Here is a 230,686-nt window from a genome sequence, read left to right on the forward strand (position 1 = left end):
CCAGATTGGATCTCAATTCGTCTTCGATGCAAGCGAGGGCGTCCATGAAGCCGGCGTGGGCTTTGCCATCGGGTCCGCAATTTCTATGCTGGATTTTCGAATCGCTCAGGTAGTCCTGCTTGTCGCCTGACTCCGTGCCTCGAAAAACGACTACGATGCTTTCCTCGTTTTCAGCCACGATCGCGAAAGTCCCGTCGATGTCGAAGAAGCTCGGGCTCTCGAAACCTGCCAATGCGATCTTTTCCTGAAGGAAGGTTTGATCGTCCACATAGGAGAGGAGGCAGAATTGGGAGAAGACCGCAGCATTCTGGGGCGAATAAACGGTGGGCGAGGTGGTTTCCAAGGTCGAGACCAACTCGAAATAGGGAAAGTCGCGATTCGGAGCGAACAACGCGGCGTGAGAGAATGGACCTTCCTCTGACTCAGCCTCGGCGATTGCTGCGATGAGCATTAACGCGAAAACGAGGCCACATATCCTCAGGGAGCGTCTAGTTCGTTGGAAAATACTTGAGGCGAATGCTCTGGTGTAGCTTCTCGTCATTGAGTTCCTCCTCAGTGATTTCCATCGCTTCTACCTCCGGCATGATCAGTTCGAAGAGCTTGGCATCAATGTCGCCGTCGATGATCCGACCTACCGGTTTGGGGCGAGGGGAGGCAGGGATTTCGACTTGCCAAGCGAACTCGTGCTCTTTGCTCAAAAGTGTCAGCATTTCAAGCAAGGCTAAGGTGTCGACAGCTCCCATCAGAACGTCGTCTCGATAGTCGATTTTTTGTTGGGTCCCATCCTCCATCGTCACGTAACGATGCATGAGTTTGGTGCTGCCCTGCAGAAGGTTCGGATTCCTCTTATCAGCCTGAATTGCCAAGCTTTGGTTCCACCACTGGTGTTCTTTGGCGAGTTCTTTCGCTTCTTCAACGAGTGCCTCGACGTAGTCGTCGTCGAATTCGTCCAAAGTAATGTAGGAGAGAGCTGGAAGCATGGGAGTTTGTAGAAATGGAGGGTTTGTTGTTCCAGAATGAGGGGAGCTCAGCGTCTGACAACTCCATATCTCCAATCAAAAAAGGCACCCATTGCAGGTGCCTTTATTAGAGCGTTAGTCGATCAAATGCCAAATCCTCACCAGCTGCGCTCTGAAACAGGTGGAGGTGTGTACTGGTATATCCAAGTCTCCGATAGAGGCTGCTCCTCGGCTTCCGTTCGCAGGTACAGGCGGACGTTTATGGGCTCGGTTGATTCGTCTGGGGCTAAGTCAAACATGGCTCTAACCGTTTCGCCGTCTGGCATCCAGCGGGCGTAGGCGTTCTCGATTTTTCCGCGGTCCGAGGTAACAACTGCCTTTAGCGGAGTATCGTTTCCTAAACTCTCCAAAGCCGGTCCCTCAAAGTCCAAAACGAAGCGCCGAGAAAAGTAGTCTTGTTTTTGGCCGATATTGCCCCCTTTTCCAGTGCGCGTAGCTACGACTCGGGAGTTGCTGGGTTGGAGGACTTCTTTTGTGCCCCAGTAAAGCCGGTAGTCGTAGCGATATTCTTCGCCAGCTCGGAGTGGATCCTGCGGGTGCCAAAAGGCAACAATGTTGTCGAAAGTCTCGTCGACAGTTGGAAGTTCAAAAAGCTTAACTTCTCCGGGCCCCCAAGGTTCTGTAGGTTCCACCCAGAGGCTGGGACGTCGCTCGTAGTAAACGGCATCGTCCTGGTAGTGGTCGAAATTTCGGTCGCGCTGCAAGAGCCCGAACCCGCGAGGGCTTTCGTCGAGATAGGAATTTAGTCGAGGGTGGGGCGGGTTGACGAGCGGCCGCCAGATCCACTCGCCTGAACCGGTCAGCACAGACAGTCCATCTGTGTCATGGATTTCAGGTCTCCAGTCGTCGGATACATGTTTGCGTCGATCATTTTCACCGTACTGAAACATAGATGTCAGAGGGGCTATCCCGGCGTTTTCTAGATCTTCGCGAGGGTAGATTGTTGCATTTACGTCCATCACCAAGGTCTTTCCTGGAGTCATCACTATTCGGTAAGCCCCCGTCGCGCTTGGGGAATCCAATAGAGCGTAAATGACCAAGGTGTCGCTTCCCTTCTCAGGGCGCTCGAGCCAAAATTCCGTGAAATCCGGGAATTCCTCGCCAGTGGGCATGCCGGTGTCGAGCCCCAGTCCCCTCGCCGATAAGCCATATTGCCAATCGAATCCGACCGCCCGAAAATAGCTCGCTCCGAGAAATGCGGATACGTCCCGATCCCAATCCTCCTTGAAGTTGATTCGAAAGCCCGCGTATCCGAGATCTTTGGGCAATTTGTCCCCGTCTACGCCGGATCGACCATAGTAGAATTGGTCGGGATCGAAATTGATGGGTTTTGCATCACCATCTACAACCTCATTGATTTTGACTGGCTTCTGAAAGTAGAGGCCAAGATGGAAAAACTGAATACGGAAATTCGTCTTTTCGCCCGCCCACAAAGCATTTTCGTCCTGAAAATCGATGTGTTGGTAATGGTCGTAATCGAGAGCCTGAATCTCAGGGATGTCGACCGGCTGCCGAGCGACGTACCCTTGTTGGGAGAGCGATTTCGCCTTCCCTTTGAGGGTCGCGTAGTCGAATTCCTCCGACGAAAGTCTAGTCGGTGCTAGGCAGCACAGTGCTAAGGCGGCTGTCTGCATGGCAATTAATAGTTTAGAGCTTCTGATTCGGTGCATCTTGCAATTCATATTGCGGTAAATTGTTTGAAAGGCTGTGAAACGCTAAAAGCATACCAGTTCCGACGATTGTAGGAATTGCAGGAATGCGAATAGCCCTCAGCTTGGACCGACTTTTCTAGGCCACTGGAGCTAAGGAAAGTAGGGAGAAGATGACTTTTCCCTCCTGGCTGGATGCAGGAATGTCCACGCTCACTTTTAGGGCCCAGTCATTCATTTCCTCTGGGTCGATGATCATTTGTTCGACTGTCCAGGTTAGACGATCGTCGGAAACGCTTGAGTGGGTGTGTTCCTTGTTTCGGGCCGCTGGATCGAGACGTATCCAAGACCTCGATTCATAGAAGGACTCCATTCGGTTCTCCAATTCCACGTCCATCCATTTCGGCGTTTCGTCATGAGTGTCCGTAAACAGGGGACTCAAGTCGTAGTTGTCTTCTAGGTCCTTGTAACGACCGGCTGCCAGAAGACTGAGGAAACTGAAAATCTCATTGCGAATCAAACGGGTGAAATTCGCTTTGTCCCGCGTTATATCCTTGGCTCGCTCGGTATCTGGCAAAGAGTCTGCACCTTGGGAGTCGACTTGATAATCTGGGTTTCGAAGTAGCTCCCATTCATCGATCAGGCTCGAATCCACGTTCCTCAGAAGGTGCTCGAAGTAGATGATCATCTCGTCCACCTGATCGTCCCGAAATCCCTCTGGTATGGTGTTTTCCAGTACACGGTAAACGTTGGTGATATGACGTAGAACTAGCCCTTCCGCTCGTTCCAGGCCGTAGAGTTTGATGTAGTCCGAAAAGCTGCTGTAGCGTTCGAACATTTCGCGGGCGATGGACTTGGGCTTGATATTCTCCGAACCGACCCAGGGGTGTTTGCTGGCGAAGTCATTGAAGGTTTCGTAGATGAAGTCGGCTTCAGGTTTAGGGTATTCCATCGCCTCCAATTTCTCGATACGTTCGTCGTACTCGATACCATCGGCTTTCATCTCTGCCATCTTTTCCGTTTTTAGCTTATCCAATTGCTTTCGCAGGATGGTGTCAGGATTCTCCAAGATGGATTCAGCGAGACTGAGCAGTTTCAAGGCGTATTCAGGATCTTTTTCGTCCAGAAGCTGCAGCGTATCGATACAGTAGAGCGATAGGGTTTGGTTGAGCGAGAAATCGTCCTGTAGCTCGACGTTGACGGTGAGCTTTTGACCACCGTTTCCCGGCGGGGCTATCTCGATAATCTCGCGTTCAACGAGAGCGCGGAAAAGCTGAAATGCCTTTTTGCGAAGGGCGGGCTTGGAGCCGGGGAGATTATGGGAGTCGTTGATCAAGTTCCGCATGGCGCGGCAACCGTCTCCCTCGCGACTTAAGACGTTTAGCAACATTCCGTGGGAGACTTGAAAACGGGACTCCAGTGGCTCGGAAGGAGCGTTTTGAAGTTTGGTATACGTTTCCTCATCCCACTGGACATAGCCCTTGGCGGGAGGCTTTTTCTTAACGAGCTTTTTCTTTTTCTTGGCGTCGTTTCCGGCTCGAATCTCGGCCCGCTTGTTTTCGATGACATGCTCGGGAGCGAGTGCGATAACGTATCCGCGATCGTCATACCCTTTTCGTCCCGCACGACCGGAGATTTGGTGGAAGTCTCTAGCAGATAGGATCGAAGTCTTCCGTCCACCGTACTTGCAAAGCTGGGTGAAGAGCACGGTGCGGATAGGCACGTTGACGCCGACTCCGAGAGTATCCGTGCCACAGATGAATTTGAGCAATCCTCGTTGGGCGAACTTTTCGACGAGGACCCGATACTTTGGGAGCAAGCCGGCGTGGTGGAGGCCAATTCCTGAAAGGAGGTACTTTTTGATTTCTTTGCCGAAGGGGCTGGTGAATTCCACTCCTTTTAGCTCCTCTTTCAGGATCGCTTTCTCCTCTTTGCTGCAGGCATTGAAACTCAGAAGATTTTGGGCCGTGTCTGAAGCCGCCTTCTGGGTGAAGTGGACGATGTAGCAAGGGAGCTTGTTGGACTCCTTGAGCTTTTCCAACGCTTCGACCATCGGTATCTCCAGATAGTCGAATTCCAAGGGAACAGGTCGTTCTTTACTGGATACGGTTACACATTCGACACCGGTCAAATCTTCCAGCCCTCGGGCGAAAAAGGCGGTCTCCCCAAGGGTGGCGGAGATCAATAGAAACTTCGCTTGAGGCAATGTCAGCAAAGGCACCTGCCAGGCGACACCGCGCTCATGGTCTGAATAGTAGTGAAATTCGTCCATGATGACATCATGGACTTTCGCTTTCTCCCCGTCTCGCAGGGCGATATTGGATAGGATTTCAGCGGTGCAGCAAAGAATCGGAGCGTCGCGATTTACGGATGCGTCACCGGTCATCATGCCCACGTTATCTGGTCCAAAATCGCGGCAAAGAGACAAGAACTTCTCGTTGACGAGGGCCTTGATCGGGCAGGTATAAACCGAGCGACGTCCGAGGGATGCGGAGTAGTAGTGCATCGCCGCCGCCACTAGGGATTTGCCCGAGCCCGTTGGTGTATTCAGAATCAGGTGCTTCCCAGCGAATATCTCCAGGATGGCTTCCTCTTGGGCCGGATAGAGTTCGATTCCTTTCTCGGCGGCGTAATCCAGAAAACGTTCCAGAAGAATGTCCGGATCTTTGGTATCGGTGGCGGGCTCTAGCGGAAAAGACAAAGGAAGTGTAGTTGCAGCTCTTCGATGGTGATCAAAGGCTTTTCTTCAAGCTTTGGGCCGTTTGGTAAGATTCCTCTGCGGATTCTCCCAATACACAAAAGTGTCCCATCTTTCTACCCGGGCGAGCTTGGGCTTTGCCGTACAAGTGAAGTTTGGCCTTCGGGTTTTTCAGCAAGCTTGCGAAATCCGGCTGTCTGCCAGTCCAGGCGTCACCCAAAATGTTGACCATGGTGACTGGGCTTAGCAGCTCGGTGGAACCGAGCGGAAGCCCGCAGACGGCTCGCACGAATTGCTCGAATTGGGAAGTCACGCAGGCGTCGATTGTGTAGTGCCCGGAATTGTGCGGGCGAGGAGCGAGCTCGTTAACAGCCAAGGTTCCATCGCGAAGCACGAATAGCTCAACGCCCAAAAGACCAACTAGTCCGAGTTTGCGGGCGATCTCCTTAGCGAGCTCTTCCGCTTGATTCCGCATTTCGTCCGAGATGCGGGCTGGTACGATGGAGTAGCCGAGGATGTGGTTGGTGTGAATGTTTTCGGCTACCGGAAAGGTTGCGACTTCGCCCTGCTCATTGGCAGCGACGAGAACCGAAATCTCCATGGAGAAATCCATCCAGCCCTCTAGAACGGCGCGGTGCCCGCCAAATTCTTTCCAGATCGCGGCGGTATCCGGTTTGTCGGTACCGATTTTAAGCTGGCCCTTGCCGTCGTATCCAAAGGCGGCGGTTTTCAAAACAGCGGGTGTTCCGATTTTCTCCAGAGCGGCTTCCAAATCCTCGAGCGAGTCGACGATGGCGAAAGGAGCGCAAGGCAGGCCTGAGTCCTGCAAGAAATTCTTCTCACGCTCGCGGTTTTGGCAGATGTGCAATATCTCCGGCCGCGGATGCAAGGTCACCTTTTCCTTTAGAGCGTGGGTTGCTCCGACGGGGACGTTTTCGAATTCGTAGGTAACGACGTCCGAAGACTGGGCCAAAAGGTCGAGTGCGGTTTCGTCCGAGTACTTAGCATTGATTTCGAGCCCAGCTACGTGCCCGGCTGGGCAACGTTCTTCTGGCTCGAATACGACGAAGCCGTAGCCGAGAGAACGGGCAGCCTGTCCGGTCATGCGGCCCAATTGTCCGCCACCTAGGATGCCGATTGTTGATCCGGGAGCTATCATTAGAGTTTCATCGATTCGACCTTCACCCGCTGCTGCTTACGAAAGTCGTCTAGCTTGTCGGAAAGGGATTCATCCGAGAGGGCCAAAATGGAAGTCGCGTAGAGGCCGGCGTTTTTGGCTCCGGCGGCTCCGATCGCAAAGGTCGCAGTGGGCACGCCGCCTGGCATTTGAACAATGGAGAGCAGCGAGTCCATGCCTTTGAGCGACTTGGATTCTACGGGAACTCCGAGGACAGGCAAGGTGGTCAAAGCCGAGACCATGCCGGGCAAGTGGGCGGCTCCTCCAGCTCCGGCGATGATGCACTTCAGGCCGCGAGCCTTGGCTGATTTCGCGTACTCATACATCTTCTCTGGGGTGCGGTGGGCTGAAACGACTTCCGCCTCATAGGGCACGCCAAAAGAGTCGAGGATGTCTGCTGCCTGAGAGATGGTGGGCCAGTCTGAGTTGCTGCCCATTATGATTCCGACAAGTGGTTTGTTTTCTGACATGGCTTTGCTATTAGGAGGCGTCGACTAAGTAATCCGGAGAGTGCTCCGGCAAGGGAAAAAGGAGGGCGTGACGCAGTGGTTCTAACAATACTATGCGCTGGCAACTCGACCACCTGCGACTCAGCATGAAAAGCCTTTATCGTTCTATGAACCATTTCCCAGACCTCAATTACGATGATCAAAGTTCTCCTTCTAACCGGACAATCGAATCAATGGCACAATTGGCGAGTCAGCAGCCGAGCTCTCGAAAAGGCTCTCCAGTCGAATCCACTGTTTGAAGTCGAGACCTTGGTTTCGCCTTCCGCAGGAGAAGACTTCTCCGACTTCTCGCCAGTTTGGGGCAATTTTGATGCGGTGGTGATGGACTACGAAGGGGACGAGTGGCCGGAAACGGTGAAGCAGGGCTTCGTAGATTACATGGCTCAAGGAGGAGGTCTCGTTGCGTTTCATGCGTCCGATAACGCTTTCCCCGATTGGCCGGAATTCAATGAAATGATCGGTGTCGGCGGCTGGGGTGGGCGTGATGAAAAGTCAGGGCCCAAAGTTCGCTGGCGGGAAGGGGAAATGGTTCTAGACCCTGGCCCCGGAGAAGCCATGCATCCAGCTCCTTTCGAATACACGTTAGACACGCGAGCTCCTGAGCATCCGGTAATGCGTGGATTGCCCAGCTCGTGGCTACACGCTATTGACGAGCAATATAGTCAGCTCCGTGGCCCTGCCAAAAATCTCACTGTCCTGGCAACAGCGATCGCCGGTCCTGAAGTGGAAGGGGGCACGGGGGAGCACGAGCCTATGCTGATGGCTATTGAATTCGGTAAAGGCCGCATCTTCCATACGACGCTTGGGCACGTGGGCGCCAATGACGAGGAAACCACACTCGCTATGCGCTGCGCGGGATTTGAAACCACGCTCTCTCGAGGTTTGGAATGGGCCGCCACCGGAAGTGTCACCCAAGAGATTCCGGCCGATTTTCCGAGCGGGGATACCGTTTCGCTCCGCTAGCGATTAGCGGAACATTAGGATCGGCACAAGGCAGTCCCGAGCAAGGGTGGCCGTGGTGCTTCCGATCAGCAGGTGTTTGGCTCGCGAGTGTCCGTAAGCTCCCATGGCGAGAAGATCGTAGCCGTAGCTGTCAACGTCGCTAGTGATCACTTTTGCGGGCTCGCCTTCGATGATGCGGCTTTCGCAGGCTAGGCCGGCTTTTCGAAGCTTTTCTGCGGCATCGCTCACCTCGTTGCGGGTTCGGTCTGTTTCGCGGCCCACGCAAAGGATGTCAACCTGCACGCCCTCGAAAAGAGAATTGGAGGCAATGTAGTCCAAGGCCTTGCGAGCGCTTGGGCCTGCGTCGTAGGCGAGCAGGGCTCTTTTGATGGGCTTGAATGCGCGAGCTGAAACGAGAACGGGGCATTTTGCGACCCGTAAGGTTCGCTCGATATTGGTGCCGAGGTGCTTCATCGCGATGGCGTGGTTTTGCCCGCGCTTGCCGATCACGATCAGGTCGACGTTTTCTTGGATATCCTCGAGAACGTCCACGAAGAGTCCGTGACGCAACTCGGTGTCTACCTCTTCTACACCGCCTGCTTTGGCGTGGGAGAGGGCTTCGGCTAAGATGGCTTCCCCTTTCACTTGCGAAAGGCGAGCTCGCTCACGGTCGAAGCGAACAAGGTCGTCCATCAAGCTATCGTAAGCTTCGGGACCGATCTTTCCGGAGAAGTCTGCCAAAGCGGCCTTCTCTCGGTGAGGGTTCAAAGTGTGAACGATGCGGAGGGCGCTTTTAAGCTGCTTGGCAGCCCAGAGGGAATGATCGTAGACGCTGGCTGCGTAGGGTGAGCCGTCGGTGAAGCTGAGAACTGTTTTCATCTCGTAGAGTTCAGGGTCGAGTTTTTGGGGTGAGGCTAGTGTCCGCCGAGCTCGTTAGATGCTCCTGCCTTATCATGAACCGCTAGCTTGCCCACTATGGTAGCGCTTGCCTCGTTAAGGCCAAGGATTTCTACCTCAGTTCCTTCACGTCGGAACTTCAAAACCACTTTATCCAGGGAGGAAACCGCGGATAAGTCCCAGAAGTGGGCGCGGGAGACGTCGATGGTCACTTTCTTAAGGACTTCGGAGAAGTCGAAGGCTTTGGAGAATCCGGATGCCGAGACGAAGAACAATTGCCCGTTCACGATGTAGGTCCGCTCCTGCGTATTTGGCTCGCGGAAACTGGATACGTCGACCAATTGGGCGACTTTGTGAGCGAAGGAGAGGGCGCTTAGCAGGACTCCAACCATCACGCCGTAAGCCAAATTATGGGTGAAAACGACGACGGTGACGGTGGCAAGCATCACAAAGGAAGTGAATTTTGGATGCGTTTTGAGATTGATCAAAGATCTCCAACTGAAGGTACCGATCGATACCATGATCATGACCGCAACCAGAGCGGCCATGGGAATCCGACTGACCCACTCGTCCAGCAGCAGAATAAGAATTAGGAGGAAGATACCCGCCCAAAGGGTAGAGAGGCGTCCGCGCCCGCCAGACTTAACGTTGATCACGGATTGGCCAATCATGGCGCACCCTGCCATGCCGCTGAAGAATCCGGTAACCAAGTTCGCGACGCCTTGACCTTTACACTCCCGATTCTTGTCGCTTTCCGAGTCGGTCAATTCGTCTACGATGGTAGAAGTCATAAGCGACTCAAGTAGACCAACCACAGCCATGGGAGCGGAGTAGGGCAGGATAATGAGCAGCGTCTCAAGGTTTAGAGGTACGTTCGGGATAAGGAAAGGAGGGAAGGCGGATGGAAGCTCGCCCATGTCTCCCACGGTGCGAAGATAGTCCATGTCGAAGAATAGGGACAAGGCGGTGAGAACGATTATGCAAACGAGGGGGGAGGGCACGCTCTTGGTGACGAGCGGAAGCAGATAAATTATTCCAAGTCCTCCCGCGACCATGCTATACATCCGCCAGTCTTGGCCCACGAATTCCGGAAGCTGAGCCATGAAGATGAGGATGGCCAAGGCATTGACGAATCCAGTCATGACGGACTTCGATACGAACTTCAGCGAGTCGCCCAGTTTCAGAAATCCAGCGACCAATTGGAGTATACCGGTTAGCACTGTGGCGGCAAAAAGGTATTGCAAACCATGATCCTTGACCAGATCGACCATTAGTAGAGCCATCGCGCCGGTCGCAGCGGAGATCATTCCCGGTCGGCCTCCTGCAAAGGCAGTGATGACTGCGATACTGAAAGACGCGTAAAGACCCACCTTGGGATCTACTCCGGCGATGATCGAGAAGGCGATCGCCTCAGGTATGAGGGCCAAAGCCACTACCGTGCCGGCTAGCAGATCTCGCGGCGCGTTCGATATCCAATTCTCTTTGAAGGTGCTCTTTAACATTTTTCAGGTCCTAGTGGAGGGCATTGGCAAGAGGGAGAGAGTCCCTTTGTGCCGCATGGTTCAGAAGGCGGGTCAAGGGAACGGCTTAGGTGGAAGGCGTCAATGGAGAAGATTTGAAGGGGAGGCGTTTCGGCCGGTGTAGTGCCTTGCGAAGACAGCGGGAACTTCCGTAAGGGTGATTCCCTGATGAAACATTTTGAGCGTTCATTTTGAATTTGTTCAAACCGAGTCCCAGCTGCTTACATGCCGAGCCTCTAAAACGAGAAAAAATACCCCTTGTTAGAATCTCTTAGTGAAAAACGTTTGTATTGGCCTGAGAAACGCTGCAGATAATCCCTAACTCTCCTAACCGTGGTTTACCCCAACGCCTACCTTCTCTACCTAATAATGGGGTGCCAACATAACTCCCAATGAAAGATCTCTACATCGTCGATGGACAAAAAGCCATTGGCCAGATGCTCGCTGAAAGCTTAGTTTCCCGCGGCTACCAAGTCGTCGGGAGGTCAGAAAAGATTTCAACCTCCGTGGAAGAAATCTCTGAACTCAAACCGCATGTCGTCGTTCTCGAAATGGTGCTCTCGGATGGTCAGGGCTCAGTCCTGATCGAAAAAGTCAGGACCTTCGCGCCCGAGACCCGATTCCTCATCTTTTCCGACAGCAAGGAAGGGATTGATATTAAATCCTGTCTGCAAGCCGGAGCCCACGGGTTTGTGGAGAAATCGGTCGATTTCGACATGTTCCTCAATGCGGTCAAAATAGTGGCGGAAGGCGGCTGTTTCTTCGGCTTCAACATCACGGAAGTGATACGTTCCGTAGTGGGCAACCGAGGAGGCTCGGACTCCCGAAAAGACAACCTTACCGATCGTGAGCGCCAAGTGCTATGCTTGATCGCGGAGGGCAACAGCAATAAGGACATCGCCGGCAAGCTTGGTTTAAGCGTGAAGACGATCGACAATCATCGCTGCAGCATGATGCGAAAACTCGACCTGCACAACGTCGCCGACATTACTCGGTACGCCGTTGAGCATCGTTTGGTCGAAGTCAATTTCGTAGTCTAGCCTTGCTGGGCCTGAACTGCGGTGAGGGCGATGGTGTAGATGATATCATCCACCAGCGCTCCACGCGACAGGTCGTTGACCGGCTTTCTCAAACCTTGCAGCATCGGACCGATTGAGATCACATTGGCCGAACGCTGTACCGCCTTGTAGGTGGTGTTTCCGGTATTGAGGTCTGGGAAGATGAATACGTTTGCCTTGCCGGCCACTGGGCTGTCGGGAGCTTTTGTCCGAGCTACGTCTGCGATCGCTGCCGCGTCGTATTGAAGCGGCCCGTCAACGACGAGATCGGGGCGAAGCTCTTTCACGATGCGCGTCGCTTCCACTACCTTGTCCACGTCTGCTCCGAAGCCTGAGCCGAGCGTACTGTAGCTGATCATGGCTACGAGTGGCTCTACTCCGAATGCCTTGGCGGAGTCCGCGCTCTGGATCGCGATGTCTGCGAGCTCTTCCGCGTTAGGATCCGGGTTGATAGCGCAGTCTCCGTAAACGAGAACCTGATCTGGAAGACACATGAAGAAAATTGACGAAGCGATTTTGGCAGTTGGCTTGGTCTTGATCAGCTGCATGGCAGGACGAACCGTATTGGCCGATGAGTGAACTGCTCCGGATACGAGGCCGTCCACTTCGTCGTGAGCCAGCATCATCGTGCCGAGCACCACGTTGTCGCTCAAGTGGTCCCGAGCGATCTTTTCGGTCATGTTCTTGTGGCGACGCATTTCCACGAGGGATGGAACATAGCGATCTCGGATGACGTCTGGATTTACGATTTCAAGTCCAGTAGGGAGGGTGAGCCCCATGGCGTCAGCCTTGAGCTGGATCGCGTACGGATTGCCTAAAAGCACGCACTTTGCGATACCACGTTCGGTACACGTGACAGCTGCCTGCATAGTACGCGGTTCGTCGCCCTCTGGCAGCACGATTCGCTTGTTTGCCTGACGCGCGTTGCGTGTGAGGGCGTGGCGGAATGCTGGCGGAGAAAGCTGGCGCTTCATCTCGGATGACAAGGTGCCGCGTATCCAGTTGGTGTTGATATTGATGGCGACCGTTTCCATGGCCTGGTTGATGCGGTCGTTGTCATCTGGAGCAATCTCCAGATTCATATCGTAAAGGGAGCGTGCTGTTTCGAAGGACGTTTTGCTCACGCGCATGACTGGCAGGCCGCTTTTCCAAGCAATCTGGCACATCTTGACGATCTGCTCGCTTGGCTGCTGATTGCTGGTCAATACCAGTCCGGCGAGGCGAGTTCCGTTTAGCGACGCCATGCTGGCGGTGAGGATGATGTCGCTGCGGTCGGACGGAGTGACGAGCAGATTACCCGTTTTGAAAGTGTGGAGGAGATTGGTGACGTTGCGGGCGAGGAGTTCGATGTTGAAGACCCGTCGGTTCAACATGTCGCCTTCGTTGAGTATCTCCGCTCCGATAAGTTTTGCTACGTCTGAGACGCGCGGAGCAAGCAGCTTGCTGTCGTGCGGAATCATACCGATGAGCTCGATGTCTTCGTTTTTGAAGACAGGGCAATTATCGGTGACGTAGTTCTTGAGAGGCTCGAGGCCCATGCCGTCGAAATCGATCGTATCACGAGCAACTTCGATATCCGCCTTATTGACGACAACACCTGCCACGCGTCCCTTGAAATCGTGGACCGAAAGCTCGAGCTCCTTGTTCAGGTTGTCCAAGCTGCGTTTGCCGAGGGCTGAAACCAGAATGATCTTCGAGGAGAGAGTCTGGGCCAGCTTGGCGTTGAGCATGGAGCCAGATGGGAAACGCTCGGTTTGGATGAGTCCTTCGACTATGACGACGTCTGCATTCTTGGCCGCGTCCTCGAGGCGTTGGACGATGTTTTCCAGCAAGAGTTCGATGTGGTCCTCGCTCAAAAGCCTCTTGGCTTCCGGCATGGATATCGGGTCCGGCGGCGTGAGCGAAGTAACGGCTCTAATGAAGTCGGTGGAGCGATCTCCGGTCTCGTCTGGATTTACCGGCTGGGCGATGGGCTTGAAGAAAGCGACGCGCACGCCTTGTCTTTCGAGAGCTCGTACCAGCCCTATGGATACTGTGGAAAGACCGACCTTTGCCCCTGTCGGTACGGTTAGAAAAACGTGTTTCATCTTATTTGCTTCCGACTATTTGCTCGGTTTCGCGAGCGATCATGAGTTCTTCGTTTGTCTGGATGACGATCGCTTTAACCGAGGAGTTTTTAGTTGAAATGATACCGTCGTTGCCCTTGCCGCGATTCTTGTTGGCTTCTGGGTCAATCTCGATGCCCAAGTGGGCGAGTCGCTGCATGGTTTCCGCACGGGTGAGGGCGTCGTTTTCGCCGATTCCTCCGGTGAAAATCAAAGCGTCGCAATCTTCGATAGTCGCTCTCAGCGAGGCGATACTTTTGGCCAAGCGGCGCGTGAAGATCCCTACTGCAAGCTTGGCAGCCTCATTGCCCTCTGTGGAGGCTTCGCGCAGAGTGCGCATATCGTTGGAAATGTCGGAGAGACCGAGCAGACCGCTCTTCTTGTTGAGCATGACGTCTATGTCGTCAGCTGTCATTCCAAGAGCTCTTTTGAGGTGGAAGATAATGCCTGGGTCGATGTCTCCGCAACGGGTTCCCATGACCATACCTTCTAGAGGGGTGAGTCCCATGGTGGTATCGACGCAAACTCCATTTTCAATGGCGGCCGCGCTACAACCGTTTCCAAGGTGGGCGGTGATGACGCTAGTCTCGCTTAGTGGCTTGCCCAAGATGCGGGCTGCTTCTCCGGCTACGTACTTGTGACTGGAGCCGTGGAAGCCGTAGCGGCGGATTCCATGTTTTTTGTAGAGCTCTATGGGGAGAGGATAGAGGTAGGCCTCAGGTTGTAGCGTTTGATGAAAAGCGGTATCAAAAACCCCGACCTGTGGGAGATCGGGGAAATTTTGTTTGGATGATTCTATGCCGAGTAGGTTAGCTGGGTTATGCAAAGGAGCCAGGGAATTGCAGGCTTCGACGGCCTTGATAGCAGCTTCGTCCATCACGCAAGCGGAGGTAAAGGCCTCGCCGCCGTGTACGACGCGGTGACCTACTGCGTCGATGCTCACGTTTACATCCTCTGATGCAACAAACTCGGCGAGCGTATTGAGCGCCTCTTTGTGCGATGCCTTGGCAGGAAGGTCGCCCTTCACGGCTTCGGCCAGTTTGTCGCTCTCCATCTTGTACTTCGGAGAGTCCGAACCGAGCTTGTCGAACAAGCCACGCGCTAGGTCGGCTCCCGTCAGGGTGTCGATGACTGAGAATTTTAGGGAGGAACTTCCGCAATTAATGACTAGAATATTCATTAGCTGACTGCATTTGACGAATCAGCTACATGATATCGACTAATCAGCCTTATCTGACAAACCCTAATTAAAGAAAGTCGGGTAATTAATTATTACAGTCAACCAAGGCAGGGTGATTTCGGGGCAAATCGGTCACGGAGCGGGGATCTCGACCCCATCTTCTCGACAGAGGCGTATGAGGGCCAACTCCATAATGCGGCGGGCCTTGGCGGTCTCTGCGTGTAGAAAATCGTGTAGCTCTCGGTCCTTCTCGGATTCAAATGAGCAATTGCTGCTGTAGTCTTCGAAGGCGCAGAGACTGGATACCAGCGAACTAACGTGCCTTGGGCACTCGCAGTCGAGGTCAGGCTCGGAGTCGCTCAGAGCCATGAGCTGGCTTTCGCTGAGCAATCGCTCCGGTATCTCCGTTTTGGCTTCGGTTTTGTTGGGCTGCAAAAGTGTCGGGGTAAGGCTATATAGATAGCGCTCGATCATGATGCTGTTTATCGGCCAACGCAGTAGGTGTACGCCGGCCTTGGCCAACTCCTTCAGCTGATTCCTCTGCATGAAGTCAAAAATCGTCACGATCGTCAGCTGCGGAAAGCTGGCGGCGAGCTCGAGAATAGCGGTCTTCTCATCCGGATTGCGACCCTGGCTGTCTATCAGGATGATGCTGAGTTGGTGTTCGCCTCGCAAGTGTTCGGAGAGGTCCTCCATAGAGGCGAAGGATTTCGAACTCCAGAACAGCGGCTTGGCGGAGTTGAGTCGGATGCTGTGAGTCGGGGCGAGGAAGCCCGCTTGCAGATTTGCGAGGGAGGGGATCTCGTTGGAAAAGGCGTTTTCTGCGGACGCTTTGAGCTCGCTCAAGCGAGTTTCTAGAGCTTCTTCGTCGAGGTGAGCTATTCTCCCGATCGAATCGCCTAGGTCGATCAGCGACTTGAGATGTATCAGGCGCTTCAGATCGTTTGAGCTCAAGATACGTTCTCCCGACTCGGATTCTATGGAAGCGGTGAAATAGTCGCGTCGCATCCAGGTACGGATCGTGTTGGGCGAAATGCCAGCCATTTTGGCCGCGGTACCGATCTTGTATCCTGTATTAGCTTCGGTTTCTTGTATCATGAGTAGCGTTTATGAGATGGTGTATGGGTGTTTCAATTTCAAAACGAACCACGCATGAACTCGATTGACGAGTCCGATTGGGCGACTCGAGAGGTTTGGATTTGTTTTGGATCGATAAAGCTATCTCGCCTGAAGCTCTTGAATAAGCTATTGGACGCAAAAAGCCCCTGTCCTTAAGGAAAGGGCAGGGGCGGTGAAACTTGTCGTGTGAATTACGCTTAGCGAGCGACCAGATTGGCGTTTAGTTCCGCCTTTATCGGGCACTCTTTGGGGATGGGGACGAACTTTGGCGAGACGAGCGTGGTGCTCGGGCTTTTTTCCGATCCTCGACGGAAGGTTTTGATTTGCCCGACTGCCATGTCGACAGCACGGCGGCCATTTTCGTGATGGTCTTGGTCGATCCCGCCATATTTGAGGGACCGCCTGTTTGCGTCCAAGGGGACGTATCTACAGTCTTGGCCGCCTTTAGTCACTTCGTAGGCGACGTCGGCCATATTGTTCCAGTTGCTGATTATGACCTCCACGTTGTTTTCGCGAGCCCACTCAATAGCGGCGGGTCGGACGTCTTCGCGATAATCTGAACTGTGCTGGAAATAGTGGGGTTCAATCCAGTTTTCTCGGTCGAGTTCGCGGCGATAGGTATGGAAACCGGCAGCGTAGGTGAAGCGCTTGTGAACCTCCTCGAACTCAGACATGGCAAGACCGATTCGCTGGTAGCCCATTTTCTTCAATTCTACAATCAGCCGGCGAACTGCCTCGATCTGGTTTGTCTGCACCGAATCGAACTCCAGAAATTCTGGCAGCGGGTTCACCTTGACCAGTGAATAAAGGTCCCAGTCCAGTTCGAAAGGTTCATCGTAGTAGTCGAAAGCCCCGAAAATAACGCCTTGGATGCCACGAGCTTTGAGCACGCGATTGAGGGATTTGCTATCCTTGTATTCGTGACCGAGCCAAAAGGTGTCGAGTTTGTAGCCGAGCTCTTTGGCCCGTTCTTTCGCGCCAGCGAGTAGATCTCGAGAGACATGGTGCTCGCTTACTTCCTTGGGATCGCGAACGTTGATAATCCACGCGATAACCTGTTCGCTGGGACGGTTTTTGGTGGCTTGCCGATATGCGACCAGTGCCGAAAGGGCAGGGTCAGGTCGGTAGCCCATCTCTTCGGCTAGCTTTTGAATTCTGTCCCTTGTCGCTTTGGGCAAGCTCGGATGGTTACGCAGAGCGAGCGAAACAGTTGTTTGGTGGACGCCGGCAACTTTTGCGACGTCCTTCATCAGTACGCGGGGTTTATCCATTGGGTCGAAGGAGCTAAACTTTTTTTGTTACGGAGAGCGGGAGGACCGAGATCCGACTCTTAAGGAAGAGCCCGCTCTTAAGAGAGAGGAGACAGTTGAGAATGAGGGCAAGTTCTCGAATTACTCATGTCAGCTCTTACTATAGCGTAAAGTAAGAAAGGGGCCTCAGCGTACGCAGATTTGCTTGATTGGGATCCGTATCAGCCTGCTTTTGGTGGTCGCACAAGTCCGTGCCACCACTTGCCTACGATCCATTTGAAGTCTTCCAAAATCAGGTAGAAGCAGGGCACTAGGATAAGCGTAATGAAGGTGGCGAAGGCGACGCCGAAAGCCAAAGAGGTGGCCATGGGAATGAGGAACTGAGCTTGCAAACTCGTTTCATGCAAAATTGGGATGAGGCCGACGAAGGTGGTGACTGAGGTGAGCAAAATTGCCCTGAACCGCTGCATTCCGCCAATCCGAACCGCGTCGAAAAGGCTCATTCCATCTTCTCGCAAGGTATTGATTCGTTCTACCAAGACGAGAGAGTCATTCACGACCACACCTGCCATGGCGATCATGCCGATGAAAGAGAGGAGACTGAGGTCTTGGAAACCGTACAAATGACCGACAATCGACCCAGCGACTCCGAATGGAATGACGGAAATCACGATTAGCGGCTGGCTGTAGCTTTTGAAAGGTATGGCCAGCAGCATGTAAATACAGGCGAGCACGAGGAGAGAACCGCCGATCAACACAGGCTTCGACTCCGCTAAGTCTTTGGCCTCGCCGCCCATGGCGGGAGTCACGCTGGGATATCGTTGCAAGACTTCTGGCAGAATTTCTCCGTAAACCTTTTTTGCGATTTCTTCCGTTGTGATCACGGACTTATCTGCTTCGGCCTGGATTTTGATAATCCGCTTTCGGTCCAATCTGGATATGGCCGGATAGCCGACGCCCATTTCGATTTCCGCCACTTCGCCAATAGGAACGCGAGCTCCACTAGCCGTCACGATACGCATGTTTTCCAAGTCTCCGAGCGACTCTCGCTGCGATCTCGGATAACGTACCATGATCTTTACGTCCTCCTTGTCTCTTTGGACGCGTTGCACTTCAGCACCGTAGAAGGCGTTTCGAACCTGCCTTCCCAAATCGGCGGCGTTGATGCCTAAGGAGCGGGCATCGTCTTTGAGGCGGATTTTGAGTTCTCGTTTCCCTTCTGAATAGGTGTCTCTTATGTCATAGAGTCCCTCGACTTCGCGCAGCTTTTCTTGGATTTCGAGCGAGGCCTGCTTCAATTTCGAGAAGTCGCGCCCTGTCAGCTGTACATCTACGGGGAGGCCGACTGGTCCACTGGCATTCGCTTCAAATTTCAGTCTTTTAGCTCCGGGGATTTCACCAACTTTTTGTCTCCACCGCTCCACTACGTCGTTCGCATTCGAGTCTGAGGTTTCGCTTTTGGCCAATTCGAGAATAATCTGTCCAATGTTGCTGCCGGTGGAGCTAGCTCCAGAAGCCGCTGGACCTCCAGAACTGCCGGCCGAGCCGAGCGAAACGAGCTTGTTTTTGACCGGGTCGATTTCACCGGCTGCTTTGTCCTCCTCGCGTATTTCCTCAAGAGCGGCGTCCAGAATCTTCACTGCCTTTTCCGTTTCGGAGGCGGGAGTGCCTTCGATCATCGTGAGACTGGCGAGAATGTAGTCCGAGGGTACACTCGGGAAGAAAACGAAACGTATGATTCCGGATATGGGCAGGGCAATGGAGGCTACGAAGAGTAGTCCGAAAAGGGCGGAGGTATACCAACGCCATTTGATCGCTCGCCGAAGCCATCTCTGGTAGGTTGTTTGAATAAAACGCTCTAGCCAGTCGGAAATGCTGCGTTGTAGACGCGAGAAAAGGTTTAGCTTTTCGCGTCCGCTCTTGTCGCCCACTTTGCAAAGCGAGAGATGGTAGGGCAGTACAAGTTTGCTTTGCACCAATGAGAATCCTAGCGTTGGGATAACCACCCATGGGATGACTCCCATAAATTTGCCAGCCATGCCTGGTAGTAAAAATATGGGTACGAATGCAACCATGGTCGTAATGACCGCGAAGGTCACTGGCGTGGATACGCGATGAGTACCTTTTATAGCGCTATCAACACCGGGTCCGTTCTTTTGGAACTCGGTGAAGACGCTTTCTCCCACCACAATCGCGTCGTCGACTACGATGCCGAGCACGAGTATGAAAGCGAAAAGAGAGATGAGGTTAACAGTGATGCCAACTAAAGGTCCAATTGCCAATGTCGCTAGGAAGCTAACTGGAATACCTATCGCTACGAAGAAGGCGAGGGAGGGTCGCAAAAAGATGGCGAGTGAGACCAGTACCAAGACAAAGCCGATTATTCCATTCTCCAGCAGCATGTCGATACGTCCTTGGAGATAGAAAGAAGTATCTATCCAAGCTTCCAGAGTGATGCCTTCTGGTATCCAGATTGGTGCTACGTTATCCACATAGTCGTAAACAGCAGCGGAGATTTCGAGAGGATTCTCGTTTCCCACTTCTCGCACTAAGATGGTGGCAGCCATCTTGTCGTTGAAATGGGAGAGCAGGTCTGATTCCTCCAATCCGTCTTTGATGGTGGCGACATCCTTAAGGTACACGAGCCCTCCATCCGGCCGGGTAAGCAAAACGATATTTTCGAAGTCGTAGGCGTCGTATGCTTGTTCCTTGGTGCGCAGTTGTATCTCGCCGCCTTGGGCTTTGATCATACCCCCGGGGAGGTCCAATGAGTTTGCCCTAACGATCGATACAACCTGATCGAAGCTAAGCCCGTATTTTCTCAAATCATTTTCCGTAAGCTCGATGGATAGCTCGTAGGCTCGCACGCCCTCGAGGGATACTTGGCTGATTCCTTCTATTTCTGTAAGCTCATCCCGGATACGTTGGGCGATCTTTTTGATCTCGACCTCGCTCGCTTCCCCATAGACGGAAACGCGTATGACATCCTTGGGGATAAGGATTTCCTCCACGATGGGACGTTCCGTATTGGCTGGGAAGCTTGGGATCGCATCAACTCGCGTTTTGATGTCGTCCTTTAGCTTGGAGACTGGATAGCCTTTATTGACCGTAACTGTAACGGCTCCATAGCCCTCGGAAGCGGTGGAGTTTATCTCTTTTATCCCGTTGACTCCTTGCAGAGCCTCCTCGATCCGAACGATGACCAGTTCCTCGACCTCCTCTGGGGAAGCTCCAAGGAAGGGGACTCGAACTGCCACCATATCTAGCGAGAAATCAGGAAAGAGCTCTGTCTTCGCCGTGAAGCTCGAAATAAGTCCTCCGATCACGAGGAGGAGCATGGTGAGGTTGGCCGCAACCCCGTTTTTTGTGAACCAAGCAATCATATCGGTAGTTGCTTCGCGGTTACGGTTGGAGATCCACTAAATCGGAATCTTCAGGATCGGTCGCATCTTCGTCTTTCAGGAGGACTTCCATGCCGTTCACAACGTACTGGAGTGGGGTAAGGCAGATCAGTTCTCCATCTTCCAAGCCGCTCTCGAGAACAACGAGCTCGCTCGTTTTCTGGTATGGTTCCACAGCCCTGACTTCGATTTTTCCCTCTTCTCCGATTATGTAGAGGGTATTCCCTTCGTGGAGAGCTCGACGCGGAATCATGTAGGCGGATTCCAGTTTTTGGCCTCGGATTTTGGCGGTAACGAAAGTTCCTATTTTGAGAGGAGGTCGCGAAGAATCCGCTACGTTTTCGTAAGGATCTTCGATTTGAGCAACCAGATAGAGCAATCGAGTTTGCTGATCGATCGCACCCTCGGACCTGTCGATTATTCCCTCCCAATGGTAGTCTATACCACCATAATTTGCTGTCAGGGTTACTTTCGGTTTAGCGTTGTTCGATGTTCCATCCGAGTAGGTCTCTGGAATGTCGATCAAGCGGGTGTCATCCGATGTGATGCCCAGTCTGACTTCAACTGTATCAGTGGCGTAGATACTCGCAATCTGAGTGGTACGAGCGTTGGCGATTTGTCCGATGTCGATGAACTTCTTTTGTACTCGCCCATCATAAGGAGCCTTAACTTCAGTACGGGAAAGGTCTCGCTCCGCGGATTTGATTGCTGCCTCTGCTGCTTCGAGGTTCGCCTCAGCTCGTTTGATTTGCGGTTTACGTAGTACCAGATCGTTTGGCTTTTCCTCGTTGCCCAATGCCTGCCAATCTTCGAGGGCTTGTTCGGCCAGTCCTTTTTCCTGCTGATAGGCGAGTTGGGCTTCAGCGTATCGACTTTTCAAACTTGCAAGGTTGGCGATGTAATCGGTGTTGTCGATGGTGGCCAATACTTCCCCTTTCTTGAAAAAGCCTCCCGCGTATAGTTTTGGCGATACGCTTAAAAACCGCCCTGAGACTTCCGCGAAGAGAGTGGTTTGTGTCCTGGCTTCCACGGTTCCTTGGCTCTCGACGAATACTTCGATCTCGGACGCGTCCGCTTCGATTGCTTCCACGAGAGGCAAAACTTTTTGAGTGGGCTTATTGCCGGGCTCTTTTTTTAGGGCGAAGGCGATTCCAATTATGAGAGCGGATCCCACTAATAAAATTAGGACCGCAGGCAGGACGTGAAGGAATAGCCACCGAAAGAGTGGGGGACGTTCTTCGTTTTCTTCCATTTTAAGTAGGGGAAATGGGTTAATAGGAGCCGCCGAGGGCGAGGTGCAGGTTTATGCGGTTTTGCAGGCGTTGGTTTCGGATTGAAACAAGTTGGCTACGAGAGTCGAAAGAGCGGCGTTCCGCGTCGAGTACTGTAGTGATATCGACGATACCGCGTTCGTAGAGCTTCCAGGCTTGTTCCTCTGCAAGTTGGTTTTCGTTAGCTGAAATTTCAGTTTGGCTTTCAAGTGCCGCCAATTCTTCCTCTGCCTTGAGGCTTGTCTCGACTTCGCGGAATGCGGTAAGGGCAGTGGATTTATAGCGAGCCAGTTGTGACAACTGATTCGCATTGAGCTGGTCCCTCTGGGCTTTTAATCGGCCGCTTTGAAACAAAGCTAGGCTCAAGTCTCCCGCGATGGACCAGACGTTGAAATCGTTATCGAGAAGATTGGAAAAGTCGCTGCTCAATCCTCCATCCGACGCGGTAAGGCTTAGGCTGGGCAACCAATTGCGGAGGGCAGATTTTTCGAGAGCCAAGGCGGCGAGTAGTCGCTGTTGCTCGGCTAATATGTCAGGTCTGCGGGCCAGCAATTCAGAGGGCAAACCGGCCGCTGGCTTGCTCGTTAGTTCCGGAAGCTCTTCTTCCAAGCTCAGTCCAGCGGATGGGTAGCGACCGAGTAACGTTTCCAAAGTTCGCAGTGTTGTATCCAGTGCGTTGCGACGACTAATGGCCGCTGCTCTGGTGGAGGAAACTTGGGCCCGAGATAGGCGTAAGTCCAAAGCCTCGACGAGTCCGCGAGCGTATCGCCTCTCCAAAGTTTGCAATTTCGAATCGAAGGACTCGGCGCTTGCTTCGGCCAGTTCGTATTGGGTTTTCGCCTCTATTGTGTTGAACCATGCTTTGGCAACTTGGCCAGCAAGGGATAGGCGAAAGGCTTCCAATTCAAACAAGCTTGCACGGTACTGGGCACGTGAAGCAGAGCTCTCTTGTCCCAGGCGATTCCAAAGATCGACCTCCCAGCGAGCGGAGAGGTTGATGGCATGAGATTCGCCTTCGATTGCCACGGGCGGGTTGAGTGTCACCATGGACCGTGCTCGAGATGACCGCAGATTGGCCCCGAGACTGGGGAGCCGCGCAGAATTCGTGATCCTGTAGGCCGCTTCTGCCGCTCGCGCTTGTTGATCGATCGCTTCCAAACCAAAATTGTTCTCGATGGATTCCGCGATTAACGAGCTCAGAGTGGGAGAGCCGAAGCTCTCAATCCAATCCGTCTGTAGAGGCGAATCTTCCGCATGGCTCCATGTCTCTGGAGTAAACTCCAGCGTGCTGGCAGGATCATAACTCGATTCCGTCGTCCGGCAGGAAACGAGCAGCAGGCCGCACGCTACGAAAGGCAAGGGGTAGATTCTTCGTTTCATGGAGATCTTTCTAGGTTGCCGGGCTGTTATGAGATGCGACCAAGGCATCGATACCACCCGCGATGAAGGTTATGGTATTTTCGGCATTTGGAAATCCGGGGCCCGCTTGCATCGCTTGAGCTCTTTGCTGTTGGTGCATGATACCGCTGGTACAGACTATGATGTAGGTGAAGCACTGTTTGATTAGCTCCGGAGAGTTCCCCTGCAGTGTTCTCGCCAACTCCATCCCGAAAACGCTAATGACTTTTGCGAAGACTTCCTTTTGCAAAACCTGAGTGAGCTCGGTTTGTTCTGAGATCGCTCTGGCGATGGCTCGCATGAAAGTGGCTCGGCTTTTGTCTTCGTTCATAGCCTCGATCATGGGACGAATCAAAATATCAACGAGCTCTCGCACTTTTAGCGGCTTGCCGTCCGATTCTTTGAGAGCCTTGTCGAGGCGCGTAAACCGCTTCTCATTGATCGGCTCGATGCGGTGTCTGATCATGGAAAGGAGGAGCTCGTCCTTGGATCCAAAGTGATAGCTAACGGAGGCCACGTTACTTTCTGCTCGATTGGTGATGTTTCGAATAGAGGCTCCATAAAACCCTTTTTCGGCAAACTCAGCTTCAGCGGCTTCGATCAGCCTTTTTCGTGTCTTGTTCATGTTAGCTTAATTTCAAACAAACGTTTGATTTAATTTGAGCAAGCGTTTTCTCTCCGGTGATCTCTTTTGCTCTCCGTGCAGCCGAACAAAAATAGTTTTATTTTTTCCCTCCTCTGGGAATTCAGGCGCCAGCTCTAGCCGTTCCTTCAGCGGGATCGGGAGGGCCCACTTGGCGCGGCAAATGCGGATGCCGCCGTTTGAGTTAAACATTACCGCGAACTGTTCACCTTCTCCTATGCCAATTTGGCTTTCTCCTCGTAAGAAACATCATCTCCATCGAAGCGTCGCTGGGGCCTCCTTAGGCCTGTTCGCTTTGCTTGGCTTAAGCGGCTGTTACAGCCCCCCAAGTTCCAGACAGGCTTTGTTGGAAGCCGAAGTTCCCGACGCATGGTCAGTTGAACTCGAAGGGACAAGCGAGTTCAACGCTGGCTCCTGGGTTGACGATTTTAATGATCCCCGCCTTGAGGCGATCCTCAAAGAAGCGCTTGCCTACAACTACGACCTGCGTGAGGCTTCCGCTCGACTTGACGCGGCATTAGCTACTTCCAAGTCCAATCGAGCCGATATCTTCCCAGCCTTAACGGTAGGAGGAACGGGAACGAAATCGCGTCGCGGATCCGCTTCTGGGATTGATCAAACTCCGACCAGCGAAACATACGGACTAAACGGTCGTCTGGCTTGGGAAATCGATTTATGGGGCAAGGTGCGAAACGGGTACCGTGGAGATCTCGCGGACCAAGCCGCAGCTATCGCCGATTATCAGGCCGCTCGCCTTTCCCTCGCCGCACAAGTTGCCAAAGCTTGGTATGCGGCCGTCGAAGCCAACCAGCAGTATGAGTTGGAAGTTCGTATTTTGGAAGCTCTCTCCGAAAGCTCGCGCATCGTGGAGGAAAATTTCACCAGCGGGATTGCCGGGGCTTTGGACGTTCGACTTATTCGGGCAAACCTCGCTTCCAGCAAGAGCTCGCTAGAAGGAAGGCGTCGTAGTCGCGACGCAGCGATTCGAACCCTTGAAGTTCTGTTAGGCCGTTATCCACGTAATGAGATCGATGTGGTCTCCGATTTTCCAACACTCGATGCTGAAATACCAGTAGGGCTTCCATCTGATTTATTGCTGCGCCGCCCCGATATCATTTCGGCGGAAAGAACTTTGGCAGCGGTTGAGCAGCGTAAGTTCGAAACCAGCAAGGCGCGTTTGCCTTCCATAGACCTGACTCTCAGTCGAGGAACTAGCGCTGCAGATGTTGGGGACATTTTCGAATTAACCGAAAATCGCATTTGGACCCAATCACTAAGCATCGCTCAGACCTTGTTTAATGCAGGCAGACTAAAAGCTAATTACAAGCGAGCGGTCGCTAACTACGAACTGAACGTGGCGGCCTATGCCAACACGGTCTTGACAGCGTTCCGCGAGGTCGAAAGCGAACTCTACAATCAGGAATCCTACGCTGCGGATTATGAATTCCTAAAAGTCGCCGCCACCGAATCTATGGATGCGGAAACCCTTGCTTGGGAGGAATACTCGAGCGGTTTGTCTGACATCACCACCGTATTGGATTCGGTACAACGCTCCATCAACGCCCAACGCTCCTTAATCCAGGTCGCCAACAATCGGGTACAGAGCCGTATCGATCTCTACCTTGCCTTGGGAGGCGGATTCGAGATCTAGCCACTCACTTCAATCGCATATCCTTTAAGAATTTTCTCCAAGCCTAGCCATGAGACGCACACTACAACTTGTATTGCCGCTGGTGATACTCTGCTTTTTCGCAACCATCATATATTGGATCTTCGCTAATAGCGTTGAACCACAAACGCAGCGTTTCGCTCCGCCTTCGCCTCATGTGGTAACACGTGTTTTGGAAAAAGAGGATTTTGGAGTGACCCTGCATTCTCAAGGAGCGGTGCGGGCTCGTACCGAAAGTTCGCTCATTCCGGAGGTGAGAGGGCGCATCGTAGAGATCGCTTCGAATTTTCAGGAAGGCGCCTTTTTCGAGGAAGGGGATATTCTCCTGCAGATTGACGACCGTGATTATCGAGCCGAACTGATCGTCGCCGAGGCGGCTCTCGCGGAAGCGGAATTGGCTTTGCAGCAAGAGAACGCTCGTCACGAGCAGGCACGCCGTGATTGGGAAAGGCTTAATCCTGGCACCACTGCAACGGAACTGACGCTTCGCAAACCGCAACTCAAGCAAGCTCAAGCCGCAGCCGCTTCGGCAGAAGCACGCGTCGAAACGGCTAAACTAAACTTGGAGCGAACCAAAGTTCGCGCACCCTACGCGGGCCGCGTTTTGAGTAAAAGCGTGGACGTTGGGCAATACGTTTCGGTTGGGTCTCAAATGGCGACCATCTATGCGGTGGATTATGCGGAAGTCAGACTGCCATTGACAGCGTCCCAATACAGTTTCCTCGATTTGCCTTCGGTCTACCGCGGAGCGAATCCATCTATCGAGGGTGGCCCGAAAGTGGTCCTCTCCTCCCAATCGCTGGGTAAAACCTACAAGTGGGAAGGGCAAATCGTTCGTTCCGAAGGTGCGGTCGATTCTCAGACTCGCCAGATTTTCGTGGTTGCTCAGGTCGAGGACCCGTACGGCGCGTCCGTCCCTGGTCGTCCCCCGTTAAAAGTCGGCTCCTTTGTCCAAGCAGAAATTGAGGGCCGCACCTTGCGAGACGTTTATGAGATTCCTCGTGGCGTGTATCGGGAAAATAGTTACGTTTTGATCGTGAGTGAGGATGGCTTCTTGAATCGTCGACTCGTGAATTCGATTTGGGAAAACGAGCTCAGTATCATCGTAGATGCTGGTCTGGGGGAAGGGGAGCTGCTTTGCCTAACGGATGTTCCTTACGCTCTCGAAGGTTTGCAGGTTCAAGCTCGGGACGAGGATGGCAAGCCGATGGCCGGCATGTTGACCGAATCGGCCTCCAAGCCTGGCTCTTCTGGCGCTGCATCTACTCCTTCCGGGCAACCGCGCGGATAAGCTGAACCAATAAAACGGATACAGTTATGAACGGAATGATCGAATGGTTCACGAAGAATAGCGTGGCAGCAAACATCCTGATGTTTGCAATCGTCGCGATAGGATTACACTCGCTCACTTCGAAGGTTATCCTTCAGGAGTTTCCAGATTTTCCCTCTCGAGACATAACCGTCTCAGTACCTTACCCGGGTTCAACTCCAAGCGAGGTCGAAGAAGCAATCATCACAAGAATCGAAGAGGAGCTCTACGATATCGAGGGTATCAAAGAGATGACCAGTCGTGCGACTTCAAGCTCGGGTACTGTGACTCTCGAGGTCGAGGAAGGCTACGACCTTTCGGAGGTTCAGGATAAGATCAAGAACCGGGTCGACGCTATTCGGACTTTTCCGGCTGAAGCCGAACGGGCTCAAGTAAGTATGCCTGAGCGTCGTGAGCGTGTTATCACGATTGTTGCTTCGGGCGACTTGAGCGAGATGGATTTGAAGCATCTCGGTGAGCAGATTCGCGATGAGGTGACAGCCATCGAAGGTATCACCATCGCGTCTCTGAAAGCCACTCGCCCTTATGAGATATCTGTTGAGGTATCAGAGGATACACTACGAGAATACGGCCTAAGCCTTGCGAGTCTGACCTCCGCGATTCAGGCCCACTCCCTCGATTTGTCGGCGGGAAGTATCAAATCTTCCAGCGGAGATATCATGCTTCGAACTTCTCAACAGGCTTACACGCAGGAGGAATTCGAGGCGATCGTCGTCTACACTCGCCCAGATGGTACAAGAGTCACTGTCGGCGATTTGGCCAAGGTCAATGACGGCTTCGACGAAACTCCGATCAATCCGCGTTTCAACGGACAACGCTCGGTGGCTATCGATGTCTACAGAGTCGGGACGCAAAACATCATCGATTTGGGTGAGAAGGTAAAAGACTACCTTGCTCTCAAGCGTGAGCAACTGCCGGAAGGAATTACGCTAGATTACTGGCAAGACGATTCGGAACGTATCGCTGAGCGACTCAGTATGCTGAAGGGAAGTGCGATATTTGGATACGTTTTGGTTATCTGTGTGCTTTCTTTGTTTCTACGGCCTTCGCTCGCATTTTGGGTTTCGTTGGGTATTCCAATCGCGTTCTCTGGAGCGTTTTTCCTCCTGCCTATGATGGGGATAACGCTGAACATGATTACTCTTTTCGCGTTTATTCTTGTGCTCGGTATCGTGGTCGATGACGCCATCGTAACGGGGGAAAATGTCTACCAGCGAATGCAGTCGGGTGAGGATTCCTTGACTGCAACGATCAAGGGTACGCAAGAGGTCGCGGTACCGGTTATCTTTGGGGTACTCACCACAGTAGCCGCTTTTTACCCGCTGGTGAATATGACCGGTTTCCGTGGCAATATCTTCAAGCAGATCCCCTTTGTGGTAATACCTGTTTTGCTCTTTTCGCTCATCGAGTCCAAGTTGATCTTGCCAGCTCACCTCAAGCATTGCCGCCCGATCAACAATGCGAATACGGCCAAAAAGTCGTTCATCACGCGAGTGCAGCGTGGAGTCGCCAATGGGTTGGAACGCTTCGTCGATAAGTATTACAAGCCAGCTCTGAGAATCTGCCTGACCTACCGCTATGCGTTTATGGTTTTGTTTCTCGGGATTCTCGGAATCTTCGTAGCCCGCTTTATGGCTGGGCATTTGTCTTACACCACCTTCCCTCGCATCCCGCGTAGCGTTGTAACCACTACAGTTGTCATGCCAGTGGGTACCGCTTTCGAGTCGACGCAGAAAGTCGTGGACAAAGTGGAGACAGCCGCGATGACTTTGCGTGACCAACTTCGCGATGAGCATGGCGTGGACATCATTAAAAATATTTTCGCTACCGCAGGCGGACGCCCTTTTAGTAGCTGGCGCGCGTCTGCGGGTGTGGCCGAAGAGGGTGAGATCGTTATCGAGCTAGCCTCTGTGCAAGAGACTGGAGTTGAAATCGGGAGCCGAGAGGTCTCGATGAGTCTACGACGATTGGTCGGGCCAGTTCCGGAAGCGGAATCGCTAGACATCGCCTTTGCTCGCGGAACTTCGGATGCGGTCAATGTACAGCTTGAGGGGCCGAGAATCGAGGAGTTGGTCGAAGCCTCCAAGGAGCTACAAGAAAAACTCACGAGCTACGCTGGGCTTTACGATATCGAAGATTCTTTCCAACAGGCGACAGAGGAGCTCGAGCTTGAGTTGAAGCCGCAGGCGGTGCATCTGGGAGTTACCTCGCGACAATTGGCATCGCAAGTACGCCAAGCGTTCTATGGGGCTGAAGCTCAGCGAATTCAGCGCGGGCGCGACGACATTAAGGTCATGGTTCGGTATCCAGAATCGCAGCGCAAAAGCATCGCGGCTCTACATTCGATGAAAATTCGAACTTCCGACGGCTCGGAAGTTCCATTCGAGGAAGTGGCCAAGGTCGTTCCAGGAAAGAGTTTGCCGTCTATTCAACGCTTTGATCGAAACCGAATTATCCGCGTGACCGCATCAGGCGACGAAAACCAGACAGACGAAGAAGGGATTCAAACAGATCTCGAGCAAAACTACCTGCCGGAGCTCGTTAGCAAGTATTCCGGAATGCACTTCTCTATGCAAGGAAGCGCGGCTGACTCTCGCGATAATAACGCGGAGTTTATGAACGGCGTCTATTTGGTCCTAGTCGTTATCTATGTCTTGTTAGCGATTCCGTTCCGAAGCTACGTGCAACCTTTCATTGTCATGACTGCGATTCCGTTTGGCGTGGTCGGGGCGATCATGGGACACGACTTGATGAGCTTCATTTACGAATCTGTCCTGCATCGGGAAACGAACCCAGTCGTCAATGTCACCATGATGTCCATACTTGGTATGCTGGCTTTGTCAGGAGTGGTGGTTAACGACAGTTTGGTTATGGTCGATTACATCAACCAGAGAAGAAAGGAGGGGATGCCCTTGGGAGAGGCAGTCCGTTTGGCGGGCGTGAAACGCTTCCGTCCGATCTTGCTGACTTCCCTGACAACCTTTGCCGGTCTCGTGCCATTGATGTTTGAGAGTGCTCAAAGCGCCCAGTTCCTGATCCCGATGGCGGTATCGCTCGGATGGGGAATACTCTTCGCCACCTTTATCACGCTGTTCTTTGTCCCGATCATCAATCTGGTGGTCGACGACATCGCTCACTTCTTCAAATGGGTTTATGGCAAGGATGACGCTCCTAATGAGCATCATCTGGGGACGGGGCAAGAAGCCCACTCTCACATGGGCAAATAGTTTTATCAAAAGGGCCGGCGCAACAGCCGGCCCTTTTTTTATCACAAAGTATATGTAATCCAAGCTCAGTGAGCTTTGATCCATTGGATACATAGGTCTGACCATTCTTCGAGGCGGCCTCTTCCGAGGGCCAAGCCGAAGCCGTGTCCACCATATGGGTACAAGTGCATCTCTGCTTCTACTGAATGGTCGAGCAGGCTCTGGTAGAACAGTATGGAATTTGCCACTGGCACTGCTCCGTCATCCGAGGAGTGGACGAGAAATGTGGGAGGTGTATTTTCCGTGATCTGCAATTCGTTGGAATATTGCTCTACGAGCTCTTCGCTGGGATTCTCGCCGAGCAAATTTTTGCGAGACCCGGCGTGGGTAATTCCCTCGCGCATAGAAATTACTGGATACATGAGAATCATGAAGTCTGGTCTGGAGCTTATGCGGTCGGTCATGTCCTCCGCTTGAGGGTCGCCCATGTCGAATTGAGTGCCGAGTGTTGAAGCCAAATGTCCACCGGCGGAGAATCCCATGACGCCAATCTTAGCCGGATCGATGCTCCAATCCTCCGCGTTTTGGCGAACCAGACGCATTGCTCGTTTTGCGTCCAAGAGCGGTGAGAGGCGTGGCTCGATATTGCTGTCGTCGTCGGGTAGGCGGCTTTTGAGGATGATGGCCGCGATTCCCTTGGCGTTAAGGGCGCTGGCGATATCTACGCCTTCCCAATTGTAGGAAAGTCGGGCATAGCCGCCACCTGGGCATATCACTACGGCGTGTCCTGTAGCGCTGCGGCGAGCAGGGAGTCGGACTTCGATGGTTGGGATTTGAACCTGGGAAATGGCGAAGCTAGAGGGGCGATCTGTGATGACTTCCTCCTGCTCCGACTCTTGGTGGTTAGGGGCTGGTCCGTCCCAGAGACGCAAAACATTAGGGTCGTTCGGAATACTTGCGACGCAGCTGAAGGTGAAAAGGAGTGAAGGGAGGAGGTACCGTAACATTTCTATTCCATGTGGTTTCTGTCGGAAAAAGGCAATACGTCGCTCCTTCGGTGATGAGAGGCAATCCGGTTTACCCTCGAAAAACTCACCTAAATTGGGTATTCGCGGGAGCTCCTTTAGAAGCTGCTTTACCTAGATTTTGAATCCGACAGTTTCTTTTGAATGAGACGATTTAGATCCGCCTTAGCAGTTGCCCTGTGTTGTTTCGCCCTTGCCGAACTTTTCGCCGAAAGTGTGTGGATTGCGGGCAAAGGTGGGATTTACCGGTCCGAACTCGATGGAGAAACAGGTGCCCTGACAACGCCGGAATTAAAACTCTCCTATGAATCCGGCAGCTTCTTGGCGATCCATCCTAGTTTGAATGTCATCTACTCATCCTATAGCGAGGGGAAACAGGGCGGATATGCCTCATTGGTTCCAAGTGACGCCTCCGATGGGCTCGAGCTTCAAAGTGTGCAGCTATTGAAGCCTGAAGCTAGAACGGCGTCACATCTCGCCGTAAGCTCGAACGGTAATTTGCTGGCCGGTGCGCACTACGGAAGCGAGTCGGCTTTTGTCAGCGAACTGGAGGAAGACGGCACTATTTCCGGTCGCCGCGTTCGTCTGAGCCAGGAGGGCTCAGGACCGATCAAATCTCAAGAACAGTCGCGTCCGCATTGGGTTCAGTTTACTCAAAACGACTCACAATTGCAGGTAGTGGACCTAGGAGCTGATCGGATCTGGACCTATCGGGTGGGAGCGTCTCTGGCAGATATCGTTTTGGAGCGGGAAGTCGCTTTGCCAATCGGGACCGGTCCGCGTCACATGTCGATATCTGAGGAAAACGGTTTGGCGTTTGTGAGCGGAGAACTTTCGCTCGATGTGGTGACACTTCGCTACGATCCGGAAAGCGGAAAGCTCGATCCTGCCCATTACATGCCTGCGATTCCCGAGAGAGGGATCCCCGGGCAACTAGCCCTCTCGGAAATTCAGGTGCATCCTAATGGGAACTTTCTCTATGTCGCAGTGCGAGGGCAGGACCTGATTGTCGTGTATCAAATCGACCATGACAAAGGCGATATCTCTTTGGTTGAGCGGCAAGACGCCACCGTTGAGTGGCCTCGTCATTTTACCATTAGTCAGGATGGCAAATGGCTCATAGTGGCGGGGAGGCGATCTGACGAATTGGCCACGTTTTGGATAAACCCATTTAATGGCGCTCTGGAACCAAGTGGTTCTAAAGTTTCGGTGCCGGAGCCAGTTTGCGTGCGGGCTTGGGGGCGACTCTAAAGGCGTATGGCAATTCAACTCGAGGATTTCGCCAAACAAGTCCTGTTTGGAACCACGATGGAGGAAAAGTTAACTTTTCCTCGTGAGGAGATCGTGGATACCAAGCGTAGCTCGGCGATTAAAACGCCCAAAAAACTATCTCGGCCCAAACACCTTGGCTTGTACGAAAAAGGTGTTCGGGCCAGCCACCCAAGCCAAGCCAAGCTCGTGGACGAGAAAGAACGCGGCCGTTTGCTGCATTTCTTTGGGAATCACGAACTGTTGGCTACGGAGCTCATGGCTTTGGCGATCCTCAAATTCCCCGATGCTCCAGCCAGTTTTCGCCGAGGACTGCTAGAAACGCTCAAGGACGAGCAAGTTCATACCCAGCTTTATTTGCACCGGATGAAGCAGTGCGGAGTTGAATTTGGTGAGCTGCCTTTAAGTGATTACTTTTGGCGGAGCGTTTCGTCGATGGAGGATCCGCTGGACTACGTGACTCGTCTTTCCCTGACCTTTGAGCAGGCCAACCTCGACTATTCTCGCGAGTACGGGAAAGTCTTCTCACAAGTCGGTGACCGCCCGACAGCGAGAATCTTGGATCAAATCTACCGGGACGAAATCGATCATGTCGGCTTTGGTCTGAAATGGTTTCGCCGCTGGAAGGCGGAAGGCAAAACCGATTGGGAAGCTTTCAGGGAACGTTTGGTTTTTCCACTATCACCTGCCCGGGCGAAAGGGAATTTCTATAACAAGCAAGGGCGTAGCGATGCGGGACTTGATGATTCGTTTATAAATGATCTGGAGGTTTTTAGCCAGTCGCGAGGGCGAACACCTTTTGTGTATTGGTTCAACCCTGACGCGGAACGATTCGCGGCCATGGATTGCGCTGAGGATGTCTCATGTTCCCAGTTGCAGCGCGACTTGTCCTTCCTGCCCGCTTTCCTAGCGGGCAAGGACGATATCCTTGTCACTCCTGAATTGCCGGATGCAGATTTTAGACGCTCCGTTCAAGCGGCAGGCTTTGAATTGCCGGAAGTATTCCGAGCGAGTTTAGTTGGGTCGCCGACTGCTCCGGAGTTTGATCGCAAGATTGGCGATCTGCGTCCTTGGGCTTGGAGTCCCGATAGCGTAGCCTTTTTCGAGGCGAATCTCGGAGAGCTTACCAAAGCAGTCGAAGCCAAGGAACTCTGGAATCCTTCCTTGCGGAAGTTGTATTCAAAATCTTGGAGCTTGGATATCGCGAAGCACTTGGCTAAGGCTGATAAGAGTGCGGATTGGTTCGCTCCTTCAGAATCCCTTGGGACAACTGTGAATTCGATCGACGCTCTACAGCGTGCCCGCGAAGTATTTGCCGAGAAAGGCTATCGAAATATTGTTTGCAAGGCATCGTTCGGTACTGCTGCCAATGCCAATCGATGTGTCATGGAGAAAGATACGCTGGATGGACGCCTTCGCGACTGGGCGGAGAATGTCCTCCAAGAGCAAGGCGAGCTAATTGTCGAACCTTGGCTCGATCGTGTATTCGATTTTTCAGTGCAAATGGAATTTCGCGACGGGGTGTTGCGTTGTTTAGGATACACTAGGCTTTTGAACAATGCTCGTGGGCAATTTCGGGGAATTGTAACCGATGGCTTTTGCTCAGGGCTTCCTTCGGAGCACGTTAAGTTCATCATGCGGAGAACCGATGGCCGGCCGCGAGTCTACCACTGGTACGAACAAACGCTGGCTCCACTTCTGCAGCAGAAGCTTTCTGAGGCGGGTTTCCAGGGACCGCTCGGAGTCGATGCGTTTATATTTCGAGATGCTCAGGGACAGCTTCGGCTTAAGCCTGTGGTGGAAATCAATCCTCGCTATACCATGGGACGAGTCGCTTTGGAGCTGGGTCGAAACAATGCGGCCACGTCGGTGGGGCTATTTGAAATAGTATCCCGATCACAGGCCAAGAAATGTGGGTTTTCCAACCTGGCCGATTATGCTTCCAACCTAGCGGAGAAAAATCCTGTAAGACTAAGCGAAGAGAAAAAGCCCCGCCTGAAGTCTGGAAGCTTTCCCGTTAGCGATCCCACATCGGGCAAACAGTTTTTAGCCTTGTATCATGTGCGGGAAAATTATGGCGAACTACCGCTCGCTTGACGCCGATGCAGGATATTTGGGATCAAGTTTTTACGTTCCTCGAGGAAGAGCAGTCGATCGTGGCGTGGACGGTAGGACTTAGCGTTCTTACCTTTATCGGATCTCTCATAGCCGTACCAATCGTTGTGATACAGATGAGGCCGGATTTCTTTGTTCGGGAAAAAGGGCAAGGCGGACCGCTCACGGCATGGCGGCTTGTGCGACGGGTCGCCAAAAATATTTTGGGAGCTCTCCTTCTCTTGGCAGGAATCGCAATGCTGGTGCTTCCCGGGCAAGGTCTATTAACCATAGCGTTGGGACTGAGCCTCTTGGATTTTCCTGGAAAGCGGGACTTGCAGCTCAAGCTGGTCCGAATGAAAGGCGTTAGTGGATCCATTGATTGGATACGAAAAAAGGCGGAAAAACCGCCTTTGGAATTGCCTCACTGAGTTGTGGAGCCTTTTCCGTCCAAGTACTTCCAATTCCCCTTGTGTCGCTTGAAGCGCGATAGCTCGTGCAGCTCGTAGGGTTCGCCCTTGTGAAAGTACTCGGCGATAAACTCTACCTTGCCGCGTTTATCCTTTGGGCCGCCTTGACTGACATTTAGGATGGTGAGGAAACTCCAATTCGCGTCGTTGATATTTTCCTCCAATTCCTTGCGAAGGCCCGGATCTCGCGTGTCAGGATGTGTAGTCTCTACAAGAAAATCGACCTTGCGGAAAAAGTAGGCGCTGTAGCGTGCTCGCATGAGCTGCTCGGCTGTTTCCGGCTTTTTCTTTCCGTGATGGATGGGCTGGCAGCAGATCCTGTAATTCAGCTGGCTTTTGCAAGGGCACAGGGAGGATTCCCGTTCGGTGGGAATCCGTTTCTTCACTTCACTCATAGGGCTGGGATGAAGGCTTGTTGATGAGATGTGAAGCCCGAAGAGCGCTGAATTGGAAATATGGGTAGGCTAAGCCTCGTTCTCGAATTCGGGTTCGCCCTTGTAAAAGAAGGTATGGCGGGCCCGGACTTGGCGAAGCTCGACCTGATACGTCTCCGAATTGTCTGCCTTGGAAAACTCGATGGTGGCGGACTTATCAGCCGTAACGAAATTTCCCTCCGCGGTGGGGAAAAACTCTATCGGATCGCGGTCACCTTTTCTCCAAAGCAGTGAGTCCGACTCGATGAAGAACACTCTATTCGCGTGTCCTTCGTCGCCGTAAGTGCCGACAAAGTCTTCGAAATCGGTTATTTGGTAATTTTCCAATGGCTCCGGAGCGACGAAGGGGTCCTTCGCGTATTCCTCATTGACCAGCTTTTGCTTCTTTACGGCTTCTATGGCGCGGCCCTGTTTGTCGCCTCCAATCAGTTTGCCCTTTGGCATCTGCGACTCTATATAAACGGCTCCGAGAGCCTCTACGTCGCCGGGGTGAAATCGTTCTTCGTTCTCGTTGAGGATGGACCAGTAGAGGACTCCTTTTCTGAGGCCCTCGAAGGCGTCTTTAATAATCGGCTTGAAGGTGGCGATCGCTCCGCGAGCCAAAACTCGTTTGATCGGCCCTAGGTTTCCCTCCTCGAAGGCCAGGGGAAGCACTTCCTTAAGCACGGCGTTGAAAGAGTTGCGAGGGGGCAGGTAGAAGACCCATTTGAAATCCTGGAAATCCTGCTTTTGCAGGTCGTCCACCTTCAGCTCCGACAAGCGAAGGTCGAAGCGCTCCGGATCGAATTCATCTTCCCATGCCATCACGTAGAGTTGGGCAGCCACAGGCGTGAGCGGCATTGGGAAAGCGTCTATGAGAGTTCTAGGGTCGATGGGCATATCCTCGTCTTCCTGTTCTTCATCCGGATTGAAGTTGAGCTTCTCTTTCCATTTTTCGAATGAACGCTCCAATTCTTCGGCTATCTTTTTCAACTCAGGGTTGGAGCCCGGAGCATGAGCCTTTTCGGTGAACTTTTCGAAGAGATTGATAGGGTGTGTCTCTCCGGATCTCCCGATGATGACCAGTCCCGGACCCGGTGTGCCTTCCAGTGTTTCATAGGCGACTTCGACCACCTTGTGCGCAAATTTGGTCGCGTAGCGTCGGTCGGAACCGTTGCGGGCAAAAACGGTTATGGGGATCTCTTGCCCTGTCACGGTGATGGGCTCGAGTTCGTAATAGTCGCGGAAGTCCCGCGCTTTGGGAGCCGCGGTCAAAGACTCGGGCAGAATCGTGAAAATCGAAAAGAGAGCAACAAGGGAGGCTTTCTTGAACGTGGTATAGAGTAGGGATCGCATGGTGTAGGCGGAAGAGATTGATTCGGATGTTCAGTTGCCTGCTCTACCCAAAATGGATGTTCTGGTTTCAAGAAATCTGAGGATTTTCGGCTTAAAGGCAGTATCGTGCAATTAAAGTTGCCTTGGCAAATCGGAGTGAGCAGATGGTTGCCGTGGATTTCTATTTCGAAAGTTACGCTGAGCTAGGGTTGCAACGTTACATGGTTTCTGACCGTCCCAGGACAGACGCCTTTGCTGCGGCCATCAAAGAAGCCTTGAGTGGCGGCGAGACCGTGATCGATGTCGGGACCGGTTCCGGACTCCTAGCTATGCTGGCGGCGAAAGCGGGGGCCAAAAAGGTCTACGCGTTAGACCAATCCGCTGTGGCTGCGGCCGCTCGCGAGACGGTAGAGCGAAATGGCATGAGCGAGACGATCGAGGTGATCAATGGAAACGCGGCGGATTTCCAGCTCATGGAGCCGGTCGATCTCATCGTCAGCGAATGGCTGGGGCATTTCGGATTTGCCGAAACGATGCTCGACGACGTTATCGATTGCCGAGATGCGAATCTAAAAGAAGGCGGCCGTATGCTGCCTTGTGGCGTTGAGTTGAAACTAGCCCCGGTTGACTCGCATGTGCTCTACGTAGAGGAAGGGCCGGGCTTTTGGAAGGAACCCTTGCACGGGATCGATTTTTCCCATCTCGAACGGCGAGAGCTCGAGCAGGCCTTGGCCATCAAAACTACAATTCCGGCCCGCGACATGATCGCGGAACCGCAGAGTCTCGTGAAGCTGGATCTTGCCAAAGCCAGCAAGGAAGACGTTTGGCAACATGGTCAGCTCGAATTCGAGATAGAAGAGGATCGGGTGCTCAACGGATTTGCCGGCTGGTTTGTGGCGGAACTAACTCCGACAGTCGTGTTGGACACGGGTCCGGAACAGGAAACGACCCACTGGATGCAGACCTATTTCGCTTGGGAGCCGACGCCGGTTAAGAAAGGGGAGCGGATCACGCTAAAGTACGATTTGATTCGTCATCCGGTGGAGCGACGCAGCCTCCTTATGAGCATGACTCTTAAGGAAAAGACGTACTCCTTTTTGGTCGGTTAGTGGGATCAGGGTAACGCTCTAGCTAAGAAGCTAGGCTTGGTCATTAGGTCCGCTTAATACCGTGCTGGCGGATCTTAAACATTAGCTATTTTCCTGAAATCGGATATCTTTTCGGGAAGAAGGCGAGAGCTGCATCCTAGTGGCTTGGCCAGATGTGAACCCCATACCTCACTAACGATGTTAAAAGAAAGAGTCGTCAAAAAATCCTGCAACGCCGTGCACGGCGAGGTCACCTTGGAGATAGCAAGTTCTGAGAATGACAACACTGGGTATGAAAGCGTTAGCATGATCAAGGATTGCGATTCCTGCCACAAGTGCGGAGTCAAAACCGAAAGCGGCATGCATTGGTCGCGTTGCGTCTTTTACGGCAAAGCGCTCTAGCGTAGTTCGGTCCCAAGATTGATCGTTTCGCTCTGTCGGTGTCTAGCGTCTCGACTGGACACCGCCGGCGATGCGTCGCTAAAACTTGGCTCGATAATGAACGAGCGGTTTTACGACAACATTTGCCAGGTTCTGGGAGCGACTGAAATCCGAGAGATCGAAGAAATCCAAAGCCTCTGGAGCGGGTATGGAAAGATAGCCCGCTACAAGGTCATCGATGGGCCGGTCGATTCTGTAGTCCTAAAACTGGTACGTTTTCCCAACGAGACTGACCATCCCCGTGGATGGAACACGAGTTTCTCGCACGAGCGGAAAGTGAAATCCTACCAAGTGGAGTCTCATTGGTATTCAAATTACAGTGAGCTCAGTACCGCCCGTTTGCCGAAGTGCTTCGCCACGGATTCGGTGGGGGCCGAGATGATGTTAGCCTTAGAGGATCTCGATGCGGTCGGATTCTCGAAAAGGCTATCGGCTCCTTCCATCGATGAGATGTTTCTCTGTCTAACCTGGCTCGCCGAGTTTCACGCCAGCTTTATGGGAAAGGATTGCTCGGGTTTATGGGAGAAGGGGACGTATTGGCATTTGGATACGCGGCCAGATGAGTTGGAGGTTTTGGACGATTTGGCTCTTAAGGCAGCAGCTCAGGCTCTCGATGACAAGTTAGAGAACTGCAGATTCAAAACGGTGGTCCATGGCGATGCCAAGTTGGCCAATTTCTGTTTCGCTGAGGATTCAAGCTCGGTTGCGGCGGTAGACTTCCAATACGTCGGAGGCGGCTGTGGCATGAAAGATTTGGCCTATTTCGTAGGAAGTTGCTTGCGGGAGGACGACTGCGAACGTTTCGAAACGATATTGCTAGATCGTTATTTCCTGGAATTGAAGAAAGCCCTCCAGAGATTTCAGCCTCATGTTGATCCAGACGAGGTTGAGGACGAGTGGCGGAGTTTGTATCCAGTTGCCTGGACAGACTTTCATCGATTCATCAAGGGCTGGAGCCCAGGCCACTGGAAGGTGCACAGCTATAGCGAGCGAATCGCACGTCAGGTATTGGAAAGACTTCGCGTATGAAATTGGAATCACAACAACTCACCGAGCTACGAGAAATAGCCTGTCGAGCAGCGGAAACTGCGGGAGCATACATCCAGTCTCGGGCAGGAGGAGACTACGAAGTAGAGCGCAAAAAGGGAGGAGATACCTTGGCCTCGCAAGTGGTGACTGAGGTGGACCGACATGCCCAGGACATCATCTTATCTGAACTGAAGGGGAGCATAAATCGTTATGATCTAGCGGTTTTAAGCGAAGAAAGCGCGGACGATGGGAGTCGGCTTCGGAAGGACTATTTTTGGTGTATCGATCCGCTCGATGGAACCTTGGCCTTTACGGAAGGAGAAAGTGGATACGCTGTGGTTATTGCTTTGGTGGCTCGCTCCGGAGAGCCGATGATCGGAGTGATCTTTGATCCGATAGAAGGTGTACTATATGATGGTTTGAAGGGAGAGGGGCTGCGCAAGAATGGTCAGTCATGGAATCCGCTCGGCGATGCTGCCAACAAAGAGGTTTTTCATTTTGTGAGTGACCGAAGCCTTTTGAATCAACCGAATTTTCCGGAGATCGAAGAGGAGATTAAACGTTTTTGCGACGCCGAGGGCTATGGACGGTTTGAGAGGAGATCGCATGGAGGAGGAGCGATGAATGCTATTTGGGCCTTGGAAACTGGATCGGGTACTTACTTTAAGTTTCCCAAAAAAGTGGAAGGAGGTGGAAGCCTCTGGGATTTCGCAGCCTCAAGTTGCATCTACAATGAAGCAGGAGCTATCGCTACGAACGTATACGGAGGAGACTTAGAGCTCAATCGCGAGGATACGACTTTCATGAATCGGGGAGGGGTGCTTTTCGCGACCGATCCACGTATCGCTGAGATGGCGCGGAGCCTTGTTGAGAGGTGGACCATAACCGCCTAAGTGAAAGCATTTAAGAGATGTTCTTGTTTTCAAAGATGCTCGCTCGTTTATGAGATGATCGAGAGATTTTTCCGTAATTAGGCGCAACGGATATTAGGCTTAATTCGTCAGGCAGCCGGAGGTTTCAGGAGACCTGGAGCCCGATTCTCTAGCTGTTATGTTGCCCTCGGAAGATACTCTGAAACGAGTTCCTGCGGATTACGCCGCAAAGACTTGCTCTATTATAATAGACGTTCGTTCGCCTGAAGCGTTCGGTGAATGTCGAATCCCTCAGGCGGTCAATCATTGCGTATTTGAGGTGGCCTTTGTCGATTCGGTTGAGGCGGTGATTGAAGACAAGAATTCGGAAATGATTGTCTACGGCCAAAGCGATAGGTTTTATGCCGCGGCGGTAGCGGTTAAACGTTTGAGCCAGGCTGGTTACTCCGACGTTAAGCTTTTAGAAGGAGGCTTGGAGGGTTGGAATGAGTCTGGGCATGAGACTTTTTCGAAACCGGAATCGGATAGGGTTCAGTGGCGTCATTTCGATTTGGATACTAAGCTGAGTCGTCTGCGCTGGATCGGCCGCAGCTTGATGACGCAACACGAGGGGGGAGCTATCCTTTTCCTCCGGATCTTTAGAATTCGATCACGAGGGTTCCGCAAAGTCGGGCGAAGCTCTGGTGGAGATGGCTTCCCTCAGGTGCACGGACCTGGACGAACCTTCTTTGGCGAGCTCTATGGTTTCTCATATCGCTTCGGTCGATTTTTTCGATACCGCGAAGCATCCCGTTTCCAGTTTTGCGATAGATCGCTTTTATTTGGATCCTGACGCGAGGGAGGGGCAGCTGAATGTAAGCGTCGAAGGAGTTATCCGAATTCGAGGGGTGGAGCAACAGCTCGCGCTCGATGCCCAACTGGCTGCATGGGAAAACGGATACGTGTTACAGTGCCAATTTGATCTGGATCGCACGCATTTCGGAGCGATCTATGGATCGGGGAGATTTTTCGCCAAACTCGGTAAGCACTTGGTCAACGACCTGGTAAGTGTGCAGGTCAATGCCGTGTTTAAGCCCCGAGTTTAGGCTCTGGCTCAAACGAACTGAGCAAACCCGAAAAAGCGCGAGCCGGAAGGACCGGACTCGCGCCAAAAGAGGGTTTTTTAGTTTCTTTTTTTGAACTATCTGTTCGCTCGTTTACGCAGCGTGGAATTTAGGATCCGCTTGCGCAGACGGAGATTGTTAGGAGTCGCTTCCACGAATTCGTCGTTCGCGATGTATTCGATGGAACGCTCGAGAGAGAAGGTGATTGGCGGGCTGAGCTGGATGCCTTTTCCGTCACCTTGGGAACGGAAGTTGGTGAGCTGCTTGGCCTTGGTCGGATTGACTGGGATTTCGCCTTGGCGAGGGTTCTCTCCCACGATCATGCCTTCGTAGACTTCCACGCCAGCTCCCACGAAGAGCTTGCCGCGTTCTTCCAAAGCCGCGAGCGAGTAGGCGGTGGTTTTGCCATTGTCCATGGAAACGAGAGTACCGCTCTTGCGGGTGACGATTTCGCCAGCCATGGGGCGGTATTCCAAGAAAAGGTGAGACATGATGCCGTGACCGCTGGTCGCGTTCACGAGGTCGATTTCGAAGCCGATGATGCCGCGGGTAGGGATTTCCATTTCGAGGAAAACAATACCGTTGCGGGTTTCCATGTTGGTCATGATGCCCTTGCGGTTGTTCAAGTTCTCCATGATGCCGCCCATGCAATCCTCGGGTAGCTCTATCCAGAGGGTTTCAAACGGCTCGCAGGTCTTCCCATCGATCTGCTGGGTAATGACGCTAGGACGGGATACCAGAACTTCGTACCCTTCGCGACGCATGGTTTCCACCAAAACAGCGATCTGCATCGCTCCACGAGCGGACACATTGAAAATACCGGAGGTTTCGCCGTCTTCCACTTGGATGGAAACGTTGGTCTTCATCTCGCGCATGAGACGTTCGCGAATTTGGCGGGAGGTCACGAGTTTCCCGTCGCGTCCAGCCAAGGGGCCATCGTTGACTGCGAACTGCATCATGATGGTTGGCGGATCGATTTCGACGAAAGGCAAAGGCTCTTGGGCTTCGGTCTTGCAAAGTGTTTCACCGATGTCGACCTCGTCGAAACCAGCTACACCCACGATCGTGCCTGCCTCGCCCTCGATCGATTCGGAGGAAGCCATACCGCTATATTCAAACACCTTTGTTACCTTAATGCGCTCGCGTTTGCCGTCCTGCATAACGCGGAAAATGGTGTCGCCCTTGGCAACCTTGCCGCTGAGAACCTTGCCGATGGCAACGCGGCCAACGTAGTCGTCCCAGTCGATGTTGGAGACCAGCATCTTGAATTCACCCTCGGTGTCGGCTTCCGGAGCTGGAATGTGATCGAGGATGGTCTCGAAGAGAGGAGTCATGTCGACGCGTTCATCGTCGATTTCGCGCACCGCGAAACCATTTTTAGCGGAACCGTATATGAAAGGCGCGTTGAACTGTTCTTCATCGGCATCGAGAGCGAGGAACAATTCCAAGACGAGGTCGTGCACTCGCTCTGGGTCGGCGTGGTCGCGGTCTAGTTTATTGATAACTACAATCGGCTTCAAGCCGTGGCCGAGCGCCTTGCGGAGCACGAAGCGAGTTTGGGCCTGCGGTCCGTCCTTGGCGTCAACAAGCAGCAAAACGCCATCGACCATCTTCATAACGCGTTCCACTTCGCCACCGAAGTCGGCGTGTCCTGGGGTGTCGACGATGTTGATCGTCTTTCCCTTCCAGTGTACGGAGGTGTTTTTCGCCTTGATGGTGATGCCTTTCTCACGCTCCAGGTCCATGGAGTCCATGGCGCGTTCGGCGACCGCTTGGTTGTCGCGGTATACTCCGCCCTCCTGCATGAGCCGGTCGACGAGGGTGGTTTTCCCGTGGTCAACGTGGGCGATGATGGCGATGTTGCGTATATCTTCGTTGCGTTTCATGGTGCTCCTAGGTGCAAAAAGTGGGGACTTGTGAAGCGGGAAATGCCCTTTGGCAAGGCTGGATAATGGGCGCCGCCTATATAATGTGGCTAAGCAGAAAAGCTTTCGCTTGTTAATCGACTTCAGGGAAGCTCCGAATGTGTTGCAGCAGAGGGGCTTGAGACGCGTCCCTCGTACTTTGTCCGTTTCAATTTACAACTCCGTTTTCGAACCATGTATCGATCCTGACTGAAGGTTCGGAAATCCGGATACAAAAAAGGACCGCTTGTCGCGGTCCATTTTTAAAATGGTGCTCAGAAGAGGACTCGAACCTCCACGGCTTGCGCCATACGCCCCTCAAGCGTACGTGTCTACCAATTCCACCACCTGAGCAGATGAGTGAGGTCGCAAAGAAATGGAGATAAGCCGGGCTTTGTAAAGCGCGAAAGTGAACATTTTCTACATTTCTTCGTATTGGGTTGATTCCGTTGGAACAACGAAGTTAATACTCGCCCGCAACACGCTTTGTGCTCACCTTAAGAGACTTGACCAGAACCGCAAACTACAGGATGCCCCTCATTTTGGCGCCTTTTTATACACGCTCAGATGCCCGATTCCACACCTAAGGATCCCCACGAAGACCCTAAAAAAGAATCCGTCGATCTCTCCGATCTCAAAAGCTTCAGCTTTGGAACCCAATGGACGGCCGCCAGTAAAGGCTCCTCCGATTCAGGGCGATCCAAATCTCACGGAGGCGGATCAAGAGGCGGCGATCGACCTAATCGTAGACCTGGAGGAGGAGCAGCCCGTAAGGATCGTCGTCCGCCACGCCCACCAAGATCGGCGGAAGGTCCTCAAGGGAATGCTCCTTCATCTGATTCCGGAGCGGGTCACAGACCAAGCCGAGATCGGCAAGGAGGAGGGCGACGCCAGCCAAGGCGCGCACCCCGCCAAGAAGTTTTCCATCCGTACGAAAGCCCAGTCTTCGATGTGTGCTTCTACCCGGATGACAATTGCTTTTCCGCTATAATCAAAGCGATGCGAGCCAACCACCTGACCTACGAACTATTCCAGGTGGCAAAGCTCTTCATGGAAAAGTCTGATCGTTTTATCGCGAGCATCACTCGTAAGCCGGCAGAAGGCCAAAAACCTGAAAAGGTCTTTATCTGTGCTCTCGACAACATGCCTTTCGTTACTGAAGAGGAGGTCTTGAGCCATGCCATGACCCACCACACCGCGGAATTCTTCACCGTGGAAGAAGTAGAGGTCGAAGCCCCAAGTGGTAACTTTCCTTTCGTGAATCGATGCCCTTTCACCAAGGAGTTGCTCGGTCCACCGAATTATCACAAGTACGAGGCTGCCCTGCTTAATCACCACAAGACCAGATTGCCCAATATGGCTTTCGAAAAGCTTCAGAGCGCTATCGAAACCGTGAGGGAAGAGGAGGTCGTTGCGGCTTGGCTGGAATCTCAAAAGAAAGCCACTCGTTACACCGTCAAGGAAGTCGCGGAAGGTGAAGCGGCCAAGAGTTTCGATTCCGCTGAAGATGCCATTGCCTACCTACGGTCGGAGTTGAAGTCCAAGATCGTGAAGCAGGTGAATTATGCTAGAGTTCACGGCAGCGTTCTTGAAAAATTTCCTGAATCGGAAGCCTGCAAGGCGATGAACGGGGAGTTGCAGCGTCAGCAACGCTTTCCGTTGGATACCGCGAACGCAATCCGCGGTAGGATGCGTCGTGAAAAATTCAGCATTTATAAGAAGGGTTCCAAGGGAGTCACCTATGTTTGTGCCACCAAGCGGAATTTCCGCACTCCGGGCCAGGTGATGTCACCGGACTTAGATCGGATCATTCGATTCCTTGAGAAGAATCAGTTGGTCAAATCCAAGGTTTTCCCAGAGGAATACGAAAAGTGGCTCAAGGCTGAGGCCGAAGAAGTCGCTTTCGACGAAAAAAAGGTGGTTCGTGATCTACATTGGTTGATCGCGGATGGATATATCAGCCATTTCGAGGATGACACCCTCTTTGCCCAGCCTGTTCTGGAAAGCGGCTCCAAGGAAAAGGAGGCTTCAACTCATCCGCGCAAGGACAAGTCCGCCACGCCGGAAAAGCTACCCCCTGTTGTTGAGGAAGCGCCTGTTTCTACTGTGGAGGAAGCTGTAGAAGCACCGAAACCTGAAGAGCCGGTAACGAAAGAGTCTTCCGCTGAAGAAGGCGAAACTCCTTCAGGGCCGGATCCGGAGAAAAGCTAGTCCGGTTGCAATTGAATTTAGATTAAGTATAAAGGGAAGCTGTATGGCTTCCCTTTTTCTTTGCTGCATGACGCCGGGAATATTAGGGCCGGCGCTGCTAGCCTCGTATCGCATCAGCTGCGTTACAAATAGTAGCGAAATTGATTAAGGGTATAAGGAAAAACCTTGCCGGTAGTGTTATGATGACTTCACTCGCTAGTTACCCCTTTCTTAAATCCCTGATAATCCCAAGTTTACCCCATGAGCGATTCATCTTCGAAAGAATCTGTTGACGGCCTACCACAGCCTGAAATCACTAAACGCGTTGAAAGGCAGGTGTGTTATGTACGTTCGAGCTTACGCGTCATCCTTTGCCTACTACCCTTCTGGTTCTTAATCAGTTTTGGCTGTGGAATCCTTTTCCGTGACTGGCTGGACGAGCATGCTCCAAAGATCGGCAATGCGCCGTTTGGCTTTTGGATGGCTCAACAAGGTTCAATCATCGGCTTCATTATTTTGCTGGTTGTATATGCGGTTTGGATGAACCGCTTGGATCGCAGATATCGAATCTCAGAGTAACGCGAGGAATCAGACAATGTCGCAGGACGTATACAATTTTATCTTCATCGGGTTCACTTTCGGGCTCTACATCTTTATCGCCGTTACTTCGAGAGCTTCCTCCACGAAGGAATATTATACGGCGGGTGGGGGCGTATCGCCTTTTGCCAATGGCATGGCTACAGCAGCTGACTGGATGTCAGCGGCGACCTTCATCTCGATGGCTGGGACGATTGCCATTAGCGGATACGATGCCTCTCGTTTCTTGATGGGGTGGACAGGTGGCTTCGTGCTGCTGACAGTCTTGATGGTTCCTTACCTAAGGAAGTTTGGGAAGCCCACGGTGCCTGACTTTATTGGCGATCGTTATTATTCAAAGGTCGCTCGTGGTGTCGCGGTGGTTTGCGCTATATTCATTTGCATGACCTACATCATGGGTCAGATGCGAGGTGTGGGGGTTGTTTTCTCGCAGCTATTTGGAATCAAGATTCAATCGGGCGTGCTCGTGGGAGCTAGTATCGTATTTCTCTACGCCGGACTGGGGGGAATGAAAGGGATCACTTACACCCAAGTCGCTCAGTATTGCGTGATGGCTATGGCCTACACGATTCCAGCTATCTTTATAGCGATCGCGTTGACCAATCATTTCATCCCCCAGCTTGGTCTTATAGGCGATTTCACAGCCGAGGATCCCAAGGTCCCGTTTTTGCAGAAGCTAAATAATATAAACACTGAGTTAGGGTTTAGCGAATTCACAGCAGGTAAGCTCGGGAAGCTTAACATGTTTTGCATCACTGCCGCTTTGATGTGCGGAACGGCCGGCTTGCCTCACGTTATCGTGCGGTTTTTCACGGTGAAGAATGTCGCCTCTGTTCGTAAGTCAGCCTGTTGGACGCTGCTGTTTATCGCAGTGATCTATGTTACTGCTCCGACGATCGGCGCGTTTTCCCGTGTTAACCTGATAACGACTTTGCATGAGAGCAGCTACGAGACTGCTCCAGCGTGGTTCAAAGACTTCGAAAAAACAGGGCAAATGGCTTGGGTCGACAAAAACGAAGATGGCAAGATCCAGTATTTCGGCCCGGGGAAATCGGAAGCCAACAGTAATGCTGTTTTTATTGGTAAAGGTCCCTCTTATCCCTCGGATGACGCGCCAGAATCTCAGCTTGTAGGTGAATATGGACAACGCTTGCTGGCCAACAAGGGCGATATGACCAACCCCAACGAGCTCTGGTTTGGTAACGACATCATGGTCATGGCCAATCCTCACATGGCTGGCTTACCAATGTGGGTGATCGCCCTTCTCATGGCGGGTTGTATCGCGGCAGCCCTTTCGACCGCTGCTGGCCTGCTACTGGTACTCTCCACCTCGATTTCTCACGATCTGATGAAGAAGATCGTCAAGCCGACCCTGAGTGACAAGGAGGAGGTTAACTATGCTCGGGCAGCGTCCTTTATCGCTCTCGCGGTGGCAGCTTATTTTGGGATCAACCCGCCTTCTGCCTTTATTGCCAAAACGGTGGCTTTTGCCTTCGGACTGGCTGCTTCCTCTTTCTTTCCAACCTTGTTGGCCGGGATTTTCTCTCGACGAGTAAACAAGCATGGAGCGATTGCCGGGATGCTGAGCGGCATCACTTTTACGATCAGCTATATCGTCTATTTTCAGTTTTTAGGAGGTTCTCCCAAGGACTATCTATTGGGCATCACGCCGGAAGGCATTGGCTTTGTCGGTATGCTTATCAACTTCGTGGTTACCTTTGTCGTTAGCTATCTCACTCCTCCGCCACCGATCGAGATCAAGCATATGGTGGACGAAATTCATGCCCCAGACCGCTTGCTGGCAGCAGGCGTCGATACCGAATCTTTGGAAGATCCAGACGGGGTTGGTGGAGAAGGCATTTAGCAGGCTTTCAACATCTAAGGAAAGTGAGACACTGAGTCTCTTTTCTATAGTTTCAAAACGGTCAGTGTGTCTCGCTGGCCGTTTTTTTGTACCCTACGGGGATGGCTAAATCGCTTGAAAACGAGATTTGAAAAACGTGCAAATATCAGAAAGCTAGATACTTATGATAGCTTTGCTCTCGCGTAGGGATGAATTTGGGATCAGGGAATGATTTATGCGAAGACTTTGCCATAGGAGGAATATTAAATGATTGATCCCAATAGACTTACCGAAATGGCACGCACCGCTTTGACGGCTGCTCAAAGCCTGTCTCGCCGCAAGCAAAACAACGAGGTGGATTCGCTCCACTTGTTGGCGGCTCTGGTAGACCAGGAAAACGGTATCGTTAAGGGCGTTTTGAAAAAGCTCGATATAGCGGATAGCGCTTTGGCTTTGTCGCTCGATCGCGAACTCGAACGTCTCCCAAAGGTATCGGGAAGCGTGGACAGCTCCAAAATATTTATCACCCAAGCCGCGAATGAGGTTTACACGGTTGCGGAGAAGGAAGCCGCCTCGCTCAAAGATGAGTTTATCAGTGTCGAACACCTATTTCTCGCTCTCGCCACGGTTCGGAAACCGTCAGCCTTGGCCAGTGTCTTGGATAGTTTTGGCCTAGACAGGGCGAAAATTCTAGGAGCTTTGCAGAAAGTGCGAGGCAACCAGCGGGTAACTTCGCAGAATCCGGAAGCCACTTACCAAGCCTTGGAGAAATATGGTTCCGATCTAGTCGAACGTGCCCGTTCGGGCAAAATGGATCCGGTGATCGGGCGCGATGATGAGATCCGCAGGGTTATCCGTATCCTCTCCCGTAAGACAAAGAACAACCCGGTTCTCATCGGTGAGCCAGGGGTGGGTAAGACTGCCATTGCTGAAGGGCTCGCTCAACGGATCGTGCGAGGCGATGTGCCGGAAGGCTTGAAGGACAGGACTGTCTTCTCTCTCGACATGGGCGCTCTCGTTGCGGGGGCAAAATATCGAGGCGAGTTTGAGGAGCGTTTAAAAGCGGTGCTGCAAGAGGTGAAAGCTAGCGAAGGGCGTATTTTGCTCTTTATCGACGAGCTGCACACCATCGTGGGTGCCGGCAAGACGGATGGAGCGATGGATGCGGGCAACTTGCTCAAGCCCATGTTGGCCAGAGGTGAACTGCACTGTATCGGAGCAACGACCTTAGACGAGTACCGCAAGTACATCGAAAAAGACGCTGCCCTCGAGCGTCGCTTTCAGAGCGTATTGGTGGATCAGCCCTCTGTTGAGGACACGATATCCATCTTGCGTGGCTTGAAGGAACGCTTCGAAGTTCACCACGGGGTCAGGATCCAGGACAATGCTCTCGTTTCGGCCACCGTACTTTCCAATCGTTACATAACAGACCGGTTTTTGCCGGACAAGGCGATCGACCTCGTCGACGAAGCGTGTGCGGCGATTCGTACCGAGATGGACAGCTTGCCAGAGGAGTTGGATGCGATGACTCGTCGGCTTATGCAACTGGAGATCGAGGAGGCGGCCTTGATCCAAGAAAAGGATACCGCTTCGAAAGATAGGCTCCAAGGTGTGCGTCGCGAGATTGCCGATTTGAAAGAAGAGGAAAAGGCTCAGCGTCAGGTTTGGGAAGTGGAGAAAGGCGTTATTTCCCAACTTCAAAAGCTTCGTGAAGACATCGAAAGCACTAAGGCAGAGATCGTCAAAGCGGAGCGAGCCTATGACCTTAATAAGGCTGCCGAGTTGAAGCATGGCCGTCTGCCAGAACTGGAGAGCCAGCTCGCGGCTGCGGAAGCGAAGCACAGCGAACGCTCTCTGGTGAAGGAAGAAGTCAGCCAAGAGGAAATCGCTGAGATTGTGGCTCGTTGGACAGGTGTTCCGGTGACCAAGCTGATCGAAGGCGAAAGACAAAAGCTACTTAATCTAGAATCAGCTCTGGAGGAACGTGTTATTGGCCAGCCGGACGCAATCCGCTTTGTATCCGAAGCGATCTTACGCGCTCGTGCCGGTATCAAAGATCCTAAACGCCCGATTGGTAGCTTCATATTCCTAGGTCCAACAGGTGTCGGTAAGACCGAGCTCGTTAAAACGCTAGCTAGTACGCTCTTTGACAGCGAGGACGCGATCGTGCGTATCGACATGAGTGAATACATGGAGCGGCATGCGGTCGCGAGATTGATTGGAGCTCCTCCTGGATATGTCGGTTACGAAGAAGGCGGCCAGTTGACGGAAGCGGTTCGCCGTAAGCCTTATTCGGTGATTCTATTCGACGAAGTTGAAAAGGCGCATCCAGACGTATTCAATGTGCTCCTACAAATTCTCGATGATGGCCGAGTCACGGATTCGCAAGGTCGTGTAGTCGACTTTAAGAATACGATTGTGATAATGACCTCGAACTTGGGTAGTCAGCATCTGATCGAAAAGGCTGAAGACGGGCTCTCGGAATCGACCAAGGAGTCGGTAATGACAGAGTTGAGACGACACTTCCGTCCGGAATTCCTGAATCGTATCGACGAAACGGTTATCTTCAAGCCGCTGGATTTGGAGGACATCGAACGAATCGTGGTCCTATTGCTCAAAGACCTGAACAAGACACTGTCGGAACGCCGGATAGTGGTCGAACTCGATGGGGAAGCTCTCAAATGGGTCGCCTTGAAAGGATTCGATCCTGTATACGGAGCGAGACCGCTGAGGCGCTTCTTGCAACGCTCGGTACAGACAGACTTGGCGAAGGCGATCATCGGCGGGGAGATATCGGATGGCGATACCGCACGATTCGTGGTCGAAGGCGACACCTTATCGCTCAAGACCGTGAAGAACGCCTAAGACCGTTCAGCGTGAGGTCGTCCACTTATTCAAGGTGGCGGCCAGAGGCTGAATTTCCAGAGGCTTGGAGAGATAGTCATCCATCCCGGCGTCGAAGCAGCGCTCTTTCACTCCTTGGAGGGAGAGGGCGGTTAACGCGATGATCGGGGTGTGAGTGCCGGTGGAGCGTTCGTACTTGCGAATTTCTCGGGTGGTTTCAAAGCCATCCATTTCCGGCATCTGGCAATCCATAAGCACCAGGTCGTATTCGCCCGTGCGAAACAGCTCCAAGGCTTCGAGTCCATTGTTGGCCGTTTTGGCTGTTAAGCCAATGCGCTTGAGCATGCCGTGGATTAACTTCTGGTTGCCGATATTGTCTTCGGCGACCAGAACCGTCCTCGTGCCCGAACCCAGACTCGGTTCTTGGGTGGGCTGGTTGTCGAAATACTCCTCTTCCTGGCGGACACTTGTTTCCAAGTAGGCCGTGAAATAGAAAGTCGATCCTTCGCCCGGAACACTCTGAATGGTGATATCACCGCTCATCATCTCCGCCAATCGTTTGGAGATAACGAGGCCCAGGCCCGTGCCGCCATGTTTGCGTCGGGTGGAGGAGTCGGCTTGGGTGAATGGTTTAAAGAGACGCTGCTGGATCTCCAACGGGATGCCAATTCCGGTATCCGTAACTGCGATACGAATCATGGAGTGGTGATTAGTGCGTTGGTCGGAATCAGCTTTGATGGTAACGCCGCCCTCTTGGGTGAACTTGATGGCGTTGCTCACCAAGTTCAGGATGATTTGGCGAACTTTGCCCGGGTCTCCGATGACGAATTCAGAAATGTTGTCCGAGTAAACGAGGTCGAGCTTCAGCCCTTTGTTGGCGGCGATCGGGGAGGTGATGTTCAAAACCTCCTGCAACGAATGCTTGAGGTTGAAGCTTACCAGTTCGAGCTCTTCTCGGCCGGCTTCGATCTTCGAAATATCGAGAATATCGTTGATGATGGAGAGCAGGGAATCGCCTGAAGTGCGGATGGTCTGCACAAAGTCCTTTTGCTCTTCATCAAGCTGAGTCTCGAGCAGAAGGGAAGCAAAACCGATGACGCCATTCATCGGAGTACGAAGTTCGTGGCTCATCATGGCGAGGAATTCGCTTTTGGCCAAATTCGCTTTTTCCGCTTCTTCCTTCGCTTTTAGGAAGGCGGCGGTACGCTTTGCAACTGTCTCTTCCAGGCTACGATTCTGGAGTTGGAGCTCTCCACGCAGGGCCAAGCCATCCAGAGTGGTGGCTGTCAGGGTGAGCGTCAGCGAGATCTGATTGAGCACGATGTTGTGCTGCTCGCTTGGTTTCGCCTGATCGAAGAGCCCGACGAACATGCCAAGGGTGCGTTCGCGGGTCGAAAGAGCATGGAGCATCAGCCGCCATCCTGACTCGTCATCCTGCCAGAACAGTGGCTTTTGTTGGCGAAGGGCCCAGGCGAAGGCGCCTTGTCGGATGGCGCGGCGGATGATCGTTTCTAAGGCGAGGTAGATTCTCGGAGGCCGGGTTTTATGCAGTTCGAAGCCGCCTTCTTTTTCGTCGACGAGATAGAAACCTTGGGTGGCGAATTCGTGAATTCCATCCAATTCGTTTTCTGCGATTTGGATGACTTCTTGCGTATTTGAAGCTTCGCGCAGCTTCCGTTGAAAGAAGTCTAACTTCTCGAAACGGCTCTGTTGTTGTTCGTGCTTGTCGAAGCTCTTGGTATCCATGGGTCGGGTTCTTATTAGATTTTGTCTAAGAACACTTTGCACACGCTATCAAGTTGGCGGATCAATTCATCGCTGACAATGGAGATTTTCGATTCTTCGAAACCGGCGTATCCCCAAGCGGCTTCCGAAAATTCGGGCACGAACCGGTCCCCGGAATCACCCAGTCGCAAGGCCGAGACCAAAAAACTAGCGATATGGACTAGGCTTACTGTGGTCACGTTGTTGCGGGCTAGGACTGGTTTGTTGTGGTGGCGAACCAAGGTATAGATATCCTGCGGGAACCTCCAGTGCTGCAGGGCTGCCGCCCCGACTTCCGATTCGTCAAAACCGAGGATAGAGCTCGCTACTTGCGAGTAGTGGGTGTCTTGCCTCTGGACTCGTTTGAAAATTTCTTTCGCTTCGTCGGGGAAAAACGCTCCGATCATGGGGCGCCCTACCTTATGCAAAAAGCCGGCGATAAAGTGGCGTTCGGTATTTGCCTCGCGGCGTTCCAAAGCCATCAAGCGAGTGCAGAGTCCGACAGCGATGCTGAATTTCCAAAAGTCGTCGCGTGGAACGGGGAATCCTGGGTTTTGCGGGAGCAGTTTGGGAAGCGAGAGGAGAATGCTCAGGTTGCGAGTATTTCTCAGGCCGATAACGCTCAGGGCATCCGGGATGGTGCCGAGGTGAATCGGGTAGTCGTAGAAGTGGCTATTGGCGAGATTGAGAAACCGCTGAGATAGTTCTGCATCTGATTCAACGATACGAGCGATGTCCTCGAAAGACGACTCCGGGTTGTCCATCGCTTCTTCTATGGCTTTCACCAGGGGAGGAAGCTGGACGAAGGTCGTTGGATCTGAGAGTTGTGGGTTTAAAAGCTCGTTCACTGTGATTAGAGCGGATGATCCGAGGATTTCGCCAATTCTAGTACAGCTAATTCGCGAATGGCAATAACTGCGGGATGGGAAGACTTCACGAGTTGGAATCGCTTTTGTACAACTGCCTCCGCGTCCTGTTTAGCCGTATTGGAAAAACTTTGGATTGAGATGACTTCAGCCCCGTCGTCATTTCCTTGCAAGTGGACGTTCTCCACTCCCCACATCATCAGGATCTCGATCTGTCTCTCCGTGAGCTTAGTCCCCGAAGGGAAGAGCTTCTTGGCGTCGAGATTGAAGACGTCTTCCGCCAGGATTTGGCCTGGCTTCAGTTCGTGGGGAGATTTATTGGCCATTTTGTAGAAGGAGGGCGGCAGAGAAAACGTGCTAGGCGTTGACTTTGCTTCGCGAAGTCCTTGTTGGCAAGTACGCTAACGCGATAATAATCAGCTGCGAGATCCAAAAACCAGCTAGGTAGTTAAAGGCGGAATTCATGAATCCGTAGGAGTGTAAGCCGATTCCCAGCATATTGGTGCCCATCCATGACCAGCTGGTTACGATATTGCCGAAGACCGCCATTGCCATGATTCCACGTGTTTTCGCGAAGCCTCCCCAGCGAGCATGTAGGATGATGACGTTCCAAAGCACGAGGAGCACCGCTCCGTTCTCCTTCGGATCCCAGCCCCAGAAGCGGCCCCAAGATTGGTCGGCCCAGATGCCGCCAGAAACGGTTCCGAAGAAGCTGAAGAGGGTGGAGAAACAGATAATGCCGAAAACGATGGCGGCGAGCATCTTGCTTCTCTCTTTGTTTATGAGCTTGGTAGTGGTGCCGGCTATGATCCAAAAGATGCCGATAAAGCCGGAGAAAAAGGTCGAGGCGTATCCAAATGTCACTGTGAGGACGTGCACGGTGAGCCAGAAATTCGAGTCCAGCACCGCCTTCATTTGCTCGAGCGTGTCGCGTCCATCGATCAAGTGGTGGGCTACGATTAAACTAGATATGCCGATAACTGATGCGATAAAGCTGCCGATCCCGTTTTTGTAGAGTCGTTCTATGATGAGGGCCAACAAGGTCGCTCCCCAGCCCACATATATGGCGGAAGAGTACAGGTTAATGACCGGGGCGTATCCGATAATATAGACACGGTATCCCATGCCGATGGTATGAACCACGAATACTGCCACAGTAGTCCAAAAGGCCGCTCGGTTTAAGCCGCGCGATGCGAAAGGCCAAGAAAAGACAGCGAGTAGGAGAACCATGACGTATCCGACTATGGATACATAGAAGGGCTCCAGGTAGTTGAATTGCTGTTCGGCCTTTGCCTTGGCTCCCGCCACTTCGTCGAGAGAGGTTACTTTGTTGTACAGCTTTTGTACGGTTTCATTGAAGGTCGCGCTATCGCCTTGGCGGTAGGAATCGACTAGGGTCGCGTAGTAAAGAGTGATGTCGCTCAACTCTCCGTCGCGGGTGATTTCATCCAGAGCCACACTCATTTTTTCCCACTGGAATTGTCCGTCAACCGGTGGACGAGGGTGGGTGAAAAACAGGGCTTCTTCGCCAAAGCTCTTGTAAACTTGGATGAAGCTGAGCATCGAGCTGAGGCTCTCAGAGTCGAATGCTTCTCCGCGCTGCTGCTTTTCGGTCTCGGCGACAGCCTGGGGAACGATGGCCTTCATGGCAGTCAGTTCCTCCAGAAAGCTTGGCGTTTCGCTGTGGTGGATAGTGCGAGTCAGATTGTAGAATCGAATAACGTTATTTGCCAAGTCTACCACCGCGCGTTGGTAGCGGTTGCGGAGCTCGGATTCTACGTTGGAGGCGGCCATGGCATCCTGGCGAATTCTCTCGAATGAACCTTTAATCTCGTTGAACGAGAAGTAGTGGTGGCTACTGCCTGCTCCTAGGAGCATACCCATTATCGCGGAGTCCCGCTCCTTGGGGTCCTTGTGAGGAAGGATTGAACGCAATCCGTCGTCGTGGATACGGAAAATCGGTCGATCCATGGCTGCGGGAGGACTGAATATAGCTTCAGCTAGCCACTCGATAGCCTTATGGCGAGTACCGTCTTCGTAAGTCGCGGTACGCTTTCCGCTCATTGCTAGCAATGAGTTTCGGGCGACTGAATCCAGAGGTTGTATCCGGCCGTTCATTACGACGGGTACCTTGCCCAGAGTGTCCAAGTCGAAGTCCGACTTAGGGGTCTGCCTCGAATAATTCGAGTAGATGTAGGCGAGGAAGAAAAGGATTGAGAGCGTGGTGGCTAGGCTGCGTTTCATGCGTCAGCTTTCTTTCGTTTTTTGGAGAATCGTTGTAGGCTGAAAGCGAATTGGACGACCAGACCGAGAGTCATCATGGTGCAGGAAATGTAGGGCAGGCTGCGTCCTGGATTTCTCACTACTTGCAGAATGGTGGTACGGTCATCGTTCATGAAGCCCTGTTGGTAGAAGGTAAGGTCGTCGTAGCGGAGCGGGTTGTTCATGTAGATGAGGAAATCCTGCTCGAGCCCACTTCGCTTGTCCTTGACGATGACTTCGCTTGAAAAGTTCTTGGGGATGTTGGTGCCGAGATAGCGGTCGTGGCTGAAGTCCTTCAGGGTGATGTAGTAGTCGATCACTTCTCGCTTTCGTCGAACCACGAGGCTGTAGCTGCGGTCTTTGAAAGTGAATTCCTGGTGCGGCATGAATTCGCGAACAAGCCAGGTACCGATTATTTCCGAACCGTCTTGGGCGGGTTGTTTCGAGAAAAGGGTTACGATGGCGGCAGGTTGGTTTCGTTCGTCCATCTTTCCGGTTTCCGGTACGCGTACGGCGTAGGCTTCTAAGCCAAGCCCGCGATTTGCCAAACCGACAGTGACGGGAGTGAACTCGTTACGTCGTTGCAATACCGAGTTGGGCATAAACTCGTCGATGCTTACATGGAAGGGAAGCTCGTCGATGTCGACTTGCTGGTTGCGTTCCAGCATTCCTTCAGGGATGGCGTAAACACGGTCCTTGTCGGGGTCGGTTGTGTCGATGATTGCGAGCTCTGCTTCGCGGAAGCTTTCCGTAAAGTCGCTCGTGCCGCCCTCATCGATGGTCATGCTCGCTTCGACTTGGAAAACGCTCGATATGAATTCTCCCAGCAGCAAGAGGATGAATCCAACGTGCACAAGCCAGATGCCCAGCTTCTTCGTATTGAAGCGGAAGCGGTAGATCATGGCCGCTATCAGGTTTATGAGTAGAGCAAAACCTATCAGGTAGCCGCCGGGCATGTAGGGAACGTTGATATCCAAAGATTGGATATACTGATACACGAAAACGGTATAGAAGTATTTTTCGGTGGCACCGTGGATGCCGAGATGTGTTTGGTCGAGTGTGCCGAAGAGGATCAGCACCATGCCGAGCACGAGGCAACCAATGGTGAGCTCGAGGGACGCGAGTAGTTTAAGAAGAGGCTTCATCTGTCTTGGTGTAACGTATTCGACTAGTGGTTATGCCCTTCGTGGCTGAAGCGAACCGATTGCAGCAGGTACTTGAACTTGTCCATTTGAATGTCCAGGAGCAGGGCGTCACCTCGCAGCTTAAAGAACCAGGACCGTCCTTCCATTTCCATTATGGCGACCAAGATTGTCTCTTTGTCGGCATTACCGTCGTTTTCGGAATCCGACTTCAGTTCAAACATTGTGAATTCCAGTCCGGATGGATTGGTCATCCTGGTGGCGGCCGCTTCGACTTGGGAGGCATTCCAGTCGGCTAAACCGATTTGACGCCGCCAGCGATTTACATTCGCAACCAGGCCGCCAGTGTCGCCGGGAAAGGAGGTTATCGAGAAGTCGGCGGCGGGGAAGCCCTCCTTAATGATGGCTAGGCTGGCGATCCGCATCGAGTTGCCTTCGGAAACAGTCCAGCCTTGTGGAGTGGAAAAGACCAGATCGCCCAAGTGGGAAGCGTCCTCTGTCCCAGGGGCTTCACTGGTTGCAGCGGCGGCTGGCCCGCCAAATTCTATGGCTTCGATCATCGTGCGGAAAGGCTCGATTTGACTTTCCAGGGTGCTTCGAGGTCCGGACATCTTGAAAAACCAACTTTGGCCCATGAACGGGATGATGGCCGCGTAGATGCTAGTGGAATCTTCGGTTTCGCCCGATGGTTTCAAATCAACGATAGTAGCGCTCGCGCCTGAGCTGAGAGACATCTCCGAAGTCATTTTCTGAAGTTGGCTCGCGTCGACAGCAGGAAGGGAGGCTTGTCCTAGCCAGCGGTTGACGTTGGCGAGCAGCCCACCGGTGGATCCAGGGAAAGAGGTCACCGTGATTTCTACTGCTCCTGCCTCGTCGTTGTAGAGATAGTTGCCCTTTCTGAATTGTGTGGGCGGCAGCTCTTTCCAGCCCGCATGAGGACTCCAGGTTAGCGCGTCAGCTATATCGCTCGGAGCAGACAGCTCAGCTAGGGGGCGGGCTCTCTCGCTGGTGTCTTTAGGTGTGTCGTAAATCTGTACCTCGGGTCTACGGCAACCGGCAGGCAGAATGAGCGACGTGGTCAAAACGCCGATATAGATTAGGCTCAAACGGGATCTCATAGGAATCGCGGGAGAGATAAGGGTGTTAAATTGCATAAATCAAGCAGGACCGGCCCCTTCGCGCTTATCTCGCGTTTACGGATTGATCTGTGAGTGAAAAACCGGCCTTCGGACTGAATGTTTGCCATGTTCGTCTGTCTTGCTCTTAAGACCTTCGTAGCTGAAGTAAGATGGTTAAGAAAGAATCATACCTCGACCGGGTGCTCGGACGCATCGAGACACTCGACGCGACAAATTTGGCAAACCTTGCGCAGAAGCTCGCGCGTGAGCGTTCGTACTTGGAGACCATTTTCAATACGGCGTTGGAAGGCATTCTTGTGGTGGATGAAGACGGGGAAGTTCGCTATGCGAACGAGTCTGGACGTCGGATGATTGGCCTGAAGGAGAGCGATATGGGGTCGGCCATTCTCTGGAGGCTTATACCCGGCTTGCGCGATTCCTTGGGGCTAGAGGAGGGGGAGCCGCTGCGAGATTCCATCAGTTCCCGAGAGTTGGAGCTCACTTATCCCGAGCAGCGTTACGTGAGGATGTACTTCCTGCCTTTCAAGGAATCTGAGGGAGATGAGGACAAGCAGTTCGTGGTGATGCTCTCGGACATCACGAGCGAGAAGATCAGCAAAGAGGAAACCATCGAGTCCGAAAAGATCGCTTCCATCCTGTTGCTCGCGGCGGGAGTCGCCCATGAATTGGGCAATCCGCTGAATTCGTTAACCATCCACCTTCAGTTAATGGAGCGGACTCTGAGCAAATTGGAAGCCTCACCGAGCTCCGAGAAGCTGTCGAACTCTCTCCAGGTTTGCCGCGGGGAAGTCGACCGACTGGATGGAATCATCAAAAACTTCCTGGAGGCGATCCGGCCGCAAGAGCCCGATTTCCAGATTCTCGACCTAAGTCTGGTGCTGGAAGAGGTGCTGGAGGTGGTTGGGTCCGAATTAAATGATCGTGGGATCACTGTAGAGGTGGAGGTCGTTTCGGAGGCTCCGATCGTGAGAGCGGATAGGAATCAGATGAAGCAGGTGTTTTTTAACCTCATAAAAAACGCCATGGAAGCCATGCGTCCCGGCGGTGCCCTGAAAATCGTTTCGCGGGCGGATGAGGAAAAAATCTATCTACGCTTCGGCGATTCTGGTTCAGGCATCCGCCAGTCTGAACTTTCCCGCGTTTTTCAGCCCTATCACACCACCAAAAAGACAGGTTCCGGTTTAGGACTCATGATCGTGCAGAGAATAATGAGGGGACATGGTGGCTTAGTCGGAATAGATAGCCAAGAGGGTGTTGGGACAGTCGTAACTCTAGAGCTACCAAAGAGAAATCGAAAGATTCGCATGCTCGAGGGGTGAGGTGTGAGTCAATATTGCACACTTGACCTGAGGCTAATCTTGGATTGATTTGAGGCACTATGGTGCCAACTATTCTCATTGTTGACGACGAGCGCCACACCCGTGAAGGGTTGATGCAAATGCTCGAGGACACGTATGACATCTATCTCGCTGAAGATGCCGAGCAGGCCTTCACCCTGATGGATTCCGAGCTGTTTGACGTGGTGCTGACCGACCTCCGCATGCCTGGCAAATCCGGCATGAAGGTAATCGACAAGGCTCTGAGTTTGCCCAATCGCCCACCGGTAATTATGATGACTGCCTATGGCGACGTGGATTCCGCAGTGGAGGCCATGAAACGGGGTGCCTACGACTTTCTTACCAAGCCGGTCAACCTTGAGAAGCTCGAGATATTGATCAAACGGGCCCTGAAATCCAAGAATCTGGAGAAGGAGGTCGAGCAGCTCCATGAGCGGCTGGACGTGAAGTTCAACTTTTCTGGGATCGTGGGGAATTCGGCTGAGCTGCAGAAAGTGATCGAACGGGTAAAGCTGGTAGCTCCCTCGCGGGCGAGCGTTTTGATTCAAGGGGAAACGGGTACCGGAAAGGAACTGATTGCCCAAGCCATCCATCAAAATTCGAATCGCTCCAAAGGGCCATTTATCGCGGTGCACTGCGCGGCGTTGCCGGCAGCCCTTTTGGAGAGCGAGCTTTTCGGTCACGAGAAGGGGGCCTTCACTGGGGCCATGGAACGACGGATCGGACGGTTCGAGATGGCGGAAGGAGGGACCTTGTTCCTCGACGAAATTGGCGAAATCGATTTGGCGACCCAGGTGAAGTTGCTGAGGTTTCTCGAGCAGCGGACTTTCGAGCGTTTGGGGAGTTCCAAGTCGATTAAGGTGGATACGAGGCTGGTGGCTGCGACTAACCGGGATCTATTGGAAATGGTGAAGAAGGGGGATTTTCGAGAGGACCTTTATTACCGACTCAACGTGGTACAAATTGAAGTGCCTTCGCTTGCGGATCGAGCCGAAGACCTCCCGCAGCTTTTAACCCACTTTCTCAATGAGTTTGCCAAGGAGAACGACATGGATCCGCCGACCTTCGAACCTGGTGCCATGCAAGCTCTGCGTCGTTATCCGTGGCCCGGAAATATCCGGGAATTGAGGAACTTCGCCGAGAACTCGGTCGTACTGCATCGGGGTGGGGTCATCCACGACTATGATTTGGAACCGAAGTTTAGAGGTGAGGGACCTTCGGTGGATGGTTCGGGCAAGATCGTTTCCCCGCTGGACAAGGAAGAGAACGAAAAGCGTTTGCTACGGGAGGCTTTAGCGGATGCGCGTGGCAATCGGACTCGTGCTGCTGCCTTGCTCGGAATTTCCAGACGGACCTTGCACCGCAAGCTCCAGCAGTGGCCGGAACTCGATGTCGTCGATCGCTAGCGAACTCCGCCCGAGAGGTTTTTCTGTCGCTTGGAGGCGGTAATTTCGACCCTGTCATTTTTGCGGAATTTTCTATTGACTTGAAGGGGCTGAAATAGATTCTGACGCACCTCTTTAATGAGGCGGGCGTAGCTCAGTTGGTAGAGCACCACCTTGCCAAGGTGGCTGTCGAGAGTTCGAATCTCTTCGCCCGCTCCATTTTTCCTTTCGGTCTCGATTGGCGATTTGGAAAACTCATTATCATGCGGGCGTAGCTCAGTTGGTAGAGCACCACCTTGCCAAGGTGGCTGTCGAGAGTTCGAATCTCTTCGCCCGCTCCACTTTTTTAGCCCCTCCAGTTATTCTGGCGGGGCTTTTTGCTGGGCGGATGCCGGCGTTTTCTAGCTAGACTCCGAGAAGCCTTGCTCATCGAATGGAGGCTAGTGAAAGCCAGCGAACTTTTTGAATTTCCCGCCAGTATCCCATTTGGATCTTTTTTTGATCCCGAAGCCCCAGCTTGGGAGTGGATTGGTCAGATCAAGCCCGCCCTTGCCTCGGGTTTCGATGCGCAGATTCCCGAGAATGTCCCTCCCGGCGTATCTGTTACGGGCAAAGTTTACATTCACGAGTCAGTTGAGCTTCCTCCCTTTTGCTCGATCGAGGGACCGGCTTGGATTGGGGAAGGGGTGCAGATCCGCCCGGGTGCCTACATCCGAGGAAATGTGATCATCGGAGCCCGTTCGGTGGTGGGTAACTCCTGCGAGTACAAAAACTGCCTCCTGCTGGAGGGCGTGCAGACTCCGCATTTCTCCTATATCGGGGATTCTGTGCTGGGCAATCGCTCGCACCTCGGGGCCGGTGTAATCCTCTCCAACCTGCGACTTGATCAGAAGCTGGTAAAGGTCGAGACCGAGACCGGCAAAGTAGAGTCTGGTCTTCGCAAGTTCGGGGCCCTTTTGGGGGACGATGCGGAAGTGGGCTGCAATTCGGTTTTGAACCCAGGGTCGGTGATTGGGCCGCGTTCATTGGTCGGGCCATTGACGTCTTTTAAGGGTACTTTGCTGCCTGATCAGCTCTATATGAGTAAGAGCGAGGGCGTCGCATTACCCCGCTTGGTTTAGTTTCGCTTGATCTAGGAGGCGGTAGCTTCTAAACCCCGCTGCTTTCCCCATCGAAATTGACATGAGAATTCTTTCCGGCATCCAGCCCTCAGGCATCCTTCACGCAGGCAACTATTTCGGCATGATGAAGCCATCCATCGAACTGCAAGAGCAGGGCGAGGCTTTCTATTTCATCGCGGACTACCACTCCATGACTTCGCTTACGGACGCAAAATTGCGTCGTGAGTATACTCAGCGTGTGGCCATTGATTTCCTAGCGTGTGGCTTGGATCCGAAAAAGGCGGTCCTCTTTAAGCAGTCCGATGTGCCAGAGCACGTGGAGCTTTCTTGGATGCTGTCCTCCGTTTGTCCGATGGGCTTGTTGGAGCGTTGTCACAGCTATAAAGACAAACTCGCCAAAGGCATTTCTCCAAATCATGGCCTCTTCGCTTATCCGGTTCTCATGGCGGCGGATATTCTTATCTATGACGCAGACGTAGTTCCCGTTGGCCAGGATCAGAAGCAACACGTCGAAGTGACCCGTGACTTGGCAAACAAGTTCAACGATCTCTACGGCGAGACTTTCGTAGTACCCGCTCCACGCATACGCGGCGACGTCGCAAAGGTGCCTGGAATCGATGGGGGCAAGATGTCGAAGAGCTACAACAACACCATCGACATTTTCGGTGAAGAAAAGGCGATCAAGAAGCGGATCATGAGCATCGTTATGGATAGCCGTGGCATGGATGAACCGAAACCTGACGCCGAAGAGAATAACGCGATTCAAATCCTGAAGCACGTCGCGGACAAGGAAACTTACGAGGCAACCGTGGAAGCTCTTAAGGCGGGCGGCTATGGCTACGGGCACGTGAAGAAGAAGCTTTTCGAATGTTACTGGGAGCATTTTGCCGACGCCCGTAAACGGCGTGAAGAGCTGCTCGCCAACTTGGATTTCGTCGATCAAGTCCTCCGCGAAGGGGCGGAAAAGGCTCGTAATATTGCCTCCGTGGTTAACAAGCGGGCTCGTGTCGCTTGCGGTTTGGAGTAGCGGATTTGGCTCGCCAGAGCGGCAAATCTCTAGAACGCGAAAGTGTATGCTTGTATTTTGCGTTTGTTGATTTGTCGTAGGCTTTACTGGTCAAACTTTTATGGCGTCTCCTTCTAAAATCAGCGTGATGATTGTCGACGATTCGTCGACGGCGAGGCGCATTCTTACGGACATCGTCAACCGCGGGCAGAACATGGAAGTCACTTCCACTGCCCAAGATCCGTTCCAAGCGGTGGCGGAACTGAAGCGGAACACGCCTGACGTAATGATTCTGGATGTCGAGATGCCACGCATGGACGGCATAACCTTCCTCAAGAAACTCATGATCCAGCACCCAATGCCGGTGATCATGTGTTCCAGTCACACGGAGGAAGGGTCTCGCGCTTCAGTGGAGTGTCTGGAAAACGGGGCAATAGACATCATTGCCAAGCCGAGAGCTGCGACTAAGGAAGTGATGCATGAACTGGAAATGCGTATCCACGATGTCATACGCTCCGCGGCGATTGCCCGTTTTCGATCCCGTTCGGGCAGCATGATATCCAGTCGGCCCGACCATCGACCTCCGCCTGCTCCCATAACGCCGCGAGCCAAACTTTCCCCTGATGAAGTTTTGCCGCCACTGCGAAGCGGCGTCGCTCAAGCTCCTATTACCCCATCCAAAATAATAGCTATCGGCGCATCCACCGGAGGCACGGATGCGATTAAAGTTTTCTTGGATGCTATGCCGGCGAATTCGCCTGGAGTGGTGATCGTTCAGCATATGCCTGAAGGTTTCACCGCGTCCTTTGCCAGCCGTCTAGACTCTAGCAGTCCTATGAAGGTGAGAGAGGCACGCAACGGAGATGTGGTGGAAAACGGAGTCGCTTTGGTAGCTCCCGGTTCGCACCACATGATGCTTCGTAGGTCAGGGAATCGCTACACGGTGGAAGTTCGCGATGGTCCCTTGGTCAGCAGGCACCGTCCTTCTGTTGATATCCTTTTCCGATCCGTCGCCCAGAGTGCGGGTAAAAACGCGGTGGGAGTCATAATGACCGGCATGGGAGATGATGGAGCCACCTGTATGAAGGAGCTGCGCGACTCGGGAGCATTCACAATCGCTCAAGATAGGGAGTCTTGCGTAGTCTTTGGCATGCCAAACGAAGCCATCAAGCACGGCGGCGTTTGCGAAACGCTGCCTTTGGACAAGATCTCGGCTCGAGTCCTGGCGAAAATCACCCGCTAACCAAAACCGCGAGATCGCGGCCAATCCTAACTTGCCTGCTTGGGGTGACAAAAAGGGGCTGGATGTGATAAATCCAAGTATACCGATGAATCCAAATTTTGCTCACAGTCAGGCCCACTCTCGCCAAGCGTTTACGCTGCTAGAGATTGTTACGGTCATGGTTGTTCTGAGCATCCTCGTATCGGTGAGTCTGGGCTTCTTGCTGAATAGTCGCGAAGGAGCTAGGGTCAGTCGGGCGGAAGCGGACATGCAAGTCATCCAGCAAGGATTGGAGAAGTATCGAGCTCGATTTGGGGACTACCCAAGAATTCCGACGGAGTATGTTGGTCTAGGTGATGTGGATACAAAGGAAGAATACCTTTTAAACGCCTTGTTCGGTCGCATCGGACCAGCCCATCAAGCGGTATCTGACCTGCCAGTTATGTTGAATTCCGCGATACTTGAGTACGCCAATAAAGGTTTGCCTATATCAGAGTTGCAGTCGAATTGGATCGTAGATCCATGGGGGGAGGCTTACTTTTACGATTACCAACCTGATTCAGATGAGTGGGTGAAGTTTGGATACGAACTTTACTCAGCAGGACCCGACGGAGAATTTGACACGGAGGATGATATTCTAGCTCCATGAAAGGTCGGCTAAAATCAGGATTCACGCTCTTCGAACTTTTGGTGACACTGACGGTTATTACCGTCATCGCGGCGGCAGGTTTTCTGTCAATTGCTCGCGGCACGGATGAGCGGTCTTTGGAGAAGGCGGCCGATATGCTCCATTCCATGGTACGAATAGCCCGCACTCAGGCCATCACGAATGGCGTCCACTCTCGGTTGATTATTAGTTTGGACCAAAGTGATGCGAGTTCCTATCTTAGAAAGGTCGGCGTTGTCATTGAAGCGTCGGATCAAGGTTACTGGAAAGCAGTCGAACGGGGAGTTGTTTTGCCAGAGGGGGTATACGTGGTACCCCAATCCGGCTCGGTAAGCTTTACGAGCGATTGGCCGGCAACGGGTCGCAGGTCGATTTACCGGAAAACGAATACTGAATCTGACGACTCCGCGATCTACGATTACGAATACCCTTTGCAAGATGAAGTAAGCGAAGATTCGGGGACGAGTTGGCTGTGTATTCAATTTTCCCCTAATGGTAGGCTGTCGAGCGCAGAGTGGGGAGGTGGTGGATTGGTCCCGGTTTCCAACCAGCTAGTACTTGCGAAAGGGAACTGGGATGGCAGCAAGGTGGCTTTTCGATCAGCGGCGGATTTTATCGCCATAGCTTTCAAGCAAAGCGGTTCCAGCTATCAGACTCAAGAAACGGAGCTAGTGGATGATGAGGTTGAAAGCTAGGATTGTCGCTAAGGAAGCCTTCTCATTGATCGAGGTGATCGTAGCCCTGGCAATGTTGGCGTTGATCGCCATCCCTGCGGTTGGCTTGGCGACGATGGCGGTGGGGCAGAGTAAAGCGCAGCTAACGGTAGGTAAGGCCTCGGCACTAAAAACAAAAATAGACGTAGCGCTAAGGGCTTTAGATACGATCGGGAGTTTCGATATTTTGACTGCTGAGTCGAACCTAACTGGAGTGCTTCTTGAGATGATGGCTAGCGAGGACCTGCGCTACATCGAGTCCAGTGGCGGCGGCTATGACGCTGAGAATGATCAGTATTATCGTATCCTCGTGAAGGAGCCGGAAAATTACGATTATGATTCCACTCTGCCTTATCGTTTAGTGGTCTATGAAGTATCCTGGCCAAATAACTCGGAAGATGAGCAACGCAACCAGATGCATTTTAGCTCCGTATTCAGAAAATGAATAGAGCGAGTAAACAGGCTGGTTTTACCTTGTTTGAACTGATTGTTTCTTTAGCGATCACCTCGGTGATTGCTTTGTTCGTTTTCTCGTTCGCAACCAATCTCGCTAAGCTTTGGCGGCATACGGAGGGTAGTGTAGGTACTGAACTGGATACGCAAATTGCCTTAGACACGATCGCTGGGGATTTGGAATCTGCGTTCTTTGCGGAGAGAGGGGTGCCTATGTTTGCGGTATCTTCTATTTCAAAGACCGGAGGAGATCTCTACAATTACGACTTTTCAGGCAGATGGGTCAATGTGTCAGCCGAGGGTGCTGGGCGTCCGGCGGAAGTGCACTTCGATCCCGAGAACCATCATTATGGCTGGGCGGGTTCATGGCTGCGTTTCTTCACAGCTTCACCTACCTTCAATGCGGTAGGCTATCAGATTATAAGGCGTCCAGCGTTTTCAGATTCAAACGTATCCAGCTATCTCTTGCATCGGTCTCTTATCCGAATGGATCGGACTTTAGAAGGTGGCTTCGATATTTCACTCGGCGAATACGCAATCGGCACCACATCCAGTGCCCTTGAAAGTCCGAGGCTTGATGCGGTTATCCTCGAAGACGTAATCGATTTTGGTGTAAGGCTCTATGTATTCGAAGACAGCTTTCCGGGAAATGAGGATTCTCCGAGAGGCTTGAGGCTGATCTTTCCGGCCAACGGAAGTGGCGTTCTGTCGGACTCTTACCGTGAACATTTAGCGAGCACTGCTTATGGAAATGACTACTCGATTCGTTATCCCGATGTGATCGAAGTGTTCGTCCGAGTATTAGATGACGTGGGTGCGGACCTTCTTCGTCAAAGCGAAGACGGGGAGGGACTGCTCACTTACGAGGAGATTGTGGAGGATCATGCCAGAGTGTATTCCCGTATGATCAGACGGCGGGGTAAAGGAGTAGGCGGATGATGAAAAGATTGGAGAGTCTGTTCTCATACCAGAAGACGTCGGGCCGTTCTCGTCGTGGCTTTGCCATTATTTTGGTAGCCGCCTTGGCAGGGCTCGTCTTTCTACTTGGGGCCTCGCTTGTCGTTGTTTCTAGACTACAGACTGCTTCGGCCAACTACGATCAGCGAGTCCGTTTAGCGAGAGAGAATGCTCTGGCGGCTATGGATATGGCGATTGCCGAATTGCAAGCCAGTATGGGGCCAGATCGCTCCGTCTCTTATTATGCGGACGTGTATCGGAGCAATACATCGGATGATTTCAAATCTCCCTCTGCCGATGCGGAAGGAGGTCTTTCCCAAGCGTTTTGGACGGCAGCCAACGATGTCTCCGGAACCGAACGATGGCTGGTAACGCGACCTATCGACAGCGATTTCAATGGAGCGGACGCGGGGGATGCTGCAGATCCTTTGTCTGACGATTACGAGGCCTCGGTTGTTTTGTTAGGAGAAGGGACTCTGGGAGATTCTGCCGAGGAGCTAGGGGTAAGCGTGCCTAAAGAACGAATACATATGGACTCGGTCGAGGGCTTTACGGATTCGCGAGCAATTGGTAGCTATGCCTTTTGGGTAGGCGACTTAGGAACAAAGGCAAGCTATGCACTCTATGATCAGACTGATGAGGCTTTGTTGGACGAGGATTATGATTATACTACCTCGCGTCGGCACCGCCTCAGATGGTTACGCCTAACGAAGCCAGCGATTGATGGGACGACTTCGGTCGATTTGGTGGATACGGATTACGAAGGCGTTGGTACCTACAGCGATGGTACCTCTTTGCCCACTAATCCTGAACGTATAGACGTTTTTGGAAGCGATCTGCAGTTTCGCGAACGATTTGGCTCCAGCGATGAACCAGAGCGTTATTTAGATGGTTTAACACAGGCCGAATTCGAGAGCTATTTTCAGGATTTTACTCCGCTATCCCGTGGGTTGGTGATTGATTCGGAATCGGGCGGTTTTCGCAAGGATCTGTCTTTGCTAGTCCAAACTTCGGATACTGATTATGATGAGCAGTTGCTGCCCTACGCAGCCTTGGGGCGTGCATTGATGCCTTCGTCAATGGGGGTTGTGCAGAACGTCTATCCAATTCGAGGAGATGGGTCGACTGAATACAGCGATCACCGTTTTGTGGAAGGGCAAGAGGTCCTTACGCGTTCGATAAGCCCTATCATCACAGAGTTTAATTTGAACTACTCGGTTTATTTAAGCCAGGTGACGCCTACTGGAAACGAATATAGAATTTATGTTTCGGTGGCCGCATGGCTCGAATTATGGAACCCCTTCGCGAGTCCTATAGGTCTAGGAGCAGGGCGTCTGCTGGTGGAAGTCTCTGGCCTACCAGAGTTGTCTGTAGGCCTGGAAAACACTGCGAGTGAGATTAAGAGGGTTCAGTTGACAGATCCTCTAGCGGAGAGTGATCCAGGTTCATTCGTTTTCGCTATCGAGAATTTTGGAAATAATGAGACAGATTTACGACCGGGACAAGTAACTGCATACTCTGGTCCAGAAGATGGAGCCTCCGGTGTTGTAGGTTCTTCTTATGACTTAGCTTGGGGACCTGAGTATGTGGGCAGCGATGACAGAGTTGTTTTCGACTTAGGAACGGTAGAGCTTTCAGAAACCCCGTCCACCCTCGTTTTGAATTTTGCAGATGGCAGTGAATTTGTAGAAGCAGCGTTGGAGGTGGACTTGTTTTTGGAGGACGAATCGGGAGAACAGTTTCTCCAAGCGTACACATTGGAGCATAATTTCTCTTTAGATAGTTTCGTTCACAATGACCCGACCTCTGAAGGCAAACCAGTCTTTGGGTTTGGTTGGGAGATTTCGGATTCAGTGTTTGATCCGGCTTCTGGGTACGATCCCTTCGCAACGGAACCGATTGAATCCGCGTTTCTTACGGATCCTGGATCTGGAGGAAGCACAGATTCTTATGCTTATCGTGATGCCAATGGGTCCGGAGAGTCTGGATACGCAGGAAGCGACCACATTTTAGGCTTCAATCCCCTCGACAAGGCTTCATTTGAAAATCCAGCTTTATACATCGATAGCAGCGATTTGGACGTACCCGTTTCGCCCCTGCCGAAGCAGGAGCTCGTTTCAGTTTATCTTCTTTCTGGAGCCTCTTCTGGCCCCGGATCTTTGCTTTCGCTAGGGGATGTGGGCAACTCCTTCAATTATCTGATGGATGAGTTTTTCTTTTCCACGATCCCGCAGAATCTCAGCCCACTCGACGATGAACTGATTTTGCCAAATACCGGTTATGTACCCAAGGCAGATGCTGTGCTGAGCGATTTGCTTCCGGATATCGACTCAGTAGCCGAGCCTTTGGAAATTCCGGCTTCCAGCTTGGAAATAGAAGGCATGTTCAATGTTCACTCTACCTCGATCGACGCTTGGGCGTCGTTATTGAAAGGATACAAATCCAGCGAGCTAGGTAACTGGAGTGTCCTATTTGGAGATGATAAATATCTCTTCTTTAATTGGCCGCTTGGAGGTGAAGATTGTTTTGCCCTCGTTGAAGATGAAGATGAAGTACCTGACACCGGCTCGGCGGATGCGATTCGAGCGAGCTTCAAGCAGAACGTTGTCGCTTTGACGGAAGTCCAAGTGGATGCCTTAGCAGAGGCGATCGTTTCACGTATCCGAGAATACATGCAATCCGGAGCCGGCCCGTTTCGCTCCTTGCAGGAATTTGCGGATTCCGGTGTGCTCTCGACCGCGATTGCGGATTTGGACCTCAACGAGGAATGGGTGGTCGAGGGAAGTCCGGCGGAGTTCAGGCAATCTACGATTTTCAATATGATCGGGCCCTACCTCTCGGTGCGCAGCGACACTTTTTTGATTCGGGCGTACGGCGATGCGGTTGATCCTTCCGATGAAGAAAGAGTCTGGGCTAGAGCGTATTGCGAAGCGATTTTGCAGAGGAGCTCCGAAGAGCTCGATGACTCGAATCTGGGCAGGAAATTTGAAGTGGTGGCGTTTCGATGGCTTTCGCCCTCTGAAATATGAAGACCTGCTTTCAGCTGTTTTTCCCTATCTGGATTCTGATTTCTGCCCTATCTGTGAAAGGGCAGGAGGACGGAGCTGAATTTCGAGTCCTAGGGTTTGGAGATGGCTTTTTTGAAGGGATATGCTTCGAAAACGAGACCGAATCGGAGCCAACGGTCGTGGAGCTCGGATTTTATCCGGACCGAAGATCTCGCCTCTATCGCCTCGAGACGCGGCCGTTGTCGCTCGTTTTTTTCAGTGAAGAAGCTTCGAAAGATGGCAATCTCACGAGGGTTGAACTCGGTCGGGCAAGATGGCCCGCGGGGGCTGACAAAGCTTTGTTCGTGTTTTTCGAAACTTCCGATTTCGAGACTGCGGGAAAATACGAGATCCTTTCGGTCGATGAGTCGTCTGAAAAATGGAAAGCCGGTTCGGTACGGTTTCTCAACTTGAGCGGAGCGGAACTGGAGCTCAAACTGGGCGATGTTTCGGCCGTTTTGCCCGAGGATTTCTCGCCGATTTTCGACTTCGACCCCGATGTTTGGAGCGTTCTTCCCTTAAGTCTGCGAGTGAATTGGCAGGGAGAAAAACGCAGCGTTTATTCCAGCCAATACAGAGTCGACGGAAATCACCCTAAGCTCCTCCTGATCAAACCGCCACGGGAAGAAGGCTCGTTTCGGGTGAGAGTGCTGAATCTATGGTAAAAACAGTGAAAAATCGGCTGAGCGAATCTTGCAGGACTGAATGAGCGAGCGATAGGTGCCGATAGAGTAAGCTCTCTAGTGGATTAGGTTCTCCTAGGGAGTAAAGCCACGCTCCATGAGTCAAAATTTCGAAACCAACCCCTCAGCTCTCTCAATCTCCGATCTCGCTTCGTCACAATGCCAAAACACCGCTTTGTCGATCGGCGAGGAATTCGCGTATCTGCACTCGGTCAAATCGGGTCGTCGGCTGGCGTTTTTTCTGCATGGGACTCCCGGGCTATCCAAGGATTGGGATCTCGTGCTCAAAAAGCTGTCGGTCAGAGGGATCGAGAGCGACACGATTTCATTTGATCGTCCCGGGTTTGGAGACAATTCCGCGATCGTTCCGAATCAGGACTTTTCCACCCAAATCGAGAGTTTTGCCCGCTTGCTCGATGGAACAGGGAGCGAAGAGGAAAACCTCGTTTTGGTGGGGCACTCCTATGGAGCTGCTTTGGCGCTCGGTTTAGCGGACAAGCTGGTCGAGTCCGGCCGACTCTCCGGCATGGTTTTGATTTCAGGCGTTCTAAGCCCATTTGAGAAGCAACAACGTTGGTATCACCGCGCTTTGATTCAGTTTCCCATTTCGCTGTTCACTCCTGATCGTTTTTTGAAATCCGCCCAAGAGATGTCTGCTGTCAGCAAGCACCTCGCTCGCTTGGTTGAAGCTTGGGGCAGGTTCGATTTTCCAGTGACTTTTGTTCATGGAACGCGAGACCGACTGATTCCCATGGCCAATTCTCAATTTGCTATGGATCGGCTTTCAGCGGGTAAACTAGTGGAAGTGGAGGGAGCTGGGCATGCTTTGCCCAAGACTCACGCGGCATTGATCGCGGATGAAATCGTTTCGATTTTCAAAAGATTGGAGGCAGAAAATGTCTGAATTGAGCGCAAAGTCTAAATTGAACGCCAAGAAGTCGCTCATGACGATTGGGGCGATTCTGCTGGTCGCCGGACTGATGTACCTCTTGTACAAAAACCTTTCTGGCTTCGACTATCGTACCGTCATCGCGGCCATGAAAGGCTACTCTTGGTCGGCCGTCGCGTTCGCTATCGGATTTACCGCTGTCAGCTATCTGCTCATGGCAGGTTATGATTGGCTGGGGCAAATTTACATCGGGAATCGACAAAACTGGAAACGCACGATGCTCGTCTCGTTCTACAGCTATGTGCTTAGCTTAAACGTAGGACTCTCCATTGTCAGTTCATCTGCAGTTCGTTACAAGATGTATCAAGGTTGGGGATACAAGACTAGCGATATTGCCAAGCTAATCGTTTTTGCTTCGGTGAGCTTTTGGCTGGGGCTTGTCGTGCTTGCGGGTGCGGCTTTGTTTTTTACGGATGTTCGTTTTGACGGGGCGTACCCGATCCCAGACGCTTTGGTCAAACCGCTGGGAGCTCTGATGATGCTGGCCGGCTTGGCTTACATCTTAGCATGTCGGTTCTCGAAAGGTAAGCTAGCCATCAAAGGACGCGAGCTCGCCTTGCCCGGGTGGAAAACAGGAGTCGGCCAGATCGGTATTACTGTATTGGATACTGTAGCCGCGGCGACAGCCCTCTATTTTCTCATCCCCGACGACAATCTGAGTTTCTTCGCCTTCACGAGCATTTTCTGTATTGCGTTCTTTGGAGGCCTTGTGAGCTCCACACCGGGTGGAATTGGCGTATTTGAAACGGTCTTCTTACTCTTTCTTCCCACGGCTGCGAGCGACAATGAACTGCTGGCTGCACTGCTTGTGTATCGAGCAATCTACTTTTTGCTACCTCTGTTGGTTGCGTGCGCTCTTTTTGCGGCTTTGGAAGGGAAGTCCTTCGTTGGAAAAGCCGGACCACGCATGGAAAAGGCACAGACCTGGCTTAGCGTGATTGCTCCCAGAGTTTTATCGGCTCTTATCTTTTTCGGCGGTCTGATCATGCTTTTTGCCGGTTCTTTGCCGTCCAATTCTCTTCACTCGGAATGGCTCAAAGGGATGATGCCAGGAATGTTTGTAGAGCTCTCGCATTTTGCCGTGAGTCTCATGGGGTTGGCCCTTCTCTTTCTCGCTTACGGAATCAAGCGCAAGATAGACAGCTCTTATTATCTTACCCTGCTGGTGCTTTCGATCGGAGCTCCGCTCTCCCTCTTGCGAGGAGATGGAATGGGAGCTTTTCTCGCTCTGGTCGCCATGGGGGCTGTGCTGACACCTTGCCGTAGATACTTCTACAGACGCTCGTCGTTACTAGATCTCAACATGGACCTTGGCTCGCTTATCGCTGTCCTAGTGGCGGTCGCGTGTACTATTTATTTGGGTGTTTTTGTGTATCACCACGGAGCCTACGAGAACCAATCTTGGTGGGCCTTCGAGTTCGATGGACAGAAAAGCCGCTTTTTGCGAACCTCGTTCGGGATCGCTTTGGCCGGTTTGCTATTCTGTTTCTACAAGCTCGTCCATACGGTGAAGCCGATCGCCGGAACCCCTTATTGGCAATGTAAGGAAGCGGTCGACCGCATTCTGGAATCAAGCCCCGTGGCCTCCTCAAACTTGGCCTTAATGGGGGACAAGCGCTTCTATTTCAATGACGAGGAAACCGCGTTCATCATGTTCCGCATCAGCGGAAAGACTTGGGTATCGATGGGGGATCCGGTGGGGGACCCGAAAGCATTCAAGAATCTGATAACCTCTTTTCGCGAGCTGGCGGCAGAGTATGGCGGCCAACCCGTTTTCTACCAGGCCAGCAAGGATCATCTTTTCAACTACGTCGACGTTGGCCTGCGTCCGGTCAAAGTCGGAGAGGTGGCTCGCGTTCGTCTGGAGGACTTCACATTAACTGGTTCTAAGCGTCAAAGCATGCGCTCGCGCCTGAAGCGGGTTGCCAAGAAAGGCTGCGTATTCGAGATGCTCAGTCAGGAAGAGGCGCTGCTTGAAATGCAAACCTTGAAAGCCATCTCGGATGAATGGCTTGCTGCTAAGAAGGCGCGGGAAAAGGGCTTCTCCTTGGGTTATTTCGATGAGAGCTACCTTGCTCGCTTCCGCATCGCAGTCGTTCGCGTTGAAGGAAAAATCGTCGCATTCACCAACGTTTGGGAAACTCGCTCCAAAGAGGAGATATCCATCGATCTGATGCGCTACTCGAATGATGCTCCGCCTAGCGTGATGGAGTTTCTTTTCGTAGAGCTTATCAAATGGTCTCAGGAGGAGGGATTCGTATTTTTCGACCTACGAGTTGCTCCGCTTTCGGGGATCACGGTCGGAAACAGCGTTCCCTTCGCCCACAAGCTCCTCGATGTAGTCTTCAATCACGGGGAAAACTTTTACGGCTTTAAGGGGATCCGTTCCTACAAGGAACGATTCAGCCCCGAGTGGGAACCCATCTATGTGGCGAGCCCTAGCAGTTGGCGTCTGCCTTTTGTGACTGCAGATTTGACCCGAGTGGTCTCCTCTCGTCCGAGCCCATCCGCTCCGGCAGGTTTCCATGGCTCGAATTGATGGCTCGTCCGAGAGGACAAGTTGAGGAGAAAAGCGAGTTCCCCGGGTGGGATCGAAATTTGTTAAAAATAGGGGTTGAAACAAAGGGCGACAGCGTCGAGCTTCTCCACCGGCCAGGTCCTATGCGATGTTGGACGGGCGAATCCCGCCAGGACCGGAAGGTAGCAACGGTAGTCGCGTTTCACATGCGCCGTAGGGTGCCTGGCCACCTTTTTTCTTTTTGAAACGGCAAGGCGGTCGTCACGGGATGAGTCGCCAGAGCGGTTTTCCCCGACAAATGAGCCAAGGCTATCAGGTAATTGCCCGCAAGTGGCGTCCCCAGAAGTTCGACGAAGTGGTCGGTCAGGACCATGTCGTTCGCACCCTCAAGAATGCGATAGAGCAAAATCGTATCGCTCACGCCTATCTCTTTGTAGGGCCTAGAGGCACCGGAAAGACCACCACTGCCCGTATTTTCGCCAAGTGTCTGAATTGCGAAGGCGGGCCGCTCTCGGAACCTCCCGAAGACTCGGAGATCTGCAAAGCGATCATGGCGGGTACTTGTATGGACGTGCTCGAAATCGATGGCGCTTCGAACAATGGCGTCGAACAGGTTCGCGCCTTGCGAGACGACGCTCAGTACGCTCCGAGTCAGGGCAAGTTCAAGGTCTACATCATTGACGAGGTGCACATGCTTTCCACAGGCGCTTTCAACGCCTTGCTCAAGATTCTCGAAGAGCCGCCTGAGCACGTGAAATTCGTGTTCGCCACTACAGAAGCTCACAAGGTTTTGCCCACCATCGTTTCCCGCTGCCAACGTTTCGATCTCAAGCCGATCCCCGAAGATTTGATCCGGGAGCGCTTGGCTTTGATCTGCAAGACGGAGGGAATCGAAGCAGACGAGGATGCACTCAAGGCAGTTGCCCGCTTGGCGGACGGAGGAATGCGTGATTCCCAGTCCATTCTCGACCAGATGATCGCTTTCTGCGGAACGAAAATCACCGAGCCTGATGTGTTGCAGGTATACGGACTGGTTAGTGGAGAGCACATCAACGAGCTCGCCACCTCGATTGCGACCGGAAATCACCCGCGCCTTTTGGAACTCAGTGACCAATTTGACGCTTCTGGACAGGATTTTTATCGTGCTCTCGTAGACCTGCAGGCTCGCGTTCGACAGGCTCTGCTCGAAGCAGTTCGTGGAGGAGGTAAGACCACTAGCCTAGGCGAAGAGTTGAGCACCGAGTCGCTTACCCGTTTGTTGGACAGTTTGCGTCAAAGTGAATCCGGCCTAAAATTTGGATTGAGCGAAAAGGTTAACTTCGAGGTCGCTTTGTTGAAAGCCTCGGAAGAGTGCCGGGCCCGGGCGATCGACGGTTTGATTCGCGAGCTTTCCAGCATCGCCGAGAATCTGCCGGAGACTGCTGACGAAAAAAAAAACGACTGACGGTACCGGAGCGTAAGCCATACGTCACCAAGCAGATTGCCCCCGCGCCTGAACGGCAATTGCCAGTTGGCGCTCCAGAGCAGAGCCCATTTCCGTTAGAGGAGTCCGAATCTGACGACGGCTATATTGATATGCCTAGCGACTTCGATTTGGCCGAAGAGTTGGGAGCGACTATGCCAATCCTCGAGGAGGACATTTTGCCGGATGACGGTTCGGAATTGCCGGAATTAGAAGCGGTGGAAAAGCGAATTCCAGAGAAGACGAGAGTTTTGATGGAGGAGCTATTTCGAGCCAAACTTTCGAAAGTGCAGCGGGTTAATCCTAAGAAGATTCGCTAGAGGCTTTTTGACTTATTGAGCTTCAGCCACTCGCGGATCGACTTCAGATCTTCGTCTTTTTGGCTCATTTCAAGGTATTCTGGATCAAGGCGAAAGGAGCGGATCAGGTATTTCATAGCCGTTTCCGTATCGCCGGTGCAGCAGGCGTAGCATCCGAGATTGTAGTGGATGATAGCCTCTTCCGGAAAAAGTTTCACCGCTTTCTCCAAGATCGTTTTAGCGCTCTCAATCCCGCTCGAACGCCTCGTTACGTAGGCGAGGTTAACGACGTTTCCAGGGTCCGAACTTTCCTTGGCCGCCAAACGATGGGCAGTCGGGAGGGCTTCTTGCCAGCGTTGGGCTTCCATCAAAATGGCCAATCGCATTTTAAGAAGCTCGTTCTTGCAGGAGAGCATTTCGTCTATGTTCTCCAATTCGGCAAGGGCCTCGTCGAACATGCCGAGTTCGCGATAGCCGTTTGCGTAAGTTAAGCTTTTTTTGAATAGGATTTGATCTCGCTCGCTTGGCATTTTGGAAAGCGAACACTGTAGCGGTTGCTGCGAAATTGGCAATGATTTGGCACAACGAAAAAAAGGGCCCAGCCAAAGCTGGACCCGATCGTACGTAGATGTCTAAACCTAAGAAATTATTCGCTATCTGTACCGCGAGGCCCCCTTCCTGGACCGCGTTTTCCGCGTGAATGAGTGGCGGTGACAGCTTCCAAAAGCTCTGCGGTATCGAGCTCGGCGTCTCCGTCTGTATCAAAGTCTTCCACTAGTCCGGCGGCCATTTCTTCTGGATCCATAGCGCCTCGCTTGCCTTTCTTGCGCTGAGGAGGAGGTGGTGGCAGATCTGCATCTTCGTCGGCTTGAGCGTCTTCCATCTCAGCCATTCGACGTTCTTGAAGTTCTGCAAAACCGGTTGCCAACTCGGTGGCGTTGAGGCTGCCATTTTCGTCAGCATCGAACTCGAAAAGGTCGACGACAACGGTTTCTGGGTCAGGGCGCTCCGGGCGTTGTGGTTTGGCGTTGAGGTTTGCGACGAGGATGCCGCTTCCGAGAAGTGATAGGGTCAGTAGTGCTGTTTTCATTACGTTAGATTTTTGTTTTGTGGTAGCGGAACGGTTGGACTCGGTCTTTCCGTTTTGTGTGGTCCTAGTTAACCCTTTGGAGATTACGGGAATATGACACTTGGAATTACAAAATTGTAATGAATAGCAATCTTGCCTGTCGCCCTGCTTAAGGCCAAATTGGGACTATGAAGGTACTGCTCGTTGAGGACGAAAAAAAGATATCAGACTTTGTCGTTAAAGGACTTAGAGAGCAGGGCTATGTCGTAGAACTCGCGGAAGATGGAAATGACGGCTATCTGCACGCCACGAGCCAAAGCTACGATGTGATCGTTCTCGATATAATGCTTCCCGGGCGCGATGGCTTAAGCATTTTAAAAATGCTACGCAAAGGAGGAAACACGGTGCCGGTGATTTTGGTTACGGCTCGAGGCGAATTAGACGAGAGATTGGAGGGCCTGAATCTGGGAGCCGACGACTATTTGACCAAGCCATTCTATTTGGACGAATTAGTCGCCCGTATCCAAGCCGTTCACCGTCGGTCAAGTGGGCAGTCCTTAAGTTTGCTGCAAGTCGAGGATCTACTTGTCAGCCTTACAAACCGGGAAGTGAAACGAGCAGGTGAAATCGTAGAGCTTACTACTCGAGAATTTAATTTGCTTGAATACTTGATGAGGTCTCCCGGACGCGTGATGACGCGTACCCAGATTTTGGAACAGGTTTGGGGCTATGACTTTGATCCTAGTACGAATGTAGTTGATGTTTGCGTACAGAGATTAAGGAAGAAGATCGATGCGGGACACGACGTTCAGCTTATCGAAACCGTGCGTGGCGCGGGCTATCGGATGAAAAAGGCATGAAGTCATTTCGGCTTAGAATCATTCTCTGGACCACGATCATCGCAGGGGCGGTGATGCTTGGTTTTGGTGTAGCGGGTAACATCGCTTTTGAGAAAATGAAGCTTCGTCAGGTCGACGAGTCTTTGTCCTTGTTTGTGGCACGTTTACCATTTCCCCCGAACCATAAGTGGTTTTGGGATCGTGCCGGGGAAGATGTGCGTCAGGAGCTGGAAAGGCATTTAGGTTCCGATGCCATGGTGGCATCCTACGGAACACGAAATATCGTAGAGGAGGGTGAAGACCCTGTCTTACTGACCTCGAAAGGCGATTTCGAAGCCTTGTTTCCTGATCAATCAAGTTTACCGGCGACAAATGGTTATCTAGAAATGGAGCCAGAAGGACCAGGACCGGAGGGAGGTCCTCCGCGAGGGAAGTCACGGCGAAATGGAGCTCCGTTAGGCCGACCTGAATTCAGTTCAACCTTTGTGGAGAGTTCAGTCGACGGAGAGCGATGGCGTGTGTCGGTGGCAACTTATCCCGGCTTCAACGTACTGACCGCTGTAAACTACGAAAAGATTCGTCGCGACACAGCATTGATGAGGAGTTCGTTTGCGGTCGCTTTCCCCATCGCACTGTTGGCGATGGCTGCCAGTATTTGGTTTTTTGTTACGAGAGCGATTCGTCCCGTCGCTCGCTTGTCTACTGCCATCGAGAAAGTATCTGCTAAAAGTCTCAATGCACGTCTGGAAAACGAGGGGGCTTACAGCGAATTTGCTTCGCTGATAGACCATTTCAATCTCATGTTGCAGCGTTTGGATCGAAGCTTCACGCAGGCTACTCGTTTCAGCGCTGACGCGGCCCACGAGTTGAAGACTCCTTTGGCGATCCTACAAGGTCAGCTTGAAGTCGCCCTGCAGGAAGCCGATGACGACTCCAAGCAACAACGGTTATTGGGCGGCCTGCTGGAAGAGACGCATCGCCTGAAATCCATTACAAGGAAACTGCTTATTTTGGCGAAGGCGGATGCTGGCTCTCTGGAAACTCAGCTTGAACGGGTGGATTTACGTAGCTTGACGGAGGATCTTGTTGAATTGGCGAGTGAGGATGATCCGGGAGCTAATATTCGGTTAGAGTACGAAAAGGGAATCGATTACACAGCGAAATGCGACGAGACGCTGACCCGCCAGATTCTTAATAATCTCATCGGAAACTCGCTGAAATACAGAATCCCACAGGGCAGTGAGGTGTTGATCGAATTGCAGCGAGAGGAGGGCTCGTTGCGGGTGGAGGTTTCAAATCGCTGCGAGGCCTTAGGAGCAGATATCCGTTCTCGTCTTTTTGACCGTTTTATCCGGGCGGACAACTCCCGCAGTCGATCTGAGGATGGTACGGGCCTCGGCCTTAGCTTATCCTTGGAGTTCGCGAAAGCTCAGGGGGGCCAGCTTTCATTGGTTGAAGGAACCGAGGAGAATGAATTGAAGGTCCGCTTCGAGCTTCCGAGCTCCTGATATGGTGCGAAGGAGAGTGAATTTGGCGTTCCCCGTATTGACCCCAGCCCCGATTTTACTTGGGTTGGCTAACGATGCGTAATCCAGCTAATAGCTCACATCGTCTAGGGCGACGCGGTTTCTTCCGCTTTTTGTTCGTCGCACTTGTTCTCATCTTCTCCGGCCCATCCGGATTTGGAAAATCGAAGAAGTCAGCCTACACGTCGAAATTTGGCGTTATGACACCGGGTCCGAGCGGGAACTATCGCGTCTATGCGGAGACGACCTACATCTACAAGAACGTAGATCGAGACTATGCGCACGGTTTCGAAATCATTCGCAAGGATGGCCAACGTTTCATGGCCCAATACGAGATCCGCTTCCCGGAGCCCATCAGCATCAGTCCGGAACTGGAAAAGGCCTATACGGTGCTAGAAGGAGGCAAGTTAATCCGTTCCTCCTCCGAAATGCATTGGGAGATATTCTCTAGCCCCTTTTGGTTCTCTGAAGACGATCCAATTGGCGTTTATGAGCTTAAGATCTTTTTGGACGGAGAGTTGTATCGGACGATCAATTACGATGTCGTTCCCTTCGAGTCTGGCTTCTAGGAATTAGCCAGCCGTTAGGTCGAACACAGCTATTTCAGGAGGAGCGAAGAGCCTGAGCTGCGGCCCCCACGCTCCAGTTCCCCGGCTTAGATATAGATGCTGGTGTGACGCTAGTTCGGTTAGGCCAGGTTTGGCTCGGTAAGCTAGTTTTGTCAGCAGGTGAAAGGGAGCGATTTGTCCGCCATGCGTATGACCCGATAGCTGGAGATCAAATTTTCCAGCGCTCTCCGGATCAAAGGCAGGGCGGTGTTTCAAAAGCAAGTGGAAGGGAAGACGCGAGAGCGTTGAGAGGGCAGACTCTTCGTCTGGCTTCATTTCCGAAGCGGGGTCTTCAACACCGACGACAGTCAGCTGCGAATTCACGGGGAACGATCCGTTGCGAAGAACCGAGAATCCAGCCAGCTCAGTCAAAGACAAGGCTTGGTCGAGTCCTGCATACACCTCGTGATTCCCAGAGACAGCGAATTTGCCTAATGGCGCTTCAATCTTTCTCAAGGCATCGACAAAGGGCGCCATGAGCTCGAGGTAGCCATCGAATAAGTCTCCAGTGGATACAACGATGTCTGGCTTTTGCTGGTTGATTGTATCCACCAATTTCCGGGTGTGGGCGATCGAACTGCTGTCACCAAGGTGGAGATCGGATATCTGTACGATACGCAGGGAATGGTTGGCATTGGAAATCTTGGGGCTACGAAGCCTGATTTTCCGCAGTCGAACGCGTTTTGCGTCGAAGGCTGCCCAGAGGCTGAGTCCTACGGTCGAAATGAGCACGAATAGAAATTGTGCTCTGTCGTTGAAGCTAACTGTAATTAGCTGAACAAGGTCGCTTAAAGCAGATAGGCTAAATGCGATGCAAGTTATGCCGAGCCAAGTGTATCCAATCCATGAGAACGGTAGCGATGCGGCGAGCTTTCCTCTCTTCTCCAAAAATATCGCTACAAACAGCGAAAGAAATAGGAGGATAATCGCGGTGGCGAAAAAGACGCTTAGCCCTGGATAGGCGGCTGCCGCTACGCGGAAAAGATAGTAGTTTATTAGCCCCAGAATGATGGGGATGAGTAGCATGGCCATAAGTGAAAGAAGAAAGACGCCAGGCAAGTGCTGGCGTCCTTCTGCGCAAAGTCTGTTCGTCTATTCGTCCCAGAGCTCTTCGAGGAGGTTGTGCATCGCTGCGAAGGCACGTTTGGAACTGGTTGGATTGTAACGGGATCCATCGGAATTCGCTTCTGGGTTTGTGAAGCTGTGGACCGTATCGCTGTACTGAACGAGCTGCCAATCCACCTCGGTGTCTTGCATTGTGGATACGAAGGTTTCCACGTCTTCTTGTGAAACATACGGGTCGTCAGCCCCGTGCAAGACCAAGACCTTTGCTGTTGTTTTTGCCGCGTCCGCTTCGAGGGTGGGAGAAATCAGGTCTCCGTGGAAGCTGACGATTGCGTCCAGTGACTCGCCTGTCCTGCCCAACTCGAGAACCGTTCCTCCGCCGAAGCAAAATCCGGCCGCCGCAACTTCTTTCACATTTAATCCGAGGGGGGCAGCTTCAGCTTTGAATACTTCGAGAGCTTTTGCGGCTCTGGCTCTCATGAGATTGCGATCGCTCCGTAGCTTGCCCGCTGCCGCTCCAGCTTCGCTGCCGTTGGTCGGACGGGTGTCTGTGCCGTACATATCGACCATCATCACGAAGTAGTCGTCCCCAGCCATCTTCATTGCCTTTTCCAAGGAAGCTTCTGTAGGCCCCATCCAATTTGGGACCATAAGGATCCCGGGGCGTACCTCATCGTTGTCCGGTTCGTAGACGATGGTGCTTTCGAAGGTCACTCCATCGAGTTCGTAGAGAACGACTCTTTTTTCGAAATGGTGCTCCGCGAAGGCGGAACCAGAGGTTAGGGCGAAGGTGGCAAGTAGGCTGAGGATCAATTTCATAGGCATAGTTGGTTGGAAGGTGTAACGGGCTGGCTGTGCCAGAAATTGCGCCACCTGATGGATACCTTGTTTTATCGAGACGCTAAAAAAGCCGTCTCCGAGGGAGACGGCTGGGGAGAGTTTGCTTAGCGAACTCGGTCGCTCCTGCCTATTTTTTGATTTGGAGGATGCGCTCGTTGATGAGCTGAAGAATCTGGGTCTCGAACTCTTCGAATAGCATAGTTGGCTTTCCGTCGTGGAAACGGCTGCGCACGGAGACCTTTCCTTCCTCTGCTTCGCGTTCGCCGACGATCAAGGTATTGGGCACCTTGTCCAGCTCGGCATTGCGGATCTTGGCTCCCAACTTGTCGGAGTTGTAGTCGCCAGTAGCGCGAACGCCGTTGGCCTTTAGTTGGGCAACTAGGCTTTCGGCGTAGTCGCGAACCTTGTCGGAGATTGGCAGAACGCGAACTTGCTCTGGAGCCAGCCAAGTCGGGAAGTCGCCGCCGAAGTGCTCGATGAGCAGCCCGCAGAAACGTTCCATGGAACCGAACGGAGCTCGGTGCACCATGACAGGTCGGTGCGGCTTGTTGTCAGAACCAGTGTAGTTGATATCAAAGCGCACCGGCAGGTTGTAGTCGACTTGCACAGTGCCGAGCTGCCACTCGCGACCGATTACGTCCTTAACCACAAAGTCGATCTTCGGACCGTAGAATGCCGCTTCGCCTTCCTCTTCGACGAAAGGTACGCCAAGGGTTTTGACCGCTTCGCGGATGGCGGCTTCCGCCTTATCCCAATTTTCGGGATCGCCCACGTATTTGTCTGAACTCGGATCGCGCAGCGAAACGCGTACCGAGTAGTCTTCCATGCCCAAAGTACCGAAGACGATTTTGACGAGGTCCAAACAGCCCTGGATTTCACCCTGAAGTTGTTCTTCTGTACAGAAGAGGTGGGCGTCGTCCTGAGTGAAGCCGCGCACGCGAGTCATGCCGTTCAGTTCGCCAGATTGCTCCCAGCGGTAGACGGTTCCGAATTCGGCTAGGCGAATTGGTAGATCACGATAGGAGTGCGGCTCCGAATCGTAGATCTTGATGTGCATGGGGCAATTCATGGGCTTGAGCAGGTAGCCCTCGATATCGCCGGTTTCCAAATGGTTGGTCAAAGTCGAGCAGGATGCGTTGTCGTTCGCCAGATCCGCGAGGGAATCGCGCTCGATGAGCGGAGGGAACTGTGACTCCTGGTAGTAAGGGAAGTGGCCTGAGGTTTTGTAGAGGCCGAGCTTGCCGATGTGAGGCGTGAAAACTTGCGAGTACTCCTGCTTGATCAGCTGCTCGGAGATGAAGTCCTGAAGCTCCTGGCGGACGATGGCGCCTTTCGGCTTCCAGAGGATTAAACCTTGCCCGACTGCTTCGTCGATGTGGAACAAGCCCATCTCCTTGCCGACGCGGCGGTGGTCGCGTTTGCGGGACTCCTCGAGTTGCTCGAGGTAAGTGTCCAGCTCGGCCTTAGTCGGGAAAGCGGTACCGTAGATACGCTGCAGTTGCTTGTTATTCTCGTCGCCGCGATGGTAGGCACCAGCGATGGAGAGAAGTTTAACCGCTTTGATCTTCTTGGTGTAATTGACGTGAGAGCCGGCACAGAGGTCGAGGAATTCACCATTGCGGTAGAAAGACACCTGTTCGCCCTCGGGAATGTCGTCGAGACGGCCGAGCTTGTACTCGGTCTGGCCGAATTCGGTGATCATCTTGACCGCTTCCTCGCGAGATACCTCGATCCGCTCGAAACGTTGGTTTTCCTTGATGACCTTTTTCATCTCGGCCTCGATCTTTTCGAGGTCGTCGGCGGTGAATTTGTGATCCAAATCGAAGTCGTAGTAGAACCCGGTGTCGGTAGGAGGCCCGATGTCGAGCTTCGCTTCCGGGAAGAGGCGAAGGACTGCGGTGGCGAGAACGTGCGACGAGGAATGCCGGATCTCTTCGAGTGGAGTCATTTGTTCTTTCATTTTGTGAGGGAGAAAGGCTGTAGGTTTTTAGAGGGTAGGGGCAATGAGAATTTGGCTTGCGGGGGAATCGCAGCCCATTCGCCCCCCGTCATTATATTTGTTCGAGGTCGAAGCCGTCCTTTCGATCCAGGGCTTTCCAGCCAGCAGCGGCGAGTTCGTCGCGCAAGGCGTCCGCAGCGCCCCAGTCCTTGGCTTGCTTTGCCTCCCAGCGTTTTTGGGCGATGGCTTTGATTTCCTCTGGAGCATCGACTTTAGGCTTTTCGATGACGACTTGCTCCAGATCGTAGCCGAGAGCGAAGATCAGCTTGTGGAACGGTACAACCGCTGCGGCTCCGGGCTTCGATTTGGTGGCGGTGAAGATGCCGCCGAGCGCCCCGGGAATATTCATGTCGTGGGAGAGCTTGTTCCAAGCGTCCGCGAAGGGGCCCCAATCATCGTGAAGGTGCTTGCCCTTTTGAATCTCCTTCAGAACCGCAGCTCGCTTCAGGCCGGCTTCGGCCAAAATCTCGTCGGAAAACTTTCTCAGCTTCACGAGAGCGCTTTGGGCTGCGACTAGGGAGTCGGAGTTGAAGTTGATGGTCTGGCGATAGTGGCCGGAGGTGAGGGCGTAGCGCAGCGTGACCGGGGCGTAGCCTTTGGCCTCGATGTCATCGACCGTATAGAAGTTGTTTAGGCTTTTGGACATCTTGGCATTGTCCACCAAGAGGTGGGCGGCGTGTATCCAATATTTGAAGAATTGCTTGTGCTGGCCGCATGAGCATTCGGACTGAGCAATCTCGTTCTCGTGATGCGGGAAGGTGAGGTCTACACCGCCGGAGTGGATATCGAGGTTGTTGCCCAAATACTTCATCGCCATGGCCGAACATTCGAGGTGCCAACCCGGACGGCCTTCGCCCCAAGGACTATCCCAGTAGACGTCGCCATCGGTCGGCTTACGGCTTTTCCACATGACAAAGTCTGCTGCGGAGTCGCGGGTGTATTCGTCTGAGTCAACCGGGCCCGATTCTTCGGCCTCTACTTCTTCGGAATCGGTCAAGAGTTGGCGTTCCTTGATGCGGGAGAGTTTTCCGTAGTTCTCAAAGGAGGACACGCGGAAATAAACAGAGCCATCTTCCGACGCATAGGCATGGCCACGCTCGATGAGCTGCTCGATCATTTCGATCTGTTCTTGGATGTGGGCGGTCGCTTTCGGCTCTATCTGAGGCGGAAGCATGTTGAAGCGCCCGCAATCCTTGTGGAAAACGTCGGTCCAATACTCTGTGAATTCGGTCAGCGGTTTCCCTTCTTCGATGGAGCGAGCGATTGTCTTGTCGTCCACATCGGTCAGGTTTCTGACGTGAATGACCTTGTATCCAGCGACTTGCAGCACCCGTCGCATGACGTCCTGGTTTAGGAACGTGCGGAAGTTTCCGATGTGGGCTTGGGCGTAAACAGTCGGTCCACAACAGTACATGCCTACTACGTTGCCTTTAGTGGGAACGATGGGTTCCGCCTTTCGGGAGAGAGTGTTGTGGAATGTGACCTCAGTCATGTTGTTGTGCTTTATAACGAAAATGGCCTGGAGAAAAAACTTCGCCAGGCCTTCTTGTAGTTGATTTGAAGTAGACGAAAAGAAACTAGCCGCGGAGTGCGGTAGTCGTGCAGCAACAGGTTACTGTATTGCGGTTTGAGGTGGCTTCTGAATTGCCAGCTGCGGATTGCTTATTCATCACTTCGCTAAGAAACATGGAGAGTCCCAATAAGATTGAAAATTTCAAGCTCGATTTGCCTCGTCGCCCAAGGCGCATGCGGCGTACTGCCTCACTCAGAGGATTGGCGCAGGAGACCTTTGTCCGCTGTGAGGATTTGATCGCTCCGTTGATCGTTAAGGAATCAGGAGAAAAGGAGCCGGTCGGATCCATGCCAGGGCTGTTTCGACTGAACCTTGAGGAATTGGTCCGCGAATGCGAGGAGCTTGCGAAACTGGGTATTCCTGCTGTCGCCATTTTTCCCAGTTTGGACCCAAGCCTGAAGGACGAAAAAGGCACCGAGGCTGGAAATCCCGAGACGCTAGTTTTGCGGGCTGTTCGGGCCATCAAGAAGGCGGTGCCGTCGCTTTCTGTGGTGACTGATGTAGCCTTGGATCCCTACACCTCTCATGGACATGACGGTGTCCTCAACGATGAGGGTAGCTACGTGATGAACGACGAAACGGTTGCTCGCCTTTGCGAAATGGCTGTTTTGCAGGCGGAAGCCGGGGTCGATATCGTGGCGCCATCGGACATGATGGATGGCCGAATCGGCGCAATTCGGGCCGCGTTGGACGAGGCAGGATACATCGATACTGCCATTATGTCCTATTCCGCGAAATTTGCTTCCGCCTACTACGGACCCTTTCGCGAGGCGGTCGGAAGCGCCAAGGCGGCTGGCACGACCTTGCTAGGCAAAGAAACCTACCAGATGAATCCCGCCAATCGTCGTGAAGCGATCATGGACGCAATGATGGACGAGGATGAGGGAGCAGATTTTCTGATGGTGAAACCCGCTGGAGCCTATCTCGACATTATCCGCGAATTGCGTGACGCATCTCAGGTGACTCTAGCGGCTTACCAAGTCTCTGGGGAATACGCTCAGATCCATGCGGCGGCCAAACTTGGCTGGTTGGATTACGAGAAGACTCGTGACGAATCATTGCTCGCGATTAAGAGAGCAGGGGCGGATGTGATCCTGACGTATTTCGCGAAGGAAATCGCTCAGAAGCTGCGCGACCGAGGATGAGAGACAGCTGATTAAGGATGTACTGCCCTATGTGGGCGTGCCCAATCTTCCATTTTTAAAGAAAAAGCCCGCTTCTAAGGAAGCGGGCTTTGTATTGGGAAATTGATTACTTTTCTTCGTCTTCGCTGAAGTCGCTGTCTTCACCATCGTCAGGCGGTGGGCCTTCGTAGGTGTCGTCAGAATCGTCGTCATCGTCCTCTTCCTCGTCCCACTTCAGGCTCTCGTCCTTGGAGATTTGGGAGGTGTCCTCTTCCTCAATTTCGGGGAGGTCTTCGAAGTCTTCCTCTTCGGACTTGTCCGAATCGTCGTCGTCAAGTTCCCATCCGGCGGGCACGTAGTCTAGGATGTTGGTGACTTCGTGGAAAAGGTGGACAGCTTTGCCTTCGATAAAGTTGTTATTCTCTTCTTCGCGGATATCGTCCTCCACTTCATCGATGGTGAGCTTCTGCTCGAAGTCGATGAGGTCGTTGAGCATGTTTACTCGGACCTTTGTGATGTGGTTGATGAAGTCAGCGTACGGGCTGTTTTCGTCGTCAATGACATTTGGCAGACCAAACAGTGGCTCTTCTGCGTCTGCAAAGCTCTCCTGCGAACGGGTCAGGCGAATGAGTCCGTCGCCAAGATTGCGTTGGATTCGGAAGGGAATGAAGGCTGAGTCAAAAAGGTCTTGGTCGAGCTTGTACTCTTGCAAGGGCTCCATGAGGTCGAGGATGTGCGAAATCTGGCGCGGATCTACGATACTCAGGCCGTCGACATCCCAATGCACGTCGTCGCTTACCTCCATTACCCACCAGTTCGTGTCCTCCCCGAGACGAACTGTGCACCACTCTAGTTGTTTTCCTGCTCTTGGCATATTTTACGAATTACGGTTATGCAAAAAGGTCCCGAAGCTACTAAGTCAATCAATGAAAGGCTAAAAACGACGAAATGTTGTCGCGGCTTTAAGTCATTTTTGAAGAGAGTATTCCTTACGCATTGCAAGTGGAAATTGATTCAATGTTTTGCTGGCATCCCTCAGTTGTGCAGTAACTAGGCAAAACGTGTGGTTTTTGATTTCCAATATCAGCTATATTGCATTCTTGTAGCGCCAGCATGGGCGCCGTGTACAAGAACCTACTTAAACCGCTTTTTTTCAAGCTTGATCCCGAAAGGGCTCACGAAGTGACTGTTGACGCTCTTCGAGTGATGCGATCAGTACCGGGACTGGTAAGGCTCCTCAGCAGTTTTAATCAATTGCCGGCTTCTTCGAAACCAGTGGAGGCTTTTGGGGTGAAATTTCCGAATCGCATCGGTCTAGCCGCCGGATTTGATAAAAATGCGGTGTGTTGGGAGGCGTTCGAGGCCTTTGGGTTTGGGCATGTGGAAATTGGCACCGTTACCCGGAAGGCTCAGCCCGGTAATCCTAAGCCAAGGTTATTTCGTTATCCAGAGCATGATGCCGTGCTCAACCGGATGGGGTTCAATAACCATGGAGCCCAAGCCTTAGCCGCAAGGCTGGAAAATCAGCCTGGACCATCGCAGAGACACATTCCACTCGGCGTCAACATTGGTAAGTCCAAGGTTACCCCATTAGACGAAGCTGTGGAAGATTACCTCGGTTCGTTCGGACTTTTAGCCGATTACGCGGATTATGTCGTAATCAATGTAAGCAGTCCGAACACACCGGATCTCCGTAAACTGCAGGAAGAGTCTCGGTTGAGGGAGCTTTTGTCGGAACTCGTGTCGGCGAATAGTTCGCGTGAGTCAGCCCTAGCAGGGAGCAGAAAACCGATACTTCTTAAGATAGCTCCAGATCTTTCTGAAGGGCAAGTTGACGACATTCTACAGATCTTGTTCGATCTGGAATTAGATGGTATCATCGCCACGAATACAACCATGGCTCGCGATGGTGTATTCAAAAATGTCAACCAAGCTGGAGGCCTTAGCGGAAGGCCAATCTGCAAGATGTCGACTGATATGATCGCTTACATTTCCAAAGCGACAGAGGGCAAGCTTCCAATCATCGGAGTAGGGGGTATCACGGACCCGGATACGGCTGCTGAAAAGCTGGATGCTGGAGCTACCTTGGTGCAAGTTTACTCCGGCATGATTTTCGAAGGGCCATTTATCGGCAAGAGAGTCGCTCGCCATTTGGCCAAGGTCGCCAACGATATCTGATTTACCTAGGGTCGCTAGATCGCTGCACTCGTAGCCTATTTTATAGAATAAAAAAGTTGCCAACACGAAGTGTATGGCGACTTGGGCTTCTGCGAGTTGGCTGATCTTTAAATCTCTACCGTCCCGGTGAAAACGTTCTTGGCAGGGCCTGTTAGGGTAACGTTGTTCACGGTTTCGCCATCGCGATCGAAGTCAATGGTCAGGATATCTCCGCCAGCAACTAGCAAGGAAACGGGTGCTTCAGCTAAGCCCTTGAGCGTTGCCGCGATAGCGACCGCGGTTACGCCGGTGCCGCAAGCCAAGGTTTCGTCTTCGACTCCTCGCTCGTAGGTGCGAACTTTAATGATTCCGTCATCTTGGACCTGGGCAAAGTTAGCGTTTGTTCCTTTGGGTTCGAAATCTTGATGGTAACGCACGGAGCTGCCGAGAGGCTTGATATCGATAGCATCCACGTCGTCGACGAAAGCGACTACGTGTTCAACGCCGGTATTCATGAACTGATATTCGAAGGAACCGTGTGGAGTTACCAAGGTTTTATCTCTACGCAGGTCGTGCATCGGTGTTAGCTTGATGGTGAATTGACCATCCTTAGCGGTGGCGGTCATAGGACCGGCGTCTGTTTTGAAAGAGATTCCGTTTTCTCCTCCGAGACCGTTTTGCAAGGCGAAGGAAGTGAAACAGCGAGCGCCGTTTCCGCACATATCGACGCGTCCACCGTCCGAGTTGTAATATACCATAGTGGCCTCGGTTTTTTCCCCATCTCCTGGATTCAGAAGAATGAGTCCATCTGCTCCGATTCCGAACCTACGATCGCACAATTGAGCGACTTGCTCGGAAGCCAGCTCGATTTTTCCATCGAGATTTTCGATCATTACGAAGTCGTTCCCGGCTCCGTGCATCTTTGTGAAATTGATTTCCATGGTGAAATTTGTTGGGCCCTGAGATGGCACGGCTCGTCGAAATTGCAACGATTCGTTGCGAGCGGTGAAGGGTATGCCTTCCAACGCCTACCGATGAAATGGCCTATCCTAGGACTGACGGTAGTTGTGCATCAGGTCGATCACTGCCTCTCGCAAACTGAACAGCTCTTTGCGGATTTCCTGAGTCCAGCGGTGCTCCTCTGGGTCGAGTGAAATGCAGGCCTCGATGGTAGCGATGGTCAAGTGAAGCAGATGGAGAGAGCGTTTCAGGGTAGCGACGACGAATCCCGGCTCAGAAGGAACTCCCTCTGCAACTTCCTCAAGGGCGGCAATGAGTTTGCTCACGGTCATTTGAGCGTGCCAAATGAGCTGGTTCCAAGGATTTGCCCCGTCTTCGGTTATCAGCTTCCGCGACTCCGCTTCGTAGTACAGACGAGATGTTATATCCATCATCGAAGTGATCAAGGGATGATTGGGAATGTATTCAGATTCCGGATCTCGGTCGTCATCTCGTTGGTCTAGATCCCAATCGTCGATAAACTCTTCGGTGACATCCATGGACTCGATTTCCCACCCCATCGCTTGAGCGATGATTTCCTCACATTGGGGATCATTCTCGTACTTTTCGAAGAGTTCGAGCAGCATGTCTGAGCGGGCATCCGTTTTTTGAAGATAGGCTTCCCATTGGAACTCGTCCATTTCCTCTTCGGAAGGAGCTTCCCGTTGTTCGGCTGGATTGAGGGCACGGGATAGTTCGTCCATGAACTTGAACATGGCTTGCTTGTTCGCCTCCTGTTGCTCTTTTTCCGCAGCCTCTGAAAGACTCCATTTGGGAAGGCTTACTTTCCAGGAGAAGTCGACTGACTCGATTAGCACCCGCCCGTTTGATTCGCTGAACCATTCCAAGTAGAGGCAGTTGGAAAGTGAGTAGACCGGTCCTTCTTCTGAGTCGGAAAGCGTTGGCTCCGAATCGTTTATGATTTTGACTTTTTTGGAAGCCGTCATGTCGCCGACCGTTCCTTCCTGGAAGATATCGAATCCGGAATAATCTCCCTCTACGGGATCAGGATTTTTAAATTCGAGGCGAGCCCCTGCTAGGTCTCTGTAACAATTTCCTCGAAGATTCAGCTCGATGGGTTGGTTAAGTCCCTTGAGCCACACCGTCCCGACTACACGACCCGGTACAATGTTTTGAATGAGACCTCTAACTACGTACTTATCTATTCGCCAAGCCATTAACTGGTGCCGAATTTCCTAGGAGAGCTAGTGCTTGTCAATATCATGGATTCCCTTGCTCGCTAAGGGTTGCCTTGACGGTCGGGGGTGGATCGCCCAATTGGAGGAAGTCTGCCATGTCCGAATATTTGACCATTCTGAAATTGATCCTTCCCGTTTTTGCCACTCTAGCCGTGGGCTCATTCATGAGGTGGCGGGACTGGATGAATCCAGTCGTCGAAAAAGGGGTGGTACTGATGGTGGTGAAGGTACTCTATCCCTGTTTGATTTTGAGGGCTATGCTGCAGGCTGATTCTTTCAGAGGCAGCTCTGGGGCGGTTTGGGCGCCAATTGTAGGCTTTGGAACGGTGGTTCTCGGTTTTGTGGTATCCCGATGGCTGGGGAAACTAGTGGGAATAAAGAAGGGGAATGGCCTTCGCACTTTTGCTTTCGCCACCGGCATCTACAACTACGGATATCTGCCTATTCCACTCATGCAGGATTTGTTTGGAGCGAATGAGCTAGCAGTCCTGTTTATTCACAATGTGGGAATCGAAACTGCGATCTGGACGGTAGGAGTCTCTTTCTTGGCTGGAGGTTCCTGGCAGGACGGCATCAAGAAGATCTTCAATCCCATGGTTTTCGCTCTGCTCCTCGGTCTTGCCCTCAATATTTCCGGGTGGGGGAGTGAACTACCGAGCCCTGTGACGAGCAGCATTTCCATGTTAGCTGGCTGCGCTATCCCATTGGGACTCATGGCGATAGGGTCCAACCTTTTTGATCATATCAAAGAGGGAGAGAAGTTATGGGGAGCGAGAGAAAGTCTTCTTTCTGTATTCTTGCGTTTGGGCCTGCTTCCGATTGCAGGCTTGTTGATCGCGGTTTTCTTCCCTCTGGATATCGAGCTAAAGCGAGTGCTCGTTTTCCAAGCCGCGATGCCGGCGGGGATCATGCCTATCGTTCTCGCTAAACACTACGGTGGTCAACCGATTGTAGCAGTGAGAGTGGTCTTCGCCACCACGGCGATTGGTTTCGTGACCATGCCGCTGTGGATTCACTTCGGTCTACAGCTAATCGGGGGGGAAACCTGAAATGACCTAATTTTTGGGGGCTGACACCAGGCTTTGGATCAGTTCAAGGAGCTTGCGGATCGAAAAGGGTTTGTCGACGTAGGCGTCCACCGCGATATCCCGGCATTCTGCGCTTTCTTGTTGGGGAAGCCCGGAAACGAGTATGGTCTTAATGTTCGGATACTGTTCGCGGAGTTTTTGGATCACAGTGCATCCCGAGGCTCCAGGCATCATAGAGTCTGTCAGCACGAGGTCTATTGTACCTTCGTATTCGGCGGCGAGCTTGATGGCCTCAGACCCGTTTGGGGCTACGATCAGTTTGTATCCACTTTGACCTAATCCCAACTCCAGAATCTCTCTCACTTCGTCCTGGTCTTCGGCTACTAGTAGGGTAGGAATGTCGCCCGAGGTGCCTGCTTCTGCGCTGGGCATCTGTTCGCGATGATCAGTGATCTCTTCGGGTTCAATCGCATCAGAAACCTCAGGGAAGTAGAATGCGAACTCTGTGCCTGCGCCGATCACGCTTTCCACCATGAGATGCCCTCCGTTACTTTGGATGATTCCATAGACAATAGAGAGGCCGAGCCCTGTCCCGGCTCCTCTCTTGGTGGTGAAGAAAGGTTCGAAAATTTTCTCCAGCAATTCCTGGTGAATGCCTTGTCCGCTATCCTTGACGGAGACTTTGGCGTATTTGCCGGGCTCGCATTGGCCTGTGATAAAAATTTCGCTACCGGTAAGTTCGACCATTTCGGTAGTGAGTTTGACTGAGCCATTGCGGTCGTTAATGGCCTCTTGACCGTTGACCACTAGATTCATGATGACCTGGTCGATTTGGTTGATATCGACCTTTACGTTACCTAGATCCGGATCGAGCTCGGAAGTGAAGTCAATCTCGCTGCTCAGAATGCGGCTCAGCATCGGCATCAGATTTCCAATCGTGGAATTGAGATTTGTGACGCTTGGTTTCTCGCTGCGTCCGCGACTGAAGGAGAGGAGGCGGCTGGTAAGTTTACTCGCCCGGTCGGTGATCTTCAGCATCTCGTTAGCGTAGACATGATCGCGTTTACTGAGGTCGCGGGAGTTGCAGAGGAGCTCGCAAAATCCACGTTGTCCGGCGAGTAGATTATTGAAATCGTGGGCAATGCCTCCTGCCAGTCTTCCTACGGCTTCCATCCGTTGGGCATGTCGGAGTTGTTCCTCGAGAAGGTGTTTCTCGGAAATGTCCCTAAGGGTCACGAACAGGGCCATCGATTCGCCGATTGGGGTGCGGCTTACGGTGAGCTCGACGGGTCGGATTTCACCCCGAGCGGTGGCGAACTCGCCTCGCTCGCTGCGTCCGCCCTCGCTTCGATCGACCAAGTCATTCAGGCGCCCAAGGCGGAATTTGGGGTTGTCCGGGAAAATGTCATCGAGACGTTGTCCGACGAGCCTGCCTGAGTCGAGGAGCTGTATGGCTGAGGAATTCGCTTCAATTATAACTCCGTCCCTTGGCGATAGCAGCAGGAGGGCGTCTACCGAGTTGTCGAAAAGCGAGCGGAATTTTATCTCGTTTCGCAGAATGGCGCTCTGAGTCTTTTTCGATTCGGTGATGTCAGTCAGGAACGAAATGTAGCGAGTGGTCTGGCCGTTCTCGTCAAGGAGAGCTGTTCCATCGATGCTGACCCAGAATGGGACTCCGCCCTTCTTGTATTGAATTATCTCGGCGTGGAATGCTTTCCCCTTGGACATCCGGTCGCGTATGTACTTCAGGGTGTCGGTTTCGGTTAGGGTCCCCCTCAGCATAGAATTTGGATCCCTGCCGATGGATTCAGCCAAAGAATAACCAGTGCTCTCGGAAAAGGCGTCGTTGCACCAGCTGATGTATCCGTTTTTGTCGCACACAACGATTGCCAAGCGCACCTTGCGAGCGAGGTGGGCGAACAAATTCAAGTCGCCCATTTTATTTTGGGACTCGGTTTGCAAGCTGTGCATGCCAACCAGCAAGTTTGATTCGCGTCCGCCTGAAGAAGGGTTGCGTCGAGCTACGGTTTTTACGGAGATCTCCTTGCCGTTTGGAAGTGATATCCGATACCGGACCCGAGCTTGCACTTGTGCGTTCGCAGCAAGATTATTGAAAGCTTCCTTAACCCGATGTCGGTCAGACTCGATAACGCATTCGAGCCATTCCTCCAGCGTTTCGCTATGTCTGTCTCGTAAGGGATTGTCCTCGAAGTAGCTGAACTGCTTGGTGTTGGTATCTAGCGTCCATCCGATACTCTCGGTGGTCGGGGTCGCGTTGTCAGGAGTCTTGGTCGGACTGGCCAAGCGAGGCGTTATAGTCTCGGCAACGCATCGAATGGCAACTGAGCCCTCGGATAGATCCAGTCTTTCGAGGGTTAGGCAAAAAGCCTGTTTTTCTCCATCTGAATCGGTCTCGATTCGTGAAAATATCGGTCCGCTCGATTCGGAAGATTTGAGCAGGGATCGAAGTTGATGGCTTAGTTTTGCTCGCTGTTCTCGAGATAGTGAATTGCAGGCGGTAATTGGAAATCGGGGAGAGCGTGGCGAGTCCAATACCCTCCGTGCTCCATTGCGCAGGTCGATGATCTCCAAATTTTCGTTTACCGTGAAGACTGGAGCCTCTGTGTCAGATTCCAGTCTGGCTATGGCGTTGCCAAGTTCGATTTGGAGTTTTGGGTAGACCTTTTCGGTGGTCTGTTCATTCGCCGTTCCGTGTTCGCTCTCTGACATCTTAAATTGGGTCTGGCCAAGCTTCGCGCTGGCGTTTCCACGTAAGTAACAGAAAGCAATAGGTTCCTGTCGACAAGGCGCTAGAGCAGTTTTATGAACATTTAATTCAACGTTTGCGCTTAATGGTATTAGATCCCATGAACTGCTCATCCGATCCCTGACGAAATGATCCGTACCTACGACGAAAAGAATGCCTTGGAGCTGCTGAAAAGTCTCGTGGAGATCGACAGCGTAAATCCAGTCTACGGCGGACCGGGCGAGGGTGAGCTCGCTGATTTTGTCGAAAACTGGCTAGAGACGCGGGGGATCGCCAGCCATCGCCAGCCAGTGCTTCCGGGAAGAGACAATATCTATTGCCGGATTGGGCCGCGGGACGCACCGGCTTTGCTTTTGGAGGCGCACATGGATACGGTCGGTGTTGAAGGCTGGAAAACGGGAGACCCGCACGAGCTTCGCGTCGAAGGGAACCGTTTCTATGGGCGTGGTTCCTGTGATACGAAGGGAAGCCTCGCTTGTTTTCTCCTGACACTGGAGCGGTTTGCTCGTGAGCCGGAAAAGCTGAACCGAGCGCTTGTTTTCGCTGCGTCAGTTGATGAAGAAAGCAAACAGATTGGGGCGGTCGAGTTGGCCAAGCTTTCAGAGTCGTTGAAAATCAAATGGGCGATAACAGGCGAACCCACTCGCAGCGACGTGATTGCCCGCCATAAAGGCTTCGGACGCTACCTGGTTTCAGTTACTGGAAAAGCGGCTCACGCATCTACGCCAGATTTGGGTGAGAACGCAGTCTACAAGGGTGCCAGACTTTGCCAGAAGTTCGAAGAGCACGCCGCCGAGCTACGTTGCAAACCAGCCGATGGCGAAATTGAACTGGGAACCCTAAATGTCGGCGCCATCAGAGGAGGAGTTGGCTTCAATATCGTACCGGATTTGTGCCAGATCGATTTGGATAGACGACTCGGTCGGTTCGAGTCTGCCGAAGCGGCTAGGGAGTCTCTTCAGCGAATTTGTTCCAGTGAGACCGGAGTTGGTTTCGAAGTATTTTTGGAGCGGCCACCTCTAAGAGGAGAGGATTCTGATCTACTCGTGAGCGACATGATCTCCGCCGCAAAACGTGTCGGGCACATGATCTCCGAGAGAGAAGTTCCCTACATGACCAATGCGGTAGCCTATGAATCTGTTGGGGTTCCAGCGCTGGTTTTTGGCCCCGGCGATATCGCGCAAGCTCATAAGTCTGATGAGTATATCGAAGCTGGAGAAGTGGTCCGTTCGGTAGAGATTCTGGAGTCGTTACTTCTGAGATAGGGCGTACTTAGTTCTTTCAGTTCAGCGAGCGGCACAAAATGGGCGAGGCGAGGCTGATTTTTTGAAAGTTGGGAGGCGAGGAGACGATATACGATACTGCTCGTATTGTCTTCCCGTGTTTACTCCATGATTTTCGGATTCATAATCATCGCTTGTATCGCCATCGGACTTGTCTTTTTGACTCTTCGGACCTCTTCGACCACCCAAACGGCAATTGTTGACGTGATCGGGGCCTTGGACGGTCGGACTGTGGAAGTTATGAACAACAAACACATGGAACGCGTCATCTTGGCTGGCATAGGGTTTCCTCCCGGAGACTCGCGTTCAGAGTCCGAATCCGCGGAGGTCGTGCAGGATGTCGTTGCGGGCAGGCGTCTCTACATGGAAGTTTTTAAGGAAGTCTCGGGATGTAAATACGTGACGCTTCGATCTTCAAATGGAGACTGCCTCAATACGATGATGCTTCGCCGAGGTCTGGCCCGTTACGAGTCTGCAGGAGCTGGTTTCATCAGTGAGCTGGTAGAGGCTGAAAATGAAGCGCGAGCTTCTGGCGTTGGGGTTTGGGATAAGAACAGGGCTCTTTTCCGTCAGGTATCCGGAAACGAGGGGACGGAGAGTCCTGAAACGGTGTTGAAAGAAGATTAGTCGGTCGTTTACCGATTCATCCCGAGCAGCATAGCCACGAAAAAGCGGATCGCGCTTTGTTGGCGGATCCGCTGGGAAATTGGTAGAAGAGCTTTAGGTCTGGTCTAGAATGACGACCTACGTCCGATTCGGAGTGGACCTCGCCCGGCTTTCTTTTCCATGTTGGGTTTTCCCCAACCTTCAGGTTTCTGTGGGTTTTCTGTAGATTGACTGGATTCAGACCCCATGACAGGTGCTTCCTTGTGCTCATCCGTTTGTGGAGCGGCGATGGTACCGAAGGCTTCTTCCCTGTTGGGTTTAGGCAGGGTGTCTTCGGCGGCCATGGCTCCATTTACCTTGATGCTTCGTTCCATTTGGTTGAGGTACGCTTCCATCTTGCGGAGCTCGGCTTGCTTGCTTTGGAGATCCTGAACGTCCTCCTGGAAATTATTGCGAGCTTGTTCGAACTGGCGCATTTCCTCACGGAGGGTGGCTTGGTCGACCTTGAGTTTGAGTTGTTCCTCTTTGATCGTGTTCTGCATCTCGCGAAGGGTAATCTCCGCGTCGCGACGTTCGACCTGAATTTCTTTTTGGCTCTTTTGGTGGCTCTCCTCGAAGAGACGTTTTTCCAGTTCCAATTGGTCTATGCGTTCTTGAAGCTTGTAGCGCTCAATTTCGACCAGCCGTTTCGCGTCTTCCAACTCCTCGACTTGAGGATTGCTGGCTCGTTCAGATGATTGATCTCTGAGGTCAGAGAGTTCGCGATCACGCTGTTCGATGATAAAATCTTTTTCTGCAATGTTCTCTTTCGAATCCTGGACCTGTTCTTTGAGCAAACGGATTTCCTCTTTTAGCTCTTCGGAACCATGACTATTCGCTTTCACGATTTGGATTTCGCGTTGCAGGTCTTGGATGGTGGCTTGAAGCTCTAGCCTTTGGGCGTTGGATCGAGCTCTTTCCTGCTCAAGCTCCTCATTGTCCACGGGCGAACCGCCCACAGCCTGGTTTGGGTTATCCTTTTGGGCTTCTTCAAATTCGATTTGTTGGGCTTCGAGTTCGGCGAGCTGGCTTTCGACCTCGAATTTCTGCTGGGATAGCTTGGCCGACATCTCCTTAAGCTTACGCTCGCGATCGTCGAGTTCGGCAGAACGTTGGGCGATTTCGGAATCGGTTGAAGCCATTCCGTTCTGGTTTTTCAATTCGTCCACGAGCACCCTTGCTTTGGCTAGGTTTGCAAGTGTCTCCGAGAGTTTGCCTGCTACTTCGTCGCGATCCTTGAGAGTATCCTCCAGCTTTTTCTCTAGCTTCTGAACTTCGGCAGATGAGACATGTTCAGTCGCCTGAGCTCCAGCTGCCGAAGCTTCGAGAAGGCGTTCCACCTCGAGAATGTCATCCCAGGTTACCTCGTCGTCGACCGATGGGTTATATTGATCTCTGAGAAAGCTGTTTGTAGCATCGATGATATCTCGGATGTTTCGGGAATCTTCGATTACTTCCGAAACGCCGGCCCTGATGCAGTTGATGATACAGTCGACGGTTTTTTCTTCTGCCAGGAATAGAATGGGGAGGTTGGGCTGAGTCTCTTTCAGATTTGCCACAAGGGAGAGTTCGCTCTGGTTCTCTACGAGTTCCTCATCGGTGATCGCCAAGTCAAATCTCTGATGTCGCGCCGCTTCGATTGCATCGCTGGCTGAGGTCTGCACAGAGATTTGATATCCCGAGCCTGCGAGAAGAAATGACAGTGCTTTAGCGTTCTGCCTGTCGCCTCTTACGATGAGAATCTTCTTATTCAAAACTGGTCTTCCGGTTAGTGGTTCTGGTGTGGAAAGGATCGTGTCTTTTATCGGGAGAACGGGGTGGCAACTGTAGTCTTAACGGAAGATTTACTAGGTTTTGAATTGGCTTGGCTCATGCGGGATTAGGCAAACTGATGCTAAGATTTCTGCTTATAACTAGCTCCATATGGCCTTTCGGTTCCGGTTGCTGCAGAGACGATTTGGTATATCCTTGGTTCATGAATGTACAATTAACCAATTCACCGCTTACAGAGAACAAACCGCTCTTGAAATGGGTGGATAAAATGTCGGCTTTATGTGAGCCAGACGCGATCCATTGGTGCGATGGATCGCAGGATGAGTACGACTCCCTTTGCGAATCCATGGTGCTCTCGGGGACCTTCGTAAAGCTGAACGAAGAGAAGCGACCCAACAGCTATTACTGCCGCTCGGATCCTAGCGATGTCGCTCGTGTTGAAGATCGAACTTTCATTTGCAGTAATAGCCCTGACGCTGCTGGTCCGACCAATAACTGGCATGATCCGATTGAGATGAAGAAGAAGCTCAAGAAGCTCTTCAAGGGCTGTATGCACGGTCGCACTATGTACATCATCCCCTTCAGCATGGGGCCGATTGGATCGCCTATCTCGCATATCGGTATTCAAATAACGGATTCGCCTTACGTGGTAGTGAACATGCGGATCATGACACGAATGGGTAAAGAGGTCCTCGACAACATGGATGGAAAGCGAGTCGTCCCCTGTATGCATTCTGTGGGAGCTCCCCTGGAGCTAGGAGACGTGGATGTGCCTTGGCCTTGCGAACCGGATCCTGCCAACAAATACATCGTTCATTTCCCTGAAGAGAGAGCCATCTGGTCTTATGGTAGTGGCTACGGAGGGAACGCTTTGCTGGGCAAAAAGTGTTTCGCCTTGCGGATCGCATCTTGTATGGCTCGAGATCAAGGCTGGCTCGCAGAGCACATGCTAATCCTTGGCGTTGAGAATCCTGAGGGAGAAAAGACTTACGTGGCGGCGGCTTTCCCAAGCGCTTGCGGAAAGACAAATTTCGCGATGATCATTCCGCCCAAGAGTTTCGAAGGCTGGAAGATTTGGACGGTAGGTGATGATATTGCGTGGCTCAAACCGGACGAGAATGGTCGCCTAAGAGCAATCAATCCTGAGGCCGGATTTTTTGGAGTCGCTCCGGGGACTTCCTACAAGACCAATCCCAATGCCATGGAATCGATCAAAGAAAATACGATCTTTACCAATGTAGCCCTAACGGATGATGGCGATGTCTGGTGGGAAGGTATGGACGGCCCTGTTCCGGAAAGTTGCACTGATTGGCGAGGAAACCCTTGGACGCCAAATTCCGAGACTCCGGCAGCTCATCCTAACTCTCGCTTCACAGCTCCCGCTTCGCAGTGCCCGACGATCGATCCAGCATGGGAAGACCCAGCTGGAGTCGAGATAAGCGCCATCATTTTTGGGGGTCGCCGTATGACAACAATGCCTCTAGTCTATGAAGCCTTCAATTGGCTGGACGGAGTCTACATGGGGGCGACGATGGGATCTGAAATGACGGCGGCAGCTTTTGGCGCCATTGGAAAGGTAAGACGTGACCCGATGGCTATGCTGCCCTTTGCGGGCTATCATATGGGTGACTATTTCCGGCATTGGATTAAGATGCAGAGACGCATCAGCGATACTCCTAACATATTCCATGTGAATTGGTTCCGTAAGGATGAAGAGGGAAGGTTCATTTGGCCTGGCTTTAGTGAGAACATGAGAGTCTTGCGCTGGATCGTTGAACGCGCCCGTGGTAAGGCTAACGCAATGGAAACGCCTATTGGCTACGTGCCGCATTTTGCGGATGTAGATTGGCGGGGCCTCGATTTCCCTCGATCGGATTGGGAGCGCATCATGGAAGTCGACCGCGAAGCTTGGATGCGGGAACTTGCTATGCATGAGGAACTATTCCTCAAAGTTCACGACCACTTGCCGAAAGAGCTTATCTTCGAACGCGAACTGCTCGCCTGTAGACTATTCTAGCTTTCTTGCAGATAACAAAAAAGCCCCGCTGCCATTTCGGCGCGGGGCTTTTGTTGAGCTAGTTAGTTAAAACAATATGAGTTTAAATTACTGCCTCCCAGAGGTGGCCTCGTAGAATTCTCGGAAAACTTCCATGCGCTTCTTCTCGCGGTTTTCCTGCTCGATTTCCTCTGCGGAATGCTGCCGCTCCTTGCTGGCCATGATTTTCCGCATTTTTGAGAGAGCGATATTTTGTAGCTGGCGGACGCGTTCGCGGGTGATGCAAAACAGTTTGCCAACTTCCTCTAGTGTCAGAGGAGAATCTCCGTTTAAGCCAAAACGGAGTCTTATGATTTCAGCTTCACGGTCTTCAAGCCCTTCGATCATTTCAGTCAAATCGCCGCGAAGCGACTTTTCGTGGAGATTTTCGTAGGGAGTTTGAGCGTTATCGTCTCCTACGATTTCACCGAATTCAGTGCTATTTCCATCATCTCCGATCGGGGCGTTGAGGGAGGTGGGGCGGACACTCACAGACTTGAGATGGGAAACCTTGTTGACTGGCATTTCCAGCATGTCGGCCAATTCTTGGTCTGTGGGCTCGCGTCCAAGCTCCTCAGTCAGGGCCATAGACATCTTGCGCATGCGAGATATCTTGTCGACGAGGTGGACTGGTAGCCGGATGGTTTTGCTCTGATTGGCGAGTGCTCTTTTGATCGACTGTTTGATCCACCAGGCAGCGTAGGTACTAAGTTTGCCGCCTTTTTCCGGGTCGAAACGCTCAACTGCCTTTATCAGGCCGATGTTTCCCTCGCTTATGAGGTCGAGAACGGGAAGGCCGAAGTCTTTGTAGTCGTGGGCGATTTTTACGACGAGTCGCAAGTTCGCCTTAATCATGAGGTCTCTTGCTGTTTTGTCGCCGTCTTGGATGCGGTGAGCTAGGATGACTTCCTGTGTAGGGGTGAGCAGGTCGATCTTTCCGATTTCCTGCAGGTAAGTTTTTATGCTGTTACGTTCGGTAGGCTCTGGTTTTTCGCTTGGGGCGGAATCTGCCGAGCGAAAATTCACTCGGACTGTGGCGCCCGGCTCGTCTTCATTGAATATCTTCAGTGCTGAGGTATTCGAGGCGAAGTCGGTATTTGGGGTGGTACGAATTAAGGCTTCTCTAGACATTATATTATTTTTTTGGGGGGTAGTGTGTGAGATCGATTCCAACTCGGGATTACCTTTTTAGTCTTCCGAACCTAAATATCAGTTTGGGGGATTGGCTCGTTTTACAATAGAGGCTCTCCTAAATCGTGCTTTCATTAGAATCCCTACAGTGCTTGGAGTATAGCCTAAAATAGCGGTAGGGGACTATACCCAAGGCATTTTATTGAATATTTACAATTAGAATGCTTGAATTATAGAATTTTAAGAACATCTGCCGAAAAATGGAGAATATCGCGAATTTGTAGCCAGAATTCTAAATGGGAAAACCGAATATCTCCAAGTGGATGTCTGATTTCCAGAAGGTAGACTTTTAAAGTAGTTACAAACCCTTTCAAATAAAAAGGGTAAACAACTACAAGGGTCACTCTGTTTTATGTGCGTTGGCGCTACCCGATTCAGAGTTCTGATTTTCTGAGCACAAAAAAGCAGGTAGTTACCCTAACTACCCGCACTAACCTGCCCTAGTCTTGAATTAGTACCGATGGAAGCTCAGCTCCGGAAATTTTCGGCTAAGCCGACGGCCTTGAATAGCGCTGAAGCCTTAAAAATCGTCTCTTGATATTCGCTCTCGGGAACTGAATCGGCCACTATGCCTGCGCCTGACTGGATAGTGACTTTTCCGTCTTTCACCATTGCGGTTCGAAGTGTGATACAGGTGTCCAAGTTTCCATTGTAGCTGAAATAGCCGAGTGCTCCCGAATAAAACCCACGTTCGTCTGGTTCGTTCTCGGCGATGATTTGCATAGCCCGAATTTTAGGAGCTCCACTGACGGTGCCGGCAGGGAAAGTCGCTCGCATTAGGTCAAAGGCGCTCTTGTCCTCAGCTATTTCGCCCTCAACTTGTGATACGATATGCATAACGTGGGAGTACCTTTCCACGATCATGTAGTCTGGAACTTCGACGGATCCGTAGCTGCAAACTCGACCGATGTCGTTTCTTGCCAGATCCACGAGCATAAGGTGCTCTGCTTTCTCTTTTTCGTCTGCCAACAACTCCTTCTCCAGCTCGATATCTTGCTGTTCGGTTTCCCCTCTGTGGCGGGTGCCGGCTATCGGTCGAATTTCGACCTTTTTACCCGTAAGTCGAACGTGTACTTCAGGTGATGCTCCTACGATCGCGAACTCTTCTGTTTCGAGGAGGAACATGTATGGTGAGGGGTTCACGTTTCTCAGGGCCCGATAGAGATCCAAAGCGGATTTCCCAAAATCCTTTTCGAATCTTTGGCTGAGAACTACCTGGATGATATCACCTGATCGGATGTACTCCTTGGTTCTCTCGACCATTTCCTCGAAATCCTCTTTTTTGAAATTGCCCGGAGGAACGACTATCTTGCTCGGAGGATTGAGGGTGGCTGCCGTGAGAGCGCATTGGGTTTCGAGGCGTGATTTCAAGGCAGCCAGTTCATCCAATGCGGCCTGGTATGCTTCTTTAGGCGAGGATTTGCCCTCTAGTCGCGCATTTACCAGCAGTCTCATGGTCTGTTTCGCCCGGTCAAATACGACTACCGAGTCCGCCAACATATAGTACGCTAGTGGCGAACCATGTTTATTGTTCTTTGCGGTCGGGACGACTGGCTCTACTCGTGAAATGTACTCGTAGGAAACGTAACCCACCGCACCCCCTGTGAATGGGGCTAGCTCTGGCATTTCGACTGGCTCGTGCTTAGCGATTTCTTCCTCTATCAGAGTGAGGGGATCCTGTGGGGTTGGGATTTCCACATCGTCCTTGCCGACTTCCTTGATGAGGGTCTTCTCGCTGTAGAACTGGTAGATCTTGCGAGGTCGGCAGGCTATAAAGGTGTATCTGGAAAGCCGTTCACCGCCTTCGATCGATTCTAGGAGAAAAGCAGGCCCGTCGATCTTTAGTTTCGAGTAGGCGGTCAGTGGGGTTTCGAGATCGGCCATCAGGTCGGCGTAGACGGGAATGACATTGCCGGTTTTCGCTAGTGACTCGAATGTCTCGAGGTCAATATTTGGATGTAGTTGATGTGCCATAACTCGGGTGGGCTCGGAAATAGGGGAAGACGCTAGTTTGATTGCCCTCGCTGTCTACGAAATTGTTGTCCTTCACTTGCTTGTCTTGATATTGCTTTTCCGTTTTGACATGTCGGCTGGCAGCACTTTTAAACCTCCGCAATCCAATGAGGCGTAGCCAATTTTGGTGTAAGTGTGCGGCAGTAGCTCAGCTGGATAGAGCAGTTGATTTCTAATCAACGGGTCGGGGGTTCGAGTCCCTCCTGCCGTGCCATTTAGGATAAAGCCTCAGGCACCTTTTCTAGGCCTTTTTTCCAGCCAGACTGAGAGTGAGGATTTTAGCTTAGAGTAGGACACCGGTTTTGACAGGTAGTCATTCATACCGGCCGCGATGCACCGCTCTTTGTCTTCAGTCGTCACGTGGGCCGTCATTGCCACGATGGGAACATTCGAGTTGTTTTCCCCAAGTTGCCTGATTTGCCGGCTGGCCTCGAAACCGTCCATTTTCGGCATGCTGATGTCCAGCAGTATAAAGTCGTATTGCTTACTCGCTGCCATCTCGACTGCTTCCAGTCCATTTTTTGCAAGATCGACCTCATGACCTAGGCTGCACAGGAGAGCGTCCATCAATTCACGGTTTACTGGCTCGTCCTCGACTAGAAGGACATTTGCCCCCGCCGCTAGACTGAAAGGCTCTGAGTCTTTGGCAGGCTCCTCAGACTGTTCTCCGGATTGGGCGTTTACTCTGATGACAGCTTTAAAGATGCTTCCTTGCCCCTCTTTGCTCGAGCAGGTTATCGAACCACCCATCGCTTTTAGGATTCTTTGGCTGATCGCTAAGCCAAGGCCCATACCGCCGTATTCGCGAGTCCATGACGAGTCGATTTGAGAGAAGGGTTTGAAGAGCTTTTCCTGATCCTCTTTTGCGATACCGATGCCTGTATCTTCTACCTTGATATGCAGATCGCTTTGTCCGTCCTTTGCTTCCTCGGCCCAGATAGAGAGGGAGACTGAGCCGGAGTGGGTGAACTTGATCGCATTGTTCGTCAGGTTGAGCAGAATTTGGCGGATTCTTCCCTCATCGATATGAACCAAAAGAGGAGTACCAGATAAGCCTGTTCGGTTGGCAAAGTGGAACTGCGTCGAGAGCTTCTTTGCCTTCGCTTGTGGAGTGAGGAGATTTATGACGTCGGCACCCAGCTTTTTTATGTCCACTAAATCCTCTGTCAGTCTGAGGGTTCCGTTTTCTATTCGGCTGAAATCAAGGATGTCCTCGATCAGTCTTAGCAGCTGTTCTGCGGATTGCCGGATCAACCCAAGTTCGTGGGAATGCGGGTTCTTGGGAGAATCTCGTTGGATTTTCTCTACGTACCCAATAATTGGATTCAAAGGAGTTCGGAGCTCGTGGCTGGTGGTGGCGAGAAACTCAGTCTTTGCTACCGATGCAGCGTTTGCGGCTTCCATAGCTTCCTGCAGAGCCAGATTCTGAATCTGTAGGTCTTTGGTTCGGCGTTCGACGATACTTTCCAAGTTAGCGTTGACCTCGCGAAGAGAGCTGTCGCGTTCGCTGATCTTGTCGAGCATGGCGTTGAAACTGTCGACGAGCGAACCGATTTCGTCGTTGTATTTCTTTATGGCTCGGGCCGAGTAGCTCTCGGACTTCCTTACCTCTTTGGCAATCGCGTCGAGATTTTCTATGGGGGTGGCTATGAGCCTTTGTAGCTTCATCGCTAGAGCTATGGACAGGACCATGGCTCCCAGGAGCAGCGCTAAGCTCACCATAATGCTGCTGAATATGGACTCTTTGAAGGGGGTCGTATCCACTTCGATAACGAGGTCTCCCATGTGTTGCTGGCCCACGTAGACTTTTCGAGAAACGATTATGGCCCCTGGCGTCCAGATGAAGCCCTCTTCGGCTGGAATCTCTAGAGCTGGCCGGTTCTCTGATTTAGAATAGGAAGCGAAGAGGACCTTTTGTTCGTCAAAAAGAGCTACCTGTAGGATGTCAGGAGCATGCCTGAATGAGGCGAGCTGCTCGCGGGCTCTTAGGTCGTCCTTGAAGCGAAGGGCGGCTTCAACGTTGCTCGCGATGATATCGGATATGGCGTTTAGCGAACTTATCTTTCGCTCCTTAAATTCGGACCACTCCCGATAGACGGAGATCGTACAGACCGCCGATATCGTTATGAGGCTGGAAATGGCGCATATGGCGATGATCTTGGTGGAGATATTCCACTCGCCGACCTGCGCTTTTATGGATTTCCAAGGGTTCATCGTTTGGGGTCGAGTGCGAGTTCCAGCAGTTTTGAGCTGACCTCAACTTTGCAGCGTTTCGCGTTTTTCACGTCTATGAAAAAGCGTAGTCTATTTTTCCTTACAACAAACTCAACGACGCCGCCTTTACCTATGAATCCCTCCTGGGCACCTATGCTGAGTATTCCGTTACCGTCGCATTTACTGCTAATGGTCTCCCAATGCCTCTTTTGACCGTTACCCACAAAGATGATGTCTAAATCTTCGAAAGAGCTATGAGCGGAGATTTCCGATACTTCCAGAGAGGGGCGACCTGTCCTATTTAGAATTCGTTTGGCGAGGTAGTTTGCAACTTCTGGGGAGTTTATAACCCCGATTTTTAGGGGATCGGTTTCTTGTGTTTCATCCCAGCGGACAAAGTTTGCGAATCCTTCGATCCAGTCCGCAGTGGTGGAGTCGATTTGCAGGGTCTGAGCCTGAATCTGCGGGCTTAGGGTTAAACCAAGGGCCAGTAACGCGAAGACCGCCAGCTGTCTGAGTAAGGGGATTCTCATGCTGATACCTCGCTTAAAACCTGGACGTAATCTCCAGATACGCCTCTCTCTTCATTTCAGTCCAATGACCGAAGAAATCTTTTAGTCTCGCTTCCTGGGTGGTCGGATCGAGCAGGTTTCGCCCGACGAGGGAGAACCTGAGCGATTCGCTAAATTGCCAGGAGAGCCGGGCGTCGAGTTGGAAAATTTCGGGTTGGTATCCTTTGGCAAAATCGTAGGCGCTTGAATATCGGAATCCGGTGTCGAGTTCCCAATCTTCGGCGAGTTGCGAATTCAGGTTCAAAGTCGCCAGATGAGCGGGCGTACTGTTGTCGAACTCGTCGATTGTGAAGTCGATGAAGTTTGCTTCGTTTTGATTCTGCGGATCTATGAGAGATACGAAGCTATCGCTCATGTGCGAATAGTTGAGCGTGGCCCTTTGCCTTTTGGTGATTTGCCAATCCAAACTGGCTTCGAGTCCATAGGCCTCGCCTTTAAGCATATTGTCGTAGCCTACCAGGATATCGACGTAGGGAACTGGGGTGGTGAGCTCTAGCTCTTGACCTAGCCATGTTCGGCCTATCAGCTCATCGTAGTCGTAGACGAAGGCGTTGATAGTCAGGCTGCCTTTTTCCTCTGGAAACTGGATGCGGTAACCGGCTTCGAAGGAGTCCAGCTCTTCGGCATCGAGCTGCGTTTTGGAAACGGCATTTGCGAGACTATGTTCGAGCGTCAGCAAACCACTGCCAGTTGGGATTTGGATGATCGAATCGAGGGCCTTTCCGCTACGAAGACTTTCGATCACGCTCAAGGATACTGGCGGAGTCCGATTGGCCTGGGAATAGGAAACCCAGAATCTACTTCGTTCGTCTATCTCGAATATCAAGCGAGCGTTCGGGGAGGCTATTGTGTTTTTGGCCCGGTCGTCGTGTCGGAAGTCTACCCCCCAGGATAGAGTTAGGAAATCGTGTTTGACGGTCCACTCGTCTTGGAATCCGGCATAGACGGCGAAACTCTCGAGGAGCGGGCTAGTGAAATCTGACGCGTCGGTAGAGCTCGTATGCTCTTCGTGATAGGCGACGCCTGTGTTGATGCTGAGCTGGTGTCGGTCCCCGATTTTACGTTTGGCTCGCGCCTCGGCTCCTGCAGTCCAGATCCCAAAGGCAGCGTATGCAGCATCGAGGTCCGAGTACCCGACCCAACTGCGGACCGAGTAGGAGCTGTCATTTGACTGGTTTCGGGTCCATTTGAATTGGGCGTTCGCTCCGCTGAGTCGTTCGGAAGTCGCTACGAAATCTAGAGAGCCAGTTTCGAAATCCGCCAAATTATAGGCGTAGCCGAGATCGGAATAAAATGCCTCGCCAGATATGCTAATCAAATCATGGCTGGAAGGGCGGTGGTCGATACGAAAACCGGTACGCATGGTGTCCCAGTCGTTTTCGTAGTCAAAGCGGGTTAAGCTGGAATCCCGTTGGTCGGCCTTTAGGTAAGCTCTTGCTGAAGTCGTGTCGTTTACTGCCCAACCGGTCCTCGCTGCGAACCCCGAGCTTTCCGTTCCGAGCTTCAGTTGCAGGAGGCTGCCTTCGGTTTCGAAGGCCGTTTTCATGCGGACGTTCACCATGCCGTTTACCGCATTGTTGTCCCAAGTCCCGCCGCCAGGCCCGTAAGCAACTTCGACTGAAGAAACATCGTCCATCAGAAGGTCGAACTGGCTGCCGAATAGTCCCGCGAAAATGGACGCGTAGACATTTTGTTCGTCCACAGTGAATAGGGCTCGGTTGAAGAAGCGGGAATTGATGCCTCTTATTCCAATGCCCCAAATTCCGTTGCTAGGGCGGATTATGTGAACGCCCGGGGCGTAGCGCAGCAGTTCGGGAATTGAATCAACTGGCAATTTATCGAGGTCTTCCTCGTCGAATACGAAGGATCCTGTGGGCGCGTTGAAAACCTGAGATTCGAGTCTCGATGAAACGATAGCCGGCTTGTTGCTCAGTTCCTCGAGAGAGATGGTCTCCGGCTCGGCGAGCTCACTCTCCGCGTCCTGAGCCGCTATGTTTGTTGCTAGTAGGGTAGCCGCTAAGCCTGCTCGAATCAGCTGCCGTGGGGTGCGCGAAATGGAGGGTATTGCTAGCATGGCCGTTTTGCAGCGAATGCTTACATAAGGTTAACTTGTGGCAATGACATTTTGATTCGTTCTCGTCAGTTTCAATGGTCTATTGCTCAATGATTTACCCCGTTGGTTGTTAGCGAGCTAGCACGCGTTTGAGCTATAGCTAGACCAAATACTGGATGTCGCCAGTGTGTAACGCGTTGTAAGAGTACTCGCGTTTACAGAATTTGGCGCCTGTCACGGTGCGCCCCACACCTTCACTGTCCTCACGCCCTTTTAGAACCCGATACGTATGCTCAACAAACCTCTTATTTCACATCTCTACACTGCCGATCCCTCGGCCCACGTTTTCGAAGGCAAGCTTTACATCTATCCCTCCCATGACAGGGAGACAGATCAGCCAACCAACGACAACGGCGACCAGTACGACATGGTGGATTATCACGTGTTTTCCATGGACGATTTGGAGGGAGAGGTGACCGATCATGGGGTAGCGCTCAGCGTCGAAGACGTGGCCTGGGCAGATAAGCAACTTTGGGCGCCTGATGCGGCCTACAAAGACGGAAAATACTACCTCTATTTTCCGGCCCGCGACAAAGGCGGGATTTTTCGGATAGGTGTGGCCGTGTCGGATCGTCCAGAAGGACCATTCTCACCAGAGCCGGAGCCGATGAAGGGGAGCTTCAGTATCGACCCTGCTACCTTTGTGGACGACGATAATCAGGCCTACATGTATTTTGGGGGCATTTGGGGCGGTCAGTTGCAAAATTGGCAGGGTGATGAGTATAATCCGGCTGGCTCTGAACCGGAGGGTGATGTTCCTGCTATCCTTCCTGTGGTGGGAAAATTGACGGACGACATGAAGGAATTCGCCGAGAAGCCTCGAGAAATCGAAATCGTCGACGAGAATGGCGAGCTGCTGAAGGCCAGCGACCACGACCGTCGATTCTTTGAGGCGTCATGGATGCACAAATACAACGGCCGTTACTACTTTTCTTATTCCACGGGAGATACTCACTACATCTGCTACGCAACCAGTGACAATCCTTACGGACCGTTTGTCTACGGAGGCCGGATTTTAGAACCAGTATTGGGTTGGACAACACACCACTCGATCGTGGAATTTCAGGATCGTTGGTTCCTATTCCATCATGACTGCGAAATTTCCGATGGCGTTAACCATCTGCGAAATGTGAAGATCAAAGAGATCTTCTATGACAGCGAAGGTAACATCCTTCCTGTGGTTTGATCGGAAGTTTTCAGATCCTGCGATCGCAGCGGTTTGAAACAAAATAAAAGGCGGAAAGGGATCCCTCCCTTTCCGCCTTTTATTTTCAAACTGATAAGCGAACTAAACTTCCGAGTCGTTTTTAATGTACTCGATCAGCTCGTCGACCTGGGTGAACGCGACAGCGCAATAGGTGTCGGCGGCTCCGTAGTAGATGGCGATCTTTCCACTCGGCGCGTCGTAAAGGGTGGCGCAAGGGAAGGCTACGTTTGGAACGAAACCGGTGGTTTCATAAGGCTTTTCTGGAGTCAGAATATAGCCGCGAGTGCGGTACAGGACCTTAGTTGGATTTTCTAGGTCCAGAATGGCTGCTCCGATGCTGTAGACGAAACCGCTACAGGTGGTTGAAACGCCGTGGTAAAGCATTAGCCAGCCTTCCTTCGTTTCGATAGGGATGGGGCCGGCTCCTATTTTGACGCCTTGCCACCATCCGGAACCCCCAGCGCTCATCACGTGGCGGTGCTTGCCCCAATAAACCATATCGGGAGAATGGCTGAGGAAAATGTCGCCAAATGGAGTATGGGCACTGTCGCTAGGACGACTCAAAAGGACGTACTCTCCACCGATTTTGCGTGGAAATAGTACTCCGTTTCGATTGAAGGGCATCAACGGATTTTCAGATTTTACGAAGGTCTTGAAATCCTTCGTGTAGCCGAGACCGATCGAGGCACCCTTCAGATCGTCGCACCAAGTGATGTAGTAAGTGTCTTCGATTTTAACGACACGAGGATCGTAGGCGTAGGAGTTTGGGTTTGGGTTTCCTTTCTCATCCACCCAGTCGATCAGCTCGTCCTCAAGCTCCCAATTCAGGGCGTCCTGACTTTTGCCGAAGTGCAAGCCTGCACGTCCTGACTTGTCGTCGATACGGAAAACTCCAACGAATCCGTCGCCGAAGGGAACTACGGCACTGTTGTAAGCTCGGGCTCCGCTTGGGATTGGGTTCCAGTCGATGATCGGATTCTGGCTGCAGCGCCAGACCGGATCGTTCGAACCGGCAGGACGGTCTTCCCAGGGGATATTGGGCAATGCGTCGCCAATTATTGTCGGGGATTTTGTGATTTCGCTCATAGGAATTGAGGGATATTGTTGAGGTTCGCCCAAGTTCTGTAGGACCCTCATAGCGAACCTTTTAGGCGAATTCCTTTCAATTCCAAAAGTGTCATCTTTTGTTCATTTTACTTGTTTATATAATTATAAAAACGTAAGTGAAATTAACTATGTTGTGCTTTTTCTGCTCCGACTTGAAAAAGAGATGATGCGGATCTCAAATTATCGTTTTTGGACTTCGATGAAGGATTACTGTCAATTTCTGATAGGAACGTCTTGCGATTGCAGGACCTGCGAATTTCTATTTCGGCGACCTCAGGATATCACGAGGGCTCTCTCCGCGATCGGGCTTAATTTATTTCAAATCTCGAAGCTCCTCTCGGGTAGTGATTCGCATTTCAGCAATTTTAATGACGCCGTCTAAAAAATACTTCCTCGAAGCCGCTCCTTACCTCGTCGGAGCTGTAGTAGTGATAGTCGGAAGTATGTATGTGCCCCAGTCCGTACTCATTGTTGCATTTTTGGCAATTGCTTCAGTTGCGTTGGCTAGATTTCTGATTTCAAGTGCTGCAACTCCTGTACGCAAGGTCGACAGCTTGCCAATATCCGAAGCTAACCCGTTTCAACCCGCCTTGTCAGCAGCGGGAGTGGGAGCTTGGTTGTGGGATTACGATACGGGTCAAATCGAAGCCACAGACGTGGTTGGGAAGATTTTGGGAATCGAGCACTGGGAATCCCGTTTCGATATCGATCAGTTCAAGGATTCGATCTTCCGAGACGACAGGGCCGCTTTCGATATGGCGGTCGAAGGTGTTCTGACTGGAAGCAGGAGGAGTCCACTGGATTGTCGTTTCGTGAGATCTGACCGCAGCATCGTTTGGGTCGAGGTCACCATGCAGGTAGTCGAGTCGGAAATGTCCGGAAGGGTGCGGGTTGCCGGAGCTATGACTGTGGTGACGGAGCGAAAGAATGTTGAGGCTCAACTTGATCGTGGCTCTTCCTATTTGGAAGCCATTCTAGAAAGCACCGACAATATCGTGTTCTCGATCGATAGGCAATACCGTCTGACCGTCTTTAACAGACGGTTTCTCGCAGACATGAGGGGTTCCTACGGAACTAGCCTGCACATCGGTGACAATTTAATCGAGAGCTCCGACCCGGAGCTGGTAGAGCTCTGGAAGCCGCGTTTCGATTCGGTATTCGAAGGGGAGTCCATGCGCGTGGAGGACAGTTTTACCGTGAGGGGGTTGAAGTATTTTTACGACGTATCCCTTAAGCCGATACGCGAGAACGGTTACGTGACGGGAGCAGCCATTTACAGTCGTAACATCACTCGCCAGAAACAGCGCGAAAAGGATCTGCAACACGCCAAGGAGAAAGCGGTGGAAAGCGATCGTTTGAAATCCGCCTTTCTCGCAAACATGTCTCATGAGATCAGGACGCCTCTCAATGCGATCATGGGATTCGCCCAGCTGCTGAAAAGCGAATCCGTTACTGAGGAGGAGAATGGTCGCTTCCTTGATATTATCCTGTCCAACGGGAACCATTTGCTGCGAATTCTCGGGGATATCATAGATTTGGCTCAGATTGAATCTGGCCAATTGAGCGTAGAGCCGGGGCCTTGCGACTTGAGTCTTTTGATGGGGGAAACCTATTCGATCTTTTTCGACCGTATCCGTTCGGTGGCGGACGGAGCTCTCGAACTTGTCATAGAAAATCAATTACAGGAGTCGGATTACGTTGTTTGCGACCAGACACGCCTGAAGCAGATTATCTACAACCTGGTTTCAAATTCCATCAAGTTCACTTTAGAAGGGTCAATTCGAGTTGGCTACCGAAAGCTGGACAACGGTCTGATCGAGTTTTTCGTAGTGGATACCGGGAGCGGAATTCCGGATGAAATGAAGGAGCGGGTGTTTAGCCGTTTTCTGCAAGGTTCGGACGAAGTGGCACGAGAGAACGATGGCGTAGGTTTGGGCCTATCTATCTGCGAAGGCTTGGTCCGCCTTTTGGGGGGCAGCATTTGGATCGAGGATAACCATCCGCAAGGCACGGTATTCAAGTTCACCATCAAGGACCGTTCCGACATTCTACCTTTGCCGGTTTGGGATCCTTCCAAAACGGATGGATCGGGTCCGTCATCTGTCGTTCCGCAAGGTAAGCGCTTAAAGATTTTAGTCGCTGAGGATGACGATACGAATTTCCTCGTGATTGAAGAGTTTCTACGACTGGAAAAATTTGACTCAATTCGTGCTGAGGATGGTCGCGAAGCACTGAAGATCATAGAGAATGACGATTCGATTGGTCTCGTGATTATGGATCTCAGCATGCCAATCATGGATGGCTTGGAGGCGACACGAAGGATTAAAAAGCTTCGCCCGGACCTTCCGGTGATCGCCCATACAGCGCACGCCATGAAAAGCGAGCTAGACAAAGCGATGGCGGCTGGGTGTTCAGATTGCTTGGTAAAACCGATCAGTATAGAAAACTTCAGATCGGTCATCGGCCGGCACGCCTAAGAAGCTGGCAGACCTTGTTCCAGTACTAGGCTTTATAAGGGTTGACCTGTAGGGGATTGAGTGTTCAGGTGGATCCAATGACATCGGTCAAGTTTTACGCATTTTGGTTTTATTACTTTTGGGATACTCCAGGAGCGTGACCGATATTGTCTGATTAAAACTAGATCATATACGAAAAGCCCTGGATTTCCCGAAAATCCAGGGCTTTTCGCGTTTCCAGAACCTTCTTCAAACCACTGACCCTCCCGAACCAATTCACATGAAAAGCGATTTACTAGAACAGACTGCTGTCTCGACAGCCGAAGTTGACGACCAGTGCATTTCGATACCAAGCCCTTTCCAGATGCGTCAAAATTTGCCGCTCGACGAAAATGGCCAGGCGACCGTTGCAAGAGCCAGAACGGAGATCGGAGACATCTTGCAGGGCAAGGATTCTGAGCGTCTGCTTATCTTGTGCGGTCCGTGCTCAATCGACAATGTCAACTCGGCCCTCGTGTACGCAGAGCGCTTCGCCAGGCTTGCGGAAGAGGTGCTGGATAAGGCTCTTCTCGTGATGCGTACCTACTTCGAAAAGCCTCGCAGCGTGGTGGGTTGGAAGGGGCTCCTCTACGATCCCATGACTGAAGGTGAGCGAAGCCCTGCAGCGGGAATCGCTCTGGCCCGTCGGCTACTTGCTCGCTTGACGGGTAGCGGGGTATCCTGTGCCACGGAATTCCTTAATCCTCTTCTGGCGCCCTACTTGGAGGATTGTATGTCCTACGGTTCGATTGGGGCCAGAACCGTGGAAAGCCAGATTCATCGCGAGTTGGCGAGTCGTTTGGAGATGCCGATCGGCCTGAAAAACGGCATGGATGGCGGTCTGAGTTCTGCTGTGAACGCGGTACGCTCCGCTCAAAGTTCGCACTCATTCTACTCCCAAGATTTGCACGGATGTCCTGCCTTGGTTTCGACTCAGGGAAATAATGGTGCCCATGTCATCCTCAGAGGAGGTTCGAACGGGCCTAATTTCGACTCAAAAAGCGTTTCGAATGCGGTCGATGCGGGGAGATTGCTAGGTTTATCTCGTGGCGTGGTGGTAGATTGCTCCCATGGCAATTCTGGAAAGGACCACCGAAAACAGGCCTCTGTGGCGATGGAGGTTCTGCGTCAGAAGGTCGCGGGACAGGACGGAATCGCGGGTATCATGCTCGAGAGCAATCTCGTGGCTGGACAGCAGTCTGCGAATGCGGGGCCGCGAGTATTCGGACAGTCGATCACCGACGCGTGTATCGGTTGGAAGGATACTGAATGTCTGGTTCGCGAGCTTGCAGCTTCTCTCTAGCCCTGAGCTTGGAGAAGGACGCTAAGTAGTTGGGGAGTAATTGAACTCAAGGGAGACTGTGGGAGTATCTTTCTTGAGGTAACGGAAAACCCCCCAGTGCTTTTTAGGCAAAGACTTCAACTTCGCCCCTTGGCATGCTTTTAGGCTCTAGCGAGCCGTAAGTAGGGGGCATGTCAGCCACTAATTTTGAAAAAATAGGAAAGCTCCGCAGATCGCTGCTCGTTTTCTCCGCGTTTGCGTTGGGGATGGCGGCGAGCTGGGTCCAGGCCGATGAGGTCGAACTCACCTGGACCGACAATTCCGACAACGAAGAAGGGTTCAATGTAGAGCGTAAATCGGGAGATGGTGAATATCTATTGCTCGCTACTGTCGACGCAGACACTGAAGCCTATTTAGACAGCTCCGCTGAGCCGGGAGTCGTATACAGTTATCGAGTTTCCGCCTACAATTCGTTTGGGTCCTCCGATTATTCGAATGTAGCTGCGCACTACATAAATGTAGCTCCTTCGATATCCTCGATCGAGCCAGTGGAGCTTGCCGCCAACGAATCGGCCTCTGGTTTAGAGTTCACCATCTCTGACTTCGAAGATTCGGCAGAAGATTTGATCCTCTCCGTAAGCAGCAGCGATGAATCTGTTATCGATGAAACGGGAATCACCCTTGGAGGTTCGGGTTCGAGCCGAACCATTTCCTTGGATCCTTTGAGTAACGGCGGTTTTGCTACCATCACTGTCTCCGTTTCGGACGGCGAGGATTCCGCTTCGATGCAGTTCCTTTTGTCTATTGGTTCCTACGACTACCCGAGCTTAGAACTCGGTATCGATACAATCGCCGGTCAAGCGAGAGCGGGTGAGAGCTTCACAGTGAGTTCGGTATTCTCTGACTCTAGCGATGTGGCGGCGGTTTCGTTTACCCTAGATGGCGTTTTGATCGAAGAAGTTTCTTCGTCCCCTTACGAGCTAACGTTCGGAATATCGGAAACGGGAAGCTACACTTTGGTAGCTACGGCTTCGTTCCTCGGAGCGGAAGGAACCGTAAGCGATCAACTTTCAATCAGCGTGAGCGAAGCGCCTTCCAGCAGTGATATCGTTTCGAACCTCAAGACGACTGCCATCGACGGAGAAGGCTCCACTGTCGAAGGAGGGTATGACTTGGCGACCGATACCTTCTATTTGGAAGATGAGTTGGGAGTAATCGCTGGGACCTCTGACTCGCCGAGCTATTATTATCTAAGAGTCGAGGGAGATGTGTCTGTCATAGCCAGGTTGGACGCTTTCGTATCGGCTTCTAACCAGAGTGTAGCTGGTTTGATGCTTCGCTCGGCTCTTTACGGCCCTGCGACCCAAGCTTCTCTTCTCTTGAACGATTCCGGATCCTTGGTAGCAAGAAGCCGCCAGTCCCGAGGAGCTTCGGTAGAAGGCGTATCGGTTAAGACTGATTTCGAATTGGGTTCTTGGCTCAAAATCGATCGCGATGGAGAGACCATCACATTTTACACGAAAAGCGGAGATGGGGATTGGGAGACGATCCACTCCATGGTCTTGGACCTTGGTTCTCCGGTATTCGTAGGATTTGCGGTTGCTGCGGGTTCTGCAGAAGGAACAGCGAGTGCGAGCTTCAGCCATGTAAGCCTAGACGGCACCATACTTGAGCTCGGAGAAGACGCAAGGGAGCCGGAAGTGCCAACTGGTTTGATCATTACGCCACTTTCCAACTAATACACTTTTAGCCAAATTAGCAGGGCCCGCGGAACGAGTTCCGTGGGCCTTTTCTTTGCGCCAAGTGGGTCTTTGGGGGGAGTTCTGGCGCACGAAAAGAAACATTAGCGCCCGCGTTCAGGCATTACTTCACCACGATCTGAACTATGAGTGATTTTCATAAAGACAGGCTGGGTTTGGCGCAAAACTGGCTGACGGCTGCCTGTGCAAAATTTAAGAACCCTACGAAATAAGACCCTTTCGCTGATTGGTCTTTTCTCGTTCACAGCTCTCTCTACCCAAGCTCAGGTTGATCTAGATAGCGCCAGAAGCGCTGTTTCCGAATGGGTCGCTGTCGAGAAACTAATCTCTGAAGAAAGAAGCGATTGGGATTCCGAGCGAGAGATCATCACCGATATGATCAGCCTCTTGAAGCAGGAAAAGGAAACACTGATCGAGCGCATAGAGTTGGCTGAATCTGCGACCACTGAAGCGGACAAGAAACGTGGAGCCTTCGTGGAGCAACGTGAGGAATTCATATCAGCGATGGACTTTCTCGGCGAAAACATCGGAAAGCTCGAGGAGAAGATCGTGGGATTGCACGGCAAATTTCCGCCTCCTCTGCAGGAGGAAGTCAGCGTTTCGTTTAATCGTATCCCAGAGGCTGGGGCAGAGTCTCGGTTGTCAGTTTCTCAGCGTCTGCAAACGATCGTCGTGCTTCTGAGCCAGGCGGACAAATTCAATGGTGGGGTACAGCTAGTCTCCAAAATCCAAGATTTGGAAAGCGGACCCGCTGAAGTGGACATTTTGTATTTCGGCCTAGCTGGAGCATACTTCCAAGACAAGACAGGCAAGTACGCCGGTGTGGGCTTTCCAGGTTCTGAAGGATGGGAGTGGAAGGAAACTCCTGAAAGCGCGAGCCAGATAGCGGACCTTTTCGCGGTGTATCAAGGTTCAGCTGAAGCTGAGTTCATCCGCCTGCCAGTCACCATCAAATAAGGCACCATTGACCATGAGATTTCCCTTACTTGCTACCGCTTCTCTTTTGCTAGCTCCGTTGCTTAGCTTATCCGCTCAAACAAGCTTGGAGTCCGCCGTTTCCTCTGTGGAATCTTCGCTTGAAGATTCGCTCGCCGAGCTCTCGACTTTGAGGTCGACGATCGCTGATGAAAAAGCGCCGCTTGCCAAAGACCTGAATTCCCTGAATGCGGAGGTCAGCGATCTCCGTAAAGAATTCGAAAAGGCTTCCCGTACCAGCGACGCGACTACAATGGATCTCTCCTCGTTGGAGTTGAACGTGCAACAACGGCAGGACGAGGTCGACTACGTTGTCAGTTTGATGACGGAGTACATTTCCAATATCGAGTCGCGAGCCGATCCTAGTGAACTGGATACTTACCAACCGAAGATCGACTCGACCTTGTTGGCGGTAGATGATCCAGAGCTTTCCCGTATCGATGTCATCACAGCCCAGCTCGAAGCGATTGAGATGGGGATGGAACGCATCGATTCGATCATTGGTGGTCAGGTTTTTTCCGGGACTGCCGTAACGGATAGCGGCGAGTTGGAAGAAGGGACTTTTGTCCTCTTCGGGCCGGTCTCTTATTTCTCGGCTAAGAATGGATCTGGCGGTTTGACGATGGCGGGTAAGTCGGGAGAACCTGCAGTTATTCCAGTCAAAGGCGGTAGCGACACCATCGCCACGGTAGCGTCCAGCTCTTCAGGCGAACTTCCCCTCGACCCGACCTTAGGAAAAGCAATCGCAATTGCCTCCACTGAAGAAAGCATCGCCGAGCACATTCTTAAGGGCGGCGTATGGGTTTTCCCAATACTTGGCTTCGCCCTCGTTTCCATGATCATCTCGATCTACAAGCTTTTCGAGCTCGTTACTGTGAAGGGCTTGCCTGGCGGAGCGATCACCAAGATCGTGAAGCTCTATCGTGGTGGAGATAAGGAGAAGGCGCTGCATGAAGCTCGTGCCCTTCCTGGACCAAGTGGCGAACTTCTGGCGGTCGGCGTTGAAAATGCGGACGAGCCGAAGGAGCTGCTCGAGGAAATCTTGCTAGAGCGCATGATCGCTACTCAGCCAAAGATCGAACGCCTGCTTTCTGTCATTGCGGTTACCGCGGCGACTGCTCCGCTTCTCGGTCTTTTGGGTACCGTAACTGGTATGATCAACACCTTTAAGTTGATAACTATCTTTGGAACGGGAGACGCGAAATCGTTATCCGGTGGTATTTCCGAAGCATTGATCACAACAGAGTTCGGTCTGGTGGTTGCGATCCCATCCTTGCTCTTCCACGCCTTCCTTGCTCGTCGGGCCAAGTCGATCATGGCCGGTCTCGAGAGATCGGCCATGTCCTTCGTGAATGGAGTCAAAGCCACTTCCAAGTAGAAGAGTAAATCCCCGAAGACGTGTTTGAGGAACTAACGCAAGAGGTTGTACGAATCTGGGTTGCCGGTGGCGCCTTGATGGTGCCGCTCGCCATACTGGGGCTCGTCATATACTTCGCCTTGTTTGAAATCATAGTCTACTTCGGTCTCAACGACTACTACAACAGTAACCCCGACGAATGGGAGCATTGGGTAGATCGGCCGACCGAAGCGAATGGCGCCTTGGGCGATATCATTCAATACGCGCAGCACGATGTGGATTCCATGGATGACGTACGGGATCGAATGGAGGAGATACGCTCTTCCCATCTTTCTCGTATAAACAGCCGAATCCGCTTTTCGGCCATTTTAGTCGGAACTGCGCCTCTGACCGGTTTGCTTGGTACCGTAACTGGAATGTTGAATACGTTTTCTGGTCTCTCGAACAGCTCTGCTGGCAATACCGTCGATCTCGTTGCTGGAGGAATTTCAGAGGCGCTGATTACGACTCAGACCGGCCTCGTTTTGGCTATCCCTGGCTATATTATGTTGAACCTTGTTAAGCGTCGTCGGGACCAGATGGATGCCTTTTGCACCCAGGTCGAGATTTTGACCCTCAAGAAAATAGAAAAAGGAAAAATAGGAGCTTAACTCGATGAGCATAAAACGCAGATTTTCCGATGTAGATGAGGGTGGGGATGAGATCAACATGTCTCCCCTCATCGATATGGTATTCATATTGTTGATTTTCTTCATAGTAACGACCGTCTTCGTTGAGGAGACCGGTGTTGAGGTGAACAAGCCTCAAGCGTCCTCGGCACAGGACTTGGAGAAGAATAGTATCCTAATTGCGATTACGGCTAATGGTAAGGTTGTGTATGGAGGCCGTGAAATAGGTCCGACTGGTGTTCGCTCTACGGTCAAAAGACTTTCCCAAAAGGATAAGATGCCTGTGATTATCCAAGCCGATAAGACTGTTACCACTGAGCTACTGATTCGCGTGATCGACGAAGCCAAGCTTGCCGGAGCGGTTTCGGTCAATGTTTCCACTGACAGCTAACTATGGCTCAGTCTCTCAAGGAAACGTCGAAGTTCGAAAACGGATACAAACCGACTCGGTTCCGTGTCGCTGTATTGCGAGCCGTGATCTATGCGGCTTGTAGCCTTTTTGCCATTTATACCTTACTTCCTCTTACCCAGTTTATCGCCGGGCAAAAGAAGGATGTCATAGAGTACCGAGAGTTCGATATCGCTCAACCGCCTCCGCCTGCGCCGCCGGAAATGGACGAGCCACCGGAGCCGGAACCTGAAGAGAACCCTCCCCCGGAATTACAGGAGCCTCCTCCTCCGCTCGATTTAGCCCAGTTGGAAATGGCGATGAATCCAGGCATCGGAGACGCGCAAGCGGCGGGCCTAGGATTTGGCGGAATGGATGCTCAGCCAGACGCCCTTGCTGATCTGCAGCTCTTCGACGTCAAAGACCTCGATGAGCGACCCAAGAATTTGAAGGCCGTGAAGATGATCGCTCCGATCGAGTTCCGTAAGGAACGACGCTCTGGACGTGTGACAGTGGAGGTTCAAATCGATGTTAACGGCCACGTGAAAGTATTGAAGGTGGTTGAGACCACTTCGCCAGCTATCGTTGAGGCTGCAATCGAAGCGGCAGAACAGTTTCTGTGGACCACTCCGATGAAAAATGGCGAACCCGTTAATGCCCGCTACCGCTATACTTTAGGATTTTAAGAAAGAGACCCGACTATGAAAAAGAACCCTATCAAGCTTTGTCTCGCAACATTTGCTCTCAGTTTCGCTTTTGGACAAGTCCATGCCGCTTCGGATGGTGTCTACCCTTTGACTGAAAATTCCTGGAGTAACCCGGATTTCAAAAAACGATTCCTTGGTACTTATGGAGTCAATACGGATATAAATCCTAAGGTTACCTCCGATGAAGCCGAGATCCTGCAGGGCGTAGCGGATCTGATGGAATCGAACCCCAGTCAAGCGATCACGACCTTGTCGGAAGCGATCACCCCAGAGACCTCTGCTGCGTTCGAATACACCATCGGCAGTCTCTACCTGCAGAGTGGCGAACGCGAGCAAGCGATGGACATGTATCGCAAAGCGATCGACAAATTTCCTAGCTTCTTCAGAGCCTACCAAAACCTCGGCTTTGCCTTGGTGCAAGACGGGCAGTTCGAAGAAGCGAAACCGATGCTCATCGAAGCTATCGAAGTCGGTGGCGGAAATGGAACACTATTCGGGTTGTTGGGATACTGCTTTTTGAATACAGGGGATAGCTCTTTGAGCCTTGATGCCTACCGCCAAGCTCTTCTGTTCCAGCCTGAGAGTAATGACTGGCTGCTCGGCAAGCTGAACTCTTTGCTCGATTTGGGAATGAACGATGAAGCGGTTGGAATGTTGTCCGACTTGATCGAGAAGAATCCCTCCGAAGCAAACTTTTGGATGATGCAAGCCAACGCCTATATGGGTTCGCAAAAATTCGATAAAGCTCTGGCTAATCTGGAGCTCGTTTCCCGTATGGGAAAAGCCTCGCCAGCCAGCTTGGCCTTGCTTGGCGACATTTTGCTTAACGAAGGGCTGGCTGACTTAGCCGTGGAGCGTTACTCGGACGCTGTATCCAAGGGTGGCCTACCTGTAGCTAAAATGATTTCTTCTGCCGAGGGTCTCGCCCAACGTGGGTCGATTAGCCAGTCGCTGGAATTGGTTTCCAAGATCGAGAGCGATTACGCAGGCGAACTCTCTCCAAAGAACGAACTATCTCTCTTGAACTTGAAGGCCAGTGGCGCACTCGCCCAAGGTGACAATTCCAAAGCCTCCGAAATCTTGGAAGAGATCGTCGGCAAGGATCCTTTGAACGGTAAAGCTCTTATCACTCTTGGAGATCTCTACAGAGGCGAGGGAGATACGGAAAAGGCTATGATTCAGTATGAGCGTGCCTCTAAGGTTAAGGAATTCGAGCCTCAAGCCCTCATCTCCTTGGCCCGTCTAGAAGTCTACATCAAGGACTATAAATCAGCCATCATGCATCTCAGAAGGGCGAACGCTCTCGATCCGAAGGATTATCTGGAAGACTACATTTCTCGCCTCGAAGCTGTAAGCAAATCATAACTCTTCACGATGGCCCATCACGAGATAGATCGCTCTTTCACTTACAACAGTTGGAATCGGGAATTTCCGTCCCGCCTTAGTATTGAGTCCGGGGATACTGTCCGGATCGAGATGAATGACGCCAGCGATGGTCAAGTTCACGCGGAGATGTCGGTTGAAGAGTACAAGCTCATCGACCGTACTAAGATCCATGCCCTGACAGGTCCCATCTCCGTTGCAGGGGCCGAACCGGGTGACCAGCTGAAGATTGAGATACTCAAATACGAGCATGAAGGGTGGGCGTGGACGAGCATTGTTCCGGGCTTAGGATTGCTCGATGAGGATTTTACCGAGCCTTACCTTCACATATGGAAACTGGACGGCGATAAGACCTACTCCATGCCCGGGTTGACCTTGGATTTAGATCCTTTTTGTGGGATCATTGGGGTTCAGCGCGAAGAGGCTGGCGAATTTGCGACACGTCCTCCGGGTCCGTTTGGAGGCAATATGGATGTGAAGCATTTAGTTGCTGGATCCACCCTCCATCTCCCGGTTTTTGTCGAAGGCGCTGGATTGTGCGCTGGAGATTGCCACGCGACTCAAGGCGATGGAGAAGTCTGTATCAACGGAATGGAGGCGCCTATGACAGTTACTTTTAAGGTGACTTTGGTTAAGGACAAACCGCTTGAGGCTCCCTACATTTTGACGCCTGGACAGCTGATTTCACCTCGATACACCGAGAAACCCTTCCATGCATTTGTGGAATCAGCGGTGGACCCTCGCGAAGCCTGCAAGCAGGTGGTTCGGCGAGCGATTAAGTATCTGATGGAGCGAGTAGGACTTAGCCGAGAGCAAGCCTATGTGACCTGTTCTGTTGTTCTGGATTTGAAAGTTAGCCAGTTGGTCAATGTTCCCACGACCACCATTACCGGCTATCTGCCGGAAGCTATTTTCAACGAATCAGTTTGAGTGGCCGAGTCCTGAGTTCGGGGCGGATCTTCAGTTCGCTCCGATCAGCGTTTTAAGCAGCTTTATTGGGAGATCCGAAGCGTCGTCTTTGTAGAGGATTTGTATCCCTTGCGACTCGCCATTACCCAACTGTATTGGGAGGGTGAGCACAGGGCATCGGGCGAAGCTTCCGGGGGCCGTTAAGCTCAGGAGCTCGCTGCGGAACTTGTCAGTGTGCTGCGAGGCGGTGATCGCTGGGGACTGAGTCGCTGGCAGGGCGATGAAGTCGTATTGTTCGAATGCTGAACCGAAGAACGCCTTGATCTTTTCCTCTGCTGCGAGTGCATCCTTTTTCTGTTGCTCGGACCAGTTACGAGCACGATCGATGCGTTGCCAAACCGCTGGGTCGTATTTGGCTTTGTGTGAGTCCAGCCATTTACTGTGTACTTTTAGGGCTTCCAGACTTTGCAACACACTGTAATGGGTCGTTATATTTTTGACGCAGTCCCGAAAGGCGGCGGTCACGCTTGGATCGCTCTGGGCATTTAGCGTTTCTAGTGTATCCAAGGACTTGGCACGAAAAGCAGGACTTAGATCGGAGATCGTTTCTAGAAGACTGACTCCTCTGAGGGGGGATTTTGCTTTCTTTGACGCCGGCTTGATCAAGGCCTCGACACTCGTGATCATGTCGGCAGCGGTAGCCGTGAACCAGCCAGGAGTGTCGAAGGTCGGGGCAAGGGGAAAGCAGCCTTTGGTGGACCAATCGCTAGGGGATAGTCTGAGGCCGTAGATACCACACCATGCGGCGGGTACTCGGATAGATCCTCCGGTATCGGTACCGGTTGCAATGGGAGCGATTCCGGATTTCACGATCCAAGCTGAACCACTGCTAGAGCCTCCGCTTAAACGTTCCGGGAACAAGGGATGAGGGCAGTCGCCGTAGTATGGGTTTTCTCCTGACAAGCCGTACGCAAACTCGTTTAGGTGTGTCTTGCCGCAGTATACGGCTCCTTCCGCTCTAAACGATTTGGAGAGGGCGGACTCGATCGTTGGGGTAGGGCGAAGTTCGCTTAAGAAGCTGGAGGAAGCGGTGGTTGGATAGCCCGGGAAATCGAAGAGATCCTTAAGCATGAAGGGGACTCCGGCTAGGGGGGCTTCTTTTTTTGCCGATCGTTCGAAGCTTTCGGTTAGCCATTCCAACTCAGGCAGCGACGCGATCACCTTTCCATGAGTCTCCTTCGGGATAGCCATGGTTTTGTTCAGAAATGTTGTTGCGGCTAATTCGGGGTCGGAGCGGGTAAGTGCCGACCAATCCCTGATGGAAAGCGGAGGTAGGTTCATAACTTGGATTAAGTAGTTTTAGGACCGCGCGTAGATTCGGATTCTGGCTTTTCAAGAATCGAGTTGGCTGCGTCTGATATCTGCTAGGTGAAAGCCTTTCTCACTCCTCCTGAGTTTGCGAACATTCTTTCGTTTCAATCCAGTTAAGCGAACGTTTGCAGACAAAAGAAACGCCCTCCGTTTGGAGGGCGTTTTACTGTCGTCGAGCTGACGACGTCTCATGGCTAATGAAATTATTCGGAGCCTGGTAACTCGTCTTGGTAGCTGTCCCAATTTTCAACCAACTCTCTCACTACCGTGCTCCCTACGTCGTAGGCAGCTTCCAGGGAGGGGATGAATGCGGAGTAGCCACCTTTTTTCTCGCCGGCTAGGTTTTCGGCTGCGGTAACTCCTGGAGGAGGCATGGAGAAATTGCTAGCTGTTCGCAGGACCAGTACACGATCGGTATCCACTTTTCCCGCATTCGCCAAAAAGGTGAGAGACTGCATGGTACCCGTTTCCTCCATGGCGGAGGTTACAAAATTGCCTTCACCCTCGGTCCAGTACTCTACCCATTCGTTGGCCCAGTCATTCATCATTTTTCCGTGCCAAAAGGTCATGGCTGCGAGTTGATCCCCCTTTATGACCGAAGGCGGTTTTTGGGCTTTCGGGTAACCTTTGTATTTCTCCCGCATGGCCTTCATATCCTTGGTATCTTTTATAGGCACGTCTTTGGTGAGCTGATAGGCCCAGTCGACGAGCTTTGTATTCAAGCGATAACGAACCCCTTCGTCGTTTTCAGGAATAGGCCCCCAAGGGTACTCGGCAGAGCGAAGTGGCATGTATCCATATTTCCAATCTTCGGGGATCTCTCTTGGATCGATTTCGTGGGAAAGGTCTCCATCTATGAGCCATTCCGCCCATGCTGCGGATCCTAAGGACATGTCGTTCGGGTCGACTCCGGCGATTCCAGCCACCAGCCAGTAAGCATCGGTAAGATCGAAGCGAGGGTCCATGCCGAGCGCCATGATGGAGGATGCGGAGCGGAACGTTCCGATGCCCGTTACGATGCCAAGGACGCCGTCTTCAGCATTATAGCGCAGGTCTCGGTAGCCTTGCGGGAATGGGATTTGGGTATCGAGTGGATACCGTTCGACCCAGTACTGGAACTCCGCGGGGCGATCTCCCGTGTCCTCACCAATTTCGAACATGGTCACTACCACGGTCTTGATTTTAATCTTCGGCGCTTCCGCAGCGGGAGTTCTCCGGCCAAATTGGGTCCAGTTGTCTATAAGTTCATGAGCTACGGCGCTGCCGATTTTATAGGCTGCCTCCAGTGCTGGACGCCCGTTGTCTGGGTAGCTCGCGGTTGCGCTCCAGGTGGCGTCTTTTCCGGGAGGTTGCATCGAGAAGTTGCTTGCCGTTCGTAGGACCAGGATTCGGTCGTAATTGACGAACCCCGAATCGGCGAGTCGTCTTAGCGCGGTGAGGGTTCCAGAGTCCTCCATGTTGGTGGTGACGAATTCCGCTTTTCCTTCCGTATGAAGTTTCATCCAATCGTTGGCCCAATGGTTCAGACGTTCGCCATGAAAGTAAGTCGATGAGCTGAGCGAATCGCCCATCATCACTCTGGGCGGCTTTAGGGCGTTGGGGTAACCTTTGAACTGGGCCCTGAACTCTTGCATAGCAGGCGAATCTTCGAGGGGGATGTCCTTGGTCAATGAATACGCCCAGTTTACGAGGCCCTCGTTTAGCTGGAAGGCGATGTTGTCCACGGTCCAGCCGGTATCCAGCTGGTTTGGCTCGTATCCGCCCAGCGGAATCATGCCATAAGGCCATTCTTCCGGTATCTCTCGAGAATCCAGTTCATAAAGCAAATCCCCATCTACCACCCAGCGAGCCCAGATGGCAGAACCGAGCGAGGCGTCTTGAGGGTCCGCTCCGGCGATGCCAGCGATGATCCAGTAGGTCTTGGAAAAGTCGAATCGGGGATCCATCCCCAAAGCGGTTATGGTGGTTGCGGCGTGCGTTACGCCTCCGCCTGTCAACGCGACCATCAGGCCGTCGTCGCTCATGCGCAGAGGGGTGTGGCCCATGGGGAAATCAAAGATATTAGAAAGGTCTTCTCGCTCGACCCAGAATTGGAGTTCGCCGGGTCGGTCGCCCGTGACCTCGCCCATTTCATACATTGCGAGGACGCAAACTTTTACGGGGATGGGGTCTTCTGCCGACGCTGCTCGGGCAAACGAAGCGACCGCTAGCAGAGAGAGGATAAATCGAGATATCGAGGGTAGGTACGGGTGACGCATGGAAAGCGGCAAGGCAGGTTTTGCGCCACAGGTTTCCGCTCCTTTAGCGCTTCCCCTCGAACCGGATTTCGCGGCCGTTTGGAACGGCTCGTTTACCCACGATCAGTCAAGATGCATCATTTTGATCATCAAGCCCGCTCTCGGCATCGAAGCTGCTGACCCGCCCCTCATGCTGGACCGATGGTTTAAACTGAAAGAAGCTGGGGTAACTGTTAAGACAGAAGTGCTTGCGGGTTTAACGACCTTTGCAGCGATGGCCTATATCCTGGCGGTAAACCCCTCAATACTCAGCGCTGCTGGCATGCCCTTGCCCGCGGTTATTACCGTCACGGCCTTGGCTGCCGCCCTCGGTTGCTTCCTGATGGCCGGGTTCACCAATTTCCCCATTGCCCAGGCTCCCGGTATGGGAACGAACAGCTACTTCGCTTTCGTAATTTGTATTGGCGCTGGCCTGCACTGGAAGACGGCTTTGGCTCTCACTTTTTGGAACGGGATCATCTTTCTACTGCTTTCTCTGACTGGGCTCCGAAAGCGGCTTGCCGAAGCTTTGCCGAACGGGATCAAGGTCGGAATCCAAGTCGGCATCGGTTTCTTCATCGCCTTTCTCGGGCTCAAGAGCGTGGGCATCGTGGTGGGCAATGACGCGACCTTGGTGACCATCGGCGACATCAAGTCGCCCGCTTCCCTGCTGGTACTCGGCGGAGTCGCTCTGATGACTTTTCTGACACTCAAGCGAGTGGCGGGAGCCCTGCTGATCACGATCCTAGCGGTAACTGTGGTTGGGATGATTATTCCTTCGGGCGACGCCACCATCACCGCCATCCCGGATGGGATCTTTTCCATGCCCTCGGGTATTGGCGAAGTCTTCCTTGCCGCCGATATCATGTACCCGCTGGCCCATTTTAGGGAAATAGCGGACGTGCTCCTCACCTTGCTGATCCTCGATTTGTTCGACAGTATTGGTACCTTGGTAGGCCTTTCGCGTCGGGCAAAGTTGGTGGATGAAAACGGTTCTATGCCGAAGATGGGCCGTGCCCTAACAGCGGATGCGATTGCCACGATAACCGGTTCTTTGCTCGGTACTTCCACTACGACCTCCTACATCGAGTCAGCGGCCGGTATCGAGTCGGGAGGTCGCACTGGTTTGACTTCGGTGACCACGGGAATCTGCTTTCTGTTGGCTCTCTTTTTCACCCCCATTATCCTAATTGTTCCCGCTGCGGCGACAGCTCCGGCGCTAGTCATGGTCGGCATCTTTATGGCTCAAGGGCTGAAAGAACTGGATTTCGATGATTTGTCGGAAGTGGCTCCGGCTTTCATCACCATGCTGATGATTCCGCTTACTTTCAGCATCACGGAAGGAATTGGACTTGGGTTAACGCTATTTACGGTCATAATGATTCTGTCTGGTAAGTTCAGGAGCGTTCCTGTTCTCAGCCACATAATCACCCTCGTATTCATTGTATATTACATCTACAAATGAACCCCGAAGAACCGGACTCTTCCTTTTCAAGACGTAACTTTCTAGCTCGCAGCATTCTCGCCGGTGGCGCCTTGGGATTGGCTGCCGGCAGGTTAGAATCGAAACCAATCACTCCCGCGGCCAATTTCGAAGGCAAGCGGAGCCACCGCAGCAAAAGTCTCGCCCCCAAAGCGAAGCGAGCGCCTATTGGACAGCTTTTCGAGACGATCAAAAAGGAAGCGAGTCGGGAGGACCTTTACCGCTTCCTTTACGCTATGCCGAAAGGAGGAGATCTGCATCACCACTTTGGTGGCGGGATATTGCCGGAGATGTGGTGGGAAGTCGCCACGGATCGGTCCCGAAATGGCGACCAAGAGTTTTATACCCGCTACAAGGTTAGTGGCTACGGTATGACTTCGGCCAATTTCCACAGGGATTCCCGCAATTCCATGTTTTGGACCACAGTTTCCGAGCATGGCTACCACAAGCTTTCCGAGTCCGAAAAAGGGGACTTTAAGGCTTTGACCGCTCTAAACGAGGAGGAGAAGGGAGAGTGGCTTTCTTCAGTCGTACTTGATCGTGAATTCGAGGGCCGCGTCGAGTTTTTCGAGTACATTTGGCCGCGGGTGAGCGGACTGCTCGGCAGTATCGAGGTCATGACCGAGGTGATGGTGGAAAACATGAAACGCTTCGCCGCGGAAGGCGTTCGTTACCTGGAAATCCAGACAGGCCCGTGGGGGTGGAGCGATAGTAGCGGCCGGGCTTTGACTGCCGACGAAGCCAACCAAGCCCTTAAAGACCGCCTAACCCAGCCGGATGCCTTAGAGACAGGGGTGACGCTTCGCTTTCAGGGTATTGTCATCCGGTTCCAGCCAAATGCGGAGGATCGTGTCGAAGCTTACTACGAGTTTATCGATCAGAATCGCGATTTCTGGGTCGGTTTAAATATGGCAGGTCGAGAGGACGACAATCGCGGCTATGCAGCCCGTTTTACTGAAGTCTACGACAAGATGATGCGGAAGTATCCGGGTATCGGGATTTCCATACACGCAGGCGAAGCAGAAAAGCGGGATACCCAGATTTTCGATACACTCAGACTGGGAGCCACTCGCATCGGGCATGGCATCAATCTTTATCAGGATGATGAAACCATGCAGCTCATGCGTTGCGGAAAGTTTCTGGTAGAGATCAATCTCATCAGCAATGAGGTATTGGGCTATGTGCCGGATCTCGATCAGCATCCCTTTCCGATCTATCTCCGGCAGGGTATTCCAGTCTGCCTGAATACCGATGACCGGGGTATGTGGCATTCCAATATGACGGATGAGTATTTCGTAGCCGTCGAACGCTTCAATCTGTCTTGGAGCGAGATGGAGTCGCTCGGCATCAATAGTCTGGCTTTCAGCTTCTTGGCGGAGGACGAAAAGGAGACTTTGCTCGCCGAATACGAGGAAGACTTGAACGCCTTTGCGGAGGATTGCCTTAAGCGTGGCTGGAAAAAGGTAGTCGCCGAATGCGAGGCGGTCACTTATGACTATGGCTCGAAAAAGCTCGGGCTAAATCTGTAGTCTGGACCTCCCAGGAGGTTGCTCCCGGAACTTTAACCCCAATCAATTATGTCTGAATTACTCACGCGATTCTCTGTCGCTCCGCTTTACCAATCTACTCGCGTTTTGGCCGATGTCGCCTCGGGACGTTTAGCGCCGGATCTCATCATCAAAGGTGGCCGTATCCTATCCGTCTATACGGAAAGATTGCTCGAGGGTCGCGAAGTCTGGATCAAGTCGGGCCGCATTGCAGCCGTCGCTCCGGCGGGATCTTGTCGCTACTCGGACGTGCGGACTTACGACGCTCAGGGAGGCATTGTTGCTCCGGGCTTGGTCGATCCGCACATCCATATCGAGAGTAGCATGATGACCGCTTGCGCCTATGCGGAGGGAGCTTTGCTCAATGGCACGACAACCATCTTTTGCGATAGTCATGAGATTGGTAACGTGAGTGATGTGGCGGGGATTGAATGGATGTTGGAAGACGCTCGCCGTGCGCCGTTAAATATTTACCTGACCTTGCCATCCACCATCCCAGCTACCAACGCCGACATGGAAACCTGCGGTGGGGATCTGACTGCTGACAAGGCGGGAATGCTTTTTGACAAGTGGCCTGAGATTGTCGCTCTCGGTGAGAAGATGGATTTCGTGCCGGTATGTATGGGGGATCCCAGATCTCATTCCATAATCGGCGAAGCTTTGAAACGAGGGAAGCCGGTTTGCGGGCATATCTATGGTCGGGAATTCGTATCGGCTTATGCGGCTAGTGGCGTGACTGATACGCATGAAGCGATCGACCGTGATATTGCGAACGATTTCCTTGAAGCGGGCATTTGGGTTTTCTTACGAGGCGGACCTCCGACCACACCTTGGCACAGTCTGCCGGAGGCGATTAAAGCGGTTACCGAGCTAGGCGCTTCGCACAAGCGGGTTTGTGTCTGTACTGACGACCGCGATGCGGACGACCTTTTTGAGTTTGGCTTGGATTGGGTAACGCGTCAGGCGATGGTCGCGGGATTGAGCCCGGCTCAAGCCTGGAGCGCTGGATCGCTGCATCCAGCGACGCGCTACGCTTTTGATGGGGACTTCGGAGCTTTGGGAAGCGGACGTCGCGCAGACGTGGTTCTCCTAAATGACGATTACGAGGTTCAGAATACCTGGTACGGGGGAGAGCTCGTGGTCGAGGGGGGCAAGGTTACCCCGAAACTCGACGAGCAGTTGAGCACTGGCCGCTACGTGTATCCCCAAGAAGCCTACGAGACGGTCAATATCGCCGACGAGCTTGATCTGGTGGCGACTCCGCCGTGCTCGAAGTCGACGGTTAACATTCTCCGCACGGAATTACCCGGTATCGTAACTGTGCACGCCAAGGCCGAATACGATCCGGATTCTTCGGATTGGGAGACTTTCATGGCTTCGAACGACCTTTGCTATCTTTCCGTGGTCGAGCGCTATGGCAAATCAGGCGAGATTGGCTACGGTTTGCTGCAGAATTTTGGTCTCAAGGGTGGGGCGGTTGGAAGTAGCGTTGGCCACGATGCTCACAACCTTGTCATCGCTGGTACAAATGAAGCTGACATGCAGCTCGTGGCAAAGACGATCAAGGAACTCCGCGGAGGCGTGGTCGTCGTTAAAGACGGCGAGATAGTCGCTTCGGTGGCGTTGCCGATCGCTGGTTTGCTATCCGATAAGCGTGCCATCGACGTGGCGGCTGATACGAGCGAGCTCAAAAAGGCCTGGAACGAGATGGGCTGTACCTTGCCATATATGGGCTTCAATTTGCTGCCGCTTTCGGTGATCCCGGAGATTCGCCTTACCGACAAAGGGCTTGTTTTGGTTCCGCAAATGGAGATCGTGCCACTTTTTGAGTAGCCTCGAGTGCTCACGTATAGATCGCTTTAATTCAATTCGCTCAGGCCTGGACCGGTACAATCGGGTTCAGGCCTTTTTGCATCCTGAAATTCCCCAAATGACACGCAAAAGGATGTGTTTTGGGCGACATTGAGCAGTTTTTTTTGCCTGTTTGGTGTTGGCTCCAACTCAAGTAGAATGTGAGTAAAATGAATACTTGATGAAATAATTCTATGATTTCCCCAGTTTGGGCGGGTTTTAGCACGACTTTTGCTGATGGGCGCTAACTTCATCAATTATGCACGTATCAAAAAACAAAAAGAGACTAAAAGCTGCCCGCATCGTCCCATGCCTCCTAACGGCTGGCGCGATGAGTTCTGGGCTTTTCGCTCAGGACGAAGAACCTGAAGACTTGGGCACCTTCATCACTGAAGAAGTTCCTATCGAAGAGAACATTTTGCCAACGTCACGCCCGTTCAACTCCGTTTACGGAACCGAGCGTAGCATTTTGGATACACCGAGAAACGTAACTATCATTTCCCGCGAACAGCTCGACTCCATCGCGATTAAGGATGTTCGTGACTTCTCAAAGCTTACCTCGAGCTCCTACACCAAGACCAACTTCGGTTCTCCTTCTACGCCGAACTTGCGTGGTCAGGAAGCCGACCTTTTCGTTAACGGCATGCGTCGTGGCGGATCGGTCAATGGTAACGGTCTCCCAGTTAATTTCAATGCGGTCGAATCCGTAAACATCGTCAAAGGACCAGCTGGTGTCGTGTATGGTACTACCAACTACCTTGGCGGTTACGCAGACTTGATCACCAAGAAGCCATTCTTCGACGCAGAGCGTGGATCGGTCGGTTTCAGCATCGGTTCCTATGACCAGTACACTTGGAACTTGGATTACAGCAAGCCTGTCAGCGACAAGCTCGCTTACCGTATTTCCTACGAGGGCAAGGAGTGGGACGGCTACTACGAATTCTGGAAAATGAATTCCCAAGCCCTCTACGCAGCGGTGACTTATCGTCCTAACGACAAGTACAATCTGGAAGCTTACTTCGAGTATTTCCAAGCGGACTACACTGAAAACTGGGGTATCAACCGCGTTACTCAAGACTTGGTAGACAATGGCTGGTATATTCCCAATGCCCAGACCGACGAAGAGTACGCCGCTTACGTTGCCCTACTTGGTAACGGTGACGGCTTCTGGGCTGGAGTTCCAGGCGTAGACTACGCAAGCCGATTCGGCGGAGCTGGTTTCTCTACTATCGTGGTCCCTGATCTGGCAAATCCCGTTCAAGTAGATCGCTCCTGGAAGCTCGCCGCTCCTGGGGATGACTCTTTCGGCCGCATGGCTGTTATAGGCGCTGACCAAACCTTGAGCCTCGAGAATGTTGAGATCGTGAATAAGACCTTCCTCTCTTGGAAGGACCGCAACACTTTCTCCTCCTACCACTACTCAGAGCTACTCCGCGACAACATTTCCTTCGAAAACCGTACGGAAGTCCGCTTCCTAAGCGAGTTTAGCGAGGAGTCCTCGCTTGGTGTCAACGCGGGTGTTCGTTTCCGTAAGGACGACATTTGGGCGGTCAACCACTTCTACAACGAGCCGGTCAACTTCTTTGACATGACTCGCGATCCAGACACTCGCCGTATCCTCGATCAGGGCTTCACCGTAGACAACTATCCGATCATTCCAGACGAGGAAGCTCACGGTGACCTCGACTACTGGTACTACGGTGGCACTGGTGGAGACACCAAGTCGCATTCAATCGGTCCTTTCGTTCAGGCTGACTACAAGATCAATGATACCTTCAGCGCTTTGGTTGGCTTCACTTCTGACCTCGTTAGTGCCACAGACGTGCATCCGGTACTTGGCGCAACAGGAGTCGCCGATATCACTTTGGACGGAGTTCCAGAAACTGGATACAGCTACAAGGACACGGTTACTCTCGATAACTACAATGTGAGCTTCCTCTACAAGCCTACTGATAACCTCTCTACCTACATCACGCACAATGTAAGTGAAACTTACGGTGCCGATACGGGCGGACGTGTTGATCCCACATCCTTCGGCGATGTCAACAAAAGCAAGCTCACTGAACTCGGGGCCAAGTTCAGCCTTCTCGACGGCAAGTTCTTCCTCGGAACTGCGCTTGTGGATAGAGAGTTCACCACGCGTAACCAAGACGGTTCAATGGACCAAGTTTTTCTCGACCTTTTCGAGATCGAGTTCAACTACCAGCCGAATCGCAACATGTTTGCAACTCTCGGATTCAGCTACACCGATGCTGAACGTACCGCTGGTTTCTTCGCCTCGTCTTACACGATCGACCGTGCTGATGAAACGGGTGGCATCTACATCGCTCCGATTTTCCAGTCCACTAGCGACATCGTTAAAGCTCCAGGTATTCCTGAAAAGCTGGTCAACGGTTTGTTTAGCTACAAGTGGGATAACGGCTTCGGTGTAACTCTCGGATTCCTTGGTTGGGGTGATACTTATTCTGGTTACTCCGGCTTTGATATCTCAGTACCTGACCTCACAGGTGAAAACGGAGGTGAAAACTACGTTATTACAGCGAACACCGCTGTATTGGGATTCCAGTACGAAGCTGACTTGAGCTTCATCTACGACAGAGAAGACTGGAGCTACAAGCTCACCATCTTCAACGTTACCGACGAAGACAACTGGGACGTAAACAATTCTGGATACGGAAACGGATCCATCCTTCCGCGTTTGCCAGCTCGCTTGGAATTGTCTGCCAAGTACAGCTTCTAAGCTAGCGTTTAATCAACTTTGATTGGTGGCCGCTCTCTTCGGAGAGCGGCTTTTTTGTTTATACGAAAGATTACCCACCGACTCTAAGGCCGACGCATCCAGACTTGTCATCCTCGTGGAGAGCAATTCAACCTCTCAGTTCAGCATGCCATTCCTGAAACGCATCCACTACCTGGCAAGTGACGAAGCGGCGGATTTCCCTTTTACACTGCCGTTTCTAAACAGTCTGCATGAGCGCGAGATCTCGTCTTCGGTGCTGTTTTTGGTGGGAGAGAATGGCAGTGGAAAGTCGAGTTTGTTGGAATCTGTAGCCATCGCTTCCAAGCGAATCAGTGTAGGTGATTCATCGCTGGAGCAGGATCCGACTTTGTCGGAAATACGCCCTCTGGCGAAGTGCTTGCGGCTCGGATGGAGTCGTCGAACTGGAAAAGGCTTTTTTCTGAGAGCGGAGGATTTCTTCAACTTCATTCGTCGCAACAAAGAAATGGAGAGCACCTTTGAAGGCTACATAGAGCATTTTAAAGATGATGCTCGAGTTCGTGGATACATGGAGAGTAACAAGCATGCCATCAACTCCCGCTACGGCAGGGATTTGAACGACTTCTCTCACGGTGAGGGCTTCTTGGAATTCGCCAAGTCACGTATCCATCCCGGAGGGCTGTATTTGCTCGATGAACCGGAAGCGGCTCTCTCTCCACAGCGTCAGCTTGCCTTCGCTCTTTTCATCTACGAGATGGCGGAACAAGGTTGCCAATTCATCATCGCTAGTCATTCGCCGATCATCTTGAGCGTGCCTGATGCGGAAATCTGGAAGTTCGACGAATCAGGCTTGGAGACCTGCCGCTACGAGGAACTCGAGCATGTCAGCTTCACTCGAAACTTCTTGAGTTCGCCGGCGCGATATTGGAATCGACTTCAGCAAGAACCTTGAAGCTATAGCGGAGCCTATTTCGCGATTTTAGCGAAGTAGGGCGAGATGGCTCCAGCGAGAAAGAGCTGCAGCGGGTGGTAGCACATGAGCGGGAGGATCATCAAACCGATGGCCATGTTTCCGTCGGCTGGAAGACTGGCAAAAAGTATCGAAGCCATGGGTACGCCGCTGGCCAATGTCTTTTGAGAGCCGCAGAAGAAGGCGGCGATGCGCTCAGGCTTTTCACTAGAGCCAAGAGGGCTGCTAAACCATACCACTGAGGAAAATAGGAAAAGAAAAACAAGGGTGAGGACGAGGGTTAGCAGAACCGCGGCGAGTCCGATTTGTCCCCAGATTCCGCTGCTAACACTTTGGCAGAAAGCAGCGAATACGATGAAAACGATGAAGCTATTGCTCAGGCGTTTGAAGAGCTTCTTCGATGCTTTTGCCCAGTCGCGAACCAAGGGACGAATCAATTGACCAAGCACAAGTGGAGCGAGTACGAGCATAGAGAGCTTACCAATCAGAGTGGATAATTGAGGACCGTCTTCTGAAGATGCGGACAGAAAAATCGAGCACAACAAGGGTGTGGCGAATATGCCGAGAACATTGGCCAAAGTAGTCGAGAATAGAGCCGAAGAGCTGTCGCCTTCGCTATTCGAGGTCATGACGATAGCGGATGAAATCGTAGTGGGAAGGGCCGCCAAATAGAAGAAGCCAGCTTCAATGCCTGGGTGCAATAAGCCGCCTACTACGGTCATGTATCCTAACATGAGGAGGGGAGCCACTAGGAATATGGATACCTGGCAAAAGGCATGGAGGCGAAGCTTGGTAGCGCTCGCCGCGATTTGTCGGGTCGGCAAGGACAGGCCTTGAATCACGAAGGTCAGCGCCACTGCGATCTTTGTCGTGATCTGGGTTTGCAGAGGTCCGCCTTTTACGCCGAGCTCGGGAAATAGGATCGCCGCTAACACTGCTCCCAGGAGAGCAAGTGTGAAGCTCTGGCTTTGCAGGACTTTCGAAATTTTGTTCGCCATGAATGCAGCAAGGTGGGGACGGGGAGCTTATCTGTCTAAGCTAATGTGCGAGAGGGAGAGGTTTATTCGGATGCTCTAGGTCGCAGATGCTGGAGTCGCTTCTTCCTCTTCCGTCTCAGGCGCGGAGGAACGTTTCATCAAGGGATAGCTGAGGATCATGGCAATTAGTCCTCCGGTTGCCACTTTGGAGGACAGGATGGCTGCCAAAACATCTGGAAGCTTTTCCACGTAGGCGTCTTGAGTTGGAATGCTAAATGCCACGCCCAGACTGATTGCCACGATTAGCATTGAAGTCTGGTTAATGCCTGCCTCGACGATCATGCGAAGTCCCGCCACTGCGATCATGCCGAATAGCACTAGAGTTACGCCACCCAGAACCGGGCTTGGCATTACGCTGAAAATGAGCCCGGTTTGAGGCATAAGACCGGTGATTATCAAAATTGCAGCGACATAGAAGCCGACCTGGCGGGAGCCAACTCCGGTTAACTGAATGACTCCATTGTTCTGCGAAAAGGTGGCGGTAGGGAACACGTTGAGCAGTGAGGCCAAGGTGCTAGTGATCGCGTCGGAAAGTATGCCGCCGCGGATACGTTTCCAGAAATCGAGCCCGCTTGTCTTCATTCCGGAAAGACTGGCAGTCGCGGTCAAATCGCCAATGGCTTCGATGGAGGAAACGACATAGATAATCGCGAAGGGGAGCAGAAGCTCCCATTTGAAAGCCAGCCCGTAAGGTAGGATCTTTGGAGCCATTATCCATTTCTCCGTCGAGAACTCAGGCCATTGCATGATACCGAAACTAGCCGCCAGAACGTAACCGAGCAGAATTGAGATTAAGGGAGCGCTCATGCGGACCATGGGACGCTTCGAGAGCTGCGAGAACACTAAGGTGCCAACTACGAGGAAGGCTACGATCGCGTTGATGTGCCATCCTTTGTCACCGCCCAGATCGCTAGCTATGTAGAAACCGGCTACTGGAATGAGATCCAATCCGATCAGGAGGACAACTATTCCGGCCACGAGGGGTGAAATGATAGACCTCAAAGTCGGGAGAGACAGAGCGAGCAAGAATTGCAGGGGAACGGCGGCAAGGGCCATGCCGCAGGCGAGGGGGATACCGCCTTCGGTCCCTGCTCTTAGCAGCAGATCGACGTATGCGAAACTGGTGCCATTGATCGAAAGTAAGCCAGACCCGATTCCGCCTATCCTCTTAGCCTGTAAAAACGTACCAATGCCTGAGGCCACAAGGGCCATGCTGATCATGTAAAGTCTCGCGTCCTCCTCCACGTTCACAACCGAAGAGAAGATCAGAACCGGTGTGATACAGCCCACAAACATAGCCACCACTTGCTGGATGGCTGCGACTCCTGCCTTCAGAGGTGGCATCGAAGAGTCGTGGGGATAAAAGATTTTGGGAGCTCCAGAAGAGGGAGGGGTTGACGTGTCCTGCATAAATCACTCGTTAGCAGGTACCTTACCATTGACCGCGGGGAACTTACATTTGGATTCCAATTCGGTTTAAGCTCTATTCAAGCAGCCGAGATTTTCCGATCGTAACGATCTTTTTGTCGTTTGATGGCGGGTGGATTCCTAACTCGTTCGAGGCGCTAAACTTGCTGAGGTCCCATTTGTGACCCCGATGAATCGCGAAACGAAATACCTGATCCTCTTCGGCTTTTATGTCGGTTTTTGGGGGATGTTGCAGAGCTTGACTGTGAAACTAGTTCCACTCGACTTATCGAGTTTGGGCCTTGGGGTTTTGGCGTTTAGCTACGGCTCCTTTGTACACGCGTTGACCTTTCCTTGCACTGATGCGGTAGCCGAAGTTTGGGGAGCCAAGAGAGCTCGGTTGATGGTGTACATGGGAACAGTCGTTTACATATTCTGCACTGTCATGTTGGTCATCGGAGTGAATCTCGCTCCGGCAGAAGGTTGGGCGCATAATGAAGCCTACCGTGCTATCTTCCAAGGCGCCCCGCGTATTGTGGCAGGCTCTTTAGTTGCCACCATCGTGGCCCAGCTCTGGGACATCTACGTTTTTGAATGGGTGAAAAAGAAGACCGGCCCCAAGCATCTTTGGCTGCGAAACAATCTCTCCACCTTTGGTTCGCAGTTTCTGGATACCTGCATTTTTTATCTGGTTGGCTTCTACGGAATCATCCCGACCGAGATTTTGCCCGGCATTATTTTAGGCTCTTACCTGATGAAGCTTTTAGTCGCGGTCATCGATACGCCGATTGTGTACGTGATCGTTGCCTGGATACGGAGTGACGAGAAAAAAGAAGCGCTGGCTGCTTCTTGAAACTCTTTGCTAAGCCCAGAAAGTCTTGTGCGGAGCGGCGAGTTCGTCCTCAAGCTCTGGAAACGGTCCGAATACTTGGATGTCTTTTTGCCCGGACTCCATAATGCTGCGAGATGGGACGGACAGGGTTGGATTTCGATCGTCGGATCCCGTTAACTCCAGAAGCTTGGTCTCAGCGATTCCAAAAACGAGACGACCGATATTTGCCCAATATTGCGTGCCGGCGCACATGGCACAGGGCTCAACCGTAGTTACAAGCGTGCACTGCCAAAGAAAGTCGGGCTCGAATTTGAGATGGGCAGCTCTGGAGAGTTCGCTCTCTGCGTGACGAACTACGTCTACATTTCCTTGCTGGAGGATTATTTCAGTATCGTCCGGGCCGATCAAAATAGCTCCAAAAGGATGGTGCCCGTCTTTCACTGCCTGCATGGCGATTTCGTTGCAGGACCGAAGGTGGGCGATCATTTGTTCATGAGTCATGCTTTCTGTATTCAGAATTTTATGAAAGCACCCTTAGGATCTCCCATGCCCGCCCCGTCTTTATAGACGCAACGTCCTGCTTGCCAGGTTTCCTCGACTTTTAGACCCAGATCCATACCGCAGTAGGCACTCGTTTTGTGACGATAGAGGAGCTCAGCTTCTGTAATTGATGAACAGGCCCCATACTCGGCAACTAAGGTAAAGTCGGCGTCGTAGCCGGCTTTGATACTTCCTTTCCCATGTAGTCCGATCAACTCGCCCGCATTTTTAGAGGACAAATCGAGCAGCCTTTGAAAGAGTTCGGGATCGGAAGCTGCCTTTTGCCAGAGGAGAGGAAGCCCATGTTGAACTCCGCTGATTCCGCCCCAAGCATCGTAGAACGTTTTTCCTGACTTTAGGTCTGGAGGAGCAGGGGAATGGTCGGAGCCAATCGTATCAACCATACCCATACGGATCGCCTGCCAAAGGCCGTTGACTGTGTGCCTAGGGCGAAGCGGTGGCGCACATTTCGCGTGAGGGCCGATTTGGTCGGCTTGCTCGATGGTTAGCAAAAGGTAGTGAGGGCAAGTTTCGCAGGTGATGTCGACTCCCTGCATTTTAGCCTTGGCTATGACTTCGAGGACTTCGGGAGCGCTGACATGAACGATATGTATTCGACAACCGGATTCAGCAGCTAGGTCGATCGCTATTTTTACTGCGTTGATCTCGGCCTCGACGGGGCGGGATTTTTCCCAATCCAGAGCAGTGAGCTTTGAGGAAAGTCCATCCGAGGCGCTAGTCAAAGTCGCTGGGTCTTCGGCATGTATCGCCAAAATCTTGCCGGTCTTGGCGATTTCCTTCATTCCGGCCTTCAACGTCTGCGTGTCACTGTTAATGAAATCGTCAGTCCCGGAAGGGGACATGAACGCTTTGAAACCAGCCACACCGGCCTCATGAAGTCCGGCTATTTCCGAAACGTTTCCCGGAACCAACCCGCCCCAGAGAGCGTAGTCGAGCAAGGATTTCCCATTGATCGCATCGAGCTTGGTTTGAAGGTCCCTGGCGGATACAGTGGACGGGATGCTGTTTAGGGGCATTTCGCACAAGAAGGTATTTCCTCCCGCAGCGGCGGCAAGAGAACCCGTGGCGAAGCCTTCCCAGTGCGTGCGGCCAGGCTCATTGAAATGGACATGGAGATCTATTCCTCCAGGCAGGAGAAAACGACCTTGGGCGTCGAGAGTTTCGCGGCCGCTCTCAGCTTGGAAACTCGCGAATTTGCCATCGTCGATTCCTATGTCTTTTTCGATCCATTGGCCGTCTTCAAAAATCCGAGCTCCTCTTATTACTAGGTCATGCATAGCAGTTACGATTTATCCGGAAAGTTTTGATCGAGTTCTCGAATAGCATCCACCCAAGTGTAGAGAGCCGCTTCTATATCCTCTGGCGACGCGTATTCATCGGGATGGTGGCTAAGTCCGTCCTTGCAGCGAATGAACAGCATTCCTGTCCGGCAGGTCTGGGCGATCTTTAGGGTATCGTGCCCGGCCCCGCTTGTGAAGGTCGTGACTTTGTCTTGGTTTTTGGCTACGGCACTCGAGAGAGCTCTTTGAACGTCATGATCGCAGGTGATCGACTCGACGAATTGGAGTACTTCCGATTTGTATCCAATATCTCGGCGTTTGGCGATGGCATCCAAATCGCTGAATAGCTGGTCTTTCATATGGTTCAAACCAGCGGTAACGGGATGTCGTAGATCGATAACGAATTCGACTTTTCCCGGAATCGCGTTGGTGGCATTTGGATAATTCTGAATGTGGCCGACTGTCCCTCTGGAATTCGGGTTCTTCGCAAAGACTTTTTCCACAGCAAGAATCATCTCTGCGGTAGTGGTCAGGGCATCTTTTCGTTGCTGAATCGGTGTGGTTCCAGCGTGACCTGTTTCACCTGTGATCGTTACCTGAATACGCATCTGTGCTGCGATTCCCGAAACGACTCCTGTTGGAAGGTCTAACTTCTCGAGAATGGGACCTTGTTCTATATGGGCCTCCATGAAAATATCATCCGGGCCGATCAAGGGCTTATCTTGGTTTATGGATTTGGTGTCCATTCCCCGCTTTTCCAGTAGCGAGCGCATGGTTTGGCCATCGCTATCGCAGTGTTTCAGAAAAGAGGTGTCGAAGGTGCCACAGAAGTATGAGCTGCCCAAAAACGTCGATGTGAAACGGACTCCCTCTTCGTCGCAAAAGGCTAGCACGTTGATGTGGTGTTTTGGCGAATACCCTTCCAGCATTAGGATTTCAACCGCGGCGATCGAGAGCAGAACTCCCAAAGGGCCATCGTATTTGCCAGCATTGATGACTGTATCGTAGTGCGACCCGAGGTGTAGGGAAGGCGACTGAGCCTTATCGGTGGGCCATGATCCGATAACGTTTTGCATAGGATCCACTGAAGCGACCAGGCCGGCGTTGTTCATCCATGACTGCAGTAGCTTGGATGCGATATCCATCTCCTTGGAGAGAAATATTCTGGTTAGCTGCTGTGGGTCCGAACTAATCGTGCCCAATATGTCGATACGATCGAGCAGTTTGCTGAAAATGACTTTTCTCGGATCTCGTTTCACATTAGCTTCCCCGATAGGTTGAGTAGCTCCATGGAGTCATCACGAGCGGAACGTGATAGCTTTCTCCGCTAATCAGGTTCACTTCCAATGGTATTTCGTCAAGGAAGGGAGGATCGGAAAGAGGGACTCCGAGGGCAAGGTAGTAGTCTTTGATGTTAAAGACGATTCGGTAGCGACCGGTTTGCAAGGCATCTCCGCTTAGCAATGGGCTGTCGGTTCTGCCGTTGGAGTTCGTTACGCCAGATCCGATTTGCCGCCACATGCCAAAGTCGTCCTTAGACTCTAAGATCCAGGGAACACCCGATGCTGGCTTGCCTTGATGATTGTCGAGGACGTGAGTACTGAGTTTAGCGGTCATGATTTGACTAGTTGAATCAGGCGGTGCCAACCGATACGACCTACTTGAGCGAGACAGGCCATGCGTTCGGATTTTGGCGATGATTGAAGTCTGGCTTCTAGGATTGGTATCGCCTCTTGGGCGCTGTGCTCGCTGACGCAGAGAATGAATGGGTGCGAAAATTTCTCTCGATATGCGCCCAATGTAGCACGAAACGCTACAAGCGTGTCTTGGGGAAGAGAAGCGAATCCAGCTCTGGATTGCTCGGACTGAGAGAAATCAGTCAACTTCGAGATCTCCTCAATCTTAGCGGCTAGGTCCGGGTGGGACACCAGTAGATTCAATTGCTCCTCATCAGAAGCGGCATAGATCACACCCTCCAAGGTGGCTTGCATCGATTTTATGGAGGTGAAGGGACGCGACGCTGCGGAACGTTCGACCACCCAAGGCGAATACTCGTAGAGAGACTCTAAGGCATCGACGTAGGCGGATGTATTCAGATTGTTGAGTTCGCTTAGGGAAATCATGTTTCTGTTCGATTGCTTAAATTGAAGAATATTATGCCGAGGAACACGAGGGCTACTCCTATAGCTCTGCCTGGTGTTACTGATTCTCCTAGTAGCAAGGCGGAGGAGACTACAGCCACAGGGAGTTCGATTGAAGCGAGGACCCCGGATAAACTCGAACCTGCTAGAGGAATGCCTTTCATCATGGCTAAAACAGGTAGCATCTGTCCGATGATTCCTAATACGAAGGCAATAGCGGCGAATTGAATTAGGTTGATGGAGGCTTCGCTGCGAGTCGCGGGTACAACTGCGAGAATGATTAAACTGCCAATAGCGCTGGATGCGGCCAAGAAAAGAGAATTAAAGGTGGCGGAGGACGCTACGCTCAGCTTGGGCGTGAGTATGAAGATGGCGGCGTAGCACACAGAAGCTGCCGCTCCGGCTAAGATCGGAGCGCTGGAGACATTCCCGCTGAACACGTTGATAGCATCGGTTGTGATGCCTGCTCCGATTAGCAGGAGGACGATTGATGCGATACCGAGCCAGTTCGCGGGTTGCTTCGCTACAAGTATGGTGTGCAAGTAGACTTGTGGGAGGTAGAGGAATAGCAAGGTGGCACCTATTGCTACTGGACCCAGACTAAAGGAGAGAAAGAGAAAACTTCCCACTCCGATGGAGGCAATTCCAGCTATCGTGAGCCAGATCCAGTCAGTTAATTCTTTAGGCAAAGACAACAAACTCGATGCACGGCTCGCCATTATCAAATAGGCGAGAGTGGCCACTGCTGTCTCGGCGAGTAAGACTTCCATAAAGGAAGCTCCCAATTGGTAGGCGAACTTAATCAGCACCCCATGGAAGCCCCAGCAAACGCCCGCTGCGCTTACCAGGAGAATTCCCGTTTGTCGTTCTCTGGCGAGAGTCGGATTCACTCGGGTTGCTGCTCCTCCTCTTCAAATACCTGATCTTCCGCGGACCAAGCGGGGGCACATGTCACGATCATAACCAGAGGCGACTCGTTTTCGTTCGCAATGCTATGCCATTGTCCCACTTTGATGGATACGGCTTGTCCCGGCTTCAACATTTCAGTCTCCCCGTCAATAAACATCATCCCTGAGCCCGCGATGACCTGGTAAACCTCCTCGCTTTCTAAGTGGTAGTGCTTCTTAACGGTCACTCCGGGGGGAATGGTGATTTCAGCGATACTGAGATTCTTGAGGCCCGACATGCGAGGGGACATGAATTCCTTGGCCACTGCGAAATCGGGAGCGGTATAGTCTGGGCAATCTGATATGGTTACGATCTGCATTTGGTTTAAATGAAGGCTTTCTCTCGAACGCGATCTGCACGCTGATGGTGCTCTTGACGTAGGGCGGCTAGATCTAAGTCGACAAATTCGTGGTCTCTAATCCGTATCTCACCTCCGACTACTAAATCCGTAACTTCTCGGGCGTGGCATATAAGCAAGGCATCTACCGGATTTTCCGCTCCGTTCGAGTAGAGGTCCTCTGCCGGGAAGAGTGCGAAATCTGCGCACATACCGGACTCTATCTTCCCGATGTCTCGACGGCCCATCAGTTCAGCCGCTCGCCAGGTTCCGAGATCGATGGTATCGAGAGCGCTCATCGCCTCCGCTCCGTATTTCACTCGGGCGAGGTACATCGCTTGGCGGAGTTCGGCGAGCATGTGTCCGGAGTCATTGGATGCGCTACCGTCCACGCCAACACCAACCTTGATACCTTTTTCAATTAATTCCGGAACGCGGCAGATGCCAGAGCCCAAACGCATATTGGCGTTCGGACAGTGGGCTACGCCTATTCCGTATTCAGCCATTTGCGACAACTCGGAATCTTCGAAGTGAATTCCGTGAGCCAGCCAAACACGGTCGTAGTCCCATCCTCGATCCAGAAGGTATGCGAGCGGTCGCATGCCAAACTTCTCGATAGAGAAATCGTTTTCTGCCACGGTTTCGCCGCAGTGGGTATGGAGTCCGACCTTGTATTTCTTGGCGAGCTCAGCGCTTTTCTCGAGTAGGCTGGCAGAGCAGGAAGTCGCTGCGCAGGGAGCGACTATGATTTGCCGAAAGCTTCCGTGGCTGGAGTCGTGTTCGCTTTGGATTAAGGATTCGGTATCCGCTAAAATCGCGTCCTCGTCCTGCAGGGCCCAGCTCGAAATCAGGTCCGATTTTACGTTCATTGAACCGCGACTCGCCTGAAAGCGAACACCCATTAGGCTTGCCGCGTCGAATTGCGCCAAGGTCATATCCTTAGCACCTTCAGGAAAAACGTAATGATGGTCGGCTATGGTTGTAGCTCCACTCATCATCAGTTCCGCTAGGCCCAATCGAGTACAGGCGTGCAAATCGTCTTCGCGAAATGCCTTCCAGAGCTTATTCATGTGAGCAAGCCATGGAAGCAAGGGCAAGTTGTTACCCGGAGTGTAAGCCCGAGCCATATTCTGGTAGAGATGGTGATGGGTATTTACAAAGCCGGGAGTCAGGATCTTACCACGTCCTGAGAGTTTGGTTACGCTTTGTTCAACTACAGGGCTTGGTCCTGTGCCGAAGGAATCGATAAACCCTTCCTTCGCCAGGATCCAGGCATCGGATAGTACCGTTTGCTCTTTGTCGGCGAGGACAAGGAAATCTATGTTTTCAACTAGGAGAGAGGACACGGACATTAAGAGGTTTTGCTGACGGGGGAAATTTCGATCTCAGCCGGAGCGGCCTCGGCTTGTTTGAAAATCTCGAGAGCGGCGAGCGCTGGATCGTCTCCTGGTGCCTTGTATCCATGAAGGCGTAGGCAGGACGATAGAGCGTTTAAGGTTCTCAGAATGGCGTCCTTGCGGGCGTTGTAACCCATGGCGCCAATACGCCAGATCTTGCCGTGCAGCGGACCAAAGGAGGTACCGATCTCGACACCGAAGTAATGCAGCATATCGCGGCGTACTGCTTCTCCGTCGACTACTTCTGGGATATAGACACCGGTCACGTTGGACATTTTGTAGTCCAGATTGCCGAACAGCTTCAGTCCCATGACTTGCAGGCCAGCAACCATGGCTTTGCTGCCTAGTGTGTGACGAGCAAGGACATTCTCCAGCCCTTCCTCCACGATGCAGCGAGCGCATTCCCTGGCACAGTAGAGCATGCTTGTCGCCTCAGTATGGTGATTGAGCCGTTGCGGGCTCCAGTAGGCCATCACCATGGCGAGGTCGAAGTAATTGCTTTGGATGCGCGAGAGCTTCCCGGGTACGAAGCCGGCAGGCTCAATTCCTTTTTCAACATGCCAACGATTTTGGATGTGCTCTGCTGCCTTGTCGGAAATCGTAATTGGGCCTGAACCGGACGGCCCCCCTAGACACTTTTGAAGTCCTGCGGTACAGATATCTATTTCCCAGTCTCCGATCAAAAGCTCGTTCCCACCGATGGAGGCAGTGGCGTCTACGTAGCTCAAAACGCCTCTCTCGGCGCACAGCTTGCCGATCGCCTCGAGAGGTTGGTTCATGGTAGTAGAAGTATCGCCTTGGCAGATCGCGAGCACCTTGGGTTGGTATTTGTCGAGAGCCTCCGCTATCTCTTCTGGGCTAAATACCTGTCCCCATTCCTTGGATATGGAAATGACCTCAGCTCCGCAGCGAGAGGCGATCTCAGTGAGGAGGTGTCCGAATCGCCCGAAGACGGGTACCAAAACTTTGTCGCCTGGCTCTATCAGAGAAACGAGCGAACTCTCAATGGCAGCTCTGCTGGTACCATCGATTACGAAGGTCCAGTGGTTGCTGGTTTGAAATACGACCCGATACAAAGCCATCAACTCATTCATGTACTCGGTCATGGCGGGATCGTATTGTCCCAACAAGTCGGCGGACATGGCACGCTGAACACGCGGATCCGCGTTTACCGGACCCGGACCCATCATGAGGCGAGGAGGCGGATTGATCTGCTTAAGTAAAGGGTCGATCTTCATAGTTGAGGAAGGGGCTAAAACTGTTTCAGGTAGGCCACGAGCTGGTCGACCTGGGTGTCAGGTATGACGCCTTGATAGAGTGGCATGGCAGGTGCGAAGCCTTTAGCAACCTTAGCGGGTGCCACTAGGATAGATTCGCGAATGTAGGCTTCATCGACCGTTACCACGGTTCCGTCTGCGAGTTCTCGTTCTTTTCCGAACAGGCCTGCGAGCCCTGGTGCGATACTTGTATCTGCAGCTTGGTGACATGCGGTACAGCCTAGGAGGCTAAATGCTTCCTCTCCCGCCGCGACCTGCGGATCAACTATTTCAGGTTTGTCGCTGGTGGGTAGTTTGATGGCAGCCACGATGGCTGCTGTTCCGCCGATGGCAGTTAAGAAGAACACTGCTAGCCATGGTTTAAAGGTGTTCCGCTTATTCATCATGTGTTTGATGATGATCAAAGAGCCTATGATGATACTGAGGATAATGACTCGATTATCACTTCCGTAGAGGACCGGGTAGTGTCCGCTCAACATGAGGAAGATGACTGGGAAGGTGATGTAGTGATTCGACAAGGACCTGAATTTGGCCGCTTTCCCAACGTTGAGATTGTGTTCCTTCCCTTCACGCAGAGCCTTCATGAACTTCCTCTGATTCGGAATGATGTGGAAGAACACGTTCGCAGTCATGAATGAACCGAGAGTCATTCCCACCTGCAGGAACATGGCTCTACCATTGAAAACGGAGTTCAAACCAATCGCGTAGAGGATCACGAGAAAGATCCAAACGACGGCCCCTGTTTTTAGAAATTTCTGAAGCGGACTTCTCCAGTATAGGTCGTAGGCGATCCAGCCTCCGAAGATACCCGCTAGGCTAATTAGGATCGCTCCAGTCGAGCCCATATCCGTCTTGGACGGGTCGAGCATGAGGGTGTCAGCTCGTGTGAAGAAGTATGTGATGAGAAGGAAAAAGCCTGAAATCCAAGTGGTATAACTTTGCCAGTAAAACCAGTGAAGCGGTGTCGGAATCGTATCCGGTTTTAGGACACGTTTCTGTAGGTGGAAGACTCCGCCGCCATGGAGCATGTCCATGTAGCCGATCAGGTTCTTGTCGTCATCTCGCTTTAGGAGATTGAGCTCCATCCAAGTGAAGAGCAGGGAATTGCCGATCCACATGATGGCAGCCACGATATGCGTGAAGCGAAGCGTTATGTTGAAGAAATCAATAAGGTCCGTATTCATGGTTTGGTTTTGTTACTTATTCGCTGTCGGCGTTATACGGAGCCTGGATATAGGCTGAGGAGGGCTTGTTCGGGTGTTAGTGGAGAATAGGTCTCCGTTTCGTTGATAGGCGTGAAAGATTCTATGGCTCGGCGTAGGGCGAAATAAGCGGCGATCCCATACATGAAAGGCGGTTCTCCCACTGCTTTGCTCCCGAGTGGACCTCCAGGGTTGTCCGCATTTTCAAGGAACTTCACTTCCATGTCGTCTGGGAGAAATTCGCCGTCGGGGCACTTGTAGGTCGAAAGGGCATTGGAGAGCAGACGGCCCTCGTCTGAGAAAGCGAGCTCTTCCAAGGTGACCCAGCCGATGCCTTGGGCGAGACCGCCTTCGACTTGGCCTAGATCCACGGTTGGTATGATTCCTCGCCCGAGATCGTGTACTATCTTGGCTGAATCGATCGTATAGGAACCACGAATACAGTCGACTGTCGTTTCTATGTAGCAGGTTCCATAGGTATAATAGTGGAATGGGCGACCCCAGCCAGCTATCGGGTCGAAATTAATATTTGGCGGAGCGTAGAATCCGTGGGCCATCAATTGAACTCGGCTGAAATAGGATTTCAGTACCAGAGTGTTCCAATCGAGATTAGACGCTTCCGCATCCACGAAAACGATTCCGTCTTTGATGCTTATCTGATCCGGTTCGCACTTCAGCTCCTTTGCGGCGACCTTATACATCCCTTTCAGGATTTCCTGACAGGCAATGATCGTGGCATTTCCATTGAGGTCGCTGGTCGCGCTCGCTGCAGAAGGAGAAATGTTGGCGATTCGTGAAGTGTTTGTGCTGTTGCAACGAATACGGGTGGGCGAGATGCCGAGGATTCGCGAGCAGATTGCGATCATGTTGGAGCTTATCCCTTGCCCCATTTCGATGCCTCCTGTGGTGACGCTAACGGTACCGTCTGTGTAAATGTGAACGAGGCTGCTGCCTTGATTTAGGAAGGTTTTGGTGAAGCTGATACCGAAGCAGACGGGCATCAGTGCGTAGCCCTTCTTTTGCAAAGAGTTTGCTGCATTGAATTTCTCAACTTGGCAGCGGCGAGCTTCCAGATCGAAGTGTTCTTTTGCCTCTTCCCAAGTGCGATGCAGGCGATCGTCTCCTAGCTCTTGGCCGTATGGAAAAACGTAACCTTTGCGAGCGAGGTTTAGCTCCTGTAGTTGCTCTGTCGGCACGCCTAATTTGTTAGCCGCTTTTTCGATCGCTACCTCAAGGGCGAACATGCCTTGGGGCCCGCCGAAACCACGATAAGCAGTGTTGCTTGGCAGATTGGTTTTGCAAGGCACTGCTCGTATCCGGACGTTGGGGATAGCGTAGGCGTTGGTCGAGTGGAGACAGGTGCGTTCGAGGACCGGATTCGACAAGTCCATGAAAGCCCCGGAATTTTGATAATGGCTTACCTCGTAGGCGAGGATGCGACCCTCTTCATCCAGTCCGATCTTGTAATCCTGTTTGTAGGGATGACGCTTACCCGTCATCTGCATGTCATCCACTCGGTTTAGAACCAGTTGTGTTGGCCTTTGAAGAATAAAAGCCGCTAGCGAGGCCATACAGGCCCAATGGGTCGCTTGGTCTTCCTTGCCGCCGAAACCACCGCCGAGTCTTTTGACGTCGACTTCGACTTTGTTCATGGGAAGTCCCAATATATGGGCGATTGTCTTCTGAGTGGCGGTGGGGCTTTGAGTGGAGGAAAAAACGCGTAGCTGGCCATCTTCAGCTGGGATGGCTCGGGCTCGATTTGTCTCCAGGTAGAGGTGCTCTTGGCCGGCAAGGTCAATAGCTCCCTCCAGCACGGTGGCACACTTATCCCAGGCCGCATCTATCTCACCCTTTTCAAAGACTCTTAGCTCCTGATGCGTTTCTCCCTTTTCGAATGCTTCTCGGGGGCAGGTGATGGCCGGTAAGGACTCTATTTTAACTTGGCAGGCTGCCACGCCCTTACGGGCCGCTTCGTAACTTTCCGCTACCACCAGTGCGATAGGCTGACCGTGGAAAAACACTTTTTTGTCAGCCAAAAGTGGCTCGTCCGCTATTATGGCTCCAAAGTATGGATTACCCGGAATGTCCGAGATGGTAAACACAGCCACCACACCCGGAGTTTCCATGGCAGCAGAGGTATCCAGACTTTTGATATTTCCGTGGGCGATTGGTGATCCAAAAACCGCGGCGTGCAACATGCCGGCCGGCGGCGTGACGTCGTCGACGTATTCGGAACGACCTGTTACGTGGAGCGGGCTATCGCAGTGACGCATAAAGTTCCTCCGAGTTTATGGTTTCAGGGAAGAGAGTCGTGAAGTGGGCTGCCAAAAGCTGGCGTGCCAAGAGTCGTTTATAATCTGCAGAGCCACGAACATCACTGATTGGGTTGAATTCGGTTTGGGCTGTCGCTAAAGCGTCCCTCACCAAATCCGGACTCAGTTCCTTTCCTGATAGGCTGGCAGATGTTTTCTCAAGATACAGTGGTGTGGCGGCGACTCCTCCTAGAGCGAGCGAGGCACTTTTGATTACCCCGGCGACGATTTCAAACTTAGCTGCAGAGTTAACGGTGGCTATGTCCAGTATTCTGCGTTTGGATACCTTTTCCCAATTGAGATGAGTTTCTCCGGACGCTTTTGGTATTCTGATTTCCTTCACCAAATCGGAGGCTTCTTTGGCTAGCTTTTTGTAACCCAGATAAAAGTCTTTCAGAGCAATGCATTCATCCCCGTCAGAAGTTTCGATGATCAGATTCGCTTCGAGAGCGAGCAGAAGACAGGTCATGTCCGCTATGGGAGAAGCGTTGCAGATATTTCCAGCCAGCGTTGCACGGGTTCGAATCGGCCAGCTCGCCATGAGCGGATTGTAGTTCGCAACGCTAGGATAGTTCGCCAAGACGAGCGGGTCCCGAGCGAAGGACTCGAAAGTCATGCGAGCATCCAGGCTAAGCTCTTCGCCAAGGTCTACTGTAGCCTTAGCTTGGCTTTTGTTTAGTAGCAGCGGGGAGCTATCCGGTAATTCCTCACCGCGTTGGACGAAGAGGTCAGTTCCTCCGGCCACGATGGGAGTAGAGTCGCCCGACGGCTTATCGGGAATAGGGGGAATGGACTTCAGCTTATCCGCTGCCTCCAAAAAAGTACTGGGTAAGGCACTTGCTTCGCAAAGGGCAGGGATACGAGCTTGTCCTTTCACTAGTGGAGCGAGCTTGTCGATGGCCTGTTTTCCGGCAGCTTTTATGGATCGGTAGCCGGTGCAGCGGCATAGGTTACCCGACATGGCGTAGTCCATGCCCTCTTTGCTTAAAGGGATCGATTCGTCCATCAGCCCTGCTGTCATCGCGACAACGAAACCGGGAGTGCAATAGCCACATTGGGTGCCGCCACAATCGTGGATCGCCTCTTGGACGGGAGAGAGTTTTTCCATGTTTAAGCCTTCGATGCTTACGAGATGCTTGCCATGCAATTCACCCATAGGCAGGAGACAAGATGTCATGGGACGATAGTTCACAGTATCTCCCTGTAGTTCTCCCACTATTACAGTGCACGCTCCGCAATCGCCCTCTTTGCAGCCCTCTTTCGAGCCAGTCAGTTGGCGTACCTTGCGAAGGTAATCGAGGGCGACCATGCCCGGAATGACCTGAGTCGTGATCAACTCGTCATTTAGTAGAAACGTTATCTGCAAAGTCGGGCTCATTTAAGGGGCGTGTGCTATTTTCCTGTATCAATTGCGCGGCTACGCTGACCGCTATTTCTTCCGGAGTGTCGCTGCCAATGGCAAGGCCGACCGGGGCTCTCAGTTTGGCCAATAAATCTTGGCCCAGTCCCTTCTCGCGAAGCTCTAGGCGAATCTTCCTCAATTTTGGCGGGCTACCCATCAGACCTATGAAGGGTACTGGAAGCGGAAGCACTTCAAGTAAGGCATCCAAGTCGGTAGGGTATGAATGTGTCATGACTACGACCTGAGTTTGTTTCCAATGTTGGATACGCTTTTTTGCCTCGCTTGGGTGGATTCCGATAAGCCGATCTGCGTCTTTACAAGAGTGGTCGATGTTAATGCCCGCTCTTTGGTCGGTCAGCGATACATGATATCCTAGCCTGAGCATTTGGGCGGCCAGAGCCTGACCGCAATGTCCCGCTCCGAAAATTGCGATTCGCTTGGGGTTCAAGCAGCTTTCCTCGAAAAACCAGTCCTCGCCTAGAACGCGTAATGTTGGGGTGAGCTGTCCATGCTGAACGTTGTTGTGCAAGCTCAAGCCTTGGGAGGAAATTGAGATCGTTTGGGCCGTTTCTTTTTCGAGTGCGTCGATTATTGTCTCCACGGTCTGGAGATCGCGGTCCGGATAAAGAACCGCTAAAACATTGGTCTGGCCGCCGCCACATATCAGTCCGGAAGGCGCGTTTGACTCGCGACGGTGATAGACGGAGCGAAGCTGCGGCTTGAAATCTTTTTGTTCCAGGGTAGATCTAGCTAGTTCGAGGAAACTAAGCTCCATGATACCTCCACCAATCGTTCCGTATTGAGAGCCATCGGTCCGGACGATAATCCTAGCCTTTGGCGTGCCGGGAGAGCCTTTGCTACAACGGGCGACGATCCCGATGAAAACCGGATTGTCCCGTTTCAACTCCGCACGTGCGTTTTCCCAGAACGCTTTCACAGCACCGCCGCCTTTCTTTCAAAGATGACTTCTCCATCCACGACGGTGGCGAGCACGAACTCGTCGAAATCCTCGCGAGCGGCTATCTGCTCGATGGTGGAGCTAAGCGTTGATTCTGCAGAATCTGTCGATGGATCGGAGGGAGGGATGCACTGGATGAAATCGAAGGATTTGCCCGCAGAAAAATTACCCTTGGTTTCTGCGTGTCCTAAAATCTCAGCGCCCGCTAAGGTGGACCGGTAGAGGGCCTTGATGTAAGTCGCGGAATCTACGCCCTCATCGCGATTTTGGCCTACGAAGGAACGCATGACGTCGAACATCGACAAGAAGGGGCCACCCCCGATGTCTGAGGCCAGAGCCCAGCGAATTCCATGCTCTTCCGCTTGCTCAAAATTAAACAAGCCCGAACCCAGCCCGAGTTGGGAAACCGGCGCGTTGGAAGTGGGGCAGGAGGCGATTGCGGTATCAGTTTTTGAAAGACGGGCCAATTCTGATTCCTCCATGTGAATGGCATGCCCCATCACCGTTTTCGGCCCGAGCAGGCCGCAGCGGTCGTAAATTTCTGTGTAGGTCTCAACATCGTCGAAGTCCGAAAACTCGCTATAGATTCCCAAAACCCATTCTATTTCCGCCAAGGTTTCGTCCAAATGGGTTTGAATGAAGAGGCTATTATCGTGGGCCATCTTGGCGGTTTCGCTCATGACTTCCGGATCGGTTGTGGGAGCGAATCGAGGGGTGATGCAATAGCGTTCGCCATACTTTTCGATACCTCGACTCACAGCGTTAATTGCTTCCTCTTTCGACTGCCGCAGAAAGCCCGGGCAATTCATAGTCATAAGCGAGGATCCGATACGAAAGGTAGGCAAGGCGTACTTCATGGCTGCGTCCAAGGCCGTAGCGTGGATGGAGCTGTAGCATAGACCGCCGATGGTGCCGGTGCCAAGAATGCGTTTCCAAAAGTAGCGCGCCTTTATTTCTGCGTAGTCTGGATCTGAGAAACGCGCCTCTTCGGGAAAGGTGTATTTGTCCAGCCACTCCAATAGTGATGCTTTGGGCATTTCCCGCACATCATCTTGAACCCAGTGGAAATGAACGTCGTAAAACGCCGGAAGGATACTCCCTTCGCTGACAGGGATCTGCGACAAGTCTAAGCCATAGTTTTCCGCAACTTCCTTGGCATCTCCCAGATCTTCGACGAGCCAACGTTCTCCCTCTTTGCGTCCTAGGAGCAAGCCGTCCGCGAAGTAATCGCAGCGGGTATCGCTAAGAGGATTCAGAATGCGGCCTCTGACCGCCTTCAAGTTGGGTTGGTTGTTGGGAGTCGTTAAATTCAAGATTTTGATGTTCGGGGCTTACAGCGGATTGGGTGCCAACTTTTTCGACCTCGGGTTTTTATGCGCTACGCTTTTCAGGCGTAAGTATCTGGAAGGCGCTGTCTCTAGGCGGGATAGGGGATTTGCCTCCCTGCGTAGTCTCGTTTTAAAAAGGAAACGAATTGGCGCCACAGCTAGAAATTTGGTGCGAAGCCTGCTATCGTTTTCTCATAAAGCTTCATGCCGAAGCTTATAACCACGAATAAAACTTATGCCATTTGTACGATTGTCAGGACGGATTTCAGGTAAGGACGACCCAAGCAGAGAAGTGCGAGCTCGTATGCTCTACCAGCTCTTTGCGAACGGTTGGGATATCTATAATTCAAATGGCGATCAGCGAATAACGCTCTCCAATATCGAACGGAAGATCGTAGAGTCGGACGCCTTCGTATTCATGCCGGATGCGTCCTTGGAAGACTTGTTCAAGGCGGTTTCGATCTTCGTCGGTTATCAAACTCTCGACGTTCACCTATTCGGTAAGGCGACTGTAATTTTGAATACAGACCATTCTTGGGATGCCATGTTCGGATTGCTGGACCGTTTACGGGAGCTGGGAACGATCCGTCAGAATTATCGCAAGTTCCTGCTGCAAGCCAGCTCCACCGACGAAGTGCTGCAGTCGCTCGATCGAGTCGGAGACGAAGGTCTGCCGGATATCGGCCGCGAGAAGATCATGGACTGCAACGCGGACACTTTCGAAAAGGAGTTCGACAAACCGCTCATCGGTAAGGTGTGTGTCTTTTGTTCAGCGAGTATTGAAGATCCAGCGTATTTGTCAGAGGGATACGAGTTGGGTCGCCTCTTGGCCGAGAATGATCTAGGCTGTGTTTCCGGAGCGGGAACGACTGGCGTGATGGGGCAAGTGGTACAGGGCTCTGTGGACGCTGGCGGTTGGACAGGTGGGTCGAATGTGCCGCACATCATCGAGCTCGAAGGCTTGCCAGAAGGCATGACCAGCTTCTGGCTGCGTCCAGACATCTACACCCGCATGGAGGCGATGATCGAGAATTCCGACTCCTTCGTTATTTTCCCGGGCGGGGCAGGTACGGTGCAGGAAATGTTGGCCCTTTTGATCTTCAAGCAAATGGGTAGCCCGCTGATGGCAGGTAAGCCAGTAATCATCTACAACAAGCCGCTCCCCGAGGGCGGAGGTTTCTGGGATCAGCTGGTGGCCATGCTCGAGCCTTGGGCTGGAAGCGGTTACTATTCGGTCGCTGACACTCTGGACGAGGTCCTGGAAATGTCCAAAGCGGCGGTAGTCTAATAGTCTTACTCGACTCCTGCTAATAGGCGGGAGTCGGCCGTATTTTCAATTGCCCGGCGGCTCCCGATTCGCTTTATATTTTCGGAATCGGGATGTAGCTCAGCCTGGTAGAGCGCTACGTTCGGGACGTAGAAGTCGCTGGTTCGAATCCAGTCATCCCGACCACTTTTCTAATGGTCGTCTACTCGGCTTCCAGCACTTGGAAACTGGTTTTCTCGATGCTGGTGTCCGGCAGGTTCGGACTTTGGTCGAAGGTAAAACTGGATACATCTGACAAGCGGCAAATAGCGGTACCGTTGTCGGTCGGGAGTTTGAAACGATGGAAGTCTGCTCCCTGTACATCGTCCAAGACGATAGCGGTCCGCTCGTCCGCTTCGATGAGCGATACGCTTACGTTTCGGAAGGTAATGTTCTCGGCGTGGCGGCAGTAGAGAGCGTAGGCGGGGAGGAGTCCTCTCATGCTCGGTTCCGGGTACGCCTTGGGACGCTCGGGCACAGCGTAGGGATCGCGTGGTCCCTTCACGCCTTCGTCGTTTCCGCGGAGGAAAAAAGCGTTTACCAAATCGTCCGGCTGATCGGCAATCTGCTGCATGGTCAGGCCCCCTTTGTAGCCGATGCGAATGTTGTCGAAGCTCACATCCTGCACATTATGGCCGGGCTGGCCGATGATCTGCGAGGCGTAGCGCGAGTCCGCTTCGTAGACGTTTATGTTCGAAATGGATACGCGACGGAGTTTACCGACCGGCGTTCCCTCCGGACCTCTGGCCCGATTCCCGATGATCAAAAAGAAGGGAGCGTTGACGATGTCCCGCATGGTGATGTTGCTCACCACCACGTCCTCGATGGTGGCTCCGTCCACCGTTTCAAGAGCGAGGCCTCGGCAACGGTCGAAGACGCAATTGGTGATGGCGATGTTACGGAAATCGCCGTTTGACTCGGTCCCTATTTTGATGCGTCCAGTTGGGCCGTCCTGGTCGGTCGCTTTCTGGAATGAGCGATCGTAAGTACCATCGAGCATGCTGCCGATGCTGTAGCCGCTGACTACGCAGTTGGTAATGGTGATGTTCTCGCAGGGCCGGAGTTCGTTGAGAGCATAGGAGGTCTTCAGCACGATCGCATCGTCGTGTGGCGAATTGACTGAGCAATTGCTCATGCGCACGTTTCGACAGCAATCGATGTCAAAGGCGTCGCGGTTGGTGTCCACCTTCAGGTTGTCGATAGTGAGATTGTCGACGCCGGTCAGCAAGAAGGCGAAGTGGCCTCCGCGGAAGAGGCTGAAATCGCGGAAGGTCACATTTCGGCAATTCTTAAGGGCGATGGCTTTGTTGGCCTGTCCCGGGATTTCACCAAGGTGGTAGTCGTGAAAATCGGAGATGTCGCCGTGGTTCTCCCCTTGGAAGGGGCTCGGCTCTTCCCCAGGCAACTGCACATGGTGAGCTCCTGCCAGCGCTAAGCCGTCGATGGTACCCTGTCCGGTGATAGCGATATTATCCAGATTCTCTCCGTAGATCAGACTATTTTTGAAGTGGCTGTGCCCATAGTCCTGATACTTGAGAGCTCCCGATTCGCTCGGCTCCGGATGGTCGTATCCGTGGCTGCCGTCTTGCGAAGGGTATTCAGCCAGAAGTGTCGCTCCGGCCTCCAAGTGCAGCGTGACTCGGCTGCGGAGATGCAGTGTGTGGCTGGGGTAGACTCCCGCTGGAAAAACGACCGTGCCGCCTCCAGCTGCGTAGGCCGCGTCGATGGCCTTTTGGATGGCTGCGGTATCGTAGGAGTGGCGGTTGCCGGAAGCTCCATAGGAACGGACGTCGAAATATAAGGGCATGTCGATAGGACTAGATATTGAGGGGGTGGCGTAATCCCTCAATAAATATGGGCTTTGCGGGGGCTTCGAGGCGATTTCTAGACGACAGTCAGATCTCGATTTCGCTCCGAAGAGACAAGTGGGAAGGCCTAGTAGGCTCCCGGAGCGGCAGGGACCGTTTCCGTGTCATCGCAGATGCCCGGAGTCGAGGTGAAGCCCACACCTAGGCGGTCCGCTCCCATATCGACATACGCCTTGGCTTGGGCGTATCCACGGATGCCTCCAGAGGGTTTTACCTTTATGCGCCCTGCAGCGGTTTCAACCATGGCCTTGACCGCTTCTTCGGTGGCTCCCGCTCCGTTGAAGCCGGTAGAAGTCTTCACAAAGTCGGCACCCGCTTCGATGCAGAGTTCGGTGACTTTTTTGATGTGCTCCAACTTGAGAGTGGAGGTTTCGAAAATGACTTTGAGCGGTATACCGGCGGGCTTCAGGACCTCTGCCACGGCGGCGATATCACTTTTCACATAATCCCAGTCCTCCGAGCAGATCCGACCGTAGTTGGCCACCATGTCGACTTCTGCTACGCCGAGACGGACGTATTCCTGGGCTTCAGCAACTTTGCTCGCCGTCGTGTGGGTCCCGTGCGGAAAGGCTAGGACTACGCAAACGTCGGTAGAGGTGCCTTGGCATAGCTTGTTTGCCAATTCGACGTCGCAGGGCCGCACGCAAACGGTGCGAACTTCGTACTTCAGGCCGAGCTCAATCGCTTCGGTCGCTTCGGCTAGGGTGAGGTCCGGCTTGAGGACAGCATGGTCGAGATATCGGGCTATGGGAGTGCTCATAGTCGCATCTCTACCTCCAAAACAGTCGCTGGGTCAAATGCGGATGATGGGAACTTTTGTTCAAAGACAACAAAGGCCCAAACCCCTTTAGTGAATGAGCCTTGCAAATGATTGGTGGCCTGAATTCTAGGCGACCGGGGTGACGCCCTTTTTCAGAATGATATTTCCGTATTTTGCGGTTTCGCCTGTCATGACCACGGCATAAGCGCTGCGGGCTCTCTCGTAGAAGGCGAAGCGTTCTATACGTTCGGAAGGCTTTGTATCCGGATATGTCTTACGAATGGAGGCGAGGTAACCTTCTTCGACGCTCGGATCCAATTCGTCGCCCGGAACGGCGGACATCATTCCGAGCGGATTTTCGACGTATTCGTCAAATGGGAACAGGGGACTTATGGCTCCTAGCAAGTCGGCAATTTTAAGCCCATCGGCTCGGATCACATTTCCATTGAAGCTTTCGCCCGGGAAATGAGCGTCGGCCAATACGATTTCGTCGCCATGGCCCATACGATAGAGGGCGTTAAGCAGTTCAGGACTGAGCAGAGGGGATATTCCGATTAACATTTTGCAGATTCGTTTTCTTTCAAAGTGATAGTCTAAAAGGCAGCTTAGGCTGTTTTCTTTTCGTGATGACCGTAGGTCCGATAGGCGAAGATGCCGATCAGGATGAAGCAGGCTGCCGGCAGCCAGAAGGAGGTGCGGACTCCGAAGTTTTCGATCAACCCTCCTTGCAGCTTTGTTAGGACTGCACCGCCCACGATGGACATGATCAAGTAGGCTGAACCTAGCTTGGCTTCCTCCTCGCGCAGGTCCTTGAGGGCGATTCCATAAATGGTGGGGAACATCAAAGACATGCAGCCGGAGATTAGAACGAGGCAAGATAGGCCGATGTAGCCAGGTAGGAAGATGGCTCCGACGGTGAAGGCGAAACCGCCGCTCGAGAAGAGGAAGAGCAGTTTACCTGGGCTCACGAAGCGAAGTAGGAAGGTGCAAATGAAACGGCTGCAGAGAAAGATGATCATCGCTGCGATATTCCATTTTTGGGCAGTCGCGAGGTCTAGGCCGACCTGCTCCATCCCGTAGTGGATGATAAAGGTCCAGCACATGATCTGAGCCCCCACGTAAAACCCTTGGGCCAGCACGCCTTCGCGGAAGTGAGGTTTTCTCAGAAGGTGGCCAGTTACGACGAAGAATGGAGCATCTTTTTCCTCGCGTCTAAAGAGCGGCATCTTGGAGAACGAAAAGAGTATCAGGAAGATAAATACGACGCTGGCTATCACCATGTAGGGAGTGCGTACAAAACCAAGGTCGGCTTGCTGGATGGTCTTAAACTCCGCCGGTTCGGTGGCTCGCAGTGTTTTCAGGGCATTGGGTACGGCACCATCCAAAACACCTGGCAATTCGTCCGCGAAGGTCGGAACGCCGTTTGCGTACAGGCTCACAACATTCCCATCGGGAAGAGTCACGGAGTCGCCTTCAACCGTCGCTCCAGCGGGCAAATTCTCCGCGTCCGTCAAAAGGTACTGGGTGTAAGCCGGATTGTTCTGACCGAGCTCCGCTCTGAACTCGCCCACTTGCAAGCTTGGAGCCAAGATAAAGGTCGCAACAGCCATGCCTGTGAGAGAGCCGATCGGGTTGAAGGCTTGGGCCAGGTTAAGCCGCTGCGTTGCGGTCTCTGGTGGGCCCATGGCCAAAATGTAGGGATTGCAGGAGGTTTCCAGAAAGGCGAGGCCGTAGGTTATGACGTAGGACGCGAGGCAGAAAACCCAGAAAGTCGCAGTCAAGCTGGCGGGTATGGTGATGAGGGCTCCCACCCCGTAAAGCGTTAGCCCGAGAATGATAGCGGCCTTGTAGGAGTAGCGGCGGATGAAGAGAGCCGCCGGAATGGCCATGCAGAAATAGCCCGTGTAGAAGGCGAACTGCAACCAAGAGGCTTGGGAAGTGCCGATGATGAAGACTTGTTCGAAGACTTTGACCAGTGGGTTGGTGAAGTCGTTGGCGAATCCCCACAGGGAAAAACAGCAGGTCGTCAAAATGAAAGAGACAAGAAATTGTTTGGGGACGACGGGGATCTTGGTGTAGGTGCTAGCTGTCGGGCTCGGGGTTTCGCGGGTAGCGTTGCTCATAGATTTTTGGGGTAGGGGAATAGGGGATACGGCAAGGGAAAAGGAAATGCCCGTCCTTTAAAGGAAAAAGGACGGGCACGAAGTTCTTTATTAAGCGTTGTCCAGCTCTTCGTCGAAACAGACCGCGACTTTTCCGCATTTTCCGGAAGCCATAAGAGCGTAGGCGTCGCTCACTTGGTCCAATGCAAAACGGTGAGTCACGAGATCGGCCGGATGCACGCCCCAGCGAACGAGGCGTTCGATTAGCTCTTCCATTTTCCAGGTAGAAGTCACCCAGGAGCCGTAAATCGTTTTTTGGTCGTGGATCATGTCAGGCGACGGATTCAGGTCCATGGTTCCGCCTTCGCCGATGAGGACGATCTTGCCCCACTTTCGGGTGGCTTGTACCGCGGTTTTACGCGCTGCGTGGTGAGCCGAGCAATCGACTGCCCGTTCCACACCGTAGCCGCCGGTCAGGGCCTTGATTTGCTCCACGTTGTCCGGACCGGCCTTGAGAACGTGGTCGCAAAGGCCTAGATCTTTGGCGATCTGAAGGCGTTCGTCGATGGCATCGGTGCCGATGATCAGCTTTGCTCCCAGGGCTCGTGAGAGGACGGCGGCAGCAAGTCCAACAGGACCCAATCCGGTGACGAGTACCGCGTCGTTTCCGCAGATTCCGATCTTCTCCAGACCCTCGTAAACAGTACCAAAGCCACAAGCGACTTGAGCTCCATCGACGTAGCTCAATTCGTCAGGGAGCAGTAGGAGATCCTTTTCTTCCGCGATCATGTAAGGGGCCATGCCGCCGTCGCGCTGCCAGCCGTAGGCTCGGCGATAATTCTCGTTGGTACAGGAAATCATGTAGCCGCGGCGGCAGTCGTTGCAGACTCCGCATCCAGAAATGTGATACACGACTACACGATCGCCTTCCTTGAACTGGCGGCAGCCCGGGCCAACCTTTTCGATTTTGCCGCTTGGTTCGTGCCCCGCGATCACGCCTTGGTAGCCTTCCGGCCCTTTGCCAAGGTGCTCGTGGTAGATGCAGCGAATGTCGGAGCCGCAAATAGTGGAGGCCTTGACGCGGATGAGTACCTCCCCGTGACCGGGCTCTGGAATGGCGAACTCCTTGAGCTCAGTGGTGCTATCGCCCGGCAGGGTGGCCCCCATCATAGGATTGTGAGTGCATGTACTAGATTGGCACATATTCGTATGCTATTTATTCGAGGTTTTTGAAATTCATTGAGCGATCGTCCCGTCCAGATCCCAAAGGTCTTCCCAGGTCTGGTCCTCTTTCCAGAGGAAGACCTGCCCTTTGATGAGGCGGCAGTTTTTATCGATCTTGGACAAGGCTTCCATCTCTTCGTCGCTCAGCTTGGGTGTAACCAGACTCTGGATATTGGCCAACATGTTGCGTGGGTTGGTGGAAAAGGGGATGGGGATCTGACCGCGTTGCTCCGCCCATTTTACGCAAAGCGTGGCAGGGTGGATTCCATGTTTTTTCGCGATCTCGACTATGACAGGATCTTCCGTATCAACCGTGTCGTCTGCGGTCTTGTCACGTTCCGGTCGGGCAGGGGAACCTATCGGGCAAAAGCCCACCGGCTGTATTCCTTGAGAGACTACGAAATCGTAAAGCTTCTGTTGCTGGAAGTGCGGGTGCAGTTCCATTTCATTGATCGCAGGTTTGATCGCAGCGTCCGCTAGCAAGAGTTTCAGCTTGGGCTCGGTCATGTTGGAGGTGCCGATCGCTTTAACCAATCCCATTTCGACCAACTTCTCCATCTGTCGCCAGGTCTTCATGAAATTGGCATGGATGTAGGGCTTGGCCTCGGCGGAGCGGGAGGAGACGTCGCACCCTTTGGCGTGGAAATTTGGAAACGGCCAATGGACGAGGTAGAGGTCCAGGTAATCGAGCTTCAAGTCGGACAAAGTCTTCTGGCAGGAAGGGATGACATCTTCTTCCGCGTGCTTGTCGTTCCAGAGTTTGGAGGTGATCCAAAGCTCTTCGCGGCTCACCTTTCCGGAGGCAATGACCTCGGCTAGCGCATCGCCGATTTCCGCTTCGTTTCCGTAGACGGACGCGCAGTCGATGTGACGGTAGCCGATGTCGATGGCTTGCTTGACGGCTTGGGCCACGCTGTCGTTGCTGACGTGGTCCGAGCCAAAGGTGCCGAGCCCGATGGCAGGCATTTTAGCTCCGGTGTTTAGCGTGCGGTAGGGCACGGTAAGGGGATCGATTTGGGTGACAGTAGACATAGTCGCTTTCAGAAAACTGTGGCGGATTTCGGACGCGTTTCGGCGCAGATGGGGGCAGCAGGGGAACGCCGAAACGCGGTCCGAAACGCTTTCGCACTTAGGGGTAGGGCAGTGACTATAGCGATTTTCCAGCCGGTTGGGAATGGCTGCTTATGACCACTACTTGGATATTTTTGACCTTTCGGCATTGCGTTAGCGGTGAACACGAAGAGCATGGAGAGAATGGATCCCACGCTCCCCAGCTTTATATCCCGGCAGGTTTTGGATTCGGCTTACTTCTTCCTGAATCTCGATCCCAAGTCGGAAGACTCGTTTGGCGTGAGCTGCGGCGGCTTCGAAAAGTGTTCTCCCGATTACAAAGTCAGCCGCAGCGAATTCAGTTTTGTTGGGATCGAATATGTGGTTTCGGGCCGAGCTAAAGTGACGATTGGGGAGAGGAGTTTTGACCTGCGTCCGGGGTCCCTGTTTGGCTATCTACCCAATTCTCCCCTTACGATCGAAAACCGAGGCGTCTACCCGTTGACCAAGTATTTCGTGGATATCCACGGGGAGGACGCGATCTCGCTCTTTCGCAAAAGCCCGCTTGGTTCGCTGCACGCTTTGGAATTCTCCGGAGTGCGTTGGGTCGAGGAGACCTTTCGGCAGATGGTCAAATTTGGCAGTCGAGGCGGGGCCCGTGCCCAGCGTTCCTGCGATTTGCTGGCGGAGCTTCTTTTGCTGCAGGTCGAGGAAACAGAGCTAGAGAAGCAAGAGGGTGCCTCAGCTGCCTATCTCAGCTACCGCAAGTGCAAGGAGGCCTTGGTGGAAGGCTTCGCCCGATACAACTCTATCGCCGAACTAGCGGACGAGGTTTCGCTCGATCAGGCCTACATTGCCCGGCTTTTCAGCCGCTATGACGATGACTCGCCGTACCGTCTGCTGATTCGGTTAAAAATGAACCACGCGGCTCGCCTTCTGTTTCGAGAAAATATGCTGGTGAAAAACGCGGCTGAAGCCGTTGGCTTCGTGGACTCGGCCCATTTTTCCCGAGTATTCAAGAAGACCTACGGCGTATCGCCCGCCAACTTTCCCAAGTCGGTGCGGGGAACATTTTCCGAGAAGTAGGGATTTAACTAGACTGCAGCCAGCGGGTCCGGCGCTCGGCGCTTGCCTTCGCGCCGAGCTTTCGGTCATTTTGCAATTCTAAGCCTTATGATTAAGTTTGTTATCAAAATACTGTGCCTGGGACTCATCCTCCTGTTGGGCTATTATTTCTTCCTCGGCTCACCCGAGGATAAGGAGCGGGCAAAAGCGGTCTTCTCCGAAGCGGGCGATCTTTTCGCGGAATTGGGTAACTTCATCAAGGGAGAGAAGGATAAATTTGACCGAGGCGACTACGAAGCGGAACTCGAAAAGATTCGCGATCTGCTGGACAAGGTAAAGGAGAAGGCATCCGATCTGTCCTCTTTGCAGGATACCTCCAATGGGGTTCAGGCTCTGATGCTAGATCGTAAGTACAAGAGCTTGAAGGAGCTTTCCGAAAGGGAGGATTTGACGGAAGAGGAGATGGAGGAGCTGCAGGAGCAGATAAAACTCCTACATGAACAAGCCGACGAGTTGGCCACCAATTCCGAAGAGGGAACGACCAGTTTGCCTAAACTTTAAAGTAAAGGCCCGCTTTCATCGGTGGGCCTTTTTTAGTTGGCGAAGCTTTGCGATTTCTCCGGATTGCGGTGCACGAATATTCCTTTGATCTACTGGTCGAAGGTTTCGAAGGAATAAGCGGAGGCCAGTTTTCCATTTTCATAAACGAGTACTCCAGGAGCCCCGTTGAACCAGGTTTGAGAGAAGGCGTATTCGGTTCCATTTTTGAGGGCCTGTTTGCCTAGGCCGCGGAACAGAGAGAGGACAATCTTGGCTCGACCGCCATTTGCGAGGTCACGTTGAGAGCGTAGTTCCGCACGAGCCTCAGGTCCTGTGGCAAGGCTCCGTCGCCTCGCAAGACGGATTGCACCACCTGTCTGGGCACGCTTGCTTCAAGGGCCATTTTAGAAACAAGCTCCACGCAACTGCCGCAATCTTCCGACTGGGTCGCGGTGAGAAAGGCCACGAAGTAAGCGTCGGCGGGTAGGCTCTCTCGGTATTTGGACATGGGCATGAATTTGTTGAACTTTCGAAAGCCTCTCGGGCAGCGACGCAGTAGGACCTTCAGGTACTCGGCATCATAGTTGTAGTGGCTTTCGAATTTGTTGATCCAGCTAAGTGCGATTTTGCTAAACATGATTTTTCAGTGGGTTGAGATTGTTGTTCGCCCTTAAGTCGAGATAGCCCGGCTGGATGTGATATGCGGCCGCAAAAAAAAGGACGACCGCTTGGGTCGTCCTTCGAAAAGCTTTGGTGATTGGAATCTCTGGGCGGTCTAAACCTCGCCGCGCATGTTTTCCAGATCCACGCGGATGCTGGCCATCTTTTCCCGTGATAGTGGGAACTTGTAGAGACAGAAGAGTGCGGCGCTCAAGAATAGAACTGGTACAGTGGAGAGTAGGAAACGTATCCAGAAAATGGCTTCAGGGGGCTGATCTCCACCCAAGTCGGAATCGAATCCGGTCGCGGCCAGAATCCAACCCGAAGCGCCCGCGCCGATCGCGATGCCAACCTTCATGATCCACGATTGGCAGGCCGAGAAAGCCCCTTCGCGTCGCTTGCCGGTTTCCAATTCGTCGTAGTCAATTACGTCGGGAAGGATAGAGCTGTAGAGAGTCCAGAATCCCGCTCCGGTGAACGCCACGCAGCCCGTAGCGAGCAACTGCATCCATGGGTAGTTCGGATTGTAGAAGAACCAGTCGCCGATGAACGCCAGGATAGCCATAAAGAGCACGAGGCCCATGGCTCCCTTCTTACCGAGCCATTTCGAAATCATGGTGTAGAAGGGAATGCCTGCGAATCCGAAGACCATACCGGCGATGCCCATCTTGAAGTTCCACGCAGCTCCCAGTCCGAGATCTCCGGCGCAAACGTAGTAGACGGTATTGTAGTAGCCGAGGGCTCCCACCATGCTGGTACCGATTCCGTAGGCGAGAACCATGACCAAGAGGTAGCGGAATGGTTTACAGCTGAGGGCTTGGTAGATCGTTTCCAGGATCTTGACCTTCTGCTGCTTCCGCTCGACCACCTTTTTGTAGTAGCGTTCGCGGAGGAGGAAGAACATGGAGATGGCGCTGATCACCATGATCGAGCCCAGCATGATCGTGTAGACTTGGGCTCCGAGCAGGATGTTTTCGCCCTTGCCGTGCTGCCAGGCTTCGCTGGTGGTTACCAGCTGGTAGAGTCGGTCGGACAAGTTGTCGAAATTCGCTCCGTCCCAAATGGCGAGAGTCGTGAATTGGCCGGCGAAAAACATGGCCAGCTCCGGAGCCTTCTGGATGGCGTTGCGGACACCCATGAGCACGGTACGCTCATTGTAGTTTGGAGTCATCTCCATGCCGAGGCTGGTATACGGCATCATGAAAGCGCTGGTGATGCAGATATACACCGCCGAGCTGAGAATCATGTAGACAAAATAGTGGTGCGACGACCAATCACGCCCGACCGCGAAGAGCAAGGGAAGGCAAACGCCAGCCAGCACACCTGCCACCAGAATGTAGGGACGACGACGTCCGAAGCGCGTACGTGTATTGTCCGAAAGCCAACCACAAACCGGGTCGGTCACGGCGTCCCATAGGCGGTTGATCATCAATACGGTACTGACCAGTCCCGGATTGATGTGTAGGAAGATGTTGAATACCTGGAAGGCTAGGGAGTTGTAGAGCCACTGGCCCCACATGTCCAAAAACGATCCCAGTCCATAACCGATCTTCTGCGGTACCGGAACTTTGTCGGATAAATGGCTGGGCGAATCAGCGGCGTCGGTTTGTGAAGTGTTCGTCATGTTTTTGGGATTTGTTGGGGGCTCTTAAAATTTTCCGATCAGAGTAGCGTGATGCTTACGGCGGGACCTAGCGTTCGCGAGGAGGATCCAAGTTCAACTGTGTAGTCGCCAGAGTCCACCTTCCAGGCTGAAGAATCGACGTCCCAGTAAGCGAAGTCCTTCGCGTCCAGTGTCAATTCTACTTCAGCGGATTCTCCCGCTTGCAGGAATACCTTTTTGAAGGCTTTCAATTCCCGCGGAGGACGCGGCAAGGCTGGCTCGATGGCTCCGAGGTAAAGCTGAACCACTTCCGCTCCGGCCTGCGTTCCGGTGTTCTTGACGGTAGTCCGCAGCGTTACGCTTGATCCGACTGAGATGCTGGACTCGGACAGTTCAGGAGTCGCGATCTCGAAAGTCGTGTAGCTCAGCCCGTGCCCGAATGGGAAAAGCGGAGCGATCTGCTTTTCATCGTGCCAACGGTAGCCCACGAAGACGCCTTCCTCATAGTCGACGCGTTCCGGGCCGTAGTTGTTGAGTGCGTGAGCCGGGCTATCCTCTAGCTTGCGAGGCATGGAGAAAGGAAGTTTGCCGCAGGGATTTGCTTCGCCGAACAGAACGCGAGCCAAGGCCGCTCCTCCGTCCATGCCAGAGAACCAGTAGTGCAGCATGGTGTCGGCATCGTCTGCCCAAGGCAGGGTGATTGGCGAGCCACTTTGCGTAACGACTATAGTGTCGGGACGAGCTGCCAGCACGGCGGCGACCGCTTCGTCTTCGCCTTCCGGCAGATCCATGGAAGGTCGGTCCGCTCCCTCCGATTCATGAGCTCGGCCGAATCCGACCTTATTGCCTGAGAAGAAAATTACTGTATCCGCGTCTTTGGTACGCTTTGCCAAGTCTTCGGGAAGGATTGGTTCCAAGGCGGAAGGCAGTCTCCAACCGAACTTCAATTCTCCGGCTTCGCTGCTCGGGGCATATTCTACCACGATGGAGTGAATGTTTCCCTCGTCCAATGAAGCCGATCCAATCAGCGTCTCGTTCGCTGGCTTGTTCCAGGCGTCGGCGATCAGTTCGCCATCGACGTAGATGCGTGCCGCTCCGACGGCCTGTAAGGAAAAATTGTATACGCCACTTTCAGGAGCCTTGAGGTCAACGGTCCAGCGACAGGAAAACTCGCCGAGCTTGAGGCCTTCGACGGGCGACTCTTCGCTCCAATCCGCGCTCAATTGGCGAGCAAATGTACTTTTGAATACCTTACCCTGCAGCTCGCTACCTTCGAAGAACTCGATACCCCATGCCTTTTGGGCGGCACCGTGCTCGAGGTCGCTCGAGTCGATGGTTTCGATCACGTCTTCTGGCGGGTGGTTGTAGATTTCCGCGAAGGGACCGGGGATGTATTCGATTTTCGCTCCTTCTCCCAAGTAGGCTCGCAAGCCAGCAAGCGGAGTTGTTTCGAAGAGCGGCTTGCCCTCCGCGCTCCAGCCGCCTGCGACGTGCTTGGTGTCCGCGTTGGAACCGATCAGCAAAATGCGTCCCGCTTTGCTCTTATCGAGCGGCAGGATGTTTTGCTTGTTCTTGAGAAGAACCATTGCCTCGGTGGCTACTTTGCGGGCGAGGGCGTGGTGCTCTGGAGCATTGCGGACTCCGGGAGTACGTTCGAAATCGCCGAGCTTGCCGATCTTCGCCATCACGTAGAGGACGCGGCGAGTCATGTTGTCGACCACCTCGGCGGGTACTTTGCCCGCTTGGACGGCTTCGACCAAAGGAGTCTTGTAGTACTGGATCGCTTCGCCGGCGTGCATTTCCACGTCCAGTCCGCCAAGTGCTCCTGCTACGGTTTCGTGCAAACTTCCCCAGTCGCTGACCACGAAGCCCGGGAAATTCCACTCGGACTTGAGGACTTGGTTATTCAGGTAGCTGTTGTGGCTGCAGTACTCGCCGCGGAAGCGATTATAGCCATTCATTACCGTGAGGACTTCGCCTTCGACCACTGCCGTTTCGAAGGGAGCGAGGTAGATCTCACGCAAGGTTCTTTCGTCGATATAGGTGTCGACCGAGCTACGCTCGAGCTCCTGTTCGTTGCCTGCGAAATGCTTTACGCAAGCGGCCACGTTCTTGGATTGCACGCCTTTGATGTAGGCGGTGGCGAGCTGGCCGGCGAGGAACGGATCCTCGCCCATGTACTCGTAGTTGCGTCCGTTGAGCGGGGTACGCATCGGATTGACGCCCGGTCCGAGCAGAACGTCCTTTCCGCGATCGCGCGCTTCCAAGCCAAGGGTTTCGCCAAAGGTCCCTGCTAGTTCCACATCCCAGGTTGCTGCCAAAGCGCTAAGCGTCGGCAGTACGGTGGAGTGGTCGGTGGTGCAGGTGCCCGGATTGAAATTATTGCGGTCCACCTCGGGGCGTACGGTGTGCGGTCCGTCGCTGAACCAGAATTCCTCGTCCTGTCCGATCTTTGGATGGGGCGCGATCGTCATGGTGCCGCTTCCAGCCAGCAAGGTTACCTTCTCCTCGAGGCTTAGTTTAGCCAAGGCCTCGTTGGCCCGAGCGAGGGCTTTTTCGTCCACGGGTGCGACCGGAGACTTGAGGGTTATTGATTTGGGTTGAGAGGAAGAGGGCTGGGTGGCCATGTTGCGTGATTCTGAGCTAAGTCAGATTTTTGGTAGTGGAGAAATTGCAGGAGCGACCCCGATTTTTGGCGAGGTCGCCCGTGTTGAGTTAATCGGTATCCGTAATACGATTACGGAACCAATCGGGTTTTTAAAAAGGTTTCAGCTTTAGATATCGAGTTCGAGGGAATTGGCTCCAGCAGGGATGCTGGCAGTCTCGCCGCCCACGATTTCGAGTTTCGCATCCTTGAGTTCACCCTCGATCGAGAGGGAAACTTTACCGGCGGAACGAGTCGCGGTGATGGTTGCGGTTTCCTTGCCGTCCTTGCCAAACAAGGTGCAAGAAGCGCTGGCTCCTTCGTCGAGCTGGAAGAGCTTCAGCGTAACGCCTTCGTTGTACTTGTAGTCCGGATGGTCGTCGTGCGTTCCGATTGGGAGCAGAGTGTTGGGACGAACGTAGAGCGGCAGGGAAAGGAAGTCGTGCTTTTCCTGATACCAGCTGCCACCGTCTTTGACCTCGCCAGTCATGAGGTGAGTCCATTGACCCTTTGGTAGGTAGTAGGAGACGCTGCCGTCCTCGGTGAAGACTGGAGCAACGATCAAGGAACCGCCCAAGCAGTACTGGGCATCGAGGGAATCGCAGGCCGGATCTTCGGGGAATTCCAACATCATGGCACGCATGGTGGGGATACCATCGCGATGGGCTTCCACAGCGGCCGCCCAAAGGTAAGGCATGATGCTGCACTTCAGTTTCGTGAAAACGCGAAGCACGTCGCAGGCTTCCTCGTCGTAAGCCCAAGGCACACGGTAACTGCTGCTGCCGTGCAAGCGGCTGTGCGATGAGAGAAGGCCAAAGGCTGCCCAGCGCTTGTAGATGCAAGACGGAGCAGTGCCTTCGAAGCCACCGATGTCGTGGCTCCAGAATCCAAATCCGCAAAGGCTGAGCGACAATCCGCCGCGCAAGCTTTCCGCCATGGATTCGAAAGTGGACCAGCAGTCGCCACCCCAGTGAGCAGGGAAGCGTTGACCCGAAGCGTAGGCCGAGCGAGCGAAGAGAACGGCTTCGCCTTCTCCACGAACTTCCTTCACCGCGTTGAATACGCATTCGTTGTACTGGATGGTGTAGAGATTGCGCATCTTCACCGGATCGGACCCGTCGTGATAGACGACGCCCTCAGTTGGGATACGTTCTCCGAAGTCGGTCTTCAGGGCGTCGACTCCCATTTTTAGGAGTCCCTTCAACTTGCCAGCGTACCACTCCGCGGCTTCCGGATTGGTGAAGTCGACGATCGCCATGCCCGGCTGCCAGAGGTCGGTCTGCCAGACGCTGCCGTCGGTACGCTTGATGAAGTAACCCTTTTCGGCGCCTTCCGCGAAGAGCTTGGAACGCTGGCCGATGTAGGAATTGATCCAGACGCAAATTTTCAGGCCGCGATCGTGGAAGCGCGATAGCATGCCCTCGGGATCTGGGAAGACGCGTGGATCCCACTCGAAATTACACCAATCGAACTCGCGCATCCAGAAGCAGTCGAAGTGGAAGACGTGCAAGGGCAGGTCGCGATCCCGCATCCCATCGATGAAGGTGTTGCAGGTTTCTTCGTCGTAGTTGGTGGTGAACGAAGTGGAGAGCCAGAGACCAAAAGACCAAGTCGGCGGCAAGGCGGGACGGCCTGTCAATTCGGTCAGGCGACCCAAGACATCCTTGGGGCTGGGGCCGGCGATGACGAAGTACTCGAGGCTTTCGCCCGGGATGCTGAATTGGACGCGAGAAACCTTTTCCGAGGCGACCTCGAATGACACCGGGCCAGTCTCGTTGACCAAGACGCCGTAGCCGCGATTGGTGAGATAGAAGGGAACGCTCTTGTAGGCCTGCTCGCAGCCGGTGCCGCCGTCTTTATTTACTGTTTCGACCACTTGGCCGTTTTTGACGAAAGCTGTGAAGCGCTCGCCAAGACCGTAGACGTTTTCGCCCACCCCGAGCGCTAGCTGATCGTGCACAAAGGTTTCGCCTTCGGAGGACTGGACATAGCCCATCGCTCTCCAGCCGCTCTGGGTGAGGACCTTGCCCTCGGATTCGAAAGAGATTCCCCATCCGTCCTTGGTGCTGACTTTCGCGGTCAAGCTGCCGGAGGTGAGTGTGGTGGCTGCCTCGCCTTTTTCGATGGCTACCGGGATGTTGCCCTCCTTTTGCAGAGGAATAACTGCACCATCCTTGTTTCCACCCACGTAGTGCTCGATGCGAACACGGACCACTCCCTCCATGGGGGAATTCAAAGTCACTGTCAGCAAGGGGCCCTGCAAGGTGTCGCCGCGATGATTGATCGGCTGCGTTGGGGCATGGATGACCAAGCCATCGTTGGCTTCGGTAACGTCGTATGCCTCAGCGGGATAGTGAGCTTTAATTCCAGGTTGGTGGAGCCATTGGCCGTCGGTGAATTTCATAGGAAGGAAGCTTTGCGAATTACTTCGGTGATTCTGAAGTTTTGAGGGTCGGCTGATTTCCGGGCTTAGGGAAGCGATGTTCCTTGGCCGCAAAATCTAACGAGGGGTCGCCGAAATTGAAGATTTAATGATAAATCACCGATTTTTGATGGTCTGCAAGTCAAAAAGCAGGCTTTGCCAAACTGAATCTACTCAAACAATAGATTGAGGCGCTTAGCAGGGTTAGAAGCGGAAGCAATTTGAAGGGCGAGAGTTTGGGGTTGCGGTCAATCTATCCGGCCCATCGTCTCTTCGTTTAGCCGCACGGAACTTTATTTCGCATGAGAATCGTTATTTTAACCTTAGCCGCAGTCGCCCTTCTCGGAGTGGGGGTATATTTCATACCGCACGAAGCAGAGCAGCCTGAAAGCGTACCTGAAGTTTTGGCCGAGTTTGGCAACGTCGCGAACTTCGAATTTCTCGACCAGGAGGGGGCCCCGTTTTCCTCCGAGCAGTTGGAGGGCAAGGTGTGGCTGGCGAATTTCGTTTTCACCTCTTGTTCGGCGGAGTGTCCTATCTTGACGGCCAAGATGATGCATGTGCGTGAAGAGCTGGGCACAGATGCCAATGTCGAATATGTGTCTTTCAGCGTCGATCCTGTCACCGATACTCCAGAGCGGCTTAAGGAATACGCTAGCGACTACGGAAGCGCGGAGGATTGGGTGCTGTTAACGGGTGACGGCGAGAAGCTCGATTCGCTGATCAAAAACAGTTTCTTGCTGCCGACCGCTAAGGACTATCATGAGCGCCGCGATATCGCCGCCACTGGGTTTATCCACAGCAACAAGCTCATCGTGGTGGACCAGAAAGGAACGGTTCGCTACGCAGTCGACGGTTTGGAAGAAGGAGCGGTGGAACGTCTTAGCACCGTCATGAAACGACTAATGTGAGGCCGCGGCCGATTTCATTTGCTCGGCCAATTCTTCCGGTGCCCAATTCTCGTCGGTGAAAATGTGAGCGATCCTACCCTCGGTATCCAGTACCACGGTGCGTAGGTTGTGCAGGTAGGAATTGTCGCGTTTGCCGAAACGAAGGCCGACGTTGGCGGCGATGCCATTGATCGGATCCATCGTTTTGCTGGTCAGCAAATCCCAATGGGCGGGATCGTAATCGAAGGCTTTGCCATATCGCTTGAGGACTTCGGGCGTGTCGTTTTCAGGATCGAAGGAAATGGTGACTAATCTCCAAGGCGCTTCGAGCACCGGCCCGTCGGCGAGGATCTCGTCCACATTTCCGAAGTTACGCATCATCATGGGGCAGTATTCCGGAACGGGGCAGCGAGTGAAAATGAAGGATATCGCGATAACGCTGCCGCGATAGTCTGAGAGGGCAATAGGTTGGCCCTCTTCGTCCAGAAAGGCGTAGTCTGGGAGCGGATCGCCGATTTCGAGTAATTCGCCAAATGAATCACTCCGGCTGGTCACGCTTGCTCGCGGATCGCGTTTTTCACCCGTGGGCTCGATGTCTTCGATCCAGGAGCGCTGGTTAGTTACCTTGTAGACAAAGCGGATCTGTTGTCCTGGCTCCAGCCCCACTGCGGATTGTGGATCCGCCACGTTGAAAAGCATGATCATAGGCGGCATGTAGCCGGGCATTTCCTCGTGATCGACCATGAGCCGGTCGTTTTTATCCAACACGTTCTCCACGTAACCCTTCACGTGGAAGCTTTTTACAGCGTCCTCCTCGGAGGAGTTGGGCCCGCAGGCTGCTATCACGGTGGCGATGAAACTTAGCCCAATTATTCGGCAAAGGCGTGCCCGGATGGATAGTCGGCGGTTCGAAACGTGTGATCGGTTCAATTTGTACAATGGTTTGCGGGAGAGGGAGATTGGTGTTCTGCTTCGGGCCTAGTCAAAGAGAAAGGTGAAACCTCGACCGTGTTTTGACGGTCCGAAGCGTCTCCGCTAGACTCGCTGCTTCACTCGTTAACTCTGTGCAACGTTTATGCCCTACTTAAAAGCTGCCTCTTTTCTATTATTCGCTTTATCCTCTTTCCTCACGGCATTGTCCGCGAGCGTAGACTGGGTCACTTTCCAATCCGACCCGTCTGCCTTCCGCTTGGTCCACAAGGGGAAGAGCTCCGAGATTCTTGTTTCGGATGATGACTTCACGGTGGTCAAAATCGCGGCCCAAGATTTGGTGGAAGATATCGAGCGAGTCACTGGAGTGGTCCCGAATCTCAAGACCGCTAAAGCTGCTAATTTGGCTGGCAAAGTGGTCGTTGGCACGGTCGGGCATTCGTCGCTTGTGTCCAGTCTGGTGCTGGATAGAGGGCTTGATGTGAGCGAGCTCAATGGGAAATGGGAGAGCTTCCAGATTTCAGTTGTGGGCGAGGGGAGCGAGGCAACGCTAGCTATCGTGGGTAGCGACAGGCGTGGCACGGCCTACGGGGTGTATGAATTGTCCCAAGCGATCGGGGTCTCGCCATGGTATTGGTGGGCGGATACGCCAGCGAAGAAGAGCGATTCGCTTTTCGTGAAAAGCGGAACACGCCAGTTTGGCCCCCCTTCGGTCAAATACCGCGGCATCTTTATCAACGACGAGGACTGGGGGCTCTTTCCCTGGGCTGCTCAAACCTTCGATCCGGAAACCGGCGATATTGGACCCAAAACCTACGAAAAAATATTTGAATTATTGCTACGCTTGAAAGCCAATACGCTCTGGCCAGCCATGCACGAAGTCACCGCGGCGTTTAACACCTTTCCTAAGAACAAGGAAATCGCCGACGATTATGCCATTGTTATGAGCTCCTCGCATGCGGAGCCCATGCTTCGTAATAATGTGGGCGAGTGGAAAACCGAGAAAAGTGGATACAACTATCAAACCAACTCGGAAGAGGTCTACCGCTACTGGGAAGAACGGGTGAAAGAGAATGGAGGCTACGAAAATGTCTACACCCTCGGAATGCGCGGAATCCACGACAGCGGCATGTCGGGAGGTAGCTCGATCGAAGAGAAGATCGCCCTGATTGAAAAGATTTTCAGCGACCAAAGGGAGCTGCTGCAAAAGCACGTCGACGAAGATTTGGCCAATGTCCAGCAGGTGTTCACGCCTTACAAGGAAGTCTTGGAGCTATACAAAAATGGTCTACAAGTTCCTGAGGACGTCACCATCGTTTGGCCAGATGACAACTTCGGCTTCCTGCGTCGTTTTCCCAATGAAGGTGAGCGAGCTAGAGACGGCGGGTCAGGAGTTTATTATCATCTGTCCTACTTGGGAGCTCCGCTCTCGTATTTATGGTTGGATACAACCCCGCTTGCTTTGGTTTGGGAGGAAATGCATCGCTCCTATCAGCTCGGCTCGCAAGACTACTGGATCGCCAATGTGGGAGATCTCAAGCCGCAGGAGCGTTCTATGGAGTTCTTCCTCTCCATGGCTTGGGACATCGATCGTTGGGGACCGGACGCCCAGGCGGAGTTTCTGAAGGACTGGGCTGGCCGTGAGTTCGGGGAAGGCGAGGCGGAGGCTATCGCTGATTTGATGAACGAATACTACCGCCTCAATTCGCAGCGGCGTCCTGAGCACCTGCAATGGTGGATGCCCTACAAGCGCGTCCAAACCAGTCCCTTGACCGAAGAGGAGTTGGCCGATCGAATGACTGCGTTCATGGACCTGATTGAGGACTGCGAGCGTATCGAATCCAAGTTGGCCGAAAGCCAGTACGATTCCTTTTTTCAACTCGTAGCTTACCCGGTTAAAGCTTCGGCTTACTACAACCTGCAGTACTTCCACCTCGAACAGTATTTTAAAACATTCCAGGTCAAAAACGAGCTGGGCAGGGTTCACGGAGGAATCGGAGCTGAGGCTGGGAGGCTTCTAGCGTCCTTGACTGCTGAATACAACAACGATATCGCCGATGGGAAATGGAAGGGGATTATCGCGGTAGAACCGGCAGACTCTGCTTGGAGGTCCTATCGAACCACGCCTTGGATCGTGCCGGCTGAAGGTTTGATTGATAAGGTGGACGACATAGCCGCTGCCCATAAAGGGCTCGAATATCGTGGAGCGAAACCGGTAGAGTCGACACAACCTGAGTTGACGATCGAAGCGGAGAACTTTGATCGCAGGGGTGGAGCAACTGCTGCTTGGGAGACGATTCCTAATCTCGGTTGGTCCGGAGATGCCATTACCGTTTTGCCGGTTACTGAAGCGAGCCGTTCTGTCGAGGAAATCGATGAGGATACGCCCTGGGTCGAATACGATGTGAAGGTAGCAAACTCTGGTACGTACCGTTTGTTTTTGGATTTTCTGCCAACCTTCCCAAGCTCGAGCACGGGTGAGCTTTCGGTCGCGGTTTCAATTGATGGCGGCGAGCCGCAGTTAATCTCTATCTACCGTAAATCCAAAAGCGCGGAGTGGGCGCAGGGAGTATTGAGCGGTTTGGTGGGAGCGGAAATTTCAGCTGACCTGAAGGAGGGCGAATCGCATAGTATCCGTATCAGTATGCTAGATACGGGAGTCGTTCTGGATCGGCTTTCCTTGCACCAAGGTGAATTGCAGTCTTGCTTCAGCGGACCTTCGGCCCTGTAGGCTTGCGATCGCTTAGCCCGCCTGGGAGCTGCAGTCTACTAGGGCTGCGTGAGAGCGGTCCAAAGCTACTTTGAGGCAAGTCTCAAGCCCCTTTACCCGATCTTCCAATGGATGAGAGGAGGGCGCTTCGAAGGTGTAGGAAAGGGTCGGGTGGCTCTTGGTCAACCAGATCGCCTCGGGCCAACCTTCTGGCTCATCGGCTTCGCAGGGGTGAACGATAAGCCCCGGGGCGGCGAGCTCATGGTCATCCACGGGACCTGTCTGCTGGAGCGGGATCTTTTTTGAAAGGATTTGTTGCAGCTCCTTCGAATAGCAGGGGAGCTGGCTGGAGTTGATCGCGTAGAAGTAGTAGCCATCGGTTTCCCAATCTTCGTGCAGGGAAAGATGCAAGGCGCAGGCGGTTCGGTGGGATTCCCACCAATTAGTGTAGGCTTTGATTTCAGGGCTTTGTCGCAGTAGGAAATCACGATTTTGGTCGATACCCGAAGCGTTTTCGCGTGTTCCTTGCAGGAGTCCAGTCGGGTTCAGGACGGGCGTGAGCAGCCACTCGAATTGTTCGCTAAACGGATAGTTCTTAAACAGTTCCAGCAGAGCGAGCGGACCAGCGGGTTCGTCACCATGCATCCCAGCCGAGATTAAGATACTGGGAGCATCCGGTGTGGCCGACTCCTTGGTCCATAGGTTTATGGCGTGTCCAAGACCGTCCTGCCAGATCTCGTGCTTGGCGAAACCGGCGGAAGCGGCGAGTGAATCGACGTCGCTCTCAAACGCAGCCAAATCGAAGCGTTGGCTGTGGTTTTCATTTTCTGGTTCTGGCTGGGGCTTAGAACTCATGCCAGACTCCTAGGAGCTCGGGACTGAATTGCAAGTTAGGCGTTTGCCAGAGTATCCGCCGTGGGTTCGGCCTCGGGCGGATACGATTGGCTCTAAAGCTAGTCTGCTACGATGCCGATGGCGAATCCTCCGCCCGGAGCGGATTGGATTTTCAAGGTTGATTTGGAGGTCACCTCCAGCATTTCGATTTCGTAGGCTTGAGGGTTGTCTAGGTAATGGGCGTCTTCCGCATCGCGGTAGAGAGTCGCCGTATAGGTTTTTCCGGGTACGAGAAAATCGAGATTCAGTTCGGCAGTGCGAGCGTCTGCTCCGTTTACGTTGCCTATCCACCAATTTTCAGTGCCTTTTTCATTTCGGGCTGTCGTGATGTAGCGGCCTGGTTCCGCTTCGAGGTAGACCGTTTTGCTCCACTCCATGGGTACGTCCTTGATGAATTGGAAAGCGTCCAAAAATCGATCGTAGTTTTCTGGAAGGTCCGCTGCCATGTGTAGTGGGCTATAGAATACGACGTACAATCCGAGTTGATTGGCTAAGGTGCTGTTTACGTGTGAGTCATTTTCCGGATTTAGCTTGCTGATATCCATCTCGAAAACGCCTGGCGTGTAATCCATGGGGCCTCCGATTAGTCGGGTGAACGGCAGAATGGTTACGTGGTGTACCCGTGATCCACCGAAGGCTTGGAACTCGGTGCCTCGGGCGGATTCGTTACCGATCAGGTTTGGATAGGTGCGGGCAATTCCGGTGGGGCGAACTGCCTCGTGGGCGTTGACCATGATCTCGTAGTCCGCCGCTTTTTCTACCGCGTACTGGTAATGGTTAACGATCGATTGGCTATAGTGGTACTCGCCTTTGGGCAGGATGTTTCCGACGTATCCGCTTTTAACCGCGTTGTAGCCGTGCTGCTTCATAAAAGAATAGGCAGCGTCCATGTGGCGTTCGTAGTTACGCGTCGAGCCGGAGGTCTCATGGTGCATGATTAGCTCCACTCCATTTTCGCTAGCGTACTCGTTCAGGCTTACGACATCGAAATCTGGATACGGAGTTACGAAATCGAAGACGTAGTCCTTCTCGTGTCCAAACCAGTCTTCCCAACCGATATTCCATCCCTCGACCAAGACGCCGTCGAATCCGTGTTTGGCGGCATAGTCTATGTACATTTTCACATGATCGGTATTGGCCGCGTGGCGATCGCTTCTTTTAAGCTGAGTGTAGTCGGTTTCTCCAATTTTGATGGAGGCAGGTTCGTCAGTGTAGGCCCAAGAGCTTTTGCCGGTGATCATCTCCCACCAAACCCCGATGTATTTCATAGGCTTGATCCAGCTGGTGTCCTCGATTTTGCAGGGCTCGTTGAGGTTGTAAGTCATGCGCGAGGCGAGGATGTCGCGTGCGTCGTCGCTTACCATTATGGTTCGCCATGGAGTGTGGGCGGGTGCCTGCATATAAGCCATGTCTCCCACTGCGTTAGGTGTGAGCCACGCTTCGAAGACTAGATAGTCCGGATCCAAGTTTAGATGCATGGCCGGGTAGTCGATTAAGGCGGCTTCATGGAGATTCAGGTAGAGGCCTGTATCCGTTTTCAGCATAAGCGCGGTTTGAACTCCTGTTTTTGAAAACGAGGTCTGCGAGGCATTGTCCGAATAGGCGTCGTCGAATTTGCTGCTGATCTCTGTGAGGCGGGATTCGGTGTAGTCGTATTCCTGGGAATCGTAGTCGCCCGGTATCCAAAAAGCGGTATGGTCCGCGGTCATGGCAAATTCTGTCAACTCGTCCGTGACTACAAAATGACCAAGATTCTCTTGCTCCGGAAACTCGTAGCGGAAGCCAAGTCCCTCATCGAAGAGGCGAAAACGCAGGTTCATCTGGATTCCGGAATCCTTCTGTTGGAGGCTGACTAGCTGTTCAGTGTAGTGGTTGCGGATCTCCGATTCCTCGCCCCAAACAGGAGTCCAAGTTTCGTCGGATTGTCCTTCTACGACTTTGAGGATTTCAAAGCCTTCACTGAGATTCTTTGCTTCGCCGTCGATGCGCACTTCGAAGCCGAGCATGCTCGCATCGATTATGGTCTGGTCTTGGAAAGCGAGCTCGTAGTGTAGGCTTCCCGATTCGTCGGTGTCGTACTGGAGCGAGATGCCTCCATCGGGGGAGTGAAGTTCATTGGCAGAAATTGACGCGGCCAGTAGGCCGAAAAGGGGGAATAGGGTACGTTTCATGGCCATATCTTGTCCTGCCTGCGGTCGGGCTCTCAATCAGACGGATAGGGAGAAAGCATGAAAGACTAGGACAATTCTTATGCAGAATGCAGTCTCAGAAAATTAAAGGTATTGCGGTTTGCGATTCAAGGGAGCCTCGAAGGGTGTGACCGCAGGATCAAAGCCGTTGGAAAGCCGGAGGGTTTCGCCAAGGACTTTGAAGAAATGGCCCGACATTCGTCGAGCTCGACCAGATATTGTCTACGCGTGAAGATCTGCTGCCTCGCTATACTACTGCTTTGGGAGCGATCATTGGGGCGTCGCTAATGATGGATATAGAGAGCGATGTTAGATATTTGGATACCCAGCTTTCCCAATGTCTCTTTTTATCTTTTCAGGAGTGCTAGGAGCTCTCTTTCTATTTACGATCATCCGAAACGATGACTGAAGAAATATAGCTAAATCGATCCGTTACTCCTCTTGAGCGCACTTGCGATCTTTGCTAAGACGCTGTATCCAAACTTTCACTAGCTGTGCCTATAAGAGATTCGACAGCCTCTTTTAGTGTAGACGGAACCATGGGCTTCAAACGGAATGCCACTTTTTCTTTATATTTGGATGGCATATTCACGAGAGGAGATTTGGAAGCGCTAATGAGGAGAATGGGGACAGGGTTATGTTCAATTCGCAAGGTCTTGATAATTTCGTTACCGAGGAGTTCCGGCATTCGGTAGTCTACAATTACTAGGTCAAAATCTCCTTCGCGAGCAGATTGTAGTCCCCGTCTGGCGACTATTTCAGTGGTAACCTCGTAGCCAAAGCGTCTCAGAGCAAAGCTATAGGTCAGCAGCGTGGAGGGCTCATCGTCGATGAGTAAGATTCGTTTCGCCTGATTCGCAATGCCCATCGCCTAGCTCACAGACAGAGTACTTGGAGTTCAGGGAGGTGCCTTGTCACAAGAGTTGAAGAGCTTGCTGACATAACGCCAAATTGGATCTCTGGACTCGGCTTCCGTGGGCGGCGATACTTCGCGAGAGCACGTCGACGTATTCTGAATCTAGTTTCGAGTAGTCTCTATTGTAGTTGGTAGCCATCAGTTGGACCAAATCATTCCTGCATCGCCACGGGGTTGGGCCATGCAAATTGAAATGGTGCGCAATTCATTGGGCGCGAGAAGGCTTTTTAACAGGTAAAATCTCTGCCAAATGGCGGATAGCGAATCCGATCGTTTGTTATGCCTAGCCTCTTTAAAGAGCCCAGGTTTTTCGAAAGCGGTAGCCTTTAGGACTCCTTACTGGGCAGCCTAGGGTCGAGGAGGCCGTACTGGCAGGAACATAGAGGCAGTAACTCCGTAGTCGTCTTTGTTTCGGGATACATCCAGACGGCCATGCAGTATTCCACACAAGCGTTTTGCAATCGAGAGGCCAATGCCGCTTCTGGGGACTTTCAATTCTGTATCCACTTCTTCCTTCTTTTCGTGGTCACCTGTCGGCAATTCAATTCTGTCGGTTTGGTCGTTTAGCTTAGAGCTGATGATTTGGGAGTCGCCGTGGGGGTTTGAAATCGAGGCGTTTATCATCTTCTCGCCAATTGGAAGCGAAGATTCAGGAGGAGAGAGAACTCCGGAATTTTGTATGGTGGCAAACCAGTTTCCGTCCTCCTGCGTTTTCCCCCACTTGACTTCGATTTCTCCTTCTTGGGTGAACTTGAGGGCGTTGTGCATCAGGTTTTGGAGGATGCGGGTGAGCTGTGCTTGGTCCGTCTCGATGACTAGCGATTCTGGCCCTGATACTTCGAATTGGATACCACGATCTTTGGCGACTAGAAGGTAGGGCGTTAGAATTTTCCTCATGAGCTCTGCTGCATCTACCGTCTCGTACTTGATGATGGCCTGTCCTGCTTCAAGTTTGGAGTGCACTCGCATGTCCTCGAGGATTTGCGTGGCTGTGCTCAATCCTTCTGCCAGCGGCTCGTAGAGGTTCTTTAGCTCTTCGTGCTTAGAGTTTCGGTGGAAGATCTGAGTCATGCTAGACAAGATACCCAGAGTCCCGGCAAGGTCATGGCTTGCCTCGCGGTATACCAAGGCTTGTTGTTGCGATAGTTCCTGCAGCTTTTCGATCGAATCGTTCAAATCGATTAGGTGCCCTTTAGCCTCTGCCTGCCTAATCTCTTCATATTTCGCGACGCTACTATTGATGCCTTCTGCTATCAGTTCAGAGAGGACATTGGCCACTTCGTTCAAACTCGTTTCGCGGAACTCCGGGCATGTATCCACTATTTGGGCTATTTCCTGGATAATGGCATTTCTTAAATGATTCCAGTCTCTGACAACCTCGGTAATACTGAAGCCCTGCTGCCAACGGCTGAGCCCGTGGTATTCCATCTTGCGAGTGCGTTCCGAATTCAAGTAGCTCGTTGCGGCGGTATCGATACTCCGTATCTGGCCATCCATTATATCTAAAATCTGGGGGACGTGATCCAGAAATTCTCTGCTCGAAATACTGGATATGACTTCCAAGTTTCCGTCCGAGGCAGCCTTTTGTTTCCACGTTTTTAGGATTGAGGGGCGCCTTTCTAGGATTTGATCTGCCAATTGGCAGAGGGTAATCTGTCGTTTTTGGGTCGTGTTCTCCTGCATGGTTCATCCACAATTGCAGTTCGCATGCCTGACCGGTTTGACATGAATAAATCTCCCAACAGGACTCTCTCTATCGGCGTTGTCGACGATCATCCCTTTGTTGCGAAGGGCCTCGCGGCAGCCTTGTCCCTCAAACCCGGCGTGGAGCTCCTTTGGGATGCGACTGATGCTGACCGCGCTGTCGAACTACTGGATAGTCAGCCGGTAGATGTGGTCGTGGTGGACTTGAAAATGGAGGAAGCGAACAGTGGGCTTAAGGTACTCCGCGTAGTGGAAGAAAAATACGAATCGACTTCCGCAGTTGTATTCACTGCTCATGCACCGCGACGTTTGGTGCGGGAGGCCGCTGTACTAGGGGCCAAAGGCTACTTCACGAAAGACGTGGATATCGAAGAATTTGTGGACGCCTTACTCGAAATCGCGGATGGAAAAGCGAGCACGGCGAAGTTTTCAGGCGCACTTAGTGAGCTGGCAAAGCCCAACCCTTACTTGGATATCAGCAACCGAGAGCGGGATGTCTTGCTACTTGTATCGAAGGGTAAATCGAATGTGGAAGTCGCTGAGGAGCTGGGTCTCAAAGTTGGTACCGTCAAAACCCACCTTGAGAGCATCTACAAAAAATTGAGTGTGAATAACAGGACCGATGCTCTGCGGGCCGCTTTGTCCGAAGGATACTTCAGTTTGGAAGAGCTTGTATAAATGCAAAATGCAATCTCCCTAATTCTGGAAGATTGCATTTTGAGTGCTGTGCTACGCTTACTTTAAGCTGCTCCGTAACTGTGATGTTTGCTATCTGATCCAGCAGCAATCGCTTCGATAGGCAGTTCGGCATCGAATAGCTCCTTCTCCCAGCTTGCTAGCAACTTCTCGTCTAGACCTAGCTTAGGAGCGTTTTCACGATAGATTGCGGCTATCTCCCGGTCGCACTTTTCTAGATAGGCGAGGATCAGCTGAGGATCTATCCCAAAGACCGTATGCCGAGGGTCTTGCGCAAAAGGCCCCTCGTGCTCGTTCAGCTCTGGGATCTCTTGGCCAGACCTTACCAGTACCCTCTCGAGTCGCTGTTGGATCCGGCTGTGGCTGAGTCTCCGTTTGGCGGTCGCTTCCACCTTTTCGTTTTCGCACTGGCCTAATTCGAAGTAGGCTCTGCCGTAAGCGGCTTGGGCTGTGCGAGCAACGTTGATGGCGTAGTTAATCAGTTCAGTATCGTGAGTGTGATTCAAATTTGCTGTCATAGTGGCTGCCTTTTCGCATTTCACGCGCCAAGGTTTAAATCCTTATTCTTCGAGGCCAGTCTGCCGACTTCAGTTTGTTGCGATAATCGTTGGTGAAATCGCCTAGCAAACGGTGGGCTAAAAGTGTTTCTGCTCTTTTACCCTGCGTTCAATAGGATTGCTCTTTGTCGCTGGCTTACTAGCGGTCGAGACGATGTCAGGTGCCTATCGTATGCCCTCCGAGAATGTGGAGACGGAGATTGTTATCCAGAAAAGCCGCTTCATCGCTCAGTGCTTCAGGGTCGATGACAGGGACGCGGTGAATGGTGTTTTGGAGAAGGTTAGAGCGAAGTATCCAAAGGCGGGGCATCACTGCTATGCTTGCATCGCGGGTGCTCCGACAGATTCGCAGGCTTACGGCTTCAGTGATGATGGGGAACCGAATGGCACCGCAGGCAAACCGATGCTGAATGTGCTGATGCACTCGGGCGTCGGCTGTATCCTTGTTGTGGTGACGCGCTACTTTGGAGGCATCAAGCTCGGCACGGGAGGATTGGTGCGGGCCTACACGGACGCGACTAATGAAGTCCTAGGCAAAGTCGAAACGGTTTTAAGAGAGGAAAAGACCGAGGCCAGCTTGACTGTGGGTTACTCGATGGAGCCTCTCATTCGCAGTTATCTCGAGAAGCTCTTGATCGAATTCTCAGTCGCTTACTCCCATGAGGTTGCTTTCGCACTACGCCTGACTGCAGGCCAGAAGGAAGAGCTTTCGACGCTGTTGGTAGAGAACAATCTCAGACTGCAGCCCTAGTGGGGCATAGCCGTTTTTCGAGACGGCCATGCCTTTGAGAGTTTGGGGACGATTTATTGGTCCTCGGGGAGACCGAACTTATCGACGACGAAGTCGATGTCCTTGTCGCCGCGTCCGCTGAGGTTAACCAGAATGGATTGGCGAGGCTTCTCTTGGGCGAGTCGCATGGCGTAGGCGACCGCGTGAGCGCTTTCCAGGGCAGGGATAATTCCTTCGAGGCGGCTGAGCTTGTAGAAAGCGTCGATGGTTTGCTCGTCGTTGGCGTCCACGTAGCTTACGCGGCCATTGCTTTGCAGCATACAGTGCTCGGGACCGACGCCGGGGTAGTCGAGTCCGCTTGCCACCGAATAGACTGGTGCGGGCTCGCCAGCTTCGTCCTGAAGCATTTGGCACTTGAAGCCGTGGATCACGCCGGGCTTGCCGAATTTCATTGTGCAGGCGTGTTCGCCGATTTCGTAGGACCGGCCTGCGGGCTCCACGCCGTAGAGCGAGCACTCCTCATCTTCAAGAAAAGCGGAGAATATTCCCATGGCGTTACTGCCGCCGCCTACGCAGGCCACGACATTGTCGGGCAGTTCGCCGGTCATTTCCATAAACTGTTCGCGAGCCTCGATTCCCACCACACGCTGGAATTCGCGCACCATCATGGGGAAGGGGTGAGGACCGACGACGGAGCCGATGCAGTAGATGGTATTGACCGGATCCTTCAGGTAGGACTGAAAGGCGGAGTCGACGGCTTCCTTCAGTGTCTTAAGGCCATGGCTGACTGGAACCACTTCCGCTCCAAGGATCTTCATGCGCACGACGTTGGGATGCTCCTTGGCGATATCGACCTCGCCCATATGGATCTCGCATTCCAAACCGAAATAGGCGGCAGCGGTGGCGAGGGCGACTCCGTGTTGTCCGGCTCCGGTTTCGGCGATGAGCCGCTTCTTACCCATGTGTTTGGCCAGCAGAGCCTCGCCCATGCAGTGGTTTAGCTTGTGAGCTCCGGTGTGGTTAAGATCCTCGCGTTTGAGGTAAATGCGGCCGCCCAGCAGATCGGATAGACGCTGACAGTAGTAGACTGGAGTGGGGCGACCCTGGAAGTGTTTGCGGATGCTGCGCAGCTCGGAGATAAAGGCGTGGGACTTGGAAATGCGGTAGTAGGCGTCGGTGATCTTGTCCATCTCGACCTGGAGATCAGGTGGAATGAAGCTGCCGCCGAATTCGCCGAATTGCCCGGCTGCGTCGGGAGTGCTTTTAAAGTAATCGCTCATGTTGATTTTGTTTGGGGTTGAGAGACGAAGTGAAGCCGTGCCTACCTATTTTGACAAAGGTGGAATTCGGGCAGTTTTGCGGGTATTAGTTAAGCTAACCGATGGTAGTAAAATGCGCGTATCCCCTCTGCCTAGTTTAATGTCAGAAGGGGAACTATTTGTATCCTTGAGGTGGTTACGTTTCGCAGGCTGTTTTGGCCCCTAGCGAACCAGAATCTCGTCGGCGAATAGCCAAGATATTGTGCCGGTGAATAGGTAGCCTTCCGGTATCTCGCCAAAAGGTTCGGCGACCACTCTGATATAGCGTATCTGCTTTTTGGATTCGATGGGGATTTCGAATTTTACCAGGTAGGGCTCGCCGCGGATATTGCCGTTTTCGTTTTGGATCGATCCGCTCAGGGTGAAGTTTTTGCCGTCGGCAGAGGTGTAAACTTTCACAGAGGGAGGCAGGAAAATACCGCTATTGGGATCGCAGAGATAGCTCGCAATCACTTCTGTAACGGGCTTCTTGCCACCCAGATCGATGGTAGCGTCCAAAGGTTCTCCACAGTAGCCTAGCCAGCGTCCGTCACGGAACTGAGTGGTGCCCATGATCCCATCGGTGAGAGTAGAAGGGCCGGAGGCCGGGTAGGCAGGGTGGGCTGCTTGGGCTAGCGAAACTGGCTTTTGAAACGCAGGGCTGGCTGGTACGTAGATGCTGGAATGGGCGATCGGATTCTGCGTCGAGTCGAAAACACTCGCATTTACCGTTGCGGCCTCTTCTAGCCGCAAATCGGCAGGGAAGATTGGATCGTTGAAACTCGGCTCCTTGTTGATGGCGTAGCGCAAGCTGTGCCCCTCTTGGGGCTTTTGAGCGCTCACAATTCCGGATGGGCCTGGTTCCTGTAATTGGTAACTGAGTACAGGCGAGGGCACGATTTGTACGAGGTCGAACCAGGCGACTCCCGCTGTCTCCAGTCCAAAAGAGAGGACCGTGGAAGTAGATGATTTCGGAGCGGTGAAATAGAAGCCGTACTCCTGCCATTGGTCGCTCAAGGTATAACGTTTGGACTGCTGCATGGGGTCGATGTCCAACAAGAAGCTGGGCATCTCAGGCTGCCTTTTCCCTTTGGCCCAGATCGAAACGTAATAAGATTGTCCTTTTTCCAAAGCGATAGGAATGAGGCGTACGCGGTTTCCACCGAAATCTTTTGGTGCTGTGAGCCGGAGGCTGAAAAGTCCCTCTTTGAATTCGCGAGGATCGAGAAAAGTGGATGAGCCGATATCCTTTTGCTCTTCGTCGATCCAACGTAGATTTGACCCGACTGGAACGCCAGCGCTCGCGAAGGACTCGAAGCTCGGGTTGGTGGTAAGGTTAAAATTGGATACGAGTTCTGGCTGCTCCTCTTCCGTTTTCAACGATAGAAAATAGACTCTGGTTCCGTATCCATCGATATAGTCATTCAACGTGTTCTCGTCCACTGATAAGGTTCGATTTTCGAACCAAAGGGACGCTTGAGCGGACATGTCCATTAACTCGCCCTCGAGTTTAAGCGAAAGTGGCTTCGGTTGCTCGTCCAGATTAGCGGCTATGATGACGGTTTCTCCATCCACGCTGTACGCTTTGACGATAACGCGGGGATCTGAGCTTGAGACCTCAGGAGGCTCCTCCGTGGATAGGAGGAAACGGGTAAGCTGGGCGGTCTCGACTGCCACGTCGCTGCAAGCGGACCATGCGGATACTGCTTGCGGAATGTTGTTCCCGCTGCTGCGTATATAATACTGGATACCGCGAGCTCCGTTGAGGAGGCCGAGGTAGGTCATGAGTCGGAGCTCCCGTCCTGTGGGTTCTCTTAGCCACATTTCTTGCCCACCAAACGCTTGAGGAACCAGCCAAACCGATTTCTCGTGCCGGTATGCGTCCACGTACGCATCGAGCGTTTCTAGGATTGCCTCTGGAGGTTTGCCTGGAATTGGGTAGGGGTCCGTCATGGCGATGTCCATGCTATGGCGGAAATCCTCCCGCTTGGAAGGCATCATGAATACAACGGAAACCGGGTGATAAGGGTCGAGTTCCTTGACTGCTTGGTAGGCGGTCTCAATGACTTCCGGAGGTCGACCTTGTCCGTCGGGCTCGTCATTGATATACCATGACAAAAGGGCGGGGTGATCACGAAATTCGATAACTTCTTCTTTGAGGAGGGCAAGTTTCTCCTCCTCCGTCAAATCCACGCCCTTGCTGCCGTTGTGGCCGGTGCCAACCAGAGAGTTGAGTCCGTACTGGACCTTTATCCCCAGGGCGGCGCAACGATCCATGTAGGCTCGCCTCTCCTCCCGATCTTGGGGGAAATTCGTTTGATAGGGGCCGATGGTATTGAATCCGTTGGTGACCTCGCGCTCCGGCAGGTCATCGATTGGCACGCAGTAGAAGCCGAAGGGAATGAAAGGGAGTCCCTCTACGATTAATCCGCCTGTTAAGCGGTCAATTTGAACGGCATGATCTTTGTTCGGCAAGCGTTTGATGTCCACGCGACCGCGGGTGATAACATTCGAATCCGTTGAAAATGCATATTCAATTTTGCTTGTGCCCATCGGCAGCGAGCTGATGTCCAAGGGGATTTCCTTGTCCGCTGCTATGATTGTTGATTCGGTTAATAGGACCCCTTGGTGGAATGCTTGGAATGTCCATTCGCTTTCACTTTCGATCTCGGATCCCTTTAGAATCAAGCTAGCAGTGTCGTCTGGTAGGTAGTAGTCGTACCGGCTGCTTAGGTTTTCCGCCTTAGCGCTGAAGGCTGTAAGCAACAGCAGGGAAATGAAGTAGATCGCACTTTTAGGCAGCGAATTCGGAAAGTATCCAGACATAGGTTACGACGTTGAGTTCGTTTAGAACCGCGAATTTCGTTTAACTGAAATCGCGAGACTGCGTCTGGAAAGTAGCAAATTTCCAAAATGCGGGAAATGTCGAAATCGATGGAGTTTTTAGTAAAAACGCTTCTGCACGGCCGCTAAGAGGCGTTTCTTTCCGAGTCTTGAAGACTATCTACCCGGCCTTGTCAGCTTTGGAAGATGGGGCAGGGGTCCAATCGCCACAATGAGAGGATCTCTGAGAGTCGATCGACACTCAGCTCTCTTGGAACTGAGCTTATTGCCGATCCCAAGAGTCGGAATTGACTATCGCTAGAAATAGACGCGGGGATTCGAGGCACCCCACATGGTCGCTTGTTCGCCGAGAGTGCGTTCGCTGTGCATACGGTTTTCGCGGTCATCGATGAAATCGTCGCCTTGAGCGCCGTACAGAACGACTTCATCGTTCATGTGGACTTCCGGGAGGTCGGTTACGTCGACCATGGTTGTATTCATGGTGGTTACGCCGACGATTCGAGCTCGCTTGCCGTTGATTAAGACGTAGCCACGGTTGCTGAGCGATCTTGCAATTCCGTCTGTGTATCCAATTGGCAAATTCGCGAGTACGGAGTCGCGAGTTAAGATAGCCGAACCTCCGTAGCCTATGGTACTGCCCTCGGGGAATGTATGCAGAGAAGCGATACGAGTCTTGAAGGTGATAAGCCGTTCGTAGGGCGCTGTGCGTCCGTAAAGAAGACCGCCGATTCGAACCATGTCAAAAAGAGACTCGGGAACGTTTTGTGCCGCGAACGAGCTGGCGGCGTGCAGCGTGAGATTCTCGCGCTCGAGGGGCGAGTTTTCTATCAGCCAGGCGGTTTGTTCGGCAAACTTTTCACTGGCGGCTTGGATCAGTTCGATTTTGGCCCGAGGGAAGTGTGTCATCATACCCACTATGTTCAGATACTTGTTCCGCACGATTTTGAGCCCCTCTTTTTTGCCGGTCTCTGTCCCGATTTCTAGGCCGTTGCGTCCCATGCCAGTCGAATTCAAAACGAGATGGATCGGGATCTTAACACCGTGGGATTTGGATAATTCCTTAATCTGGATCGCTTGCTCGAGGCTGCCTATGATCTCCTCGATTTTGTATTCGATGCCCTCTTCGATCTCATTGCGACTCGCCGAGCGTGCTCGAACGATTCTCCCTTCAAAACCGTTCTCACGCAACATCCGGGCCTCTTCGTTGCTAGTGATTCCGATGAACTTTACCCCGTTGTCTATGACGGTCGGCAGCAAGCCCACGATTCCGTTTCCGTAAGCGTCGGCCTTCATAATGGCACAAAGTTCCGCTCGGCCATCGAGAAACTCTTTCACCCGCTTAATGTTTTCGTCGAAGGCTTGAGTATCGACCTCCAGCCAAGCGTTGCTGCCGGCGATGCGTTTCTCGAACAAGCTCTGATCAGTCTCCTGGACCAACAGAGGAGCGGAATCGCAGACGAGTATTCCGAGCGTTAGGGACAGAAGGGCGAAGATCCAAGTTTTTCTTCGCAAGACGTGTATTGGCGAAAGCGACATGACTCGGCCCCGAGCCTAAGCTGTGCCACGAGCTCGCTGGCACAGTCTTATGCAAAGAAATCGCACAAGCCGAGGATAGGTTTACTTAGGTGCCGACCATCCGAATTCCAAAGTCGTCACCAAAATGCTCGTTTGTGACTCGAAGCTTGGTTTTGGAAACGCAGTCCACTCAGCGGCAATTGATCGTTTTCGCTCCTTGCGTAGACCCCCTTGTGGGTGTTCCGACTCGCTTTGCGATCGGTCTTGTCGGCTAAGCCTAGGAGCTAATCCCGCCTTCGGCTATTTCAACAGGCGTCCTTTGATGCAGGGAAGGGGTGAGAAATCTTAAAGAGAGTGAATTTATGGATGCAGTAAGGTTCAGAGGATTGGGACTTGATTTGATCTTTGAGTATAGACCTAATTTCACCGCCCCTAAATTTGACTTTTGATGAGTGACCCCTTTGGGCTTATTTGGTTTTGGGTGCACAGTCTAATTAGCGGCAATTGGTCGATTTCGCTCCTTCAGTCGAACCCTCTTGTGGGTGATGCGAATCGCTGTGCGATCGGTCTTGTCGGCTAAACCTCGGAACTCATCGCCCTTTGGCATTCATACAGGCGTCCAGGATGCAGTGAATGTATTTGAGCTTAATAAGCGAGTTCATTTATGGATACAGTAAGATTGAGAGGATTAGGTCTTAGTTTGATTTTGAGCATAGACCTGATTCCATTGCCCCTAAATTTGAATTTTGATGAGTGACCCCTTTGAGCTCCCTTTGTTCCTTGAGGATCAGCCGCTCCACGGACGTATCCGTGGCGTTGGGACTGCAGTTAGGACGGCGGCTCGCTTCACCCAGTCCAGCAAGACCGAACCGGTCGTACCGTTCGATGTACTTGTGCCCGGTCTTTCGGCTTATGCCGAAGTCCTGGCAAAGGTCTGTTATATGAAAACGCCCGGTCTTGGCCAGCGTCACGAATCTGAGCTTCTCTTCCATAGGGTACACTTCTTTCCAGGGCATGATGCCCGGTTATGTGTAACCTATGTCCCCGGTCTATCTGTTACCGATGTCCCCGGTTCGTACCTAGTGTAGCAACTATCCGTCTAACGCTTGCTTTCGTAGGTTTTGGTGACGTTTCCGTACTCATCGTGGACGTTGATGGTCCACGTCTTTTTACCTTTGGGTGCGTATGGGGTGGAGACCGCTTGGGTGCGTCCTTGATTGTCAAATACGGTGTCGGTTATTAGGACGTCTTTTTCTTCGTCAATCTCGATGTTTCGGATGACGTTGCCGGCTCTGTCGTAGTACTGGAGCGTGGTCGTGTCGTCGTTGTTTTCGGTTATCTTGACGTACACAGATTGATTGGGGAACCCGACCCCCTTGGGAGGGTGGATGGTTTGTTGTTCGACCCAGCCTTTGCCTTTTTTCAGAGTCCAATGGTAGTTGGTAGAACGCTCGTAGTCGTAGCTCGGATTGGTGACTGAGATTTCCCTGCTCAGTTCGTCGTAGCTTGTGAAAACCGTGATCCCTCGGTCGTAGTAGGTCCTCTTGGGTTTTCTGAAAATGGCATTGTAGGTATGGCTGCGGAGCTCGCCGTCCTTGTAGGTGACTTTTTGAGCTTTGTCCGTGGTCGGATCGAAATCGGATGCAGTGTAGGTTTGCTCCGCTGAGTCTTCGATGGGGTCCGAGTTGTCGTCGAGCTTGTATTGGATTGCGGCAATTTGACGCCCGTATTCGTCGCGTGGATAGCGGTGGAAGGTGTCGGGCTCTTCGCTTTTTTTTGTTGAAAGCGAGTTTAGCTCTTTTTCTTCGATGATGTATTCGGAACCCGGAACGTAGGCGTACTCTTTCGGAGCGTTGAAAACGTCTTCGGAAGCGTCCAAATTCTCAGAATACTCTACACTTTTCTTCGAACCGGTGACTGTATCGTGAGCATCGCTCGGTGGATGGAAGCTCGTGGTAGTTTTTTTATATATACCAAATCCGTAGTCTAGCAGGTCTAGTTTCTTGTTGCCGTAGTGTATCTGTCCGGGGAGTTTGGTGATTGAAGCGTCTACCTCTGGATCAAGGTTGTAAGGAAAACGTATGTCGGGGAAGTGGGTATTGGGCTGTGTTTCCGAGTCTTGGTCGTCGAACCAGTAGGAGTGGGTGGTAAAGTAGTAGATATCCTCTGGCAGCTTGTTGGGGATGATGTGGCCGCGACCAGTCCAGTTGTCCAAATCAGCAGCGGGCATGCTATAGTGGTAGTTCAAATCATTGACCCATTCGTTTTCGATGGTCTGGGATTGGTGAGGATAGAGCGTGCCGTAGTACTTATTTTCGAATTCGGAAGTGACCGCATCGAAAACGCAGCTATGGTTTTCTGTACTCACTACTTTGATACGGTAGTCTTTGCCTTGCTTCCAGGTTCGGTAGACTTCCTCTCGTGTGACCAGTCCGGTGACGGGATAGGATTGGGTGACGAATTGGTAGGACAAGAAGCCCGTGTGTCGGTCGATGGTGGTGAAGGAGCCGAAACCAAGGCTGCCGCGACCGGAAAAGTCGCTTCGCCAAGCGCTGAACTGATAGCCGAAATGGGAGAAATTGCCACTGGCTTCATCCTTCCAGACTTCTGCCACGACTGGCGAGGAGATGCGACGCTCGCGAATCGGGTAGCTAACGATAGAGCCGGGCGTGTAGGAGCGTTCGTCTTTACCCGCTCGATACTGGACGCAAACGGTGCGGCCTAAGCCCTCGACGATTGCGACCACCACGTTTCGAATGGGACCGGACGGGTGGTCTTGGTCTGCTCCGTCTATCACCTTTAGCAAGCGGGAATGTCCGTATTCGCTCCGTTCGAGCAGGGTGGTCTCGTAAAGTCCGTCGCCGTTCGAGTCTATGGCGCAGCTAATGTGAAGATTCGAGGGTTTGGGGCGTGCTTGCTTCTTTCCCCATCGTAGGTCGCCCAATTGTTGCCAGAGTTTTCCTTCCAGTTTGCTGGGGTTGGAGAAGGTCCCGTTCACATTCGAATAGCGAACTTGCCATGTGAGTTGTTCCTTGGATCGCCTTTTCTTGGCGTCCGAGTTGCTGCTGCACTCAAGCCACAGCAGGTCGACGGCGCCGTCCTGATTGACGTCGAGGGCCTGAGGCGAGCCAATAGGGCGAATTTCGATCGAGGCTTGGATGTAGGCTGTTGTCGCTTCTTGTTTGGTGTTGCGTTTTTCGGATACGATTATCGGTGTCTTGAAGGAGCCGCAGACGGCAGCAAGGGCGCTGTATTGGGCCGCATCAGGACTGATGAGACTGGTGGGCAGCGCTTTTGTGAGTATGCTTTCCCAAAGCCAATGGTCGGCCTCCTGAGTGCCGCACAGGAAGTCGGGGTGTTCGTCGGAATTGAAGTCGCCTATGACGAGGGCGATCCCGGCGTTTTCTAGCTGGTGGGGATCCAGCGATGCGAGGGAGAGTGAATTCCACGTTTTCAGTGTCACGGTGTCGGTGAAGCCGGTTTGCGGTAGGCTGATGGAATAGTTGAGAAAGAGGGTGTTCGTCAGGCCATCGGCCGGTGTATTGGACGTTTGGAGTTCTAGCCAGAGGTAGTCTTCAAGGCCGTCGCCGTTTAAATCGGTGAGCGTGCCTTTGCTCTCGATTGGAATGTTTTCGTTTTGTTTCGCTAGATCGTGTTGGAAGGGCGTTTGCCTGAATCCATCATTCTGATACAAATAGGCAAAGAGTTGGTGCTTGGAGGTGTGAACGAGAAGGTCGTCTCTTCCGTCGCCGTTGAGATCGCCGGCTGAGAGTGTGCGGGCGTCTCCGCTGAGCTGGGAGGCATCGACTTGAGAGAGGGGAATGAAGGTGGTTCCGGTCGATTGCAGGGCGTAGGCGAAGCCATCCGGGTAGGTGACGAGTAGGTCCTTAAGGTGGTCGCCATTGAATTCGAATACTGAGAACGTTGGAGTGCCTCGGCGATTGTTTCGCTCCGGAATGACCTCGTCGAGACTTGCCCAAACGGAGTCTGGCGCTGTTGCGAATCCGTTGCGGTTGGAGAGTCGCATCTTGAGGGATGAGCCGATCGATAGGAGATCGTCCTTACCGTCTCCGTTGAAGTCATCGATGATCTGAGCGCTGAAATCTTGTACTTCGTTGCGGGCGGAAGGAAGAGCTTGGGCTTGGTAGCTGCCATCGGAATCGAAGGCCTTCGACCAGTAAAATCGGGTGGGAGCGAGCGAACGCAAGGGAGCGCCGATATCGGCGGCGAGATAAGGCCGGATTTCCTGCAAGCGAAGGACCTGTTGCTCGTTGGGGTCCTCGTAGATCAGGTCGTAGCGGGCGACGGTTTGTTCTTTGGGGAGGTAGCTGACGAGGATTTGTTCTACAGCATGGGTTCCATGGCTGGCGGTCATGGCTCGGTAGCCAATGCACGTGCTGGAACGGGTTCGGTATTTGTATTCGACCTGGTATTCAGGAGCGGCTTCCGGCGTACCAGTGTAGCGGATGAATCTGAGCTCCCATGTTCCAGGCGCGAGCTGTTCGTAGTGAAAGCTTAGGTAGTAGCCAAAAGGATTTTCCACCCGTTTGAGCACGTATTCGTAAGTTGGCTCGGAGAGCTGGTCCGGTTGGGTTGCTTCGACGCCGCGGTGCAATGCATCGGTTTCGTTCTCGAATTTTCCGAAGTAGTAGGTGGAGCCGCTTTTGTTTTTTAGAATGAATGTTTCGATGATGTCACCGGTACCGACTGCTTCTATGGTGACGAAGCTATCAACTTCGGTACGGTATTTAGAGCCTGGATACCCGTAGCTCTCGGGGTCCGTGATGCATACGAGCCGTTTTCCGTCGAGGTAGTAGCGATCCTTGTCACTGAGCTCGATGCCTCTCGCTTCATTGTCGCGGGCATGGAAGCGCCGGCCGCGGGTGATCCCATTGTAGAAGCCATCGTTAATGTAGAAGCGGTAGCCGGCGGAGCCATTGCCCATGCGGCTTGAGTAGCCGATGGAGAGGTCGGGAACGGGACTGCCGCGACCACCTTGCAAGGGCAGGTCGATGCTGTATTCGCCGGTGCCTTTATTGTCGACGGAGAAGCGACCTTTGAATCCGCCTACGATCTCGGAGTCGAATTCTGGTTGGGGTGGAACGAAAGGAGGTTTGCTCGCCTTACCGCTGAGGGCCTTGCGAATCATGATCTCCAAGGCGGTGCGGTTGCTATCCGATTCTGGGTCGAGCACCTCCGTTTCTCGCAAGGGGGCGTGGGCGGATACCATGGCGAGGCTGGCTTCGTATTCCGGAGTAACGGCGTATGGGGGAGGCGGCGGTACGCGTTTAGAGATCCGGACGGCCGAGGCGGGCAGTACCAGAATGAAGAACAGTAAGCAGAGTTGAACGCTGAGGAGAGCTTTTGCGAAGAACATATCAGGAGCGTTAAGGAGAAGGTCTCAGCTGGGTTCTGGAAAGAGACTAATCGATGCTTGTGGACAGGTCACAAATGTCGATTTCGCTGAATTCCTTTTTCTCCGTTGGATCCATGGGTGGAGGTTAGTAGGGACCGTACTAGTGGCGGGGATAGTGCCCTTTGGCGAGCTAAAGGTTTTTACCTAGGTGGGCTTTCGCCGATTTTAAGAAAATCTAATCGAATCAATTACATCGGACAAGGGCTGTCTGAAGTCTGTGTTGAACGGGGCTCTTGCTTCTGGGGCTGGTTTGGCTTCCGGAATAGGGGAGGCTTAACCGAAGGCTTGAAGATGACGGCTTTGTATTCAGGTTCTTAATCAAGTGAACGCCGATCATATCATCCAGGAAATTGTAAACCTTCCTGCCGAAGAGAGGCGGAAGGTCATCGACTTCGTGCGGAACTTGGTCGGGCAGCAGTTCGAGGAGGAACAAATCAAAATCGCTCAGAAGCGAATCGAGGAGTACGACATGGGGCTAGAGAAGGCGGTTCACCACGAGGAAGCGATACGGCTTTTGCGGAAAGCTTAAGGGCGGCGTCAGCGATAGGGACTCCTCCTCGTTGCAGCGAATAAAAATTTCGACAGGCAAATAGCGTAAGCGACACTTGAGCGTTAGCGAAGCACGGGGGGATGTTATTCTCGCTCTCGCTCGTTGAGGTGTCGGAACGTTGTTCCTCGGTAGGTTGGACTTTGTCCAAGTCCTTCGGACCCATGCTTCGCCTGTCCCACCTTCGCTCACAAGTTCGCTTCGTCGAACCCATGGGTTCTCATCCCCGAGCCATTTGCTTGCAAAAAACGCCGTCCGAAAGGACGACATTTTAGAAAATCAAGTGGCGGAGAGAGGGGGATTCGAACTGTCGGAGAATCTTCACTATTCTTAACAAACAGTTGTTGTTTATGACGTTAAGAAAAGTCGAAGGTGTTCTGGAATGTCTCTTCGTGCAGCAAAAAAACAGCAGAATGGCAACGAATTGGCAAAGCCTCTCCGCTTTCGGAGCCTAAAAAAGCTCCGCCTGCCAGATTAAGCAGAGTGGTTAGCCAGGAGTTTTCCGTTGAGTTTTTGCTGCAAGTCCTGACTGGCTTCGAGTTAGTCTGAGTTTACTTGATTAATTGGGTGAAACGTCCGTTATCTATATTAGGTATGCCTTCAAAGAAGCCAGAGTCCACAGTTTCGTTGAAGTCTCTTTCTAGCCGTAAGGTGGAGGAGAGAAGAGAAACTGTATCTGCAATTCTAAGCGGGAAGACAACGCGACACGAAATGCAACTTCGCAACGCTCCCTACAGCGAATCAAAAGTGCGTGTCTCTAAATTGTTCGGAGCCTAATGGATGGAGAACCTAGGCCAGTCGAGGATTTCAACGAAATCTTCGCGGCATTCGAGGAATCCGAAGATCCTATCCTTTTGGTTGGAGGGCATGCGGTCAATGTTTGGGCTCTCAGCTACTATTATCGTTCGAAGGCTGAGATTGCTCCGCATGAGCCATTGACGAGTTCGGACATGGACATCTATGCCACACGCAATGCGTTGCTCTGGCTTGGAAAGAAATTGGGAGGCGATGTCCGTTTCGCTGCCCTGCGAGAGATCGTATTGGGAGCGATGGAAATCGATGTCGGTGGAAGGCCTTTTCTTTTGGAAGCTCTCCGGAGTGTGAAGGGGGTTACCGATGAGGAACTCACTGAATGCAAAGCTTTGGTTGATGTAGCGGGAAATGAAATTTTGGTGCCGTTACCTCATGTTCTCCTGAAAGCGAAACTCTCGAACGCTTTGGAATTAGATCAGGGGGACCGTCAGGACGTTAAGCACGTCAAGCTACTCGCTGTGGTATTACGAGAGTACCTTATCGACCTTCTGGATACGGTGAAGCCTGAGTTTGAACGCGAAGTGCTTGGAATTATTCGTGGGGCGGTATCGGTAGCACTGTCAGCAGACGCCGTGCGTTTCGGGAAAGCTCACTGGACCGTATTTGTAGGATTTCTGCCGTTAGAAAGAATGGCATCGTCCGTGCCGAAAATCGCTTCTTTCGCGAAGGTAGAGTTTCAAAAACGTTTCAGATCCTGAACCCTATTTAATTGGTCCACTGCTGGGATCAGGCAATGTACGTCTTCGCCAATTAAGTCCAAGTATTGGATTCTCTCGATGGCATCCGCTCGCCGTCCAAGTCAGTCTCAAGCACCTAATGGTGGCGGAGTACCGAGCGAAGCGAAACAAGGGGATGTAATCCTCACTTCGTTGCGTTGAGGAGTCTAAACGCAGTTTCTTGGTAGGTTGGGCTTTGCCTAAGTCCTTCGGACGCATACTTTGTATGCCCCATCTTCGTTCGCTTTGCTCACTTAGTCGAACCCCTTGGGGGGTGTTCCGACTCGCTCCGCGATCGGTCTTGTCGGCTGAGCCTCGGAACTCATCCCTTCGGAATCCATATACAAAAAAACGCCGTCTGGTGGGACGACGTTTTTAGAAATTTAAGTGGCGGAGAGAGGGGGATTGGTTGGGCTTTGCCCAAGTCCTTCGGACTCACGCTTTGCGTGCCCCATCTCCGCTCGCGAGCTCGCTTCGTCGAACTCCCCTGCGGGGGCTCTCATCCCCCTTTGGTTGCAAATACAAAAGCCTCCCGAACAATTAACGTGTTGGGAGGCTTTAAAGTGGCGGAGAGAGGGGGATTCGAACCCCCGGTACGCTTTACACGTACGACGATTTAGCAAACCGTTGCCTTAAGCCACTCAGCCATCTCTCCGCTAAGGTCTTGGAACAGTGCTAATTCGCATTTGGAGATCAAGCCCTAAAACCGCATTATTCCGAAGATTTTCAATCGTTTCGGAAAGGGAGGGCTATACCGATTTTTGCTTTGAATCTGTGTCGTCTTGGTTTGGGAATCGGGCCGATGAAAATTAGCTTCATGGGCACTGGCACTTCTCAAGGCGTACCGATGATCGGTTGCGACTGTGCAGTCTGCGTTTCCACGGACCCTCGCAATCGTAGGTTCCGGACTCATGCCCATGTGGAAATGGGTGGCTTAAACATCCAAATCGACGCGTCTCCGGAGTTTCGCCTACAGGCTTTGGAGTTGAATATCCCCAAGATTGATCTCGCTCTCCTTACTCATGGTCACGCGGACCACATTCAGGGCTTCGATGATCTGAGGCAGTACTGCGATCGCCGGGGCGGGGAGGCTATCCCCGTTTACTCCAGTGAAGAGGGGCTACAGCGATTGCGGGAGATCTATCCTTACGCTATGCGGGATCGAGCCGCCTCCAAGAGCTATCCGGCATTTCAGGGGCGGTTGATGCCTGAAGTCTTGGATTTGGGAGCGGCGGGCAAAATTTACTCCACGGTGCAGAGTCATGGGCGTTTTGAGACTTTGGGTTTCGTCTTTGAAGAGGCAGAATCGGGCAAGCGGATCGCCTATTACACGGATTGCGGGAGCGTATCGCCTCACGCGGAAGAATTGGCCCGTTCGGCGGATATCGTGGTTCTCGATGGATTGCGTCCTATGGAGCATCCATCGCACATGACTATCGAGGAAGCGACCGATGCCGCTTTGCGGATTGAGGGAAAGAGGAGTTATCTAATCCACATGACTCATCACATTGACCATGAGTTCGTGGATACGCAGCTTCCGGAGGGCGTCATGCTCAGCTACGACGGTCTGGTTGTGGAAGCCTGAGACGCAAAAAAGCTTCAAAGCTTTCGGGCTGCGGGAAGCTGCCAGAGTGGTTTAGCGATAGAAACGAACTTGCCTAATATCCGTGTGATTGCTTAGTTCGACTATCCCTATGAGCAACCCCATTTGGCCTGTCGTGGCCGAGAATCTAGCCGAGCAGATCGCAGCTACCCAGTCTGGAAGTGTTTATCTGACTCAATTACTCCCGCACCTGCCAATGAGTATTGGCCTTATCGAAAGCGCCCTCGATGGCATGCTTTGTTCCAGAGTTGCCAAGGAGCGCGTAGACGGGCTCGAGTGTTATATCTTCGTAGATTATCTGGATCGGCCGCCGCAGCCGTTTTTGCCTCTCCGTTGCGTTTACTCGGACGAACCCTTGGAGCCAGAAGGCCGAACTGCCCTAAGCCAGGAAACGCGGAGTCAGGTCGAAGCTGAGTTGGAAGCCTTAGCCAAAAGAGACCCTTGGCCGTCGTTCGCCGTTTGGCAGCACGAGTTGGTGTATCTTATCGGAAATCTGCCCAAACCGGTGCAGCTGAGCTCCATTGCCGGTCATTGCCGGCTCCCCTTCAAGAAAACCCAGGAGCGATTAATCGAATTGCAAAAGCGGGGAGCGGTTCGTTTCGATTTGGATACCGCGACCTATTCAGTGGCCGCGATGCCTTATTCGAAGGAGGCTTTTCGGGGGAACGACGCATTTATACGAAAATCCCCCGGGGCGTCTAGGGAGGAGGACGAGTTACGCTTGGTAAAGGGTTTAGTAGGGTCGTTTGTGATTTTGTCGCTCTGTATTCTAATCGCCATCACGGGCAAATTCCCATTTCCAATCCTTTTCTTGGGCGGCTTGATGGGCTCGGCTGTCTTTATTTGGAAAGTCTTCAAGGCCCCGCCTAAGCCTCTTCCTGAGCTTAACTGACTTAGGGTGTAACAGATGCAGGCTAGCCTGTATCTGCGGTAGAGTCGTGAGGATGCGTTTTGCTCCACTGGTGTCGACAGATTGAATACACGTCGAATTTTTTTGTAACCGAAGGATGTCTTTTTCGGTAAACCCCTATGACAAATGAAACCTAATATTGAATCCAATGTGGCCAGACAGCGTCTGTTGGCCGTTCTCCAAAAGTTTCGCGGCCCGGTCGCTTTAGCTCTAATCGCTTTGGTTTTCTTGGCTGTATTTTTCCTCCTGGCCTTTCGTGTGCAGCGGGTCTCCGGCACCGAGGTAGGCGTCAAGATAAACAATCTCACCGGAGACATAACCATTATTTCCGATTCGGGTACTAATATCTATAATGGATTAGTGAATACGTTTTATCTTCTAGATCTCACGGTCCAACGTTTAGAGATGACGGAGAATCCGACGCGAGGCGACCGCGAAGGAAAGGACGACCTGCGAATCAAAACGGTGGATGGTAGCGACGTCTTTCTCGACCTCACCATCAACTACGCGATTCGGCGAGACATGATCGAAGAGGTCGTAGCAACGTCCGGACTGGATGACGCTTATAAATACAAGTGGGTGCGCGACTACTCGCGTTCCGTTTGCCGGAATGTTTTCGGAGAGATGACGACGGAAGAGTTCTACGACGCCAGTGTGAGAAACCAAAAGGCGCAAAAAGGCAAAGAGGAACTCAACCGTTTGCTTCGCCCTTACGGAATCGAAGTCGCAGAAGTGATAGCCGAAAAGTTCCGTTTCCACAAGGAGTACGAAGAACGAATCAGGGCCAAGAAGTTGGCGGACCAGGAAGTGGAAGAGCAGATATCCAAGGCGAACGCGGCACGGCAGAATCAGATCTTTCGCGTGGTCGAAGCTACCAAGAAAAAGGAGGTCGTGTTGGAAACCTATGAAGGCGAGATGCGAAAGCTAATCGTGGAGGCAAAGGCACAAGCCGAGAAGAAGGTAAAGGACGCGGAAGCCTATGTGATCGATACGCAGCTCGGCGCAGACGCGAACTATTACCAACAAGACAAGAACTCTCAGGCGATTCTTCTAAAGGCCAAGTCTGAAGGCGAGGCCTTGACGGCTCTAGCAAATGCCTTCGAAGGCGAGGGCGGAAAGAATCTGATCAAGCGAGCGTACGCTGAGAAACTCTCTCAAATGAGATTTAGCGGTCAGCCATTCAGCTTGGAAAGCTCGACCGAGCGATTGTCGCATATCGATGAATCCGTCGCCCTCCAGAAGAAATAGCCCGCTCAAACCCCTCTCAAAATGAAACTCATTAAGATAATTTCTATCCTAACCATTCTCAGCGTGTTGGCTGTGTTTCTGATCGCTGGCACTTTCCTAAAACGTATCGCTCCGGGCGAAGTCGGAGTGCGAACTCAGCAATACGATCTGATTGGCAAAAAGGGCGTAGTGGAAATCGACTACGGTCCGGGTTACCACAGAAACTTGCCTTTGCTAGACACGTGGAATGTATTCGACTCTACGGTACAGACCACGGAATTCACAACCGTTGAGGAACGTCGTCAAGCGAGCAAGATCTACAGCTTCCTATCGTCGTCCACCCAACGCTATCTCGGTTCGGCTCCTTCGGTTGGCCCCGGTCAGATCGAATTGAAATCGAAGGATGGCTATACGGTTCGCTTGGATATCACTGTGAAATACCGCATCAAGCCGGGCAGGGCTTACGATATGTATCGAAAATTCAACTCCGAGGCGCGTTATAAGGGCATCGTAGGCGACCAAGTGCAGAACACCATTCGCAAGGTTTTTGGCACCATGTTGACCGAAGAGTTCTACAATCCAGAGGTAAGGCGTAACAAGACGGAGGAGAGCTTCGAATTGCTGGCTGCCGACTTGGATCGGAACTACATCGAGCTCGTGCAGATCTTGATTCGCGATATTGGTTTCGATCCTTCGTATGAACGGAAGATCCTCGATAAAAAACTTGCCGACCAAGATGTGGAGCTAAACAAGTCGCGTGCTCTTGCTGAAGAAAGAAAAGGTGAAACGAACCGAATCGTTGCTGAAACGGAAGCCAAGGTTCAGGTGATATCGCAGGAATTGCGAGCAGCTCAATTGACGATTAAAGCCGATACCGATAAGGAGATCGCTCAGATCAACGCGGACGCTCGATTAACAGCGGCCAAGCTGAACGCGGACGCGGATCTTTATGCCGCTGGTTTGGAAGCGAAAGGCAAGTTGCTGGAACGGGAGGCGACTGCGGAAGGTGAGAGGCTTAAGGCAGTTGCTTTGAATACGCCCGGTGGAGCAAACCTAGTCGCTCACGATTTAATCAAAGAACTACGTGTGGGTAATGTGGCAGTGTCCACGCGCGATATCGATTTTCTCGACGTAGAATCCGTCATAAAACGAGTCGGAGCCAAGTAGAGTAGCAGATACCGTTCTGAATCAAAATATGAATGAAAATGGCCCACCGCATTGGAGCGACGGGCCATCCCATTTGTTGATATCAGGTAGGGAAATTATCTGGAAGAATCAGTCTAGAGTCTGCCCGGATTTTATTGGCTTTGTTCTGTGACTGAGAACGTGAACTCGTATGGTTCGCCTTCTAGCGTGACGACCAATTTGAGAGGTAGGTTGGCCTTTATGTTCTCTCCATGGAACAGGACCTTACCGGATTTGCTGTCACCCGGATTGATTTGATGGATGTCGATCAACTCCGTGATTTCCTTGTTTAACTGTTGGCTTACTTTGCGGTTTGCGGAGGCACGGCTAGCCATGTTAGCTGAAGTGATCTTAGCCATAGCGGCGCTGTTGTCCTGCATGGCCGGTGTGCTAACTGATCCGCTCGTGCGGAGAGCGGCTTCGGCCTGCCTGCCGCCTTCTTCCTCGGCTTCACGGTGTGACGCTTCGGCGAGCTTGGCGGTATACTCTTCAATCGAATAGGCTTCTACTGGCTGGTCGCCGGAGCTTAACTTAACGCTTGAGGTAGTGAAAATCAAACTACGCTCGCCATGGTTTTCGACCTCTATTACGAAGGTGGGAAGCTCCTCGAGTTTTCGGGAGAATTGAGAGGATAAGAGGGCGGCGGAAACTCGGTGGGTTTTTTCAACCGTGCGAGGCGACGCTTCGGAGTCCTCAAGAGATGGACTGATCACGAGTTGGGTTGTTTCACATCCGGTGAGGAATAACGATAAGGTGAGCAAGCATACTGATATTTTTGCGATCATTCGTGGGGTGGGTTTTGAAGGGGGATCAGAGTCAGGACTCTTTTCTCTTCAATGCGCGATTTGATAGGAGATCCCGACGGAATTCCACGAATTTTCCCTCTTATGGAGATGAAATTATGGTCGCTATAAATTATTCTGGGTGTGTCTGGTATACATATCCTAATTACACTAAGTGATATGCCTTGGGGTAAAGCCTGTATTTGATTAGTTACTACGAATGTCAGAAGTCGATATCGAAAGATTGTCCTTCTCTCGGCAAGGTGACTGGCCAGTTGAATTGCTCTCGAATTCGTATGCCAAACGCCTCTGACGCTTCCGGTTGGCCGTGGGTCAGGAAAACTCGTGATACGGGTTTATTAAATGCCATTAGCCAAGCGAGCATTTCCAGGTAGTCGGCATGTCCCGAAAAGCCGTCGATGGATCGTATGTGAGCTCGAACTGGGATTTCTTGTCCGAACATTTTGATTTCAGGTTTTCCTTCCAGCAGAGCCCGCCCACGAGTGCCCTCCGCTTGGTAGCCAACGAACAAAACCGTAGCGGTCGGATTGGGCAGATGCTGTCGGAGGTGATGGAGAATGCGACCGCCTGTGGCCATGCCGCTTCCCGCTATGATGATGCAGCGTCCGTTCCTTTTAACGAGCTCTTTGGATTCGGATTGCTTAGCGACTAGATGCAAGATTTTCGGGCTGAAGATATCGGTGCCGTGCAAGAATTTTCTGCGACAAGAGAGGTTCAGATCCCTGAGGTTTGCGGTGTGGGATTCCAGAGCTCTCAGGGCCATGGGTGAATCTAGGAAGACAGGCACGCTAGGGATTTCCTCCGCATCTTCTAGCTCGCGTATCAGGTAGAGCAGGCTCTGGGCTCGGCCGACAGCAAAGGATGGGATTAGGATCGGAGCTCCGCGGCTGAATGCTTCTCTCAAGGCATCGCGAAGGGCGCTTTTGACGTCTTCTGGATCGTGGAGGCGGTCCCCGTAGGTCGACTCCATGACAAGGTAATCAACGTTGTAGGGCTGGGCCGGAGGTCGGAGAATGGTATCGGTCGGGCGTCCTACGTCTCCTGAAAAAACGAGTTTCTTGGGACTATCCTCTCGGTCAGTCGTTTTCAAATCGAGTAAGGCTGACCCGAGTATATGTCCAACGTCTCGGTACTTGGCACGTATACCCTTTATCGGTTCGAACTCATCCCCGTAGGAAAAGCCCTGCAAAAGATCGGTAGCTCGCTCGGCGTCGCGTTCAGTGTAAAGAGGCAAGGCGGGACTGTGCTTGCTGTAACCTTTCTTATTCGCCCATTTCGCTTCCTCTTTTTGAAGGTGGGCGGTGTCTTTGAGCAGGATATGGGCTAGTTCTACAGTCGGGTGGGTCGCATAAATGGGACCACGAAAGCCATCTTTTACCAGGCGAGGCAGATAGCCAATGTGGTCGATGTGAGCGTGGGTAAGCATGACCGCATCGATGGTGGAAGGATCGACCTGAAACGGTTCCCAGTTTTTGAGCCGGTTCTTTTTGGGTCCTTGGAAGAGACCGCAGTCCACAAGGACTCGAGAGTCTCTCGTTTCGACCAGATGACGCGAGCCGGTCACAGTGCCAGCAGCTCCGAGAAAGGTCAGGGTAGTTTTCATTTTTGGGGTGGTTTGGGGTTATTCCGTTTTCTCCAACAATTGCTTGGCTGGTCGGCGGGCGTGATGTTGCAAATGCACGAAGTTGGAAATAAGGTCTGACTCTAGCCGAAACAGTTCCAGACGCTCGGTTTCGCGTCCGATCAGGCGGTCGCGAAGCTGGTTTTCCGCCTCGGCGGCGAGTTTGCGGAACGGAGCTTTCGCGTCGTGTAGTTCCTTGGCCTGCTCCAGATTCCCATCTGTCGTTACGAGCAAAGCGAGGCGCATGTCTCGAAGTAGAAGCTGATGCAATTGGAGGAGTTTCGCTTTTGTCTCCGTACCAATAGACAGACCTGTCTTAATACGATCGTGCCCCAGAGGCAGTACATGGGAGTCTAAGAGGTCGCCGATGTTCTCCCAGCAATTCACCAGTCCGATGACGTCGTGGATGGCTTCCTGGTCTCGTTTGGCGAGTTGTTTGGCGTCAATTCGAGATAAATAGTTGAGGATCGCGGTCTGCAGGTCATCGACTTCGTCATCCCTTTTCTCCAAGCGTCGCAATTGTTCGGTATCGCCCTCCAAGGCGGCTAGTGGGATCTCTTCGGCCATGGCGATGGCGAGCGTGGCGAGCCGACCGCACTCGAGCCTGGCTCTGTCGATGGCGAGACTCGGCGTTTGAAGATAAATCGGGTCGAGGTAGATGGGGTGAGCAGCCGCCTTTTCGGGTTTGGGCCGAGAACGAACAACCAGATTGGCTAATCTCGCCAGGGGACCGGTGAAACCGATGAATAGCAGAAGGTTTGTAAAGTTGAATAATGTATGGGCGATAGCGATCTCGCGCCCGGTAGATTGGTCGTGCAGGAGCTTGTCTGATACGAACTCGCTCAAGTTCGCCAATTGCGGGATGAGGGCGTACCAGATGGCTACACCCAGCAGATTGAACACGATATGGATGAAAACGACCCGCCAGGCTGCGGCAGGACGGCCAATGGCAGCGAAAGCAGCTGTAATGCAGGTGCCGATATTTGCGCCAAAGGCCAAGGCGATGGCTGCTTCCAGGGTGATCAGGTTTTGGTTGGCGAAGATGATGGCCAGACCAATCGTGGCGGCGGAACTCTGCACGACAGCGGTAAATACCAAGGCGATTAAAATGCCCCAGACCGGGCTTTCGATGGTTTGCATCGCCTCCAGAAAGGGAGGATAGCTTCGCAGCGGTCTTGTCGCGTCTCCCATCAATTGCATGCCGAAAAAGATAGCTCCCAGTCCGAGCAACAGGATTCCGATTTGAGAGAGGCGAGGACGTTGTTTGAAAAATGAAATGGCTAGACCGACCACCATCAGTATCGCGCCCATATCCGCGACCTTGAAGGCGATGATTTGAGCAGTGACGGTCGAGCCGAGGTTGGCTCCAAGGATAACGCCAACACTTTGGCTGAGCGTGATGAGTCCAGCAGAGGAAAACCCGACCAGTAGTACCGTAGTGACGGAAGAAGACTGGACCGCCGCAGTTATGGCTGCACCTGTGGCGGCGGCGGCGAAACGGTTCCGCGTAAATGCGGCCAGTAGGTCCTTCATCTTCGACCCAGCGATGGCATTCAGAGCCTGCGTCATGTGGCTCATGCCGAGAATGAAAATAGCAAGTCCTCCAAGGAGCGAAACTAGGATAGAGGGGAGGGATGGGGTATCCATAAACTGGATTTAGTATGCACCTAAAGTGCTGGATAGCAATGGTTTTTCGCTTTTGGGATTGCAGGTGCAATTAAGTGGGTAACGACACGATTCCCTTAGATCTCGGTATGCAAAAAGCCGGTCTTTTCAGGCGCGAAAAGGCGGGCTTTTTTTGGGGGGATCATTCGCTCTGTTAAGCGCCCGCTGGAGGCTTGAGAATCGGATCATCGCGGAGGATTTACGCGGTTCGCGAGCTAGCTTTTATCAGGAGTCAGTGGCTTTCCTGCAAAAAGAAGCCCCGGAGCCTGTGGCTGCCGGGGCTTTGTAAATCGTTTCAGAGTGGAGGCTTACTCCGCTACTGTGATCGGAATTTCGACGTCAGAGTAGCCGCCTAGCTCCACAAAGAGCGAACCGGAACCTGGATCGCCACCTTCTACGCGAATGCTGGTGGAGCGTTGTCCGGCTGGGATCACCACTTCTGGCATGATCACGCTGTCTGGTACGTCGGTAGTGACTGTTACCGCGAGGCCTCCTGGAGGGGCTTCGTTCGGGATCGAGAATGCGAGAATGCCGCGCTGGCCGGGCCGGAGGCTCAGGCTGCTAGGAGAAACGCGGATGCTAGAAGCGTCGATTCGTAGGCTTCCGGCTGAAAGTTCACCGTTCAGTCCGAGGACGGTAACGTTGTAGTTGCGACCCTCAGGGAGGCTTGGAACGTAGAAAGCGAGCGAGGTGGAACTCTCGGCTTGGGTGACTGCTGGCGTGCCGCCGACCATGACCTTATCGTCGCTGGTGAATCCACGACCCAAGATGGCGATGCGTGTGCCCACTGGAGCGCGGTTGACCTCGAGCTCAACCGAGTAGCGGTTTTCGACGGTTATGGTCTTAACCTCGGTTGGGATCTCCTTCGAAACGGTGCTAGACGCGGTCTTGCGCTGGTAGCGTACGAGCAAGTAGTAGGCCGCCTTGTCGCGTCCCGCAGGCATGCGGTAATCGTATTCGTATAGCGAATCGCTGCCGGGAACTCGGCTCATTTTATGAACCTGACCATCGATGACGATGTCCGGAGAAACGGAGCCATCAACAACAGCGTTGTTCTTCACGGATACCTGAGCCGTGATGGAATAGGTGCGGGATGGGTTGGCTTTGAGAGTCGAAGGAGTTAGGTCTATGACTTTCAAATCGCAACCTGCGAGGAAGAGAGCGATCGGCACGAGGATGATCGCTAGCCAAGTTCTGCGGTTGGTTTTGGAAATTCGCTTGTCCATGTTTTCGGGCTGGTAGAGTGAATTAATACCTGTATTGCAATCACATAACGGACTTGCGGTGAAGCAAATTGTTCACCGACCGGATGCGAATTGCGTTAAATGGATTTAAAGAGTGAACAATAGCGATCATATTCAGCGTGCAAGCGTGCCTGACCCAGCGCTGGGTTTGTATCTTCACGTTCCCTTTTGTTCTACATCTTGCGACTTTTGCGGTTTTTATCAAATCCAGTCGGACAGAAAAGGGATTCTTTCCTACATCGATGGGGTCAAACGCGAGCTCGAGCTCGTTGATACCGGTAGCCGGAAACTTGATACGATGTTTTGGGGAGGGGGAACTCCAGGGCTGCTTCCTGCTAAAGATATGCTCACAGTTGGTGCCTGTATTACGGATACGCTCGGCATGCCAGCGGAAGAGTGGACGGTGGAAATGGCTCCCTCTTCAGTAAAGCGAGACAAGCTCGAAGCGCTTAAGGAGGCGGGCGTTACTCGTATTTCGATGGGAATACAGAGCTTGAACGAAAGACTTTTGGACGCCTTGGGCCGGCAGCATTCCCTGAAGCAGATCCATAAAGCCTACGAATTGATTCGCGAAGTGGGTTTTAAGTCGGTGAACGTTGATCTTATTTTCGCGATTCCGACGCAAAGCGAGCAGGAGTGGCGGCAGGACGTTCGGGAGGCAATCGGCCTGCAGCCGGATCATCTCTCCACCTACTGCCTGACATTCGAGGAGGACACGGCTTTGTTTATAAAGCTACAGCAAGGCAAAGTGTCGATTGATCCAGATCGTGAGGCCAGATTTTATACGGCGATCTGGGAAGAGGCGGAGCTTGGCGGGTTCAGGCAGTATGAAATATCCAATTACGCAAAGCCAGGGCATGAATGCCTCCATAATACGAATACTTGGCGAATGCAGGAGTGGATAGGGATCGGCCCATCGGCCTCTAGCCAATGGAACGGAAGCCGTCACACCAACACTCCCGACCTAAAGGAGTGGCTGGATGGGCTGGAGCGGGGTGAGCGCGGCTTGGTCGATCGGGTGGAGTTGAGCGATGGCCTCTTGCTGGAGGACTCGTTGATTTTCGGACTTCGTATGAACGAAGGAGTGGACTTGCGGCAGTTGCATCACCGATTCGGCCGAGACGTGGAGTCGCTGCCGCTGCTTCGCAAACTGGTAGAGGAGGGAAAGGCCGTCCGAGAGGGGGATCGTCTCGCTCTGACGCCAGAAGGGCGGATGCTTGCCGACGCGGTGGGCGAAGAGCTGCTGGGTGAACTCAGCTGATTTTAGGGGAGCAAAACACTCTTCGCTTGCCTCGCTTGGGGCGGAGCGGGGATAGTTGCGAAGTGTTGAAAATCGGGTCCTACATTTTGCTTGCGGCTTCGCTCGCCTTGGCAGGTTGCCAAACGAGTTCGATGAAGGTTTCCGATTACCTGCGAGCCCGTTTCATTTTAGAATCCTCCAGCCAGAGCGACATGTCGGCTTTGGTCACGCTTCCGATAAGTCTCGTGCAAATACCGGTGGAAGGCGATGCGGTCCTTTCCGAATTTGACTACTATTCAATCGACATCGCGGAGGTTGCTTTGGGCAAATGCCTCGCATTCACTCTCAAGCCGGCGGCGGCTCGCGAATTTTATCAGATCTCGGTGGCGAACCAAGGAAAGCGTTTGGTGCTTGTCCTCAATGGTGAAGCGGTCGCGGCGCGTCGGATTGACGAGCCGATCGCCGACGGTCGCGTTTTCATTTTTCTTGAGGCTGACGATGAGCGTTTGGCCGAGGTGGCGAACCAATTGCAGAAGACGAATTTTGACATCCAAAAGAAACTTTCTCGTTAGCCTAACTGTGTTGATGGCTGTCGCTTTTGTTGGCCTTGCGGAAGCGAAGGCTCCGTATCGCTTGGGCCAATACTATTGGCCGACTCCGAATCCTGCCTATTTGGAAAAAGGCCAGATGGAAGGGGTTTTGCAGCCAACGGTCTCGGGTAACATCACTTCCGGCTTGTTCGGCTGCGTGAGAAATTCGGGTCACAGATTCCATGAGGGCCTGGATTTGCGAGCGATTTCACGGGATCGAAAAAACGAGTCTACGGATGCTATCTACGCCTTCGATTCCGGGGTGGTCCGCTACGTCAATTCGGTAGCGGGCAACAGCAGCTACGGGCGTTATATTGTGATCGAGCATCCGCAGATCGCACCCGGGGTTGTGACGCTATATGCCCATTTGCGATCCATCGGGCAGGGAATCGCTGCGGGAGTGGAGGTTTCCGGTGGTCAACGGATCGCCACCATGGGGCGAAGCGCGGGCGGCTACACGATCCCGCAGAGTCGTGCCCATCTGCATTTCGAGCTCGGATTCTGGCTGGGATCGGATTTCCAGGCTTGGTACGATCGACACTACACCTCGAAGAACGAGCACGGCTCCTTCAATGGTATGAATATAATCGGCTTAGACGGTTGGGCGTTGTGTGGCGCTCTCCGACGCGGCGAGGCGGAGGAAGTTTGGCAATTTATCATGAGCGAGCAGATTGCGGTGGAGGCTTTTGTCCGCGACACTCGGATACCGGAGCTGCTGCGAATCAACCCTCAGCTTATGCACAACGACGTGATACCCGCCGACCACGCAGGCTGGCGGATAGAGTTTACTTGGTATGGTTTACCGACGCGATTCAAGGCTCTGACCAGTGCGGAGATGGAGGCTTATCCTCTCGAATATCAAGTTGAGGTGCTGCGACCAGATCTGATCGAAGACAAGTACTGCATGGATCTCTCCAAGCCCGGCGCGTTCGGCGGAGCCGGCGCCAGGATCAAAAATCTGATCAATCGAATGTTTCTCTAAAGCGGGGAGCGGTGCTGACTCGCTGCTAGGACTCGGACACAAAAAACGCCACCCTGTAGGAAGGTGGCGTTTGAAAATTCTTTTTTTGCGTCGGCCGCTTAGGCTTCTGGCTTGGTCTTCTTGAGGCCGGAGACGCGGTCGCCGTCCTTCCACTCTCCACGCTTCTTTAGAAGCTCGACACGCTCGAAGCGTTTGAGGACGTTTCTCTTGGCGCCAGTTGAGGCGTTGGACTTGTAGCTAGGATGCTGTGACATGGTCGAAAATGGTTCCGGTTAAATGAAGCCGCGGAGGTTGCAGACTTCATTAGCCCATTTCAAGTACTTTTCTGAAACTTTTTTCGACTCCCAGCAGATCCACTTTGGAATGTCGTAGGGGTGCCGTTCCGTTACGAATTTCTCCAGTTCTGACAGGCAGGCACCGGGGGCGAAGATCTGAAGCCTGATCTCGTTGTCCCGCTCAGTCTTCCCTTTCCAGTTGTAGTAAGATAGGATGTGGGCGTCGATTTGCACGCAGGCGGCCAGCTTGCTGTCTATTATCTGCTTAGCGAGGGTCTCGGCATCCTCTTGCCGTGATACGGTGGTGTAGCAAAGGTAGAGCGAATCGTCGTTTTCCATTTGGGGACTTGAGGCGGTTTGGCTTTGACAGGGGGAGGTCCCTCCGTTCGCATTGGAAGTTTGAATAAGCGCTTGACGCTAAACTGCATCAAGGTAAAAGGGCGGATTCCAATTTTAAGGAGGCAGCTTTGAGAGAAGATTATATAAAAGAAGCACGCAAGGTCATCAAGGACCCTAACATTCTGATTAACGTCGTTTCCCGACGCGTTAAGCAGCTACGCCACGGCAATCGCCCTTTGGTCGAGTCGCTTGAAAAGCTGAACCCAGAAGATATCGCCTTGCGCGAGATCATCGAGGGCAAGATCAGCTTCGAGCTCGCTGACTAGGATCGAATTTGCTTTCGCGGCCGCTTTGATGCGTCCGCACCCCTGATACTATTTTGGAGCGCGGTTGGCCTTGTCCGCCGCGTTCTTTTTATACCCGGATCACTAGAGAAACCCGAAAATGGCTGGCAAAAACAAGAAAGGCGGCAAGGGGGCGAACCCCAAGGAAATCCGCAACTCAAAGGTTCACCGCGACTATTTGGTCGAGGATACCTACGAGGCTGGAATCGTTTTGAGCGGTACGGAGGTGAAGTCGATTCGCGCAGGCAAAGCCCAAATTTCGGAAGGCTTCTGCCGTTTTCACAAGGACGAGTTTTTTATCTACGCCCTGCACATAGACGAATATGCTTTCGGAAATATCAATAACCACGTGCCGCGTCGGGAACGAAAATTACTCCTCAAGAAGTCGGAGCTGAAGAAGATCGCTCGGGCTCTCGAAGCCGGCGGGAAGTCGGCTATCCCGCTTAGACTTTATTTCAAAGAGGCTCTCATCAAAGTGGAGATCGGCATCTGCACTGGCAAAAAGCTCTTTGACAAGCGGGAAGACCTGAAGAAGAAAGCGCAAATGCGAGACATAGACCGTGTCATGAAAGAGGTACGCGTCCGCTAATTTGCCATCCGAATATCTCACTCCTTTTTAATATGTCATCCCTCTCTCGCGTCATTTGCAAAGTGCCTGGAAGCACCTCGAATTGTGGATCTGGCTTCGATACGCTTGGAATGGCAGTTTCGCTCTACAATGAAATTTGCGTGGAAAAGGCCGAAGCCGCTGGAGACGATTCGTTTGGTCCGGATATTTTTGCCAAGAGCGAAATGGCCCGCGAGACCGTAGCCGCTTTTTTTGAAGAAAGTGGAATCGCCCCGTTCGACATCAATATTCGGATACGCGGCGATGTGCCGCAGGCAAGGGGGCTTGGGTCTAGCGTAACTGTACGCGGAGGTATATTGGGCGCTTTGGCCGAATTGGCGGAAGCGGGTTGGGATAAGGAAAAACTAGTCGAGGTAATTACCAAGCTCGAAGGGCATCCCGACAACGCCAGCGCTTCGATCCTAGGCGGGTTCACGGTATCCAGATTTGTGAACGATCCAGCCAAAGTGGAAGCGGTTACCCAAATCGAAATTGACGATTCCTTGCGACTGATCGTGGTTTCGCCCGAGTTCGAGGTTTTGACCTCCGCTTCCCGCGGCGTACTGCCAAAGTCACTGGACTTCGCAACCGCTGTTTCGAGTATCAATTCGGTTTCATGCGTGGTGGCCGCTCTCGCTTCTGGCCAATACGAATCGCTCGCCGATGCGGTGCACGATAGCATGCACGAACCGTATCGGCTGAAAAATATCCCTGGCGGGGCTAGCGCCATTGCGGCTGGATTATCCGCTGGGGCATACACGGGTTGGCTGAGTGGAAGTGGGTCGAGCGTACTCTGCGCCTGTTCTGCGGAGTTTTCAGCTCAGGTGATGCAAGCCATGCGAAACGCATTTACAGAAGCCGGCTTGGAAAGCGTGGGTCGCGATCTAAGTGCCGACAACACAGGGCTGCAGATTCTTTCCTGTGAGTAAGCCTCTTCTCCATGTCGTTCTGTTTCAGCCAGAGATTCCTCAAAATACGGGGAACATTGGTCGGACCTGCGCCATTACGAATTCGAGGCTGCACCTCATCCATCCGCTTGGATTTGTCATAAAGGATAAGCACTTGAAGCGTTCCGGCATGGATTACTGGAAGTCCCTCGACGTGCACCACCACGAAAACTGGGAGGCTTTCAAAGCGAGCGAAATGGGGCCTAAGAGACTTTTTCTTTTCACCACCAAGTCCAGCCAACCGTATTGGGATGTGAACTACGAGGACGGGGATGGTCTCCTGTTTGGCAATGAAGGCCACGGAGCACCTGATTGGCTGCACAGCGAAATGGGCGAGGACAGGCGGCTAAACATTCCTCACCACAACAAGTCGTTGCGGTCGCTCAACCTAGCCACTTCCGCAGGCGTGGCAGTGTTTGAGGTCATGCGCCAATTTAGAGGAATCGGCTAATGGCAAAGCGAGTGAAGGCGCTCGTCTTGATGACATCTCCGCTGGACAAGATTGTTCATGCCTTGAGAGTGATGGAATCGATAAAGCGTCGTAAGCCTGAGCTCGAAATCACTTGGGTGGCGCGTCGAGTGTATGAGCCATTGGTGGCGGCTTTCGATTTTGTTGATCACACCATAACCTTTCGACGTAGCGAAGCGCTAATACACTCAGTCAGGCTGCTGAAGCAGATTCGCAAGGTTAGGTACGACTATGTGATGGATCTGGAAGGCTACGCTCGCACCGGCGCCATGTGTTTTTTCGCAAAAGCCAATCGTAAGATCGGGCTGCGTTCAGCCCGTGAAGGGGCGACCATCTGCTACCGTGAGTTGGTGGGCGAAGCCGAAGTGGATGGAAGGCATCTGATCGAGCAATTGCAGGCATTTGCGACCGTTTTCGGATTGGCGGCGGAAATGCCCGTGGAACTGAATCTGGCTCCGACGAATGCGAGCTCTCCCTTTTCTCAAAAGGCTAGTCATTCCCCCTTTGTTTGCTTGTTTCCAGGTCGTTTCAAATCTGCTCGAGCATGGCCCGGTATGATCGATTTGGCGTGCTGGTTGGTGGAGACCCGGCCGGAATTTCAAGTCTATCTCGTGGGAGTGGTGCCATTCGAGGTGAAACGTAAGTTGCCAGATAGGGTTTATGATCTGCAGGGAAAGCAGGATTGGCTTGAGATTTGCAATCTCGTCAAAGAAGCCGAGCTTGTGGTCGCGAACGACAATGGTCCGGCCCAGCTTGCAGATGCCTTGGGCTGCCCTAATTTGACTCTCTACAGCTACGTATCACCGGAAATGCGAGGCTCTTACCCGCTGGATAGCGAGCGATGTTCATCCCTCATGGCCCCACGTGGCGATGTCTCTCAATTGGAAGAAGCGCTCGTGCATGCCGAAGTCGAAAAACTGCTAAGCTTGTGAGCTGGCTTGACTCTCGGCCAAGCTCGGGGATAAGGCGTGGTCTCGTTTTTCGAGCATATTTCCCTTGGAGAACCCTGATTAAGCACAATCGAAGATGATCGATCCGAAATTCCTACGAGAAAACCCAGACGCAGTACGCGCGGGCATCGCCAAAAAACACATCAAATGCGACCTCGACGCGATTCTGACGTTGGACGAAAAGCGTCGCAGCTTGATCGCCGAAGCGGAGACCTTGAGAGCTCAGCAGAAGGCTGCCAACAATGAGATGTCCCAACTCGCCAAAGGAAGTCCGGAATTCATCGCCAAGGTTCAGGAGATGAAAGCGGTTTCGGCCGACGTGAAGGCCAAGGATGCGGAACTTTCGGCAGTGGAAGAAGAGTGGGGACAGGCTGTTTTAAATATCCCAAATCTTCCCGATGCGAGCGTGCCGGAAGGCCGTGACGAGAGCGAGAATGTGGTCGTTCGCGAATTTGGCGAGATTCCAGAGGAGGCCGATTTTCAGACTGCCCACTACGATATCGATTGGATCGAGCAGATCCTCGATCTTCCGCGGGGCGCCAAGGTGAGCGGCGCGGGATTCCCATTCTTTGTGGGAGACGGAGCGAAGCTCGCCCGCGGATTGATCAATTTCTTCCTGAACGAAGGCGGCAAGGCAGGTTTCGAGGAAATCGGGGTTCCTTTCCTGGTCAATGCGGATAGCGCCACTGCGACTGGACAGCTTCCCGACAAGGAAGGACAGATGTATCAAACGGTTGAGGACGGGCTTTACGCAATCCCGACTGCTGAGGTGCCTCTCACGAATTTCTTCCGGGACGAGATTCTGGAGGAGGCGGATTTGCCGGTTTACCGCTGTGGACATTCTGCTTGTTTCCGACGTGAGGCGGGGAGTCATGGCAAGGAAGTACGCGGCCTGAACCGTGTTCACCAATTCGACAAGGTAGAGCTGCTCAAGTGGGTGAAGCCAGAATCCAGCATGGACGAACTGGAAACTCTGAGAGGCTATGCGGAGAGTTTGCTCGAAAAGTTAGGCCTGCCATTCCGCACTCTGTTGATGTGCGGTGGCGATATGGGTTTTACCAACTGCAAGCAGTACGATCTCGAGGTTTGGGCGGCCGGCCAAAAGCGTTGGCTTGAAGTTTCGAGCTGCAGCAACTTCGGCTCCTACCAGGCTCGTCGAGCTCGTATCCGTTATCGCAACTCTGAAACCGGTAAACCTGAGATCGTTCACACTCTTAATGGCTCCGGTCTCGCGGTGCCTCGCGTTTTCGTAGCTATTATCGAAAACGGACTGCAGGAAGACGGCCGTATTCGTTTGCCGGATGCACTTGTCCCCTACGTCGGCAAGGAGTACATCGAACGTAAATAGTTCAGCTAGGGAGGGTCATTTGAACTGGAGAGAAGTGTGCGCTCGGCTTGAATCCGAGTTTGATTCTTCTCGCATTTCCCCTCGAGTGCTCCGTCGTATCGACGACGCGGAGACGCTTTACCTTGCTTGCTCCGGCGGGGCGGACTCCGTGCTGGCGCTCTTAGTCGTTTATTCCCGGCTGGTGGAGCTGGATCGCTTGGATCGGCTCGCTGTTCTGCATTTTAACCACGGGCTCCGTGGGGCGGCTTCCGATGGGGATGCTTCTTTTGTCCAGTCGCTCTGTTCTGACTTAGATGTTCATTGCGTGGATGGCCGTGCGGAGGAATCGGATACAGGCAAGATCACCAATGAAGAGTCCGCGAGGGAAGCTCGCTTTGCTTTTTTCCGCGAAGCGACAGGGGCGAGCGAAGCGGGTCCTGTGTGCATTGTGAGCGGACATCATGCTGACGATGTGGTTGAATCAATGTTGATTCGTTTGTCGCGCGGAGCTGGCCTGCAGGGCTTAAGCGCCCCTCGAGAACTTTCCAAGGCAGGAGGCGGTCTCGAATTTGTTCGTCCGCTGCTGGATTTCGGAAGGGCCGAGATCCATGATGTTTTGCGAACGGTAGGTGGCCTGTGGAGGGAAGACGAAAGTAACCAGTCTGATGCGAATTACCGAGCTCGCTTGAGAAAAGGAGCCATTCCATCTTGGGAAGATGCTGCGGATCGACCGATTCGGCGGGGAGTGGGGCTCAGTCGCCGCTTGTTGGCTGAGGACGCTGAAGCGTTGGAGTATTGTGCCGAGCAGGCTTGGAGTTTGGCTTGCCAAGGTGAAAGGCGTTTATCGAGGGCTAGCGTTTCGGGATTGCCGACGGCGTTGCAACGAAGGCTGCTTGATCGCTTGGCGGGCAAGGATTTTCTGTCGGCCCAGACGATGGACTTGGCGCTTAAAGCGCTCGAGGGGCAAGAAGCGCTAAAAATTCAAATATCTGCAGGAAGCCTGCTAACTCTGGGAGACGACGACATTAGCGTAGCGAATAATTGTCCTGTCGAAAATGATTCTAATTGGGCACCATTCTATCTCCCGATCGGAACGCGGGCCTTTTTGCCAGACGGGTCGAAGCTGAGTTGCGACAAGGTTTTTGCCGTCAAAGAATTGCTGGGTTCGTTCGAGCTAGGGAGTAACCAAGACGCCGAAAAAGTGTACCTGAGCTCGCTAGGGAACTCTTCCGAAAGACTCTATGTCCGTAGGAAATTGCCGGGCGACGCATTCAAGCCGCGCGGGAAGTCGTCGCCCAAGAAACTCAAAAATTTGTTCATTGATCGTAAAATCGCCGCTGAGTCCAGAGGGAAACTGCCCGTGTTCGAATGTGAAACGGGCGGAATAGTCTGGGTTCCTGGCCTGCCGCCTGCTGCGGAACGCTCCCTCGAGCTGGATACCTATGCCGCCTTGCGATTGACTTACGAGCGATGAGACTCAACGTATACTACTCCATTAGATTTTAATGCCTGATAATAAAAGTAATAACCGACGCGGTCCCGTCAAAGGCGGGCCTGAGCGTTTTCAACCCAAGGTAATCATTTTCTGGGTGGTTCTAATCGCCCTGATGCTGATCATCTGGCAGCAGTCTAACAAAACCTCCGTCGTAGATCCGCTTAGCGTGAGCGAAGTGGTCGAGCTGACGAAGGACGGTCGCGTAAGGGGAGGCAAGATTTCCCCCATGCAGAACGGAGGTTCCGATTGGTATGAGATAGGTGGGACCATCGCCGTATCTGTAACCAATGAGAATGGCGAAGAGGTCTTGGCCAACAAGGCTTTTGCGGCCAAGGGGCGCTTGTCAGAAGCGAATTACGACATACTGCAGTCCAGTGGCGTTTTTACTGAGACTAGCCCGAACAATTTCGTACCACAGCTTTTGGCTGGTATCATCCCGTTCCTGTTGGTGATCGGTCTCTTGTATTTCCTCTTCGTGCGTCAGCTCAGAATGGCTGGCAAGGGAGCTCTCAATTTTGGCAAAAGCAAGGCGAAGCTGCTTACTCGCGATAAGGACAAGGTCACTTTCGCCAACGTGGCTGGTTGCGACGAGGCGAAGGAAGAGGTAAGTGAAGTTATCGACTTCCTCAAAGACCCAAAGAAGTTCCAGCGTATGGGAGGTAAGATTCCGAAGGGCATCCTCATGGTAGGCCCTCCAGGTACAGGTAAGACGCTTCTTGCCAAGGCAGTCGCGGGCGAGGCGGATGTTCCCTTCTTTTCGATCAGCGGTTCTGACTTCGTGGAAATGTTTGTTGGTGTCGGCGCCAGCCGTGTTCGCGACATGTTCGAGCAAGGCCGCAAGAGCGCTCCTTGTCTAATATTCGTGGACGAAATCGACGCTGTCGGGCGCCAACGTGGAGCGGGGCTCGGCGGTGGAAATGACGAGCGTGAACAGACTTTGAACTCCCTCTTGGTCGAGATGGACGGTTTCGACACTACCGAGGGGGTTATCATCATCGCGGCGACCAACCGTGCCGACGTTTTGGACAAGGCGCTTCTTCGCCCAGGCCGTTTCGATCGTCAGGTCGTTGTCGATCTTCCTGACCTTCGTGGCCGTGAGGAAATTCTCAAGGTTCACGCCAAGAAGATCCGCTTGAGCAATGAGGTTAACCTTTCTTCGATCGCTCGTGTGACTCCAGGGTTTGCGGGTGCGGATTTGGCGAATTTGCTCAACGAAGGCGCTTTGACTGCGGCTCGTAAGGGTAAAGATCAAGTCGAGAATATCGACATGGACGAAGCCCGCGACAAGATCTCATACGGACGTGAGCGACGCAGGGTAGTAGACGAGGAGGATTTGAAATCCACGGCTTACCACGAAGCGGGACACGCCTTGGTCCGCGCGGTTCTCAAGGACAAAGACGTTCGCTTGCACAAGGTTACCATCCTTCCGCGTGGACGAGCCATGGGTATGGCCATGTTTGCTCCGACGAAGGACGTGCTTGGCTCTTCCAGAAACCAGATGCTCGACATGATCGCAGTTGGTTTGGCAGGACGAATTGCTGAAGAAATAGTGACGGGCGACTACAGCACTGGAGCTCAGAGCGATATTTCACAGTCCACCAAAATCGCGAGAGACATGGTCTGCCGCTATGGTATGAGCAGTTTGGGTCCGATCGCTTTTGGCGATAACCAGGATCAAGTATTCCTCGGACGCGACATCAACCGTACTCAGGATCACAGTGAACGGACTGCTGAAAAGATCGACGAAGCAGTAAGCGAACTGATCCACGAGCAATTCGAGCGAGCTAAAACAGTCATCGAAGAGCGGAAAGAAGAATTGATCGTTCTCGCTGAAGCCCTGTTGAAGTACGAAACGATCGAGGGTAAGCATGTGGACGAAATCCTTACTTACGGCGAAATTCGCTCGGAAGTCGTTTCCTCCAAGACAGAGCTCGACGAAAGGTTGGAGCAGGAAAAAGCTAAGCTTGAACAGAAGAAAACAGCCGCAAAGGCCAAGGAAGACACCCCTCCGCCAGCCGTGGACGGGGCCCCTTCAATTGCTTAGCTTGATTCAGGACTGAATGTTTATTTTGGACAGTGGTGAGTAAATCGCCACTGTCTTTTTTTTCGAAAAATCCTAGCACATCCATCATGTCACTTCATTTTTCCGCCCTCGGATCGCGCCAAACCGAGTCCGACATCGCTCGCCTCATGACGACGGCTTTGGCCAATCCCGATTTGTTAAGCCTAGCGGCTGGATTTACGGACACTGAGACGCTTCCCCTCGCTGAGCTAACGGAGATGGCGAATTTGTTGGGTGAGGAAGGCGACAAGAGCGTGCTGCAGTATGGTACCAATCAAGGCCACCTCGGACTCCGAAAATTGTTAACTGAGAGACTTGAATCACAGGACTGTTCGGCAACCTCTTACGCGATCGAGAATTCCTTCATTTCGAATGGCTCGCAACAGGCTCTTTATTTGGCGGTGCAGACACTTTGCGATGCGGGGGATATCATTCTCGTCGAAGAGCCAACCTATTTCGTGTTCTTGGAGATGCTAAGAGGGCTAGGAGTCGAGGCGGTATCGATGCCGATGCTCGCCAATGGCGATGTAGACGTCGAGGGCGTCAGTGGCCTCCTTGATTTTTATGCCGAGCGAGGAGAGCTCTCTCGCGTTAAGGCCCTCTACCTCGTTAGCTATTTTGCTAATCCAAGCGGCCACAGTGTTTCGAGAAGCTGCAAGGAGAGCCTTCTGAACCTTCTGAATAGCTATGAGGGTCGCATCGCTCTTTTTGAGGATGCCGCCTACCGCGAGCTTTATTATGACGAACCGTGCGAGGCGGAGAGTTTTCTTAAATTGCTCGGAGAAACGTCATCTGTCCCTGTTTTCTATACGACGACTTTGACGAAGCCTTTCGCGACCGGATTGAAAGTTGGCTATGGCTATTGTAACCACCACGAGTGGCTGGGGAAAATGCTCAGTCTGAAAGGACAACAGGATTTTGGCACCTCAAACTACGATCAGGCTCTCCTCTTCAAGGCTTTGGATACAGGGCTTTTTGATCGACATCTAGCGGGACTGAGAAAATCGTACCAAAGCAAGATGGAAACCCTTCATGACGCCTTGGAAACAGCCTTGATTGGGATGCAGTGGAGCTGGGAAAAGCCTGCTGGCGGACTCTATCTTTGGCTAACCGCACCGGATGGTGTCAGGACCGGGTTTGATTCCGAGTTTCACCGGATGGCAGTAGAGCAGGGCGTTTTGTACGTGCCTGGTGAGTTGTGCCATGCCAAGAAAACGCCTCTGAATCGGGTGAGACTGAGTTTTGGAGTCTTGCAACCTGACGCTCTTAAGAAGGCTGCGAAGCGTTTTGCCGATGCGGTCTTGTCCGTTTCAGCTCCAGCAAATTTATAAAAACGAAATTGACTCACCGGTTTCGATAAGAGAGTTAACAAAACATATTTAACTTAACTAGTTTATGCAAGATTACTCAGTAACGCACTTGAAACAGCTAGAAAGCGAAGCGATCTACATCCTTCGGGAAACGGCTGCTCAGTTTGAGCGTCCTGTCCTTCTGTTCTCGGGAGGAAAGGACTCCATCGTGATGACGCATCTTGCGATGAAGGCATTTTGGCCTGCTAAGATTCCATTCCCATTGTTGCACGTGGACACCGGGCACAATTTCCCTGAGACGATAACGTATCGCGACGATCTCGTGGAACGTCTCGGCGCGAACCTCGTGGTCGGTTCCGTTGAGCAAGCGATTGCGGAGGGCAGAGTCGTAGAGGAGAAAGGTCCCAATGCTTCCCGAAATATGCTGCAGATTCAAACCTTGCTGGATGCCTTAGAAGAAGGTCAGTACGATGCAGCGATGGGGGGTGCGAGACGCGACGAAGAGAAAGCTCGTGCGAAGGAGCGCTTTTTCTCGCATCGCGATGAATTCGGGCAATGGGATCCGAAAAACCAGAGACCAGAGCTTTGGAACATATTCAATGGCCGCATGGCTCAAGGTGAGCATTTTCGTGTGTTCCCACTGAGCAACTGGACGGAAATGGATGTATGGCAGTACATGAAGGCGGAGAATATCGAGCTTCCCAGTTTGTATTACGCCCATGATCGCGAAGTCGTAGTTCGCAACGGGACAATTCTCGCAGTTTCGGAATTTGTTCAGCCTCGCGATGGCGAGGTGGTTGAAACGAAGCGCATCAGATTCCGCACCATGGGTGACGCGACTATTACGGGAGCCGTCGAATCGGATGCCGATACGATGGATAAGATCATCGAGGAAGTGGCGGCTGCCAGACAGACCGAGCGTGGTAATAGAGCGGATGACAAACGGAGCGAAAGCGCCATGGAAGACCGTAAAAAGGCAGGCTATTTTTGATTCGATCCCTCTTGTAACCATTTTAAGAATACAGAATTTCCAATTATCATGAGCACAGAAGAAAGCGCTCCAGAAAAAGGCTACTTAGACATGGACTTGCTCCGTTTCACCACCGCAGGTTCGGTTGATGACGGAAAATCCACCTTGATCGGTCGATTGATGTACGACTCCAAGGCGATCTTTGAGGATCAGCTAGAGTCGATCGAAAGCACCAGTAAGCAGCGTGGAGACGAGCACGTGAATCTTGCTCTCCTGACCGATGGCCTTCGCGCCGAACGCGAACAGGGAATCACGATTGATGTCGCCTATCGTTATTTCGCGACTCCTCGTCGTAAGTTCATCATCGCCGATACGCCGGGACACATTCAATACACCCGCAATATGGTCACAGGCGCTTCGACGGCGAATCTGGCGATCATTTTGGTTGATGCCCGTAAAGGTGTCATCGAACAGACTTGTCGCCACTCCTTTATCGCGAATTTGTTGCGTATCCAACATGTGGTGATCGCTGTCAACAAGATGGATCTTGTCGATTGGTCTGAGGAGCGTTTCAACGAGATCCGGGAAGAGTTCCGTAAATTCGCGTCTCGATTGGATAACATCGTTGAGGTTTCTTTCATCCCGATCAGCGCCCTAAAAGGTGATAATGTGGTCGAGAAATCGGAAAACATGGATTGGTACAAGGGCCCGACATTGTTGTACCATTTGGAAACGCTCTACGTCGGTCCGGATGCTAACCATGTCGATTCCCGTTTGCCGGTACAGTGGGTAATCCGCCCTCACAGTGATCAGTATCACGATTTCCGCGGCTACGCTGGCCGTGTTGCCGGTGGCGTGTTCAAGCCTGGCGACAAGGTCGTTGTCTATCCTTCTGGCTTCGAAGCTCAAGTTAAAGCTATCCACACCGCGGATGGCGAACTGAGCAAGGCTTACTCGCCTTTGAGCGTGAGCATGACGTTGGATCGCGAGATTGACATCAGCCGTGGAGACATGATCGCGAAGCCCAACAACCCCCCGACTGTGGGGCAGGATATTGATGCCATGGTTTGCTGGTTCTCAGATAAGCCGCTAAACGCTCGCGGCAAGTTCTTGATCCGCCATTGCGCCAAAGAGGCCAAAGCTCTCATACGGGAGGTTAAGTACAAGGTCGACATCAATACGCTTCACAAGATCGAGGATGACAACACCCTCAGTTTGAATGACATCGGACGTATCACGCTCCGCACGGCTGCACCTCTGTGTTATGACAGTTACAAACGTAACCGGGTGACCGGATCCTTTGTCCTTATTGACGCATTTACGAATGAAACGGTTGCTGCCGGCATGATTCGCTAGGCCTCAATCTGTACAAGGAAACTCTTTTAGGTGCCTGAGCGATTTCGTTTCGCTCAGGCATTTTGCGTGTCAGGGTTGCCCTTAGAGGGAAGTCTTGTTTACAAAGTCTTTACAACTGGGAGGGCTGTCGGGTTATATTCTAAGCATGCAGAAAGCTGATGATTCCCCACTGACAATTGATGAGATTGCGGCGCGTTTGAAATGTGCTCGCGGTTGGGTGCAGCTTTCGATCGATGCGGGTTGTCCTACAAATGCTGACGGACGAGTGAGTATTCGAGACTTTATGCTCTTTCAGCTGACCAACATTTCGCAGATCCGAGCTCTAGCAGGTCTCCCAAAGATTGAGATCAAAAAGGAGGAGGGGAGCTTGAAACCGAACGTGAAGGCGATCCTCACCACCCAGCTAGAATGGCTGCAAATTCGCTCCACTCGCGGAGCTGTGAAGACGGCAGCGAAACTGGTTTGCGATCGGATAAACTCCATCGATTAAACCCTCTCCCTTAAGCGCTTGGTCTAGGTAACAGCCATTTTGACTGTCTTCATTATTTAACAAGACAGTCTCCCTTTTGTAGTTGAGATAAAGGTATGTTTGAATAGGGTGTTTATCGGAACTCATTGATTCCAAACCCTCTAGAAAAACATGCATAAAAAAGCGATTGCCGTAATTATGGGAGGCGGGCGTGGATCCCGTCTTTACCCCCTCACTAAAGAACGTTGTAAGCCCGCAGTACCCCTTGCCGGAAAATACCGACTCGTCGATATCCCTATCAGCAATTGCCTCAATTCGGGAATCAATAACATCTACCTCCTCACGCAGTTCAACACTGCATCTCTACACCGCCATATTCAGGAGACCTATCGCTTTGATCCTTTCGGCGGTGGCACGGTGGACATCCTTTCCGCTGAACAAACAGAAAAGGGCGACACTTGGTATCAAGGCACTGCTGACGCGGTCCGCCAGAACATCCACCACTTCACGAGCAGCGACTACGACTATGTAATTATCCTATCTGGAGACCAGCTCTACCGGATGGATTATGACAAGATTATCGAAGAGCATATCGCAAACGGAGCGGAAGTCACGGTCGCCGCCATCCCGTTTCCGGCGACCAATGTGGAGGGTCTTGGCTTGATGCGTGTTTCCGACTCTTTGGACGTCACAGAGTTCGTCGAAAAGCCAACGGACCCCAAGATCATCGAAGGACTGAAAATTCCTGAGACTATCGCTGCGACTCTGAAGACCAAAGAGGCAGAGGAATGCTGTCTCGCATCGATGGGTATCTACGTTTTCAATCGTGAGACCATGATCGACGCCTTGGACAACTCCATGACCGATTTTGGCAAGGAGGTCATCCCGTCATTGCTTGGCTCCTCCAAACTTAAGGCCACGATTTTCGAAGGCTACTGGGAGGATATTGGAACCGTTAAGGCATTCTTCGATGCTAACCTCCAGTTGGCAGACCCCATGCCTCAGTTCAATTTCTTCTCGCGTGGTCGGCCGATCTATTCGAGAGCCCGTTATTTGCCTGCCAGCAAGATCAACCGTTGCTCGATCAACCATGTTATCGTCGGCGATGGCTGTATCGTGACGGACTCTTACCTCAAACGCTGCGTAATTGGAATTCGCTCGGTACTCCGAGAGGGAACCAGGCTCGAAAACGTAATTATGATGGGCGCTGACTCTTTCGAGAGCGCGGAGGACAGACGCAGGAACAAAGAATTGGGCCGGCCAGATGTTGGCGTGGGGCTCAATTGCGAAATCAAGAACGCGATCATAGACAAGGGAGCCCGCATTGGCGACAACGTGAAGCTCAATCCAGAAGGTAAGCCGGACATGTATGAGAAGAACGGTGTCTTCGTAAGGGATGGGGTTGTGATCGTCACTAAAGGCACGGCCGTTCCTTCAAATACGATATTCTAAAAGCAACCAGTACCTCTCATGAAAATCTTAGTCTGCATCGATGGTTCCCAGTACTCCCAAAGTTGTTGCGAATATGCGGCATGGGTGGCTGATCGATTGCAGGCTTCGATCGACATTGTGTATGTGACGGATCTTCGCCAATTCGAGGTCCCGTTTGTTGCAGACCTAAGTGGAAGTTTAGGTCTGCAGCCTTACCAGTCCATAATGGGCGAGCTGCAGCAGCTGGAGGACCGGAAGGCTACGTTGATTCTGGATCAAGCGGAAGCGACTTTATCGGAAGCAGGGTACAAGGGCGAGATTGTCCGTATCCACAAAACAGGTTTCCTCGTTGATTCTCTCAGTGACCTAGAAGCTTCCTGCGAGCTGATCGTACTTGGCAAGCGTGGCGAGAATGCCAATTTCGCGGCCGAACATCTTGGTTCAACGATGGAGCGCGTCGTGAGAGCATCCAAGCGACCTTGCCTAATCGCCTCTCGCGCATTCTCACCAGTCGAAAAAGTGCTCCTCGCCTATGAAAACGTGCCCTCCTGCAACGCTGCGGTAGAGTATTTTTGCAATTCGAGTAGTTTTTCGGATGTGGAATTGCACCTAGCGAGTGTAGCGAAGAAGGACAACGAATCGGCCTTGCTTAGCGAACTCAAGGAGGTCGAGGACAAGTTTTCCTCCCGTGGCATAAACGTTGTTTGCCAAATGTTGCATGGAGCAGTGGCTCCAGCCTTGGCTGATTACGCGAGTGAAAAGGGAATCGGCATGCTCGCTATGGGCGCCTACGGCCATTCGCGCATCCGGCATTTGGTGATCGGCAGCACGACCACGGAAATCTTAAGAGATTGTAAGTTGCCGACCTTATTATTCCGTTAGGACTTAACGAAATTTCCGGTCGCAGCGCTTCTTACAGGGCAGGAAGCCTGTTGAAGGAAAACTGGTTGAGGATGTAGTCGTAGAGCTTTGGCTTTTCCATCGGCAGGCTCCTGATCAACTCAGTTGTCTCTTCTGCTAGCTGGTTTAGCTCCTCTGAATCGAGAAGGATCTCCGTTCTTAGGTCCGCCAATTCACAACGGTAGGTGAGCCAGTCAGTCTTGAATTGAAGCGCGTGATATTGGCCACCTATTTCCTTTTCGATTTTACGGCATGTTTTCTCTGGGAAATTGCCTTCGAGCACGGAGTTGACCCGCGCTATCTGGGCGAGCTCTACGTAACCCAGTTTATCGGTTTCCACGGAAGTTAGGAGGCACCTCAGAAGCATGAGTGATTCAGAGACCTCTCCCTTTTTGAATCTCAGTGCGAGGCGGATGCTCTTGTGGCTCCAATTATTGAAAAAGCGGGCCACCAAAAGAAACCTTCCTTCGTGATTCAGCTTCGACAGCGGAGAATGCACACCAGTGAAGCAGGGTCGTTCCTCCTTTTGTGAGCGTTCTAGCCGAACTTGGAGAAAGCGTTCGAAGTCTGACACTCTACGGGTGTAGGGCAGGTAGCGCCAGCAGTCGCAGAGAATCTGCTTCAATTCGAAAAGGCGGGCTTGTTTCTCTTCGTAACCTGACAAGTAGAGATACTCGGAGATCAGGTTAACGTAGCTAGTGGTGGCTTGCACGTAGGTATGCACGTTGCCACGCGTAGATCTTTGAAGGAGCGAGCGGGTTGTTCGCCTTTCAGGATTGAGCGCTTCTCGGGTGAATTGAGTTACCCGATTTTTTTTCAGACTCATAGGAACTGGGATGGGATCGCGGTTGTGGGACCGGCAGGATAACGATGGGAAAGGCTGGGTAGGCCTAATCGTCGTCGCTACCGCGGGCTATGGTGGCTCGGCAATCGGAAGTCACTCTTAGCCAAATTTCCCGGATATCGAAGATTCGAATCCGGGCGTGTTTCACGTAGAGAGAAACAGGTTCTATATTCAGCGCCTCAAATTTCTTCAATTCGCTGAGAGCTGCATTAAGTGAGGACATGCCCCGCTTAAAATAAGCAATAGCCAAGGCAAAGTCGTCCATGTCCAAGGCTGTCACTGCAAGTAGTCCGTAGTAGTCTGATTCGTTAAGGGAAATTTGATAGGATAGAGCCGATGCAGCGTCTACCGCCTCTGGAGAGAGGGAGACCCTTCTCATCCATTGTTCTGTAAGCCAGCCATGAAGAGCTTTGCTTGAGACGAAAAGTGGGTGCCTGTGCAGCGTGTAGGGTACTTCTGGTACTTGGTTTCCAGCGGAGCTATCCTCGCTCTCGGGAGCTTCGATGTTCGGCTGCCACCCCATGTAGAGGGCTACCTCGTCAAGCCTGTTAGAGCTCCTGATCAGCTTGCTGTAGATTGCTTGGTACTTTTTGACCTGATCTGTTTCGGTCCGGAGGTACTTTTCCCAACTAAACTCGTTCAAACCAGAGTCCCAGCTATCTTCCCATTCGTTGTTCGGGTTGGCGTCGCTTTCGTAATTTCCCATGCGTCTGATGACAGGCTTTTGTTAAAAGTCGGGGAAAGTTACGGGTCGCCATTTGCCGATGCAACTGAATATTTTTAGTTATTATTCCCAATAAGGATCGTCTAATGTAGTCGATTCGCCCCAGTACTGGACTTTGGTAATTAACGCTGGTTATTTGTGTTTATAACTGCTTATTAATGGCTTATGAAAATTTCCGATGATTCGTTCTATCTAAATGCCTATTTTTCGGGTCATGTGCAGGGTGTTGGTTTTCGCTACTCGGTTTCGCAGCTTGCCAAAGGATTTGAGGTGACTGGATTTGTAAAAAACCTAGTGGACGGCAGGGTGGAGCTGGAAGTAGAGGGCCGTGAGTCCGAGTGTCGCCAACTCGTAGCCGCCATTGTGGACGAGCTGGATTCCTTTGTCCGTAAAACAGAAATTTCAGACGGAATCAGGGCCAAGCAATTCACTACTTTCAGGATCGCCTAGAATTGGAGCCCTCAAAATCAGTCATAGCTCTAGAGAGCGTTACGAAGGATTTTTCTCTAGCCGGGAAGGGGCGTGTCTTGCGGGCATTGGATAAGGTCAGTCTCTCTATTCCGGCGAATTCCGTTTTTGGACTTCTGGGCCCTAACGGATCCGGCAAAAGTACGACAATCCGGCTGATTCTGGGCCTCTGCAAACCGAGTTCCGGTTGTGTCAAAGTTCTGGGATCGGATCCGCTCGATGCGAATGCTCGCCGGAAGATGGCTTACTTGCCGGATTCACCGCACTACCATCGTTTTTTGACAGCCAGAGAACTGATGCGGTTCTTTGGAAAGCTAATTGGCCTGAATTCGAAACTGCGGGAAATTTCCTCACGGGACCTACTTGTTCGATTCGGATTAGAAGAGGCGATGGATCGCAGGATCGGGACGTTTTCGAAAGGCATGCTACAGCGTCTTGGTTTTGCCCAGGCTCTGCTGGGCGATCCGGAAGTAATCGTCTTGGATGAACCCACCGCTGGGGTCGATCCTGTAGGAACCAGCTTGGTGGGCGAGTTTGTCGGCCAGCTGAAGAAAGACGGAAAAACGGTGGTCCTCAGTTCTCACTCCCTCGCTCAGCTTGAGGGAATTTGTGATCGAATTGGAATCCTGAACAAGGGGCGTCTACTCGCCTCCGGACTTGTTTCGGATTTGCTGAAGGATGATAAGGCTCAAAATCTGAGAGTTGAGGGATTGGATACCGAGTCGATTCAGGGATTAAGGGATTACGTGGAGTCGAAAGGTGGAAATCTAGAGTTTTGCAACGGAAGTCTAGAAGACCTTTTCAGGAATCTCGTCGCGAAGGACGAAAAAGAAAGGTTGGCTCCGTGACCGACTCGCTTGGAAGGATCTCCGCCCTCGCAGGAAACACCTTTCGCAATGCGGTGCGGATGCGGCTTTTTTTGGTCTTGTCCCTGGTGGGACTGGCTTCACTCGCGGCAGGCTTCTATTTCCGGGAGTTCAATTTGGGGAGCGCGGAGTTGCGCTTCATTGCTGATTTCGGATTTGGGTCGATTTCCCTATTCGGTTCGATCGCGACTATTGTAGTGGGTGTTCAGCTAGTGTACGGGGATATTGAAAACAAGACCGTGCTGCCTGTTTTGGCCAAACCCGTGTCCAGAGGGGAATTCGTGATCGGGAAATTGGCTGGAGCGTGGGCTACGGCCTGTTGTTTTGTTTTTATTCTGACTGTTTCGCTCCTACTTGCTTTGTGGATTCGAGAGTCGCAAATCGCCTTGTCCGCTGATGAAGGAGCCATTACCAGTGAGCGTGTTAGTTACGCGGGCGTTTTGTTATTTGCCGCCGCCCAATGTATCCGATTCCTAATACTCTCGGCTGCAACCGTCTTCTTATCGAGTTACGCGAGCTCTTCGCTTTTTGCCGTTTTTGCCAGCATGGGAGTTTGGATACTCGGCCAGCTTCGTGGTTCTCTGCCCAACTTGGTCGAAAGTGGTCAGGACACAGTGTTTTCGGTATCCGGTGTTTTATCACTCCTGGTGCCTGACCTTAGCCAATTCGATTTGGGGGCTGCTCTGTTCGACGGATCAGCGTTTGGTGCGGCGTCATTATGGGGGCTACTGGCTTACGCATTAGCTTACACTTTTGTCTATTCGGTGCTCGCTGTCCTAGTGTTGAAGAATCGTGAGTTTTAAACTTCAATTGTTCACGCTCTGGTTTTCGCTCTCCGTCTTTGCGGGAGTCGTGACTCGTCCATTATTACCGAACCAATGGCAGGGGGGCAGCCATGAAACGCAGGAGCTCGCTTCTATCGAGTCAGGCTTGGGAGGTGGTGTGACTCTAGCAGCCCTTGGCGGCTATCGGAGTATCGCAGCTAATTTTGTCTGGCTCAAGATGTACGATGATTGGAGGTTCAGAAGAGAGTCCGATGTTCTAGAGAAAATGGAGCTCGCTGTATCTCTCAATCCAAGCGTGGTCTATTTCTGGCTGGATGGGGCACGGATCATCGCGAATGACATGCCGGTATGGGTGGTCGGCGACGAAGAGATGGACTCTTTGTTCGACGATTCAAGCGAAGAGGGCCGCTCGGTCCGGGTGGAGTATGCAAAGCAAGCGATAGCGTTTCTCGACAGAGCTCCTGAATCGATCTCATCCGATTACAGGATCCCGCTGGAAAAAGGGATCGTCTATTGGAAGCGTCTTCAGGATCTGGATAACGCGATCGTTTGTTTTAAAGAGGCTGCGGATGTTGAAGGTTCGCCTTATTTTGTGGCACGCGTTTGTGCGGAGCTTCTTTATCGCAACGATCAAAAGGAAGACGCTTACGAGTATTTGTCGGAGGAATACGAGAAGTTGCCGGATGGAGATGAGCGGGCCATGAAGCCGATTATCGCTAAAAAGCTTGAGGAATTGAAAAAGGAGCTCGGCCGCTAGATCTGGTATGCTCTTGGCTTGCCCTTCTGATAGGCGCAGAGAGTATGTCTAAACGTTATGAGCGAGAATTTACACCCAATTTCGGACAGATTGCTAACGCAAGCGGACAGAGAAGCCTCCCTCGGACAAAAGGGAAAAGTCATCTGGCTTTGTGGCCTTTCGGGCTCAGGAAAAAGTACTTTGGCCATCGCTTTAGAGAAGACTTTGCATCAAGCAGGTAGGCACGTGTACGTGCTCGATGGTGACAATATTCGCACCGGGTTAAACGCTGGACTGGGTTTTAGTTCAGAGGATCGTCAGGAAAACATCCGTCGTATTGCGGAAGTCTCCAAACTATTCGCGGATGCGGGGATGATCACCATAAACTCTTTTATTACTCCTACGGAGTCTTTGCGCGCCATGGCTCGGGAAATCGTAGGTAAAGACAATCTAATCGAAGTTTACGTGAAAGCGTCTTTCGAGACTTGCAAGAAGCGAGATGTGAAGGGGCTCTACAAGAAAGTAGAGCAGGGGCTGGTTCCCGATTTCACCGGCAAGGATTCAGGATTCGAAGAGCCTGTCCAAACGGATTTGGTCATAGACACAGAAGCAGAAACAGTTGAGGAATCACTTGCAAAGCTAGTTGACTTTGTCAGCCCCACGGTCGGTCCGGACGCATAGCGTATTCCCTAGGTATGCCCCTCGTTTTACTCAAAGTCGCTAAGTGGCTGCTCAGTAAGGGGGCTGTTTTACTTTTAGCCGGAGGGGTGGCGGTTTGCGTATTCGCTCTTTGGATATTCATTCAAAAGAGCTACTCTTCGGAGGGGGAGCGAGTGACCGAACTTGCTTCTTTGCAAGAGCGGGCCAGCGAGCTGTATGCTAAACTTGAGCTTGCCCACAGTCGACTGATCGAAGTCGGCGAAGACTTGGAAGAAACGCGCCGGCGCTTGGAGGCTGCCCAGAGCGTCATCGAGTACTTCGATGGGATCCTAAATCGGATCGAACGGTTCATCACCATGAGCGCTGCGGAGCGAGCTGAGAGCGAGGCTCGTTTGGAGGAAGCCAAAAAACAGCGTGATAGCCTCGCCTCGAAACGTAAGGAGCTCCTTTCTGAGCAAGCGGAGCTCCGCGTCGATCGCATCGCCTTCAGCGAGGAGGCTCGCTCTCTGGAGTCCCGAATTGGAGAGCTCGAGCTGGAGTCGTCGGATTTTCTCGAACATCTTGAAGAGTCTTGGACCCGCCTCAAACCGTACCTAATCGTTTCGCTTGCTAGCATCATCTTAGTCCCGATCGCGTGGAAGCTTTTTGCATTCTACCTATGGGCTCCGCTTCTGACGCTTGCGGGGCCAATCCGCCTGCTGAAGCATGACATTCCAGCTCCTTCCTTGAGCTCTCAAGGCGTATCGGTGCGGGTGCAGCTCCAGCAGGAAAACCGACTTTGGGTTAAGGAATCCTATCTCCAGGCCTCCGACGAAAGCCTGAAGCGGAGAACCCGATTTTTACTGAATTGGTCCTTCCCAGCGACCTGCTTGGCAGCAGGTTTGACGGAGATGGTTGAATTCTCGCAAGAGGATGAAGGCGAGGGAAGCGTGACCGTTTCGCCGCAGCGAAAGGCTGAGCTTGAGGTTGCCTTACTAGAAGTCCCAGAAGGAAGCCAGGTCGTGGTTCGTCCAAGCTGTATAGCTGGACTTGTTTCTCGTGGGCTAGAGCAAGTGAAAATCAGCCGTCGGTGGAGGTTGTTTCATCCGCAAGCATGGCTGACTTTTCAGTTCCGCTATTTCATTTTCGAAGGTCCTTGCGCCTTGATCGTAAGTGGCGTGCGAGGAGTGCGTTTTGAAACTTTGGATACGAAGGTAGACAAGGGCCGGCGTTCGAACCAGATCGCCACGATTGGCTTCACCCCGAATCTCGCTTATGGAGTTGTTCGAGCCGAGACTTTCTGGACCTATTTTCGCGGTTTCAATCCGTTGTTTGATGACGTTTTCCGAGGACGTGGCGTGTTCTTGTGCCAGGAAATTTCCGAAGAGGAAACGACGGGAGCTGCTCGCTTTTGGGGCAATTTTTGGAGTTCCGTGCTCAAGGTGTTAGGGGTTTGATCGCATTTGCTGTTTAGGCTGGCCATTTGATTCAGCCCCTTTGGTCTAAGCACATGACCTATGATGTTGGATTCATTTTCGACTGGGACGGAGTCGTGGTCGACTCTTCCAAGCAGCATGCCGAAAGCTGGGATATTATGTCGGAGCGGGAAGGGCTACCCCTGTTCGACGGACATTTTAA

Annotated in this window: 186 protein-coding genes, 6 tRNA genes, 1 other RNA gene and 2 pseudogenes (2 of these 195 cut by a window edge); 103 read left to right on the plus strand and 92 right to left on the minus strand. The window is 52.5% G+C overall.

What is annotated here, in order from left to right:
• From H5P27_RS04665 to purE, 6 genes are all read right to left on the minus strand, one after another.
• Positions 1-451: the beginning of a lipase family protein gene (locus H5P27_RS04665; RefSeq protein WP_185659214.1), read on the minus strand. 491 nt of this gene lie to the left of the window's left edge; the window shows 451 of its 942 coding nt (coding positions 1-451); it begins with the start codon at positions 449-451; its stop codon lies off the left edge, out of view.
• A 37-nt stretch (positions 452-488) separates the two neighbouring features.
• The gene (locus H5P27_RS04670; protein ID WP_185659215.1) at positions 489-980 is read right to left on the minus strand and encodes a hypothetical protein; all 492 of its coding nucleotides are present in this window, start codon (positions 978-980) and stop codon (positions 489-491) included.
• 137 nt (positions 981-1,117) lie between these two features.
• Positions 1,118-2,653: an OpgD/OpgG family glucan biosynthesis protein gene (locus H5P27_RS04675; protein WP_221774605.1), complete on the minus strand. Its 1,536-nt coding sequence runs from the start codon at positions 2,651-2,653 to the stop codon at positions 1,118-1,120.
• 154 nt (positions 2,654-2,807) lie between these two features.
• Complete coding sequence (locus H5P27_RS04680) at positions 2,808-5,369, minus strand: DEAD/DEAH box helicase (protein WP_185659217.1); 2,562 nt, start codon at positions 5,367-5,369, stop codon at positions 2,808-2,810.
• Between the two features lie 31 nt (positions 5,370-5,400).
• Positions 5,401-6,525: a 5-(carboxyamino)imidazole ribonucleotide synthase gene (locus H5P27_RS04685; RefSeq protein ID WP_185659218.1), complete on the minus strand. Its 1,125-nt coding sequence runs from the start codon at positions 6,523-6,525 to the stop codon at positions 5,401-5,403.
• The gene (purE, locus tag H5P27_RS04690; protein ID WP_185659219.1) at positions 6,525-7,013 is read right to left on the minus strand and encodes a 5-(carboxyamino)imidazole ribonucleotide mutase; all 489 of its coding nucleotides are present in this window, start codon (positions 7,011-7,013) and stop codon (positions 6,525-6,527) included. The genes H5P27_RS04685 and purE overlap by 1 nt, the downstream gene beginning before the upstream one ends.
• A 174-nt stretch (positions 7,014-7,187) precedes the next feature.
• On the opposite strand from purE, the gene H5P27_RS04695 reads away from it, so the two are divergent.
• On the plus strand, positions 7,188-8,015 hold the full coding sequence (locus H5P27_RS04695; RefSeq protein ID WP_185659220.1) for a ThuA domain-containing protein: 828 nt from the start codon (positions 7,188-7,190) through the stop codon (positions 8,013-8,015).
• 3 nt (positions 8,016-8,018) lie between these two features.
• Here H5P27_RS04695 and H5P27_RS04700 read toward each other — a convergent pair whose 3' ends face one another.
• Positions 8,019-8,873 carry a universal stress protein gene (locus H5P27_RS04700; protein WP_185659221.1) on the minus strand — a complete coding sequence of 285 codons (855 nt, stop codon included), beginning with the start codon at positions 8,871-8,873 and terminating at the stop codon, positions 8,019-8,021.
• A gap of 35 nt (positions 8,874-8,908) precedes the next feature.
• On the minus strand, positions 8,909-10,393 hold the full coding sequence (locus H5P27_RS04705; RefSeq protein ID WP_185659222.1) for a SulP family inorganic anion transporter: 1,485 nt from the start codon (positions 10,391-10,393) through the stop codon (positions 8,909-8,911).
• A gap of 410 nt (positions 10,394-10,803) precedes the next feature.
• Between H5P27_RS04705 and H5P27_RS04710 the strand changes: the two genes are divergently transcribed.
• Positions 10,804-11,451, plus strand: a complete 648-nt coding sequence (locus tag H5P27_RS04710) for a LuxR C-terminal-related transcriptional regulator (RefSeq protein WP_185659223.1) — start codon at positions 10,804-10,806, stop codon at positions 11,449-11,451.
• Here the strand turns inward: H5P27_RS04710 and pta are convergent.
• From pta to H5P27_RS04750, 8 genes are all read right to left on the minus strand, one after another.
• Positions 11,448-13,556 carry a phosphate acetyltransferase gene (gene pta, locus H5P27_RS04715; protein ID WP_185659224.1) on the minus strand — a complete coding sequence of 703 codons (2,109 nt, stop codon included), beginning with the start codon at positions 13,554-13,556 and terminating at the stop codon, positions 11,448-11,450. The two genes, H5P27_RS04710 and pta, sit on opposite strands and share 4 nt — an antisense overlap.
• A gap of 1 nt (position 13,557) precedes the next feature.
• Positions 13,558-14,754 (minus strand): acetate/propionate family kinase, encoded by a 1,197-nt coding sequence (locus tag H5P27_RS04720; protein WP_185659225.1) that lies wholly within the window; start codon positions 14,752-14,754, stop codon positions 13,558-13,560.
• Between the two features lie 132 nt (positions 14,755-14,886).
• On the minus strand, positions 14,887-15,852 hold the full coding sequence (locus tag H5P27_RS04725) for a MerR family transcriptional regulator (protein ID WP_185659226.1): 966 nt from the start codon (positions 15,850-15,852) through the stop codon (positions 14,887-14,889).
• Positions 15,853-16,070: 218 nt separating this feature from the next.
• Positions 16,071-17,144: a LacI family DNA-binding transcriptional regulator gene (locus tag H5P27_RS04730; protein ID WP_185659227.1), complete on the minus strand. Its 1,074-nt coding sequence runs from the start codon at positions 17,142-17,144 to the stop codon at positions 16,071-16,073.
• Positions 17,145-17,344: 200 nt separating this feature from the next.
• Entirely contained in the window at positions 17,345-20,506 is a 3,162-nt protein-coding gene (locus tag H5P27_RS04735) for an efflux RND transporter permease subunit (RefSeq protein WP_185659228.1), read from the minus strand.
• Positions 20,507-20,525: 19 nt separating this feature from the next.
• Positions 20,526-21,776, minus strand: a complete 1,251-nt coding sequence (locus H5P27_RS04740) for an efflux RND transporter periplasmic adaptor subunit (RefSeq protein ID WP_185659229.1) — start codon at positions 21,774-21,776, stop codon at positions 20,526-20,528.
• A 19-nt stretch (positions 21,777-21,795) separates the two neighbouring features.
• The gene (locus H5P27_RS04745) at positions 21,796-23,175 is read right to left on the minus strand and encodes an efflux transporter outer membrane subunit (RefSeq protein WP_185659230.1); all 1,380 of its coding nucleotides are present in this window, start codon (positions 23,173-23,175) and stop codon (positions 21,796-21,798) included.
• A gap of 10 nt (positions 23,176-23,185) precedes the next feature.
• A complete protein-coding gene (locus tag H5P27_RS04750; protein WP_185659231.1) occupies positions 23,186-23,818 on the minus strand; it encodes a TetR/AcrR family transcriptional regulator in 633 nt (210 codons plus the stop codon).
• Positions 23,819-24,053: 235 nt separating this feature from the next.
• Here H5P27_RS04750 and H5P27_RS04755 point away from each other — a divergent pair, with 235 nt between their 5' ends.
• From H5P27_RS04755 to H5P27_RS04765, 3 genes are read left to right on the plus strand one after another with little or no spacing between them, the layout of a single operon-like run.
• The gene (locus tag H5P27_RS04755; protein WP_185659232.1) at positions 24,054-25,487 is read left to right on the plus strand and encodes an efflux transporter outer membrane subunit; all 1,434 of its coding nucleotides are present in this window, start codon (positions 24,054-24,056) and stop codon (positions 25,485-25,487) included.
• Between the two features lie 49 nt (positions 25,488-25,536).
• On the plus strand, positions 25,537-26,796 hold the full coding sequence (locus H5P27_RS04760; protein ID WP_185659233.1) for an efflux RND transporter periplasmic adaptor subunit: 1,260 nt from the start codon (positions 25,537-25,539) through the stop codon (positions 26,794-26,796).
• A gap of 26 nt (positions 26,797-26,822) precedes the next feature.
• Positions 26,823-30,062, plus strand: a complete 3,240-nt coding sequence (locus tag H5P27_RS04765; protein ID WP_185659234.1) for an efflux RND transporter permease subunit — start codon at positions 26,823-26,825, stop codon at positions 30,060-30,062.
• A gap of 65 nt (positions 30,063-30,127) precedes the next feature.
• Here the strand turns inward: H5P27_RS04765 and H5P27_RS04770 are convergent, their stop codons facing one another.
• On the minus strand, positions 30,128-31,048 hold the full coding sequence (locus tag H5P27_RS04770) for an alpha/beta hydrolase (protein ID WP_185659235.1): 921 nt from the start codon (positions 31,046-31,048) through the stop codon (positions 30,128-30,130).
• A 162-nt stretch (positions 31,049-31,210) separates the two neighbouring features.
• Here H5P27_RS04770 and H5P27_RS04775 point away from each other — a divergent pair, with 162 nt between their 5' ends.
• Genes H5P27_RS04775 through H5P27_RS04785 form a run of 3 tightly spaced genes read left to right on the plus strand, consistent with a single transcriptional unit; the run spans position 31,211 to position 34,860 of the window.
• Positions 31,211-32,317, plus strand: coding sequence for a lactonase family protein (locus tag H5P27_RS04775; protein ID WP_185659236.1), 1,107 nt, complete (start codon positions 31,211-31,213; stop codon positions 32,315-32,317).
• Positions 32,318-32,323: 6 nt separating this feature from the next.
• Positions 32,324-34,432: a DUF455 family protein gene (locus H5P27_RS04780; protein WP_185659237.1), complete on the plus strand. Its 2,109-nt coding sequence runs from the start codon at positions 32,324-32,326 to the stop codon at positions 34,430-34,432.
• A gap of 5 nt (positions 34,433-34,437) precedes the next feature.
• Positions 34,438-34,860 carry a PGPGW domain-containing protein gene (locus H5P27_RS04785; protein ID WP_185659238.1) on the plus strand — a complete coding sequence of 141 codons (423 nt, stop codon included), beginning with the start codon at positions 34,438-34,440 and terminating at the stop codon, positions 34,858-34,860.
• On the opposite strand, the gene H5P27_RS04790 is transcribed toward H5P27_RS04785, so the two are convergent.
• Positions 34,854-35,294: a YchJ family protein gene (locus H5P27_RS04790; RefSeq protein WP_185659239.1), complete on the minus strand. Its 441-nt coding sequence runs from the start codon at positions 35,292-35,294 to the stop codon at positions 34,854-34,856. The two genes, H5P27_RS04785 and H5P27_RS04790, sit on opposite strands and share 7 nt — an antisense overlap.
• A gap of 69 nt (positions 35,295-35,363) precedes the next feature.
• Positions 35,364-36,668 (minus strand): hypothetical protein, encoded by a 1,305-nt coding sequence (locus tag H5P27_RS04795; protein ID WP_185659240.1) that lies wholly within the window; start codon positions 36,666-36,668, stop codon positions 35,364-35,366.
• A 143-nt stretch (positions 36,669-36,811) separates the two neighbouring features.
• Between H5P27_RS04795 and H5P27_RS04800 the strand changes: the two genes are divergently transcribed.
• The 6 genes and pseudogenes from H5P27_RS04800 to H5P27_RS19705 all read left to right on the plus strand — a co-directional run.
• Positions 36,812-37,756, plus strand: coding sequence for a 50S ribosomal protein L11 methyltransferase (locus H5P27_RS04800; protein ID WP_185659241.1), 945 nt, complete (start codon positions 36,812-36,814; stop codon positions 37,754-37,756).
• A gap of 177 nt (positions 37,757-37,933) precedes the next feature.
• The gene (locus H5P27_RS04805) at positions 37,934-38,137 is read left to right on the plus strand and encodes a hypothetical protein (RefSeq protein WP_185659242.1); all 204 of its coding nucleotides are present in this window, start codon (positions 37,934-37,936) and stop codon (positions 38,135-38,137) included.
• 96 nt (positions 38,138-38,233) lie between these two features.
• Positions 38,234-39,205: a phosphotransferase gene (locus H5P27_RS04810; protein WP_185659243.1), complete on the plus strand. Its 972-nt coding sequence runs from the start codon at positions 38,234-38,236 to the stop codon at positions 39,203-39,205.
• The gene (locus H5P27_RS04815; RefSeq protein ID WP_185659244.1) at positions 39,202-40,098 is read left to right on the plus strand and encodes a 3'(2'),5'-bisphosphate nucleotidase CysQ family protein; all 897 of its coding nucleotides are present in this window, start codon (positions 39,202-39,204) and stop codon (positions 40,096-40,098) included. The genes H5P27_RS04810 and H5P27_RS04815 overlap by 4 nt, the downstream gene beginning before the upstream one ends.
• Before the next feature lie 157 nt (positions 40,099-40,255).
• Positions 40,256-40,555 (plus strand): annotated as a pseudogene (locus H5P27_RS19700) (rhodanese-like domain-containing protein); the annotation flags it as partial.
• A gap of 184 nt (positions 40,556-40,739) precedes the next feature.
• A pseudogene (locus H5P27_RS19705) lies at positions 40,740-41,162 on the plus strand (YceI family protein); the annotation flags it as partial.
• 95 nt (positions 41,163-41,257) lie between these two features.
• Here the strand turns inward: H5P27_RS19705 and typA are convergent.
• A complete protein-coding gene (typA, locus tag H5P27_RS04830; protein ID WP_185659247.1) occupies positions 41,258-43,066 on the minus strand; it encodes a translational GTPase TypA in 1,809 nt (602 codons plus the stop codon).
• A 287-nt stretch (positions 43,067-43,353) separates the two neighbouring features.
• Positions 43,354-43,438: transfer RNA gene (locus H5P27_RS04835), tRNA-Leu, on the minus strand.
• 295 nt (positions 43,439-43,733) lie between these two features.
• Between H5P27_RS04835 and H5P27_RS04840 the strand changes: the two genes are divergently transcribed.
• The 5 genes from H5P27_RS04840 to clpB all read left to right on the plus strand — a co-directional run bounded on the left by H5P27_RS04840 (position 43,734) and on the right by clpB (position 50,579).
• Positions 43,734-44,075, plus strand: a complete 342-nt coding sequence (locus H5P27_RS04840) for a hypothetical protein (RefSeq protein ID WP_185659248.1) — start codon at positions 43,734-43,736, stop codon at positions 44,073-44,075.
• Positions 44,076-44,083: 8 nt separating this feature from the next.
• The gene (locus H5P27_RS04845) at positions 44,084-45,295 is read left to right on the plus strand and encodes a prolipoprotein diacylglyceryl transferase (RefSeq protein WP_185659249.1); all 1,212 of its coding nucleotides are present in this window, start codon (positions 44,084-44,086) and stop codon (positions 45,293-45,295) included.
• A 240-nt stretch (positions 45,296-45,535) separates the two neighbouring features.
• A complete protein-coding gene (locus tag H5P27_RS04850; protein WP_185659250.1) occupies positions 45,536-45,853 on the plus strand; it encodes a DUF4212 domain-containing protein in 318 nt (105 codons plus the stop codon).
• A 16-nt stretch (positions 45,854-45,869) separates the two neighbouring features.
• Complete coding sequence (locus H5P27_RS04855; RefSeq protein ID WP_185659251.1) at positions 45,870-47,735, plus strand: sodium:solute symporter family protein; 1,866 nt, start codon at positions 45,870-45,872, stop codon at positions 47,733-47,735.
• Between the two features lie 246 nt (positions 47,736-47,981).
• Entirely contained in the window at positions 47,982-50,579 is a 2,598-nt protein-coding gene (clpB, locus tag H5P27_RS04860; protein WP_221774606.1) for an ATP-dependent chaperone ClpB, read from the plus strand.
• Positions 50,580-50,585: 6 nt separating this feature from the next.
• On the opposite strand, the gene H5P27_RS04865 is transcribed toward clpB, so the two are convergent.
• From H5P27_RS04865 to H5P27_RS04890, 6 genes are read right to left on the minus strand one after another with little or no spacing between them, the layout of a single operon-like run.
• Entirely contained in the window at positions 50,586-52,304 is a 1,719-nt protein-coding gene (locus tag H5P27_RS04865) for an ATP-binding protein (RefSeq protein WP_185659252.1), read from the minus strand.
• A 14-nt stretch (positions 52,305-52,318) separates the two neighbouring features.
• Positions 52,319-53,170 (minus strand): HDOD domain-containing protein, encoded by an 852-nt coding sequence (locus tag H5P27_RS04870; protein WP_339382553.1) that lies wholly within the window; start codon positions 53,168-53,170, stop codon positions 52,319-52,321.
• A gap of 5 nt (positions 53,171-53,175) precedes the next feature.
• Positions 53,176-53,514 (minus strand): hypothetical protein, encoded by a 339-nt coding sequence (locus tag H5P27_RS04875; RefSeq protein WP_185659254.1) that lies wholly within the window; start codon positions 53,512-53,514, stop codon positions 53,176-53,178.
• A 31-nt stretch (positions 53,515-53,545) separates the two neighbouring features.
• On the minus strand, positions 53,546-55,432 hold the full coding sequence (locus H5P27_RS04880; protein WP_185659255.1) for a cytochrome c biogenesis protein: 1,887 nt from the start codon (positions 55,430-55,432) through the stop codon (positions 53,546-53,548).
• Positions 55,429-56,595 carry a cytochrome c biogenesis ResB family protein gene (locus H5P27_RS04885; RefSeq protein ID WP_185659256.1) on the minus strand — a complete coding sequence of 389 codons (1,167 nt, stop codon included), beginning with the start codon at positions 56,593-56,595 and terminating at the stop codon, positions 55,429-55,431. The genes H5P27_RS04880 and H5P27_RS04885 overlap by 4 nt, the downstream gene beginning before the upstream one ends.
• A gap of 23 nt (positions 56,596-56,618) precedes the next feature.
• Positions 56,619-57,710 (minus strand): hypothetical protein, encoded by a 1,092-nt coding sequence (locus tag H5P27_RS04890; RefSeq protein WP_185659257.1) that lies wholly within the window; start codon positions 57,708-57,710, stop codon positions 56,619-56,621.
• Positions 57,711-57,880: 170 nt separating this feature from the next.
• Between H5P27_RS04890 and H5P27_RS04895 the strand changes: the two genes are divergently transcribed.
• The 18 genes from H5P27_RS04895 to H5P27_RS04980 all read left to right on the plus strand — a co-directional run bounded on the left by H5P27_RS04895 (position 57,881) and on the right by H5P27_RS04980 (position 75,571).
• Positions 57,881-59,050, plus strand: a complete 1,170-nt coding sequence (locus H5P27_RS04895) for a sensor histidine kinase (protein ID WP_185659258.1) — start codon at positions 57,881-57,883, stop codon at positions 59,048-59,050.
• A gap of 59 nt (positions 59,051-59,109) precedes the next feature.
• The gene (locus tag H5P27_RS04900; RefSeq protein ID WP_185659259.1) at positions 59,110-60,474 is read left to right on the plus strand and encodes a sigma-54-dependent transcriptional regulator; all 1,365 of its coding nucleotides are present in this window, start codon (positions 59,110-59,112) and stop codon (positions 60,472-60,474) included.
• Between the two features lie 122 nt (positions 60,475-60,596).
• A tRNA-Gly gene (locus H5P27_RS04905) sits at positions 60,597-60,672 on the plus strand.
• A gap of 46 nt (positions 60,673-60,718) precedes the next feature.
• Positions 60,719-60,794, plus strand: a tRNA-Gly gene (locus H5P27_RS04910).
• A 102-nt stretch (positions 60,795-60,896) separates the two neighbouring features.
• Entirely contained in the window at positions 60,897-61,574 is a 678-nt protein-coding gene (locus H5P27_RS04915) for an LbetaH domain-containing protein (RefSeq protein WP_185659260.1), read from the plus strand.
• Between the two features lie 61 nt (positions 61,575-61,635).
• Positions 61,636-62,601, plus strand: coding sequence for a tryptophan--tRNA ligase (gene trpS / locus H5P27_RS04920; protein WP_185659261.1), 966 nt, complete (start codon positions 61,636-61,638; stop codon positions 62,599-62,601).
• Positions 62,602-62,701: 100 nt separating this feature from the next.
• Entirely contained in the window at positions 62,702-63,823 is a 1,122-nt protein-coding gene (locus H5P27_RS04925) for a protein-glutamate methylesterase/protein-glutamine glutaminase (protein WP_221774608.1), read from the plus strand.
• 85 nt (positions 63,824-63,908) lie between these two features.
• Positions 63,909-64,451 carry a prepilin-type N-terminal cleavage/methylation domain-containing protein gene (locus H5P27_RS04930; RefSeq protein ID WP_185659262.1) on the plus strand — a complete coding sequence of 181 codons (543 nt, stop codon included), beginning with the start codon at positions 63,909-63,911 and terminating at the stop codon, positions 64,449-64,451.
• Complete coding sequence (locus tag H5P27_RS04935) at positions 64,448-65,164, plus strand: pilus assembly FimT family protein (RefSeq protein ID WP_185659263.1); 717 nt, start codon at positions 64,448-64,450, stop codon at positions 65,162-65,164. The genes H5P27_RS04930 and H5P27_RS04935 overlap by 4 nt, the downstream gene beginning before the upstream one ends.
• A complete protein-coding gene (locus H5P27_RS04940; RefSeq protein WP_221774609.1) occupies positions 65,148-65,627 on the plus strand; it encodes a type II secretion system protein in 480 nt (159 codons plus the stop codon). The genes H5P27_RS04935 and H5P27_RS04940 overlap by 17 nt, the downstream gene beginning before the upstream one ends.
• Positions 65,624-66,574 carry a PulJ/GspJ family protein gene (locus tag H5P27_RS04945; RefSeq protein ID WP_185659265.1) on the plus strand — a complete coding sequence of 317 codons (951 nt, stop codon included), beginning with the start codon at positions 65,624-65,626 and terminating at the stop codon, positions 66,572-66,574. The genes H5P27_RS04940 and H5P27_RS04945 overlap by 4 nt, the downstream gene beginning before the upstream one ends.
• The gene (locus H5P27_RS04950; protein WP_185659266.1) at positions 66,571-69,621 is read left to right on the plus strand and encodes a hypothetical protein; all 3,051 of its coding nucleotides are present in this window, start codon (positions 66,571-66,573) and stop codon (positions 69,619-69,621) included. Before H5P27_RS04945 ends, H5P27_RS04950 begins: the two co-directional genes overlap by 4 nt.
• Complete coding sequence (locus tag H5P27_RS04955) at positions 69,618-70,304, plus strand: hypothetical protein (RefSeq protein ID WP_185659267.1); 687 nt, start codon at positions 69,618-69,620, stop codon at positions 70,302-70,304. Before H5P27_RS04950 ends, H5P27_RS04955 begins: the two co-directional genes overlap by 4 nt.
• 115 nt (positions 70,305-70,419) lie before the next feature.
• Complete coding sequence (locus H5P27_RS04960) at positions 70,420-71,226, plus strand: alpha/beta fold hydrolase (RefSeq protein WP_185659268.1); 807 nt, start codon at positions 70,420-70,422, stop codon at positions 71,224-71,226.
• Complete coding sequence (gene mprF, locus H5P27_RS04965) at positions 71,219-73,810, plus strand: bifunctional lysylphosphatidylglycerol flippase/synthetase MprF (RefSeq protein WP_185659269.1); 2,592 nt, start codon at positions 71,219-71,221, stop codon at positions 73,808-73,810. Before H5P27_RS04960 ends, mprF begins: the two co-directional genes overlap by 8 nt.
• A 111-nt stretch (positions 73,811-73,921) precedes the next feature.
• Positions 73,922-74,020, plus strand: an RNA gene (ffs, locus tag H5P27_RS04970) — signal recognition particle sRNA small type.
• A gap of 67 nt (positions 74,021-74,087) precedes the next feature.
• Complete coding sequence (dnaX, locus tag H5P27_RS04975; protein WP_185659270.1) at positions 74,088-75,233, plus strand: DNA polymerase III subunit gamma/tau; 1,146 nt, start codon at positions 74,088-74,090, stop codon at positions 75,231-75,233.
• 131 nt (positions 75,234-75,364) lie between these two features.
• A complete protein-coding gene (locus tag H5P27_RS04980) occupies positions 75,365-75,571 on the plus strand; it encodes a hypothetical protein (protein ID WP_185659271.1) in 207 nt (68 codons plus the stop codon).
• Here H5P27_RS04980 and H5P27_RS04985 read toward each other — a convergent pair.
• Positions 75,568-76,080 carry a tetratricopeptide repeat protein gene (locus H5P27_RS04985; RefSeq protein WP_185659272.1) on the minus strand — a complete coding sequence of 171 codons (513 nt, stop codon included), beginning with the start codon at positions 76,078-76,080 and terminating at the stop codon, positions 75,568-75,570. The two genes, H5P27_RS04980 and H5P27_RS04985, sit on opposite strands and share 4 nt — an antisense overlap.
• A gap of 116 nt (positions 76,081-76,196) precedes the next feature.
• Positions 76,197-76,640: a hypothetical protein gene (locus tag H5P27_RS04990; RefSeq protein WP_185659273.1), complete on the minus strand. Its 444-nt coding sequence runs from the start codon at positions 76,638-76,640 to the stop codon at positions 76,197-76,199.
• Positions 76,641-76,807: 167 nt separating this feature from the next.
• Here H5P27_RS04990 and H5P27_RS04995 point away from each other — a divergent pair, with 167 nt between their 5' ends.
• The 3 genes from H5P27_RS04995 to H5P27_RS05005 all read left to right on the plus strand — a co-directional run bounded on the left by H5P27_RS04995 (position 76,808) and on the right by H5P27_RS05005 (position 79,553).
• Positions 76,808-77,479 (plus strand): response regulator transcription factor, encoded by a 672-nt coding sequence (locus tag H5P27_RS04995; protein ID WP_185659274.1) that lies wholly within the window; start codon positions 76,808-76,810, stop codon positions 77,477-77,479.
• Entirely contained in the window at positions 77,476-78,966 is a 1,491-nt protein-coding gene (locus H5P27_RS05000) for a sensor histidine kinase (RefSeq protein WP_185659275.1), read from the plus strand. Before H5P27_RS04995 ends, H5P27_RS05000 begins: the two co-directional genes overlap by 4 nt.
• 74 nt (positions 78,967-79,040) lie before the next feature.
• Complete coding sequence (locus H5P27_RS05005) at positions 79,041-79,553, plus strand: hypothetical protein (protein ID WP_185659276.1); 513 nt, start codon at positions 79,041-79,043, stop codon at positions 79,551-79,553.
• Between the two features lie 3 nt (positions 79,554-79,556).
• Here the strand turns inward: H5P27_RS05005 and H5P27_RS05010 are convergent, their stop codons facing one another.
• The 4 genes from H5P27_RS05010 to cysS form a co-directional block, all read right to left on the minus strand.
• Positions 79,557-80,624, minus strand: coding sequence for a metallophosphoesterase (locus tag H5P27_RS05010; protein ID WP_185659277.1), 1,068 nt, complete (start codon positions 80,622-80,624; stop codon positions 79,557-79,559).
• A gap of 60 nt (positions 80,625-80,684) precedes the next feature.
• Positions 80,685-81,476, minus strand: coding sequence for a dienelactone hydrolase family protein (locus H5P27_RS05015; protein WP_185659278.1), 792 nt, complete (start codon positions 81,474-81,476; stop codon positions 80,685-80,687).
• 148 nt (positions 81,477-81,624) lie between these two features.
• Complete coding sequence (thrS, locus tag H5P27_RS05020; RefSeq protein WP_185659279.1) at positions 81,625-83,457, minus strand: threonine--tRNA ligase; 1,833 nt, start codon at positions 83,455-83,457, stop codon at positions 81,625-81,627.
• 91 nt (positions 83,458-83,548) lie between these two features.
• Positions 83,549-84,988, minus strand: a complete 1,440-nt coding sequence (cysS, locus tag H5P27_RS05025) for a cysteine--tRNA ligase (protein ID WP_185659280.1) — start codon at positions 84,986-84,988, stop codon at positions 83,549-83,551.
• A 194-nt stretch (positions 84,989-85,182) separates the two neighbouring features.
• Here cysS and hemB point away from each other — a divergent pair, with 194 nt between their 5' ends.
• Positions 85,183-86,214, plus strand: coding sequence for a porphobilinogen synthase (hemB, locus tag H5P27_RS05030; RefSeq protein WP_185659281.1), 1,032 nt, complete (start codon positions 85,183-85,185; stop codon positions 86,212-86,214).
• Between the two features lie 106 nt (positions 86,215-86,320).
• On the opposite strand, the gene H5P27_RS05035 is transcribed toward hemB, so the two are convergent.
• Positions 86,321-87,067, minus strand: coding sequence for a hypothetical protein (locus tag H5P27_RS05035; protein WP_221774610.1), 747 nt, complete (start codon positions 87,065-87,067; stop codon positions 86,321-86,323).
• A 239-nt stretch (positions 87,068-87,306) separates the two neighbouring features.
• Between H5P27_RS05035 and H5P27_RS05040 the strand changes: the two genes are divergently transcribed.
• Positions 87,307-88,371 (plus strand): quinone-dependent dihydroorotate dehydrogenase, encoded by a 1,065-nt coding sequence (locus tag H5P27_RS05040; RefSeq protein ID WP_185659282.1) that lies wholly within the window; start codon positions 87,307-87,309, stop codon positions 88,369-88,371.
• A gap of 107 nt (positions 88,372-88,478) precedes the next feature.
• Here the strand turns inward: H5P27_RS05040 and dapF are convergent, their stop codons facing one another.
• Entirely contained in the window at positions 88,479-89,291 is an 813-nt protein-coding gene (gene dapF, locus H5P27_RS05045; protein WP_185659283.1) for a diaminopimelate epimerase, read from the minus strand.
• 108 nt (positions 89,292-89,399) lie between these two features.
• On the minus strand, positions 89,400-90,527 hold the full coding sequence (locus H5P27_RS05050; protein ID WP_185659284.1) for a hypothetical protein: 1,128 nt from the start codon (positions 90,525-90,527) through the stop codon (positions 89,400-89,402).
• A 116-nt stretch (positions 90,528-90,643) separates the two neighbouring features.
• Between H5P27_RS05050 and H5P27_RS05055 the strand changes: the two genes are divergently transcribed.
• The gene (locus H5P27_RS05055; RefSeq protein ID WP_185659285.1) at positions 90,644-91,597 is read left to right on the plus strand and encodes an AEC family transporter; all 954 of its coding nucleotides are present in this window, start codon (positions 90,644-90,646) and stop codon (positions 91,595-91,597) included.
• A gap of 6 nt (positions 91,598-91,603) precedes the next feature.
• Here the strand turns inward: H5P27_RS05055 and H5P27_RS05060 are convergent, their stop codons facing one another.
• Entirely contained in the window at positions 91,604-94,306 is a 2,703-nt protein-coding gene (locus H5P27_RS05060; RefSeq protein WP_185659286.1) for a PAS domain-containing hybrid sensor histidine kinase/response regulator, read from the minus strand.
• A 165-nt stretch (positions 94,307-94,471) separates the two neighbouring features.
• Here H5P27_RS05060 and H5P27_RS05065 point away from each other — a divergent pair, with 165 nt between their 5' ends.
• Together H5P27_RS05065 and H5P27_RS05070 are read left to right on the plus strand one after the other, a co-directional pair.
• On the plus strand, positions 94,472-95,608 hold the full coding sequence (locus H5P27_RS05065) for a M20 family metallopeptidase (RefSeq protein WP_185659287.1): 1,137 nt from the start codon (positions 94,472-94,474) through the stop codon (positions 95,606-95,608).
• Positions 95,609-95,734: 126 nt separating this feature from the next.
• On the plus strand, positions 95,735-96,253 hold the full coding sequence (locus H5P27_RS05070; RefSeq protein ID WP_185659288.1) for a thermonuclease family protein: 519 nt from the start codon (positions 95,735-95,737) through the stop codon (positions 96,251-96,253).
• Between the two features lie 104 nt (positions 96,254-96,357).
• On the opposite strand, the gene H5P27_RS05075 is transcribed toward H5P27_RS05070, so the two are convergent.
• On the minus strand, positions 96,358-98,025 hold the full coding sequence (locus H5P27_RS05075) for a response regulator (RefSeq protein WP_185659289.1): 1,668 nt from the start codon (positions 98,023-98,025) through the stop codon (positions 96,358-96,360).
• A gap of 221 nt (positions 98,026-98,246) precedes the next feature.
• Here H5P27_RS05075 and H5P27_RS05080 point away from each other — a divergent pair, with 221 nt between their 5' ends.
• Positions 98,247-100,061, plus strand: coding sequence for a phosphoenolpyruvate carboxykinase (GTP) (locus tag H5P27_RS05080; RefSeq protein WP_185659290.1), 1,815 nt, complete (start codon positions 98,247-98,249; stop codon positions 100,059-100,061).
• 87 nt (positions 100,062-100,148) lie between these two features.
• Here H5P27_RS05080 and H5P27_RS05085 read toward each other — a convergent pair whose 3' ends face one another.
• Positions 100,149-101,210, minus strand: coding sequence for a sigma-70 family RNA polymerase sigma factor (locus tag H5P27_RS05085; RefSeq protein ID WP_185659291.1), 1,062 nt, complete (start codon positions 101,208-101,210; stop codon positions 100,149-100,151).
• Between the two features lie 528 nt (positions 101,211-101,738).
• Positions 101,739-103,244, minus strand: coding sequence for an anthranilate synthase component I (trpE, locus tag H5P27_RS05090; protein ID WP_185659292.1), 1,506 nt, complete (start codon positions 103,242-103,244; stop codon positions 101,739-101,741).
• A gap of 176 nt (positions 103,245-103,420) precedes the next feature.
• Here trpE and H5P27_RS05095 point away from each other — a divergent pair.
• Positions 103,421-103,497 (plus strand) — tRNA-Arg (locus H5P27_RS05095).
• Positions 103,498-103,511: 14 nt separating this feature from the next.
• Here the strand turns inward: H5P27_RS05095 and H5P27_RS05100 are convergent.
• From H5P27_RS05100 to H5P27_RS05110, 3 genes are read right to left on the minus strand one after another with little or no spacing between them, the layout of a single operon-like run.
• Positions 103,512-105,497, minus strand: coding sequence for a response regulator (locus H5P27_RS05100; protein WP_185659293.1), 1,986 nt, complete (start codon positions 105,495-105,497; stop codon positions 103,512-103,514).
• Entirely contained in the window at positions 105,494-106,030 is a 537-nt protein-coding gene (locus H5P27_RS05105; RefSeq protein ID WP_185659294.1) for a YfiR family protein, read from the minus strand. The genes H5P27_RS05100 and H5P27_RS05105 overlap by 4 nt, the downstream gene beginning before the upstream one ends.
• Before the next feature lie 13 nt (positions 106,031-106,043).
• Positions 106,044-108,143 carry a TonB-dependent receptor plug domain-containing protein gene (locus H5P27_RS05110; RefSeq protein ID WP_185659295.1) on the minus strand — a complete coding sequence of 700 codons (2,100 nt, stop codon included), beginning with the start codon at positions 108,141-108,143 and terminating at the stop codon, positions 106,044-106,046.
• 268 nt (positions 108,144-108,411) lie between these two features.
• Between H5P27_RS05110 and H5P27_RS05115 the strand changes: the two genes are divergently transcribed.
• On the plus strand, positions 108,412-109,368 hold the full coding sequence (locus tag H5P27_RS05115) for a glycoside hydrolase family 43 protein (protein ID WP_185659296.1): 957 nt from the start codon (positions 108,412-108,414) through the stop codon (positions 109,366-109,368).
• A 102-nt stretch (positions 109,369-109,470) separates the two neighbouring features.
• On the opposite strand, the gene H5P27_RS05120 is transcribed toward H5P27_RS05115, so the two are convergent.
• A complete protein-coding gene (locus H5P27_RS05120; protein WP_185659297.1) occupies positions 109,471-110,475 on the minus strand; it encodes a glycoside hydrolase family 130 protein in 1,005 nt (334 codons plus the stop codon).
• 389 nt (positions 110,476-110,864) lie between these two features.
• On the opposite strand from H5P27_RS05120, the gene H5P27_RS05125 reads away from it, so the two are divergent.
• From H5P27_RS05125 to H5P27_RS05170, 10 genes are all read left to right on the plus strand, one after another.
• Positions 110,865-112,973: a PAS domain-containing hybrid sensor histidine kinase/response regulator gene (locus H5P27_RS05125; RefSeq protein WP_185659298.1), complete on the plus strand. Its 2,109-nt coding sequence runs from the start codon at positions 110,865-110,867 to the stop codon at positions 112,971-112,973.
• A gap of 259 nt (positions 112,974-113,232) precedes the next feature.
• Positions 113,233-114,294 carry a 3-deoxy-7-phosphoheptulonate synthase gene (locus H5P27_RS05130; RefSeq protein ID WP_185659299.1) on the plus strand — a complete coding sequence of 354 codons (1,062 nt, stop codon included), beginning with the start codon at positions 113,233-113,235 and terminating at the stop codon, positions 114,292-114,294.
• A 170-nt stretch (positions 114,295-114,464) separates the two neighbouring features.
• Positions 114,465-116,012: an Ig-like domain-containing protein gene (locus H5P27_RS05135; protein ID WP_185659300.1), complete on the plus strand. Its 1,548-nt coding sequence runs from the start codon at positions 114,465-114,467 to the stop codon at positions 116,010-116,012.
• A gap of 204 nt (positions 116,013-116,216) precedes the next feature.
• Positions 116,217-116,990, plus strand: coding sequence for a DUF3450 family protein (locus H5P27_RS05140; protein ID WP_185659301.1), 774 nt, complete (start codon positions 116,217-116,219; stop codon positions 116,988-116,990).
• A 13-nt stretch (positions 116,991-117,003) separates the two neighbouring features.
• Positions 117,004-118,386 (plus strand): MotA/TolQ/ExbB proton channel family protein, encoded by a 1,383-nt coding sequence (locus H5P27_RS05145; protein ID WP_185659302.1) that lies wholly within the window; start codon positions 117,004-117,006, stop codon positions 118,384-118,386.
• Positions 118,387-118,406: 20 nt separating this feature from the next.
• Positions 118,407-119,015, plus strand: coding sequence for a MotA/TolQ/ExbB proton channel family protein (locus H5P27_RS19915; protein ID WP_185659303.1), 609 nt, complete (start codon positions 118,407-118,409; stop codon positions 119,013-119,015).
• 4 nt (positions 119,016-119,019) lie between these two features.
• The gene (locus H5P27_RS05155; RefSeq protein ID WP_185659304.1) at positions 119,020-119,424 is read left to right on the plus strand and encodes an ExbD/TolR family protein; all 405 of its coding nucleotides are present in this window, start codon (positions 119,020-119,022) and stop codon (positions 119,422-119,424) included.
• A 2-nt stretch (positions 119,425-119,426) separates the two neighbouring features.
• A complete protein-coding gene (locus H5P27_RS05160; RefSeq protein ID WP_185659305.1) occupies positions 119,427-120,107 on the plus strand; it encodes an energy transducer TonB in 681 nt (226 codons plus the stop codon).
• 15 nt (positions 120,108-120,122) lie between these two features.
• Positions 120,123-121,493, plus strand: a complete 1,371-nt coding sequence (locus H5P27_RS05165; RefSeq protein ID WP_185659306.1) for a tetratricopeptide repeat protein — start codon at positions 120,123-120,125, stop codon at positions 121,491-121,493.
• A gap of 9 nt (positions 121,494-121,502) precedes the next feature.
• A complete protein-coding gene (locus tag H5P27_RS05170; RefSeq protein WP_185659307.1) occupies positions 121,503-122,441 on the plus strand; it encodes an acetamidase/formamidase family protein in 939 nt (312 codons plus the stop codon).
• Between the two features lie 30 nt (positions 122,442-122,471).
• Here the strand turns inward: H5P27_RS05170 and H5P27_RS05175 are convergent, their stop codons facing one another.
• Positions 122,472-123,761 (minus strand): amidase, encoded by a 1,290-nt coding sequence (locus H5P27_RS05175; protein WP_185659308.1) that lies wholly within the window; start codon positions 123,759-123,761, stop codon positions 122,472-122,474.
• A 233-nt stretch (positions 123,762-123,994) separates the two neighbouring features.
• Complete coding sequence (locus tag H5P27_RS05180; protein WP_185659309.1) at positions 123,995-126,049, minus strand: purine-nucleoside phosphorylase; 2,055 nt, start codon at positions 126,047-126,049, stop codon at positions 123,995-123,997.
• Between the two features lie 169 nt (positions 126,050-126,218).
• Here H5P27_RS05180 and H5P27_RS05185 point away from each other — a divergent pair, with 169 nt between their 5' ends.
• From H5P27_RS05185 to H5P27_RS05205, 5 genes are all read left to right on the plus strand, one after another.
• Positions 126,219-127,532, plus strand: a complete 1,314-nt coding sequence (locus tag H5P27_RS05185) for a solute carrier family 23 protein (RefSeq protein ID WP_185659630.1) — start codon at positions 126,219-126,221, stop codon at positions 127,530-127,532.
• A complete protein-coding gene (locus tag H5P27_RS05190; RefSeq protein WP_185659310.1) occupies positions 127,529-129,079 on the plus strand; it encodes an adenosine deaminase family protein in 1,551 nt (516 codons plus the stop codon). The genes H5P27_RS05185 and H5P27_RS05190 overlap by 4 nt, the downstream gene beginning before the upstream one ends.
• A 48-nt stretch (positions 129,080-129,127) precedes the next feature.
• Positions 129,128-130,930 carry an adenine deaminase gene (locus H5P27_RS05195; protein WP_185659311.1) on the plus strand — a complete coding sequence of 601 codons (1,803 nt, stop codon included), beginning with the start codon at positions 129,128-129,130 and terminating at the stop codon, positions 130,928-130,930.
• Between the two features lie 277 nt (positions 130,931-131,207).
• A complete protein-coding gene (locus H5P27_RS05200; RefSeq protein ID WP_185659312.1) occupies positions 131,208-133,688 on the plus strand; it encodes a TonB-dependent receptor in 2,481 nt (826 codons plus the stop codon).
• A gap of 145 nt (positions 133,689-133,833) precedes the next feature.
• Positions 133,834-134,619, plus strand: coding sequence for an AAA family ATPase (locus H5P27_RS05205; protein ID WP_185659313.1), 786 nt, complete (start codon positions 133,834-133,836; stop codon positions 134,617-134,619).
• A 14-nt stretch (positions 134,620-134,633) separates the two neighbouring features.
• Here H5P27_RS05205 and H5P27_RS05210 read toward each other — a convergent pair whose 3' ends face one another.
• Together H5P27_RS05210 and H5P27_RS05215 are read right to left on the minus strand one after the other, a co-directional pair.
• A complete protein-coding gene (locus H5P27_RS05210; RefSeq protein WP_185659314.1) occupies positions 134,634-135,635 on the minus strand; it encodes a bile acid:sodium symporter family protein in 1,002 nt (333 codons plus the stop codon).
• Positions 135,636-135,710: 75 nt separating this feature from the next.
• On the minus strand, positions 135,711-137,018 hold the full coding sequence (locus H5P27_RS05215) for a uracil-xanthine permease family protein (protein WP_185659315.1): 1,308 nt from the start codon (positions 137,016-137,018) through the stop codon (positions 135,711-135,713).
• A 253-nt stretch (positions 137,019-137,271) separates the two neighbouring features.
• On the opposite strand from H5P27_RS05215, the gene H5P27_RS05220 reads away from it, so the two are divergent.
• Positions 137,272-137,934: a queuosine precursor transporter gene (locus tag H5P27_RS05220; protein ID WP_185659316.1), complete on the plus strand. Its 663-nt coding sequence runs from the start codon at positions 137,272-137,274 to the stop codon at positions 137,932-137,934.
• 9 nt (positions 137,935-137,943) lie between these two features.
• On the opposite strand, the gene H5P27_RS05225 is transcribed toward H5P27_RS05220, so the two are convergent.
• Genes H5P27_RS05225 through H5P27_RS05290 form a run of 14 tightly spaced genes read right to left on the minus strand, consistent with a single transcriptional unit; the run spans position 137,944 to position 153,041 of the window.
• Positions 137,944-138,414, minus strand: coding sequence for a nucleoside deaminase (locus H5P27_RS05225; RefSeq protein WP_185659317.1), 471 nt, complete (start codon positions 138,412-138,414; stop codon positions 137,944-137,946).
• 11 nt (positions 138,415-138,425) lie between these two features.
• A complete protein-coding gene (gene allB / locus H5P27_RS05230) occupies positions 138,426-139,751 on the minus strand; it encodes an allantoinase AllB (protein WP_185659318.1) in 1,326 nt (441 codons plus the stop codon).
• A gap of 5 nt (positions 139,752-139,756) precedes the next feature.
• Complete coding sequence (locus H5P27_RS05235) at positions 139,757-141,013, minus strand: hydantoinase/carbamoylase family amidase (protein WP_185659319.1); 1,257 nt, start codon at positions 141,011-141,013, stop codon at positions 139,757-139,759.
• A 1-nt stretch (position 141,014) separates the two neighbouring features.
• Positions 141,015-141,371: a hydroxyisourate hydrolase gene (gene uraH, locus H5P27_RS05240; RefSeq protein WP_185659320.1), complete on the minus strand. Its 357-nt coding sequence runs from the start codon at positions 141,369-141,371 to the stop codon at positions 141,015-141,017.
• Positions 141,368-141,877 (minus strand): 2-oxo-4-hydroxy-4-carboxy-5-ureidoimidazoline decarboxylase, encoded by a 510-nt coding sequence (gene uraD, locus H5P27_RS05245; RefSeq protein WP_185659321.1) that lies wholly within the window; start codon positions 141,875-141,877, stop codon positions 141,368-141,370. Before uraD ends, uraH begins: the two co-directional genes overlap by 4 nt.
• Positions 141,874-142,785, minus strand: coding sequence for an EamA family transporter (locus H5P27_RS05250; protein WP_185659322.1), 912 nt, complete (start codon positions 142,783-142,785; stop codon positions 141,874-141,876). The genes uraD and H5P27_RS05250 overlap by 4 nt, the downstream gene beginning before the upstream one ends.
• Positions 142,782-143,162 carry a cupin domain-containing protein gene (locus tag H5P27_RS05255; protein WP_185659323.1) on the minus strand — a complete coding sequence of 127 codons (381 nt, stop codon included), beginning with the start codon at positions 143,160-143,162 and terminating at the stop codon, positions 142,782-142,784. The genes H5P27_RS05250 and H5P27_RS05255 overlap by 4 nt, the downstream gene beginning before the upstream one ends.
• A gap of 5 nt (positions 143,163-143,167) precedes the next feature.
• On the minus strand, positions 143,168-144,526 hold the full coding sequence (locus H5P27_RS05260) for an amidohydrolase family protein (RefSeq protein ID WP_185659324.1): 1,359 nt from the start codon (positions 144,524-144,526) through the stop codon (positions 143,168-143,170).
• Between the two features lie 5 nt (positions 144,527-144,531).
• Positions 144,532-145,815, minus strand: coding sequence for a pyridoxal-phosphate-dependent aminotransferase family protein (locus H5P27_RS05265; RefSeq protein ID WP_185659325.1), 1,284 nt, complete (start codon positions 145,813-145,815; stop codon positions 144,532-144,534).
• A 14-nt stretch (positions 145,816-145,829) separates the two neighbouring features.
• Positions 145,830-147,038, minus strand: coding sequence for a urate hydroxylase PuuD (locus H5P27_RS05270; protein ID WP_185659326.1), 1,209 nt, complete (start codon positions 147,036-147,038; stop codon positions 145,830-145,832).
• A 32-nt stretch (positions 147,039-147,070) separates the two neighbouring features.
• Positions 147,071-149,329, minus strand: coding sequence for a xanthine dehydrogenase molybdopterin binding subunit (locus tag H5P27_RS05275; RefSeq protein ID WP_185659327.1), 2,259 nt, complete (start codon positions 149,327-149,329; stop codon positions 147,071-147,073).
• On the minus strand, positions 149,313-150,746 hold the full coding sequence (locus H5P27_RS05280) for an FAD binding domain-containing protein (protein ID WP_185659328.1): 1,434 nt from the start codon (positions 150,744-150,746) through the stop codon (positions 149,313-149,315). Before H5P27_RS05280 ends, H5P27_RS05275 begins: the two co-directional genes overlap by 17 nt.
• Positions 150,709-151,707, minus strand: coding sequence for an XdhC family protein (locus H5P27_RS05285; protein ID WP_185659329.1), 999 nt, complete (start codon positions 151,705-151,707; stop codon positions 150,709-150,711). The genes H5P27_RS05280 and H5P27_RS05285 overlap by 38 nt, the downstream gene beginning before the upstream one ends.
• Entirely contained in the window at positions 151,704-153,041 is a 1,338-nt protein-coding gene (locus H5P27_RS05290; protein ID WP_221774612.1) for an amidohydrolase family protein, read from the minus strand. Before H5P27_RS05290 ends, H5P27_RS05285 begins: the two co-directional genes overlap by 4 nt.
• A gap of 250 nt (positions 153,042-153,291) precedes the next feature.
• Here H5P27_RS05290 and H5P27_RS05295 point away from each other — a divergent pair, with 250 nt between their 5' ends.
• Positions 153,292-154,344, plus strand: coding sequence for an LOG family protein (locus H5P27_RS05295; protein ID WP_185659330.1), 1,053 nt, complete (start codon positions 153,292-153,294; stop codon positions 154,342-154,344).
• Between the two features lie 88 nt (positions 154,345-154,432).
• Positions 154,433-154,509 (plus strand) — tRNA-Pro (locus H5P27_RS05300).
• Positions 154,510-154,525: 16 nt separating this feature from the next.
• Here H5P27_RS05300 and H5P27_RS05305 read toward each other — a convergent pair.
• The 6 genes from H5P27_RS05305 to H5P27_RS05330 form a co-directional block, all read right to left on the minus strand.
• Entirely contained in the window at positions 154,526-156,169 is a 1,644-nt protein-coding gene (locus H5P27_RS05305) for a rhamnogalacturonidase (protein ID WP_185659331.1), read from the minus strand.
• A 128-nt stretch (positions 156,170-156,297) separates the two neighbouring features.
• Positions 156,298-156,990 carry a deoxyribose-phosphate aldolase gene (deoC, locus tag H5P27_RS05310; protein WP_185659332.1) on the minus strand — a complete coding sequence of 231 codons (693 nt, stop codon included), beginning with the start codon at positions 156,988-156,990 and terminating at the stop codon, positions 156,298-156,300.
• A gap of 126 nt (positions 156,991-157,116) precedes the next feature.
• On the minus strand, positions 157,117-157,551 hold the full coding sequence (fucU, locus tag H5P27_RS05315; RefSeq protein ID WP_185659333.1) for an L-fucose mutarotase: 435 nt from the start codon (positions 157,549-157,551) through the stop codon (positions 157,117-157,119).
• A gap of 44 nt (positions 157,552-157,595) precedes the next feature.
• Positions 157,596-159,113, minus strand: a complete 1,518-nt coding sequence (locus H5P27_RS05320; RefSeq protein WP_185659334.1) for an MFS transporter — start codon at positions 159,111-159,113, stop codon at positions 157,596-157,598.
• Positions 159,114-159,203: 90 nt separating this feature from the next.
• The gene (locus H5P27_RS05325; RefSeq protein ID WP_246462499.1) at positions 159,204-160,295 is read right to left on the minus strand and encodes a zinc-dependent alcohol dehydrogenase family protein; all 1,092 of its coding nucleotides are present in this window, start codon (positions 160,293-160,295) and stop codon (positions 159,204-159,206) included.
• Between the two features lie 33 nt (positions 160,296-160,328).
• The gene (locus tag H5P27_RS05330; RefSeq protein ID WP_221774613.1) at positions 160,329-161,348 is read right to left on the minus strand and encodes an aldo/keto reductase; all 1,020 of its coding nucleotides are present in this window, start codon (positions 161,346-161,348) and stop codon (positions 160,329-160,331) included.
• Between the two features lie 222 nt (positions 161,349-161,570).
• Between H5P27_RS05330 and H5P27_RS05335 the strand changes: the two genes are divergently transcribed.
• Both H5P27_RS05335 and H5P27_RS05340 read left to right on the plus strand, forming a co-directional pair.
• Entirely contained in the window at positions 161,571-162,452 is an 882-nt protein-coding gene (locus tag H5P27_RS05335; protein ID WP_185659335.1) for an AraC family transcriptional regulator, read from the plus strand.
• 87 nt (positions 162,453-162,539) lie between these two features.
• On the plus strand, positions 162,540-162,992 hold the full coding sequence (locus H5P27_RS05340) for a hypothetical protein (RefSeq protein ID WP_185659336.1): 453 nt from the start codon (positions 162,540-162,542) through the stop codon (positions 162,990-162,992).
• Between the two features lie 220 nt (positions 162,993-163,212).
• Here H5P27_RS05340 and H5P27_RS05345 read toward each other — a convergent pair whose 3' ends face one another.
• From H5P27_RS05345 to yicI, 4 genes are all read right to left on the minus strand, one after another.
• Positions 163,213-163,608 carry a hypothetical protein gene (locus H5P27_RS05345; protein ID WP_185659337.1) on the minus strand — a complete coding sequence of 132 codons (396 nt, stop codon included), beginning with the start codon at positions 163,606-163,608 and terminating at the stop codon, positions 163,213-163,215.
• A gap of 138 nt (positions 163,609-163,746) precedes the next feature.
• A complete protein-coding gene (locus H5P27_RS05350) occupies positions 163,747-165,255 on the minus strand; it encodes an MFS transporter (RefSeq protein ID WP_185659338.1) in 1,509 nt (502 codons plus the stop codon).
• Positions 165,256-165,293: 38 nt separating this feature from the next.
• Complete coding sequence (locus H5P27_RS05355) at positions 165,294-167,861, minus strand: beta-glucosidase (RefSeq protein ID WP_185659339.1); 2,568 nt, start codon at positions 167,859-167,861, stop codon at positions 165,294-165,296.
• Between the two features lie 147 nt (positions 167,862-168,008).
• Positions 168,009-170,282: an alpha-xylosidase gene (yicI, locus tag H5P27_RS05360; RefSeq protein WP_185659340.1), complete on the minus strand. Its 2,274-nt coding sequence runs from the start codon at positions 170,280-170,282 to the stop codon at positions 168,009-168,011.
• 320 nt (positions 170,283-170,602) lie between these two features.
• Between yicI and H5P27_RS05365 the strand changes: the two genes are divergently transcribed.
• Positions 170,603-171,211, plus strand: coding sequence for an SCO family protein (locus H5P27_RS05365; RefSeq protein ID WP_185659341.1), 609 nt, complete (start codon positions 170,603-170,605; stop codon positions 171,209-171,211).
• Here H5P27_RS05365 and H5P27_RS05370 read toward each other — a convergent pair.
• Entirely contained in the window at positions 171,203-172,120 is a 918-nt protein-coding gene (locus H5P27_RS05370; protein ID WP_185659342.1) for an SCO family protein, read from the minus strand. The two genes, H5P27_RS05365 and H5P27_RS05370, sit on opposite strands and share 9 nt — an antisense overlap.
• A gap of 145 nt (positions 172,121-172,265) precedes the next feature.
• Here H5P27_RS05370 and H5P27_RS05375 point away from each other — a divergent pair, with 145 nt between their 5' ends.
• On the plus strand, positions 172,266-174,851 hold the full coding sequence (locus tag H5P27_RS05375; protein ID WP_185659343.1) for a glycosyl hydrolase 115 family protein: 2,586 nt from the start codon (positions 172,266-172,268) through the stop codon (positions 174,849-174,851).
• Positions 174,852-174,863: 12 nt separating this feature from the next.
• On the opposite strand, the gene H5P27_RS05380 is transcribed toward H5P27_RS05375, so the two are convergent.
• The 4 genes from H5P27_RS05380 to H5P27_RS05395 all read right to left on the minus strand — a co-directional run bounded on the left by H5P27_RS05380 (position 174,864) and on the right by H5P27_RS05395 (position 180,512).
• Positions 174,864-175,685 carry a M14 family metallopeptidase gene (locus H5P27_RS05380; RefSeq protein WP_185659344.1) on the minus strand — a complete coding sequence of 274 codons (822 nt, stop codon included), beginning with the start codon at positions 175,683-175,685 and terminating at the stop codon, positions 174,864-174,866.
• A gap of 98 nt (positions 175,686-175,783) precedes the next feature.
• Complete coding sequence (locus H5P27_RS05385; protein WP_185659345.1) at positions 175,784-177,895, minus strand: glycoside hydrolase family 97 protein; 2,112 nt, start codon at positions 177,893-177,895, stop codon at positions 175,784-175,786.
• A 481-nt stretch (positions 177,896-178,376) separates the two neighbouring features.
• A complete protein-coding gene (locus H5P27_RS05390; protein WP_185659346.1) occupies positions 178,377-178,781 on the minus strand; it encodes a response regulator in 405 nt (134 codons plus the stop codon).
• 396 nt (positions 178,782-179,177) lie between these two features.
• The gene (locus H5P27_RS05395; protein ID WP_185659347.1) at positions 179,178-180,512 is read right to left on the minus strand and encodes a sensor histidine kinase; all 1,335 of its coding nucleotides are present in this window, start codon (positions 180,510-180,512) and stop codon (positions 179,178-179,180) included.
• A 42-nt stretch (positions 180,513-180,554) separates the two neighbouring features.
• Here H5P27_RS05395 and H5P27_RS05400 point away from each other — a divergent pair, with 42 nt between their 5' ends.
• Positions 180,555-181,211 (plus strand): response regulator transcription factor, encoded by a 657-nt coding sequence (locus tag H5P27_RS05400; protein WP_185659348.1) that lies wholly within the window; start codon positions 180,555-180,557, stop codon positions 181,209-181,211.
• A 62-nt stretch (positions 181,212-181,273) separates the two neighbouring features.
• Here H5P27_RS05400 and H5P27_RS05405 read toward each other — a convergent pair whose 3' ends face one another.
• Positions 181,274-181,747, minus strand: coding sequence for a hypothetical protein (locus H5P27_RS05405; RefSeq protein ID WP_185659349.1), 474 nt, complete (start codon positions 181,745-181,747; stop codon positions 181,274-181,276).
• A gap of 193 nt (positions 181,748-181,940) precedes the next feature.
• Between H5P27_RS05405 and H5P27_RS05410 the strand changes: the two genes are divergently transcribed.
• Entirely contained in the window at positions 181,941-182,537 is a 597-nt protein-coding gene (locus H5P27_RS05410) for a YigZ family protein (RefSeq protein ID WP_185659350.1), read from the plus strand.
• A gap of 53 nt (positions 182,538-182,590) precedes the next feature.
• On the opposite strand, the gene trpB is transcribed toward H5P27_RS05410, so the two are convergent.
• From trpB to H5P27_RS05435, 5 genes are all read right to left on the minus strand, one after another.
• A complete protein-coding gene (gene trpB, locus H5P27_RS05415) occupies positions 182,591-183,796 on the minus strand; it encodes a tryptophan synthase subunit beta (protein ID WP_185659351.1) in 1,206 nt (401 codons plus the stop codon).
• Positions 183,797-183,997: 201 nt separating this feature from the next.
• Complete coding sequence (locus H5P27_RS05420) at positions 183,998-186,640, minus strand: carbohydrate binding domain-containing protein (RefSeq protein WP_185659352.1); 2,643 nt, start codon at positions 186,638-186,640, stop codon at positions 183,998-184,000.
• Positions 186,641-186,955: 315 nt separating this feature from the next.
• The gene (alr, locus tag H5P27_RS05425; protein WP_185659353.1) at positions 186,956-188,194 is read right to left on the minus strand and encodes an alanine racemase; all 1,239 of its coding nucleotides are present in this window, start codon (positions 188,192-188,194) and stop codon (positions 186,956-186,958) included.
• Between the two features lie 674 nt (positions 188,195-188,868).
• Positions 188,869-189,189 (minus strand): helix-turn-helix domain-containing protein, encoded by a 321-nt coding sequence (locus tag H5P27_RS05430; protein WP_185659354.1) that lies wholly within the window; start codon positions 189,187-189,189, stop codon positions 188,869-188,871.
• Between the two features lie 83 nt (positions 189,190-189,272).
• Entirely contained in the window at positions 189,273-193,550 is a 4,278-nt protein-coding gene (locus H5P27_RS05435; RefSeq protein WP_185659355.1) for an FG-GAP repeat domain-containing protein, read from the minus strand.
• Between the two features lie 361 nt (positions 193,551-193,911).
• Here H5P27_RS05435 and H5P27_RS05440 point away from each other — a divergent pair, with 361 nt between their 5' ends.
• The 3 genes from H5P27_RS05440 to H5P27_RS05450 all read left to right on the plus strand — a co-directional run bounded on the left by H5P27_RS05440 (position 193,912) and on the right by H5P27_RS05450 (position 195,647).
• Positions 193,912-194,118, plus strand: a complete 207-nt coding sequence (locus H5P27_RS05440; protein ID WP_185659356.1) for a hypothetical protein — start codon at positions 193,912-193,914, stop codon at positions 194,116-194,118.
• Positions 194,119-194,730: 612 nt separating this feature from the next.
• Positions 194,731-194,913 (plus strand): hypothetical protein, encoded by a 183-nt coding sequence (locus H5P27_RS05445; RefSeq protein ID WP_185659357.1) that lies wholly within the window; start codon positions 194,731-194,733, stop codon positions 194,911-194,913.
• Complete coding sequence (locus H5P27_RS05450) at positions 194,913-195,647, plus strand: hypothetical protein (RefSeq protein WP_185659358.1); 735 nt, start codon at positions 194,913-194,915, stop codon at positions 195,645-195,647. The genes H5P27_RS05445 and H5P27_RS05450 overlap by 1 nt, the downstream gene beginning before the upstream one ends.
• A 582-nt stretch (positions 195,648-196,229) precedes the next feature.
• Here the strand turns inward: H5P27_RS05450 and H5P27_RS05455 are convergent.
• A tRNA-Ser gene (locus H5P27_RS05455) sits at positions 196,230-196,320 on the minus strand.
• Between the two features lie 147 nt (positions 196,321-196,467).
• Between H5P27_RS05455 and H5P27_RS05460 the strand changes: the two genes are divergently transcribed.
• The 4 genes from H5P27_RS05460 to H5P27_RS05475 all read left to right on the plus strand — a co-directional run bounded on the left by H5P27_RS05460 (position 196,468) and on the right by H5P27_RS05475 (position 200,572).
• Entirely contained in the window at positions 196,468-197,250 is a 783-nt protein-coding gene (locus tag H5P27_RS05460; protein WP_185659359.1) for an MBL fold metallo-hydrolase, read from the plus strand.
• Positions 197,251-197,359: 109 nt separating this feature from the next.
• Positions 197,360-198,160 carry a hypothetical protein gene (locus H5P27_RS05465; protein WP_185659360.1) on the plus strand — a complete coding sequence of 267 codons (801 nt, stop codon included), beginning with the start codon at positions 197,360-197,362 and terminating at the stop codon, positions 198,158-198,160.
• A 144-nt stretch (positions 198,161-198,304) separates the two neighbouring features.
• Positions 198,305-199,426 (plus strand): SPFH domain-containing protein, encoded by a 1,122-nt coding sequence (locus tag H5P27_RS05470; RefSeq protein WP_185659361.1) that lies wholly within the window; start codon positions 198,305-198,307, stop codon positions 199,424-199,426.
• A 21-nt stretch (positions 199,427-199,447) separates the two neighbouring features.
• On the plus strand, positions 199,448-200,572 hold the full coding sequence (locus H5P27_RS05475; protein WP_185659362.1) for an SPFH domain-containing protein: 1,125 nt from the start codon (positions 199,448-199,450) through the stop codon (positions 200,570-200,572).
• A gap of 131 nt (positions 200,573-200,703) precedes the next feature.
• Here the strand turns inward: H5P27_RS05475 and H5P27_RS05480 are convergent, their stop codons facing one another.
• The 4 genes from H5P27_RS05480 to H5P27_RS05495 form a co-directional block, all read right to left on the minus strand.
• Entirely contained in the window at positions 200,704-201,303 is a 600-nt protein-coding gene (locus H5P27_RS05480) for a hypothetical protein (protein WP_185659363.1), read from the minus strand.
• A 292-nt stretch (positions 201,304-201,595) separates the two neighbouring features.
• Positions 201,596-202,996: an MBL fold metallo-hydrolase RNA specificity domain-containing protein gene (locus H5P27_RS05485; RefSeq protein ID WP_185659364.1), complete on the minus strand. Its 1,401-nt coding sequence runs from the start codon at positions 202,994-202,996 to the stop codon at positions 201,596-201,598.
• Between the two features lie 18 nt (positions 202,997-203,014).
• Positions 203,015-204,661: a Na/Pi cotransporter family protein gene (locus H5P27_RS05490; protein ID WP_185659365.1), complete on the minus strand. Its 1,647-nt coding sequence runs from the start codon at positions 204,659-204,661 to the stop codon at positions 203,015-203,017.
• Positions 204,662-204,987: 326 nt separating this feature from the next.
• Positions 204,988-205,905: an IPT/TIG domain-containing protein gene (locus H5P27_RS05495; RefSeq protein ID WP_185659366.1), complete on the minus strand. Its 918-nt coding sequence runs from the start codon at positions 205,903-205,905 to the stop codon at positions 204,988-204,990.
• 112 nt (positions 205,906-206,017) lie between these two features.
• Between H5P27_RS05495 and hemW the strand changes: the two genes are divergently transcribed.
• The 3 genes from hemW (at position 206,018) to H5P27_RS05510 (ending at position 208,735) form a co-directional block, all read left to right on the plus strand.
• Entirely contained in the window at positions 206,018-207,184 is a 1,167-nt protein-coding gene (gene hemW, locus H5P27_RS05500; protein ID WP_185659367.1) for a radical SAM family heme chaperone HemW, read from the plus strand.
• Positions 207,185-207,315: 131 nt separating this feature from the next.
• Entirely contained in the window at positions 207,316-207,735 is a 420-nt protein-coding gene (locus H5P27_RS05505) for a hypothetical protein (protein ID WP_221774614.1), read from the plus strand.
• A gap of 13 nt (positions 207,736-207,748) precedes the next feature.
• Positions 207,749-208,735: a M23 family metallopeptidase gene (locus tag H5P27_RS05510; protein WP_185659369.1), complete on the plus strand. Its 987-nt coding sequence runs from the start codon at positions 207,749-207,751 to the stop codon at positions 208,733-208,735.
• A 98-nt stretch (positions 208,736-208,833) separates the two neighbouring features.
• Here the strand turns inward: H5P27_RS05510 and H5P27_RS05515 are convergent, their stop codons facing one another.
• The gene (locus H5P27_RS05515; RefSeq protein ID WP_185659370.1) at positions 208,834-208,989 is read right to left on the minus strand and encodes a small basic protein; all 156 of its coding nucleotides are present in this window, start codon (positions 208,987-208,989) and stop codon (positions 208,834-208,836) included.
• An 18-nt stretch (positions 208,990-209,007) separates the two neighbouring features.
• Positions 209,008-209,349 carry a divalent-cation tolerance protein CutA gene (gene cutA, locus H5P27_RS05520; protein ID WP_185659371.1) on the minus strand — a complete coding sequence of 114 codons (342 nt, stop codon included), beginning with the start codon at positions 209,347-209,349 and terminating at the stop codon, positions 209,008-209,010.
• Positions 209,350-209,477: 128 nt separating this feature from the next.
• On the opposite strand from cutA, the gene H5P27_RS05525 reads away from it, so the two are divergent.
• The 14 genes from H5P27_RS05525 to H5P27_RS05590 all read left to right on the plus strand — a co-directional run bounded on the left by H5P27_RS05525 (position 209,478) and on the right by H5P27_RS05590 (position 223,968).
• Entirely contained in the window at positions 209,478-209,675 is a 198-nt protein-coding gene (locus tag H5P27_RS05525) for a DNA-directed RNA polymerase subunit omega (RefSeq protein WP_185659372.1), read from the plus strand.
• A gap of 118 nt (positions 209,676-209,793) precedes the next feature.
• A complete protein-coding gene (gene smpB, locus H5P27_RS05530) occupies positions 209,794-210,282 on the plus strand; it encodes an SsrA-binding protein SmpB (RefSeq protein ID WP_185659373.1) in 489 nt (162 codons plus the stop codon).
• Positions 210,283-210,314: 32 nt separating this feature from the next.
• Positions 210,315-211,229 carry a homoserine kinase gene (gene thrB, locus H5P27_RS05535; protein ID WP_185659374.1) on the plus strand — a complete coding sequence of 305 codons (915 nt, stop codon included), beginning with the start codon at positions 210,315-210,317 and terminating at the stop codon, positions 211,227-211,229.
• A complete protein-coding gene (locus H5P27_RS05540) occupies positions 211,222-211,698 on the plus strand; it encodes a TrmH family RNA methyltransferase (protein ID WP_185659375.1) in 477 nt (158 codons plus the stop codon). Before thrB ends, H5P27_RS05540 begins: the two co-directional genes overlap by 8 nt.
• The gene (locus tag H5P27_RS05545; protein ID WP_185659376.1) at positions 211,698-212,648 is read left to right on the plus strand and encodes a glycosyltransferase family 9 protein; all 951 of its coding nucleotides are present in this window, start codon (positions 211,698-211,700) and stop codon (positions 212,646-212,648) included. The genes H5P27_RS05540 and H5P27_RS05545 overlap by 1 nt, the downstream gene beginning before the upstream one ends.
• A 94-nt stretch (positions 212,649-212,742) precedes the next feature.
• Entirely contained in the window at positions 212,743-214,014 is a 1,272-nt protein-coding gene (gene serS, locus H5P27_RS05550) for a serine--tRNA ligase (protein WP_185659377.1), read from the plus strand.
• Positions 214,015-214,099: 85 nt separating this feature from the next.
• Entirely contained in the window at positions 214,100-215,467 is a 1,368-nt protein-coding gene (gene tilS / locus H5P27_RS05555; protein ID WP_185659378.1) for a tRNA lysidine(34) synthetase TilS, read from the plus strand.
• A gap of 31 nt (positions 215,468-215,498) precedes the next feature.
• The gene (ftsH, locus tag H5P27_RS05560) at positions 215,499-217,532 is read left to right on the plus strand and encodes an ATP-dependent zinc metalloprotease FtsH (RefSeq protein WP_185659379.1); all 2,034 of its coding nucleotides are present in this window, start codon (positions 215,499-215,501) and stop codon (positions 217,530-217,532) included.
• Between the two features lie 86 nt (positions 217,533-217,618).
• A complete protein-coding gene (locus H5P27_RS05565) occupies positions 217,619-218,881 on the plus strand; it encodes an aminotransferase-like domain-containing protein (RefSeq protein ID WP_185659380.1) in 1,263 nt (420 codons plus the stop codon).
• 64 nt (positions 218,882-218,945) lie between these two features.
• A complete protein-coding gene (gene cysD / locus H5P27_RS05570; RefSeq protein ID WP_185659381.1) occupies positions 218,946-219,851 on the plus strand; it encodes a sulfate adenylyltransferase subunit CysD in 906 nt (301 codons plus the stop codon).
• Between the two features lie 48 nt (positions 219,852-219,899).
• Positions 219,900-221,186 carry a sulfate adenylyltransferase subunit CysN gene (gene cysN, locus H5P27_RS05575; protein WP_185659382.1) on the plus strand — a complete coding sequence of 429 codons (1,287 nt, stop codon included), beginning with the start codon at positions 219,900-219,902 and terminating at the stop codon, positions 221,184-221,186.
• Between the two features lie 145 nt (positions 221,187-221,331).
• Positions 221,332-221,676: a hypothetical protein gene (locus H5P27_RS05580; protein WP_185659383.1), complete on the plus strand. Its 345-nt coding sequence runs from the start codon at positions 221,332-221,334 to the stop codon at positions 221,674-221,676.
• A 150-nt stretch (positions 221,677-221,826) separates the two neighbouring features.
• The gene (locus H5P27_RS05585) at positions 221,827-223,107 is read left to right on the plus strand and encodes a glucose-1-phosphate adenylyltransferase (RefSeq protein ID WP_185659384.1); all 1,281 of its coding nucleotides are present in this window, start codon (positions 221,827-221,829) and stop codon (positions 223,105-223,107) included.
• A gap of 18 nt (positions 223,108-223,125) precedes the next feature.
• Positions 223,126-223,968, plus strand: a complete 843-nt coding sequence (locus H5P27_RS05590; RefSeq protein ID WP_185659385.1) for a universal stress protein — start codon at positions 223,126-223,128, stop codon at positions 223,966-223,968.
• 31 nt (positions 223,969-223,999) lie between these two features.
• Here the strand turns inward: H5P27_RS05590 and H5P27_RS05595 are convergent, their stop codons facing one another.
• A complete protein-coding gene (locus H5P27_RS05595; RefSeq protein WP_185659386.1) occupies positions 224,000-224,812 on the minus strand; it encodes a hypothetical protein in 813 nt (270 codons plus the stop codon).
• Positions 224,813-224,876: 64 nt separating this feature from the next.
• Entirely contained in the window at positions 224,877-225,536 is a 660-nt protein-coding gene (locus tag H5P27_RS05600) for a hypothetical protein (RefSeq protein ID WP_185659387.1), read from the minus strand.
• A gap of 183 nt (positions 225,537-225,719) precedes the next feature.
• Between H5P27_RS05600 and H5P27_RS05605 the strand changes: the two genes are divergently transcribed.
• The 7 genes in view from H5P27_RS05605 to H5P27_RS05635 are tightly spaced (at most 57 nt apart) and all read left to right on the plus strand, a layout consistent with a single transcriptional unit that may run on beyond the window.
• The gene (locus H5P27_RS05605) at positions 225,720-226,004 is read left to right on the plus strand and encodes an acylphosphatase (RefSeq protein WP_185659388.1); all 285 of its coding nucleotides are present in this window, start codon (positions 225,720-225,722) and stop codon (positions 226,002-226,004) included.
• A 2-nt stretch (positions 226,005-226,006) separates the two neighbouring features.
• Positions 226,007-226,870 (plus strand): ABC transporter ATP-binding protein, encoded by an 864-nt coding sequence (locus H5P27_RS05610; RefSeq protein ID WP_185659389.1) that lies wholly within the window; start codon positions 226,007-226,009, stop codon positions 226,868-226,870.
• The gene (locus H5P27_RS05615; protein WP_185659390.1) at positions 226,867-227,691 is read left to right on the plus strand and encodes an ABC transporter permease subunit; all 825 of its coding nucleotides are present in this window, start codon (positions 226,867-226,869) and stop codon (positions 227,689-227,691) included. The genes H5P27_RS05610 and H5P27_RS05615 overlap by 4 nt, the downstream gene beginning before the upstream one ends.
• Positions 227,681-228,430 carry a tetratricopeptide repeat protein gene (locus H5P27_RS05620; protein WP_185659391.1) on the plus strand — a complete coding sequence of 250 codons (750 nt, stop codon included), beginning with the start codon at positions 227,681-227,683 and terminating at the stop codon, positions 228,428-228,430. Before H5P27_RS05615 ends, H5P27_RS05620 begins: the two co-directional genes overlap by 11 nt.
• Before the next feature lie 57 nt (positions 228,431-228,487).
• Positions 228,488-229,090 (plus strand): adenylyl-sulfate kinase, encoded by a 603-nt coding sequence (cysC, locus tag H5P27_RS05625; protein WP_185659392.1) that lies wholly within the window; start codon positions 228,488-228,490, stop codon positions 229,088-229,090.
• A 14-nt stretch (positions 229,091-229,104) separates the two neighbouring features.
• A complete protein-coding gene (locus H5P27_RS05630; RefSeq protein ID WP_185659393.1) occupies positions 229,105-230,505 on the plus strand; it encodes a hypothetical protein in 1,401 nt (466 codons plus the stop codon).
• A gap of 53 nt (positions 230,506-230,558) precedes the next feature.
• Positions 230,559-230,686: the 5' end (the start) of an HAD family hydrolase gene (locus H5P27_RS05635; RefSeq protein WP_185659394.1), read on the plus strand. It continues 544 nt past the right edge of the window; the window shows 128 of its 672 coding nt (coding positions 1-128); it begins with the start codon at positions 230,559-230,561; its stop codon lies off the right edge, out of view.

Source organism: Pelagicoccus albus (assembly GCF_014230145.1).
Lineage (GTDB): Bacteria > Verrucomicrobiota > Verrucomicrobiia > Opitutales > Opitutaceae > Pelagicoccus > Pelagicoccus albus.

Coding starts and splice junctions, on each gene's coding strand:
- H5P27_RS05385 (WP_185659345.1), bottom strand. CDS start 177,895: ATGAAACGTACCCTATTCCCCCTTTTCGGCCTACTGGCCGCGTCAATT.
- mprF (WP_185659269.1), top strand. CDS start 71,219: ATGTCTGAATTGAGCGCAAAGTCTAAATTGAACGCCAAGAAGTCGCTC.
- H5P27_RS04700 (WP_185659221.1), bottom strand. CDS start 8,873: ATGAAAACAGTTCTCAGCTTCACCGACGGCTCACCCTACGCAGCCAGC.
- purE (WP_185659219.1), bottom strand. CDS start 7,013: ATGTCAGAAAACAAACCACTTGTCGGAATCATAATGGGCAGCAACTCA.
- H5P27_RS05365 (WP_185659341.1), top strand. CDS start 170,603: ATGAGAATCGTTATTTTAACCTTAGCCGCAGTCGCCCTTCTCGGAGTG.
- H5P27_RS05190 (WP_185659310.1), top strand. CDS start 127,529: ATGAACCCCGAAGAACCGGACTCTTCCTTTTCAAGACGTAACTTTCTA.
- H5P27_RS04875 (WP_185659254.1), bottom strand. CDS start 53,514: ATGGCCAATAAATCTCCCCACGAACTGAAGCCAGGCCAAATCCTGGCG.
- H5P27_RS05395 (WP_185659347.1), bottom strand. CDS start 180,512: ATGCAGGAGAACACGACCCAAAAACGACAGATTACCCTCTGCCAATTG.
- H5P27_RS04730 (WP_185659227.1), bottom strand. CDS start 17,144: ATGGATAAACCCCGCGTACTGATGAAGGACGTCGCAAAAGTTGCCGGC.
- H5P27_RS05255 (WP_185659323.1), bottom strand. CDS start 143,162: ATGCAGATCGTAACCATATCAGATTGCCCAGACTATACCGCTCCCGAT.
- H5P27_RS05265 (WP_185659325.1), bottom strand. CDS start 145,815: ATGAAGATCGACCCTTTACTTAAGCAGATCAATCCGCCTCCTCGCCTC.
- H5P27_RS04900 (WP_185659259.1), top strand. CDS start 59,110: ATGGTGCCAACTATTCTCATTGTTGACGACGAGCGCCACACCCGTGAA.
- H5P27_RS05485 (WP_185659364.1), bottom strand. CDS start 202,996: ATGAAAACTACCCTGACCTTTCTCGGAGCTGCTGGCACTGTGACCGGC.
- H5P27_RS05015 (WP_185659278.1), bottom strand. CDS start 81,476: ATGAAATTGATCCTCAGCCTACTTGCCACCTTCGCCCTAACCTCTGGT.
- dapF (WP_185659283.1), bottom strand. CDS start 89,291: ATGGAAATCAATTTCACAAAGATGCACGGAGCCGGGAACGACTTCGTA.
- H5P27_RS04985 (WP_185659272.1), bottom strand. CDS start 76,080: ATGCCAAGCGAGCGAGATCAAATCCTATTCAAAAAAAGCTTAACTTAC.
- hemB (WP_185659281.1), top strand. CDS start 85,183: ATGGAGAGTCCCAATAAGATTGAAAATTTCAAGCTCGATTTGCCTCGT.
- H5P27_RS05390 (WP_185659346.1), bottom strand. CDS start 178,781: ATGGGCATTGCGAATCAGGCGAAACGAATCTTACTCATCGACGATGAG.
- H5P27_RS05330 (WP_221774613.1), bottom strand. CDS start 161,348: ATGTCTACTGTCACCCAAATCGATCCCCTTACCGTGCCCTACCGCACG.
- H5P27_RS05165 (WP_185659306.1), top strand. CDS start 120,123: ATGAAAAAGAACCCTATCAAGCTTTGTCTCGCAACATTTGCTCTCAGT.
- H5P27_RS04675 (WP_221774605.1), bottom strand. CDS start 2,653: ATGCAGACAGCCGCCTTAGCACTGTGCTGCCTAGCACCGACTAGACTT.
- H5P27_RS05135 (WP_185659300.1), top strand. CDS start 114,465: ATGTCAGCCACTAATTTTGAAAAAATAGGAAAGCTCCGCAGATCGCTG.
- clpB (WP_221774606.1), top strand. CDS start 47,982: ATGATTGATCCCAATAGACTTACCGAAATGGCACGCACCGCTTTGACG.
- H5P27_RS04745 (WP_185659230.1), bottom strand. CDS start 23,175: ATGAAACGAAGAATCTACCCCTTGCCTTTCGTAGCGTGCGGCCTGCTG.
- H5P27_RS04685 (WP_185659218.1), bottom strand. CDS start 6,525: ATGATAGCTCCCGGATCAACAATCGGCATCCTAGGTGGCGGACAATTG.
- H5P27_RS05470 (WP_185659361.1), top strand. CDS start 198,305: ATGAAACCTAATATTGAATCCAATGTGGCCAGACAGCGTCTGTTGGCC.
- H5P27_RS05170 (WP_185659307.1), top strand. CDS start 121,503: ATGGCCCATCACGAGATAGATCGCTCTTTCACTTACAACAGTTGGAAT.
- pta (WP_185659224.1), bottom strand. CDS start 13,556: ATGAAACACGTTTTTCTAACCGTACCGACAGGGGCAAAGGTCGGTCTT.
- H5P27_RS04935 (WP_185659263.1), top strand. CDS start 64,448: ATGAAAGGTCGGCTAAAATCAGGATTCACGCTCTTCGAACTTTTGGTG.
- H5P27_RS05380 (WP_185659344.1), bottom strand. CDS start 175,685: ATGAGTTCTAAGCCCCAGCCAGAACCAGAAAATGAAAACCACAGCCAA.
- H5P27_RS05340 (WP_185659336.1), top strand. CDS start 162,540: ATGATTAAGTTTGTTATCAAAATACTGTGCCTGGGACTCATCCTCCTG.
- yicI (WP_185659340.1), bottom strand. CDS start 170,282: ATGAAATTCACCGACGGCCAATGGCTCCACCAACCTGGAATTAAAGCT.
- H5P27_RS05155 (WP_185659304.1), top strand. CDS start 119,020: ATGAGCATAAAACGCAGATTTTCCGATGTAGATGAGGGTGGGGATGAG.
- H5P27_RS04750 (WP_185659231.1), bottom strand. CDS start 23,818: ATGAACAAGACACGAAAAAGGCTGATCGAAGCCGCTGAAGCTGAGTTT.
- uraH (WP_185659320.1), bottom strand. CDS start 141,371: ATGACCGCTAAACTCAGTACTCACGTCCTCGACAATCATCAAGGCAAG.
- H5P27_RS05465 (WP_185659360.1), top strand. CDS start 197,360: ATGAGCAACCCCATTTGGCCTGTCGTGGCCGAGAATCTAGCCGAGCAG.
- H5P27_RS04925 (WP_221774608.1), top strand. CDS start 62,702: ATGGCGTCTCCTTCTAAAATCAGCGTGATGATTGTCGACGATTCGTCG.
- allB (WP_185659318.1), bottom strand. CDS start 139,751: ATGCATGACCTAGTAATAAGAGGAGCTCGGATTTTTGAAGACGGCCAA.
- H5P27_RS05325 (WP_246462499.1), bottom strand. CDS start 160,295: ATGTGCCAATCTAGTACATGCACTCACAATCCTATGATGGGGGCCACC.
- H5P27_RS05600 (WP_185659387.1), bottom strand. CDS start 225,536: ATGGGAAATTACGAAAGCGACGCCAACCCGAACAACGAATGGGAAGAT.
- H5P27_RS05215 (WP_185659315.1), bottom strand. CDS start 137,018: ATGCCACCTCTGAAGGCAGGAGTCGCAGCCATCCAGCAAGTGGTGGCT.
- H5P27_RS04815 (WP_185659244.1), top strand. CDS start 39,202: ATGAAATTGGAATCACAACAACTCACCGAGCTACGAGAAATAGCCTGT.
- H5P27_RS04775 (WP_185659236.1), top strand. CDS start 31,211: ATGAGACGATTTAGATCCGCCTTAGCAGTTGCCCTGTGTTGTTTCGCC.
- H5P27_RS04670 (WP_185659215.1), bottom strand. CDS start 980: ATGCTTCCAGCTCTCTCCTACATTACTTTGGACGAATTCGACGACGAC.
- H5P27_RS05060 (WP_185659286.1), bottom strand. CDS start 94,306: ATGTCAGAGAGCGAACACGGAACGGCGAATGAACAGACCACCGAAAAG.
- H5P27_RS05105 (WP_185659294.1), bottom strand. CDS start 106,030: ATGAGAATCCCCTTACTCAGACAGCTGGCGGTCTTCGCGTTACTGGCC.
- H5P27_RS04755 (WP_185659232.1), top strand. CDS start 24,054: ATGCCAATTTGGCTTTCTCCTCGTAAGAAACATCATCTCCATCGAAGC.
- H5P27_RS05210 (WP_185659314.1), bottom strand. CDS start 135,635: ATGGCGAACAAAATTTCGAAAGTCCTGCAAAGCCAGAGCTTCACACTT.
- trpS (WP_185659261.1), top strand. CDS start 61,636: ATGAGAATTCTTTCCGGCATCCAGCCCTCAGGCATCCTTCACGCAGGC.
- cysN (WP_185659382.1), top strand. CDS start 219,900: ATGAGCACAGAAGAAAGCGCTCCAGAAAAAGGCTACTTAGACATGGAC.
- H5P27_RS05205 (WP_185659313.1), top strand. CDS start 133,834: ATGCCATTCCTGAAACGCATCCACTACCTGGCAAGTGACGAAGCGGCG.
- trpB (WP_185659351.1), bottom strand. CDS start 183,796: ATGAGCGATTACTTTAAAAGCACTCCCGACGCAGCCGGGCAATTCGGC.
- H5P27_RS05460 (WP_185659359.1), top strand. CDS start 196,468: ATGAAAATTAGCTTCATGGGCACTGGCACTTCTCAAGGCGTACCGATG.
- H5P27_RS04855 (WP_185659251.1), top strand. CDS start 45,870: ATGTCGCAGGACGTATACAATTTTATCTTCATCGGGTTCACTTTCGGG.
- H5P27_RS05510 (WP_185659369.1), top strand. CDS start 207,749: ATGGCTGTCGCTTTTGTTGGCCTTGCGGAAGCGAAGGCTCCGTATCGC.
- H5P27_RS04725 (WP_185659226.1), bottom strand. CDS start 15,852: ATGATACAAGAAACCGAAGCTAATACAGGATACAAGATCGGTACCGCG.
- H5P27_RS04695 (WP_185659220.1), top strand. CDS start 7,188: ATGATCAAAGTTCTCCTTCTAACCGGACAATCGAATCAATGGCACAAT.
- H5P27_RS04785 (WP_185659238.1), top strand. CDS start 34,438: ATGCAGGATATTTGGGATCAAGTTTTTACGTTCCTCGAGGAAGAGCAG.
- H5P27_RS05200 (WP_185659312.1), top strand. CDS start 131,208: ATGCACGTATCAAAAAACAAAAAGAGACTAAAAGCTGCCCGCATCGTC.
- H5P27_RS04800 (WP_185659241.1), top strand. CDS start 36,812: ATGGTTGCCGTGGATTTCTATTTCGAAAGTTACGCTGAGCTAGGGTTG.
- H5P27_RS05605 (WP_185659388.1), top strand. CDS start 225,720: ATGAAAATTTCCGATGATTCGTTCTATCTAAATGCCTATTTTTCGGGT.
- H5P27_RS05295 (WP_185659330.1), top strand. CDS start 153,292: ATGCCATTTGTACGATTGTCAGGACGGATTTCAGGTAAGGACGACCCA.
- H5P27_RS04865 (WP_185659252.1), bottom strand. CDS start 52,304: ATGGATACCAAGAGCTTCGACAAGCACGAACAACAACAGAGCCGTTTC.
- H5P27_RS05180 (WP_185659309.1), bottom strand. CDS start 126,049: ATGCGTCACCCGTACCTACCCTCGATATCTCGATTTATCCTCTCTCTG.
- ftsH (WP_185659379.1), top strand. CDS start 215,499: ATGCCTGATAATAAAAGTAATAACCGACGCGGTCCCGTCAAAGGCGGG.
- H5P27_RS04780 (WP_185659237.1), top strand. CDS start 32,324: ATGGCAATTCAACTCGAGGATTTCGCCAAACAAGTCCTGTTTGGAACC.
- uraD (WP_185659321.1), bottom strand. CDS start 141,877: ATGATTTCCCTAAGCGAACTCAACAATCTGAATACATCCGCCTACGTC.
- deoC (WP_185659332.1), bottom strand. CDS start 156,990: ATGAGCACTCCCATAGCCCGATATCTCGACCATGCTGTCCTCAAGCCG.
- H5P27_RS05050 (WP_185659284.1), bottom strand. CDS start 90,527: ATGGCTTGGCGAATAGATAAGTACGTAGTTAGAGGTCTCATTCAAAAC.
- H5P27_RS05100 (WP_185659293.1), bottom strand. CDS start 105,497: ATGAACCCTTGGAAATCCATAAAAGCGCAGGTCGGCGAGTGGAATATC.
- H5P27_RS05035 (WP_221774610.1), bottom strand. CDS start 87,067: ATGCCAAGAGCAGGAAAACAACTAGAGTGGTGCACAGTTCGTCTCGGG.
- H5P27_RS04795 (WP_185659240.1), bottom strand. CDS start 36,668: ATGCGATCCCTACTCTATACCACGTTCAAGAAAGCCTCCCTTGTTGCT.
- H5P27_RS05475 (WP_185659362.1), top strand. CDS start 199,448: ATGAAACTCATTAAGATAATTTCTATCCTAACCATTCTCAGCGTGTTG.
- cysD (WP_185659381.1), top strand. CDS start 218,946: ATGCAAGATTACTCAGTAACGCACTTGAAACAGCTAGAAAGCGAAGCG.
- H5P27_RS05185 (WP_185659630.1), top strand. CDS start 126,219: ATGCTGGACCGATGGTTTAAACTGAAAGAAGCTGGGGTAACTGTTAAG.
- H5P27_RS04880 (WP_185659255.1), bottom strand. CDS start 55,432: ATGAAACGCAGCCTAGCCACCACGCTCTCAATCCTTTTCTTCCTCGCC.
- H5P27_RS05445 (WP_185659357.1), top strand. CDS start 194,731: ATGCCTTCAAAGAAGCCAGAGTCCACAGTTTCGTTGAAGTCTCTTTCT.
- alr (WP_185659353.1), bottom strand. CDS start 188,194: ATGTCGCTTTCGCCAATACACGTCTTGCGAAGAAAAACTTGGATCTTC.
- H5P27_RS05435 (WP_185659355.1), bottom strand. CDS start 193,550: ATGTTCTTCGCAAAAGCTCTCCTCAGCGTTCAACTCTGCTTACTGTTC.
- H5P27_RS05005 (WP_185659276.1), top strand. CDS start 79,041: ATGCGTAATCCAGCTAATAGCTCACATCGTCTAGGGCGACGCGGTTTC.
- H5P27_RS05055 (WP_185659285.1), top strand. CDS start 90,644: ATGTCCGAATATTTGACCATTCTGAAATTGATCCTTCCCGTTTTTGCC.
- H5P27_RS04805 (WP_185659242.1), top strand. CDS start 37,934: ATGTTAAAAGAAAGAGTCGTCAAAAAATCCTGCAACGCCGTGCACGGC.
- H5P27_RS05160 (WP_185659305.1), top strand. CDS start 119,427: ATGGCTCAGTCTCTCAAGGAAACGTCGAAGTTCGAAAACGGATACAAA.
- H5P27_RS04790 (WP_185659239.1), bottom strand. CDS start 35,294: ATGAGTGAAGTGAAGAAACGGATTCCCACCGAACGGGAATCCTCCCTG.
- H5P27_RS05195 (WP_185659311.1), top strand. CDS start 129,128: ATGTCTGAATTACTCACGCGATTCTCTGTCGCTCCGCTTTACCAATCT.
- H5P27_RS05305 (WP_185659331.1), bottom strand. CDS start 156,169: ATGCCCTTATATTTCGACGTCCGTTCCTATGGAGCTTCCGGCAACCGC.
- H5P27_RS04945 (WP_185659265.1), top strand. CDS start 65,624: ATGAATAGAGCGAGTAAACAGGCTGGTTTTACCTTGTTTGAACTGATT.
- H5P27_RS05175 (WP_185659308.1), bottom strand. CDS start 123,761: ATGAACCTACCTCCGCTTTCCATCAGGGATTGGTCGGCACTTACCCGC.
- cysC (WP_185659392.1), top strand. CDS start 228,488: ATGAGCGAGAATTTACACCCAATTTCGGACAGATTGCTAACGCAAGCG.
- H5P27_RS05350 (WP_185659338.1), bottom strand. CDS start 165,255: ATGACGAACACTTCACAAACCGACGCCGCTGATTCGCCCAGCCATTTA.
- H5P27_RS05125 (WP_185659298.1), top strand. CDS start 110,865: ATGACGCCGTCTAAAAAATACTTCCTCGAAGCCGCTCCTTACCTCGTC.
- H5P27_RS05450 (WP_185659358.1), top strand. CDS start 194,913: ATGGATGGAGAACCTAGGCCAGTCGAGGATTTCAACGAAATCTTCGCG.
- H5P27_RS04705 (WP_185659222.1), bottom strand. CDS start 10,393: ATGTTAAAGAGCACCTTCAAAGAGAATTGGATATCGAACGCGCCGCGA.
- H5P27_RS04760 (WP_185659233.1), top strand. CDS start 25,537: ATGAGACGCACACTACAACTTGTATTGCCGCTGGTGATACTCTGCTTT.
- H5P27_RS05115 (WP_185659296.1), top strand. CDS start 108,412: ATGCTCAACAAACCTCTTATTTCACATCTCTACACTGCCGATCCCTCG.
- H5P27_RS04895 (WP_185659258.1), top strand. CDS start 57,881: ATGGTTAAGAAAGAATCATACCTCGACCGGGTGCTCGGACGCATCGAG.
- cutA (WP_185659371.1), bottom strand. CDS start 209,349: ATGGAAAACGACGATTCGCTCTACCTTTGCTACACCACCGTATCACGG.
- H5P27_RS05335 (WP_185659335.1), top strand. CDS start 161,571: ATGGATCCCACGCTCCCCAGCTTTATATCCCGGCAGGTTTTGGATTCG.
- H5P27_RS04995 (WP_185659274.1), top strand. CDS start 76,808: ATGAAGGTACTGCTCGTTGAGGACGAAAAAAAGATATCAGACTTTGTC.
- H5P27_RS05495 (WP_185659366.1), bottom strand. CDS start 205,905: ATGGACAAGCGAATTTCCAAAACCAACCGCAGAACTTGGCTAGCGATC.
- H5P27_RS05320 (WP_185659334.1), bottom strand. CDS start 159,113: ATGAGCAACGCTACCCGCGAAACCCCGAGCCCGACAGCTAGCACCTAC.
- H5P27_RS05225 (WP_185659317.1), bottom strand. CDS start 138,414: ATGACTCATGAACAAATGATCGCCCACCTTCGGTCCTGCAACGAAATC.
- H5P27_RS05065 (WP_185659287.1), top strand. CDS start 94,472: ATGATCCGTACCTACGACGAAAAGAATGCCTTGGAGCTGCTGAAAAGT.
- H5P27_RS04850 (WP_185659250.1), top strand. CDS start 45,536: ATGAGCGATTCATCTTCGAAAGAATCTGTTGACGGCCTACCACAGCCT.
- H5P27_RS04740 (WP_185659229.1), bottom strand. CDS start 21,776: ATGGAAGAAAACGAAGAACGTCCCCCACTCTTTCGGTGGCTATTCCTT.
- H5P27_RS05085 (WP_185659291.1), bottom strand. CDS start 101,210: ATGTCTAGAGAAGCCTTAATTCGTACCACCCCAAATACCGACTTCGCC.
- H5P27_RS05145 (WP_185659302.1), top strand. CDS start 117,004: ATGAGATTTCCCTTACTTGCTACCGCTTCTCTTTTGCTAGCTCCGTTG.
- H5P27_RS04765 (WP_185659234.1), top strand. CDS start 26,823: ATGAACGGAATGATCGAATGGTTCACGAAGAATAGCGTGGCAGCAAAC.
- H5P27_RS04770 (WP_185659235.1), bottom strand. CDS start 31,048: ATGTTACGGTACCTCCTCCCTTCACTCCTTTTCACCTTCAGCTGCGTC.
- H5P27_RS05595 (WP_185659386.1), bottom strand. CDS start 224,812: ATGAGTCTGAAAAAAAATCGGGTAACTCAATTCACCCGAGAAGCGCTC.
- H5P27_RS05220 (WP_185659316.1), top strand. CDS start 137,272: ATGAATCGCGAAACGAAATACCTGATCCTCTTCGGCTTTTATGTCGGT.
- H5P27_RS04845 (WP_185659249.1), top strand. CDS start 44,084: ATGCGAGCCAACCACCTGACCTACGAACTATTCCAGGTGGCAAAGCTC.
- H5P27_RS04950 (WP_185659266.1), top strand. CDS start 66,571: ATGATGAAAAGATTGGAGAGTCTGTTCTCATACCAGAAGACGTCGGGC.
- H5P27_RS05590 (WP_185659385.1), top strand. CDS start 223,126: ATGAAAATCTTAGTCTGCATCGATGGTTCCCAGTACTCCCAAAGTTGT.
- H5P27_RS05130 (WP_185659299.1), top strand. CDS start 113,233: ATGAAAAGCGATTTACTAGAACAGACTGCTGTCTCGACAGCCGAAGTT.
- H5P27_RS04810 (WP_185659243.1), top strand. CDS start 38,234: ATGAACGAGCGGTTTTACGACAACATTTGCCAGGTTCTGGGAGCGACT.
- H5P27_RS04890 (WP_185659257.1), bottom strand. CDS start 57,710: ATGAGATCCCGTTTGAGCCTAATCTATATCGGCGTTTTGACCACGTCG.
- H5P27_RS05110 (WP_185659295.1), bottom strand. CDS start 108,143: ATGCTAGCAATACCCTCCATTTCGCGCACCCCACGGCAGCTGATTCGA.
- H5P27_RS05040 (WP_185659282.1), top strand. CDS start 87,307: ATGGGCGCCGTGTACAAGAACCTACTTAAACCGCTTTTTTTCAAGCTT.
- thrB (WP_185659374.1), top strand. CDS start 210,315: ATGTCATCCCTCTCTCGCGTCATTTGCAAAGTGCCTGGAAGCACCTCG.
- H5P27_RS05355 (WP_185659339.1), bottom strand. CDS start 167,861: ATGGCCACCCAGCCCTCTTCCTCTCAACCCAAATCAATAACCCTCAAG.
- dnaX (WP_185659270.1), top strand. CDS start 74,088: ATGAGCCAAGGCTATCAGGTAATTGCCCGCAAGTGGCGTCCCCAGAAG.
- H5P27_RS05505 (WP_221774614.1), top strand. CDS start 207,316: ATGAAGGTTTCCGATTACCTGCGAGCCCGTTTCATTTTAGAATCCTCC.
- H5P27_RS04990 (WP_185659273.1), bottom strand. CDS start 76,640: ATGAAAACAGCACTACTGACCCTATCACTTCTCGGAAGCGGCATCCTC.
- H5P27_RS05000 (WP_185659275.1), top strand. CDS start 77,476: ATGAAGTCATTTCGGCTTAGAATCATTCTCTGGACCACGATCATCGCA.
- H5P27_RS04735 (WP_185659228.1), bottom strand. CDS start 20,506: ATGATTGCTTGGTTCACAAAAAACGGGGTTGCGGCCAACCTCACCATG.
- H5P27_RS04955 (WP_185659267.1), top strand. CDS start 69,618: ATGAAGACCTGCTTTCAGCTGTTTTTCCCTATCTGGATTCTGATTTCT.
- H5P27_RS05580 (WP_185659383.1), top strand. CDS start 221,332: ATGCAGAAAGCTGATGATTCCCCACTGACAATTGATGAGATTGCGGCG.
- H5P27_RS05270 (WP_185659326.1), bottom strand. CDS start 147,038: ATGAATACGGACCTTATTGATTTCTTCAACATAACGCTTCGCTTCACG.
- serS (WP_185659377.1), top strand. CDS start 212,743: ATGATCGATCCGAAATTCCTACGAGAAAACCCAGACGCAGTACGCGCG.
- typA (WP_185659247.1), bottom strand. CDS start 43,066: ATGAAACGCAACGAAGATATACGCAACATCGCCATCATCGCCCACGTT.
- H5P27_RS04885 (WP_185659256.1), bottom strand. CDS start 56,595: ATGAAGCCTCTTCTTAAACTACTCGCGTCCCTCGAGCTCACCATTGGT.
- H5P27_RS05585 (WP_185659384.1), top strand. CDS start 221,827: ATGCATAAAAAAGCGATTGCCGTAATTATGGGAGGCGGGCGTGGATCC.
- H5P27_RS04710 (WP_185659223.1), top strand. CDS start 10,804: ATGAAAGATCTCTACATCGTCGATGGACAAAAAGCCATTGGCCAGATG.
- H5P27_RS05080 (WP_185659290.1), top strand. CDS start 98,247: ATGAATGTACAATTAACCAATTCACCGCTTACAGAGAACAAACCGCTC.
- H5P27_RS05280 (WP_185659328.1), bottom strand. CDS start 150,746: ATGAGCCCGACTTTGCAGATAACGTTTCTACTAAATGACGAGTTGATC.
- H5P27_RS05410 (WP_185659350.1), top strand. CDS start 181,941: ATGTCAGGTGCCTATCGTATGCCCTCCGAGAATGTGGAGACGGAGATT.
- H5P27_RS05010 (WP_185659277.1), bottom strand. CDS start 80,624: ATGGCCATGCTACTCATCCCCATCATTCTGGGGCTAATAAACTACTAT.
- H5P27_RS05275 (WP_185659327.1), bottom strand. CDS start 149,329: ATGCGTCACTGCGATAGCCCGCTCCACGTAACAGGTCGTTCCGAATAC.
- fucU (WP_185659333.1), bottom strand. CDS start 157,551: ATGTTAATCGGAATATCCCCTCTGCTCAGTCCTGAACTGCTTAACGCC.
- smpB (WP_185659373.1), top strand. CDS start 209,794: ATGGCTGGCAAAAACAAGAAAGGCGGCAAGGGGGCGAACCCCAAGGAA.
- H5P27_RS05375 (WP_185659343.1), top strand. CDS start 172,266: ATGCCCTACTTAAAAGCTGCCTCTTTTCTATTATTCGCTTTATCCTCT.
- H5P27_RS05545 (WP_185659376.1), top strand. CDS start 211,698: ATGGCAAAGCGAGTGAAGGCGCTCGTCTTGATGACATCTCCGCTGGAC.
- trpE (WP_185659292.1), bottom strand. CDS start 103,244: ATGGCACATCAACTACATCCAAATATTGACCTCGAGACATTCGAGTCA.
- H5P27_RS05120 (WP_185659297.1), bottom strand. CDS start 110,475: ATGAGCGAAATCACAAAATCCCCGACAATAATTGGCGACGCATTGCCC.
- thrS (WP_185659279.1), bottom strand. CDS start 83,457: ATGAAAGAACAAATGACTCCACTCGAAGAGATCCGGCATTCCTCGTCG.
- H5P27_RS04960 (WP_185659268.1), top strand. CDS start 70,420: ATGAGTCAAAATTTCGAAACCAACCCCTCAGCTCTCTCAATCTCCGAT.
- H5P27_RS05420 (WP_185659352.1), bottom strand. CDS start 186,640: ATGTCTGGATACTTTCCGAATTCGCTGCCTAAAAGTGCGATCTACTTC.
- H5P27_RS05400 (WP_185659348.1), top strand. CDS start 180,555: ATGAATAAATCTCCCAACAGGACTCTCTCTATCGGCGTTGTCGACGAT.
- H5P27_RS04720 (WP_185659225.1), bottom strand. CDS start 14,754: ATGAATATTCTAGTCATTAATTGCGGAAGTTCCTCCCTAAAATTCTCA.
- H5P27_RS05565 (WP_185659380.1), top strand. CDS start 217,619: ATGTCACTTCATTTTTCCGCCCTCGGATCGCGCCAAACCGAGTCCGAC.
- H5P27_RS05345 (WP_185659337.1), bottom strand. CDS start 163,608: ATGTTTAGCAAAATCGCACTTAGCTGGATCAACAAATTCGAAAGCCAC.
- cysS (WP_185659280.1), bottom strand. CDS start 84,988: ATGACTGAGGTCACATTCCACAACACTCTCTCCCGAAAGGCGGAACCC.
- H5P27_RS04930 (WP_185659262.1), top strand. CDS start 63,909: ATGAATCCAAATTTTGCTCACAGTCAGGCCCACTCTCGCCAAGCGTTT.
- H5P27_RS05490 (WP_185659365.1), bottom strand. CDS start 204,661: ATGGATACCCCATCCCTCCCCTCTATCCTAGTTTCGCTCCTTGGAGGA.
- H5P27_RS05515 (WP_185659370.1), bottom strand. CDS start 208,989: ATGTCACAGCATCCTAGCTACAAGTCCAACGCCTCAACTGGCGCCAAG.
- H5P27_RS04980 (WP_185659271.1), top strand. CDS start 75,365: ATGCCTAGCGACTTCGATTTGGCCGAAGAGTTGGGAGCGACTATGCCA.
- H5P27_RS05630 (WP_185659393.1), top strand. CDS start 229,105: ATGCCCCTCGTTTTACTCAAAGTCGCTAAGTGGCTGCTCAGTAAGGGG.
- H5P27_RS05430 (WP_185659354.1), bottom strand. CDS start 189,189: ATGCCCTGGAAAGAAGTGTACCCTATGGAAGAGAAGCTCAGATTCGTG.
- H5P27_RS04940 (WP_221774609.1), top strand. CDS start 65,148: ATGAGGTTGAAAGCTAGGATTGTCGCTAAGGAAGCCTTCTCATTGATC.
- H5P27_RS05405 (WP_185659349.1), bottom strand. CDS start 181,747: ATGACAGCAAATTTGAATCACACTCACGATACTGAACTGATTAACTAC.
- H5P27_RS05070 (WP_185659288.1), top strand. CDS start 95,735: ATGATTTTCGGATTCATAATCATCGCTTGTATCGCCATCGGACTTGTC.